At 59.1% G+C, this 230686-nt stretch carries 198 protein-coding genes, 1 tRNA gene, 1 other RNA gene and 4 pseudogenes (2 of these 204 running past the window's edge); 110 read left to right on the top strand and 94 right to left on the bottom strand.

What is annotated here, in order from left to right:
- The 4 genes and pseudogenes from ASC74_RS32480 to fabF form a co-directional block, all read left to right on the top strand.
- Positions 1–92, top strand: a pseudogene (locus tag ASC74_RS32480) (hypothetical protein) (its annotated part extends 90 nt beyond the left edge of the window); the annotation flags it as partial.
- A gap of 112 nt (positions 93–204) precedes the next feature.
- The gene (locus ASC74_RS22250; RefSeq protein ID WP_056744124.1) at positions 205–540 is read left to right on the top strand and encodes a ComEA family DNA-binding protein; all 336 of its coding nucleotides are present in this window, start codon (positions 205–207) and stop codon (positions 538–540) included.
- 205 nt (positions 541–745) lie between these two features.
- Positions 746–1540 (top strand): SDR family NAD(P)-dependent oxidoreductase, encoded by a 795-nt coding sequence (locus ASC74_RS22255; RefSeq protein ID WP_056744125.1) that lies wholly within the window; start codon positions 746–748, stop codon positions 1538–1540.
- Positions 1541–1572: 32 nt separating this feature from the next.
- The gene (gene fabF, locus ASC74_RS22260; RefSeq protein ID WP_056744127.1) at positions 1573–2847 is read left to right on the top strand and encodes a beta-ketoacyl-ACP synthase II; all 1275 of its coding nucleotides are present in this window, start codon (positions 1573–1575) and stop codon (positions 2845–2847) included.
- On the opposite strand, the gene ASC74_RS22265 is transcribed toward fabF, so the two are convergent.
- Positions 2844–3401 carry a TetR/AcrR family transcriptional regulator gene (locus ASC74_RS22265; protein ID WP_056744129.1) on the bottom strand — a complete coding sequence of 186 codons (558 nt, stop codon included), beginning with the start codon at positions 3399–3401 and terminating at the stop codon, positions 2844–2846. The two genes, fabF and ASC74_RS22265, sit on opposite strands and share 4 nt — an antisense overlap.
- A 176-nt stretch (positions 3402–3577) precedes the next feature.
- On the opposite strand from ASC74_RS22265, the gene ASC74_RS22270 reads away from it, so the two are divergent.
- Positions 3578–4231: a GntR family transcriptional regulator gene (locus ASC74_RS22270; protein ID WP_056744130.1), complete on the top strand. Its 654-nt coding sequence runs from the start codon at positions 3578–3580 to the stop codon at positions 4229–4231.
- A gap of 15 nt (positions 4232–4246) precedes the next feature.
- Positions 4247–5098 (top strand): urea carboxylase-associated family protein, encoded by an 852-nt coding sequence (locus tag ASC74_RS22275; RefSeq protein WP_046057108.1) that lies wholly within the window; start codon positions 4247–4249, stop codon positions 5096–5098.
- Positions 5099–5143: 45 nt separating this feature from the next.
- Here ASC74_RS22275 and ASC74_RS31315 read toward each other — a convergent pair whose 3' ends face one another.
- Positions 5144–5311 (bottom strand): DUF2897 family protein, encoded by a 168-nt coding sequence (locus ASC74_RS31315; RefSeq protein ID WP_082555873.1) that lies wholly within the window; start codon positions 5309–5311, stop codon positions 5144–5146.
- A 224-nt stretch (positions 5312–5535) separates the two neighbouring features.
- Positions 5536–6900 (bottom strand): ethanolamine permease, encoded by a 1365-nt coding sequence (eat, locus tag ASC74_RS22280; RefSeq protein WP_056744132.1) that lies wholly within the window; start codon positions 6898–6900, stop codon positions 5536–5538.
- A 406-nt stretch (positions 6901–7306) separates the two neighbouring features.
- Between eat and kdpF the strand changes: the two genes are divergently transcribed.
- The 6 genes from kdpF (at position 7307) to ASC74_RS22305 (ending at position 15402) form a co-directional block, all read left to right on the top strand.
- Complete coding sequence (gene kdpF, locus ASC74_RS31320) at positions 7307–7396, top strand: K(+)-transporting ATPase subunit F (RefSeq protein WP_007899818.1); 90 nt, start codon at positions 7307–7309, stop codon at positions 7394–7396.
- 8 nt (positions 7397–7404) lie between these two features.
- Positions 7405–9099 (top strand): potassium-transporting ATPase subunit KdpA, encoded by a 1695-nt coding sequence (gene kdpA / locus ASC74_RS22285; protein ID WP_056744134.1) that lies wholly within the window; start codon positions 7405–7407, stop codon positions 9097–9099.
- Positions 9100–9109: 10 nt separating this feature from the next.
- Positions 9110–11167 (top strand): potassium-transporting ATPase subunit KdpB, encoded by a 2058-nt coding sequence (gene kdpB / locus ASC74_RS22290; RefSeq protein ID WP_056744136.1) that lies wholly within the window; start codon positions 9110–9112, stop codon positions 11165–11167.
- 131 nt (positions 11168–11298) lie between these two features.
- The gene (gene kdpC, locus ASC74_RS22295) at positions 11299–11844 is read left to right on the top strand and encodes a potassium-transporting ATPase subunit KdpC (RefSeq protein WP_056744680.1); all 546 of its coding nucleotides are present in this window, start codon (positions 11299–11301) and stop codon (positions 11842–11844) included.
- A 145-nt stretch (positions 11845–11989) separates the two neighbouring features.
- Entirely contained in the window at positions 11990–14635 is a 2646-nt protein-coding gene (locus ASC74_RS22300; protein ID WP_056744139.1) for a sensor histidine kinase, read from the top strand.
- Between the two features lie 68 nt (positions 14636–14703).
- A complete protein-coding gene (locus ASC74_RS22305; RefSeq protein WP_056744141.1) occupies positions 14704–15402 on the top strand; it encodes a response regulator in 699 nt (232 codons plus the stop codon).
- Positions 15403–15531: 129 nt separating this feature from the next.
- On the opposite strand, the gene ASC74_RS22310 is transcribed toward ASC74_RS22305, so the two are convergent.
- A complete protein-coding gene (locus tag ASC74_RS22310; protein ID WP_046047943.1) occupies positions 15532–16572 on the bottom strand; it encodes a patatin-like phospholipase family protein in 1041 nt (346 codons plus the stop codon).
- 222 nt (positions 16573–16794) lie between these two features.
- Between ASC74_RS22310 and ASC74_RS22315 the strand changes: the two genes are divergently transcribed.
- The 3 genes from ASC74_RS22315 (at position 16795) to ASC74_RS22325 (ending at position 18962) form a co-directional block, all read left to right on the top strand.
- Complete coding sequence (locus tag ASC74_RS22315; protein WP_056744143.1) at positions 16795–17073, top strand: hypothetical protein; 279 nt, start codon at positions 16795–16797, stop codon at positions 17071–17073.
- An 87-nt stretch (positions 17074–17160) separates the two neighbouring features.
- Positions 17161–17919 carry a CHAD domain-containing protein gene (locus ASC74_RS22320; protein WP_056744144.1) on the top strand — a complete coding sequence of 253 codons (759 nt, stop codon included), beginning with the start codon at positions 17161–17163 and terminating at the stop codon, positions 17917–17919.
- A 245-nt stretch (positions 17920–18164) separates the two neighbouring features.
- On the top strand, positions 18165–18962 hold the full coding sequence (locus tag ASC74_RS22325) for an acyl-CoA thioesterase (protein ID WP_056744146.1): 798 nt from the start codon (positions 18165–18167) through the stop codon (positions 18960–18962).
- On the opposite strand, the gene ASC74_RS22330 is transcribed toward ASC74_RS22325, so the two are convergent.
- Both ASC74_RS22330 and ASC74_RS22335 read right to left on the bottom strand, forming a co-directional pair.
- A complete protein-coding gene (locus ASC74_RS22330; protein ID WP_056744147.1) occupies positions 18963–19328 on the bottom strand; it encodes an Mpo1-like protein in 366 nt (121 codons plus the stop codon).
- 200 nt (positions 19329–19528) lie between these two features.
- Complete coding sequence (locus ASC74_RS22335; RefSeq protein ID WP_056744149.1) at positions 19529–21010, bottom strand: methyl-accepting chemotaxis protein; 1482 nt, start codon at positions 21008–21010, stop codon at positions 19529–19531.
- 178 nt (positions 21011–21188) lie between these two features.
- On the opposite strand from ASC74_RS22335, the gene ASC74_RS22340 reads away from it, so the two are divergent.
- From ASC74_RS22340 to ASC74_RS22375, 8 genes are all read left to right on the top strand, one after another.
- A complete protein-coding gene (locus ASC74_RS22340) occupies positions 21189–21719 on the top strand; it encodes a hypothetical protein (RefSeq protein ID WP_046047937.1) in 531 nt (176 codons plus the stop codon).
- A gap of 64 nt (positions 21720–21783) precedes the next feature.
- Positions 21784–21975 carry a PLDc N-terminal domain-containing protein gene (locus tag ASC74_RS22345; RefSeq protein WP_008148797.1) on the top strand — a complete coding sequence of 64 codons (192 nt, stop codon included), beginning with the start codon at positions 21784–21786 and terminating at the stop codon, positions 21973–21975.
- A 268-nt stretch (positions 21976–22243) separates the two neighbouring features.
- Positions 22244–23119, top strand: coding sequence for a polyamine aminopropyltransferase (speE, locus tag ASC74_RS22350; protein WP_056744151.1), 876 nt, complete (start codon positions 22244–22246; stop codon positions 23117–23119).
- A 169-nt stretch (positions 23120–23288) separates the two neighbouring features.
- A complete protein-coding gene (locus ASC74_RS22355) occupies positions 23289–23522 on the top strand; it encodes a hypothetical protein (protein ID WP_008148802.1) in 234 nt (77 codons plus the stop codon).
- A gap of 213 nt (positions 23523–23735) precedes the next feature.
- On the top strand, positions 23736–24077 hold the full coding sequence (locus tag ASC74_RS22360) for a ribonuclease E inhibitor RraB (RefSeq protein WP_008148805.1): 342 nt from the start codon (positions 23736–23738) through the stop codon (positions 24075–24077).
- Between the two features lie 393 nt (positions 24078–24470).
- The gene (locus tag ASC74_RS22365; RefSeq protein WP_046047935.1) at positions 24471–25880 is read left to right on the top strand and encodes a circularly permuted type 2 ATP-grasp protein; all 1410 of its coding nucleotides are present in this window, start codon (positions 24471–24473) and stop codon (positions 25878–25880) included.
- Between the two features lie 12 nt (positions 25881–25892).
- Complete coding sequence (locus ASC74_RS22370) at positions 25893–26843, top strand: alpha-E domain-containing protein (RefSeq protein ID WP_033055742.1); 951 nt, start codon at positions 25893–25895, stop codon at positions 26841–26843.
- Positions 26840–27643 (top strand): transglutaminase family protein, encoded by an 804-nt coding sequence (locus ASC74_RS22375; protein WP_056744153.1) that lies wholly within the window; start codon positions 26840–26842, stop codon positions 27641–27643. Before ASC74_RS22370 ends, ASC74_RS22375 begins: the two co-directional genes overlap by 4 nt.
- Before the next feature lie 121 nt (positions 27644–27764).
- Here ASC74_RS22375 and ASC74_RS22380 read toward each other — a convergent pair whose 3' ends face one another.
- Positions 27765–28586, bottom strand: a complete 822-nt coding sequence (locus tag ASC74_RS22380) for a c-type cytochrome (RefSeq protein WP_056744155.1) — start codon at positions 28584–28586, stop codon at positions 27765–27767.
- 596 nt (positions 28587–29182) lie between these two features.
- Between ASC74_RS22380 and ASC74_RS22385 the strand changes: the two genes are divergently transcribed.
- The 3 genes from ASC74_RS22385 (at position 29183) to ASC74_RS22395 (ending at position 33392) form a co-directional block, all read left to right on the top strand.
- A complete protein-coding gene (locus tag ASC74_RS22385) occupies positions 29183–30388 on the top strand; it encodes an acetyl-CoA C-acetyltransferase (protein ID WP_056744157.1) in 1206 nt (401 codons plus the stop codon).
- 29 nt (positions 30389–30417) lie between these two features.
- Positions 30418–32562, top strand: coding sequence for a 3-hydroxyacyl-CoA dehydrogenase NAD-binding domain-containing protein (locus ASC74_RS22390; protein WP_056744159.1), 2145 nt, complete (start codon positions 30418–30420; stop codon positions 32560–32562).
- A gap of 95 nt (positions 32563–32657) precedes the next feature.
- Entirely contained in the window at positions 32658–33392 is a 735-nt protein-coding gene (locus ASC74_RS22395) for an amidotransferase (protein ID WP_056744161.1), read from the top strand.
- Between the two features lie 115 nt (positions 33393–33507).
- Here ASC74_RS22395 and ASC74_RS22400 read toward each other — a convergent pair whose 3' ends face one another.
- The 3 genes from ASC74_RS22400 to ASC74_RS22410 all read right to left on the bottom strand — a co-directional run bounded on the left by ASC74_RS22400 (position 33508) and on the right by ASC74_RS22410 (position 36268).
- Positions 33508–34479 carry a magnesium and cobalt transport protein CorA gene (locus tag ASC74_RS22400; RefSeq protein WP_056744163.1) on the bottom strand — a complete coding sequence of 324 codons (972 nt, stop codon included), beginning with the start codon at positions 34477–34479 and terminating at the stop codon, positions 33508–33510.
- A 162-nt stretch (positions 34480–34641) separates the two neighbouring features.
- Entirely contained in the window at positions 34642–35364 is a 723-nt protein-coding gene (locus ASC74_RS22405; RefSeq protein ID WP_056744165.1) for a 1-acylglycerol-3-phosphate O-acyltransferase, read from the bottom strand.
- A gap of 214 nt (positions 35365–35578) precedes the next feature.
- Positions 35579–36268 (bottom strand): crotonase/enoyl-CoA hydratase family protein, encoded by a 690-nt coding sequence (locus ASC74_RS22410; protein WP_056744167.1) that lies wholly within the window; start codon positions 36266–36268, stop codon positions 35579–35581.
- A 307-nt stretch (positions 36269–36575) separates the two neighbouring features.
- On the opposite strand from ASC74_RS22410, the gene ASC74_RS22415 reads away from it, so the two are divergent.
- The 8 genes from ASC74_RS22415 to ASC74_RS22455 all read left to right on the top strand — a co-directional run bounded on the left by ASC74_RS22415 (position 36576) and on the right by ASC74_RS22455 (position 41203).
- Positions 36576–36665 (top strand) — tRNA-Ser (locus tag ASC74_RS22415).
- A gap of 328 nt (positions 36666–36993) precedes the next feature.
- Positions 36994–37188, top strand: coding sequence for a hypothetical protein (locus ASC74_RS22420; RefSeq protein WP_082555884.1), 195 nt, complete (start codon positions 36994–36996; stop codon positions 37186–37188).
- Positions 37189–37229: 41 nt separating this feature from the next.
- Positions 37230–38567 carry a serine hydrolase domain-containing protein gene (locus ASC74_RS22425; protein ID WP_056744171.1) on the top strand — a complete coding sequence of 446 codons (1338 nt, stop codon included), beginning with the start codon at positions 37230–37232 and terminating at the stop codon, positions 38565–38567.
- 34 nt (positions 38568–38601) lie between these two features.
- Positions 38602–38922 (top strand): YbjQ family protein, encoded by a 321-nt coding sequence (locus tag ASC74_RS22430; protein ID WP_056744173.1) that lies wholly within the window; start codon positions 38602–38604, stop codon positions 38920–38922.
- A gap of 666 nt (positions 38923–39588) precedes the next feature.
- Entirely contained in the window at positions 39589–39960 is a 372-nt protein-coding gene (locus ASC74_RS22440) for a hypothetical protein (RefSeq protein WP_033055724.1), read from the top strand.
- Between the two features lie 183 nt (positions 39961–40143).
- Positions 40144–40572, top strand: coding sequence for a glycine zipper domain-containing protein (locus ASC74_RS22445; protein ID WP_056744176.1), 429 nt, complete (start codon positions 40144–40146; stop codon positions 40570–40572).
- A 128-nt stretch (positions 40573–40700) separates the two neighbouring features.
- Complete coding sequence (locus tag ASC74_RS22450) at positions 40701–40889, top strand: hypothetical protein (protein WP_046047922.1); 189 nt, start codon at positions 40701–40703, stop codon at positions 40887–40889.
- Between the two features lie 101 nt (positions 40890–40990).
- Positions 40991–41203 (top strand): hypothetical protein, encoded by a 213-nt coding sequence (locus tag ASC74_RS22455; protein ID WP_056744178.1) that lies wholly within the window; start codon positions 40991–40993, stop codon positions 41201–41203.
- Between the two features lie 272 nt (positions 41204–41475).
- On the opposite strand, the gene ASC74_RS22460 is transcribed toward ASC74_RS22455, so the two are convergent.
- The 3 genes and pseudogenes from ASC74_RS22460 to ASC74_RS22465 all read right to left on the bottom strand — a co-directional run.
- Positions 41476–41775, bottom strand: a complete 300-nt coding sequence (locus ASC74_RS22460; protein ID WP_046047920.1) for a hypothetical protein — start codon at positions 41773–41775, stop codon at positions 41476–41478.
- The coding region (locus tag ASC74_RS32260; RefSeq protein WP_236713328.1) for an RHS repeat domain-containing protein at positions 41775–42776 on the bottom strand (1002 nt) is incomplete at its 5' end. The genes ASC74_RS32260 and ASC74_RS22460, both read right to left, overlap by 1 nt.
- Before the next feature lies 1 nt (position 42777).
- Positions 42778–46730 (bottom strand): annotated as a pseudogene (locus tag ASC74_RS22465) (DUF6531 domain-containing protein); the annotation flags it as partial.
- A 263-nt stretch (positions 46731–46993) separates the two neighbouring features.
- On the opposite strand from ASC74_RS22465, the gene ASC74_RS22470 reads away from it, so the two are divergent.
- On the top strand, positions 46994–47689 hold the full coding sequence (locus ASC74_RS22470) for an HAD-IA family hydrolase (protein WP_056744180.1): 696 nt from the start codon (positions 46994–46996) through the stop codon (positions 47687–47689).
- A 70-nt stretch (positions 47690–47759) separates the two neighbouring features.
- Here ASC74_RS22470 and ASC74_RS22475 read toward each other — a convergent pair whose 3' ends face one another.
- Positions 47760–48506 carry a 3-oxoacyl-ACP reductase family protein gene (locus tag ASC74_RS22475; protein ID WP_056744182.1) on the bottom strand — a complete coding sequence of 249 codons (747 nt, stop codon included), beginning with the start codon at positions 48504–48506 and terminating at the stop codon, positions 47760–47762.
- A 125-nt stretch (positions 48507–48631) separates the two neighbouring features.
- Between ASC74_RS22475 and ASC74_RS22480 the strand changes: the two genes are divergently transcribed.
- Positions 48632–49555, top strand: coding sequence for a LysR family transcriptional regulator (locus ASC74_RS22480; protein WP_056744185.1), 924 nt, complete (start codon positions 48632–48634; stop codon positions 49553–49555).
- A gap of 116 nt (positions 49556–49671) precedes the next feature.
- Here ASC74_RS22480 and ASC74_RS22485 read toward each other — a convergent pair whose 3' ends face one another.
- The 3 genes from ASC74_RS22485 to ASC74_RS22495 all read right to left on the bottom strand — a co-directional run bounded on the left by ASC74_RS22485 (position 49672) and on the right by ASC74_RS22495 (position 53312).
- The gene (locus tag ASC74_RS22485; protein WP_056744187.1) at positions 49672–50400 is read right to left on the bottom strand and encodes an aspartate/glutamate racemase family protein; all 729 of its coding nucleotides are present in this window, start codon (positions 50398–50400) and stop codon (positions 49672–49674) included.
- 56 nt (positions 50401–50456) lie between these two features.
- A complete protein-coding gene (locus ASC74_RS22490) occupies positions 50457–51998 on the bottom strand; it encodes an NCS1 family nucleobase:cation symporter-1 (protein ID WP_056744189.1) in 1542 nt (513 codons plus the stop codon).
- 573 nt (positions 51999–52571) lie between these two features.
- The gene (locus ASC74_RS22495; protein WP_008042297.1) at positions 52572–53312 is read right to left on the bottom strand and encodes a phosphoadenylyl-sulfate reductase; all 741 of its coding nucleotides are present in this window, start codon (positions 53310–53312) and stop codon (positions 52572–52574) included.
- A 173-nt stretch (positions 53313–53485) separates the two neighbouring features.
- On the opposite strand from ASC74_RS22495, the gene thrH reads away from it, so the two are divergent.
- The gene (thrH, locus tag ASC74_RS22500; RefSeq protein WP_056744191.1) at positions 53486–54103 is read left to right on the top strand and encodes a bifunctional phosphoserine phosphatase/homoserine phosphotransferase ThrH; all 618 of its coding nucleotides are present in this window, start codon (positions 53486–53488) and stop codon (positions 54101–54103) included.
- Between the two features lie 84 nt (positions 54104–54187).
- On the opposite strand, the gene pabB is transcribed toward thrH, so the two are convergent.
- The 4 genes from pabB to rloA form a co-directional block, all read right to left on the bottom strand.
- Positions 54188–55525: an aminodeoxychorismate synthase component I gene (gene pabB, locus ASC74_RS22505; protein ID WP_056744193.1), complete on the bottom strand. Its 1338-nt coding sequence runs from the start codon at positions 55523–55525 to the stop codon at positions 54188–54190.
- Positions 55526–55730: 205 nt separating this feature from the next.
- On the bottom strand, positions 55731–56717 hold the full coding sequence (locus ASC74_RS22510; RefSeq protein WP_056744195.1) for an alpha-L-glutamate ligase-like protein: 987 nt from the start codon (positions 56715–56717) through the stop codon (positions 55731–55733).
- Positions 56717–58252: an osmotic stress tolerance membrane protein RloB gene (gene rloB, locus ASC74_RS22515; RefSeq protein ID WP_056744197.1), complete on the bottom strand. Its 1536-nt coding sequence runs from the start codon at positions 58250–58252 to the stop codon at positions 56717–56719. The genes ASC74_RS22510 and rloB overlap by 1 nt, the downstream gene beginning before the upstream one ends.
- A gap of 5 nt (positions 58253–58257) precedes the next feature.
- The gene (gene rloA, locus ASC74_RS22520; RefSeq protein ID WP_046047911.1) at positions 58258–58794 is read right to left on the bottom strand and encodes a retropepsin-like aspartic peptidase RloA; all 537 of its coding nucleotides are present in this window, start codon (positions 58792–58794) and stop codon (positions 58258–58260) included.
- A 302-nt stretch (positions 58795–59096) separates the two neighbouring features.
- On the opposite strand from rloA, the gene ASC74_RS22525 reads away from it, so the two are divergent.
- The 6 genes from ASC74_RS22525 to prpD all read left to right on the top strand — a co-directional run bounded on the left by ASC74_RS22525 (position 59097) and on the right by prpD (position 67771).
- On the top strand, positions 59097–59816 hold the full coding sequence (locus tag ASC74_RS22525; protein ID WP_176471555.1) for a GntR family transcriptional regulator: 720 nt from the start codon (positions 59097–59099) through the stop codon (positions 59814–59816).
- The gene (gene prpB / locus ASC74_RS22530; RefSeq protein WP_010456549.1) at positions 59813–60703 is read left to right on the top strand and encodes a methylisocitrate lyase; all 891 of its coding nucleotides are present in this window, start codon (positions 59813–59815) and stop codon (positions 60701–60703) included. Before ASC74_RS22525 ends, prpB begins: the two co-directional genes overlap by 4 nt.
- Positions 60704–60902: 199 nt before the next feature.
- On the top strand, positions 60903–62030 hold the full coding sequence (gene prpC / locus ASC74_RS22535; protein WP_056744199.1) for a bifunctional 2-methylcitrate synthase/citrate synthase: 1128 nt from the start codon (positions 60903–60905) through the stop codon (positions 62028–62030).
- A gap of 204 nt (positions 62031–62234) precedes the next feature.
- Complete coding sequence (gene acnD / locus ASC74_RS22540) at positions 62235–64826, top strand: Fe/S-dependent 2-methylisocitrate dehydratase AcnD (protein ID WP_056744201.1); 2592 nt, start codon at positions 62235–62237, stop codon at positions 64824–64826.
- Positions 64827–64881: 55 nt separating this feature from the next.
- Complete coding sequence (prpF, locus tag ASC74_RS22545; RefSeq protein WP_056744203.1) at positions 64882–66084, top strand: 2-methylaconitate cis-trans isomerase PrpF; 1203 nt, start codon at positions 64882–64884, stop codon at positions 66082–66084.
- A 202-nt stretch (positions 66085–66286) separates the two neighbouring features.
- On the top strand, positions 66287–67771 hold the full coding sequence (prpD, locus tag ASC74_RS22550; protein WP_056744205.1) for a 2-methylcitrate dehydratase: 1485 nt from the start codon (positions 66287–66289) through the stop codon (positions 67769–67771).
- A 7-nt stretch (positions 67772–67778) separates the two neighbouring features.
- Here the strand turns inward: prpD and ASC74_RS22555 are convergent, their stop codons facing one another.
- Complete coding sequence (locus ASC74_RS22555; protein ID WP_056744207.1) at positions 67779–68726, bottom strand: DMT family transporter; 948 nt, start codon at positions 68724–68726, stop codon at positions 67779–67781.
- A 92-nt stretch (positions 68727–68818) separates the two neighbouring features.
- Between ASC74_RS22555 and ASC74_RS22560 the strand changes: the two genes are divergently transcribed.
- Complete coding sequence (locus ASC74_RS22560; RefSeq protein ID WP_056744209.1) at positions 68819–70228, top strand: aminotransferase-like domain-containing protein; 1410 nt, start codon at positions 68819–68821, stop codon at positions 70226–70228.
- A 138-nt stretch (positions 70229–70366) separates the two neighbouring features.
- Here ASC74_RS22560 and ppsR read toward each other — a convergent pair whose 3' ends face one another.
- Complete coding sequence (gene ppsR / locus ASC74_RS22565) at positions 70367–71185, bottom strand: posphoenolpyruvate synthetase regulatory kinase/phosphorylase PpsR (RefSeq protein ID WP_033055694.1); 819 nt, start codon at positions 71183–71185, stop codon at positions 70367–70369.
- 175 nt (positions 71186–71360) lie between these two features.
- On the opposite strand from ppsR, the gene ppsA reads away from it, so the two are divergent.
- The 8 genes from ppsA (at position 71361) to ASC74_RS22605 (ending at position 79411) form a co-directional block, all read left to right on the top strand.
- Positions 71361–73736: a phosphoenolpyruvate synthase gene (gene ppsA / locus ASC74_RS22570; RefSeq protein WP_056744211.1), complete on the top strand. Its 2376-nt coding sequence runs from the start codon at positions 71361–71363 to the stop codon at positions 73734–73736.
- 91 nt (positions 73737–73827) lie between these two features.
- The gene (locus ASC74_RS22575) at positions 73828–74817 is read left to right on the top strand and encodes an alpha/beta fold hydrolase (protein ID WP_056744213.1); all 990 of its coding nucleotides are present in this window, start codon (positions 73828–73830) and stop codon (positions 74815–74817) included.
- A gap of 121 nt (positions 74818–74938) precedes the next feature.
- Positions 74939–75430, top strand: a complete 492-nt coding sequence (gene rraA / locus ASC74_RS22580) for a ribonuclease E activity regulator RraA (RefSeq protein WP_056744215.1) — start codon at positions 74939–74941, stop codon at positions 75428–75430.
- A 26-nt stretch (positions 75431–75456) separates the two neighbouring features.
- On the top strand, positions 75457–76452 hold the full coding sequence (locus ASC74_RS22585; protein WP_056744217.1) for a zinc transporter ZntB: 996 nt from the start codon (positions 75457–75459) through the stop codon (positions 76450–76452).
- A 63-nt stretch (positions 76453–76515) separates the two neighbouring features.
- Positions 76516–76764: a hypothetical protein gene (locus ASC74_RS22590; protein WP_008146303.1), complete on the top strand. Its 249-nt coding sequence runs from the start codon at positions 76516–76518 to the stop codon at positions 76762–76764.
- Between the two features lie 2 nt (positions 76765–76766).
- The gene (locus ASC74_RS22595) at positions 76767–77591 is read left to right on the top strand and encodes a mechanosensitive ion channel family protein (RefSeq protein ID WP_008027407.1); all 825 of its coding nucleotides are present in this window, start codon (positions 76767–76769) and stop codon (positions 77589–77591) included.
- A gap of 87 nt (positions 77592–77678) precedes the next feature.
- Entirely contained in the window at positions 77679–78269 is a 591-nt protein-coding gene (gene sigX, locus ASC74_RS22600; protein WP_008146300.1) for an RNA polymerase sigma factor SigX, read from the top strand.
- Positions 78270–78376: 107 nt separating this feature from the next.
- On the top strand, positions 78377–79411 hold the full coding sequence (locus tag ASC74_RS22605; protein WP_056744219.1) for an OmpA family protein: 1035 nt from the start codon (positions 78377–78379) through the stop codon (positions 79409–79411).
- A gap of 85 nt (positions 79412–79496) precedes the next feature.
- Here ASC74_RS22605 and cobA read toward each other — a convergent pair whose 3' ends face one another.
- From cobA to ASC74_RS22645, 8 genes are all read right to left on the bottom strand, one after another.
- Positions 79497–80261, bottom strand: coding sequence for a uroporphyrinogen-III C-methyltransferase (gene cobA, locus ASC74_RS22610; protein ID WP_056744221.1), 765 nt, complete (start codon positions 80259–80261; stop codon positions 79497–79499).
- Between the two features lie 10 nt (positions 80262–80271).
- Positions 80272–82986, bottom strand: a complete 2715-nt coding sequence (locus tag ASC74_RS22615; RefSeq protein ID WP_056744224.1) for a nitrate reductase — start codon at positions 82984–82986, stop codon at positions 80272–80274.
- Positions 82986–83303: a nitrite reductase small subunit NirD gene (gene nirD / locus ASC74_RS22620; RefSeq protein ID WP_008146292.1), complete on the bottom strand. Its 318-nt coding sequence runs from the start codon at positions 83301–83303 to the stop codon at positions 82986–82988. Before nirD ends, ASC74_RS22615 begins: the two co-directional genes overlap by 1 nt.
- On the bottom strand, positions 83300–85753 hold the full coding sequence (gene nirB / locus ASC74_RS22625) for a nitrite reductase large subunit NirB (protein ID WP_046047896.1): 2454 nt from the start codon (positions 85751–85753) through the stop codon (positions 83300–83302). The genes nirD and nirB overlap by 4 nt, the downstream gene beginning before the upstream one ends.
- Positions 85754–86155: 402 nt before the next feature.
- A complete protein-coding gene (locus ASC74_RS22630) occupies positions 86156–87826 on the bottom strand; it encodes a bifunctional protein-serine/threonine kinase/phosphatase (protein ID WP_046053159.1) in 1671 nt (556 codons plus the stop codon).
- 7 nt (positions 87827–87833) lie between these two features.
- On the bottom strand, positions 87834–89045 hold the full coding sequence (locus ASC74_RS22635) for a nitrate/nitrite transporter (RefSeq protein ID WP_046047894.1): 1212 nt from the start codon (positions 89043–89045) through the stop codon (positions 87834–87836).
- A 330-nt stretch (positions 89046–89375) separates the two neighbouring features.
- Positions 89376–89951: an ANTAR domain-containing response regulator gene (locus tag ASC74_RS22640; protein WP_008146285.1), complete on the bottom strand. Its 576-nt coding sequence runs from the start codon at positions 89949–89951 to the stop codon at positions 89376–89378.
- 15 nt (positions 89952–89966) lie between these two features.
- Positions 89967–91178 (bottom strand): CmpA/NrtA family ABC transporter substrate-binding protein, encoded by a 1212-nt coding sequence (locus ASC74_RS22645; protein ID WP_056744226.1) that lies wholly within the window; start codon positions 91176–91178, stop codon positions 89967–89969.
- 229 nt (positions 91179–91407) lie between these two features.
- Here ASC74_RS22645 and ASC74_RS22650 point away from each other — a divergent pair, with 229 nt between their 5' ends.
- A complete protein-coding gene (locus ASC74_RS22650; RefSeq protein ID WP_033055681.1) occupies positions 91408–92427 on the top strand; it encodes a quinone-dependent dihydroorotate dehydrogenase in 1020 nt (339 codons plus the stop codon).
- 284 nt (positions 92428–92711) lie between these two features.
- Here the strand turns inward: ASC74_RS22650 and rmf are convergent, their stop codons facing one another.
- Positions 92712–92927 carry a ribosome modulation factor gene (gene rmf, locus ASC74_RS31330; protein ID WP_003223300.1) on the bottom strand — a complete coding sequence of 72 codons (216 nt, stop codon included), beginning with the start codon at positions 92925–92927 and terminating at the stop codon, positions 92712–92714.
- Positions 92928–93458: 531 nt separating this feature from the next.
- Here rmf and rlmKL point away from each other — a divergent pair.
- The gene (rlmKL, locus tag ASC74_RS22655; protein WP_056744229.1) at positions 93459–95729 is read left to right on the top strand and encodes a bifunctional 23S rRNA (guanine(2069)-N(7))-methyltransferase RlmK/23S rRNA (guanine(2445)-N(2))-methyltransferase RlmL; all 2271 of its coding nucleotides are present in this window, start codon (positions 93459–93461) and stop codon (positions 95727–95729) included.
- Positions 95730–95871: 142 nt separating this feature from the next.
- A complete protein-coding gene (locus ASC74_RS22660; RefSeq protein ID WP_056744231.1) occupies positions 95872–98271 on the top strand; it encodes a sensor domain-containing diguanylate cyclase in 2400 nt (799 codons plus the stop codon).
- Between the two features lie 140 nt (positions 98272–98411).
- Here the strand turns inward: ASC74_RS22660 and dacB are convergent, their stop codons facing one another.
- Positions 98412–99872 carry a D-alanyl-D-alanine carboxypeptidase/D-alanyl-D-alanine endopeptidase gene (dacB, locus tag ASC74_RS22665; RefSeq protein WP_056744233.1) on the bottom strand — a complete coding sequence of 487 codons (1461 nt, stop codon included), beginning with the start codon at positions 99870–99872 and terminating at the stop codon, positions 98412–98414.
- Between the two features lie 234 nt (positions 99873–100106).
- Between dacB and ASC74_RS22670 the strand changes: the two genes are divergently transcribed.
- Complete coding sequence (locus tag ASC74_RS22670) at positions 100107–100451, top strand: YggL family protein (protein WP_046047888.1); 345 nt, start codon at positions 100107–100109, stop codon at positions 100449–100451.
- A 143-nt stretch (positions 100452–100594) separates the two neighbouring features.
- On the opposite strand, the gene ASC74_RS22675 is transcribed toward ASC74_RS22670, so the two are convergent.
- Entirely contained in the window at positions 100595–101785 is a 1191-nt protein-coding gene (locus tag ASC74_RS22675) for a benzoate/H(+) symporter BenE family transporter (protein WP_056744235.1), read from the bottom strand.
- Positions 101786–102012: 227 nt separating this feature from the next.
- On the opposite strand from ASC74_RS22675, the gene ASC74_RS22680 reads away from it, so the two are divergent.
- Positions 102013–102777, top strand: a complete 765-nt coding sequence (locus tag ASC74_RS22680; RefSeq protein ID WP_046047886.1) for a GntR family transcriptional regulator — start codon at positions 102013–102015, stop codon at positions 102775–102777.
- Positions 102778–102958: 181 nt separating this feature from the next.
- On the opposite strand, the gene guaD is transcribed toward ASC74_RS22680, so the two are convergent.
- From guaD to xdhA, 4 genes are all read right to left on the bottom strand, one after another.
- The gene (gene guaD / locus ASC74_RS22685) at positions 102959–104263 is read right to left on the bottom strand and encodes a guanine deaminase (protein ID WP_056744237.1); all 1305 of its coding nucleotides are present in this window, start codon (positions 104261–104263) and stop codon (positions 102959–102961) included.
- Positions 104264–104271: 8 nt separating this feature from the next.
- On the bottom strand, positions 104272–105117 hold the full coding sequence (gene xdhC / locus ASC74_RS22690; protein WP_056744239.1) for a xanthine dehydrogenase accessory protein XdhC: 846 nt from the start codon (positions 105115–105117) through the stop codon (positions 104272–104274).
- A gap of 146 nt (positions 105118–105263) precedes the next feature.
- Entirely contained in the window at positions 105264–107663 is a 2400-nt protein-coding gene (xdhB, locus tag ASC74_RS22695; RefSeq protein ID WP_056744240.1) for a xanthine dehydrogenase molybdopterin binding subunit, read from the bottom strand.
- Complete coding sequence (xdhA, locus tag ASC74_RS22700) at positions 107656–109110, bottom strand: xanthine dehydrogenase small subunit (RefSeq protein WP_056744241.1); 1455 nt, start codon at positions 109108–109110, stop codon at positions 107656–107658. The genes xdhB and xdhA overlap by 8 nt, the downstream gene beginning before the upstream one ends.
- Positions 109111–109376: 266 nt before the next feature.
- On the opposite strand from xdhA, the gene ASC74_RS22705 reads away from it, so the two are divergent.
- The 6 genes from ASC74_RS22705 (at position 109377) to ffs (ending at position 118737) form a co-directional block, all read left to right on the top strand.
- Positions 109377–110036 (top strand): GntR family transcriptional regulator, encoded by a 660-nt coding sequence (locus tag ASC74_RS22705; protein WP_046053172.1) that lies wholly within the window; start codon positions 109377–109379, stop codon positions 110034–110036.
- A 2-nt stretch (positions 110037–110038) separates the two neighbouring features.
- A complete protein-coding gene (smc, locus tag ASC74_RS22710; RefSeq protein WP_056744242.1) occupies positions 110039–113527 on the top strand; it encodes a chromosome segregation protein SMC in 3489 nt (1162 codons plus the stop codon).
- Between the two features lie 258 nt (positions 113528–113785).
- Positions 113786–114640 (top strand): cell division protein ZipA, encoded by an 855-nt coding sequence (zipA, locus tag ASC74_RS22715; RefSeq protein ID WP_056744244.1) that lies wholly within the window; start codon positions 113786–113788, stop codon positions 114638–114640.
- Between the two features lie 91 nt (positions 114641–114731).
- Positions 114732–117089, top strand: a complete 2358-nt coding sequence (gene ligA / locus ASC74_RS22720; RefSeq protein WP_056744246.1) for an NAD-dependent DNA ligase LigA — start codon at positions 114732–114734, stop codon at positions 117087–117089.
- An 81-nt stretch (positions 117090–117170) separates the two neighbouring features.
- Positions 117171–118337: a zinc-binding metallopeptidase family protein gene (locus ASC74_RS22725; protein WP_056744247.1), complete on the top strand. Its 1167-nt coding sequence runs from the start codon at positions 117171–117173 to the stop codon at positions 118335–118337.
- Positions 118338–118640: 303 nt separating this feature from the next.
- Positions 118641–118737: signal recognition particle sRNA small type (gene ffs, locus ASC74_RS31335), an RNA gene on the top strand.
- A 185-nt stretch (positions 118738–118922) separates the two neighbouring features.
- Here ffs and ASC74_RS22730 read toward each other — a convergent pair.
- Positions 118923–119828, bottom strand: coding sequence for a DUF2167 domain-containing protein (locus ASC74_RS22730; protein WP_046047876.1), 906 nt, complete (start codon positions 119826–119828; stop codon positions 118923–118925).
- 158 nt (positions 119829–119986) lie between these two features.
- Positions 119987–120301, bottom strand: a complete 315-nt coding sequence (locus ASC74_RS22735; protein ID WP_008146799.1) for a helix-turn-helix domain-containing protein — start codon at positions 120299–120301, stop codon at positions 119987–119989.
- Between the two features lie 283 nt (positions 120302–120584).
- On the opposite strand from ASC74_RS22735, the gene ASC74_RS22740 reads away from it, so the two are divergent.
- On the top strand, positions 120585–122285 hold the full coding sequence (locus ASC74_RS22740; RefSeq protein ID WP_056744249.1) for a putative bifunctional diguanylate cyclase/phosphodiesterase: 1701 nt from the start codon (positions 120585–120587) through the stop codon (positions 122283–122285).
- 143 nt (positions 122286–122428) lie between these two features.
- On the opposite strand, the gene ASC74_RS22745 is transcribed toward ASC74_RS22740, so the two are convergent.
- Complete coding sequence (locus tag ASC74_RS22745) at positions 122429–123178, bottom strand: substrate-binding periplasmic protein (RefSeq protein ID WP_056744251.1); 750 nt, start codon at positions 123176–123178, stop codon at positions 122429–122431.
- Positions 123179–123322: 144 nt separating this feature from the next.
- On the opposite strand from ASC74_RS22745, the gene dnaX reads away from it, so the two are divergent.
- The 5 genes from dnaX (at position 123323) to ASC74_RS22770 (ending at position 129021) form a co-directional block, all read left to right on the top strand.
- Positions 123323–125407, top strand: coding sequence for a DNA polymerase III subunit gamma/tau (gene dnaX / locus ASC74_RS22750; RefSeq protein WP_056744253.1), 2085 nt, complete (start codon positions 123323–123325; stop codon positions 125405–125407).
- 67 nt (positions 125408–125474) lie between these two features.
- A complete protein-coding gene (locus ASC74_RS22755) occupies positions 125475–125813 on the top strand; it encodes a YbaB/EbfC family nucleoid-associated protein (protein ID WP_008028561.1) in 339 nt (112 codons plus the stop codon).
- Between the two features lie 192 nt (positions 125814–126005).
- Positions 126006–127040: an NADP-dependent oxidoreductase gene (locus ASC74_RS22760; protein WP_056744254.1), complete on the top strand. Its 1035-nt coding sequence runs from the start codon at positions 126006–126008 to the stop codon at positions 127038–127040.
- Between the two features lie 65 nt (positions 127041–127105).
- A complete protein-coding gene (gene recR / locus ASC74_RS22765; protein ID WP_046047871.1) occupies positions 127106–127708 on the top strand; it encodes a recombination mediator RecR in 603 nt (200 codons plus the stop codon).
- Between the two features lie 164 nt (positions 127709–127872).
- Positions 127873–129021: an acyl-CoA dehydrogenase family protein gene (locus ASC74_RS22770; protein ID WP_056744256.1), complete on the top strand. Its 1149-nt coding sequence runs from the start codon at positions 127873–127875 to the stop codon at positions 129019–129021.
- Between the two features lie 141 nt (positions 129022–129162).
- Here the strand turns inward: ASC74_RS22770 and ASC74_RS22775 are convergent, their stop codons facing one another.
- The 17 genes from ASC74_RS22775 to ccoN (ASC74_RS22855) form a co-directional block, all read right to left on the bottom strand.
- On the bottom strand, positions 129163–129711 hold the full coding sequence (locus ASC74_RS22775; RefSeq protein WP_008146813.1) for an adenine phosphoribosyltransferase: 549 nt from the start codon (positions 129709–129711) through the stop codon (positions 129163–129165).
- 78 nt (positions 129712–129789) lie between these two features.
- A complete protein-coding gene (fnr, locus tag ASC74_RS22780; protein WP_008146816.1) occupies positions 129790–130524 on the bottom strand; it encodes a fumarate/nitrate reduction transcriptional regulator Fnr in 735 nt (244 codons plus the stop codon).
- Between the two features lie 119 nt (positions 130525–130643).
- Positions 130644–132026, bottom strand: a complete 1383-nt coding sequence (gene hemN / locus ASC74_RS22785; protein WP_056744682.1) for an oxygen-independent coproporphyrinogen III oxidase — start codon at positions 132024–132026, stop codon at positions 130644–130646.
- Positions 132027–132218: 192 nt separating this feature from the next.
- Positions 132219–132902: a sulfite exporter TauE/SafE family protein gene (locus tag ASC74_RS22790; RefSeq protein ID WP_033055657.1), complete on the bottom strand. Its 684-nt coding sequence runs from the start codon at positions 132900–132902 to the stop codon at positions 132219–132221.
- Positions 132895–133113, bottom strand: a complete 219-nt coding sequence (gene ccoS, locus ASC74_RS22795; RefSeq protein WP_007905420.1) for a cbb3-type cytochrome oxidase assembly protein CcoS — start codon at positions 133111–133113, stop codon at positions 132895–132897. The genes ASC74_RS22790 and ccoS overlap by 8 nt, the downstream gene beginning before the upstream one ends.
- A gap of 22 nt (positions 133114–133135) precedes the next feature.
- The gene (locus ASC74_RS22800) at positions 133136–135586 is read right to left on the bottom strand and encodes a heavy metal translocating P-type ATPase (protein ID WP_056744258.1); all 2451 of its coding nucleotides are present in this window, start codon (positions 135584–135586) and stop codon (positions 133136–133138) included.
- A gap of 138 nt (positions 135587–135724) precedes the next feature.
- Positions 135725–136264 carry a FixH family protein gene (locus ASC74_RS22805; RefSeq protein ID WP_056744260.1) on the bottom strand — a complete coding sequence of 180 codons (540 nt, stop codon included), beginning with the start codon at positions 136262–136264 and terminating at the stop codon, positions 135725–135727.
- 11 nt (positions 136265–136275) lie between these two features.
- Entirely contained in the window at positions 136276–137688 is a 1413-nt protein-coding gene (gene ccoG / locus ASC74_RS22810; RefSeq protein ID WP_056744262.1) for a cytochrome c oxidase accessory protein CcoG, read from the bottom strand.
- A gap of 297 nt (positions 137689–137985) precedes the next feature.
- Positions 137986–138183 carry a hypothetical protein gene (locus ASC74_RS22815; RefSeq protein ID WP_056744264.1) on the bottom strand — a complete coding sequence of 66 codons (198 nt, stop codon included), beginning with the start codon at positions 138181–138183 and terminating at the stop codon, positions 137986–137988.
- A 252-nt stretch (positions 138184–138435) separates the two neighbouring features.
- Entirely contained in the window at positions 138436–139413 is a 978-nt protein-coding gene (gene ccoP / locus ASC74_RS22820; protein WP_056744265.1) for a cytochrome-c oxidase, cbb3-type subunit III, read from the bottom strand.
- Positions 139410–139595 carry a CcoQ/FixQ family Cbb3-type cytochrome c oxidase assembly chaperone gene (locus ASC74_RS22825; protein WP_003175465.1) on the bottom strand — a complete coding sequence of 62 codons (186 nt, stop codon included), beginning with the start codon at positions 139593–139595 and terminating at the stop codon, positions 139410–139412. The genes ccoP (ASC74_RS22820) and ASC74_RS22825 overlap by 4 nt, the downstream gene beginning before the upstream one ends.
- A 5-nt stretch (positions 139596–139600) precedes the next feature.
- Positions 139601–140209 (bottom strand): cytochrome-c oxidase, cbb3-type subunit II, encoded by a 609-nt coding sequence (ccoO, locus tag ASC74_RS22830; protein WP_018925301.1) that lies wholly within the window; start codon positions 140207–140209, stop codon positions 139601–139603.
- Positions 140209–141651, bottom strand: a complete 1443-nt coding sequence (gene ccoN / locus ASC74_RS22835) for a cytochrome-c oxidase, cbb3-type subunit I (RefSeq protein ID WP_056744267.1) — start codon at positions 141649–141651, stop codon at positions 140209–140211. The genes ccoO (ASC74_RS22830) and ccoN (ASC74_RS22835) overlap by 1 nt, the downstream gene beginning before the upstream one ends.
- 483 nt (positions 141652–142134) lie before the next feature.
- Positions 142135–143088 carry a cytochrome-c oxidase, cbb3-type subunit III gene (ccoP, locus tag ASC74_RS22840; RefSeq protein ID WP_056744269.1) on the bottom strand — a complete coding sequence of 318 codons (954 nt, stop codon included), beginning with the start codon at positions 143086–143088 and terminating at the stop codon, positions 142135–142137.
- Complete coding sequence (locus ASC74_RS22845) at positions 143085–143285, bottom strand: cbb3-type cytochrome oxidase subunit 3 (RefSeq protein WP_177338877.1); 201 nt, start codon at positions 143283–143285, stop codon at positions 143085–143087. The genes ccoP (ASC74_RS22840) and ASC74_RS22845 overlap by 4 nt, the downstream gene beginning before the upstream one ends.
- 15 nt (positions 143286–143300) lie before the next feature.
- On the bottom strand, positions 143301–143909 hold the full coding sequence (gene ccoO, locus ASC74_RS22850) for a cytochrome-c oxidase, cbb3-type subunit II (protein ID WP_056744273.1): 609 nt from the start codon (positions 143907–143909) through the stop codon (positions 143301–143303).
- A 10-nt stretch (positions 143910–143919) separates the two neighbouring features.
- On the bottom strand, positions 143920–145344 hold the full coding sequence (gene ccoN, locus ASC74_RS22855) for a cytochrome-c oxidase, cbb3-type subunit I (RefSeq protein ID WP_056744275.1): 1425 nt from the start codon (positions 145342–145344) through the stop codon (positions 143920–143922).
- A 109-nt stretch (positions 145345–145453) separates the two neighbouring features.
- Here ccoN (ASC74_RS22855) and ASC74_RS22860 point away from each other — a divergent pair, with 109 nt between their 5' ends.
- Positions 145454–146128, top strand: coding sequence for an alpha/beta family hydrolase (locus ASC74_RS22860; protein ID WP_056744277.1), 675 nt, complete (start codon positions 145454–145456; stop codon positions 146126–146128).
- Between the two features lie 96 nt (positions 146129–146224).
- Here the strand turns inward: ASC74_RS22860 and ASC74_RS22865 are convergent, their stop codons facing one another.
- From ASC74_RS22865 to acnA, 3 genes are all read right to left on the bottom strand, one after another.
- On the bottom strand, positions 146225–147790 hold the full coding sequence (locus ASC74_RS22865) for a methyl-accepting chemotaxis protein (RefSeq protein ID WP_046047856.1): 1566 nt from the start codon (positions 147788–147790) through the stop codon (positions 146225–146227).
- A gap of 103 nt (positions 147791–147893) precedes the next feature.
- Positions 147894–148685, bottom strand: a complete 792-nt coding sequence (locus ASC74_RS22870) for a CPBP family intramembrane glutamic endopeptidase (RefSeq protein ID WP_056744279.1) — start codon at positions 148683–148685, stop codon at positions 147894–147896.
- A gap of 253 nt (positions 148686–148938) precedes the next feature.
- Positions 148939–151680 carry an aconitate hydratase AcnA gene (gene acnA, locus ASC74_RS22875; protein WP_056744281.1) on the bottom strand — a complete coding sequence of 914 codons (2742 nt, stop codon included), beginning with the start codon at positions 151678–151680 and terminating at the stop codon, positions 148939–148941.
- A 222-nt stretch (positions 151681–151902) separates the two neighbouring features.
- On the opposite strand from acnA, the gene rlmM reads away from it, so the two are divergent.
- Complete coding sequence (rlmM, locus tag ASC74_RS22880; RefSeq protein WP_008157308.1) at positions 151903–152976, top strand: 23S rRNA (cytidine(2498)-2'-O)-methyltransferase RlmM; 1074 nt, start codon at positions 151903–151905, stop codon at positions 152974–152976.
- Between the two features lie 191 nt (positions 152977–153167).
- Positions 153168–153419 carry a sulfurtransferase TusA gene (gene tusA, locus ASC74_RS22885; protein ID WP_007907805.1) on the top strand — a complete coding sequence of 84 codons (252 nt, stop codon included), beginning with the start codon at positions 153168–153170 and terminating at the stop codon, positions 153417–153419.
- Here the strand turns inward: tusA and ASC74_RS22890 are convergent.
- Positions 153416–154825, bottom strand: coding sequence for an MATE family efflux transporter (locus ASC74_RS22890; protein ID WP_056744283.1), 1410 nt, complete (start codon positions 154823–154825; stop codon positions 153416–153418). The two genes, tusA and ASC74_RS22890, sit on opposite strands and share 4 nt — an antisense overlap.
- Before the next feature lie 175 nt (positions 154826–155000).
- Here ASC74_RS22890 and pdxB point away from each other — a divergent pair, with 175 nt between their 5' ends.
- Positions 155001–156143 carry a 4-phosphoerythronate dehydrogenase PdxB gene (pdxB, locus tag ASC74_RS22895; protein WP_056744285.1) on the top strand — a complete coding sequence of 381 codons (1143 nt, stop codon included), beginning with the start codon at positions 155001–155003 and terminating at the stop codon, positions 156141–156143.
- A gap of 186 nt (positions 156144–156329) precedes the next feature.
- Here the strand turns inward: pdxB and ASC74_RS22900 are convergent, their stop codons facing one another.
- Positions 156330–156509, bottom strand: a complete 180-nt coding sequence (locus tag ASC74_RS22900) for a PA1571 family protein (protein WP_056744287.1) — start codon at positions 156507–156509, stop codon at positions 156330–156332.
- A gap of 260 nt (positions 156510–156769) precedes the next feature.
- On the opposite strand from ASC74_RS22900, the gene ASC74_RS22905 reads away from it, so the two are divergent.
- On the top strand, positions 156770–158563 hold the full coding sequence (locus ASC74_RS22905) for an ABC transporter transmembrane domain-containing protein (protein ID WP_162247452.1): 1794 nt from the start codon (positions 156770–156772) through the stop codon (positions 158561–158563).
- Positions 158564–158644: 81 nt separating this feature from the next.
- Here the strand turns inward: ASC74_RS22905 and ASC74_RS22910 are convergent, their stop codons facing one another.
- Entirely contained in the window at positions 158645–160573 is a 1929-nt protein-coding gene (locus ASC74_RS22910; RefSeq protein ID WP_056744290.1) for a transglycosylase SLT domain-containing protein, read from the bottom strand.
- Between the two features lie 213 nt (positions 160574–160786).
- Here ASC74_RS22910 and ASC74_RS22915 point away from each other — a divergent pair, with 213 nt between their 5' ends.
- Complete coding sequence (locus tag ASC74_RS22915; RefSeq protein WP_056744292.1) at positions 160787–162706, top strand: ATP-binding cassette domain-containing protein; 1920 nt, start codon at positions 160787–160789, stop codon at positions 162704–162706.
- 67 nt (positions 162707–162773) lie between these two features.
- On the opposite strand, the gene ASC74_RS22920 is transcribed toward ASC74_RS22915, so the two are convergent.
- A complete protein-coding gene (locus tag ASC74_RS22920; RefSeq protein WP_008151425.1) occupies positions 162774–163211 on the bottom strand; it encodes a universal stress protein in 438 nt (145 codons plus the stop codon).
- Between the two features lie 104 nt (positions 163212–163315).
- On the opposite strand from ASC74_RS22920, the gene ASC74_RS22925 reads away from it, so the two are divergent.
- The 7 genes from ASC74_RS22925 to ASC74_RS22955 all read left to right on the top strand — a co-directional run bounded on the left by ASC74_RS22925 (position 163316) and on the right by ASC74_RS22955 (position 171769).
- Positions 163316–163753, top strand: coding sequence for a hypothetical protein (locus tag ASC74_RS22925; protein WP_056744294.1), 438 nt, complete (start codon positions 163316–163318; stop codon positions 163751–163753).
- Positions 163754–164293: 540 nt separating this feature from the next.
- Positions 164294–166441 carry a fatty acid oxidation complex subunit alpha FadB gene (gene fadB / locus ASC74_RS22930; protein ID WP_056744296.1) on the top strand — a complete coding sequence of 716 codons (2148 nt, stop codon included), beginning with the start codon at positions 164294–164296 and terminating at the stop codon, positions 166439–166441.
- 29 nt (positions 166442–166470) lie between these two features.
- On the top strand, positions 166471–167646 hold the full coding sequence (gene fadA, locus ASC74_RS22935; protein WP_008007076.1) for an acetyl-CoA C-acyltransferase FadA: 1176 nt from the start codon (positions 166471–166473) through the stop codon (positions 167644–167646).
- Between the two features lie 99 nt (positions 167647–167745).
- Positions 167746–167982, top strand: coding sequence for a DUF1653 domain-containing protein (locus tag ASC74_RS22940; protein WP_007953059.1), 237 nt, complete (start codon positions 167746–167748; stop codon positions 167980–167982).
- 114 nt (positions 167983–168096) lie between these two features.
- Complete coding sequence (topA, locus tag ASC74_RS22945; protein ID WP_056744298.1) at positions 168097–170730, top strand: type I DNA topoisomerase; 2634 nt, start codon at positions 168097–168099, stop codon at positions 170728–170730.
- Between the two features lie 141 nt (positions 170731–170871).
- Entirely contained in the window at positions 170872–171396 is a 525-nt protein-coding gene (locus ASC74_RS22950) for a DUF6586 family protein (protein WP_046047843.1), read from the top strand.
- 139 nt (positions 171397–171535) lie between these two features.
- Positions 171536–171769 (top strand): hypothetical protein, encoded by a 234-nt coding sequence (locus ASC74_RS22955; RefSeq protein ID WP_008151412.1) that lies wholly within the window; start codon positions 171536–171538, stop codon positions 171767–171769.
- Between the two features lie 94 nt (positions 171770–171863).
- On the opposite strand, the gene sulA is transcribed toward ASC74_RS22955, so the two are convergent.
- Both sulA and lexA read right to left on the bottom strand, forming a co-directional pair.
- Positions 171864–172337 carry an SOS-induced cell division inhibitor SulA gene (sulA, locus tag ASC74_RS22960; RefSeq protein WP_008151409.1) on the bottom strand — a complete coding sequence of 158 codons (474 nt, stop codon included), beginning with the start codon at positions 172335–172337 and terminating at the stop codon, positions 171864–171866.
- A 10-nt stretch (positions 172338–172347) separates the two neighbouring features.
- Complete coding sequence (gene lexA / locus ASC74_RS22965) at positions 172348–172956, bottom strand: transcriptional repressor LexA (RefSeq protein WP_007933171.1); 609 nt, start codon at positions 172954–172956, stop codon at positions 172348–172350.
- A gap of 229 nt (positions 172957–173185) precedes the next feature.
- Between lexA and ASC74_RS22970 the strand changes: the two genes are divergently transcribed.
- From ASC74_RS22970 to ASC74_RS22980, 3 genes are all read left to right on the top strand, one after another.
- Positions 173186–173893, top strand: a complete 708-nt coding sequence (locus ASC74_RS22970; RefSeq protein WP_007933170.1) for a TetR/AcrR family transcriptional regulator — start codon at positions 173186–173188, stop codon at positions 173891–173893.
- Positions 173894–174063: 170 nt separating this feature from the next.
- On the top strand, positions 174064–175062 hold the full coding sequence (gene nagZ / locus ASC74_RS22975; RefSeq protein ID WP_173860483.1) for a beta-N-acetylhexosaminidase: 999 nt from the start codon (positions 174064–174066) through the stop codon (positions 175060–175062).
- A gap of 12 nt (positions 175063–175074) precedes the next feature.
- Positions 175075–175812 carry an S-methyl-5'-thioinosine phosphorylase gene (locus tag ASC74_RS22980; protein ID WP_056744301.1) on the top strand — a complete coding sequence of 246 codons (738 nt, stop codon included), beginning with the start codon at positions 175075–175077 and terminating at the stop codon, positions 175810–175812.
- Positions 175813–175934: 122 nt separating this feature from the next.
- Here ASC74_RS22980 and ASC74_RS22985 read toward each other — a convergent pair whose 3' ends face one another.
- The 3 genes from ASC74_RS22985 to mfd are packed head-to-tail and all read right to left on the bottom strand — an operon-like array spanning position 175935 to position 182663.
- Positions 175935–178625 carry a DEAD/DEAH box helicase gene (locus ASC74_RS22985; protein WP_056744303.1) on the bottom strand — a complete coding sequence of 897 codons (2691 nt, stop codon included), beginning with the start codon at positions 178623–178625 and terminating at the stop codon, positions 175935–175937.
- Positions 178626–178636: 11 nt separating this feature from the next.
- Positions 178637–179203, bottom strand: a complete 567-nt coding sequence (locus ASC74_RS22990) for a CsiV family protein (RefSeq protein WP_056744305.1) — start codon at positions 179201–179203, stop codon at positions 178637–178639.
- Between the two features lie 10 nt (positions 179204–179213).
- A complete protein-coding gene (mfd, locus tag ASC74_RS22995) occupies positions 179214–182663 on the bottom strand; it encodes a transcription-repair coupling factor (protein ID WP_056744307.1) in 3450 nt (1149 codons plus the stop codon).
- 362 nt (positions 182664–183025) lie between these two features.
- On the opposite strand from mfd, the gene ASC74_RS23000 reads away from it, so the two are divergent.
- Complete coding sequence (locus ASC74_RS23000) at positions 183026–184489, top strand: glyceraldehyde-3-phosphate dehydrogenase (protein WP_056744309.1); 1464 nt, start codon at positions 183026–183028, stop codon at positions 184487–184489.
- 178 nt (positions 184490–184667) lie between these two features.
- On the opposite strand, the gene ASC74_RS23005 is transcribed toward ASC74_RS23000, so the two are convergent.
- Complete coding sequence (locus tag ASC74_RS23005) at positions 184668–185966, bottom strand: MFS transporter (RefSeq protein ID WP_056744310.1); 1299 nt, start codon at positions 185964–185966, stop codon at positions 184668–184670.
- A 205-nt stretch (positions 185967–186171) separates the two neighbouring features.
- On the opposite strand from ASC74_RS23005, the gene ASC74_RS23010 reads away from it, so the two are divergent.
- Positions 186172–187158 (top strand): FAD:protein FMN transferase, encoded by a 987-nt coding sequence (locus ASC74_RS23010; protein WP_056744685.1) that lies wholly within the window; start codon positions 186172–186174, stop codon positions 187156–187158.
- A 207-nt stretch (positions 187159–187365) separates the two neighbouring features.
- Positions 187366–188760: a Si-specific NAD(P)(+) transhydrogenase gene (gene sthA, locus ASC74_RS23015; protein WP_046047831.1), complete on the top strand. Its 1395-nt coding sequence runs from the start codon at positions 187366–187368 to the stop codon at positions 188758–188760.
- A 42-nt stretch (positions 188761–188802) separates the two neighbouring features.
- Here sthA and ASC74_RS23020 read toward each other — a convergent pair whose 3' ends face one another.
- Together ASC74_RS23020 and ASC74_RS23025 are read right to left on the bottom strand one after the other, a co-directional pair.
- The gene (locus tag ASC74_RS23020; RefSeq protein WP_056744312.1) at positions 188803–189525 is read right to left on the bottom strand and encodes a glycerophosphodiester phosphodiesterase; all 723 of its coding nucleotides are present in this window, start codon (positions 189523–189525) and stop codon (positions 188803–188805) included.
- Between the two features lie 14 nt (positions 189526–189539).
- The gene (locus ASC74_RS23025; protein ID WP_046047829.1) at positions 189540–190121 is read right to left on the bottom strand and encodes a PilZ domain-containing protein; all 582 of its coding nucleotides are present in this window, start codon (positions 190119–190121) and stop codon (positions 189540–189542) included.
- A 94-nt stretch (positions 190122–190215) separates the two neighbouring features.
- Here ASC74_RS23025 and ASC74_RS23030 point away from each other — a divergent pair, with 94 nt between their 5' ends.
- The 3 genes from ASC74_RS23030 (at position 190216) to ASC74_RS23040 (ending at position 193466) form a co-directional block, all read left to right on the top strand.
- Positions 190216–191466, top strand: a complete 1251-nt coding sequence (locus ASC74_RS23030) for a lipoprotein-releasing ABC transporter permease subunit (RefSeq protein ID WP_056744314.1) — start codon at positions 190216–190218, stop codon at positions 191464–191466.
- A 7-nt stretch (positions 191467–191473) separates the two neighbouring features.
- Positions 191474–192157 carry a lipoprotein-releasing ABC transporter ATP-binding protein LolD gene (lolD, locus tag ASC74_RS23035; protein WP_177338873.1) on the top strand — a complete coding sequence of 228 codons (684 nt, stop codon included), beginning with the start codon at positions 191474–191476 and terminating at the stop codon, positions 192155–192157.
- A 64-nt stretch (positions 192158–192221) separates the two neighbouring features.
- The gene (locus ASC74_RS23040; RefSeq protein WP_056744318.1) at positions 192222–193466 is read left to right on the top strand and encodes a lipoprotein-releasing ABC transporter permease subunit; all 1245 of its coding nucleotides are present in this window, start codon (positions 192222–192224) and stop codon (positions 193464–193466) included.
- Between the two features lie 106 nt (positions 193467–193572).
- Here the strand turns inward: ASC74_RS23040 and ASC74_RS23045 are convergent, their stop codons facing one another.
- Entirely contained in the window at positions 193573–194922 is a 1350-nt protein-coding gene (locus ASC74_RS23045) for a heavy metal sensor histidine kinase (protein ID WP_056744320.1), read from the bottom strand.
- Positions 194922–195602 (bottom strand): heavy metal response regulator transcription factor, encoded by a 681-nt coding sequence (locus ASC74_RS23050; protein WP_056744322.1) that lies wholly within the window; start codon positions 195600–195602, stop codon positions 194922–194924. Before ASC74_RS23050 ends, ASC74_RS23045 begins: the two co-directional genes overlap by 1 nt.
- 155 nt (positions 195603–195757) lie before the next feature.
- Between ASC74_RS23050 and copI the strand changes: the two genes are divergently transcribed.
- A complete protein-coding gene (gene copI / locus ASC74_RS23055; RefSeq protein WP_056744324.1) occupies positions 195758–196279 on the top strand; it encodes a copper-resistant cuproprotein CopI in 522 nt (173 codons plus the stop codon).
- A 61-nt stretch (positions 196280–196340) separates the two neighbouring features.
- Positions 196341–197171, top strand: coding sequence for an NADPH-dependent 7-cyano-7-deazaguanine reductase QueF (queF, locus tag ASC74_RS23060; RefSeq protein ID WP_027921667.1), 831 nt, complete (start codon positions 196341–196343; stop codon positions 197169–197171).
- Positions 197172–197357: 186 nt separating this feature from the next.
- On the opposite strand, the gene ASC74_RS23065 is transcribed toward queF, so the two are convergent.
- Entirely contained in the window at positions 197358–197621 is a 264-nt protein-coding gene (locus ASC74_RS23065) for a DUF4404 family protein (protein WP_056744326.1), read from the bottom strand.
- A 110-nt stretch (positions 197622–197731) separates the two neighbouring features.
- Positions 197732–198352 (bottom strand): hypothetical protein, encoded by a 621-nt coding sequence (locus ASC74_RS23070; RefSeq protein ID WP_056744328.1) that lies wholly within the window; start codon positions 198350–198352, stop codon positions 197732–197734.
- A 181-nt stretch (positions 198353–198533) separates the two neighbouring features.
- On the opposite strand from ASC74_RS23070, the gene ASC74_RS23075 reads away from it, so the two are divergent.
- From ASC74_RS23075 to rssC, 3 genes are all read left to right on the top strand, one after another.
- The gene (locus ASC74_RS23075) at positions 198534–199223 is read left to right on the top strand and encodes an MlaA family lipoprotein (protein ID WP_056744329.1); all 690 of its coding nucleotides are present in this window, start codon (positions 198534–198536) and stop codon (positions 199221–199223) included.
- A 353-nt stretch (positions 199224–199576) separates the two neighbouring features.
- Positions 199577–200758 carry a two-component system response regulator RssB gene (gene rssB, locus ASC74_RS23080; protein ID WP_010456296.1) on the top strand — a complete coding sequence of 394 codons (1182 nt, stop codon included), beginning with the start codon at positions 199577–199579 and terminating at the stop codon, positions 200756–200758.
- On the top strand, positions 200758–201240 hold the full coding sequence (gene rssC, locus ASC74_RS23085) for an anti-sigma factor antagonist RssC (protein WP_007935262.1): 483 nt from the start codon (positions 200758–200760) through the stop codon (positions 201238–201240). The genes rssB and rssC overlap by 1 nt, the downstream gene beginning before the upstream one ends.
- A gap of 235 nt (positions 201241–201475) precedes the next feature.
- On the opposite strand, the gene tal is transcribed toward rssC, so the two are convergent.
- From tal to dusA, 4 genes are all read right to left on the bottom strand, one after another.
- Entirely contained in the window at positions 201476–202402 is a 927-nt protein-coding gene (gene tal, locus ASC74_RS23090) for a transaldolase (protein ID WP_056744331.1), read from the bottom strand.
- Between the two features lie 208 nt (positions 202403–202610).
- On the bottom strand, positions 202611–202922 hold the full coding sequence (locus ASC74_RS23095; protein ID WP_033061895.1) for a helix-turn-helix domain-containing protein: 312 nt from the start codon (positions 202920–202922) through the stop codon (positions 202611–202613).
- 3 nt (positions 202923–202925) lie between these two features.
- Complete coding sequence (locus ASC74_RS23100; protein ID WP_056744333.1) at positions 202926–203114, bottom strand: AbrB/MazE/SpoVT family DNA-binding domain-containing protein; 189 nt, start codon at positions 203112–203114, stop codon at positions 202926–202928.
- A 37-nt stretch (positions 203115–203151) separates the two neighbouring features.
- Positions 203152–204147: a tRNA dihydrouridine(20/20a) synthase DusA gene (dusA, locus tag ASC74_RS23105; RefSeq protein WP_056744335.1), complete on the bottom strand. Its 996-nt coding sequence runs from the start codon at positions 204145–204147 to the stop codon at positions 203152–203154.
- A gap of 159 nt (positions 204148–204306) precedes the next feature.
- On the opposite strand from dusA, the pseudogene ASC74_RS23110 reads away from it, so the two are divergent.
- Both ASC74_RS23110 and ASC74_RS23115 read left to right on the top strand, forming a co-directional pair.
- A pseudogene (locus tag ASC74_RS23110) lies at positions 204307–204633 on the top strand (hypothetical protein); the annotation flags it as partial.
- A 98-nt stretch (positions 204634–204731) separates the two neighbouring features.
- Positions 204732–205202: a hypothetical protein gene (locus ASC74_RS23115; protein WP_056744340.1), complete on the top strand. Its 471-nt coding sequence runs from the start codon at positions 204732–204734 to the stop codon at positions 205200–205202.
- Positions 205203–205270: 68 nt separating this feature from the next.
- Here ASC74_RS23115 and ASC74_RS23120 read toward each other — a convergent pair whose 3' ends face one another.
- Positions 205271–206836 (bottom strand): SIR2 family protein, encoded by a 1566-nt coding sequence (locus ASC74_RS23120; RefSeq protein ID WP_056744342.1) that lies wholly within the window; start codon positions 206834–206836, stop codon positions 205271–205273.
- A gap of 578 nt (positions 206837–207414) precedes the next feature.
- Between ASC74_RS23120 and ASC74_RS23125 the strand changes: the two genes are divergently transcribed.
- The gene (locus tag ASC74_RS23125; RefSeq protein WP_056744344.1) at positions 207415–207678 is read left to right on the top strand and encodes a hypothetical protein; all 264 of its coding nucleotides are present in this window, start codon (positions 207415–207417) and stop codon (positions 207676–207678) included.
- Positions 207679–207758: 80 nt separating this feature from the next.
- Here ASC74_RS23125 and ASC74_RS23130 read toward each other — a convergent pair whose 3' ends face one another.
- The 4 genes from ASC74_RS23130 to ASC74_RS23145 form a co-directional block, all read right to left on the bottom strand.
- On the bottom strand, positions 207759–208139 hold the full coding sequence (locus tag ASC74_RS23130) for an ASCH domain-containing protein (protein ID WP_056744346.1): 381 nt from the start codon (positions 208137–208139) through the stop codon (positions 207759–207761).
- The gene (locus ASC74_RS23135) at positions 208117–209166 is read right to left on the bottom strand and encodes a hypothetical protein (RefSeq protein ID WP_056744348.1); all 1050 of its coding nucleotides are present in this window, start codon (positions 209164–209166) and stop codon (positions 208117–208119) included. Before ASC74_RS23135 ends, ASC74_RS23130 begins: the two co-directional genes overlap by 23 nt.
- A gap of 16 nt (positions 209167–209182) precedes the next feature.
- A complete protein-coding gene (locus tag ASC74_RS23140; protein WP_056744350.1) occupies positions 209183–209710 on the bottom strand; it encodes an ATP-binding protein in 528 nt (175 codons plus the stop codon).
- 405 nt (positions 209711–210115) lie between these two features.
- Positions 210116–210385: a hypothetical protein gene (locus ASC74_RS23145; RefSeq protein ID WP_056744352.1), complete on the bottom strand. Its 270-nt coding sequence runs from the start codon at positions 210383–210385 to the stop codon at positions 210116–210118.
- A gap of 475 nt (positions 210386–210860) precedes the next feature.
- Here ASC74_RS23145 and ASC74_RS23150 point away from each other — a divergent pair, with 475 nt between their 5' ends.
- Complete coding sequence (locus ASC74_RS23150) at positions 210861–211079, top strand: hypothetical protein (RefSeq protein ID WP_033061890.1); 219 nt, start codon at positions 210861–210863, stop codon at positions 211077–211079.
- Between the two features lie 119 nt (positions 211080–211198).
- Here the strand turns inward: ASC74_RS23150 and ASC74_RS23155 are convergent, their stop codons facing one another.
- From ASC74_RS23155 to ASC74_RS23180, 6 genes are all read right to left on the bottom strand, one after another.
- A complete protein-coding gene (locus tag ASC74_RS23155; protein WP_056744354.1) occupies positions 211199–211984 on the bottom strand; it encodes a transporter substrate-binding domain-containing protein in 786 nt (261 codons plus the stop codon).
- A 103-nt stretch (positions 211985–212087) separates the two neighbouring features.
- A complete protein-coding gene (gene copD / locus ASC74_RS23160; protein ID WP_056744356.1) occupies positions 212088–213023 on the bottom strand; it encodes a copper homeostasis membrane protein CopD in 936 nt (311 codons plus the stop codon).
- Positions 213024–213026: 3 nt separating this feature from the next.
- A complete protein-coding gene (gene copC / locus ASC74_RS23165) occupies positions 213027–213398 on the bottom strand; it encodes a copper homeostasis periplasmic binding protein CopC (RefSeq protein WP_046047766.1) in 372 nt (123 codons plus the stop codon).
- Positions 213399–213453: 55 nt separating this feature from the next.
- Positions 213454–214341, bottom strand: coding sequence for a copper resistance protein B (locus ASC74_RS23170; RefSeq protein ID WP_056744358.1), 888 nt, complete (start codon positions 214339–214341; stop codon positions 213454–213456).
- Positions 214342–214352: 11 nt separating this feature from the next.
- Entirely contained in the window at positions 214353–216050 is a 1698-nt protein-coding gene (locus tag ASC74_RS23175) for a copper resistance system multicopper oxidase (RefSeq protein WP_056744360.1), read from the bottom strand.
- 110 nt (positions 216051–216160) lie between these two features.
- Entirely contained in the window at positions 216161–216865 is a 705-nt protein-coding gene (locus ASC74_RS23180; RefSeq protein ID WP_056744362.1) for a murein L,D-transpeptidase catalytic domain family protein, read from the bottom strand.
- A gap of 81 nt (positions 216866–216946) precedes the next feature.
- Here ASC74_RS23180 and ASC74_RS23185 point away from each other — a divergent pair, with 81 nt between their 5' ends.
- From ASC74_RS23185 to ASC74_RS23205, 6 genes and pseudogenes are all read left to right on the top strand, one after another.
- Complete coding sequence (locus ASC74_RS23185) at positions 216947–218698, top strand: L,D-transpeptidase family protein (RefSeq protein ID WP_056744364.1); 1752 nt, start codon at positions 216947–216949, stop codon at positions 218696–218698.
- 200 nt (positions 218699–218898) lie between these two features.
- Positions 218899–219690, top strand: coding sequence for a hypothetical protein (locus ASC74_RS23190; RefSeq protein ID WP_056744686.1), 792 nt, complete (start codon positions 218899–218901; stop codon positions 219688–219690).
- A gap of 166 nt (positions 219691–219856) precedes the next feature.
- Entirely contained in the window at positions 219857–220252 is a 396-nt protein-coding gene (locus tag ASC74_RS23195; protein ID WP_056744366.1) for a hypothetical protein, read from the top strand.
- Between the two features lie 21 nt (positions 220253–220273).
- Positions 220274–220432: pseudogene (locus ASC74_RS32745) on the top strand (aldolase); the annotation flags it as partial.
- Positions 220433–220497: 65 nt separating this feature from the next.
- Complete coding sequence (locus ASC74_RS23200) at positions 220498–222069, top strand: sensor domain-containing diguanylate cyclase (protein WP_056744368.1); 1572 nt, start codon at positions 220498–220500, stop codon at positions 222067–222069.
- 143 nt (positions 222070–222212) lie between these two features.
- The gene (locus ASC74_RS23205; protein WP_056744369.1) at positions 222213–223619 is read left to right on the top strand and encodes a DUF1254 domain-containing protein; all 1407 of its coding nucleotides are present in this window, start codon (positions 222213–222215) and stop codon (positions 223617–223619) included.
- A gap of 32 nt (positions 223620–223651) precedes the next feature.
- Here the strand turns inward: ASC74_RS23205 and ASC74_RS31340 are convergent, their stop codons facing one another.
- Positions 223652–223990 (bottom strand): hypothetical protein, encoded by a 339-nt coding sequence (locus ASC74_RS31340; RefSeq protein ID WP_082555876.1) that lies wholly within the window; start codon positions 223988–223990, stop codon positions 223652–223654.
- A gap of 250 nt (positions 223991–224240) precedes the next feature.
- Here ASC74_RS31340 and ASC74_RS23210 point away from each other — a divergent pair, with 250 nt between their 5' ends.
- The 3 genes from ASC74_RS23210 to ASC74_RS23220 all read left to right on the top strand — a co-directional run bounded on the left by ASC74_RS23210 (position 224241) and on the right by ASC74_RS23220 (position 228643).
- On the top strand, positions 224241–226811 hold the full coding sequence (locus ASC74_RS23210; RefSeq protein WP_056744371.1) for a bifunctional diguanylate cyclase/phosphodiesterase: 2571 nt from the start codon (positions 224241–224243) through the stop codon (positions 226809–226811).
- Positions 226812–226910: 99 nt separating this feature from the next.
- Positions 226911–227705 carry an exodeoxyribonuclease III gene (locus tag ASC74_RS23215; protein ID WP_056744373.1) on the top strand — a complete coding sequence of 265 codons (795 nt, stop codon included), beginning with the start codon at positions 226911–226913 and terminating at the stop codon, positions 227703–227705.
- A 110-nt stretch (positions 227706–227815) separates the two neighbouring features.
- Complete coding sequence (locus ASC74_RS23220; RefSeq protein WP_056744375.1) at positions 227816–228643, top strand: arylamine N-acetyltransferase family protein; 828 nt, start codon at positions 227816–227818, stop codon at positions 228641–228643.
- Between the two features lie 3 nt (positions 228644–228646).
- Here ASC74_RS23220 and ASC74_RS23225 read toward each other — a convergent pair whose 3' ends face one another.
- Positions 228647–229132: a hypothetical protein gene (locus tag ASC74_RS23225; protein WP_056744377.1), complete on the bottom strand. Its 486-nt coding sequence runs from the start codon at positions 229130–229132 to the stop codon at positions 228647–228649.
- Positions 229133–229373: 241 nt separating this feature from the next.
- Here ASC74_RS23225 and ASC74_RS23230 point away from each other — a divergent pair, with 241 nt between their 5' ends.
- Positions 229374–230686, top strand: the 5' portion of a protein-coding gene (locus ASC74_RS23230) for a nucleobase:cation symporter-2 family protein (protein WP_046047754.1). Its footprint extends 205 nt past the window's final position; 1313 of the gene's 1518 nt are visible here — the first part of the coding sequence; it begins with the start codon at positions 229374–229376; its stop codon lies off the right edge, out of view.

The raw sequence follows: 230686 nt of genomic DNA on the forward strand, positions 1-230686 counted from the left end.
TCCGTCAGCTCCTGCGTGAAACCGTCAGCGGTTACACCCCCGACGGCGATATCGTCGACTGGATCTACCAGCAACGCCGCCTCGAACCTTGATTGTTTCACATCCTGTAACGGACACACTTTTGACAGTCTCCAGACATCGCCTAAGTTTGGGAGGCAGCTTCGGAAAAGCTGCTTTCTCAATCGATGTCATGGAGCTTCATTTATGCGTACTGGCTATTTCTACTCTCTGGTTTTTGCCCTGCTCACCAGCGCCTCTATTGTTGCCATTGCTGCGCCGACGGTCAAGCCCGAGGCTGGCAATGCACCCTTGGTGCTGGAAGTTTCTCCCAAGTCGCAGTCTGGCAAGGTCGATCTGAATCAGGCCGATGCGCCAACCCTTCAGCGCGAGTTGGCCGGTGTGGGCGAGGCCAAGGCCAAGGCGATTGTTGCTTATCGTGAGAGTAATGGGCCGTTTGCGTCCGTGGACGAATTGCTCGAAGTGAAGGGAATCGGTAAAGCGATTCTGGATAAGAATCGCGAGAAGCTTGAGGTGAACTAAGCTTATACATCAGCGCCAGGGGCCGGTCATTGATCGGCCTTTTTGCTTTCTGGCGAACGCTGTGAGGGTGGGCCTTTCGTCGATATGAGAAAAATTATGCCTATCATATACAGCTGAGATTATGCCTATAATAAATTGGTTTCCGCCAAGCGTTCTGAGCCACAGGCGCTTGTCTTTCCCTTAGGCATCTCCCAGGAGCACAGTCATGAACTCTGTACAGTCCCAAGGTAGGGCCCTCGTCACCGGTGCTTCTTCCGGTATCGGTGCGATTTACGCCGAGCGGTTGGCGGCGCGTGGTTTTGATTTGTTATTGGTCGCCCGTGATCAAGAGCGGCTGGAAGTGGCAGCTACCAAGTTGCGCGCCGAGCATGGCGTTCAGGTCGAGGTGCTCAAGGCGGATCTGACGCAAAAGGATGAGGTGCTGAAGCTTGAACAGCGTCTTCGCAGCGATTCGAGTATCAGCCTGTTGCTGAACAACGCCGGTGTTGCAGCGGATGGTTTGTTGGCCAATGCCGACATGGATCAGCTGGAGCGTTTGATTCAACTGAACGTGACAACGGTCACGCGGTTGGCATCGGCAGCGGCCGCCAGTTTTGCCAAGGCGGGTCGGGGGACGATCATCAATATCGGGTCAGTGGTGGCGTTGTTTCCCGAGCGCTTCAACGCAACTTACACCGCCAGCAAGGCTTATGTGTTAAGTCTGACGCAGTCGTTGAACGCTGAACTGGAGGGCACCGGGGTCAAGGTGCAGGCCGTGTTGCCAGGCGTAACACGCACCGAGATCTGGGAGCGCTCCGGTATCGACGCAACGCAAATTCCGGCGGAGATGGTCATGGAAGCTGATGATATGGTCGATGCCGCGTTGTCGGGTCTGGATCAGGGTGAGTTGATCACCATTCCTTCGTTGCCGGATGCGGCCGACTGGGATGCCTTCATTGCGGCGCGTCATGTATTGGCGCCGAATCTTTCCAAAAGTAAGGCCGCCGCGCGTTACACGTGAGGCGTCATGAATCGGCTTGAGGTATTTGCGGTATGAGTGATCGTCGAATAGTTGTAACGGGCATGGGCCTGGTGTCGCCATTGGGTTCTGGCGTCGAAGCCGTCTGGTCGCGTCTGTTGGCCGGGCGTTCGGGGTTGCGCAATTTGCCGGACGAGGTGGTTGCCGATTTGCCGGCCAAGGTCGGTGGCGCAGTGCCGACGCTGGCTGACGATCCCGAGGCGGGGTTTGACCCGGACCGGGCGACAGCGCCCAAAGAGCAGAAGAAGATGGACCGCTTCATTATGTTCGCCATGGAAGCGGCGCGTCAGGCGCTGGAGCAGGCCGGTTGGCAAGCGGCGGACACCAATGCCCAGGAGCGTACGGCAACCATTATCGGTTCCGGCGTGGGTGGTTTCGGTGCGATTGCCGATGCGGTGCGCACCACGGACAGCCGTGGGCCGCGACGTCTGTCGCCGTTCACCATTCCTTCATTCTTGGTCAATCTCGCCGCGGGGCATGTGTCGATCCAGCACGGTTTCAAGGGCCCATTGGGTGCGCCGGTGACAGCTTGCGCGGCCGGGGTGCAGGCGATTGGTGATGCGGCGCGGTTGATTCGTTGTGGCGAGGCAGACATTGCGGTCTGTGGCGGCGCGGAAGCGGCGATCGATCGCGTCAGTCTCGCCGGGTTTGCCGCTGCTCGCGCTTTGTCCAGTGGTTACAACGACACCCCGGAACGTGCCTCTCGGCCGTTCGACAGTGACCGCGATGGCTTCGTCATGGGGGAGGGCGCTGGACTTCTGGTGATCGAATCCCTGGAACATGCCTTGGCCCGTGGTGCTCAACCGCTGGCGGAACTGGTCGGTTACGGCACCAGTGCCGATGCCTATCACCTGACGGCAGGTCCCGAGGATGGCAGCGGTGCGCAACGGGCGATGTCGCTGGCATTGGCCCAGGCAGGCATTTCGCCGGCGCAGGTGCAGCATCTCAATGCTCACGCAACCTCGACCCCGGTCGGGGACTTGGGTGAGTTGGCGGCCATCAAGGCGTTGTTCGGCACGGATAACAAAATCGCCGTGACATCGACCAAATCGGCCACCGGGCATTTGCTCGGTGCAGCGGGCGGTATCGAGGCGATCTTCACGTTGTTGGCGATTCGCGATCAGGTCGTGCCGGCCACCCTCAACTTCGACAACCCGGACCCCGCCGCCCAAGGCGTGGACATCGTCCACGGTCAGGCGCGACCGATGGCAATCGAATACGCGCTGTCCAACGGCTTCGGGTTTGGTGGGGTGAATGCCAGCGTGCTGTTCAAGCGTTGGGAGGGTTAGTCCCGGGGCTGTTTGAGATAGGCGCGAGTCACGTCGAGAATCTGCTGCGCCAGCTCGGGATTCTCGACACTGCGTGACAGCAGTAAAGCCCCGACCAGTGTCGACATGATCACGATGCTTTGGTCGGCGGCGTTCTCGTCTTCAAGAGTGCCTTGCACTTGTTCGAGCCGTGCGTTGAGCACCACGTCAGTGGTCGGGCTTTGCTGCCCGCGCAGGCCGAGTTCCGATGACATGGTCGGCAGCGGGCAACCTTCATCGGGTGAGGTCTGGTGCCATTCGGACAAATAGGTGTCGATGAACGCTTCCAGCGGACGATCCTGGGCGAAGAGCTCGGCGCAAATCACATCGACCTGCTCGCCTGCGGCTTGCAAAGCCTTTTCCACCAGTTCGTCCTTGGACTTGAAATGCGAGTAGAAACCACCGTGAGTCAGGCCCAGTGCTTTCATCAGCGGTTGCAGACCTGTCGCGCCAATGCCATCGCGGCGAAAGCGCGCTGACGCTTCCTTGATGATGCGTTGGTGGGTCTGGGCTTTATGGTCCTGCGAGTAACGCATCGGGTATCTCCGCAACAATGCGCCATATTAACCAATGAAAATGGGATGGTGATTGTACTTCTACTTCTAAAAAGCATGCAGATGCGTCCAACTCCGTCCTGCTGTCTAGAATAAATTGGCACGAATAGTGATTACTCATTAACTGACGATTGTTGAACAATCACGAGGCAATGAGTATGAACAGCGGACTGTCCCTGGCCGACCACATCACCCTTGAGTTACGCGCCGACATCATTGGCGGCCGTTTGCTGCCCGGCATGGCGTTGGTGGAAAACGATCTGGTGTCTGCCTACAACGCCTCCCGCAATACCATTCGCGAGGCGCTGCATCGCCTGGGGCAGGAAGGTCTGACCCGTTATGTGCGCAACAAGGGCGTGATGGTGCGCAGGCTGGGCGTCGAGGACGTACGGGATCTGTTCAAGGTCAGGCGCACCCTGGAACTGCAGGCCATCAGCGCGAGTCAGCCGCTGCGCGACTATCAATCCGACCGGATGCTCGAAGCCCTGGAAGCCACCGAACTTGCCCGGGAGCGCGAAGACTGGCGTGCCGCCGGCACCCACAGTCTGGCCTTTCATCAACACATCGTCGGATTGCTGCGCAGTCCGTTGTTCGATGAGTTCTTCACCAACGTCGTCGCGCAATTGCGCCTGGTGTTCTGCACCGCTCCCGATGAATCTCGTTTTCAGGCGCCCTGGCTGGCGCGTGACCGGCAGATCCATGAGTTGTTGGCCGAGGGCGACAAACGCGCGGCCGAGGACGCCATGAGCCTGTATCTCGACGATTCCGAACACCTCCTGTTGCAAATGCTTGCCCCAATTTCCCATCACTGATCGAGGATTCGTGCCATGTACAAAGACTATCCGGCGGCCTATCAAGTCAGCAAAGGCTCAGCCTTGCAGGTGGACAAAGCCTTCTACGAGCGGATCCGCGATGCGAAGGAGGGGCGCACGCTAATTGAGGAATTCGAGGTGCCGATCCGCACCGGTCGCGCGTGGAAGGTGCCGGCCGGGCATGTGTTTCGTGTGACCACACCTGTCGGGCCGCAAGTCGGGGATTTCAACGTCTGGAATGCCAACGATCCACGGGAGCGTTTGTGGGCGGCACGGACCCGGCAGTTACAGGGCGCACACGTCAGCACCCATGACCGCCTCTGGTCGAACCTGCCTTTTTTGCGGCCGCTGGTGACCATCACCGATGACAGCCTGGCCGGTTACGGCATCGACGAACATGGCGGTCGCTTGCACGATTTACTCGGCACCCGCTGCGACCCTTATGTGAACAAAATGCTCACCGGCGAAGACTTCCACCATCACTGCCACTCGAACCTGACCCGCGCGGTGCTGCCTCATGGGCTGACCGAGTTCGACGTGCATGACGTGCTGAACATTTTCCAGTGCACGGGACTGAACCACGACGACATGTACTTCATGAAAGCCTGTCCGGCACAGAAGGGCGATTACCTGGAGTTTTTTGCCGAAATCGATCTGCTCTGCGCGCTCTCGACCTGCCCGGGCGGCGATCTGTCGCTGGCCATGTGGGGGCCGGATGCGCAGGACCCGCTAAGCGTGTGTCGCCCGCTCGGGGTGGAGATTTATCGGTTGGAGGATTCGTTGCTTGAAGGCTGGAGCCAGCCGGAACGTGCTGCGTACAAAGGGCTGCATGGCTTGCACATTGCCAAGGCCGATTGGGAAAAGTAGAAACGCAAAACCCCGTCATTTGATGAGAATGACGGGGTTTTTGTTTTAGCGGTCCTGCGCATCCTTGGCGTCCGCTTCCGCGTTGCGTTCAGCGACGCGTTTGCGTTGCTCCTCGGTCAGATCGACCTTGGTGGCGGTGTCACGCAACATCATCAAACCACCAACGATCGAGCCGATGGCAACGATCAGAATCAACCAGGCATACCAGGGCATAGGGCTCTCCTTGAGGGCAGGCCGATGGGCGGGTTTCGCCAATCGATCGTGCATACCACTTTGAGCGATTAATTTTCGCAGTGGTTCCATTCTATGCCTGATCTGCCATAGACACCGTACATCCTTGTAGGAGCTGCCGCAGGCTGCGATCTTTTGATCTTTAGCGTCTGCTGCATCGCCAAAATCAAAAGATCGCAGCCTGCGGCAGCTCCTACGGGGGGAGGTTAGAGCCCGGTCAGCATCGCGTCCGCCGGCGCATCGGCACGCAATTGCGCCGTGAGCATGAAGTACACGAACCCCACTGCCATGAAGCCCAGGAAGATCAACCCGATCAACGTGTTGAACCAGGCCATTGCCACCAGGCAGACCACCGCCAGCACCAGCGCAATGAACGGCACCAACGGATAGCACGGCGCGCGAAAGGTACGCTCCAGATTCGGTTCGGTTTTGCGCAGTTTGAACAGGCTGAGCATGCTCATGATGTACATCACGATCGCCCCGAAGACCGCCATCGTGATCATCGCCGCCGTCAGCGTCATGCCGCCCAGGTTGATCAATCCGTCACTGTAGATCGCGGCAATGCCGATCACGCCACCGGCGATGATTGCCCGGTGCGGGGTCTGAAAACGTGACAATTTGGCCAGGGACGTCGGCAGGTAACCGGCCCGGGCGAGGGCGAAGAATTGCCGCGAGTAGCCGAGGATGATCCCGTGGAAACTCGCCACCAGGCCGAACAGGCCGATCCACACCAGCATGTGCAGCCAGCCCGAACTCTCGCCCACCACGGTTTTCATCGCTTGCGGCAGCGGGTCGTTGATGTTCGACAGGGTACGCCAGTCACCGACGCCGCCGGCAAAGAACATCACGCCCATCGCCAGCAAAACCAACGTCAGAATGCCGCTGATGTAGGCCTTCGGAATCGTGCGTTTCGGATCCTTGGCTTCTTCGGCGGCCATGGCGGCGCCTTCGATAGCCAGGAAAAACCAGATCGCGAACGGAATCGCCGCGAACATGCCGGCAATCGCCGGCGCGCCGAACACATCGGAGCCGGCCCAGCCATTCAACGCAAAGTTACTGAAGCTGAACGCCGGGGCGACCACGCCCATGAACACCAACAGTTCGGCCACTGCGAGAACGCAGACCACCAGTTCGAAGGTCGCCGCCAGTTTCACCCCGAGGATGTTCAGGCCCATGAACACGATGTAGGCACCGACCGCTGCGTGTTTCGGGTCGAGTGCGGGAAATTGCACGTTGAGGTAGGCACCGATTGCCAAGGCAATGGCCGGCGGGGCGAAGACAAATTCAATCAGTGTCGCCAGCCCCGCGATCAATCCGCCTTTCTCGCCAAAGGCGCGGCGGCTGTAGGCAAAGGGACCACCAGCATGAGGAATCGCGGTGGTCAGCTCGGTGAAACTGAAGATGAAGCACGTGTACATCGTGGCGACCATGAAGGACGTCACCAGAAAACCGAGTGTGCCCGCCACGCCCCAGCCGTAACTCCAGCCGAAGTATTCACCGGAAATCACCAGCCCGACCGCAATACCCCACAAGTGCAACGTGCCCAGCGTGGGTTTGAGTTGTGTGTTCATGCGTTGCTCCCTGAACGGTTTGGAAAGCTCGGGGGAGTGCGTTTGCAGTGGGCGTGCCAGTGTTGTGATGGCGGTCGTAAAGTGCAGAAAGGCGTCGTATCGGGGATGTTCGGTGCTGGATGTGCGCATTTTTGTGCGCCAGTTCAGAGCGTTGTTGCCTGTAATGCCGCCTTCGCGAGCAAGCCCGCTCCCACATTTGGAATGCGTTCGCCCAAACAACACTGATCCCCTGTGGGAGCGAGCTTGCTCGCGATGGCGCCCGCCCAGACACCCCTGTAACGCCGGCATAAACCCACTCTTTACGCTTTCTTTATGCCCAGCCAACCCCCTCGATCTCGTTCCTTTACAGCCTTCCTTCCGACAATGGCTCCACACGCGGCAATACGCCGTAACACGGAGAACTTCCATGAGCGTTCTGGACGGGGTGTCACTGCTACTGGCAGTGGGGCTGTTCATTTATCTGTTGGTTGCGCTGTTGCGCGCGGACCGGAACTAGGAGCGGCTATGCACAGTTATGACTATTGGCTGATCCTTGCCTTCTTCGCCCTGGTGCTGATTCCGGCACCGTTTCTGGGGCGCTTCTACTACAAGGTGATGGAAGGTCAGCGCACTTGGCTTTCGCCGATTCTCGGGCCGGTGGAACGCGGGTGTTATCGGGTGGCCGGCGTCGATCCGCAGGCCGAACAGAGCTGGCAGAAATACACCCTGGCCTTGCTCGCTTTCAACCTCGCGGGCTTTTTGCTGTTGTTCGCGATCCTGTTGTTCCAGGACCACTTGCCGCTCAACCCGCAGAACCTGCCAGGTCAGGAGTGGACACTGGCGTTCAACACCGCCGTCAGCTTCATGACCAATACCAACTGGCAGGCCTACAGCGGTGAAGCCTCGCTCAGCTACCTGAGTCAGATGGTCGGCCTCACTGTGCAGAACTTCGTCAGCGCCGCCACCGGCCTCGCCGTGTTGGTAGCCCTGTGTCGCGGTATTGGTCGCAAGTCGACCAAGACCCTCGGCAACTTCTGGGTCGACATGACCCGCGCCACCCTCTACGGCTTGCTGCCGCTGTGCCTGCTGCTGGCGCTGTACCTGGTCTGGCAGGGCGTGCCGCAAACATTCGCTCAGTACGTGAATGCCGTGACCATGCAAGGCGTCGATCAGGTGATCCCGCTCGGCCCGGCCGCCAGCCAGATTGCGATCAAGCAACTGGGCACCAACGGCGGTGGCTTCTTCGGCGTCAACTCGGCGCACCCGTTCGAGAACCCGACGGCGTGGAGCAATCTGTTCGAAGTCGGCTCGATCATTCTGATCCCGGTGGCGCTGGTGTTCACCTTCGGCCACTACGTGAAAGACCTGCGTCAGAGCCGCGCGATCATCGCCTGCATGCTGGCGCTGTTCCTGATCGGCGGCGCGACGTCGCTGTGGGCTGAATACCAGCCGAACCCGACCCTGAACAATGTCGCCGTCGAACAGACCGCGCCACTGGAAGGCAAGGAAGCACGCTTCGGCACGACCGCCACGGTGCTGTGGTCGGTGACCACTACCGCGGCGTCCAACGGTTCGGTCAACGGCATGCACGACAGCCTCAACCCGCTGAGCGGCATGGTCGCGATGGTCAACATGATGGTCGGCGAAGTGATCTTCGGCGGCGTCGGTGCCGGGCTCTACGGCATGTTGCTGAACGTGTTGATTGCGGTGTTCCTCGCCGGCCTGATGATCGGCCGTACCCCGGAATACCTCGGCAAGAAACTGCAGGCCAAGGAAGTCCAGTTGCTGGTGGTGACCTTGCTGGTGATGCCGGTCGGCGTGCTGGTGCTCGGCGCGATTGCCGCGAGTCTGCCCGGCCCGGTCGCGGCGGTGAGCAACCCCGGTGCCCACGGTTTCAGCCAGTTGCTGTACGCCTACACCTCGGCCAGTGCCAACAACGGTTCGGCGTTCGGCGGCTTCGGTGCCAACACCGCGTTCCACAACCTGATGCTCGGCCTTGGCATGTTGATCGGTCGCTTCGGTTACATCCTCCCGGTACTGGCCCTGGCCGGCAGCCTGGCGATGAAGAAAACCGCACCGATCGGCCAGAACAGCTTCCCGACCCATGGCCCGCTGTTCGTGACCTTGCTGACCGTGACCATTTTGCTGGTGGGTGGTTTGACCTTCCTGCCGACATTGGCGCTGGGTCCAATCGCTGAACATCTGAGCCTGGGCTTCTAAGGAGTTAATGATGAATATGCCCGCAACTAAAGCCGCCACCGTCAAGGCGTCGGAACAACCGAAAACCGCGATCTCGGCCCTCTGGCGTCCGGCGCTGGTGCAAGCCTTCGTCAAGCTCGATCCTCGGCAATTGCAACGCGCGCCGGTGATGCTGGTGGTCGAACTGACCGCGATCCTGACCACCGTGCTGTGCTTCATTCCCGACAGCGCCGTGCCGACCTTTGTCGCCGCGCAAATCGCTTTGTGGTTGTGGTTCACCGTGCTGTTTGCCAACTTCGCCGAAGCGTTGGCCGAAGGTCGCGGCAAGGCTCGCGCCGACAGCCTCAAGGCCGGTAGCGAAGGCCTGAGTGCTCGGCGCAAAACCAGCACCGGCGCCTTTCAGGTCGTGCCGGCCACCAGCCTGCGCAAGGGCGATGTGGTCCGCGTTGAAGCGGGGGAAATGATCCCCGGTGACGGCGAGGTGATTGAAGGTATCGCCGCGGTCAACGAAGCGGCGATTACCGGTGAATCCGCGCCGGTGATTCGCGAGTCCGGCGGCGACCGTTCGGCCGTCACCGGCAATACTCGCTTGGTGTCCGATTGGCTGTTGGTGCGCATCACTGCCAACCCGGGTGAGTCGACACTCGATCGCATGATCGCCTTGGTCGAAGGCGCCAAACGCCAGAAAACCCCGAACGAAGTGGCGCTCGACATCCTGCTGATCGGCCTGACCCTGATCTTCCTGCTGGTGGTCGTCACCCTGCAACCGTTCGCCCACTTCGCCAACGGCAGCCTGCCGTTGGTGTTCCTGGTGGCGTTATTGGTCACGCTGATTCCGACCACCATTGGCGGTCTGTTGTCGGCCATCGGTATCGCCGGGATGGACCGTCTGGTGCGCCTGAATGTGATCGCCAAATCCGGTCGTGCGGTGGAAGCGGCGGGGGACGTACACGTCCTGCTGTTGGACAAGACTGGCACCATCACTTTCGGTAACCGTCGTTGCACCGCGGTTTACGCGGCCCCCGGCGTCACCGCCAAGGAACTCGCTGAAGGTGCCTTGTTCGCCTCGTTGGCCGATGACACGGCTGAAGGTAAATCCATCGTCGAGTACCTGCGCGGTACTCAGCCACAACCTGAGCCGGCCACCGAGTTGCTCACCGCCGTACCGTTCAGCGCCGAGACGCGTCTGTCCGGTGTCGACTATCGGGGCCGTGTTTATCGCAAAGGCGCGGTGGATTCGTTGCTGGCCTTCGTCGGCCTGAAACGTACCGATCTGGCCGCGCCGCTGTCCCGGGAAATCGACAAGATCGCCCAGAGCGGCGGCACCCCGTTGCTGGTCTGCGCCGACGGTAAATTGCTCGGCGCGATTCACCTCAAAGACGTGGTCAAACCCGGCATCCGCGAGCGTTTCGCCGAGCTGCGCAAACTGGGCATCCGCACCGTCATGGTGACCGGCGACAACCCGCTGACCGCTGCGGCGATTGCGGCCGAGGCGGGCGTCGATGACGTGCTGGCCGAAGCTACACCGGAGAAAAAACTGGCGCGCATTCGTCACGAACAGAACGACGGTCGCCTGGTCGCCATGTGCGGCGACGGCGCCAACGACGCCCCGGCCCTGGCCCAGGCGGACGTGGGCATGGCGATGAACGACGGCACGCAAGCGGCACGCGAGGCGGCGAACATGGTCGACCTCGACAGCGATCCGACCAAGCTGCTGGATGTCGTGCAGATCGGTAAGGAACTGCTGGTGACCCGCGGTGCGCTGACGACGTTTTCCATCGCCAACGACGTGGCCAAATACTTCGCGATTTTGCCGGCGCTGTTCGCCTCAATTTATCCGCAACTGGGCGTGCTGAACGTCATGCACCTGAGCAGTCCGCAGAGCGCGATTCTCTCGGCGATCGTGTTCAACGCCTTGATCATCGTGGTCCTGATTCCACTGGCATTGCGCGGCGTGCGCGTGCAAGCGGCGAGTGCGGCGGCGTTGCTGCAACGCAATCTGCTGATCTATGGATTGGGCGGGATTGTGGTGCCGTTTGTGGGGATCAAGGCGATCGACATGCTGTTGACCGCGTTGCATCTGGTTTGACGCCTTCGCGAGCAAGCCCGCTCCCACAGGGGAACGCGTTTCAAATGTGGGAGCGGGCTTGCTCGCGAAGAACCTGACACGGTCCACCTGAATGAACACAGTATTTGTTCTCTGAATTCGAGGATTTTGAAATGTCCACAATGATACGTCCGGCCCTGAGCCTGCTTGTCCTGATGACCCTAATCACCGGCGTTGCCTATCCACTGGTGGTCACCGGTGTCGCCCAGGTCGCGTTCCCTGATCAAGCCAACGGCAGCCTCATACACGACGCCGATGGCAAGGTCCGCGGTTCCTCACTGATCGCCCAGGAATTTGTCGGCGACGCCTGGTTCCATCCACGGCCATCGGCCGGTGCCTTTGCCACCGTGTCGAGCAGTGCCAGCAACCTCTCGCCGAGCAACCCGGCCCTGGCTACTCGGGTGATCGACGATGCCAACAAGCTGCAGGTGCCGGGACAGGGTCCGGTGCCATTGGCGATGGTCACCACCTCCGGCAGCGGCCTCGATCCACACTTGCCACCGGCCGCGATTGCCTATCAACTGGCGCGTGTTGCGGCGGCGCGCAATTTGCCGGTGTCTACGCTTCAGCAGTTGATGGATGCGCATATCGAGCAGCCACTCGTTGGCCCGCCGGTGGTGAATGTATTGGCGTTGAACATCGCGCTGGAAAACCTGTAGATCGGTGGTGCTGCCATTCGCGAGCAAGTCGGATCGCCGCACCGCCGCTCCCACATTGGAATGCGATCAAATGTGGGAGCGGGCTTGCTCGCGAAGACGGCCTCACAGACACCACATCAACATCTGAAAAAAGAGACCCCTAAGCATGAGTGACTCCGGCCGCGCCGACGCGCTGTTAGCAGACCTGCCCCGCGACGGCCGTGGCCGGCTCAAGGTTTTTCTCGGCGCCGCACCCGGTGTCGGCAAGACCTACGCCATGCTGCAAGCGGCCCACACCCAACTGCGCCAGGGCGTGAAAGTCATTGCCGGCGTGGTCGAAACCCACGGTCGCGCCGAGACCGAAGCGCTGCTCGGCGGCTTGCCGCAGCAGCCGTTGGTGCGCTCGGAATACCGTGGTGTGATGCTCGAAGAAATGGACCTCGACGGCCTGCTCAGCGCCAAACCGAAACTGGTGCTGGTGGACGAACTGGCTCACAGCAACGCCCCCGGCAGTCGCCACACCAAACGCTGGCAAGACATTCAGGAACTGCTCGCTGCAGGCATCGACGTGTTCACCACGGTCAACGTCCAGCACCTGGAAAGTCTTAACGATAAAGTGCGTGGCATCACGGGTGTGCAGGTCCGCGAAACCCTGCCGGACTGGGTGCTGCAAGAAGCCTACGAACTGTTGCTGATCGACCTGCCGCCGCGTGAGCTGCTCGAGCGTCTGCGCGATGGCAAGGTCTACGTGCCGGAGCAGGCGAGGGCGGCCATCGACGCCTTCTTCACCCAGACCAACCTCACGGCCCTGCGGGAACTGGCGATGCAAACCGCCGCCGCTCAGGTCGATGATGATTTGGCCCAGGGCTATCGCCAACTCGGCCAAGCGGCGCCGGCAGTGCGCGGTCGCCTGTTGGTCGGCGTCGATGGCGATGCACAGGCCGAGCGTCTGGTGCGTCACGCCAGTCGCGTCGCTCAGCGTCGGCATTTGCCGTGGAGCCTGGTGCATGTGGACAACGGCAGTGTGCGTGACGAGCAGTCGCGCCTGCGCCTGCAAAGCGCCCAGCAATTGGCCGAACGCCTCGGCGGCGAAGTGGTGCTGCTGCGCGCCGGCGAGGTGGCGAAAACCCTGATTCAGCACGCCGCCGAACGCCGCGCGAGTCTGGTGTTGGTCGGTCAGTCCCGGCAGCGTTTGCGTCGACGGTTGTTCGGCGGTGGACTGGCGTCGCGTTTGCTGCGCGATGCGCGCGGGCTGGAAATCAACGTCCTCGACAGCGATCACGAACAGCATCAGCCGCGTCAGCGTTCGGCGCAGGCACTGGTGTGGTTCGACTACGCGCTGGCGCTGGTGGCGACGGTGCTCGCCAGTGCCTTGGCCTGGGCGGTGGCGAGTGTCTTGCCACTGCCCAATATCTCGCTGGTGTTTCTTGCCGCGGTGTTGCTGGTGGCGGTGCGCAGCAGCCTCGGCCCAGCGCTGGCCTGTGCGGCGTTGTCGTTTCTGACCTATGACTTTTTGTTCATTCCGCCGAATTTCTCCTTCAGCATCCAGCGCGAAGAAGACGTGCTGACCTTGCTGTTCTTCCTGCTGATGGCGGCGCTTACCGGTAACCTCGCGGCCCGGCAACGACGGCAATTGCAGGCGCTGCGCGACACTCAGGAAGAGACCACCGAACTGCTCGACCTGTCACGCAAACTCACCGCCGCCACCGACCGCCAGGCGGTGGTCAGCGCAGCGGCCCAGCACCTGAACGGCTGGAGTGATCTGCAACTCTGCCTGCTCAATCGAGACGGGCAGGGCGGCTGGAAAGTCGAAACCGGTGGCCCGCTGGAGTTTTCCGAAGCCGAGCGCGCTGCCGCTGATTGGGCCTGGCAACACGATCAACCGGCCGGAGCAGGCACCGGTACGCTGCCGCTCGGACGTTGGTGGTGGTGGCCGTTGTCGGTGGAAGACGGGCCGCTGGCATTGCTCGGTGTGTGTGCCAAAGAGGGCCAGACCTTGAGCGGTCAGCGTCGGCGTTTGTTGACCGCGCTGAGCCAACCGCTGGCTCAGGCGCTGGCGCGTGCGCAATTGGCCGAAGACCTGGAAGCCGCGAGGCTGCACGGCGAAACCGAGCAACTGCGCAGTGCTTTGCTGGCCTCGGTGTCCCACGATTTGCGCACGCCGCTGACCTCCATGCGCGGCAGCATCGACAGCCTGTTGGCCCTCGGTGAGGCGATCCCGCTGGAGGATCGCCGCGAGCTGCTCGAAGGCACTCGCGATGAAGCCGAGCGCCTCGATCGCTACATCCAGAACCTGCTGGACATGACCCGCCTCGGGCACGGTGCCCTGAAGCTGGCGCGGGACTGGGTGTCGCCGGCCGACATCGTCGGCAGTTCGCTCAATCGTCTGCGCGCCGTGCTGGCGCCGTTGCAGGTGACCACCGAAGTGCCGCCGCAATTGCCGCTGCTGTACGTCCACGCCGCGCTGATCGAACAGGCGCTGGTCAACGTGCTGGAAAACGCCGCGCGGTTTTCACCGGCTCATGGCCGTCTGCAACTGCGCGCAGGGGCCGATGACAGCGAGCTGTTTTTTTCGGTGAGCGATGAAGGACCGGGGATTCCGCAGGAAGAGCGGGCGAAGATTTTCGACATGTTCTACACCGCCGCGCGCGGTGATCGTGGCGGGCAAGGCACCGGGCTGGGCCTGGCGATCTGTCAGGGCATGGTCGGTGCCCATGGCGGGCGGATCAGTGTCGCCGATGGCATCGAAGGGCGCGGCACCTGCATCACCTTGCACCTGCCGTTGCAGGCTCAGCCGGCCTTTGAAAATTAAGAGCCGAAAGTGAAGCCTGATCGCGCTTGCGCTACTCTCTTGCCACTTCTTTGTGTTGATGTGAATTCATGAGCCAGACCGCGACCATTTTGGTCATCGACGACGAACCACAGATCCGCAAATTCCTGCGCATCAGCCTCGCCTCCCAGGGCTACAAAGTGCTGGAGGCCGGCACCGGCACCGAAGGCCTGGCCCAGGCTGCACTGAATAAACCGGACTTGTTGGTACTCGACCTCGGCCTGCCGGACATGGACGGCCAGCAAGTGCTGCGCGAGTTTCGCGAGTGGTCGACGGTGCCGGTGCTGGTGCTCTCGGTGCGCGCCAGTGAAGGGCAGAAAGTCGAAGCGCTCGACAACGGCGCCAACGACTACGTGACCAAACCGTTTGGTATTCAGGAATTTCTGGCCCGGGTTCGTGCGTTGTTGCGTCAGGCGCCGGCGGGAGAAGCTCAACAAGCGGCGCTGACGTTCGGCCCGTTGACCGTCGATCTGGCGTATCGCCGGGTGTTGCTCGACGGCACCGAAGTCGCGCTGACCCGCAAGGAATACGCGGTACTGGCGCAACTGGCGCGACATCCGGGGCGGGTCATCACCCAGCAGCAATTACTCAAGGATATTTGGGGGCCGACCCATACCGAGGACACTCACTATTTGCGGATTGTGGTCGGGCACCTGCGCCAGAAACTGGCGGATGATCCGACTCAGCCGCGGTTTATCGTCACCGAGGCGGGAGTCGGGTATCGGTTGTTGAGTGAGGACAGTCTTTAGTTTTGTGTTGAGTGATCTGACGCCTTCGCGAGCAAGTCGGATCGCCGCACCGCCGCTCCCACATTGGAATGCGGTCAAATGTGGGAGCGGGCTTGCTCGCGAAGGGGGTCTACCATTCACCCTGGAAGTTCAGGAATCCCGCTCATTTTCATACCGGTCCAACGTATCCCGCGCAATCTCCCGTCCCAGCGCGATCAATTCCGGTGCCTTGTAGAACTCGAAAAACCGGCACACCCGTTTCGGCACGTTGATCAAAATATCCGGCGGATAACCGGCGATCTTGTACTGCGCCAATGACGTCTGCATCACCTCGAAACTCTGGTTGATCAGGTCCAGCAAAGACGCCGGGCCGACGTTATCGATAATGAACGAACCGGTAGCGGACTTCGGTGCGCCGGCGCGTTCAGGGGCGGCAGCCGGTTGCTGGGCTTCGGGTTCGGCGGATTCGATCCAGGGGTTGATCTCGGCCGCTTCTGCCATCAACGCTTCCTTTTCCAGCAGCAGCAATTGTTCCGCCTGTTTGCGGCGGAAGGGCAATTTTGAACCGAGCGAGTTGATCAGGCTGTCGAAACGGGTCTTGAACGCCGCCGGGCGCTGGATCACGGGCAGTTGATAATGGCGCTGGTTGGTGGAGTTGAGGTTGACCGCGATGATCAGGTCGCAATGACTCGACACCACCGGCACGATCGGTAAAGGGTTGAGAATGCCGCCGTCCACCAGCATGCGGTTGCCCTGCATCACCGGGGTGAACAGGCTGGGAATCGCCGCCGAGGCGCGCATGGCCTGATGCAGGCAGCCTTCCTGAAACCAGATTTCCTGCTGGTTGGTCAGGTCGGTAGCCACCGCCGTGTAGGGGATGCGCAAGTCTTCGATATTGATCTCACCGACGATCTTGCGGATCTGCCCGAAAACCTTCTCTCCGCGAATCGCGCCCAGGCGAAAACTGACGTCCACCAGGCGCAAGACATCGAGGTAATCGAGACTTTCGATCCAGTTGCGATATTCGTCGAGTTTGCCGGCGGCATAGATCCCGCCGACCACTGCGCCCATGGAACATCCGGCGATGCAGGCGATGTCGTAGCCACGCCGTTCGATTTCTTCAATGACCCCGATATGGGCGTAGCCCCGGGCCCCACCTGAGCCCAGCACCAGCGCGACACGCTTTTTCATGAATCGCCCTCGTCTGACAAGGTTCAACAATGCACCCATCGAGGGGCGCGCTTCAATCGCTAAGGTCGTTCCGCGAGGCGAGGGCGTCGTTTTTTCGACACTCTTTGGCAGCAGATGGGTATTCTCGCGAGCACTTTAGTTTCCGAGGCGGGGCCAAGGCACTTTTCACGCGCCAGACCGTCTTAACTGCACGACTGTTTACCTATCTTTGAGGTGTGAATAATGAAAGCCTGGATCTGTGTGCCTTTGATTGCCCTGGCACTCGCCGGTTGCGCCGGCAAAACCGCTTACCGTGACAGCTGCGGTAGCGGGATCGATGCCGCGTGGCATGAACTGGATCTGGCCAAGGCCGAAGGTTTTGCCGGAACTGTCAGCTATTCCAAGGCCCTGTCGCTGCTGACCGGTGCCAAGACTCAGCAGCAATTCGAAGCGTTCGAAGGTTGCGCCAAGAAAGCCGAGAAGGCGCGTTTTTATATTCGTGAATCTCGCGCGGGGCGCTGAAAGCCGCTCTAAGCTCTAAGCTGCAAGCAATAAGTCGGTCGCCCCGGATTTCGGCTGGCGGCTTGCAGCTGTTTACGGAGTAACTCCATGATTAACCGGTTGGTGGCTCATGTCCTGGGCCTGGAAGTCCGTTTGCTGGCCTGTCAGGCACGCTTGAGTGCCCGCACCGACCCTGAAGCGCTGCACGATCTACGCACCACGGTTCGCCGTTTGCGCAGTTTGCTGCGGCCATTGCGCGGCTTGCCCGGGGTCGAACAGCTGGAAGCAGCGGCGTCCCGGGTCGGCGACCTGACCACGCCGTTGCGCGATCGCGAAGTGCTCGCGGCGTACCTGCTCGAGCATGATCAATCCGAGGCTGCCCATCGGCGCATGGCACAGATGGCCGAGGCTTACCCGGCGGTCGCGACGAGTCCTGAAGTGGCGCAGTTGCTGATGATCCTCGACGCCTTTCCGCGTTTTCTGCGGGCCTCCCAACGTCAGGGCTTGCTCAAGGGCTTGCGCCCGCGCATCGAAAAACGTTTAGCCAAACAATGGAAGAAACTCGATCAGGCCCTGCACGATCCGGCGCATGATCGTCATCGTTTGCGCTTGTTGATCAAGCGTGTGCGCTATGGCATCGAAGCCTATCCCGAACTGGATCGATTGCCGAAAGCCGCGATGCCGCGCTTGAAGTCCGCGCAAGTTGCCTTGGGCGATTGGCACGATTGCTGGCAATGGCTGGCCAGGGCCGAACAGGAGGCCGATTTGCAGCCCTGCGTCTCGGCGTGGAAAACCGCCATGGCCAAGGCCGAAGGCCGCGCCGACCGGGTCCTCGACAAACTCAGCGCCGCCTGTTTCAAATCCTGAAACCACCACCGATCAAATGTGGGAGCGGGCTTGCTCGCGAAGGGGGCCTAACATTCAACGTAAATGTTGACTGTCAGACCGCTTTCGCGAGCAAGCCCGCTCCCACATTAGTTAGGTGTTGAACATTGAATGAGTGTTCGTATCGAGTGCGGCTCTTCTGTCAGTTAATTTGGCCGGAATAAGCGCTGTGCCATCCTCGCGGGCTGGTTAAGATCCCTTCATCCTTTTCCTGCACCGAGGTTTCCATGCGCTTTTCCGATCTGCTCGACGCTGTCCGCAGCCAGCCGCTGGAGCTGTCTATCCCGGCCGAATGGGCCCAGGGGCGTGCCAGTTTCGGTGGCCTGGTGGCCGCCTTGCAGTACGAAGCCATGCGCGCAAAAGTCCCGGCGGATCGTCCGGTGCGCTCGCTGGCGATCACCTTTGTCGGTCCGGTCGAGCCTGAAGTGCCGGTCAGCTTTGAAGTCGATGTGTTGCGTGAAGGGAAGGCTGTCAGCCAGGTGCTGGGTCGGGCGATGCAGAAGGGTCAGGTGGTGACGTTGGTCCAGGGCAGCTTCGGCGCCTCGCGACCGTCGGAAGTGGCGGTGATCGCCGATCCGGCACCCGAGATGAAGTACTGGGACGACTGCCAGGAACTGCCTTACGTCAAAGGCGTGACTCCAGAGTTCATGCGGCATCTGGCGATGCGCTGGAGTGTCGGCGGTCTGCCGTTCACCGGCAACAAATCCCGCGAGATGGGCGGCTGGGTGCGCTTGCGCGGGGACGTGAAGGAAGAGGCTGTCAGCGAGTCGCATATCCTGGCGCTGGTCGACGCCTGGCCACCGGCGCTGTTGCCGCACCTGAAAAAACCGGCGATGGGCAGTACGCTGACCTGGACCATCGAATTCGTTCAGCCGTTGCTTGAACTGAGCACGCTGGACTGGTGCAAATACCTCGTCGAGATCGAGCATGCCGCTGACGGCTACGGTCATGCCGCCGCGAAATTGTGGAACGCCGACGGTCAGTTGATTGCCATGAGCCGGCAGACGGTGACGATTTTCGCCTGATCAGTGACGGCGGTGGCGCTCACGCCAGGCGCGCCACCAGCCGCCGCTCAGGAAGAACCGTGGGAAGGTCAGAAACTGCTCGACCAGCAAGCGCGACACGGCATCTTTGCGATCGCTGAACGGTTCGGAGGCTTGCGCCTCCAGGCTGTGACCGTGGCGTTGCAGGCCGAGGGCGGCGAGCAGGCCGATGACGCCAATCGCGACATTCGCGAAACTCAGACTGAACACTCCCGAGACAATCAGCAGAAACGCCACGATGAACAGCGGCACGGCAATCAGGTGCAGCACCAGGTTGGTCGGGTGCTGGTGATTGTTCGGGTACGCTCGCCATTGCCAGGCGGGAAGGTTGGGGTGACGTTTGCCCATGATGGTAATCCTTGGTTCGTTGAGGCTCTTGAACAAAGGATAGGCCGGGGTAAACCAGTCGGCGAATCAAGGCTGGCTATCGGAGTGATAGGTGTCATGTTTGGAATTGATGTTGATTGAGCTGACGCCTTCGCGAGCAAGCCCGCTCCCCCATTTGATCGCATTCCAATGTGGGAGCGGGCTTGCTCGCGAAGGGGCCATTACAGCTTCAGCTGACCGATAGCCTTGCTCAATTCCCCCGCCAACGCCGCCAGCTCATTGCTGGTAGTCGCCGAAACCACGGTCTGCTGCACGGTGTTCTCGGTCACATCCCGAATACTCACCACCGCCCGATTCATCTCTTCCGCCACGTGGCTCTGCTGCTCGGCCGCCACCGCGATCTGCGTATTGCTTTCACGCATCTGTGCCACGGCGCTGGTGATTTCCGCCAACGCAGCGCCGGCCTCCTGAGCCTGCTGCACGCAATCGTCGGCCTTGAACGAACTTTCCTGCATGAAATCCACCGCGTCCCGAGTCCCGGCCTGCAACGCAGAAACCATGATCGTGATCTCGTCAGTAGAGGTCTGGACACGCTTGGCCAGGTTACGCACTTCATCGGCAACCACCGCAAAGCCGCGACCCATTTCACCGGCACGGGCCGCTTCAATCGCTGCGTTCAGCGCCAGCAGATTGGTCTGCTCGGCGATGCTGTGAATCACACTGACCACGCCGTTGATTTTCTGACTGTCCTCAGCCAGACGCTGAATCATCTCGGCAGTCTGCTGCACCCCGCTGGACAGGCCGGCAATCGACTTCTGCACCCGACTGACCACTTCCTGCCCGCTGCCGGCCAGGGTGTCGGCGGTTTGCGAGAGATCGCGGGTGGCGCCGGCGTGCTGGGCAATGTGATAGACAGTGGCGGTCATTTCGTTGATCGCCGTGGCGGCCTGATCGGTTTCGCTTTGCTGGCCAAGCATGCCGTGACGCACCTCGTTCATGCTCGACGCCAGCCGCGCCGCGCCGACATCCAGTTGCCGGGCGGTGCTGGCGACGGTGTTGACCACTCGCTGGTAACCGGCCTGCATGGCATTGAAGGCATTGGCCATCTGCCCGACTTCGTCAGTGCAAGCCAGCGGCACGCGGGCGGACAGGTCACCGGTTTTCTCGACGTGGAGCATCACGTCCTTCAGCGTATTGAGCTGGCTGAGCAGGAAGCGGATCAACAATTGCGAAGCGCCGAGCATCGCCAGCATCAGGATCGCCACCGCCACGGCATAGTTGGGAAAACGCTCGCCAAATACCTGGGTCAGGCTCGGGCCATGGGCAATCACTGCGACCTGGTTGCCATCCGTGCGCGTAAACACTTCAGCGCCCATCAACGGATTGTTGCCGAACAGCGGCATGGCATTGATTTCGACCCAACCGTTGGTATCGGCCAGTTCCAGTACCGGCTGCCCGTTCAGCAACGGTGCCTGCCCGCGACTGAACGTCAGCACGTTATCGGCTTTGGGGAGCGGCTGCCCGGCGGGCCAAGCGTTGAGCAGTCGCGCCTGGGCTTGTGCCGAAGCCTGATAAGCATGGCTGCGGGCCTGTTGTTCGAGCTGTACGGCGTACAACACCAGCAGCAAAGTGGTGACGAAGGCGACGGCGTTGACCGCCCAGAATTTGTATTTCAGCGAGATATTGCTAAGCCAGGCACCCATGGAGGTCTTCTCTGATAGCGGAAACAGTTTCGGCAAGGTGCCAGTATTGTGCCGCTACTCAGGGGGCTGGATCTTGATGTGGGTCAACAATCCCGGCCATGCTCGCGCACAGGAATTGCGGGGCGTAATGCGCTATCCTGCGCGCCTTCAAATTTCCCTCGCTACAGGATTCCGCCCCATGAAAGCCGCACTCGTCGAACTCATCAGCAAAATAAGCTCCGGGTGCATGAGCGATGACGAAATCCTGAAAGTCGCTGACGAAGCGGCCCAGGCCTACGCCGATCCCGAGGCTTTTCTGACGGCCAATCCGGATATCAACTACGACGAAACGTTCCCGATTCCGCTGGGCGAGTGGGTCGTCGTCGGCAGTTTGCCGGAAACCGTGCTATTTCAGGCCGACACCTATGTGGACCTGTTCGCCCAGATCGTTTCCTCGTTCGGCCCCGGCGTTGATTTCAATATCAAACCCAAGCAACTGGCCAAGACTGAAGCCCTGACCGCGCTCAATCGCATTCAGGTGCAGATGGGCAGCATGAACAAGGAAAACGGCGGTTACACGCTGATGAACTTCAGTCAGTTGCTCGACGACGAACTGCAAGTGGTGCTGGTCTACGGCAACGACGTGCCGCGCGTACTCGAGTTGTGCGCCAAAGTCGGCATCGCTGCCGCACCCTCGCTGGAAGCCCTCAAAATCGCCGTCCACGTTTAAAAAGCGGAACCCTCGCAAGGCCCGGCTATCCTAAGAGTGCAAACCACTCTTAGGGAGCGACACCATGGGTTCCACGTTCAACGGTCTGATTGGCCTGATTATTCTTGCCCTGGATATCTGGGCAATCATCAACGTGCTCAAAAGTGGTGCCGACACAGGGATGAAAATCATCTGGGTGCTGCTGATCCTGCTGCTGCCGGTGCTGGGCCTGATCATCTGGGCCATTGCCGGGCCACGAGGCAACGTCCGAATCTGATACGCACTCAAGACCGACACATTTCCCCTGTGGGAGCGGGCTTGCTCGCGAAAGCGGTGTGTCAGTCAAAGTTAATGTCAACTGACACGACGCTTTCGCGAGCAAGCCCGCTCCCACAAGGGGATTGTGTCGAGTCATCAAGTGACGTTCGACCTGTCATGTTCCGCAACATAGAATTTGCGCCTTTCCCGGGGCAATCGAGCTGATCGATTGGCCATCATGGGCGGGTAACCGTCCGTAGCCACCCGCATTCATCGGAGCACTTCCCATGAGCAACACCCCGACCAGCGAGTACCTGGAAACCCTCTACGAAGGCTACGGCCAGCGTTTTCGCATGGAAAAACTGTTGCACGAAGTGCGCACCGAACACCAACACCTGGTGATTTTCGAAAACCCGCGCATGGGCCGCGTCATGGCGCTGGACGGCGTGATCCAGACCACCGAAGCCGATGAATTCATCTACCACGAGATGTTGACCCACGTGCCGATCCTGGCGCATGGCACCGCCAAGCGCGTGCTGATCATCGGTGGCGGCGACGGCGGCATGCTGCGTGAAGTGGCCAAGCACCGCAGCATCGAGCACATCACCATGGTCGAGATCGACGGCACCGTGGTCGACATGTGCAAGGAATTCCTGCCGAACCACTCCAAGGGGGCGTTCGCTGATCCACGCCTGAACCTGGTGATCGACGACGGTATGCGTTTCGTCGCCACCACCACCGAAAAATTCGACGTGATCATTTCCGATTCCACCGACCCGATCGGCCCGGGCGAAGTGCTGTTCTCGGAAAACTTCTACCAGGCCTGCCGTCGCTGCCTGAACGAAGGCGGCATCCTGGTGACCCAGAACGGCACGCCGTTCATGCAAATCGAAGAAGTCAAAACCACCGCCGGGCGTCTGCGCAGCCTGTTCCCGGACTGGCACTTCTACCAGGCGGCCGTGCCGACCTACATCGGCGGCGCCATGACCTTCGCCTGGGGCGCGACCAATACCGCCTATCGCAAATTGTCCCGCGAAACCCTGCAGCAGCGCTTCGCCGGCAGCGGCATCATCACCCGCTACTACAATCCGGAAATCCACATCGGCGCGTTCGCCTTGCCGCAATACGTCCTGCAGGCTGTGAACAAGCCTAGCAACGACTGATTTCGAGCAAGCCAGAAAGGGCCGTCTCAAGTTGTGTGAAAACACACCGGAGACGGCCCTTTTTTCATGCTTCACTTATAGATGTAGAAGGTCCGGTTGAACGATTGGCCGGGGAAGAATGTCGAGATACATGTAAGCCCATCCATGGGTTTTATCGAGGAGGCACCTGATGCAAAAGTGGAAAGTCACTTTCGTTGATGATCACGGTGAACAAGTTGACGAGGTGTTCGAGAGCGATGAATGCCCGAACAACGAACAAGCCGCGAAGCTCATTCGCGCCCGGTGTCTGCCTGTGGCTGCCGAACTGGACCTCAACGATCTGGAAGGGCGCGCCGATGATCCGACTGTCAAAAGTCTGAAAACCCAGAACAGCATTGAAATCCTCAGCATCACGCCAATCTGAACATCTCCTGTCACATTCCTAACCAGGCCTTGGCAGCGTCTCTATCTTGAGGCTACTCTGCAATCGAGATCAGCGAACGGATCGCTAAGGTCTGGTCTTGTCAGCTACATGCTTGCTTCCCACCGGCAACGTTGTTGCCGCATCGCTCGCCCCATTCGGTTGCGAGTGCCGGGAATACGGAAAGTCTATCCATCAGTCTGAGGGGGACGTTTCATGAGCACAGCCTATCAAGAAGACATCAGCACCAGCGTCTTGCGCCGCATGAAAGAAGGCGGTTTCGACTTTTCACGATTCCATCCCATCGAGTTCTACGCCATTTTTCCGGACGAGGAGCGGGCGCGCAGGGCGGCAGGGCATTACTGTGGTGAATCCTTGAATGCGCAAATCAGCGTGCGCGACGACGGCGCGTGGTACCTGGAACTGAGCAAAGTGATGTACGCCACTTATGACGGCATCGGCGATTTTGAGCAGGATTTCGAGGCGGTGGTCGAGCCTTTGGGCGGCATCATCGAAGGATGGGGCGTCAAGCAGGAGGTACGAGGGCGACTCGCATAACTTATGAACAGTGACAACACCCAGCAACGGCTGACCTCAGGGTTGGCCGTTTTCGTTTGTGGGGTTTGGAAATCGTGTTTTTGATTCATAACGTTTCAAAAACGCAAAAAAAAGCCGCCTAAACAGGCGGCTAAAGGGAAGTTCGTCAAGATTTTCAGCGAATGCGCGGATTATCCGCATCGACTCCCGGGCAGTGAAATCAACTCTGGCTATGCTGGTGATAGGCGACAACATTGCTTCGCAATGAAGCGGGGGCGATCAGGTGGGGGCATTTACCGCACAGGATTGGTGCGGTGCGTGCAGTGCGATTATCCAACTGATTGATATCAAAGCGTTTATGCCGATGGCACGGGCTTTGCGAAGCCCAGATGTCCGGGTGACAAGGAGTACGGCATGATCCGCACCTATTTTGATGAGATGTACGATGCCGGCGGCCAGGTCCGCCCGCATTATCGGGAGTTTGCCCGTTGGCTGGCCGAAACGCCTGACGAGCTTTTGGCACAACGGCGACGCGAGGCCGATCTGTTATTTCATCGCGCCGGGATTACATTCACGCTCTATGGTGATGAGCAAGGGACAGAGCGCCTGATTCCCTTCGACACCATTCCCCGCAGCATCCCCGCCAGTGAATGGCGAGTTGTCGAGCGCGGCTGCATTCAGCGGGTCAAGGCGTTGAACATGTTCCTCGCCGACCTCTATCACGAGCAGCGCATTATCAAGGCCGGCATCATTCCAGCCGAGCAAGTGCTGGCCAACGAGCAATACCAGTTGGCGATGCAAGGGCTGGATTTGCACCGCGATATCTATTCCCACATCTCCGGGGTCGATCTGGTGCGTGATGGCGACGGCACGTACTACGTGCTTGAAGACAATCTTCGTACACCGAGCGGCGTCAGCTACATGCTCGAAGACCGCAAGATGATGATGCGGTTGTTCCCCGAGTTGTTCGCGGCCCAGCGCATTGCCCCTATCGACCACTATCCGAACCTGTTGCTCGACACCCTGAAAAGCTCCAGCCCGATTGATAACCCGAGCGTGGTGGTACTGACGCCGGGTCGATTCAACAGCGCGTTCTTTGAACATGCGTTTCTGGCGCGGGAAATGGGCGTTGAGCTGGTGGAAGGCGCGGACCTGTTCGTGCGGGATGACAAGGTGTTCATGCGCACCACGGACGGGCCGAAAGCCGTCGACGTGATCTACCGTCGCCTCGACGATGCGTTCCTTGATCCGCTGGCGTTCAACCCGGACTCGATGCTCGGCGTTCCAGGGCTGCTGTCGTCCTATCGCTCCGGCAACGTGGTGCTGGCAAATGCCATCGGCACCGGGGTCGCGGACGACAAGTCGGTGTATCCATTCGTCACGGACATGATCCGTTTCTACCTGGATGAAGAGCCGATTCTGAAGAACGTGCCGACGTTCCAATGCCGCAATCCCTCTGAACTGTCCCACGTACTGGCCAATCTTCCGGAACTGGTGGTCAAGGAAACCCAGGGCTCCGGCGGTTACGGAATGCTGGTCGGGCCGGCGGCGACGGCGGCGGAAATCGAGTCTTTCCGCGCGCGGATCAAAGCCAAGCCCCATGCGTACATCGCGCAACCGACGTTGTCCCTGTCGACCTGTCCGACCTTTGTCGAAAACGGCATCGCCCCACGCCACATCGACCTGCGTCCGTTTGTATTGTCTGGCCGCGAAACCCGGGTTGTGCCCGGCGGTTTGACCCGTGTTGCCCTGCGCGAAGGCTCTCTGGTGGTGAATTCATCCCAGGGCGGTGGAACCAAGGACACCTGGGTGGTCGAGGATTGAAGGAAGCCTGCCATGTTAAGTAGAACTGCCTCGGATTTGTATTGGATGTCGCGTTACCTGGAGCGGGCGGAAAACCTCGCACGGATGCTCGACATCAGTTATTCGCTGTCGCTGATGCCACAGGATGGCCGTGGTGACGGCCTGCATGAACTCGCCATGCCGTTGCTGATCACCGGCACCCTGGACGATTACCTGGAGCGCCACGGTGATCTGCATGCTGAACGGCTGCTGCATTTCTTCGCCCTGGACGCGGCCAACCCGGCGAGCATCTACAGCTGCCTCGGCGCCGCGCGGGCCAGTGCCCATGCGGTACGTGGGCGAATCACCGCCGACATGTGGGAAAACATCAATGCCACCTGGCTGGAAATCCGCGGGATTGCCGATCAGGGCTTGAGTCGCTACGGCATGAGCCGTTTCTGCGAGTGGATCAAGGAACGTTCCCACCTGTTCCGCGGCGCGTCCTACGGCACGATCATGCGTAACGATGCGTTCCGCTTTATTCGTCTGGGGACGTTTATCGAAAGGGCCGACAACACGTTGCGCCTGCTCGACGCCCGCTACGAAATGGCTGGCGATCAGGCAGAGGCGGTCAGCGACGGCACCGCTCACGCGTATTACCAGTGGAGTGCTTTGCTGCGGGCGTTGTCCTCGTTCGAGGCCTACACCGAGATCTATCGCGACGCACCCGGCGCCCGGCATGTGGCTGAGTTACTACTGCTGCGTGCTGACGTGCCGCGTTCATTGCGTGCCTGCACTGAGGAAATCGACCAGATCCTCGCCCAGCTGCCGGGGGCCAACGGCCGTCCCGCGCAACGCCTGGCCGCGGAAATGGACGCACGCCTGCGCTACACCGGCATCACCGAAATTCTCGACGAAGGCCTGCACGCCTGGCTGACCGAGTTCATCCCGCTGGTGCGCCAGTTGGGTAACGCCATACACAGTTCCTACCTGGAGGCGGCATGAGACTTTCCATTAGCCACGAGACCACCTATCACTACGAAGATCAGGTGCGGGCGAGCATCCAGTACCTGCGACTGACACCCCACGACAGCGAGCGCCAACACGTGCTCAGCTGGCAGCTTGACTTGCCGCGCCCGGTGCGCGCGCAACTCGATCCGTTCGGTAACATCCTGCATGTGCTGACCATGGACGAGCCCCACGAGGCGATCATCATCGGCGCCCGGGGCCAGGTGGACATCGACGAATTGCGCGAGGCGGAGCATGAAAGCCAGTCGGCGCTGCCGTTCCTGCGCTTCACGCGCCTGACCGAAGCCGACGAAGCCCTGCGTGCGTTCGCCGAGAAGGAGTGCAAGCAACGCCGGGATCGCACGGCGCTGATCGACTTGATGCATGGCCTGAACCAGCACATGACCTACACGCCGGGCTCCACCGAAGTGGACACCAGCGCCGCCCAGGCCTTCGCTGGGCGTTCGGGCGTCTGCCAGGATCACACCCACGCGTTTCTCGCCTGCGCTCGCAGCCTGGGCATTCCGTCGCGTTATGTATCGGGCTATTTGTACAGCGAGAACAGCGAACACCTGGCCAGTCACGCCTGGGCGGAAGCCTGGCTCGATGACGCCTGGTACAGCTTCGACGTGACCAATGAATTGGCGCGGCCCGAGCGTCATCTGAAACTGGCGGTGGGCCTGGATTACCTGGATGCCTGCCCGGTGCGAGGCATGCGACGTGGCGGTGGTTGCGAGCAGATGCATGCGAAGGTGTTTGTGTCACCGACCCCGGTGATCTCCGTCCAGCAGCAGTAAACCGGAACACCACAAATCCCCTGTGGGAGCGAGCCTGCTCGCGAAAGCGGTGTGTCAGCCACAAATTTGCTGACTGAAAGGCCGCATTCGCGAGCAGGCTCGCTCCCGCAGGGGGGCGGTGTCAGGGCTTAACTTTTCGCCCAGCCATATGCTTCAAATACCCCACCAACCTCTCCAGATCCCCATCCGGCAACACCGTTGCCGAAAACCCGGGCATCTTCGCCTGTGGCCACTGGCGCAGGCTCTGCGGATCACGAATGTAGCGCTTGAGGAAATCCGCGCCGAAGTACTCGGTCGGGTTAAACGGAATATTCAGGTCCGGCCCAAACTGCGCATCCCCGGCGCCGTTCAATCGGTGGCACGCCAGGCAATTCTTCTGAAACAGCGCAAAGCCCTTGTTCACCGGATCGTCAGCTTTCAACGCCGGATCGGGCAGCAGGGCAGGGAAGCGCTCGGCCACCGGTGCCATGCGCTTGATGCTCGCCACTTGAAAGGGCCATTGCTCGGGGCTGATGTCGCCCGCCTGCGGATCGGTCCAGACCAGATAGAACGGCCCGGCGCCGGGTTTGCCTTCCGACAGCGGTGGCCACGGCTTGGCGGGTTCTTCAATCGCCAACCATGCGCGCGCACCCTGGGTATTAAGCAATGGCGCAGCCGACAGTTCTGCGGCAAAACCGTCCAGGGCTACCGCCTGTAAATGGTCTTCAGGCTTGATGCCAGTCAACAACGCAGCCACCGGAACAGCGCGATAGCTCATGTCCCGTTTGTAGGAAACGTCGTTGCTGATGGTGATGGTCTGAGCCTGAGGATGCTTGAGCAATTCCTCGGTTTGCCAGGTGCGACTGCTCGCGCCGAGCTCAAGGTTCAGCTGTGCGGCAGACAGAGGCGTGCTGAGCAGCAAGGCCCCGAACAAAATGAGCGTTTTCAAATGATCGCCGTCCATGTCGTGGAAGTGCCCCAAAGGTTGGCACACCCACGCTGGCCCGGGTAGCGAACCCGTCACATTTTTAGAGGGCGATATAAAACCTGGCGCCGTATTTTTTATTGACCGACTAGCCGATCACCTTGGTCAGGTTCGGCAAAATCAACAACAGCGTAGTGGCGAAAAGAATGAGCCCGGCTTGACGTACTTTCGATTGTTTGAACATGGCTTGACCGCCTTTATTGTTATTTCCTGATGCCTGCCTGCATTTCTCCATGACGGCAGAGCGTTGCACTTCCTGTTTGACGAGCGCCTCGGCAAAACCCGACGACAACTTCGTACAAGTTCACCTTAGAGCCCGCGTCACGCTTGGTTTAGATCCATTTCGTATGGACTTCACGTAAATTGCTCTTAAAAAGGCATGAGGCCTATTGCCAGCTTCTTGGGCGCCCGTTTGCTAGACAGCTTGGTGTCCTGAATCGGTTAATTCGGTGGTTGCCTACCGTCCGTCTGAGCGTGACCGTCAACATCAGTGAGCACTGCGGTCATTGAATCCGGGGCCGCTCGGCCTAAGGTGGGGACTCTGCATTTACTCCCCGCTCAGGTTCGAGAACGTCATGACCCAAGCTTTTATTTTCGACGCATTACGCACGCCCCGCGGCAAAGGCAAGGCCAATGGCGCCTTGCACAGCGTCAAACCGGTGAACCTGGTGGCCGGGCTGCTCACGGCGCTGCAACAGCGCACGTCTCTCGATACCAGTCAGGTCGACGATGTGGTGCTTGGCTGCGTGACGCCCATCGGCGACCAGGGTTCCGACATCGCCAAAACCGCGACCCAGGTGGCGGATTGGGACGTCAGCGTGGCGGGTTTGCAGATCAACCGCTTCTGCGCCTCGGGGTTGGAGGCGGTGAACCTCGGCGCGATGAAGGTGCGTTCCGGCTTCGAAGACCTGGTGGTGGTCGGCGGCGTCGAGTCCATGTCCCGCGTGCCGATGGGCAGCGATGGCGGCGCTTGGGCGCAGGACCCGGAAACCAGTTTTCACAGCCATTTCGCCCCTCAAGGCGTGGGCGCTGACCTGATTGCCACGATTGAAGGCTTCAGCCGTCAAGACGTCGATGCCTATGCGCTGCACTCCCAGCAAAAGGCTGCGCGGGCAAGGGCCGACGGTTCGTTCAACAAATCGCTGGTGCCGGTGCAGGACCAGAACGGCATTATCCTGCTCGATCACGATGAATTTATCCGCGCCGGATCGACCATGGAAGGCTTGGGCCAGCTCAAGCCGAGCTTCGAGATGATCGGGCAAATGGGCTTTGATGCCACCGCACTTCGAGTCTTCAGCCATGTTGAGCGGATCAACCACGTGCACACGGCGGGTAACAGTTCCGGGATCGTCGATGGCGCGGCGCTGATGCTGATCGGTTCAGAGGCCAAGGGCCGGACACTGGGTTTGCAACCGCGGGCGCGAATCGTCGCCACCGCCGTTACCAGCACCGACCCGACCATCATGCTCACCGGCCCCGCGCCGGCCACCCGTAAGGCACTGGCCAAGGCCGGGCTACGGGTTGAAGACATCGACCTGTTCGAGGTCAACGAAGCCTTCGCCTCGGTGGTGCTGAAATTCATCAAGGACATGGCGATCGACCCGGACAAGATCAACGTCAACGGCGGCTCCATCGCCATGGGCCACCCGCTGGGCGCCACCGGCTGCGCGATCCTCGGCACGCTGCTCGACGAACTGGAAACCCGGCGCCTGCGCTATGGCCTCGCGACGCTGTGTGTCGGCGGCGGCATGGGCATTGCTACCATCATCGAACGCCTCTGAGCCCCGACCGACTTCAAGGAAGCCCTTTCATGACCGAAGCCATCCGTTACGAAAAAGGTCAGGACCAGATCGTCGTCCTGACCATCGACATGCCGGGCCAGAGCGCCAACACCATGAACGCGGTCTACCGCGAAGCCATGGCCGCGTGTGTTGCCAGACTCGTTGCCGAAAAAGACACCCTCGCCGGCGTGATCATCACTTCGGCCAAGAAAACCTTCTTCGCCGGCGGCGACCTCAATGAACTGATCAAGGTCGGCAAGCCCGAAGCCAAAGCCTTTTACGACATGGTGCTGACGCTCAAAGGGCAGCTGCGAACCCTGGAGACCCTCGGAAAACCGGTGGTCGCCGCGATCAACGGCGCCGCGTTGGGCGGCGGTTGGGAAATTTGCCTGGCGTGCCATCACCGGGTGGCGCTGGACGATTCTTCGGTGCAACTCGGCTTGCCGGAAGTGACCCTCGGCCTATTGCCGGGCGGCGGCGGGGTGGTGCGCATGGTGCGGATGCTCGGTATTGAAAAAGCCTTGCCCTATCTGCTCGAAGGCAAAAAAGTCCGGCCGCAGCAGGCGTTGCGGGCTGGTCTGATTGATGAGTTGGCGGCGGATCGTGATGAACTGCTGGCCAAGGCGCGCGCCTGGATTATCGCCCATCCTTCAGCTGTGCAGCGCTGGGACGTGAAGGGTTACCAGATTCCCGGTGATACGCCGTCGAACCCGAAAGTCGCGCAAATGCTGGCCATCGCGCCGTCGATCCTGCGCAGCAAAACCCAGGGCTGCCTGCCCGCGCCAGAGAAAATCCTCTGCGCTGCGGTAGAAGGTGCTCAGGTGGATTTCGACACCGCGCACCTGATCGAAACCCGTTACTTCACCGAATTGACCACCGGCCAGGTGTCGAAAAACCTGATTGGCACGTTCTGGTTTCAGCTCAACGAAATCAATGCCGGCAGCTCGCGGCCTCAGGGCTTTGCGCCCTACGTGACGCGTCGGGTGGGTGTACTGGGCGCAGGCATGATGGGCGCCGGAATTGCCTTTGTCAGCGCGTTGGCCGGCATCGACGTGGTGCTCAAGGACATCAATCTTGCGGCTGCACAGAAGGGCAAGGCTCATTCGGCGGCGCTGCTGGACAAGAAGGTTGCGCGTGGCCAATTGAGTGCCGATCAGCGCGATGCAACGCTGGCGCGAATTCACCCCACTGAAAGCGATGCCGATCTGGCCGGTTGTGATCTGATCATTGAAGCGGTGTTTGAAGATCGCGATCTGAAAGCCAAGGTCTCTTCGGCGGCGCAAAAAGTCGTTGGCCCGGACGCGGTGATTGCTTCCAACACGTCGACCTTGCCAATCAGCGGCCTCGCTGCTGCCGTGCCGGATCAGAGCAAATTCATCGGTCTGCATTTCTTCAGTCCCGTGGAGAAAATGCCCCTGGTGGAAATCATCAAAGGCGCCCACACCAGCGACGAAACCCTGGCTCGCGGGTTCGATTTCGTCCTGCAAATCAAGAAAACCCCGATTGTGGTCAACGACAGTCGCGGTTTCTTCACCTCGCGGGTGTTTGGCACGTTCACCAACGAAGGCATCGCCATGCTGGGCGAAGGCGTGAGCGCGCCAATGATCGAGACCGAAGCGCGCAAGGCCGGCATGCCGATCGGACCTCTGGCGATCTCCGACGAAGTTTCCCTCAGCCTGATGAGCCATATCCGCCAGCAAACCGCCAAAGACCTGCAAGCAGAAGGGAAACCGCTGATTGAGCACCCGGCGTTCGCCGTGATTGACTTGCTGCTCTACGAATACAAGCGTCCGGGCAAGGCTGCGGGTGGTGGTTTCTACGATTATCCGGCCCGTGGGCAGAAGCATCTGTGGCCAGAGCTGAAAAGCTGTTTCGAGAAGGCTGACGGGCAGATTTCGCCGAAGGACGTGCGTGATCGACTGCTGTTCGTGCAAGCCATCGAAACCGTGCGCTGTGTGGAGGAGGGTGTGTTGACCTCGACGGCGGACGCCAACGTCGGCTCGATCTTCGGCATCGGCTTCGCCGCCTGGACCGGCGGCGCGCTGCAGTTCATCAACCAGTACGGCGTGAAAGATTTCGTCGCCCGCGCCCAGTACCTGGCAGGGCAGTATGGCGAGCGATTCGCACCTCCTGCGCTATTGCTGGAGAAAGCGGCTAAAGGGGAGGCGTTCTAGGGGACGGATGACGCATTCCGGGGCTTGCCTTGCCACGGTGTTTCAAGGCAGGCTCAGGGGTGTGCATTATTCCCATCAAGTGTCAGGTATTTTTTATGTCGTTACGCATCTGCATTCTGGAAACCGACATCCTGCGTCCGGAACTGGTCGATCAATATCAGGGTTACGGGCAGATGTTCCAGCGTCTGTTTTCGCAGCAACCCATCGCTGCCGATTTCACCGTGTACAACGTGATGCAGGGCGAGTATCCCAGCGATGAGCTGACGTTCGATGCCTACCTGGTCACCGGCAGCAAGGCCGACTCCTTCGGCACCGACCCTTGGATTGAAACCCTCAGGGAATACCTGCTGACCCGCTACAAGCGTGGCGACAAACTGCTGGGCGTGTGCTTCGGCCATCAACTGTTGGCGCTGCTGCTGGGTGGCAAGAGCGAACGTGCAACCCAAGGCTGGGGCGTCGGCACCCACAAGTACAAACTCGCCGCCAAGGCACCGTGGATGAGCCCGGTGAGGGAAGAGCTGACCTTGTTGATCAGCCATCAGGACCAGGTCACCGCGCTCCCGGAAAACGCCACGGTCATTGCTTCCAGCGATTTCTGCCCGTTTGCCGCGTACCACATCAACGATCAGGTGCTGTGCTTCCAGGGGCATCCGGAATTCATTCACGATTACTCGCGCGCGTTGCTGGATATTCGTCAGGAAGCGCTGGGTGAGCAGATTTATTCGAAAGGTATGGCGAGCCTTGAGCACGAGCATCATGGCGCTACCGTTGCGGAGTGGATGATGCGGTTTGTGGCGCACAAACCTGAGGGTGAAGCGGTTAAAAGCTAAAAGCTTCGCGAGCAAGCCCGCTCCCACATTGGATCTTCGTCGTGACACAGATCCAATGTGGGAGCGGGCTTGCTCGCGAATGGGGACAACCGGTTTTCACTGAAAGCGCGGGATCCTACAACCAACCCGATTTCTTGAAGCTCGCCCACAAACTCACACACCCCACCGCAATAACCCCCAACACCCCGAAATAACCGTAATGCCAACTCAACTCCGGCATGTCCTGAAAGTTCATCCCGTATATCCCGGCCACCGCCGTCGGGAACGCCAGAATCGCCGCCCACGCCGCGAACTTGCGCTGCACCACGCTTTGGCGTGACGCCTCCAGCAACACCCCAACCTCAATGGTCTGGCTGGCAATGTCCGCCAGGGTCGTCAGGTCTTCCATCTGCCGTGTCACATGGATCTGCACGTCGCGAAAATACGGGCGCATGTTCTTGTCGATAAACGGGAAACTCAGCTTCTGCAATTCCTCACCGATCTCCACCATCGGCGCCGCAAACCGGCGCAAGCGCAGTACATCGCGGCGCAGGCTGTGGAGTTTTTGAATGTCGCGCTCGTTCAGGGAGCTACACATGACGCTGCTTTCCAACTCATCGATCTCGGCATGGATCGCTTCACCCATGGGCTGGTAGTTTTCAATCACGAAATCGAGGATGGCATAGAGTACGAAATCTTCCCCGTGCTCCAGCAACAGCGGACGCGCCTCACAACGCTGTCGGACATGGGCGTAGGACGCCGAGTGACCGTTGCGTGCGGTAATGATATAGCCCTTGCCGGCAAAGATATGAGTCTCGATGAACTCCAGTTTTCCTTCATTCCGGATCGGCGAATACGTGACGATGAACAGTGCATCGCCGAAGGTTTCCAGTTTCGGCCGACTGTGTTTTTCCAGGGCGTCTTCAATGGCCAGTTCGTGCAGGTTGAACTGGCGTTGCAGATTGAACAACTCCTGGGCGTTCGGCTCTTCGAGGCCGATCCAGACAAAGTGGCCGGGCTTTGCCGCCCAGGCAGCGCCTTCATCGAGGGTGATATTGGTGACTTTCTTACCAGCGCTATAAACCGCAGCAGCAACAACTCTACCCATGATAGTGATTCACTTCTTATTGGCAGCTTTCTATTAGCAAAGATGGCAGTGGCAGGCAGTCACCAGCTTAGCCCTGTCTACTGCTTGAGAGTCAGTGAAATCTGCGGAGTTCGTCGGCAAAAACTCGCAGGCAAAAGAAAACCCGCACAAGGCGGGTTTCTTTTACGCGGCTTGCAGTTGCCGATCCATCGAAGCGATGCACTCGCGCATCTGCTCGCGGCACTGGGCAATCAGCAGCGGCATGTCATCCAGGCTCAATCCAGCCGTAGGAATCGCCGGTAACGAGCGGATCAGAATCTTCCCACTGCGCCAGCGGTTCAATCGCATGTGTTTAACGTAACTGCTGACACACACCGGAACAATTGGCACGCCGGCGGCAATGGCCATTTGAAAGGCACCTTTCTTGAACGGCAGCAACTCTTCGCCCAGGTTGCGCGTGCCTTCCGGGAAGACCCAGATCGACGTGTCTTCATTCTGCAGCGTGTGGGTAGTGGTCAGCATCGACTGGCGCGCTTTCTGCGCATTGCCGCGATCGATCAGCACATTGCCCGCCAGCCAGAACAACTGACCAAACAGCGGCACCCACTTCAGACTCTTCTTGCCGATACACACGGTGCGGCGGGGCACCACGTTGCCGAACACAAACAGGTCGTAGTTGGACTGGTGGTTGGCGATGATCACGCAACTGTCGGGTTTATCCATCAGCGGTCCGACGTCGGCCTTCACCCGCAGACGCAAAATGCACATCGCCGGCCATGCATAAAGACGCGCGCACAATCGGCTGTTGTCCGGATTGAACGGTCGGCACAGGCCGAGAATCACCCCAAGCACACCGGCCAGAATAAAGTGTAGGCCCATCAATAACATACGAAACACAAACAGCATTTACAGGCCCCACCGGGACAAAAGGTGGCGCAGTGTACGGATGTGCACTGTTTTCGGCAATTGCCGCTATAGAGGTGGGAGATAGGCGATGTTTGAGCGCATGTTTCCGACTTGTGGGTCAGATGCGATCTAGAGCGGTTGTAGGCTTTTCAACGGAGCACGTAAGAAAAAGCCCGACACGACGGTCGGGCTTTTCGGTGTGGCACGTTTGGGTTTAAACCAAAAAATCCTGATCCTCGATGATCGCGTTGTCCAGCCTCTCCAGCAGCGCCTTGCGCACTTTGAGCTTGGTGTTCTTGTGAGCGATCATGTTGATCTTCTTCAACTGACGAGCCGCCGCCAGCGCCGCGCCTTGCAGCTCTTCGGCCGACACCACCAGGTCGAAGAACCCGGCATCCACGGCACTTTGTGGATTAAACATCTCAGCGTTGATCACCGAACGGTGGAACGCCGACTTGCGCAGACGATCACGGGCCAGCTCGATACCGGCGTGGTGCATGGTCATGCCGATCTGCACTTCGTTCAAACCGATGGTGAACGGGCCGTCGACACCAATGCGGTAATCCACCGACAACAGCAGGAACGCGCCCTTGGCCACCGCATGCCCAGGGCATGCCACGATCACCGGGAACGGGTGCGCCAACAGACGACGGGCCAGGGTCGAACCGGCAGTCACCAGCGCCACGGCCTCTTTAGGACCGGAGGTCATCACCTTCAAGTCATAACCGCCCGACAGCATCCCGGGCGTACCGGTAATGATCACCACCGCACGATCAGTCACCGCCTGATCCAGCGCGGCGTTAAACGCAGCAATCACGTCCGGAGAGATGGCATTGACCTTGCCATTGCTCAAGGTCAGGGTCGCGATACCGTCTTCGAGATGGTAGGAAATCAACTCACTCATGACGCTATTCCTTTCAATAAAGTAGGGCAGACGTTACCCACCGCCGCAGGCCAGGTAAAGCGCCGTGACTGACCGCCCAGTCACCCTTTCCCCGCCCGGCAAGCGCCGCCCGCCACAACCGCCGCGCATTCCCCTCTATATAGAAGCGGGCGCGAAGCCGGAGATTGGCAGGTTTGCCATGGCCCGGAACCTGCTCGAACGACTAAAACGCTAAGCGCATGAAAATTCTGCAAAAAAAGTTTGCCATCGGAAAAGCTTTCGACTACATTAGCGCGCCTCGACAGACAGAACTTGTTTGAAGAGATACGGTGAAGTGTCCGAGTGGCTTAAGGAGCACGCCTGGAAAGTGTGTATACAAGAAATTGTATCGAGAGTTCGAATCTCTCCTTCACCGCCAAATTCGATGTAACCAAAACCCCTGATTTCGAAAGAAGTCAGGGGTTTTGTGGTTTCTGGCGTCTGGATTTTGTGGATGGCAATGTTATTGATCCACGCTCATCGGCGAAGGCGCTTCCGAAACTCGTGTAGGACGGGTGATAGGCATGTGGGAAGTAATGCTGGAAAGCCAGGTAGCTGGGTGCTTTCATAGGTTTCGGCACCTGACTCGAGCCGTTTCGTGAGGGGTATTCGCTATGCGCCTTTAGGGGGCAAAATGAATCAACGGCAAGGCACATGACGCGGCCTATTATCTGGAAGGACGAACGCACGTTATGCAGGAATTCACCATGAAACAGGCCGAACTGGAAAAGGTTCACGTGGAGATCGTCAAGCTGATGGCTGAGCAGCGCAAGCTGAACGCCGAGGCCGGGAAGATGACCCGTGAGACTTTTTGGTATCCGGTGGCTGTAGCGACTGGGTTGATTGGCACGGTGGCCACTGTCACCGCAACTGTCACCGCAGTGTTGGTCAAGCTGCTCTAACCTGTTGGACTGCCCAAAACCCCTCGAATGGAATCGACACTATGTCTCACCCTCGCGCCGCTTCCCGCCGCATCGCTATTTCCCTCTCCGCCGTGTTGATAAGTACCGTCCCCTTATTCGCCACCGCATCTACAACCAAGACTTTCCCCGATGCCATAGCCAGCGACCCCGCAAAACTAGGCTGGATGGTCGGCTCGCCACCCCCTGCAGATCGCACCGTGCGTTTCGAAGATGGCAGCTATTTCCAGTTCCCGGCGATGCGCTGGAGTGTTTCGAACTTCCGTCAACTGATGCCAACGATCAACGTTTCACGGGGGCTCGGTGCGCCGGTTCCATTGGTACCTGCGCTGCGCAAAGACATCGATGCGATCAGCTTCGTCCCGCTTGGCGCGAAGGCTCCGATGACCTGGGAGCAATCCCTCGCGGCCACCTACACCGACGGGATTGTGGTGATGCATCGCGGAAAAGTTGTCTACGAGCGTTATTTTGGCGTGCTGAAGCCTGAAGGCCAGCACGCGGCAATGTCGGTGACCAAGTCCGTGGTCGGCACATTGGGGGCTATGTTGGTGGCAGAAGGGCGAATCGATGCGAACAAGCACGTCGCCGAATACGCCCCCGAACTGGCGGCTTCGGCGTTTGGCAGCGCCACGGTGCGTCAGGTCCTCGATATGACGACCGGCCTCAAGTACAGCGAGGACTACGCCGACCCGAACGCCGAGGTCTGGGCTCATGCAAAAGCTGGCAGCCCTCTGCCCAAGCCAAAGGACTACAGCGGTCCGCGAAGTTACTACGAGTTTTTGCAGACGGTTCAACCGCAAGGCGAACACGGCAGCGCGTTTGGCTACAAGACCGTCAATACCGATGTACTGGGCTGGATCATCGCTCGAGCGACCGGTCGCAACGTCGCACAGTTGTTGTCGGAGCGGATCTGGAGCCGTTTGGGGGCTGAGCAGGACGCCTATTTCACGGTGGATTCCATTGGCACCCCGTTTGCCGGCGGCGGCTTGAACACCGGTTTGCGTGACCTGGCACGATTTGGCGAGATGTTGCGTAATGACGGTCAGTTCAACGGTCAGCAAATCGTGCCCCAATCGGTGGTCGACGACATACGTCGCGGCGGTGACAAGCAGGCATTCGCCCAGGCGGGGTACGATTTGTTGAAGGGGTGGAGTTACCGTTCGATGTGGTGGGTGACCAACAAAGAGGGCGGAGCCTTCATGGCGCGCGGGGTCCATGGGCAACGCATTTATGTCGACCCGAAGGCCGAGATGGTGATTGTTCGCTACGCCTCCCATCCGGTCGCCAGTAACTCGGCTAATGATCCGGTCACCTTGCCGGCGTTTGATGCGTTGGCTCAGCATCTGTCCAGGTTGCCTTGAGTCATTACCCCCGGACCATGAAGAAGGAAATTTAATGATCACCACTACTACCCACACCATCGAAGGCCGACAAATCACCGCCTATCTGGACATCGTCAGTGCCGAGTCGGTGCAGGGTGTCAACGTGATCCGCGATATGTTCGCCGGGATGCGGGATTTTTTCGGTGGGCGCTCTCAGACATTGGAGCGGGCGTTGAAGGAGGCACGGATTCAGGCAACCGACGAGTTGAAGGAGCGGGCGCAGGCACTTCAGGCTGATGCGGTGGTGGGGCTTGATTATGAGATCAGCATGCCAGCCGGGAAGGGCGGGATGGTGGTGGTGTTCGTGACCGGGACGGCGGTCAAGTTGAGGTGATTGAGTCACGAGGCCGTTCGTCGGGGATGCAATAATCCGAACTACAAGTCCGGTAATGACTGACTAGTCTCAAAAGCGTTGAAGGTCGACATTTTTCAGGCAAATAGGGCTTGCCGGTGTCGACCCTATTTTGAGAGGGGAAAGGTATGGCTGATTCGTATATCGAAGACGACGGATCTGAGTTTCCGATCAACAATTGCGTGCAGTGTGGTCAAGCAGAGTATATGCCGGGCTTTGGTGAAAACCGGGTTCAGGTCGCCAAATTGAAATCCAAGGTGCCCCGATCCGAAAAGGCGAATTTCTTGCCCAAGAGGATGCCGTCTTCCAGGAAGTAACCGTCAACTGGACAGCCCCCCCGCCATTGAGCGGGGTTTTCATTTTCACAAGGTCGGTTGTTGGGATTTGGACTACAGATACACAGCCCGTTGTTAGCGAATTCTTTCACAAACTTTTCACACCTGCCTACGTAGGCTCAAGTCATCCGTTAGAAAGCAGTACCTGGCCCGTTCCCCAGCGGGCTTTTTTTTGCCTGTCATAAAACCTTTTCTAAAAACGCTGTCCAACCGTCGCCTATTGCGAGGTTGTACCCGTGCGTGTCTGGACTTTTTCTCCTCTAAAGCATTCAATCTCGCCCCTTTCGGTTACCCCTTTTTTGAGGTTCTTGTCATGCGTTTAACACTGCCTGCTTTGGTTCTGGGGCTTTTGGTTGCTCAAGGTGCGATGGCTGCGGGTGATGGCACTGCCGCCATCGGTGGTGGTTTGGGTGGCGCGCTGGGTAATGTGGTCGGCCAGAGCATGGGCGGCAGCACCGGTGCAGCGATTGGTGCTGGTGTTGCGGGCGCGGCCGGCAGTGCTGTTGCCGCACGCAAAGGCAGCCGCACTAAAGCCGCCATTGGTGGTGGTGTCGGCGCTGCCGGCGGTTCGATCATCGGCAACAGCCTGGGCGGCAGGACCGGTTCCACCATCGGCGCAGGCTTGGGCGGCGCATTGGGCGGCGGCGTGGGCAGCAACCTGGCCAAAGGTCACAAGCGTCACTGATCCTGATCGATCAACTCAAAAAGCCCGGCTTGATGCCGGGCTTTTTGTATCTGGATATTTCTTCTTCGCGCTCTTCGAACTTACAGCTGTCCAACGATCAGCGCTGGCGTGATGAAAAAGCTAGACTGACGCCATCCGTAACGCCTTCTCTTACCCCCGATACGGAATTTAGAGGTACATATCATGCGTTTGACATTGTCCACGTTGGTTCTGGGACTTTTGGTCGCTCAAGGTGCAATGGCCGCCGGTGACGGCACCGCTGCAGTTGGCGGTGGTATTGGCGGTGCGCTAGGTAACGTGGTCGGCCGGCAAATGGGCGGCAGCACGGGTGCCGCGATTGGCGCCGGTGTAGGCGGCGCGGCAGGTAGCGCGGTCGGCGCGAACAAAGGCAGTCGCACAGAAGCGGCTATTGGTGGTGGTCTGGGGTCGGCCGGTGGCTCGGTGATCGGCAATAGCCTCGGTGGTTCTACCGGTTCGACCATTGGCGCAGGCCTGGGCGGCGCGGCGGGTGGGGCGGTAGGCAACAACTTGGGTAACGATAGCGGCAGTTCGCACTCCGGTAGCGGCCACAATCACAAGCATAAAAACAAGCACAGGAACAAACATCACTGATTCGTCATTGAGTCACAGCAGAAACCCGGCCCAGCGCCGGGTTTTTCGTTTCTGGTAGTAGGACTCTGGAACGTTTGGTCGTGCGACGCCTCGAACTTCATACACCCCAGAACGTTGTGAGGCATGCCATGACTCCTGAAACCGAAGGCAAAGAAGAAAAAGGCCCGAGCGGGCTTCCGTTCATTAACGATCCTGGTAACGAAGACCCAGGCTCTTTGATGGATGACGCAACGGTGCCGCTCAATGATTCCGATGATGCGGGCGATGTCGGAAATATCGAGTTCGAAGACGAGGAAGAGGATGAGGACGAAGATTGACCCTGGCGGACTTGACCGATCGTCTCTCTGATCGAACGCAATGCAGGGCGCAATCCTCGAAACTTCAGGGCCTGCTTTTCAGGCCTCACGAGAGGTGCCTTATGAACGCTGATCCGAAAGACTCCGACATCGACGATACCCCCGAATATCCGCTGCCTTCACCGACCGATTCCCTGAGTCGTGATCAACGTCCGCCTGACGACGACACCGCTGTAGAGCAGTTGCCGTCTGATGAAGTGAAGCGCGGGGATGTTGAAGCTCACCCTGACGACCCGGACATTGCCGGTGAAGACGGCTCAAACGAACCGAGCTGAATATTCGCGGTGGCGCAGCGCCGCTCGTCGATTGTGCGGAACCTTTAAAAAGCGATGAGTGGGAGCGGTTCTGGGAGAGGGTCTGGAGGATCCGGTAGTTCTGGGGTGAATTTGAATGGTGGTAGCTCGGGAGGAGGGACGGGAAGTGCTAGTGGCGGAACACGTGGTTCGGGGGGGTAGGCTAATTGTTATTTAAAGATAAAAGCCCAGCAACATGCTGGGCTTTGGTGGAATACGTGAGCGGCCGGCACACAAAAAGTTTGACAGTCCGGTTATCGATCTTTGTTTATCAGATTTTGAGCAGCGATTATTTCTTCGATAAGTAATCGAATCGAACCGGCCTTTGAAAGCGCAAGTGGTGTGTCCCAGTCATAGTTCTTGATAACTCTAATCTGAAAAGAACCGCTGATATCGAACGACGGATACCAGCCTACATCTAGCAAATGTGTATCGTGATACTCCACTTGCAGCATGTCCTCTTTCAGAAAGTCGATCTGATTTGAGAGATCGGTATTTCTCAATGCGGAAAGCTCATCGTAAGTGATTTTCCCCGTTATGAATGTTAGGTCCATCACTTCATTAGCCTCCTAAATTCAGTCTCTGAGATCGGATGTCCATGGATCGTTCTGGCGCTTAGCTCAATGCGTATCCATCGACTGGGCTTTCCTTCGCTGGCACCAATGTCAGTCTCGTATTCTTTGACTTTCCAAGATTTTCCGTTGGTAGTAGGAGAGCCGGTTTTGTAAGCGTCTCGCTCCATGATTTCAACATCGATGCCTTGCTTGTATTTGGCGGGCCCCGACTTGGTGGATTTTATCGTTTCCTTCCAAGTCATATTTTTTGATGGGTTGTGTTTGTAACCGTGTGGTGTCCAGTCGACGATTTCCGGAAATGGAAGATTTGGATTCCCCTCATCAACCTTCGCCGTCCCCGCCGGATCCTCATCCCCAAACGCCGGCCGCTTACACCCATCCCCACCCGGACACTCACTCAACCCCAGCGGATCAACCCACCCTGTCGGGTTCCGCGTGTACTGATACCCGTTTAACCCACCTGCCAACTTGCTCGGATCCGGCGTCAAATACCGTCCAACATCCGGATTGTAGTAGCGATGCCGGTTGTAATGCAGGCCCGTTTCCGCATCGAAATACTGCCCCTGAAACCTCAACGGCTGATCAAGCACCTGATGGGTGTCGCGGTTGAGGCGAGTCAGGCGGCCATAGGCTGTGTATCGGGCGGCCCAGATGATGTCGCCGCTGTAGTCGGTGAGTTCTTGCGGTGTGCCGAGGTGATCGAGTTGGTAGTAGAACGGGCAGGCCTGGTGTGGGCCTTTGCCGTCGAGCATGGCCAGCGGGCGGAAGCTGCCCGGTTCGTAGAGGTAGCTGCGGTAGTGCTCGCAGCTGCTTTCGGCGACGAGGTGGTCGCCCTGCCAGAAGAACTCGGTGGTTTTGCTGTCGACGGTTTTGCTGATGCGGCGGCCGAAGGCGTCGTAGCGGTAGGTCGCCTGGCTGCCGTTGGGCAGGGTGGCGCCGATCAGCCGATGTTGGCAGTCGTAGCGGTACTCGGTGATCAGNGTGACGCTCAAAGTCGGGTTCCGGATTGCCAGTAGCTGAGTTTGAGCTACGACGGTTTTGCTGATGCGGCGGCCGAAGGCGTCGTAGCGGTAGGTCGCCTGGCTGCCGTTGGGCAGGGTGGCGCCGATCAGCCGATGTTGGCAGTCGTAGCGGTACTCGGTGATCAGTTTTTGCCCGGTGCCACGGCGCTCGCGGATCAGGTTGCCAAAGGCGTCGTAGTCGTAATGGCGATCGCCTTGCATCAGCAGGCGATTGCCTTTGACGGTGGTCGGGCCGGGACGATCCTGCATCAGCAGGTTGCCCGCCGGGTCGTGGGCGAAGCTTTCCGGTTGTTGATCGCGGGAGTGGCGAACGCGGATCAGGCGGTCGAGTGGATCGTATTGGTAGCTGCGTTGGCCGTGTCGCGTGTCGGCAATGTAGTCGAGGTTGCCGTTGGTGCTGTAGGCATAGTCGCGGCGATACAGCGGTTGGAGGTGTTGGCTGACAGCGTGGGCTTTCAGACGGCCCTGGTCGTCATACTGATAATCGCTGAGCAACAGGCCTTGTTGGCGGTTTAGTTCGCGACCGGCGAAGAAGGTATGCGACGTCAATCGGCTGCCGTTGAGGTCGATGGCCGTCAGCGCACCGCCCTTGGCGTGGTGGTAGTCGAGTTTGCTGTTGTCCGGCAGGCGCAGGCGATTAAGTTGACCGCAGGCGTCATAGCCATAGCGCAGCGTGCCCCAGCCCTGATGCTCGGTGATCAGCCGGTCCTGCTGGTCGTATTCGAACTCCAGCGGATGGTCGTGGCCGTCGTCGACGCTGACCAACCGGCCGAGGCTGTCGTAGCGGTATTCAACCTTGATACCGTCGGGCAGGGTTTTGACCAGCAGGCGTCCGGCCGAATCCCGCTGGTACGCCGTCACCCGCTGCGAACCGTCCTCGCCAAACTCGGTTTTCTCCAGCAGCTGTCCGTTGAGGTCGTAGGCGTACGCCGTGCGTTGGCCGTCGAATCCGGTTTCCTGTCGGATCAAGCCATTGGGCGTGTAGTCCAGGAGATATTTTTCGCCGGATTCGTTTTCGATTTCCGTGAGCAGCAGCTGGGCGTTGTCGTAGCGGTACTTCAGCTGGGTGCCGTCGGCATTGATGCGGCGGCTGACCAGGTGCAGGTCGTCGAGGTATTCGTAGCGGGTGACGCGGCCCAGTTCATCGCGTTCGGCGGTGATCTTGCCGTAGGCGTTGTAGCTGAACGCGCGGCTGACGCCTGTGGGAAGCGTCGTCTGGATCAGTCGGCCAACGGCATCCCATTGGTACTGGGTAACGGCATCGTATTCGTCCTGGCGGGTAATCTGCCGCCCCAGTGCGTCGTAGGAAAACCGCCGCACACCACCGTCCGGCAGCGTTTCTTCAATCAACTGCCCCAAGCCATTCCAAACGAACACATGCCGGCTGTTGTCCGGGTAGCGGATCGACAGCAGCTGGCCTTTTTCGTCGTAGTGATAGTGGCTGACATGACCGTCAGGGTCGGTCGCTTCGGTGACGTCACCCTGGGCATTACGCTGATATTTCCACACCGCTTTACCGCGGTACCGTGCGTGCAGGAAACCGTTGCGATACTCGTAGGCCGTCGGTTCGTCTTCCGGCGGAATCAGCGCGATAAGCCGTCCGACTTCGTCGTAACGGTATTCGGTGACGGCGCCGAGCGGATCCTGCTCGGCAAGCAACCGACCGTTGTTGTCGTAAGCCTTGAGGTGTTCGCCACCATCCAGCTCGACCTTGCGCACCAGTCGCGCCCTGTCGTCATGGACGTAAACCTCTTCGCTACCGTCGGCGTTTTTAACCAGCACACTGCCGTTGTCGTCCCAGACATAACGCGTGTCCATCTGCGAAAAAGTCGCCCAATGCCGCACGCACCGGGCCGCCTTGCCGGCACGTTCCCACTCCCAGAAGAAACTCGCCCCACCGGCCAACTGCCGCTGCAGAATCACGTGCTGATCGTCGTAGTCGTAGCGTTCGCTTTCACCGGCGGCATTGGTCGCTTCGATCAAGCGATGACAAGCGTCGTACCGATAGGCAACCAGCGTCTGCTCGGTACGCCAGGTGTCTTCCAGAGTGTCGGCCGGATGAAAACGCTGATACTCGACGGCGACCATGTGCCGGCGCTCATAGCGCAACAGAAGGGAACGCCCTACGCCGTTATCGAGGCGTTTGATCCTGTCAGAAGTGTCCCGCTGCACTGTCAGCCGATTGCCATAGGCATCGCTGATAGCCGTCAGATGTCCTGCACGAAAGTGGAAGAACCGCGCTTTTTCGCCAGCCAGGGCGAGGATCAGTTCTTCGGGTTCATCGCCGAGATAAATCGCTGCCCGCGACAGGCTGTTGTGAATCGTCGGGCGCTCAATATTCGGTTGCGGAAAGGTCGTACGACGGTTTTCGTGGTCGATCCAGATGACGGTGTCGCCATCGATTTCCAGGTGATGGGCGAGGGAGTGACTCCAGCCGAATCCGAGCCCGCAATCGATCTCCACCGCACTGGTGCGATAGAGCCGGATGAAGTCGAACGGCAAAATCCCGTCCAGCGAACCATCGGTCAGGGTGAGCAGTTCTTCGCCCGTGACCATCGATACCGGACAGCCATTGGTACAGGTCAACGGTCCGCAATCGGCGCTGTCACCGTTGGGGTTTTTCGCTTGATCCGGGGCATCGTCGCGATGTTCCTGCCTGCCAATCCTGGTCATGGCTTCAGACTTGTCGCGAGCAATGGCCACCGGATTCTTCACCAACAAAACCGGCGCAATACCCGCGGTGATTTGCAACGACACGGCGGGCGCAGGATTGATCGGTGCATTCCGGGCATTGACCATCAGCGGTTTGAGCGCGCCAGCGTGGGCTGTCAGGTCGGACTTGGCGGTGAGCTCAGCCAATCGCAAACTGGCGGCCGCCAGCCATTGCCGGGTCTGCGGGGACTTGATCCTGGACAGCACCTTCTCACTCAGACGCAATTCCAGTCCTGCAGGACTGGTGAGGCACATGAGCAGGAAACTGATCAATATCTCCGTACGAATTTCCGCCACGACTTCGGCGATGTACTGCGGCGGCAGCATCCTCAGCCAACTGGTGAACGCCGCGAGATGAATGAACATCAACGGCTCGTCGCTCAGCATCAGCAACACCTTGGCGATGGACTCCGCCGAGGCGTTCAGCAGCGTTTCAATCTCGGTATGGGTCAGGTATTCGAGGAGTTTTTCGCTGTTGGCCTGCAGGTCCGCGATCATGGCGTAAATCTGTTTTACGTCATCCCACAAACCGTTCAGCGAGTTCTCGAAGCCGCGCCAGTCGGCCCGTTGCAGCATGCCGTAGCGCTTGATGAAATCGGCCTGGGAGAACCCGGCCCACGCTGGCTCAAACTCGGTCGTCCATTCGTTGCGCAACCAACCTTCCAGCTCGCCGATGACGTCCTGATAGGAAGCGAAAAGTGCTTTGACGTGATCAGCGGATACATCGGGAAAGAAGGTGATGCGATAACGCTGGCCGCGCTGGCAATCGGGGATTTCCAGGATGCCGCTGGGGCCGATCTCGTTGTAGATCGGCTCGCCAAACGTCTGTTCACCCGTCACCTCGGAAATTAACGGTTCAAGCATCACCGGCGTATTGCCGATTGGCACGAAACGCGCCGCCTCAAACATATGCACCAGGGTCAACGGACCGCTGGCCTGGCACGCGGCGACAGTCGCACTGACAGGCGTGGTCGAATGCTTCGGCGCGCTTAGACGGACTTCGTTGCCGACCTTGAATACTTGCTCGACATCCAGTGCCCTACCGGTCCAGAAGCTTTCCGCCCAGGCGTCGTAGTCGTTCAGGCACAGTCGAAAATCACCCAGCAGCGCTTCGACATCCGGCTGTTCAGGGTCCATGGCGGCGACCACCAGCAGCCCGATGGTGTTGTTCAAGGCCAGGAGGTTGTCAGGTATGAACATTCGCAGTCCCTCGCGCGGATCAATTCAGAGCGCGAGACTTTGCGGGGGATCGGCGGGGAAAGAAGTCGGGAAAGTAAGTGTTTGGTGTAGGGAAAATCGCTAAATGACGAACAGCACTTCGGCGCAGGTTTTAGTACCGATCAGGCATTGCCCGTTGCCCTATGCCCGCCGCGCTCGCTATGCTGCTGAATCCTTTAATCGATCGCGGACCCGGCCGTACCTGAGCCGCCTCTGGGATGTCATTAGAAAACGGATCAGATGCGATGAATGCACCGCTGAATGAATTCGGCCCGATCAAGGCCGTGATTTTCGATATGGACGGCTTGTTGCTGGACACCGAGGGCATTTACACCGAGGTCACGTCCATGATTGCCGCGCGTTACGGTCGGGTCTTCGACTGGAGCGTCAAGCAGAACATCATCGGTCGTGGCGCGGGTGATCTGGCGCGTTATGTGGTCGAGGCGCTGGACCTGCCGATCACCGCCGAAGAGTTTCTGGTGATCCGCGAACCGCTGATGCGCGAGCGTTTTCCTACAGCGCTGGCGATGCCTGGCGCACAGGAGCTGGTTCGGCATCTGAAGGCCAACAACATTCCGATCGCGGTGGGCACCAGTTCTTCGCGTCAGTCGTTCGGCCAGAAAACCACCTTGCACCGCGACTGGTTCGCGCTGTTCGATTTCATCGTGACGGCCGATGACCCGGAAGTCGGCGCGGCCAAACCGGCGCCGGACATCTTCCTCACGGCGGCGCGGCGCCTGGGTGTCGCGCCTGAGGATTGCCTGGTGTTCGAGGATTCGCCGTTCGGTGTCACGGCAGCGAAAGCGGCGGGGATGACGGCGATTGCGATCCCGGATGCGGCGATGGCTGACGAAAAATACGCACACGCAGATGGCATTCTTCGTACGCTGAAAGCGTTCAAGCCGAGCGCTTGCGGTTTGCCAGCGCTCGAATGGGCTTAAAGCTGCATAAATGAAAACGCCGGCAACCTGGTCAGGGTTGCCGGCGTTTTTTTATGCGTGATTCAGGACATCAGGCGCCGAAACCACCGTCGATGGTCAGGCTGGCACCGGTGATGTAGCCGGCTTCCGGACCGACGAGGTAGGCGACGAAGCTGGCGATTTCTTCCGCTTTGCCGTAACGACCCACCGCCATCAACGGGATCAGGCTTTCGGCGAAATCGCCACTGGCCGGGTTCATGTCAGTGTCGACCGGGCCCGGTTGCACGTTGTTGATGGTGATGCCGCGCGGACCGAGGTCGCGCGCCAGGCCTTTGGTCAGGCCGACCAGCGCCGATTTGCTCATGGCGTACGGGCCACCACCGGCGAAGGGCATGCGGTCGGCGTTGGTGCTGCCGATGTTGACGATGCGACCGCCTTCGGTCATGTGTTTGGCTGCGGCCTGGGTGGCGATGAATACGCTGCGCACGTTGATTGCGAGGGTCTGGTCGAAGTCTTCGAGTTTGAAATCTTCCAGCGGTGCAACGGCCAGCACACCAGCGTTGTTGACCAGAATGTCCAAGCGACCAAAGGCTTTTACAGTGGCGCTTACGGCGTTGCGGATGGCCTCGGCGTCGGCGCTGTCAGCCTTGATGGCGAGGGCTTTGCCGCCGTTACCGGTGATGCTGTTTTGCAATTCTTCGGCTTTGGCCGTGGAGCTGACGTAGGTGAAGGCGACTGTCGCGCCTTCAGCAGCCAGGCGTTTGACAATGGCAGCGCCGATACCGCGGGATCCGCCTTGAATCAAAGCCACTTTGCCGCTGAGGTTCTGAGTAGTCATATCGATCTCCAAAGTCCCGAGGCGACATGTCTCGGTTGATGGAGCCTAGTATCGATTCAGGATTACCGGCTGTGTAGACGGTAATTGCGATAGTCTGTGTAAACCAGAAGTTTATAGTGACGCTTATGGAAACCTTCAGCAGTATCGAATGCTTCGTGCGCAGTGCCGAGGTCGGCAGCTTCGCCGAAGCCGCGCGCCGCCTGAGTCTGACCCCGGCGGCGGTGGGCAAGAGCGTCGCCAAACTTGAGGCGCGGCTGGGTGTGCGGCTGTTTCAGCGCAGCACTCGCAGCCTGACGCTCACTGAAGCGGGTCATCGGTTTCTTGGCGAAGTGAGTTCCAGTCTTCACACGATCCAGAATGCCGTGGCCAATCTGGCCAGCGCCGAGGGGCTGCCCGCGGGGACGTTGAAGGTCAGCATGGGCACGGTGTTCGGGCGGTTGTATGTCGTGCCGTTGCTCGGGGAGTTTCTACGGCGTTTTCCGGCGATCAACCCGGACTGGCATTTCGATAACCGTCAGGTCGATCTGATCGCTCAGGGTTTCGATGCGGCGATTGGTGGGGGATTCGAGCTGCCGCAGGGGGTGGTGGCGCGCAAGCTGACACCGGCCCATCGGGTGCTTGTCGCGTCAGCCGACTATCTTGAAGGGCGTGAGGTGATTGCCGAGCCCGATGACCTGAAGCATCACGATGGCATCCTGATTCGATCGCCGCAGACGGGGCGTGTACGTTCCTGGCAATTGACCAGTCGCACCCAGCAACACAGCCCGCTGACGCTCAAGGCGCGGATGACCATGAGTGATTCGGAGGCGGCCTGCGCCACGGCCGCCCAAGGGTTGGGTATTGCGCTGGTGAGCATGCCGTTTGCCGTGGGCTATCTGGAGGCCGGGACCTTGCAGCGGGTGCTGCCGGACTGGTATGTCGACGATGGCAACATTTCAATCTATTACGCGGAGCACAAACTGCTGCCCGGCAAGACCCGGGCGTTTGTGGATTTCGTCATTGAGCAGTTTGCGGAGCAGGGGTTGGGGCAGCGGTTTAGTGCGCTCTGAGCCAGCCTCAAAACCGAGGCGCGGCCTTCGCGAGCAGGCTCGCTCCCACATTGGATTTGTGAACGACACAGACCCATTGTGGGAGCGAGCCTGCTCGCGATGAACGATAACGCGGTCTACTGCCCGAAACGCCCCGGCCAGCCGATAATTTTCTTCGGCCGCGGCGTCGCATAAGTCCGCACTTTGGACGTCGACAAGCCCAACCGCACCAACGACTCGGCAATCGTCACCGCCGCCGTCACACCATCCACCACCGGAACCCCGGTGCGCTGACGAATCTGTTCATCCAGCCCGGCCATGCCGCCGCAGCCCAGGCAAATCACCTCGGCCTTGTCTTCAAGCACGGCCAATTCCGCCTGACGAATAATTGCCTCCAGTGCACGTTCAGGATCGGATTCCAGTTCCAGTACCGCCAAACCACTGGCGCGCACCGACGCGCAGCGGTCCCAGAGTCCGGACAGTTTTAGGCGATCCTCGATCAGCGGCACGGTGCGGTCCAGCGTAGTGACCACCGAGTAGGCATGGCCGAGGAACATGGCGGTGCTGGCCGCCGCATCGGTGATGTCCACAACCGGCACGTTGAGCAACTCCTGCAAACCTTCGCGGCCGTGTTCGCCGTAACCGGCCTGGATCACGGCGTCGAAGGGTTGGTCGTAGGACATCACCCGGTCCATCACCGCGATGGCGGCCAGGTAACTTTCGAAATTGCCTTCGATGGAGTCAGCGCCGAAGTAGGGCGTCAGGCCAATGATTTCCGTGCCCGGCGCGGCCACGGACTGAGCCGAACGTGCGATGGCCTGGGTGATGGACTCGGTGGTGTTGACGTTGACCACGAGAATTCGCATGGGAAGTCCTTATAGCGGGTGGTTCTGCGGCCCGACGGTGCCGGGCCGCCAAGGGATTAATGGCTGACGTTATCGACAGCGATGGCTTCACCGCTGACGTCTGCGTAATAAGGCTGCCGTTTGGCGATGATCAGATAGAGCATCCCGGCAATCCCGGCCCCAATCAGCCAGGAGAAGGGCGACACGCTGTCGAAGCCCGGTACCAGCGCCAGGACAATGGCGATCAGCGCGGCAGGAATGAACGCCGCGACGGCGCGTAAATTGACTCCGCGGCTGTAGTAATAGGCGCCATTGGGGTCTTCGCTGTACAACTGCGGCACGTTGACCTGACCTTTTCGTACGAGCCAGTAGTCGACCATGATCACGCCGTACAACGGGCCGAGCAGGGCGCCGAGGCCGGACAGGAAATACACGATCACCAGCGGGCTGTTGTAGAGGTTCCACGGCAGGATCAGCACCGCGATGGTCGCGCTGATCAGCCCGGCGCGGCGGAACGTCAGGTATTTGGGCGCCAGGTTGCTCAGCACGAAGGCCGGGGCGACGAAGTTGGCCATGATGTTCACCGCCACGGTGACGATCAGGAAGGCCAGGCAGCCGAGCACCAGAAAGAAGGTGTTGGGAATCGAGGCAATGATCTCGGTCGGGCTTTCGATGATCCGTCCATTGATCTGAAATTGCGCGCCGCAGAGCAGGACGGTGATGCTGGCGAACACCAGAATATTCACCGGCAGGCCCCAGAAATTGCCGACCTTGATGGTCTTGCGGCACGGCGAAGAGCGGGCGAAGTCGCAGAAGTTGAGGATCAGCGTGCCGTAGATCGACAGCCACAACGCACCACCGGCAAAGATGTTGCGCCACATCTCACCGCCAGTCAGCGGTTCGCGGATCGACCAGGCGATGGTCGCATTGGCCTGAAAGTACATCCACCCGGCGAGGGCGGCGACGGTCAGCAGAATCACTGGCCCGGCGAACGCCTCGTAACGTCTAACCATCTCCATGCCGTAGGCGAGGATCGCCAGTTGCACGAACCAGATAGCCACAAAACACACCCAGCCCAGGCTCGATAGGCCGAGGATCGAGTTGTGGTCATAGTCGGCGAAGCCGGGATGAACCGCTGTCAGCAGTACGCGAAAGACCACCGAGGCGAGGTATGTCTGAATCCCGAACCAGGCGATGGCGATAACGGCGCGGATCAATGCAGGAATCTGCGCCCCGTGAATGCCGAAACTGATCCGGCTGATGACAGGAAACGGCACGCCGGTCTTTTGTCCCATGTAACCGGAGAGGTTCATGAAGCAATAGACCAACGCCGCACCGATCCCCAGGGACAGCAGGATTTGCCAGCCACCCAGTCCGAGGGCATACAGCCCGATGGCGAAGGAGTAATTGGCGATGTTGTGAACGTCGTTGGTCCACAGGGCGAAGATGCTATAGCGGCCCCAGCGTCGACCTTCGGCCTTGGTCGGCGCCAGGTCCTTGTTGTGCAGGCGGGGGCTGAGTACGACAGGTTCTTGAAACGTTTGGTCGTGAGGGGTTGAAGTGGGTGGGAAGGAGGGCAGATCCAGCGCGATGTTGTTATTGGAGAGGCTAGTACGCATTCCGGCAGGCTCCGAGCTTGGCGTCGCGATGACTGTGCATGAGCGTTGGCTCGACAAATCTTCGTCGCGGGCAGTCAGCATCATTGGTTACGGGGCATCTGCAGCCTGTACGGGATAGGGCGCTTCAGGCTTGCGGATCTAAAGTGTGTGTATGTTTTGATGGGATTGTATACAAAACATGTATGCACTTAAGCCAGATCCATGCCAGTCAGCGATCTATGAATTTCACTGTTAATTTCGTTTTGTTATCTGTTTTCGATAAGTATCTGAAATAAAGGCGATATAAATTGACTGTTTGAACAGGTATTTATTTTTAAGCGGGATGTGTACGAAAGGTCGACTGAGGAAGTCAGGGCAGGGGCGTGTAACTTTTTGGGGCGCTGAAATAAAAAGTGCACACACAAATGGCACTTATGGTGACATTCGTGTGTACACATTTATTTGGGTGAACATCGAACCTGTGGGAGCGGGCTTGCTCGCGAAGAGGCCTTCACATTCGACATCTATGTTGAATGTCAGTCCGCTTTCGCGAGCAAGCCCGCTCCCACATTTGGATCTCACAAGGCCGGGGGGTTATGCCTTGGATTTGCTGATGATGTTGCCCGCATGCAGCCCGCATTCTTTCTGCGTCGCTTCTTCCCACCACCAACGACCTTCGCGCTCGTGCTGGTTCGGCAACACCGGACGGGTGCACGGTTCGCAGCCGATGCTGATGAACCCGCGCTCATGCAGGCTGTTGTACGGCAGCTCCAGCATGCGGATGTAACCCCAGATCTCTTCACTGGTCATTTGCGCGAGCGGGTTGAATTTGTACAGGGTGCGTTCCGGGGTGGAGAACGCGGTGTCGATTTCCAGCACCGCGACGGCGCTGCGTGTTCCAGGGCTCTGATCCCGACGCTGGCCGGTGGCCCAGGCCGTCACTCCCGAGAGCTTGCGACGCAGCGGCTCGATCTTGCGGATGCCGCAGCATTCGCCATGGCCGTCCTTGTAGAAACTGAACAGGCCCTTTTCCTTCACGAAAGGTTCGAGCTTGGTGTAGTCCGGCGACACCAGTTCGATGTCGATCTTGTAGTGCTCGCGCACCTGATCGATGAAGCGGTAGGTCTCGGGGTGCAAGCGGCCGGTGTCGAGGCTGAACACTTTGACGTTCTTGTTCAGCTTCCAGGCCATGTCCACCAGCACCACGTCTTCGGCGCCGCTGAAAGATATCCACAGGTCATCGCCAAACTCGGCGAACGCGAGTTTCAGGATGTCCTGGGCGGATTTGTTGGCATAGGTCGTGGCGAGTTCCACGACATCGAACGATGGGCTCATCAGGGCGGCTTCCTACAGGTCAGTGGCGCTGGGCGCTCTATATAGGTCAGATGGTAACAAAATCCTGCAGCGACTGGCGCGCCCTATGCGTTGCACCGGTCAGCCTGAGTCGCTAGAGTTCGGCAGTCTTTTGGCTCGCTCGACTCAATAATCAATACAAATGGGAGTGTCTTGTGGAAATTGCCTGTCTGGATCTTGAAGGTGTACTGGTCCCGGAAATCTGGATCGCCTTCGCCGAAAAAACCGGGATCGAATCCCTCAGGGCTACCACCCGGGACATCCCCGACTACGACGTGCTGATGAAGCAGCGTCTGCGGATCCTCGACGAGCACGGCTTGAAACTCACTGACATCCAGGAAGTGATCGCCACGCTCAAGCCTCTCGACGGCGCCATCGAGTTCGTCAACTGGCTGCGTGAGCGCTTTCAGGTGGTGATTCTGTCGGACACGTTCTACGAGTTCTCCCAGCCGTTGATGCGTCAACTGGGCTTCCCGACCTTGCTTTGCCATCGTCTGATTACTGACGATTCCGGTCGGGTGACGAGCTATCAATTGCGTCAGAAAGATCCCAAGCGCCAGTCGGTTTTGGCCTTCAAGAGCCTTTACTACCGGGTGATCGCGGCGGGGGATTCCTACAATGACACCACGATGCTGGGTGAGGCGGATGCGGGGATTCTGTTCCATGCACCGGACAATGTGATTCGCGAGTTTCCGCAGTTCCCGGCGGTGCACAGCTTTGAAGAGCTGAAGCAGGAATTCATCAAGGCTTCGAATCGGGCCCTAAGTCTGTAAACCCGATCCCTGTAGGAGCTGCCGCAGGCTGCGATCTTTTGATCTTGCTTCTTAACATCAAAAGATCGCAGCCTGCGGCAGCTCCTACAGGTTTTGAAGGGTATCGAGCAGTACTTTTACCTTGGTAATCGATTCCTGATACTCGGCCTGCCACTCTGAATCCGCGACGATCCCGCCACCGCCCCAGCAACACACCTGCCCATCCTTGACCAGCAAACTGCGAATGGCAATCGAACTGTCCATCTCGCCGCGCACGTCCAGATACAACAAAGACCCGCAGTACAACCCGCGACGCGTCGGCTCCAGCTCGTCGATGATCTGCATCGCGCGAATCTTCGGTGCGCCGGTAATCGAGCCGCCAGGGAAGCTGCCAGCGATCAGGTCCAGTGCATCCCGGTCATCCGCCAGTTCTCCGGTGACGCTGCTCACCAGGTGATGCACGTTCGGGTAGCTTTCCAGGCTGAACAACTCCGGGACCCGCACCGAACCGATACGGCAAGTCCGGCCGAGGTCATTGCGCAGCAAGTCGACGATCATCAGGTTTTCTGCGCGGTCCTTGGGGCTGGCCAGCAGTTCGGCGGCGTTTGCCGCATCTTCGGCAGCGGTCAGTCCGCGAGGGCGGGTGCCTTTGATCGGGCGGGTTTCCACATGGCGTTCGCTGACTTTGACGAAACGTTCTGGCGACAGGCTCAACACCGCGCCGCCGTCGGGCAGACTCTGAAAGCCGGAAAACGGCGTCGGGCACGCCGCCCGTAGCGCACAATACGCGGCCCATGGATCGCCCTGGCACTGAGCTCGGAAGCGTTGGGCGAAGTTGACCTGGTAACAGTCGCCGGCCTGGATGTACTGCTGAATGCGTTCGAGTGCGTGGCGATATTCGTCAGCGCTCAGGTCGGCCTTCATCGGGGCTTTCAACGTGAAAGACTCGACTGCTTCAGCCGTAGGCTCACTGAACAGTGCGATCAGGCGCTGACGTTCGCTGTCGATTAGCGATGGATGGAAGACCAACTGACTTGTACTCAGTTGGTGATCGCTGATCAGCGCCCAGTCGTACAGTCCGAAACGTGCATCGGGTAGTTGCAGATCGTCCTGCGCCTGACTGGGCAGGTTTTCCAGATGCCGACCGAAGTCGTAGCTCAGGTAACCGATGAGGCCGCCAGCGAAGGGCAAATCGTAAGGAACAGCCGCTTCACCGAGTCGTGTCAGATTGTCGCGAAGGCGTTGCAGGAAATCGCTGCCACTTTCGTCAGGCAATACCGCTATTTGCTCCAGTGGCCAGGCACTGAGCAGGTCATAACGTCCACGCTCGGCACTCGGCCGGCCACTGTCGAGCAGCACGGCACCGGGGGCATGACGAATCGCCGCGAAGTACTCGGCGGGGTTGGCGCGATAGGGGAGCGGGTGTACGGAACAGGTCAACATGGGCGGGGCAGATCAGCCATCGAGGCGGGGGTGGCGATTGTAGTCTCCTCGGGGAATTGCTCCTAGAGGGGATTGGCAGGTTGAGAGCTTCGGTGACTGTCAGTCAGTCTTCGCGAGCAGGCTCGCTCCCACACTGGATCTATGTCGCACAGAAGATCAAATGTGGGAGCGAGCCTGCTCGCGAAGGGCGCACCTCAGTACGGGATCAGCCCTCAACCGCAGGAATATGCCCAAACATTTCCTGAACAAACTCAACCCGTTCCTGCACCGTCTCAACAACCCCGCGAGCCTTCAACTCTTCCAGCCGCGCTTCAACCGCATGGGTGCGCAACGTCAGCCCGCAATCATTGGCAATCTGAATGTTCAGCCCAGGCCGGGCGTTGAGCTCAAGAATCAGCGGCCCTTTCTCCTGATCCAGCACCATGTCGACACCGATATAACCCAGCCCGCACAGCTCATAGCAGCCCGCGGCAAGTTTCATGAAACCGTCCCAGTAGGGCAGTTGCACGCCATCCACTGCGTTGGTGGTGTCCGGGTGTTTGGCGATGATGTTGTTCAGCCAGGTGCCGCGCAGGGTCAGGCCGGTGGCCAAGTCCACGCCGACGCCGATGGCGCCCTGGTGCAGGTTGGCCTTGCCGCCGGACTGGCGCGTCGGCAAGCGCAGCATAGCCATGACCGGGTAACCCATCAGCACGATGATGCGAATGTCCGGCACGCCTTCATAGCTGATGCTTTTGAAAATCTGGTCCGGGATCACCCGGTATTCGATCAGCGCGCGGTCACGGTGCCCGCCCAGGGAATACAGGCCGGTGAGGATGCTGGAGATATGGTGCTCGAGTTCCTCATGGTCGATGATCTTGCCGGACACTGTGCGATAGCGCCCCTCGAACCGGTCGGCAACCACAATGATGCCGTCACCGCCGGCGCCCTGGGCCGGTTTGATCACGAAGTCGTTGCGCCCGCCGATGATCTCGTCGAGGTTGTCGATTTCTTTTTCGGTGGAGATCACGCCATACATTTGCGGCACATGAATGCCGGCGGCGATGGCGCGTTCCTTGGTGATGATCTTGTCATCGACAATCGGGTACAGACTGCGCTTGTTGTACTTGAGCACGTAGTCTGCGTTACGCCGATTGATCCCCATGATGCCCCGGGCTTCCAGGGCCTTCCAGGTCTTCCAGAAGCCGAACATCAGGCGTCAGCCTTCTTCAGGAACGCCTTGAAGCGCACCAGTTCGGTCAGGCGGTAGCCGCGATAACGCCCCATCGCCAGCATGAAGCCCACCAGGATCAGCAGGATCGCCGGGAAGGTAAACACGAAGTAAATCAGCTCCGGCACGGTCATGATCAGGTGCGCCAGGGACGCCGCGAACAGCGTACCGATCGCCACTTTCATGGCATGGCCGGAACCGCGTTCTTCCCAGGTAATCGACAGGCGTTCGATGGTCATGGTCAGAATCACCATCGGGAACAGCGCTACCGACAACCCGCGTTCCAGGCCGAGTTTATGGCTGAGCAGGCTGATGGTCGCGATCAGCACCACCACGAAGGTCAGCACCACGGACAGCCTCGGCAGCATTTGCAGCTTCAAGTGCTCAAGGTAGGAGCGCAGCGACAGGCCCAGCGCCGTGATGATGGTAAACAGCACAATACCGAAGCCGAGCTGGGTTTCCCGGAACGCCAGCGCGATCAGCACCGGAGTAAAGGTGCCGAGAGTCTGAATGCCGATCAGGTTGCGCAGGATCAAAATCACCAGTACGCCGATCGGGATCATCACCATGATCATGAACGTCTGCTGGGTTTGTAGCGGCAGGCCGTACAGCGAGTATTCGAGGAAGTTGGCGTCGGTGTTTTCGTCGGTCAGCTTGGCCAGGCGAATGGCGTTCATTTCGCTGTTGTTCAGGCTGAAGGTCACGTTGGCTTTCTTGCCGCCATCGACAGTGATCAGGTTTTCGTCGCCGGTCCACCACAGCAGGCGGTCGGTCGGCAGGCCCTGTTCGCCGGTTTCCGGGTTGAAGTACAGCCAGTCGGTGCCGTTGAAGCTGCGCAGCCAGAGTTCAGGTATTTGCGGTTGGTCGGCCACCAGGCGAATGGTGTGGACCTTTTCTACCGGCACGTGGGCTATGGACAGTACCAGCTCGACGATTTTGGCTTTGTTCGCGCTGGATGGATCGCCACCCAGCAGCAGTTTCACATTGTCGTCACTAAGGTTGTTGACACGCTTGATGGCTTCGCCGATGAAGGTTTCGACGTCGGCCGAGTGCTGGCGGATCGGTGCGAGCAGGGCTTCGGCGGCGACTTTTTCCGCGCCTTCGACGGCGATGCTGTCGCGGAAGGTCGGGCCTTTGATCTTGGATTTTTCACCGGTGTAGCGCTTGGTCAGCACCAGGCGGTAATAAAGGGTCTGATTGCCCTTGGCCCGACGTGCCGACCAGGTGACTTTGCGGTTGCCGTCGGCACGGTTCACGGCCACGCCGTAGTTATTGGAAATGAAACTCTCGTTGAGGCTGACGTAATCGCGGCTCAGCGGCGGCACGAACATCTGGATCTTGACCGGGTCCTTGGTACTGGCGACGAACTCGACTTTGGCGTCGATGTTCCACAAGTCGTCGGTGGCGTCTTCGGTCACGGGGATGCCGAGCACGAAGATCTGATAGGCCGTGACTGAAATACCCAGCACCACCAGGATGGCGATCAGGAATTTCAGGTGGAGGGTAAGAGAGCGCATTGGAATTACTCTGCGGTATGAGCGTCGGTGGCGCAGGCGGGTTTGCCAGCAGCGTATTTAAGACTGGGGTCAACCAGCGCATCGAAGCGTTTCAGCGCTTCGGAGCCGATCAGCAGCGGGTATTGGAAGGCGCTGCGGTCGGTCAAGTTCACTTCGATACTGCGTAAAGCCGACCCCATGCAGATATCCAGCTCGATCACCGGACGGGCGGTGTACTTCTTGCCCTCTTCCGGGTCGTAGTCGCCGGCCCGGCGCTTGATCTTGCTGACGCGGGCCAGTGGCCGTTCGATCGGGTGCGAGTGCGCAGCGTCGATCGCCAGATAGAAGCGCACCCAGGATTCGCCATTGCGTTTGAAGCGTTTGATGTCACGGGCACTCAGGGACGCGGTTTTCGCCCCGGTGTCGAGTTTGGCGGCGACTTCCAGGTCGATGCCGTCCAGGGAGGCGTACTCGTTGAGGCCGTAAACAGTCTTTTCCCCCGCCGCGGCGAAACCCGGCAGGCAAAGAAGATAAAGGAAGGTGGGGAAGGGCTTGAGTCTCATAAATCCTGGTGCGCAGCGGTCCGTACTTCTATTCAAGGCCCTGGCATCGCTGCGCAAGCTCCCTCGTATGCCTATCAACTGTTTATGACAAGCAGTGCAGATGTCACAAACAAATGCGGCCGGCATTCTAGCACGGTGGTTTTATGGCGCCACCGCCGGGAGGCGGCTATAAACAGAAGGACTGCGTCGTTCTGGTGCAGTCGGTTATTAGACGATTGTCGACAATACCTATTTATCCTTTGACTAAAAGGTCTGTATTCGCTAGTTTTTGCGGCATCAGCTTTCAAGGTGTCGACAATATGCTGGATCAACTCGATCCCCCGGTAATAGCCCAAGACGATTCGGAGACACTGTCCGAGAACGTCTTCCGGCGCATTCAGGCGGCCATCGTCAAGGGCGAGATCGCCCCGGGCAGCAAGATCTCCGAGCCGGAACTGGCGCGCACCTATGGCATCAGCCGCGGGCCGCTGCGCGAGGCGATCCACCGTCTGGAAGGCCAGCGCCTGCTGGTTCGCGTGCCGCACGTCGGGGCACGGGTGGTGTCGCTAAGCCACGCCGAGCTGCTGGAACTCTACGAAATCCGCGAATCCCTCGAAGGCATGGCCTGCCGTCTGGCGGCCGAACGCATGACCCTCGAAGAAATCGACGAACTGCGCCGGGTCCTCGAAACCCATGAGCGCGATGCGGCGTTTCAGGCCGGTGTCGGCTACTACCAGCAGGAAGGCGATTTCGACTTCCATTACCGAATCATCCAGGGCAGCGGCAACCGCACCCTGACGCAGATGCTCTGCGGCGAGCTCTATCAACTGGTGCGCATGTACCGCATCCAGTTTTCCACCACACCCAATCGCCCGCGTCAGGCTTTTGCCGAGCACCACCGAATTCTCGACGCCATCGCCGACCGTGACGGTGAGCTAGCCGAGTTGTTGATGCGTCGCCATATCGGCGCCTCCAAACGCAATATCGCCCGTCACTACCAGGACGGCACACACCAGACAGCCACTGAACGAGGTGAGTCATGAGTTCCAACAAGAGCACTCCAGGCCAGCGTTTCCGCGATGCGGTCGCCAGCGAACATCCGCTGCAAGTGGTCGGCGCGATCAACGCCAATCACGCGCTGCTGGCAAAGCGCGCCGGTTTCAAGGCTATTTATCTGTCGGGTGGCGGGGTGGCTGCCGGCTCCCTCGGCGTGCCGGACCTGGGCATCACCGGCCTGGATGACGTGCTGACCGACGTGCGCCGCATCACTGACGTCTGCGACCTGCCGCTGCTGGTGGACGTGGACACCGGTTTCGGTTCCTCGGCGTTCAACGTGGCGCGTACCGTCAAGTCGATGATCAAGTTCGGCGCGGCGGCGATTCACATCGAAGACCAGGTCGGCGCCAAGCGCTGCGGTCACCGTCCTAATAAAGAGATCGTGTCCCTGCAGGAAATGGTCGATCGGATCAAGGCAGCCGTCGATGCGCGCACCGATGACAGCTTCGTGATCATGGCCCGCACCGACGCCCTCGCGGTGGAAGGTCTGGAATCTGCGCTGGATCGTGCCGCGGCGTGCATCGAGGCTGGCGCCGACATGATCTTCCCGGAAGCCATCACCGAACTGGACATGTACAAGCTGTTCGCCAACCGCGTGAAAGCGCCGATCCTGGCCAACATCACCGAATTCGGCGCGACGCCGCTGTACACCACCGAGCAACTCGCCGCTGCCGATGTATCGCTGGTGCTGTACCCGCTGTCGGCGTTCCGCGCGATGAACAAAGCCGCGGAAAACGTCTACACCGCGATCCGCCGCGACGGCACGCAACAGAACGTCATCGACACCATGCAGACCCGCATGGAGCTTTACGATCGCATCGACTACCACACCTTCGAGCAGAAGCTCGATGCGTTGTTTGCCGCGAAGAAGTAGAGGTTTATGTAGCAGCTGCCGAGCAGCGCGAGGCTGCGTTCGAGGCCGAAGGACTCGCCAAGCCAGGCGATCGCGTAAGCAGGTTTTACGACTGCTTCGCAGCCGAACGCAGCCTCGCAAGCTCGACAGCTGCTACGAAAGTGGGATAACCGTTTTAGAACTTGCCGATTCCCTAACAAATTCAAGATTGGAGACAGCAATGGCCGAAGCAAAAGTACTCAGTGGCGCCGGGCTCCGTGGCCAGGTTGCCGGGCAAACCGCACTGTCCACCGTGGGCCAGTCGGGCGCGGGCCTGACCTATCGTGGCTACGACGTTCGCGAACTGGCGGCTGACGCACAGTTCGAAGAAGTAGCCTACCTGCTGCTTTACGGTGAACTGCCGACCAAAACCCAACTCGCCGCTTACATCAGCAAACTGGGCAAGCTGCGCGACCTGCCGCAAGCGCTGAAAGAAGTGCTGGAACGCATCCCCGCCGACGCCCACCCGATGGACGTGATGCGCACCGGTTGCTCGTTTCTGGGCAACATCGAACCGGAGAAAGATTTCTCCGAGCAACACGACGTGACTGACCGTTTGCTGGCCGCGTTCCCGGCGATCATGTGCTACTGGTATCGCTTCAGCCACGACGGCAAACGCATCAGTTGCGTGAGCGACGAACAATCCATCGGCGGCCACTTCCTGCACCTGCTGCACGACAAGAAGCCGAGCGAGTTGCACGTCAAAGTGATGAACGTTTCGCTGATCCTCTACGCGGAACACGAGTTCAACGCCTCGACCTTCACCGCACGGGTTTGCGCCTCGACCCTGTCGGACATGTATTCCTGCGTCACGGCCGCCATTGGCTCGCTGCGCGGTCCGCTGCACGGCGGCGCCAACGAAGCGGCGATGGAAATGATCGAGCGCTTCAGCTCGCCGGAAGAGGCGATCAAAGGCACCCTCGGCATGCTCGAGCGCAAGGACAAGATCATGGGCTTCGGTCACGCGATTTATAAGGACAACGATCCGCGCAACGAGGTGATCAAGGGCTGGTCGAAAAAACTCGCTGACGAAGTAGGTGACACCGTGTTGTTCCCGGTTTCCGAAGCCATCGACAAGACCATGTGGGAACAGAAAAAACTGTTTCCGAACGCCGACTTCTACCACGCGTCGACGTACCACTTCATGGGCATTCCGACCAAGTTGTTCACACCGATCTTCGTTTGCTCGCGCCTGACCGGCTGGGCGGCGCACGTGTTCGAACAACGTGCCAACAACCGCATCATCCGCCCGAGCGCCGAATACGTCGGCGTCGAACAGCGCAAGTTCGTGCCAATCGAACAACGCTGAATGGTGTGGGCTCCCGCGCTGGTTGCTGAATGAACCGGGACCATTGTGGGAGCGGGCTTGCTCGCGAAGACGGACTGACATTCAACATTGATGTCGACTGATACACCGCTTTCGCGAGCAAGCCCGCTCCCACATTTGACCGAGTTAACTTCAGGAGCTGTGCCAGGCCCCACCTTTTGAAATTACCGTGACCGAGTCCTGACGATGAACACTGAATTCCGTAAACCGCTGCCCGGCAGCCATCTGGATTACTTCGACGTCCGCGCGGCTGTTGACGCCATCCAGCCCGGCGCCTACGACACTCTGCCGTACACCTCCCGCGTGCTGGCGGAAAACCTGGTGCGTCGCTGTGACCCGGCCACGCTCACCGAATCCCTGAAGCAATTCATCGAGCGCAAACGCGACCTCGACTTTCCATGGTTCCCGGCCCGTGTGGTGTGCCACGACATTCTCGGCCAGACCGCGCTGGTCGACCTCGCCGGCCTGCGTGACGCCATCGCCCTGCAAGGTGGCGACCCGGCGCAAGTGAACCCGGTGGTGCCGACGCAATTGATCGTCGACCACTCCCTGGCCGTCGAGCGCGGTGGCTTCGATCCAGAGGCGTTCGAGAAGAACCGCGCCATCGAAGACCGTCGTAACGAAGACCGTTTCCACTTCATCAACTGGACCAAAAAGGCCTTCAAGAACGTTGATGTGATTCCGCCGGGCAACGGGATCATGCACCAGATCAACCTGGAGAAAATGTCTCCGGTGATCCAGGTGCGCGACGGCGTGGCGTTCCCCGACACCTGCGTCGGTACCGACAGCCACACCCCGCACGTCGATGCACTGGGCGTGATCGCCATCGGTGTCGGCGGTCTGGAAGCGGAAAGCGTAATGCTCGGCCGCGCGTCGTGGATGCGTCTGCCGGAAAGCGTCGGCGTTGAACTGACCGGCAAGCTGCAACCGGGCATCACCGCCACCGACATGGTGCTGGCGCTGACTGAGTTCCTGCGTCAGCAAAAAGTGGTCGGCGCGTGGCTGGAGTTCTTCGGCGAAGGCGCCTCGGCGCTGACCCTCGGCGACCGCGCGACCATTTCCAACATGGCCCCGGAATACGGCGCCACTGCTGCGATGTTCTACATCGATCAGCAGACCATCGACTACCTGAAACTCACCGGCCGCGAAGACGAGCAGGTGCAGCTTGTAGAGCAATATGCCAAGACCACGGGCCTGTGGGCTGACAGCCTGAAAGGCGCGCAATACGAGCGCGGGTTGACCTTCAACCTGTCTTCGGTGGTGCGCAACATGGCCGGCCCGAGCAACCCGCACGCCCGCGTCGCCACCTCGGATCTCGCGGCTCAAGGCATCTCCGGCCAGTGGACCGAAGTGCCCGGCCAGATGCCGGACGGCGCAGTGATCATCGCCGCCATCACCAGCTGCACCAACACCAGCAACCCGCGCAACGTCATCGCCGCCGGCCTGCTGGCGCGCAATGCCAACAAGCTCGGATTGACCCGCAAGCCGTGGGTCAAGTCGTCCCTGGCGCCGGGTTCGAAAACCGTGGCGCTGTACCTGGACGAAGCCGGCCTGACCACTGAGCTGGAGCAACTCGGTTTCGGCATCGTCGCCTTCGCCTGCACCACCTGCAACGGTATGTCTGGCGCGCTGGACCCGGTGATCCAGCAAGAGATCATCGACCGCGACCTGTACGCCACTGCCGTGTTGTCCGGCAACCGCAACTTCGACGGCCGGATCCACCCGTACGCCAAGAACGCGTTCCTTGCTTCGCCGCCATTGGTGGTGGCTTACGCCATCGCCGGGACCATCCGTTTCGACATCGAAAAAGATGTGCTGGGTGTGGTCGACGGTAAGGAAATTCGCCTGAAAGACATCTGGCCGAGCGACGAAGAAATCGACGCGGTGGTCAAGGCGTCGGTCAAGCCGGAGCAGTTCCGTCAGGTTTACATTCCGATGTTCGCCATCCACGAAGACACCGGTCCGAAAGTGACGCCGCTGTACGACTGGCGCGAGATGAGCACCTACATCCGCCGTCCGCCGTACTGGGAAGGCGCGCTGGCCGGTGCACGTCCGCTCAAGGGCATGCGCCCGCTGGCAGTGCTGCCGGACAACATCACCACCGATCACCTGTCGCCGTCGAACGCGATCATGCTCGACAGCGCTGCAGGTGAGTACCTGGCGAAAATGGGCTTGCCGGAAGAGGACTTCAACTCTTACGCGACCCACCGCGGTGATCACTTGACCGCGCAACGCGCCACCTTCGCCAACCCGAAACTGTTCAATGAAATGGTTCAGGAAAACGGCAAGGTAAAACAGGGTTCGCTGACTCGCGTCGAGCCGGAAGGCCAAGTGATGCGCATGTGGGAAGCCATCGAAACCTACATGGAACGCAAGCAGCCGCTGATCATCATCGCCGGCGCCGACTACGGTCAGGGTTCGTCCCGCGACTGGGCGGCGAAGGGCGTGCGTCTGGCCGGTGTGGAAGCGATTGCGGCCGAAGGTTTCGAGCGCATTCACCGCACTAACCTGGTGGGCATGGGCGTGTTGCCGCTGGAGTTCAAACCGGGCACCGATCGCAAGACATTGGGCATCGATGGCAGCGAAACCTACGACGTGATCGGCGAGCGCACCCCGCGTGCCGAGCTGACGCTGATGATCAATCGCAAGAACGGCGAACGCGTCGAAGTGCCGGTGACCTGCCGCCTCGACACCGCCGAAGAAGTGTCGATCTATGAGGCGGGCGGCGTGCTGCAACGCTTCGCTCAGGACTTCCTTGAATCGGCAGTAGCCGTCTAAATCACGACGTGCGGACACGGGATGTTGAGTCCCGTGTCTGCTTTGAAGGAGCACCATGGCTCACGCACCTCAAATCGCCCCTCAAATTAAAATCCCCGCCACCTACATGCGTGGCGGCACCAGCAAAGGCGTGTTCTTCAGCCTGAAAGACCTGCCCGAAGCGGCACAGGTTCCAGGGCCTGCGCGCGATGCCTTGTTGCTGCGCGTGATCGGCAGCCCCGACCCGTACGACAAGCAAATCGACGGCATGGGCGGCGCGACCTCCAGCACCAGCAAAACCGTGATCCTGTCGAAAAGCATCAAGGCCGATCACGATGTCGATTACCTGTTCGGTCAGGTGTCCATCGACAAGCCTTTCGTCGACTGGAGCGGCAACTGCGGCAACCTGTCGGCGGCGGTCGGTTCGTTCGCCATCAGCAACGGTCTGGTGGACGCCAGTCGCATCCCGCACAACGGCGTTGCCGTGGTTCGTGTGTGGCAGGCCAACATCGGCAAGACCATCATCGCTCACGTGCCGATCACCAATGGTGAAGTGCAGGAAACCGGTGATTTCGAACTCGACGGCGTGACCTTTCCAGCCGCTGAAGTGCAGGTCGAATTCATGGATCCGGCAGCGGAAGAAGAGGGTGGCGGTGGTTCGATGTTTCCTACCGGCAACTTGGTCGATGACCTCGAAGTACCTGGCGTCGGGACCTTCAAGGCGACCATGATCAATGCCGGTATTCCGACGATTTTCGTCAATGCCGAAGACATCGGTTACACCGGCACCGAGCTGCAAGGTGCGATCAACGGTGATCCGAAAGCGCTGCTGATGTTTGAAACCATTCGGGCTTACGGCGCACTGCGCATGGGCCTGATCAAGGATCTGGACGAAGCGGCCAAGCGTCAGCACACGCCTAAGGTTGCTTTTGTGGCCAAGCCTGCGGACTACGTTGCTTCGAGTGGCAAAGCGATTGCGGCGGGCGATGTCGATCTGCTGGTGCGGGCGCTGTCCATGGGCAAATTGCACCACGCGATGATGGGCACGGCGGCGGTGGCGATTGGTACGGCGGCGGCGATTTCCGGCACGTTGGTGAACCTCGCAGCGGGTGGTATTGAGCGCAATGCTGTGCGTTTCGGGCATCCGTCCGGCACGTTGCGCGTGGGGGCTGAGGCGAGCCAGGTGAACGGTGAATGGACCGTGAAAAAAGCCATCATGAGCCGCAGTGCGCGGGTGTTGATGGAAGGGTTTGTCCGTATTCCCGGCGATTCTTTCTGATCCCGACACCGAACCCATGTGGGAGCGGGCTTGCTCGCGAAAGCAGTGTGTCAGCTTGCATTGATGTCGGATGTGCCGCCGTCTTCGCGAGCAAGCCCGCTCCCACAGTTTGATTGCATTTCAAAATAAGAATTTTGTTACTGACTGAGATTTAACCTGAACCGAGGTCCCATCAACGAACCACTTCAAGAGTGAATCGAACATGAGCACCAACGTCGACCAGAACAACCGCCCCGACTACGACACGGTCCTGCAGGACATTGCCGACTACGTCCTCAACTTCAAGACCCAATCCGCCGAAGCCCTCGACACCGCCCGCAACTGCCTGATGGACACGTTGGGCTGTGGCCTGCTGGCCCTGCGCTTCCCCGAGTGCACCAAACACCTCGGCCCCATGGTGGAAGGCACCGTCGTCCCGTTCGGCGCGCGCGTCCCCGGCACCAGCTATCGCCTCGACCCGGTCAAAGCGGCGTGGGACATCGGTTGCATCGTCCGCTGGCTCGACTACAACGACACTTGGCTCGCGGCCGAATGGGGCCATCCGTCCGATAACCTCGGCGGCATTCTCGCGGTGGCGGACCACTTGTCGCAAAAACGCCTCGCCAATGGCGATGCGCCGCTGACCGTTCGCGCTGTGCTCGAAGCCATGATCATGGCTCACGAAATCCAGGGCGTGATCGCGCTGGAGAACTCCTTCAATCGCGTAGGCCTGGATCACGTCATTCTGGTGAAAGTCGCCTCGACCGCTGTCACCGCCAAGCTGATGGGCGCCAATCGTGAGCAGTTGTTGTCCGCGTTGTCCCACGCCTTCGCCGACGGTCAGGCGCTGCGCACCTACCGACATGCGCCGAATGCCGGATCGCGTAAATCCTGGGCGGCCGGCGATGCGTCCAGCCGTGGCGTGCGTCTGGCGGACATCGCGATGCGTGGCGAAATGGGCATCCCCGGCGTACTGACCGCCAAACAATGGGGCTTCTACGACGTGCTGTTCAGCCACACCAACATCGACCTGGCGCTCAAACCCGAAGACAAACGCGCGTTCAGCTTCTCCCGGTCGTACGGCAGCTACGTGATGGAAAACGTGCTGTTCAAAATCAGCTTCCCCGCCGAATTCCACGCGCAAACGGCCTGCGAAGCGGCGGTGACTCTGCATCCACAAGTCAGAAATCGCCTGCACGAAATCGACAAAATCGTCATCACCACCCATGAATCGGCGATCCGCATCATCTCCAAGGTCGGCCCGCTGGCCAACGCTGCGGACCGCGACCATTGCATTCAGTACATGACTGCCGTGCCGCTGGCGTTCGGCAATCTGGTGGCCGAGCAGTACGAGGACGACTTCCACGCGGCGCACCCGATCATCGACGTGCTGCGCGAAAAAATGGTCATCGTCGAAGACCCGCGCTACACCCGCGAATACCTGGAGGCCGACAAACGCTCCATCGCCAACGCGATACAGGTGTTCTTCAAGGATGGCTCCAGCACCGAGAACGTGTTGGTGGAATACCCTATCGGCCATCGCCGTCGTCGCACCGACGGCATTCCGCTGCTTGAAGACAAGTTCAAGGCCAACCTGGCGACCCGCTTCACCGCCCAGCGCAGCGCCGAGATCTTTGCGTTGTGCAAGGATCAGGCAGCGCTTGAGGCGACACCGGTGAATCGGTTCGTGGATTTGTTTGTGATCTGACCGTCGCCTAGGGGTTTGCTTTTTTGCCGATGAGCCACTTTTCCACAGGCAATTTGGTGATCGCAAACCCCGTCAGCAAAATCGCCGAGTACATCATCAGTTCCCGGGACAAGGTTTGCCCCTCGTACCAGGCACCGATGATCACCGCGAACACCGGAAAAATGATGAACACAAACGACAGAATGATCGGGCTCAGCCGCTTGAGCAGCAGGAAGTAAACGATAAACCCGCCCACCGACGCCACCAGCCCCAGATAGAGCAGGGCGCTCCACGACCGCGCGGTGATGGCTTCGAACACCGGTGCTTCGACATTCAATCCGGCGACAAACAGCATCAGCCCGGCGATGCCGATTGGCAGCGTGTTGTAGGTGATGACGCTGATCGCCGTGCCGTGTTTTTTCGTCACCACGTAACACAGCGCATGCATCACCGCGGCGCAGAGAATCGCCAACACCCCGAACAATTCGGCATGGTCCAGATGCAGCCCTTGGCTGCGGATGATCATGAACAGGCTGCCGAAACCGATGGCGATGCCGAGTACTTGCGAGGGGTAGATTTTCTCCCGCAGAAACAGCGCGGAAAACAGCAGGATGAACACCGGCATGCAGCTGAACAGCAGTGCCGTCAGGCCGGACGAAACGTGCATCTCGCCGTAGTTGAGCAAGTAGTACGGCAGGCTGAAATACGACAGCGTAACGAAGACAAAGAACCAGCGGCTTTCCTTGGGAAACAGCAGCGGTTCACGACGGATCAGGGCGAAGCCGAGAAATAACGGAAAAGCGATCAGGAACCGCAGGCCGCCAGCAGTCAGCGGCGGCACGCTTTCAACGGCAATCTTGATCCCGAGCCATGTGGTGCCCCAACTCAGACACACGATCAGAAACAACACGCTGGTGATCAGGGCGGCGAGCCAGGGTTTGGCAGTACGTGAAGGTGCGCTGATGGCAATCGACATGATCGGACTCCTTTTATCGTCGGAATTGACCTTCATCTGCAAAAGGTCTATCCCTGATTGAACCTGTTTTAAGCACGCTATTCGGGGCTGCAATGACTGTCAAAACAAGTATTGCCATGGTGTCAATCCTGCGCGACGGTCTGGCGAACGGTCTGGGGGTGAAATACAAACGCCTCGCCGACGGGATCGAAAAAGGCATCGCTGAAGGGCTGATCGAGCCCGGCTGCAAATTGCCGCCTCATCGGTTGTTGGCGGATAGCCTCGGCGTGACCATCGGTACCATCAGCCGCGCTTACGGTGAACTCGAACGTGTGGGATTGGTGGTCGCGCGCGTAGGAGACGGCACGTATGTGCGTCAGCGCGGGATGGAGCGATCGCGGGATGGTGGCTTTCGCAATGTCAGCGATGAGCCGCGGGCGTTTTTTGACATGAGCCGCAATCAACCGATTCCGGGGCAGGAAGCGCTTTTTTTGAGTCAGAGCCTGCAAGCGTTGTCCCTTGATCCTGAGGCGTTGCAACACCTCGGGGGCTACAGCGCCGAGGCTGGATTGCTACGCTACCGTGCGGCGGGCGCGCACTGGCTCAGGCATAAAGAGTTTGTCCCGACCGTCGAGCAGATCGTTTGCGTGAACGGCGGCCAGCACGGTCTGTTGTGTGCCTTGATGGGGTTGCTCAAGGCGGGCGATACGTTGGTGACGGAGCACCTGACCTACCCGGGGCTGATCAGCGTCGCACGCCAGCTAGGGATAAAACTCATCGGTGTCGGGATGGATGATGAAGGACTGATGCCCGATGCCCTGGAGGATGTTTGCCGCAACCATCGTGTGTCGGCGCTGTATTGCACGCCGACGATCCAGAATCCTACGGCTGCCGTGATGTCCGTCGCACGGAGGGAGGCGATCGCAGAGGTCTGTCGGCAGCACAATCTGTTGATCTTTGAAGACGAAGCCCACGCGGTGTTGGCTCAACAGCGACCGTTACCCTTGAGCCATTTCGCCCCGGAGCGTTCAGTGCTGATCGGCAGCCTGAGCAAGGCGGTTTCGGCGGGTTTGCGAGTCGGTTACCTGCATGCGCCGCAACCGTTGATCGGACGCTTGAGCGCAGCAGTGCGCGGGACGTGCTGGATGGCCAGCCCGTTGTCGCTGGAGGTGGCGAGCCTGTGGATAGAAAACGGCATTGCCGAGCAGTTGCTGGGCCAGCAGATTGCCGAGATCGGTCGGCGCAAGGCGTTGGTGAGTGGTGTGCTGGGGGGCTTGGCGTACAAAACCCATTCCCATAGCCCGCACTTCTGGATCGAAGTTCCCGAACCGTGGCGGGCCTCGCAGATTGCTGAGGAGCTTAAGGCGAATAATTATCTGATCGCCACCGCTGAAGCGTTTGCGGTCGGGCATGGGGCGGTGCCGCAGTTCGTCAGGGCGAGTGTTTGTAATTCGGTGGGGGATGATCGGTTGTTGCTTCAAGGGTTTGAAGCGTTGGCGGGGGCACTCAGGGAGACCGTGTAATCGTTCTTCGCGAGCAAGCCCGCTCCCACAGGTGATCTTCAGTGAACACAAAATTTGTGTACGACAGAGTTCCAATGTGGGAGCGGCGGTGCGACGATTCGACTTGCTCGCGAAGGCGGCCGGGCAGGCGCTAAAGAACTACTTGAACCGCCGCTCCACGCCTTTCTCCACCAAAATCTTCGCGGAAATTTCTTCCACCGAAAAATGCGTGGAATTGATGTGCGGGATGTTCTCGCGGCGGAACAAATTCTCCACCTCACGCACTTCGAATTCGCACTGGGCGTAGCTCGAATAGCGGCTGTTGGGCTTGCGTTCGTTGCGGATCGCGGTGAGGCGGTCCGGGTCGATGGTCAGGCCGAACAGTTTGTGCTGGTGGGCACGCAGGGTGGCTGGCAGTTGCAGGCGTTCCATGTCGTCTTCGGTCAGCGGATAGTTGGCCGCGCGGATGCCGAATTGCATGGCCATGTACAGACACGTCGGCGTCTTACCACAACGCGACACGCCCACTAGGATCAGGTCCGCCTTGTCGTAATAATGCGTGCGCGCACCGTCGTCGTTGTCGAGGGCGAAGTTCACCGCCTCGATCCGCTCCATGTAATTGGAGTTGCTGCCAATCGAGTGGGACTTGCCGACGGTGTAGGAAGAATGCTCGGTCAATTCCTGTTCAAGAGGCGCCAGAAAGGTCGAGAAAATGTCGATCATGAAACCATTGGACGTTGCGAGGATCTCACGGATGTCCTGATTGACAATGGTGTCGAAGATGATCGGCCGAAAGCCGTCGGTTTCGGCGGCTTTGTTGATTTGTTGTACCATGGCCCGCGCTTTATCCACGTTGTCGATGTATGGCCGCGTGAATTTGCTGAAGGTAATGTTTTCGAACTGCGCCAGGAGGCTTTGGCCGAGGGTCTCGGCTGTGATGCCGGTGCCATCGGAGATAAAGAAAGCAGATCGTTTCATTTGCACCTTGGGCCTTAAGCTAGTGACGAATCTTGGATATGATAGGCGCGATTTGCCGGCCGCCAGTGGCCTGCATTCTCACTTATTTTCCAGGTCCAGGCCATACAGCCGGCAAACGCTCCTTACGAGCAGCCGGCTTCTGAGCTTTTCCAACACAGTTAGTGGAGAGATCACCTTGGTAGAGTACGTAGTTTCCCTCGATAAGCTCGGCGTCCATGATGTAGAGCACGTAGGGGGCAAGAACGCATCCCTGGGCGAGATGATCAGTAACCTTGCAGGTGCCGGTGTATCGGTGCCCGGTGGCTTCGCCACGACAGCTCAGGCTTATCGTGATTTTCTCGAGCTGAGCGGCCTGAACGATCAGATCCACGCCGCCCTCGACGCCCTGGACGTCGACGATGTCAATGCCCTGGCCAAGACCGGCGCCCAGATCCGTCAATGGATCATGGAAGCCGAATTCCCCGAGAAGCTCAACGCCGAGATCCGTACCGCGTTCGCCACGCTGTCGGCCGGCAACCCTGACATGGCCGTGGCCGTGCGCTCTTCCGCTACCGCCGAAGACCTGCCGGACGCTTCCTTCGCCGGTCAGCAGGAAACCTTCCTGAACATCCGTGGTGTCGAAAACGTTATTCGCGCCGCCAAAGAGGTGTTCGCTTCACTGTTTAACGACCGCGCGATTTCCTACCGCGTCCACCAGGGCTTCGACCACAAGCTGGTTGCCCTGTCGGCCGGCGTGCAGCGCATGGTCCGCTCCGAAACCGGCACCGCCGGCGTGATGTTCACCCTCGATACCGAATCGGGCTTCCGTGACGTGGTGTTCATCACCGGCGCCTACGGCCTGGGTGAAACCGTCGTACAAGGCGCGGTGAACCCGGATGAGTTCTACGTCCACAAAGGCACGCTGGCAGCCGGTCGTCCGGCCATCCTGCGTCGCAACCTGGGCAGCAAAGCCATCAAGATGATCTACGGCGAAGTCGCCACGGCCGGTAAATCGGTCAAGACCATCGACGTCGACAAGGCTGATCGCGCACGCTTCTGCCTGAGCGACGCCGAAGTCAGCGAACTGGCCAAGCAAGCGATGATCATCGAAAAGCACTACAAGTGCCCGATGGACATCGAGTGGGCCAAAGACGGCGACGACGGCAAGCTCTACATCGTTCAGGCCCGTCCTGAAACCGTGAAGAGCCGTACCTCGGCCAACGTCATGGAACGCTACCTGTTGAAAGAAACCGGCACCGTGCTGGTTGAAGGTCGCGCCATCGGCCAGCGCATCGGCGCCGGCAAGGTCCGCATCATCAAGGACGTGTCCGAGATGGACAAGGTCCAGCCAGGCGACGTTCTGGTCTCCGACATGACCGACCCGGACTGGGAACCGGTCATGAAGCGCGCCAGCGCCATCGTCACCAACCGTGGCGGCCGTACTTGCCACGCGGCGATCATCGCTCGCGAGCTGGGCATCCCGGCCGTGGTCGGTTGCGGCAATGCCACCCAGCTGTTGAAAGACGGTCAGGGTGTGACTGTGTCCTGCGCTGAAGGCGACACCGGTTACATCTTCGAAGGCGAACTGGGCTTCGACATCAAGAAAAACTCCGTCGATGCCATGCCTGATCTGCCGTTCAAGATCATGATGAACGTCGGCAACCCGGACCGCGCCTTCGACTTCGCACAGTTGCCGAACGCCGGTGTGGGCCTGGCCCGTCTGGAGTTCATCATCAACCGCATGATCGGTGTTCACCCGAAAGCGCTGCTGAATTACGCCGGGCTGCCGCAGGACATCAAGGACAGCGTCGACAAACGCATTGCCGGCTACGACGATCCGGTCGGTTTCTATGTCGAGAAGCTGGTTGAAGGCATCAGCACCTTGGCCGCTGCGTTCACCCCGAAAAAGGTCATCGTGCGTCTGTCGGACTTCAAGTCCAACGAATACGCCAACCTGATCGGCGGCAAGCTCTACGAGCCGGAAGAAGAAAACCCGATGCTGGGCTTCCGTGGCGCTTCGCGTTACATCAGCGAATCGTTCCGTGACTGCTTCGAACTCGAGTGCCGCGCCCTCAAGCGCGTGCGCAACGAGATGGGCCTGACCAACGTCGAAATCATGGTGCCGTTCGTCCGTACACTGGGCGAAGCCAGCCAGGTCATCGACCTGTTGGCGGAGAACGGTCTGAAGCGCGGCGAAAACGGTCTGCGCATCATCATGATGTGCGAACTGCCGTCCAACGCGATCCTCGCCGAAGAATTCCTCGAGTTCTTCGACGGCTTCTCGATCGGTTCCAACGACCTGACCCAGCTGACCCTGGGCCTGGACCGCGACTCCGGGATCATCGCGCACCTGTTCGACGAGCGTAATCCGGCGGTCAAGAAGCTGCTGGCCAACGCGATTCAGGCCTGCAACAAGGCTGGCAAGTACATCGGCATCTGCGGTCAGGGTCCTTCGGACCACCCTGATCTGGCCAAATGGCTGATGGAGCAGGGCATCGAAAGCGTTTCGTTGAACCCCGATTCCGTACTGGAAACCTGGTTCTTCCTGGCTGAAGGTCAAGCTTCGGCTTGATGTGAATGAAGCCTCGGTCAAGTGGCCGAGGCTTTAAGAATCAAGTAGGGCGGGCTCCTCTGGAAGCCGCCCTTTTTTGTGCAAGAGCATTATGCAAAGCAGCAGCAACCTATTTCCTGTCGCTCTGATCAGCGCCGAGCGGCGCGGCGATCTGAGCGAAGACGTCTATCGTCTGAAACCCGGCAACAGCCCTGACGGCACCGTCGAACTGGCTGTGACGCGCCTGGGCATGGCGGATGGCTCAGACGCGCGTGGCGTTCCGGTTATTTTGCTTCACGGCAGCTTTTCCAATCGCCGGTTCTGGTTCTCCCCAAAGGGGCTTGGACTGGGCGCCTATCTGACGCGTCTGGGATTCGATGTATGGATTCCCGAAATGCGTGGACATGGCCTGTCCCAGCGTAACCAGAACTACCGCAAGAACCGCGTTGCCGACTACGCCCGTTACGATTTGCCGGCCATTGGCGCGTTCGTGCGCGAGCAGAGCGGCCAGATCCCGCACTGGATCGGCCACTCGCTGGGCGGGATTACCCTGGCGGCGGCGCTGGGTGGTGAGTACATCGGCGAACCGGTGGTGGCTTCCGCGGCGTTTTTCGGTACGCAAATCAGTCGCACCTACTGGCCGTTGAAGATTCCGCCGGTGGAGTGGAGCGGGCGCTTCATTCTCAAACGCTTTGCCCAGTTGTCCGGTTCACGGCTCAAGCGCGGCCCGGAGGACGAGCCCATTGGCCTGGCCCTGGAAAGCATGCGCTGGCATGGCCTGTTCGGGCGCTTCGGCGATGCCGACAAGGATTGGTGGGCCGGATTGGCCGACGTTCAGTTACCGGTATTGGCCGTGAGTGCCGCAGGTGACCATCAGGACCCGACCTGGGCTTGTCGCAAGCTGTTCGATCAAGTGGGTTCCGAGCATAAGCAATTCATCAGCCTGGGTCGCGATCAGGGCTTTGGCGATAATTTCGGTCATGTGGAGATGCTCGTCAGCAAAGCCGCCCAGACTGAAGTCTGGCCGCTGGTGGCGCGCTGGTTGGCAGATCAGCAAACGCCATTGCTGGGTGAAAAACCGGATCTGGCCGCGGCGGTCTGAGCCTGATGCTCTAACAAGGGCATTTCGCTCTGTTCGGCTAGCGGCTAAGATATGACGCATTGAGCTGTTCTGGTCACGTTTCGACACCCTCGATTGTCTTCCTCTTTACAGGAGTTTCTCGATGAATCATTACCTCACGCCTGACCTGTGCGACGCCTATCCGGAGCTGGTGCAGGTGCTGGAACCGATGTTCAACAATTTCGGTGGCCGTGATTCTTTCGGCGGCGAAATCGTGACCATCAAATGCTTCGAAGACAACTCGCGGGTCAAGGAACAAGCCGAACTCAAGGGTAATGGCAAGGTGCTGGTGGTCGACGGTGGCGGTTCCCTGCGTCGTGCGCTGCTGGGCGACATGATCGCCGAGAAGGCCGCGAAAAACGGTTGGGAAGGGCTGGTAATCTACGGTTGCATTCGTGACGTCGACGTCATCGCGCAAACCGACCTGGGGGTTCAGGCCCTGGCCAGCCACCCGATGAAAACCGACAGACGCGGTGTTGGCGATCTCAACGTAGCCGTGACCTTTGCTGGCGTGACGTTCCATCCAGGCCATTACATCTACGCGGACAATAACGGCGTGATCATCTCGCCAAGCCCGCTGAAAATGCCTGAATAAAGCGCTACACCAACAAAGGGGTGAGGATGTTCGAGGAAGAAAACGCGCAGTGGGGGCTGGTGCATGCCCTGGTGCTGGACGGTAAAGGCGGTGCGCGTTCGATAGCCCGGACTGAACTCGATGCCTTGCAGCTGCAGGCCCATGAAAGCCTGTGGCTGCACTGGGATCGCAGTCACCCGCAAACCCAGACCTGGTTGCGAAAATCCAGCGGTCTGAGCGAATTCAGCTGTGATCTTTTACTTGAAGAAAATACCCGACCGCGTCTTTTACAGCTTTCGGACAGCGAACTGCTGCTATTTTTGCGTGGGGTCAACCTGAACCCGGGCGCCGAGCCGGAAGACATGGTCTCGGTGCGGATTTTTGCGTCGGCCCAGCGGGTTATTTCTCTGCGTTTGCGTCCGTTGCGCGCCACCGATGATTTGCTGGTGCAACTCGCCGAAGGCAAAGGACCGAAAACGGCGTCAGAACTCATCCTTTATATGGCGCAATACCTCACCAACAAGGTGCAGGATCTGGTCAGTTGCCTCTCGGAAGTGGTCGATGAGGAAGAAGAAAAGCTGGATGCCGACGAACGGTATACACCCGAGCATGGAGCCATTTTGCAGATCCGTCGCAGGGCCGCTGCGCTGAAACGTTTTCTTGCGCCGCAGCGGGAAATATTCGGGCAGCTGACACGGATAAAACTGCCTTGGTTCGTCGAAGACGACGGTGATTACTGGAACGAATTGAACAACAGCCTGACTCGTTATCTCGAGGAGCTGGAATTGACCCGGGAGCGGGTGGGGTTGGTCCTCGAGGCCGAAGATAGACGTTTGAGCGTGCGCATGAACCGCACGATGTACCGTTTCGGAATCATCACCGGGATCTTTTTGCCGATGAGTTTTCTGACGGGTCTTTTAGGTATCAATGTCGGCGGGATTCCGTTCTCTGCAAGCCCCTATGGCTTCCTGATCGCGTGTCTGATTATGGTCTCGGTCGCGCTGGGGCAGTGGTGGTTATTCCGACGTTTGCGCTGGGTCTGAGGGTGAGCCATGTGACCCGAGCAAATTTGATCGCGTCTTTCACAGACATCACGAGAGGTGCGTATGCACGATCCGTTTGAACAGTCTTTGCGTGACATGCTCAAGGCATCACCGTCCACCCGGGACGACGATGCGTGCCTTGGGCGTGTACTGAAAACCGCCAACCGCCAGGTCGGCGCCGGTGATCTGTTCAGCCTGCTGGGCCGCTGGTTGCCCGCGCTGATGATTGCCTTGAATAACGGATCGGCCCATGTCGCTCCGGTTTCCCGTCACCGTAAACCTACCGTTCGCACTGCTGATAAGGCTGATTGAATATGGAACTTGATCTCTGGACTCAGAGCCTTGTCACTGCAATGACTGCGTTATGGACCAAGGTTGCAAATTTCATCCCGAACCTGTTCGGCGCACTGGTTGTGTTGCTGTTAGGTTTCGTCGTTGCGAAACTTTTGGACACTTTGTTGTCCAAGTTGCTCGCCAAGCTGGGGCTCGATCGCCTGATGGGCGGTACCGGTCTGACAAAATTGCTGTCCCGGGCCGGCCTTCAAGTGCCGATATCTACCTTGATTGGCAAGATTGTCTATTGGTTCGTTCTGCTGATTTTTCTGGTTTCTGCCGCAGAATCCCTTGGACTTGAGCGAGTTTCGGCTACGCTCGATATGCTTGCGCTGTATTTGCCGAAAGTATTCGGCGCCGCGCTGGTGTTGCTGGTGGGTGTATTGCTCGCACAATTGGCCAATGGGCTGGTGCGGGGTGCGGCAGAGGGCGTAGGACTGGATTACGCTGCGGGCCTGGGGAGAATTGCCCAGGGCCTGGTGATTATCATCAGTATTTCGGTCGCAATCAGCCAGTTGGAGGTCAAGACTGACCTGCTCAACCACGTGATTGTGATTGTATTGATTACCGTTGGTCTGGCGGTTGCGCTGGCCATGGGGTTGGGAAGCCGGGAAATTGCCGGTCAGATTCTTGCGGGGATCTATGTGCGTGAGTTGTATCAGGTTGGGCAACAAGTACGTGTTGGCGAGGTCGAAGGCCAGATCGAAGAGATCGGCACGGTTAAGACCACATTGCTGACCGATGAGGGTGAGCTAGTCTCTCTCTCCAATCGGATCCTCCTGGAGCAGCATGTGAGTAGCCGCTAACCCGGCAAACCCTGCTAATGTATGCCGCCGCAAAATGCCCTGTAAGGGCTGCGGCGGACATTGACCTGACTGTCGGCCCGACTTGTTTTGAATAAAGCTCAATCGCTGTCCACGCGCTACGACCCCCGCGAGCTCTCTGATGAGGAGTTGGTCGCGCGCTCGCATACCGAGCTGTTTCACGTAACGCGCGCCTATGAAGAACTGATGCGGCGTTACCAGCGAACATTGTTTAACGTCTGCGCACGGTATCTTGGGAACGATCGTGACGCAGACGATGTCTGTCAGGAAGTGATGTTGAAGGTGCTGTATGGCCTGAAGAACTTCGAGGGCAAATCGAAGTTCAAGACATGGCTATATAGCATCACGTACAACGAGTGCATCACGCAGTATCGGAAAGAACGGCGAAAGCGTCGCTTGATGGATGCTTTGAGTCTGGACCCCCTCGAGGAAGCGTCTGAAGAAAAGGCGCCGAAACCTGAGGACAAGGGTGGACTTGATCGCTGGTTAGTGTATGTGAACCCGATTGACCGTGAAATTCTGGTGCTACGATTTGTCGCAGAGCTGGAATTTCAAGAGATCGCGGATATCATGCACATGGGTTTGAGTGCGACAAAAATGCGTTACAAACGTGCTCTAGATAAATTGCGTGAGAAATTTGCAGGCATTGCTGAAACTTAGTTCGGCGCAAATATCTCTTACGTGTAGGCAAGTTCTGATAGACTTGCCGCCGAGTTGTCCCCCGGTTTGCGGGACTGCTTCACAATCACCAGATGGGGATTTAACGGATGAAACTGAAAAACACCTTGGGCTTTGCCATTGGTTCTCTTATTGCCGCTACTTCGTTCGGCGCGCTGGCACAAGGCCAAGGCGCAGTTGAAATCGAAGGCTTCGCCAAGAAAGAACAGTACGACAGCGATCGTGACTTCAAAAACAACGGCAACCTGTTTGGCGCTTCCGTAGGCTACTTCATCACCGACGACGTTGAACTGCGTCTGGCTTACGACGAAGTGCACAACGTGCGTTCCGATGACGGTCGTAACGTTAAGGGCGCTGATACCGCTCTGGACGCTCTGTACCACTTCAACAACCCAGGCGACATGGTTCGTCCATACGTTTCTGCCGGTTTCTCGGACCAGAGCATTGGCCAGAACGGCGGTGGCGGTCGTAACCGTTCCACTTTCGCCAACGTTGGCGGCGGTGCCAAGCTGTACTTCACCGAGAACTTCTACGCCCGTGCTGGCGTTGAAGCTCAATACAACATCGACCAGGGCGACACCGAGTGGGCTCCAAGCGTCGGTATCGGTGTGAACTTCGGTGGCGGCTCCAAGCCTGCTGCTGCTCCAGTTCAAGCACCGGCTGAAGTCTGCTCCGACAGCGACAACGATGGCGTGTGCGACAACGTTGACAAGTGCCCGGACACCCCAGCCAACGTAACTGTTGACGCTGACGGCTGCCCAGCAGTTGCTGAAGTTGTTCGTGTTGAGCTGGACGTGAAATTCGACTTCAACAAGTCGGTAGTCAAGCCTAACAGCTACGGCGACATCAAAAACCTCGCTGACTTCATGAAGCAGTACCCATCGACCACTACTGTTGTTGAAGGTCACACTGACTCCGTCGGTCCTGACGCTTACAACCAGAAACTGTCCGAGCGTCGTGCAAACGCCGTTAAGCAAGTTCTGACCAACCAGTACGGTGTTCAGTCGTCCCGCGTTCAGTCTGTTGGCTACGGCGAGTCCCGTCCAGTTGCTGACAACGCCACTGACGCTGGCCGCGCTGTAAACCGTCGCGTAGAAGCGAAGGTTGAAGCTAACGCTAAGTAATTAGCGCGCAGCTCTGAAAAGCCCGGCTTAGGCCGGGCTTTTCTTTGTCTGCGATTTGATGAAGGCAGGGTTGAAGCGGGGAGAGTCAGGCTGACCGATTGACCGCATTCGCGGGAAAATCAGATACCGACAGAGATACTTCTGCACGGGCCGCGACAGCTCCGATGACCAGGATGGCCGGGCTTTTTAACTCAAAGGCGTAGGCATCTTCTTCCATCGCCGTCAGGTCGCTCCGACATTCCCGTTGGTGTGGCAGGGAAGCGTTTTCGATCATTGCCACCGGTGTATCCGCCGCCATTCCTCCGGCGAGCAACTGCTCACGTATCTCGCTCAGTTTTGCGACACCCATATACACCACCAGCGTCGTGCCACCTTGGGCCAGGGCTTGCCAGTTCAGACTGCTGCCATCCTGAGTGTGGGCGGTGACTAGTGTCACGCCGCGAGCAACGCCCCGCAGGGTCAACGGAATATCGCATTGCGTTGCGCCGGCAAGCCCGGCGGTGATGCCGTTGACCAGTTCCACTTCGACCCCATGTTCACGCAGCCACTGCGCCTCTTCACCGCCCCGGCCAAAAATGCACGGATCACCGCCCTTGAGGCGCACCACGCATTTTCCGTGGCGGGCATAACGCAGCATCAGGCGATGAATGAATGCCTGAGGTGTGGAGCGACAGCCGCCGCGCTTGCCCACGGGAATGATCCGCGCCCGCGGGCAATGCTCCAGCACCGCGTCGTTGACCAAGTCATCGATCAGCACCACATCCGCTTCGCTCAACGCCCGCACGGCCTTGAGGGTCAACAATTCCGGATCGCCAGGACCCGCACCCACCAGCCAGACTTTTGCGCTCATAGTGTTTTCCTCACGAGGTGACGGCGACCGGCTGCGCAGTGGCGGCCAGCAAACGCTTGATTTCCGGGACGCAGGAACCGCATTGCGTGCCGCAGCCCAATTCTTGTTTCAAGCCCTGCAGGTCCAGGCCGCGGCTAATGCCGGCGCAGACCGCGCTTTGGCTGACGTTTTTGCAGTTGCACAGGGTTTTGTTCCCGACGTTCGGCGTATTGGCGTTGCCCGGTGGGGCGCTCAGCGGTGCCAGCAGCCAGCGCCGCAGTTGTTCGTCGGCGCGACCTTCCAGCCACAGGCTTTGCAGCCAGTGTTGGGCAAGGGTTTCACCGGCCAGGCGAATGGCAGTGATCCGGCCGTTCTCGATCCGTACCCGTTTGCCGATGGAGCGCCGTGGGTCGTCGTAGGCCAAAACCGGGCCATCGTTGAGTCCCAGGCATTGATCGATATCACGCAGCAATTGCGGATCTGGCGCGACGGTGCTGGCAGCGCGTATCAGCAGCGCGGGGCGTTCGCGACCAGCCAGGCTGAGGCTAACGTAGGAAAACGCCTCGCAGAGCGGTCGTAGCGTCTCAAAATGCTGTTGAACATCGCCTTCGATCAGGGCGAATAGCTGCCATGGGAGACTTACAGGTTCGAGGCGCACGCCGCTGTGTTTGAGTTCTGGCTGTTTCGACAACGGGTCGAAGGCGGGAAGAGTGAGGGTATTTACGCCACCCTTGAGAAAGCGGTCACCCCAATGCATCGGCAGAAAGGCCTGACCGGGTCGTACGCTGTCGTCGCCTCCAACGGAGACAATCACCGCGCCACGGCGACTTTTCAGACTGACCAGGTCGCCCGATTGCAGCCGATGCCGGCGCAGTTCATCCGGGTGCAAACTCAACACGGCTTCGCTGACGTGGCCGAATAGCTGCGCGGCGGTGCCGGTGCGGCTCATGCCATGCCATTGATCCCGCAGGCGGCCGGTGATCAGGGTCAGCGGGAAACGCGCGTCGCGTTGTTCCTTGGCGGCGCGGTACGGGTCGGCGACGAATTGCGCACGTCCACTGGCCGTCGGGAAAATTCCGTCCAGGTACAGCCGGGCCGTGCCTTCGCTGGCGCCAGTGGGGAAGGGCCATTGCTGCGGGCCGAGGCGGTCGATCAGTGCATGACTGATGCCGGACAAGTCCAAATCACGCCCGCGGGTCAATTGCTTGTATTCGTCGAAGACCTGCGCCGGGTTTTCAAAAGCAAACAGGCTGGTTTGCCCGGGACGCAGATATTTTTCCAGACGCTGTGCGAAATCCACCGTGATCGCCCAGTCCGAGCGGGTTTCACCGGGTGCGACGATCGCTCGGCGAACGTGGGAAATGCGCCGTTCGGAGTTGGTCACCGTGCCGTCCTTTTCGCCCCAACTGGCTGCGGGCAGCAACAGGTCAGCGAAGGCTGCGGTTTCGGTGGTGCGAAAGGCCTCCTGCAGCACCACGAACGGGCAGGCTTGCAGTGCCGCGCGCACGGCGGTTTGATCCGGCATTGATTGCGCAGGGTTGGTGCAGGCGATCCACAGCGCCTTGATTTTTCCGCTGCGCACCTGCTCAAACAACTCGATAGCGGTGAGCCCGGTGTTTGCAGGCAGTTGATCCACGCCCCAATACGCCGCCACTTCCGCGCGATGTTCGGCATTGGCGGCCTCGCGATGGCCTGGCAGCAGGTTCGACAAGCTGCCGGTTTCGCGGCCGCCCATGGCATTCGGCTGACCGGTCAGGGAGAAAGGTCCTGCACCGGGGCGGCCGATTTGCCCGGTGGCCAGGTGCAGGTTGATCAACGCGCTGTTCTTCGCGCTGCCGGCGGTGGACTGGTTCAAGCCCATGCACCACAGCGACAGGAAGCTCGGTGAAGTGCCAACCCATTCGGCGCATTGCTGCAGTTGCTCGACGCTGATCCCGCAGAGCTGCGAAACCATCTGCGGCGTGTAATCGCGCACCAGGTTTTTCAGTTCGGCCAAGCCTTCGGTGTGGGCCTTGATGAAGTCGCGGTCGACCCAGTCTTCCCACAGCAGCAGGTGCAAAATCCCATGGAACAAGGCGACATCGGTGCCCGGCAGAATGGCCAAATGCAGGTCAGCCAGATCGCAGGTGTCGGTACGACGCGGGTCGATGACGATGACTTTCATCTGCGGTCGGCGGGATTTCGCTTCCTCCAGGCGACGGAAAAGTATCGGGTGGGCGTAGGCCATGTTGCTGCCGACGATCATCACGCAGTCGCTCAATTCCAGGTCTTCGTAGCTGCACGGCGGTGCGTCGGCGCCCAGGCTGCGCTTGTAGCCGACCACTGCCGAAGACATGCACAGGCGCGAATTGCTGTCGATGTTGTTGGTGCCCACCAGCGCTCGCGCCAGTTTGTTGAAGGCGTAGTAATCCTCGGTCAGTAATTGCCCGGAAATGTAGAACGCCACGCTGTCCGGGCCGTGTTCGGCGATAGTCTCGGCAAAAACGCTGGCGGCGTGATCGAGAGCGGTGTCCCAGTCGGTGCGGCTGCGGGCCAGGCCTTTGCCCAGGCGCAGTTCGGGATACAACGCTCGGGCCGCGAGGTCGCCGGTCAGGTGCAAGGTAGAGCCTTTACTGCACAGTTTGCCGAAGTTGGCCGGGTGGGCCGGATCGCCGCTGACGCCGAGAATGCGCTCGCCGTCATGCTCGATCAGCACGCCGCAGCCGACCCCGCAATAGCAGCAGGTGGAAGCGGTGATCTGGTTCATCAGCTTGCTTCCCGCAGGGCCAGCAACACCCGGCCATTCTCGACCCGTGCTGAATGGTGGTGAGCGCAACCGATGTCCGGGGCCTGGGCTTCGCCGGTTTCCAGGTCGATCTGCCAGTTATGCAGCGGGCAGGCGACCCGTTTGCCGTAGATCAAACCTTGGGACAGTGGCCCGCCCTTGTGCGGGCAGCGGTCATCGAGTGCGAAAACCTCATCGTCGCTGGTACGAAAAATCGCGATGTCGCCCTTCGGGCCGGCGATGATCCGCGAGCCCAGGGCATTGATTTCTTCCAGTGCGCAGATATCCAGCCAGTTCATGCCGACACCTCCAGGTTCTTCACTGCGATGACGTCGAATTCTTTCTTCAGCTGCGGTTGTTCCAGGCGTTCCTTCCACGGGTCCTGCTCGAACGACAAGGAGAATTGCAGGCGATCGTTGAGCGCCTTGCGCCGCTCCGGGTCTTCCAGCACGGCTTTCTTGATGTGTTCCATGCCGACCCGTTGCAGGTAATGCACGGTACGTTCGAGGTAGAAAGCTTCTTCGCGATAGAGCTGCAGGAACGCGCCGTTGTATTCGCGCACTTCCTCGGCGGTCTTGAGCTTGACGAAGAATTCCGCGACTTCGGTTTTGATCCCACCGTTGCCGCCGATGTACATTTCCCAGCCCGAATCCACACCGATAATTCCGACGTCCTTGATGCCCGCTTCCGAACAGTTGCGTGGGCAACCGGAGACGGCCAGTTTCACTTTGTGCGGCGACCACATGTTGAACAGGTCGTGCTCAAGCTCGATGCCCAGTTGCGTGGAGTTCTGGGTACCGAAGCGGCAGAACTCACTGCCGACGCAAGTCTTCACGGTACGGATGGATTTGCCGTAGGCGTGGCCGGACGGCATGTCGAGATCCTTCCAGACGCCTGGCAAGTCCTGCTTCTTGATCCCCAGCAAATCGATACGCTGGCCTCCGGTCACCTTGACCATTGGCACGTTGTATTTGTCGGCCACGTCGGCAATGCGCCGCAGTTCCGAAGGATTGGTCACACCGCCCCACATCCGAGGGACTACAGAGTAAGTGCCGTCCTTCTGAATGTTGGCGTGGGCCCGTTCGTTGATCAGGCGCGATTGCGGATCGTCCTTGGCTTCGCCCGGCCAAGTGGAAATCAGGTAGTAGTTGAGCGCCGGGCGGCACGTGGCGCAGCCGTTCGGCGTGCGCCAGTTCAAATAGCTCAGGGTGCCGGCGATGGTCAGCAGATGCTGCTCGCGGATGGCCTGGCGGATTTGCCCGTGATTCAAGTCGCTGCAGCCGCAAATGGCTTTTTCGCTTTTCGGTTTAACGTCCGCCGCGCCGCCCACGGTGTTGATCAGGATCTGTTCCACCAACCCGGCGCAGGAGCCGCAGGAGCTGGCAGCCTTGGTGTGTTTCTTGACGTCGTCGACGCTGAACAACCCGTGCTCCTGAATCGCCTTGACGATGGTGCCTTTGCACACGCCATTGCAGCCGCAGACTTCGGCAGTGTCAGCCATGCTCATGGCTTTGTCCTGGCCTTGATGTCCTACATCGCCTAGAGCGTTTTCGCCGAACATCAGGTGATCGCGGATCTCGTCGATGGCGTGGTTCTCACGAATCTGCCGGAAATACCAGCCACCGTCTGCCGTATCGCCGTACAGACAGGCCCCGACCAGCACGTCATCCTTGATCACCAGTTTTTTGTAGACCCCGCCGATAGGGTCGGAGAGGGTGATGGTTTCGGTGCCTTCGCCGCCCATGAAGTCGCCGGCGGAGAACAGGTCGATGCCGGTGACTTTCAATTTGGTCGACGTCACCGAGCCTTTGTAGGTGGCGAAGCCCAATTGAGCGAGGTGGTTGGCGCAGACCTTGGCCTGTTCGAACAGTGGCGCCACCAGGCCGTAAGCGATGCCGCGGTGACTGGCGCATTCGCCGATGGCGTAGATGCGTGGGTCGTAGGTTTGCAGGGTGTCGTTGACCAGAATCCCGCGGTTGCAGGGGATGCCGGATTTTTCCGCGAGTTCGGTGTTGGGGCGAATGCCGGCGGCCATCACCACCAGGTCGGCGGGGATGATGTCGCCGTTCTTGAACTCAACCGAGCCGACCCGGCCATTGCCGGCGTCATGCAGCGCCTGGGTTTGCTCGCAAAGACGAAAGTGCAGGCCGCGGGCTTCCAGGGCGGTTTGCAGCAATTGGCCGCTGGTTTTGTCCAGTTGCCGTTCCAGCAGCCATTCACCGATGTGCACCACGGTGACGTGCATGCCGCGCAGCATCAGGCCGTTGGCGGCTTCCAGGCCGAGCAGGCCGCCACCGATCACCACGGCGTGTTTGTGGGTTTTCGCGGTGTCGATCATTGCCTGGGTGTCGGCGATGTCACGGTAGCCGATCACGCCGTCCAAGGTGTTGCCGGGGATCGGCAGGATGAACGGCGTCGAGCCGGTGGCGATCAGCAGACGATCGTATTCGGCCTCGCTGCCGTCTTCGGCGATAACCCGGCGTTTGACCCGGTCGATCTCCACCACTTTGCGGTTGAGCAGCAGCTTGATGTTGTTGTCCAGGTACCAGTCCAGATCGTTCAGCACGATCTCTTCGAAGGTTTGTTCGCCGGCCAGCACCGGTGACAGCAGGATGCGGTTGTAGTTGGTATGGGGTTCGGCGCCGAAGACCGTGATGTCGTACAGCTCATTGCTCAGCTTGAGCAGTTCTTCCAGGGTACGAACCCCGGCCATGCCGTTGCCGATCATCACCAGTTTTAGTTTTTTCATCAGGTTCTCCGGGGAGCTCGGACCCGCCTCATCAGGGCTTTCAGGTCTTGCTCGACAAAATTTGCGCAAACAAAAAAAGGCGTCCCGCTAGTTGCCTAGCGAGGACGCCTTTGTCCTGGTCCCGTTCTCTCGGGAAGCGCATCCTTCGTCGTTGAAGGCTGGGCTTTATGTAAGTTGAAAGATGTAATGCAGTGGTTGTGCCAAGTCGCAAAAATGCGGGATTTATGGGCTCTTGGCAGGGGAGGAGGGTATTTCCGTGCACCGGTTCAATGCGCGATGCCCGGTTTTGAAGCAGAAAAGTCAAAAGATCGCAGCCTGCGTCAGCTCCTACAGGAGATCGTGGGCACCCGTAGGAGTTGCCGCAGGCTGCGATCTTTTGATCTTTTGGGGGCAGTGAAAAACTCAGCCATGAAACAGTAAAAACAGCAGCACCAGGTTCACCAGCAACGACACCAGCGCCAAGGTCCGCCAGACCTTCAACGGTTCGCGCTCCAGCAGCGGTCTGGGCCGCACGCTCAAACTGCGTCGCTCTCCCTGTTCCAACAGCAGCAACCATTCTTCCGCCGTTTCAAAGCGCTGACCCGGATCCGCCGCCACGGCGCGCTCCAGACTTTGCGCAATCCATTCCGGCAGGTCGGGTCGATAGCGACTGGCGCTGACAGAAACCCCGAACCGTGGGCGCTGGAAGGCTTCGATTTCGCCGTAGGGATAATGCCCGGTGAGCAGGAAATACAAGGTCACGCCGACGGCATACAAATCCTGTTGCGGTGTCGGTGCTTCCCCGCGAAAGGCTTCCGGCGCGATATAGCTGGGCGTTCCGGGCAGGGCAGAAGGCTGGTCTTCGGACAGTCCGGGGCAGTAGGCGAGACCGAAGTCCAGCAGGCGTAATTCGCCGTCGTCCCCCAGCAGCAGGTTCTCCGGTTTGATGTCGCGATGGAGAATCTGTCGTCGATGCAATATGCCAACGGCGCGCAGCAGGCGTTCGGCCAGATCCAGCCATTGGGGCAGAGGCAGCGGTCCGACATCTGCGTGCAGTTCCGCCAAGGTAGATCCGGAATATTCCCGCATCACGTAGTACAAATGCTGACGCTGACTGGCGGCATGGACTTCAGGGAAGTGTCGCCCGGCCACGCGCTTGAGAAACCATTCTTCCGACAGCAACGCCTGCCCTGCGAGGTGATCGTCGCGCAGCGCACCGGGCAAGGTTTTCAGCAGCCAGGGTTGTTGTTGCCCATCGCGTACCCGATAGAGCAACGACTGCTGGCTCTGACCGAGTATCCCTTCGACCTGCCAACCTTCGAAAGTCTGGCCTGGTTTCAAGGCTGGCGGCAGTGGCCATTGCTGCAAATGAATCAACGCATCGCCGATGCTCGTTTCACCGAGGGCATCGACTCGCACCAGCAAGGCGCTGGCGTTGTCCTGGCTGCCGGCCAGATGCGCCGCGTTGACCAAGGTCTGCGCAGCGCTGTTGAGATCCGGTTGATCGCGCAGAATTGCCGCAATCGCGGTGTCGCCCAGCACGGCCCAAATGCCATCGCTGAGCAATACGAAACTTTCGTTCAGTCGCAGTTCGCCATCGAGAAAATCCAGCACCAAATGCTGATCGAGCCCCAGTGCTCGCTTGAGCACATGCTGCATGCCCGGCTGGTCCCAGACGTGATCCTCGCTGACCCGCTGCAAAGTGTCGGCGTGCCAGCGATAAACCCGGCAATCGCCGACATGGGCCAAGGTAAAACGCCTACCGCGCATGACCAAAGCACTGACAGTGGTGAGCAATGGTTGCCCACCGCCATTGGCCTGCAACCAGCGATTTTGTGCCAGCAGCAGGCGATCCAATGCCTGCGCGACGCCCCAGGTTTCCGGCGTGGCGTAGTAATCCAGCGCCAGAGCCTGCAACGTCGAGCGGGCGGCGAGACCACCGTCGGCGCACTGGCTGACGCCATCGGCGATGGCGAACAGGTAACCCTTGCTCGCCGCCAGCGCCGGGGCCGGAGTCACCAGGCGCAGGGCGTCCTGATTCTCCTCGCGAGGGCCGATGGCGCTCGCTTCGGCAAAACTCAGTTGCAGGCTCATTGAGGCTTCAGACCCGAGCAGCGGTCACGGCTGCCGAACCCCAAGTGGTTCTCCAGCGACGTTTCACGCCGTGCAGACCGAACCAGGCCAGAACGCCAAGGCTGGCGAACAACCACAAGGCCAATTGATAGCTGCCGGTGCTTTGCTTGATCGCGCCCATGCCCGCTGCCAGTGCAAAACCACCAATACCGCCGGCCATGCCGATCAAACCGGTCATCACACCGATCTCGCGACGAAAACGCTGCGGCACCAATTGGAAAACAGCGCCGTTACCGGCACCCAAGCCGAGCATGGTGCAGACGAATAGTGCCAGTGCCGCGTAGGAACTCGGCAGATTGAAACCCACCGCTGCGATGCAGACCGCCGCCACCGTGTACATCCCCAAAAGGGTGCGAATGCCACCGAAGCGGTCGGCCAGCGCGCCGCCCAACGGACGCATCAAGCTGCCACCGAACACGCAGGCTGCGGTGTAGTAACCAGCGGTCACCGGGCTGAGGCCATATTGGTCGTTGAAATAGCCGGGCAGGGCGCTGGCCAGGCCGATGAAGCCGCCGAAGGTCACGCTGTAGAAAAACATGAACCACCAGCTGTCGCGGTCGCCCAAGGCCTTGAAGTAGTCGGACACGGACTTGGCTTTTGGCCGCTCAGGCGCGTTTTTGGCCAGCCAGGCGAAGACGATAATGGTCAGAATCAGCGGGATCAGGGCGAAGCCGAACACGTTGCTCCAGCCAAATGCGGCCGCCAGCACCGGGGCGATCAGTGCGGCGAGCACGGTGCCCGAGTTACCGGCACCGGCGATGCCCATGGCTTTGCCTTGGTGCTGTGGTGGATACCATTGCGAGGCCAGCGGCAGGGCGACGGCGAAGGACGCGCCGGCCATGCCGAGGAACAGGCCCAGCACCAGCGCTTGTTCGTAACTGTGAATGCCGAGTTTCCAGGCGCCAAACAGGGCGCAGATGACGATTACCTGGCCAATTAGCCCGGCGGTTTTCGGTGACAGGCGATCAGCCAGCAAGCCCATTACAAAGCGCAATACCGCCCCGGCCAGAATCGGCGTGGCCACCACCAGCCCGCGCTGCTGGGTGGTCAGGTGCAGGTCGGCGGCGATTTGCACTGCCAGTGGGCCGAGCAGGTACCAGACCATGAAACTCAGGTCGAAATAGAGGAAGGCCGCGAACAATGTCGGGGTATGGCCAGATTTCCAGAAGCTTGAATTCATCGCGCACCTCAGCTGTTAGGAGTCTCGAGAAGGAGTCATGAGCTTGCAGGTGGGGCGCCGCATCGGCCGCACCACCGGCCCCGGTCTGTGGGGCCAAAACAAAAAAACGCCGCCACCGGATTCGCCAAAGGGCAAATGAGGTGAGCGACGTCTTTGTCGTAGGTGGGGCAACCGCCGTTGGTTACCTGTAGTGATTACTTTGCGAGATCTGTGCCAACAGGGGAAACCGAGTTGCGGTCATTCGCGAGCAAGCCCGCTCCCACAGTTGATCGCGGTCTAATGTGGGAGCGGGCTTGCTCGCGAAGGCGATAGGGTATTCACCGCAGGGCTTTAGCCGAGCAGCTCACTCATGGCAATGATCTGCTCGGCCACCTGAATCAGCTTCTGCTGGCGGCTCATGGCCTGGCGGCGCATCAGGGTGTAGGCCTCTTCCTCGTTGCAGTCCTTCATTTTCATCAGCAGCCCTTTGGCCAGCTCGATGCGCTTGCGCTCGGCCAGTTGCTGGTCACGCGCGTTGAGTTGGGCGCGCAAGGCCTGGTCGCTTTCAAAACGCGCCATGGCCACATCGAGAATTGGCTGCAAGCGTTGTGCGTGGATGCCTTCGACGATGTAGGCACTGACGCCGGACTTGATCGCCTGACGCATCACATCGGGGTCATGTTCGTCAGTAAACATCACGATCGGCCGCGGTTGATCGCGGCTCACCAGCACCACTTGTTCCATCACATCGCGGCTCGGTGACTCGGTATCGATCAAAATCACGTCCGGACGCACCGTTTCGACGCGCGCGGGCAGGTCGATGGTCAGGCCCGACTCGTCGATCACCTCGAATCCGGCTTCGGTCAAGGCCGCTTTCAGGCGACCGACTTTCTTCGCGGTGTCGTTGATCAGCAGGATACGCAACATATTCGCAGTCTCCTGTCAGCGGCTGGCGAGAAGGGGCGAGCTGTCGCTCATGGCGTGCAGTTTGAAACTGCGGGCATAGCCGGCGGGGTCCTGGCCATCCCAGACCTTGCCGTCGATCAACTGGCTGCTGCGCATTGGCTGATCACTCGCGGCCACACCGACAGCGGTGGCGGCCTCTCGATACAAGTCTAGTTGCTGGACCTGACGGGCCACGCCGAGGTAGTCCGGGTCGTCGCGCAACAAACCCCAACGGCGGAATTGGGTCATGAACCACATGCCATCGGACAGATACGGCAAGTTGACCTCGCCACCACCATGGAAACGCAGCGCGTGCGGGTCTTGCCAGCGATTACCCAGGCCATCGGCGTAGTCACCGAGCAATCGCGGTTCGATGCAGTCGAGTGGCGCGTCGAGGTATTCGGGTGCGCTCAACAGCTTCGCGGTGCTACGGCGATTTTCGGTACTTTCCTCGATGAAGCGGCTGGCCTCCAGAATCGCCATCACCAGCGCCCGTGCGGTGTTGGGGTATTGCTCGACAAAGGCGCGGGTGCAGCCGAGGACTTTTTCCGGGTGATCGGGCCAGATGGTCTGCGTGGTGGCCATCGTGAACCCCAAGTTTTGCTGCACCGCACTGGCGGACCATGGCTCGCCGACGCAGAAGCCATCGATGCGCCCGGCTTGCAGGTGCGCAACCATTTGTGGCGGCGGCACGACCACGCTGTCGACGTCCTGCAACGGGTGGATGCCCTGACTCGCGAGCCAGTAATACAGCCACATGGCGTGGGTGCCCGTAGGAAATGTCTGGGCGAAGGTGAGTTTTGGGCGACTTTGGTGCACGTGTCGGTCCAGTGCTTCAGGACTGGTCACACCTAAAGTCTGTAAGCCATGGGAAAGGTTGATGCTCTGGCCATTCTGATTCAGGCCCATGAGCACCGCCATGTCGGTCGACGCGACACCGCCGATGCCCAAATGCACGGCGTAGATCAAACCGTACAGGCTGTGCGCGGCGTCGAGTTCGCCACTGACCAGTTTGTCCCGCAGGTTGGCCCAGGACGACTGGCGCTTGAGGTTCAGGGTCAGGCCATAAGGTTGGGCAAAGCCCTGCGTGGCCGCGACCACCACGGAGGCGCAGTCACTCAGGGCCATGAAGCCGAGGTTGATTTCGGTCTTTTCCGGGGCATCGCTGCCGTTGACCCAGGCCAGTGGGTTGGCTGGAACTTCAATCATCAGTAAACACCTTCCATAAAAAAGCGCCGTACCGGGCTGCTTGCCAGGGCAAGGCCAAGTGACGACGCCTTTGTCTTTCGACTCATCCCGCCGTTGGCATGAGTGCTGATGTCAGTGACGGTGCAAGGCATATGCCATCGCTCGCTGATTTTGTCGCGCGCCTCGCCTGCAACCCCGATGCCCGGCTATAATCGCCGCCACTTTTCGTAGCCCAGAGTCAAACCCGCCCATGTACACCCTGGCCCGTCAGCTGTTGTTCAAACTTTCCCCGGAAACCTCCCACGATCTGTCCCTGGACCTGATCGGCGCGGGCGGGCGTTTGGGTCTCAACGGCTTGCTGTGCAAGGCACCGGCGAAAATGCCGGTGACCGTTATGGGCCTCGACTTCCCGAACCCGGTGGGTCTGGCGGCCGGTCTGGACAAGAACGGCGCGGCCATCGACGGTTTTGCGCAATTGGGTTTTGGTTTTGTCGAAATCGGCACCATCACTCCGCGTCCGCAGCCGGGCAACCCGAAGCCACGTATTTTCCGTCTGCCGGATGCCGAGGCGATCATCAACCGCATGGGGTTCAACAACCTTGGCGTCGATCACCTGCTGGCCCGAGTGGCGGCGGCCAAGTTCAAGGGCGTGCTGGGCATCAATATCGGCAAAAACTTCGATACCCCGGTTGAGCGGGCGGTCGACGACTACCTGATCTGCCTGGACAAGGTCTATGCCCACGCCAGCTACGTGACGGTCAACGTCAGCTCGCCGAATACCCCGGGCCTGCGCAGCCTGCAATTCGGCGATTCGCTGAAGCAATTGTTGGCCGACCTGGCCACGCGCCGCGCAGAACTGGCGCTGCGCCACGGCAAACATGTACCCCTGGCGATCAAGATTGCGCCGGACATGACCGACGAAGAAACCGCTCAGGTCGCGCAAGCGCTGATCGAAACCGGGATGGACGCGGTGATCGCCACCAACACCACCCTGAGCCGCGTCGGTGTAGAAGGCATGGAACATGGTGACGAGGCGGGCGGTTTGTCCGGTGCACCGGTTCGCGACAAAAGCACCCACACCGTGAAGGTGCTGGCGGCCGAGTTGGCCGGTCGCTTGCCGATCATCGCCGTGGGCGGTATCACCGAAGGCAAGCACGCGGCTGAGAAAATCGCCGCGGGTGCCAGCCTGGTGCAGCTCTATTCCGGCTTCATCTATAAAGGCCCGGCGCTGATTCGTGAATCTGTAGATGCCATCGCCGCCTTACGCTGACTTGTAGCAGCTGCCGAGCACCGCGAGGCTGCGTTCGGCTGCGAAGCAGTCGTAGAATCAGACACCGCGGTCTTACAGGTACACCGTGCTTTCAGGTTTCACGACGGCTCTGCCGCCGAACGCAGCCTCGCGGGCTCGGCAGCTGCTACAGGGGAATGTGTGGGGAGCAGGTATAAAAAAGGGCTCCTCGAAGGAGCCCCTGGGCCGAAGCCCGCCGCCCGGATGGGGCGTGCGTGGTAAGTCGTTACGTAATCAGATTGTCGTGTCGGAGTGTGTGCCCTGTGTTAGCCGACGGCGTGAAGTTCGTTGAGTCTATGGATTCCCGCAGTGCCGGTCATACCGTCCCAGTTGTCGCCGCGTCCTTCTCGCCAGCCGTTAATCCAGGCTTGGCGTACCGACGGTAGAGTAAATGGGCAAAGCTCACGGGATTTGCCACCAACGCCATATTGATATCCGCGCAAAAATGCTCTTTCCAACGGATCACGCTTAAGTCTTCTCATAGGGTGTTGCCCTCACTTGTTGACTGTATTTATCGCGTCGACCTCAATCGAGGTCTGGCAGAAAAACTCCTGCCGTTGGGGGCTCGCTGCCGGCGTCGCGAGCCAAGGTGTTGACGTCATTGCGGCGTCAACCTGTATTGAGTTCTAACCAATGCGTCACATCGAGGGAATGATCGTTTTGTCATAAGGACGTAACGATAAAGATGGTATGGCGATAAGTAACACGATGTTGTCCCGTGTTTATTGGCAAAACCCCGGTATGATCAGCCCCGCGCTGCATGATGGGGTTAATCCTTTAGTGAGAATGCCTCCTGTTGAGCAGGGGGACTATTCGACGAAGGGTCGACTTATGACATTTTGTTGCATCAACTTTTTTATCTGTCTTTGCATCTAAGCTCTTTTAACCCGAGCTTGCAGGGGTGGGACGGCACACCTTCGTGCCACGCGGGCGCTCTTTTAGAAACGCGCCTGATTGAAAACCGAGCCGGCAATGCGTTGCCGGTTCACTTAGCTAAAGGCTCTGGAATTACCATGTCCGATCGTTTCGAACTCTTCCTCACTTGCCCCAAAGGCCTTGAAGGCCTGCTCATCGAGGAAGCCATCGGGCTTGGCCTTGAGGAAGCGCGTGAGCACACCTCTGCCGTGCGCGGCATGGCCACCATGGAAACCGCTTATCGCCTGTGCCTGTGGTCGCGTCTGGCGAACCGGGTGCTGTTGGTGCTCAAGCGTTTTCCGATGAAGGATGCCGAAGACCTTTATCACGGCGTGCTGGATATCGAGTGGCAAGACCACATGCTCAACGATGGCACCCTGGCCGTTGAGTTCAGCGGTCACGGCTCGGGCATCGACAACACCCACTTCGGCGCCTTGAAGGTCAAGGACGCCATCGTCGACAAACTGCGCACGCCGCAGGGCGATCGTCCGTCCATCGACAAACTCAACCCGGACCTGCGCATTCACCTGCGCCTGGACCGTGGCGAAGCGATTCTGTCCCTCGACCTCTCCGGCCACAGCCTGCACCAGCGCGGCTATCGCTTGCAGCAGGGCGCGGCGCCGCTGAAGGAAAACCTCGCGGCAGCGATCCTGATCCGTTCCGGCTGGCCACGCATTGCGGCCGACGGCGGCGCGCTGGCTGACCCGATGTGCGGTGTCGGTACGTTCCTCGTCGAAGCCGCGATGATCGCCGCCGATATGGCGCCGAACCTGCGTCGCGAGCAGTGGGGTTTCACGGCCTGGCTCGGTCACGTCCCGGCGCTGTGGAAAAAGCTTCACGAAGAAGCCACTGAGCGTTGCGCGGCCGGTCTGGCCAAGCCACCGCTGTGGATTCGCGGTTACGAAGCCGATCCGCGCCTGATTCAACCGGGCCGCAACAACGTTGAACGTGCCGGCCTGAGCGAGTGGATCAAGATCTACCAGGGCGAAGTCGGGACGTTCGAGCCACGTCCGGACCAGAACCAGAAAGGCCTGGTGATCTGCAACCCACCGTACGGCGAACGTCTGGGTGACGAGGCGAGCTTGCTCTATCTCTACCAGAACCTCGGCGAACGTCTGCGTCAGGCTTGCTTGAACTGGGAAGCCGCGGTATTCACTGGCGCCCCGGACCTGGGCAAGCGCATGGGCATCCGCAGCCACAAACAGTATTCGTTCTGGAACGGCGCGTTGCCGTGCAAATTGCTGCTGATCAAAGTCACGCCGGACCAGTTCGTCACCGGCGAACGTCGCACCCCGGAACAGCGTCAGGTCGAGCGTGAACAAGCCGAAGTCGAAGTCGCAGACAACGACGTAGCACCCGGCAAGTACGAGAAGTACAACAAGAATGGCAACCCGATCAAACCGGCACCGGTGGTGATCGAGCAGCCGCGCTTGAGCGAAGGCGGGCAGATGTTTGCCAACCGTCTGCAAAAGAACCTCAAGGCCCTCGGCAAGTGGGTCAAGCGTGAAGGTATCGACTGCTACCGCGTCTACGATGCCGACATGCCGGAATATTCCATGGCCATCGACCTGTATCAGGATTGGGTCCACGTCCAGGAATACGCCGCGCCGAAATCCATCGATCCGGAAAAAGCCTCGGCGCGCATGTTCGATGCCCTGGCCGCCATTCCGCAGGCCCTGAACATCGACAAGAGCCGCGTGGTGGTCAAGCGTCGCGAGCGTCAGAGCGGCACCAAGCAGTACGAACGCCAAGCGGCACAGGGCAAGTTCGTCGAGGTCAACGAAGGTGGCGTGAAGCTGCTGGTCAACCTCACGGATTACCTCGACACCGGGCTGTTCCTCGATCACCGGCCGATGCGCATGCGGATCCAGAAAGAGGCGGCCGGCAAGCGCTTCCTCAACCTGTATAGCTACACCGCAACCGCCAGTGTTCACGCAGCCAAGGGCGGCGCGCGCAGCACCACCAGCGTCGACCTGTCGAAAACCTATCTGGACTGGGCGCGTCGCAACCTGTCGCTGAACGGTTTCTCCGAGAAGAACCGTTTGGAGCAGGGCGACGTGATGGCCTGGCTCGACGTCTGCCGCGACGAATACGACCTGATCTTCATCGATCCGCCGACGTTCTCCAACTCCAAGCGCATGGAAGGGATCTTCGACGTGCAGCGTGACCAGGTGCAATTGATTGACCTGGCCATGGCGCGTCTGGCCCCGGGCGGCGTGTTGTACTTCTCCAACAACTTCCGCAAGTTCCAGCTCGAGGAAAACCTTGCCGAGCGTTATGCGGTCGAGGAAATCACTGCCCAGACCATCGATCCGGATTTCGCCCGTAATGGCAAAATCCACCGTGCCTGGAAAATCACGGCTCGCTGACACTTGAACGGATTGGATCCACAGAGCCTTGATTTTTAAAGGCTCTTGGCTTCTTTCTGTGCTGGTCAAATTGATGGCTAATAGCTATAACTCAACGCATGGCCAATGGGCTTTCCCGCACCTGGCGTTTTGAGTTGCGTCTATGTCGTTGCACGCCGTGCGCCCGAAGATCCTGGGTTTTATCAGTGAAGATGTCTCGGCCTGGCTGGTCGCATTGCTGGTATTGGTTGTCGGCGGGATTCTCACGGGATTGCTGGCGTGGTCGACGCTGAATCTGTTCCAGCATCAATTGCGGCAACGTTTCCAACTGCTGGCCAGTGAACGTTACAGCCGTATCGAAGAACGCTTTGAAGATCAGGAGCAGCGCCTCGATGGCCTGCGCCGGTTCTTTGCCAATTCCGATTCGGTCTCCCGCGTGGAGTTCGACGGTTACACCCAACCGCTGCTGCACCGGACTCAGGCCTATTCCTTCGCCAAGCGGGTAACCGGTGCCGAACGGGCGGTATTTGAACGCCAGGTGCGTGCAGAAGGTTTACCCGACTTCACCCTGCGCGAACTCAATGCCGACGGCCAACTGCAACTGGCGGCCGAACGGGATGAGTACGTGGCGGTGCTGTATAGCCAGACCCAAAGCAAACTGGGTTCGCCGCTGGGCTACGACCTGTGGGCTCAACCCTTGCGCCGTTCCACCCTTGAACGGGCCGATCAGCTCGGCGGCATGGCGGTATCGCAACCGATGCATCTGGTCAGTATCGAACCGGCCTATGCCCGCGGCGTGCTGCTGGTCGCACCGGTGTTGCTGCGCAATAGTCCGGCTACGGCGGGGGTGAAATCGTACGGTTATGTCATGGCTGTGATCAGCATGCATCAGTTGCTCGCGGACGGGCTGCCGGAGGCTGGCCGTGACTATCTTTCGGTGCGCATTCTCGACTTATCCACAGACGATCAGCACGAAGTGCTTTATGAGTCCCCTAACACGCCGGCGCCCAGTGAGTTGTCCGCGACCCGGCTGTTGCGGCTTGCCGACCATGACTATCAAGTCGACATTCAGCCCAGCGATGCCTTCCTGCAAGCCAATCATTCTTCGGTGACCACCCTGGTGGTGCTGGGCGGCTTGCTCAGTCTGTTGCTCAGTGCCTTGCTGTATGTGCTGGTCAGTCAGCGTCAACGGGCGCTGAAAATGGTCGAGCAACGGACCCAGGAACTGCGCGCCCGTGAGCAGGAGTTGCGCGGCACCCATGGCCAGTTGCGCGGCGTGCTGAATGCCGCGACCCAGGTGGCAATCATCGCCACTGACCTGCGCGGGGTTATCCAAACCTTCAATGCCGGTGCCGAGCAAATGCTTGGCTACACCAGCGCCGAAGTGGTGGGCCACATGACCCTGGAAAACCTGCACTTGCCCCGAGAGCTCCTGGCACGTTCGGCGGAGTTGAGCGCGCGTTATGGCAAACCGATTCCGACCTGTCAGGCGATGTTGGTCGAGGGCGGCGAGGAGGGCGGTCACGAAGCGCGGGAATGGACGCTGCTGCGCAGCGACGGCAGCCATTTGACGGTGAACATGCTGGCGACCCCGGTCCTCGACGAGCAAGGCTTGTGGGTCGGGCACCTGGCGATCTGTATCGACATCACTGAACGCAAGCGGGTCCACGAGGCCCTGGCGGCACGGGACCTGTTGTTGAAGAAACTCAGCGCCCATGTGCCCGGCGGGATCTACCAATTCAAGATGGAGTTCGATGGGCGCTTCAGCGTGATCTACGCCAGCGACGGTATTCGCGAGATCTACGAACTTGAACCGGATGTGCTGTTGTTCAACGCCGAAGCGATTTTCACGCGGATTCATCCGCAGGACACCACTCGGGTCCGCGCTTCGATCCGGGCGTCGGCGGACACCCTCAGCCCTTGGCGCGAGGAATACCGCGTGCAGCTGCCCCTGCGCGGCCTGCGTTGGGTTCGTGGCGAAGCGACGCCGGAGGAATTGCCCGGTGGCGGCGTGCTCTGGCACGGCTATGTCTCGGACATCTCCGACTTGAAACGGGTGGAAGAAGAACTGCGGGCGCTATCGATCACCGACTCTCTGACCGGGATCCACAACCGCCGCTATTTCCAGGAACGCCTGACCACCGAAATGGTCCGGGTCGAACGCGGTGGCGGCGAACTGTCGGTGATCATGCTCGATATCGACCACTTCAAACGCATCAATGACCAGCATGGCCACGCGGTCGGCGATCGGGTGTTGCAGATCGTGTGCGAACGCATCGGCCATCGGCTGCGGCGCACCGACGTGTTCTGTCGCCTGGGTGGCGAGGAGTTCATGGTGCTCTGCCCGGATATCAACGGCGAGCATGCCCATGTCCTGGCCTTGCAGCTGTGGCAAGGGTTGCGCAGTTCGCCGATCGAAGGCGTCGGGACCGTGACCGCCAGTTTCGGGATTGCCAGTTGGCGAGTCGGGGAGGGTGCGGATGCGCTGCTGCTGCGGGCGGATTCGGGGGTGTATGCGGCGAAACTGGCCGGGCGGGATCGGGTAGAAGGAGAGATGAGTTAGGTGCGGCTGTACGGCAAAACCCTGTGGGAGCGGGCTTGCTCGCGAATGCGGAGTATCAGTCGACATTAATGCTGAATGACACACCGCACTCGCGAGCAAGCCCGCTCCCACATTTGATCTCCAGTGTTTGGAGGGGCGGGTTAGAGCACCGAAGCCGTTTCCGGCAGTTTTGGCTGGCGATACAGGTCCAGCAGTACCTGATCCAGCACCGACGATGCGCCAAACGGTGCCTTGTCATTGAGGATCGCCACTACCGCCCAGGTATTGCCGTTGATGTCGCGGCTGAAACCGGCAATCGCCCGCACCGTATTCAAGGTGCCGGTTTTGATGTGCGCTTCACCGCGCATCGCAGTGGTCTTCAGGCGTTTGCGCATGGTGCCGTCGGTACCGGCAATCGGCATCGAACTGATGAACTCGGCCGAATACGGGCTTTTCCAGGCCGCTTGCAGCATGCCGGCCATTTCACGCGCACTCACCCGTTCGGCACGGGACAGGCCGGAACCGTTTTCCATCACCAAGTGCGGCGCGGTGATGCCTTTCTTCGCCAGCCACTGACGCACGACACGCTGTGCAGCCTTGGCATCGTCACCGTCGGCCTCGGTGCGGAACTGCGCACCCAGGCTCAGGAACAGCTGCTGGGCCATGGTGTTGTTACTGTATTTGTTGATGTCGCGGATGATTTCCGCCAGGTCTGGCGAAAAGGCCCGAGCCAGGACTTTGGCATCTTTAGGCGTTGGCGCCAGACGGTCCACGCCCTGAATGCTGCCGCCCAGTTCTTTCCAGATTGCCCGCACGGCGCCCGCGGTGTAGGTCGCGTGGTCGAGCAACGACAGGTAAGTCTGGGAGCTGCAACCCTCGCCCAACTGGCCGCCGACCGTCACGGTCACGCTGCCATCGGCCTGGGTCACCGGGTTGTAACGCACGCCACCGGTGCATTGCTTGGAGTTGACGGCTTTGACCTGGTTTTCGATGCGAATGGTGGCAATCGGCGGTTCCACCGACACCAGCACCCGGCCGTTGTCGTTGCGCGCCACAAAGCGCAGGGCCTTGAGGTTGACCATCAGCGAATCGGGTTTGACCAGGAACGGTTTGTTGTCGTCATTGCCGTCGTCGTTGAACTGCGGCAATTGCGGTTGTACGAAGAAGCTGCGATCCAGCACCAGATCGCCAGTGATTTGCGTCACACCGTTGGCGCGCAGGTCACGCATCAGTAACCAGAGTTTTTCCATGTTCAGCTTCGGATCACCGCCACCCTTGAGGTAGAGGTTACCGTTGAGGATGCCGCCGCTGAGCGTGCCGTCGGTGTAGAACTCGGTTTTCCACTGGTGGTTCGGGCCGAGCATTTCCAGCGCCGCATAGGTGGTGACCAGTTTCATGGTCGAGGCCGGATTGACGGAGACGTCAGCGTTGAAAATCGTCGGGGTGCCAGGGCCGTTGAGCGGGATCATCACCAGCGACAGGGCGTTGTCCTGCATCTTGCTGGCCTTGAGGGCTTTTTCAACATTGGGCGACAGCGAGGTGTTGATCGGAGCGGCGGAAACAGAGAAGGCCAGCGGGAGCAGAAAACCGGCCAGTAGCAATGGACGCAAAGATTTGATCATGTGAAATAAAACCCTACAGCCGAGGGGAAAAAAGACGAGGGCATGAAGATAAATTCCCTCAGCGGTCATGAAAGTGTCGGCATTATGCCCCAAGGTGTAGCGGCTTGTGCCTTACCCTGGTCGTCTAATCCGCTATTTTTTTACCGACGGTAGGGCCTGCAACCCAGAGAGACGGGCAATCGGCGCCTTAAACTGCTAAAGTGCCGCCCGTTATTACTTATGAGGATTGTTCCAATGGCGACTAACCGTTCCCAGCGTCTGCGCAAAAAACTGTGCGTCGATGAATTTCAAGAGCTGGGTTTCGAACTGAACCTGGATTTCAAAGAAGATTTGGCTGATGAAGCCATTGATGCTTTCCTCGACGCGTTCCTGAAAGAAGCCATGGAAGCCAACGGTCTGGGTTATGTTGGCGGCGACGACTTCGGTCTGGTTTGCCTGCAGAAGCGTGGCTCGGTGTCCGAAGAGCAGCGTGTCGCTGTTGAAGCCTGGCTCAAAGGCCGCAGCGAACTGACTGAAGCGACTGTCAGCCCGCTGATCGACGTCTGGTACCCGGAAAAGCCGATCAATCCGGTAGCTTGATGTTGTAAAAAAACGGCGACCCAAGGGTCGCCGTTTTTTTATGTCCGGAAGATCAAGCGCTCGCAGCCTCGTTGCACTCGACAGCTGCTACAGGGCAATGCGATCCATGTAGCAGCTGTCGAGTGCAACGAGGCTGCGAGCTTTTAGCTTTTACGCCAATTCAGAATCACCAGCGTCAACACCCCCGCCACAATCCCCCAGAACGCCGAACCGATGGAAAACAGCGTCAGCCCCGACGCGGTCACCATAAAGGTAATCAGCGCCGCTTCACGTTCCTTCACTTCGTTCATGGCGATGCTCAAGCCATTGATGATTGAGCCGAACAACGCCAGCGCCGCAATCGACAACACCAACTCTTTCGGCAGCGCGGCAAACAGCGCCGCCAGCGTCGCGCCGAACACCCCGGCAATCCCGTAGAAAATCCCGCACCAGACGGCCGCCGTGTAGCGCTTGTTGCGATCTTCATGGGCATGCGGCCCGGTGCAAATCGCCGCGCTGATGGCTGCCAGGTTGATCCCGTGGGAACCGAACGGCGCCAGCAGCAACGAAGCGATGCCAGTGGTGGTGATCAGCGGCGAGGCCGGTACGGTGTAACCGTCGGCGCGCAGCACGGCGATGCCGGGCATGTTCTGCGAGGTCATTGCCACGACAAACAGCGGAATGCCGATGCTGATGGTCGCGGCCAGGGAGAAGTGCGGTGTGGTCCAGACCGGTGTCGCCACTTCCAGGTGGAAACCGCTGAAATCCAACAGGCCCATGAATCCCGACAGTGCCGTGCCGATCAACAGCGCGGCGAGTACCGCATAACGCGGCGACAGGCGTTTGACCACCAGATAAGTGAGGAACATCCCCAATACCAGCGCGGTGCGATGCTGCGCGGCGACGAAGATTTCGCTGCCGATCTTGAACAGAATCCCCGCCAACAGTGCAGCGGCCAATGAAGCCGGAATCTTTTTCACCAGCCGTTCGAAGCTGCCGGTCAAACCACAAACCGTCACCAGCACCGCACAGGTAATGTAGGCGCCGATGGCTTCGCCGTAGGTCACGCCGCCCAGGCTGGTAATCAGCAACGCCGCGCCGGGGGTCGACCAGGCAATGGTGATCGGTGTGCGATAACGCAAAGACAGGCCAATCGAGCACACCGCCATGCCAATCGAGATCGCCCAGATCCACGAGGAAATCTGCCCGCTGGTCAGGCCCGCCGCTTGCCCGGCCTGGAACATCAGGACCAGCGAGCTGGTGTAACCGGTCATCATCGCGATGAAGCCGGCAACGATCGCAGAAGGCGACGTATCAGCCAGAGGGCGGAGTTGCGTGTGCGTGGCGTCGTTCATGACTGCGGTGTTCCTTATACTTTTGAAAGGTAAAACCCGGGTTCAAGCCTAAACTCAAAAGTAACCAGTCGTTGCAATACAGCGGAAGTGACAAACAGCCGTACAGTCGTGTTGCCACCCTCCATTGTGTACAATCGCGGTGTTTTTTACGCGATACTTGCCAGCGACCCACTGTGCCGTATTACAGTCACGGTCAATTCGCCGCAGTTCTTCCGACTCGAGTGCCCATGAACGAACAGTTGCAACCCCTAAAGAAACAACCGCGAGCAGGCAAAGCCGGCCGCAGCGGTACCCAGGACGATATTGTCTACGCGCATATCTTCGAGGCCATCCTCGAACAGCGTCTGGCGCCCGGCACCAAGTTGAGCGAAGAAGCGCTGGGGGAAATTTTCGGGGTCAGTCGCACCATCATTCGCCGCGCGCTCTCGCGCCTGGCCCATGAAGGCGTCGTGCTGCTGCGTCCGAACCGTGGCGCTGTCGTCGCCAGCCCAAGTGTCGAAGAGGCGCGCCAGGTGTTCATGGCCCGGCGTCTGGTGGAGCGAGCGATCACTGAATTGGCGGTGCAGCACGCCACGGCCGAGCAGATTGCCGAGTTGCGCCAGATGGTCAACGACGAGCGTGACAGCTTCTCCCGTGGCGATCGCGGCGCCGGTATTCGTCTGTCGGGCGAGTTCCACTTGAAGTTGGCCGAGGCGGCGAAAAACGCTCCGCTGATCAGCTTCCAGCGCAGCCTGGTGTCCCAGACGTCGTTGATCATTGCCCAGTACGAAAGCGGCAATCGCTCCCACTGTTCCTACGACGAGCACACTCAGCTGATCGACGCCATCGAAGCGCGTAACGCTGAGCTGGCAGTGGACCTGATGATGCATCACATGGATCACATCGACAGCAAACTCAACCTCGACGAAGAAAGCGCGTCGGATGATTTGCATGCGGTGTTCTCACATTTGTTGCAGACCAAGAAGCCAGGGCGGCCGGTCGCGAAGCTCTGATACACCGAGGCGCGCCCTTCGCGAGCAAGCCCGCTCCCACACTGGATCTGTGGCATACCCAAAAATCGTGTTCGCTGAAGATCTAATGTGGGAGCGGGCTTGCTCGCGAAGGCTATCTGACAGGCAATAAAAATCCCCCAGGCTGTAAAGCTGCGGGGGATTTTTTTGTGCCCGGAAAAACCTAGCGCTGATGCACCTGATTCCCCGCCGCATACGTCTGCAACACCGTCCGGTCATCCCCAAGCGTCATCAACACAAACAGCGTCTCGGCAATGTTATTGGCCTGCTTCAAGCGATAGCTGAGCAGCGGCGTGGCGTTGTAGTCCAGCACCAGGAAGTCCGCATCAGTGCCCGGTTGCAGAGTGCCGATCTTGTCTTCCAGACGCAGCGCGCGAGCACCACCGAGGGTGGCCAGGTACAGCGACTTGAACGGGCTCAACCGGGCGCCTTGCATCTGCATGACCTTGTACGCTTCGTTCAACGTTTGCAGCAGCGAGAAACTGGTGCCGCCACCGACGTCCGTACCGATGCCGACATTCAATTTGTGCTTCTCGGCCATCGGCAGGTTGAACAGGCCGCTGCCGAGAAAGAAGTTCGACGTCGGGCAGAAGGCGATCGCCGAGCCGGTTTCCGCCAGCCGCGCGCACTCGTCATCGCACAGGTGCACGCCGTGGGCGAATACCGAACGTTCGCCGAGCAGTTTGTAGTGGTCGTAGACGTCCAGGTAGCCCTTGCGCTCCGGGAACAGCGCCTTGACCCACTCGACTTCCTTGAGGTTTTCGCTGATGTGGGTCTGCATGTACAGGTCAGGGAATTCGCTGAGCAACTGACCTGCAAGGGTCAGCTGTTCCGGGGTGCTGGTCGGGGCGAACCGCGGGGTGACCGCGTAGTGCAAACGACCCTTGCCGTGCCAGCGCTCGATCAGCGCCTTGCTTTCGACGTAGCTGGATTCGGCGGTGTCGGTCAGGTAGTCCGGCGCGTTGCGGTCCATCATCACCTTGCCGGCGATCATCCGCAGGTCCAGCTGTTCGGCGGCTTCGAAAAACGAGTTCACCGATTGCGGGTGCACGCTGCCGAACACCAGCGCGGTGGTGGTGCCGTTGCGCAGCAGTTCCTTGATGAAAATGCCTGCGACTTCATCCGAGTGAGCCTTGTCGGCGAACTGGCTTTCGCACGGGAAGGTGTAGGTGTTGAGCCAGTCCAGCAGTTGCTCGCCGTAGGCGCCGACCATGCCGGTTTGCGGCAAGTGAATGTGGGTGTCGATGAAGCCTGGGGTGATCAGCGCATCCTGATAATGGGTGATCTCGATGTCAGCCGGCAGGGTCGGCAGCAAGTCGCTGGCGTGACCAAGGGCGCTGATCTGGCCGTTATCAACCACCAGCAGGCCATCTTCGAAATACTCATACGAGGCTTCAATACCGACTTCGGCGGGGTCGGCGATGCTGTGCAGAATGGCGGCGCGGTAGGCTTTGCGAGTCAGTGGCATAAAATTTCTCAATTCGTGGCTTGGCTGCGGCGTGAAGCAGGCAGCAGTTTGGCGATCGATGATCCGGCGCTGGCGGTGTGCTGGCCGAAATTGGCGTTATAGGTGGCGATGATTTCGCCGGCGATGGAGATGGCGATTTCCACAGGCAACTTGCCTTTGACTTCGCCGATGCCCATCGGGCAGCGCATGCGTTGCAGCACGGCGCTGTCGAAACCACGGTCCCGCAGGCGGTGTTCGAACTTCACTCGTTTGGTCTTCGAACCGATCAGGCCGAAGTAGGCGAAGTCGTTGCGCTTGAGGATCGCGGCGGTGAGTTCGAGGTCGAGCTGGTGGTTGTGCGTCATGACGATGCAGTAGCTGCCGGCGGGCAGGTCATCGATTTCGTCCACCGGTTCTTCGGCGACGATTTTACGGACGCCGTGGGGGATCTGTTCAGGGAACTCCGCATCCCGCGAGTCGATCCAGCGCACCCGGCAGGGCAGGCTGGCGAGCAGCGGCACCAGCGCCCGGCCGACGTGGCCGGCACCGAACACGGCGATCTGCGCCTGGACCTGGCCCATCGGTTCGAACAGCAACACGGTCACGCCGCCGCAGCACTGACCCAGGCTGGCGCCGAGGCTGAAGCGCTCAAGGTGCGTGTCCTGCTTGCCACTGGCCAGCATTTCGCGGCCGATCTGCATGGCCTTGTATTCCAGATGCCCGCCACCGATGGTGTCGAAGGTCTGGTTGGCGCTGATGACCATCTTCGAACCGGCGTTACGCGGCGTCGAGCCGAGCTCTTCGATGATGGTGACCAACACGCAGGGTTCACCCTGGGATTGCAGGTCGGCGAGGGCGTCGATCCAGTTGTACATGTTTCACCTCAACATCTCTGTTGTCTGTCCCGGCCTCTTCGCGAGCAAGCCCGCTCCCACATTTTGATCTCTGTCATTCACAAAATTTGTGCCCACTGGAGATCCATTGTGGGAGCGGGCTTGCTCGCGAAGGCCGCACCTCGGTCTTAGAGCGAAGCCAACTCGGTCTCAGCCTCGACAGCCTTCGCCACCTTCAACTGGCGCATCTGCTCACAGCCCCACAACACCCGCTCCGGGGTCGCCGGTGCGTCGATTTTCGGCTGGTGCTTGTAGTCGCCCAGGCTCGCCACCGCGTCCTTGATCGCACACCACGACGCGATACCCAGCATGAACGGCGGTTCACCCACGGCCTTGGAATGGAACACCGTGTCTTCCGGGTTCTTGCGGTTTTCCACCAGTTTCACCCGCAGGTCCAGCGGCATGTCTGCCACCGCCGGGATCTTGTAGCTGGCCGGGCCATTGGTCATCAGTTTGCCCTTGTTGTTCCACACCAGTTCTTCCATGGTCAGCCAGCCCATGCCCTGGATGAAACCACCCTCGACCTGACCGATGTCGATCGCCGGGTTCAGTGAGTCGCCGACGTCGTGGAGGATGTCGGTGCGCAGCATTTTGTACTCGCCGGTGAGGGTGTCGATGATCACCTCGCAGCACGCTGCGCCGAAGGCGTAGTAGTAGAACGGCCGACCACGCGCCTGGCTACGGTCGTAGAAGATTTTCGGGGTTTTGTAGAACCCGGTACTCGACAGCGACACCTGAGCGAAATACGCCTGCTGGATCAGCGCTTCAAAGGTCAGGATGTGATCGCGAACGCGTACATGACCGTTGTGGAACTCCACGTCTTCTTCGCTGACCTTGTACTGCCGTGCGGCGAATTCAACCAAACGTTTCTTGATGATTTCCGCCGCGTTCTGTGCGGCTTTACCGTTCAGGTCGGCACCGCTGGAGGCGGCAGTCGGCGAGGTGTTCGGCACTTTGTCGGTGTTGGTTGCGGTGATCTGCACGCGGTCCATTTCCACCTGGAACACTTCGGCCACGACCTGCGCGACTTTGGTGTTCAGGCCCTGGCCCATTTCGGTGCCGCCATGGTTCAGGTGGATGCTGCCGTCGGTGTAGATATGGATCAGCGCACCAGCCTGGTTAAGGAAGCTGGCGGTGAAGGAAATACCGAATTTCACCGGGGTCAGCGCCAGGCCTTTTTTCAGGATCGGGCTGTTGGCGTTGTAGCGACGGATCGCTTCGCGGCGCTCGGCGTACTGACTGCTTTCTTCGAGTTCGGCGGTCATTTCCTCGAGCATGTTGTGCTCGACGGTCTGGTAGTAATGGGTGACGTTGCGCTCGGTCTTGCCGTAGTAGTTGGCCTTGCGCACCGCCAGCGGATCGAGGGCCAGATGGCGGGCGATGGCGTCCATCACTTCTTCGATAGCGACCATCCCTTGTGGGCCGCCGAAACCACGGTAAGCGGTGTTCGACGCGGTATTGGTCTTGCAGCGATGACCGTTGATGGTCGCGTCACCCAGGTAGTACGAGTTGTCGGCGTGGAACATCGCACGGTCGACAATCGACGCCGACAAGTCCGGCGAGCAACCGCAGTTACCGGCCAGTTCCAGGGCAATGCCGTGTAGCCGGCCGGTGCTGTCGAAGCCGACGTCGTACTCGACGTAGAACGGGTGACGCTTGCCGGTCATCAGCATGTCTTCGACCCGCGGCAGGCGCATCTTGGTCGGCTGGCCGGTGAGGTGCGCGATCACTGCACACAGGCACGCCGGGCTGGCGGCCTGGGTTTCCTTGCCACCGAAACCACCGCCCATGCGGCGCATGTCGACGACGATCTTGTTCATCGATACGTCCAGTACTTCGGCTACAAGCTTCTGTACTTCGGTGGGGTTCTGCGTCGAGCAGTAGACGATCATGCCGCCGTCTTCGGTTGGCATTACCGAAGAGATCTGGGTTTCCAGATAGAAGTGTTCCTGACCGCCAATGTGCAATGTGCCTTGAATGCGGTGTTCGGCGGTGGCCAAAGCGCCGGCCGAATCACCGCGCTGATGCGTGTGGCTATCAAGCACAAAGTGGCGTTTGCGCAACGCTTCAACCACATCCAGCACCGGCTCCAGATCTTCGTATTCGATGATCGCGGCCATGGCGGCTTTGCGTGCGGTTTCCAGGTCCTTCGCCGCAACGGCGAGCACCACTTGACCGACGAATTGGACGTCATCGATGGCCAGTAACGGATCGCCCGGCATCAGTGGGCCGATGTCTTTCAGGCCCGGCACGTCTTTGTGGGTGATAGCGATGCGCACGCCGTCGAAGGCGTAGCAAGGCTGGGTGTCGATGCTGATGATTTTCGCGTGGGCGCGGTCCGACAGGCGTGCGTAAACGTGCAGCTGGTTCGGGAATTCCAGTCGGTCGTCGATGTACTGCGCTTCACCGGACACGTGCTTGGCGGCGCTGTCGTGCTTGACGCTGCGGCCGACACCGGTGGTCAGGTCCTTGGCGAACAGTTCAGCCAATTCGACTTGGGTCTTCTCTACGGCGTGATGATTAGACATAAGCGGTCACCCGAGTCTCGATGTGCGGTGTTTGCAGTTCGATGAAGTATTTACGCAACAGGTTCTGGGCGCTGAGCAGGCGGTATTCCTTGCTGGCACGGAAGTCCGAGAGCGGTGTGAAATCTTCGGCCAGCGCAGCACAGGCGCGTTCGACGGTGTCGTTGTTCCAGGTGGCGCCGAGCAGAACGGCTTCACAATTTTTTGCGCGTTTCGGGATTGCAGCCATGCCGCCGAAGGCGACGCGGGCATCGGCGATCACGCCGTTGTCGATGCGCAGGTTGAACGCGGCGCAGACGGCGGAAATGTCATCGTCCAGACGTTTCGACACTTTGTAGGCGCGGAACAGTTGTTCGGCGCTGGCGCGAGGCACGATGATCTTTTCGATGAACTCGCTTTCCTGACGCGCGGTGACCCGGTAATCGATGAAGTAGTCTTCCAGCGCCATCGTGCGGCGGATGTCGCCTTTGTACAAAACGATCTGCGCGCCGAGTGCAATCAGCAGGGGCGGGGAGTCACCGATCGGAGAGGCGTTGCCGATGTTGCCACCAAGGGTGCCCTGGTTGCGGATCTGCAACGAAGCGAAGCGCTGCAGCAATTCGCCGAAGTCCGGGTACTCGGCTTTCAAGGCCTCGTAGCAATCGGAGAGGGCGGTGGCGGCGCCGATTTCCAGGCGATCATCAAAGCGTTCGATGCGCTTCATCTCGGCGACGTTGCCGACGTAGATCATCACCGGCAGGGTGCGGTGGAACTGCGTGACTTCCAGCGCCAGATCCGTGCCGCCAGCCAGCAGGCGAGCCTGTGGATAAGCGTCATAGAGGTCAGCCAGATCGGCGACGGTCAGCGGCACCAGGCAGCGCTTGTCGCCGCTGTTGAGTTCGCCAATATCGGTAGGTGCAATGGCTTTCAGGCGAGCGATGGTGTCGGCTTCACGCGCATCGAACTGGTCCGTTTGCTTGCCGCAGCAGGATTGTTCGGCGGCAGCCAGAATCGGTCGATAGCCGGTGCAGCGGCAGAGGTTGCCGGCCAGCGCTTCGTGAGCTTTATGAGCATCCGGTTGATCGCTGTTCTTTTGCAGCGCGAACAGCGACATCACGAAGCCCGGGGTGCAGAAGCCGCATTGCGAGCCGTGGCACTCGACCATGGCTTTCTGCACGCTGTGCAGCTCGCCTTGGTGCTTGAGGTCTTCAACGCTGATCAATTGTTTGCCGTGCAGTGACGAAACGAACGTCAGGCACGAGTTGAGGCTGCGATAGCGAATGTGTTCGCGGCCATCGTCATCCGTTTGCAGCTCGCCGACTACCACGGTGCACGCGCCGCAGTCACCGCTGGCGCAGCCTTCTTTGGTGCCGGGTTTGCCCACATGGTCGCGCAGATAATTGAGCACGGTCAGGTTTGGGTCCAGGGCGTGCTCGCTACGGAGTTCCTGGTTAAGTAAAAACTGGATCACGGAAGGCCTCGCAGACTCATTATTGTTGTTAACCGACTTGAACCGAATTTATCAGGTCTGACTTTGCGGTCAATGATTTTCTGACTTAAAGGTCAGGAAATAGCATTTTGTCGATCAACGACGCATTCCTTTATTATTGACCCTCACGGGATAGCCTGCTTTTTGCTTGAATCGTGCCAAAAACCGCTGAGTGGGCACTCCGCCATGACCCTTCATGTGCGCTACACTGCGCCGCTTGTGCAGATCGAAGAGTTTGAAGGACAACCATGACGTTCAAGGCGCCGGACAGCCTCGCCGAGCAAATTGCTCACCACCTCGCCGAACGCATCATTCGTGGCGAAATGAAGCCCGGGGAGCGCATCCAGGAACAGAAGGTCACGCTGGCCCTCAATGTCAGCCGCGGTTCGGTCCGTGAAGCCTTGCTGATCCTCGAGCGCCGCCACCTGATCGCGATCCTGCCGCGACGTGGCGCCCACGTGACCGAGCTCACGGTTCACAAGGTCCAGAGCCTGTGCACGCTGATGAGCGAGCTTTACATCCTGCTGGGCAATGCAGTGGCCAGCGGTTGGAAAGTCCAGGCCGACATGGCGCCGTTCGTGCAAATCCAGCAGCGCCTGACCGCCAGCTACGAGCGCCAGGACATTCGCACCTTTGTCGACGACAGCTTCAGTGTGATGCGCGCCGCGTATCCGTTCGCCAACAATCCGTACTTGCAGGAAACCGTCGAGAATCTGCAGCCGGCCATGAGCCGCGCGTATTTCCTCGCCCTGGAACAGCGCAAGGCGTCGATGAGCGAGTTCCTGGAGTTGTTCGAACGCTTGCTCGCCGCCGTGCTGGCCCGTGATTTTCCGCAGATCCGCATTGTGCTGACGGCGTATGCCCAGCGCAGCAGTGATCTGGTGGTCTCCGCCCTGACGGACGCTTAAGCGTGCGGCTAAAGTGCATCAAACTGGCGGGGTTCAAATCCTTCGTCGACCCGACCACGGTGAACTTCCCCAGTAACATGGCGGCGGTGGTCGGGCCCAATGGTTGCGGCAAGTCGAACATCATCGACGCCGTGCGTTGGGTGATGGGCGAGAGTTCGGCCAAGAACCTGCGCGGCGAGTCGATGACCGACGTCATCTTCAACGGCTCGACCAGCCGTAAACCGGTGAGCCAGGCCAGCATTGAGCTGGTGTTCGATAACTCCGACGGCACCCTGCTCGGCGAATACGCGGCCTACGCGGAAATTTCCATTCGCCGCAAAGTGACCCGCGACAGCCAGACCACCTACTACCTCAACGGCACCAAGTGCCGCCGTCGCGATATCACGGATATCTTCCTCGGCACCGGCCTGGGCCCGCGCAGCTACTCGATTATCGAGCAGGGGATGATCTCCAAGCTGATCGAGTCCAAGCCTGAAGACCTGCGCAACTTTATTGAAGAAGCGGCGGGCATCTCCAAGTACAAGGAGCGTCGGCGCGAGACCGAAAACCGCATTCGCCGCACCCACGAGAACCTGGCCCGCCTGACCGACCTGCGCGAAGAACTCGAGCGTCAGCTTGAACGCTTGTACCGCCAGGCCGAGGCCGCCAAGAAGTATCAGGAATACAAAGGCGAGGAGCGTCAGCTCAAGGCCCAACTGTCGGCCCTGCGCTGGCAGGCGTTGAATGAACAGGTCGGTCAGCGCGAAGCAATCATCGGCAATCAGGAAGTCACCTTCGAAGCGCTGGTCGCCGAGCAGCGCAATGCCGATGCAGCTATCGAACGCTTGCGTGACGGGCACCACGACCTGTCCGAACGCTTCAATCTGGTGCAGGGGCGCTTCTATTCGGTCGGCGGCGACATCGCCCGGGTCGAGCAGAGCATCCAGCACGGTCAGCAGCGTTTGCGCCAATTGCAGGACGACCTGAAAGAAGCCGAACGCGCGCGTCTGGAAACCGAGTCTCACCTGGGCCACGACCGCACCTTGCTGCTGACACTGGGCGAAGAGCTGGACATGCTCACCCCTGAACAGGAAGTCACCAGCGCCGCCGCCGAAGAGGCTGCCGCCGCGCTGGAAGAATCCGAAACCACCATGCACGCCTGGCAGGAACAGTGGGACACCTTCAACCTGACGGCCGCCGAGCCGCGTCGCCAATCCGAAGTTCAGCAGTCGCGGATCCAGCAGCTGGAAACCAGCATGGAGCGACTGGCCGATCGTCAGAAGCGTCTCGGCGAAGAGCGCGCGTTGCTCTCGGCAGACCCGGAAGACGCGGCGATCATGGAACTCAGCGAGCAATTGGCCGCGAGTGAAGCGACGCTGGAAGATTTGCAGGCCAGTGAAGAAGCCCAGGTCGAACGCCTCGAGCAACTGCGTCAGGAATTGCAATTAGCACTGCAAAATCAGCAGCAGGCTCAGGGCGATTTGCAGCGTCTGAACGGTCGCCTCGCCTCCCTTGAAGCCCTGCAGCAAGCCGCACTCGATCCGGGCACCGGCACCGCTGAATGGCTGCGCGAACAACATTTGGCGGACCGTCCGCGTCTGGCCGAAGGCCTGAATGTCGAAGCCGGTTGGGAGCTGGCGGTGGAAACCGTGCTCGGCGCCGACCTGCAAGCGGTGCTGGTGGATGACTTCGGCGAGTTCGATCTGGCCGGTTTTGCCCAAGGCGATTTGCGCTTGATCAGCCCGGCCAGTGATGGCGTGCGCGTGCCCGGCAGCTTGCTCGATAAAGTCGAAGCGCAGATCGATCTGGCGCCATGGTTGGGGCAGGTTAAACCGGTCGACAGTCTCGAACAGGCTTTGGCCCTGCGCAATCAATTGACCGCCGGCCAGAGCCTGATCAGCCGCGATGGTTACTGGGTCGGTCGACACTTTTTGCGCGTGCGCCGGGCCAGCGAAGCGGAAAGCGGTGTGCTGGCTCGTGGTCAGGAAATCCAGCGTCTGGGCCTTGAGCGCGAAGAGCGCGAAGCCACGGTCGAAACCCTGGAAACCCAACTTCAGAATCTCAGGGCGCAACAGCGTCAGCAGGAAAACGGTCGTGAACATCTGCGCCGTCTGCTGCAAGACGAAGCCCGTCAGCAAGGTGAGTTGAAAGCCCAGTTGTCCGCCGGCAAAGCCAAGGCCGAACAACTGACCTTGCGCCGTACACGACTGGACGAAGAGCTCACCGAGCTGGCTGAGCAACGCGCTCTGGAACACGAAAATATCGGCGAGGCGCGTCTGCAATTGCAGGAAGCCCTCGACAGCATGGCGCTGGACACCGAGCAGCGCGAGTTGCTGCTGGCTCAGCGCGACAGCTTGCGCGAGCGACTCGATCGGGTGCGGCAGGAAGCCCGGCAGCACAAGGACCACGCGCATCAACTGGCGGTACGTCTGGGGTCGCTCAAGGCGCAACATGACTCGACGCGTCAGGCGCTGGAACGTCTGGAAATGCAGTCCGAGCGTCTGACCGAGAAGCGCGAACAGCTCAGCCTCAATCTGGAGGAGGGCGAAGCGCCGCTGGAGGAGTTGCGCCTCAAACTTGAAGAGTTGCTCGACAAGCGCATGACCGTCGACGAAGAACTCAAGACTGCGCAGATCGCTATGGAAGACGCCGACCGTGAACTGCGTGACGCGGAAAAACGTCGCAGTCAGGCGGAGCAGCAATCCCAGTTGATTCGCGGCCAGATGGAAACCCAACGCATGGAATGGCAAGCCCTGACCGTGCGCCGCAAAGCGCTCGAAGATCAGTTGCTCGAAGACGGCTACGATCTGCATGGCGTGCTCGCCACGCTGACGGCTGAAGCCAATGAAAAGGACGCCGAAGAAGAGCTGGAGCGCATTGCTGCGCGGATTCAGCGTCTCGGTGCGATCAACCTGGCGGCCATCGACGAATACCAGCAACAATCCGAGCGTAAACGTTATCTGGATGCGCAGAACGACGATCTGGTCGAGGCGCTGGATACGCTCGAGAACGTGATTCGCAAGATCGATAAGGAAACCCGAAACCGCTTCAAAGATACCTTTGATCAGATCAATGGCGGTTTACAGGCCCTTTTCCCAAAAGTTTTCGGTGGAGGCCGCGCGTATTTGGAACTGACGGGCGAAGATCTACTCGATACAGGGGTAACGATCATGGCGCAGCCGCCAGGAAAGAAGAACAGCACCATCCATTTGCTCTCCGGTGGCGAAAAAGCCCTGACCGCATTGGCTCTGGTTTTTGCCATCTTCAAGTTGAATCCGGCGCCGTTCTGCATGCTCGATGAAGTTGACGCGCCATTGGATGACGCTAACGTTGGACGCTACGCACGGCTGGTCAAAGAGATGTCGCAGACGGTGCAGTTCATCTATATCACCCACAACAAGATCGCCATGGAAATGGCCGAGCAACTGATGGGGGTGACGATGCACGAGCCGGGTTGTTCGCGTCTGGTGGCCGTGGATGTCGAGGAGGCGATGGCGATGGTGGATGCCTGAGTCGGCGCTTGTAGGAGAGGTATTTTTGAGTTGTAGGACTTATTTACCTGCCCTGACTTGCTGGCCAATCGACATATTCGCGCAAGCCGTTGTGACAGACGGTGTAAAGTTGCCTTTGGTCGTGCTAGTTTAATGTCAATTTTTCGTATACGTGGGCAAAACGCCTGTCAGAACATAGAGTTGGCGCCACGTTTTAAAGCGGTTTGCGAGTTGTAAACCCCTTATTTTTCAGCATTTTTTATAGAGGCACGGGATTACATGGAAATCGGTCTGCGCGAGTGGCTGATCGTCATCGGCATTATTGTCATTGCCGGTATTCTTTTCGATGGCTGGCGTCGCATGCGCGGCGGCAAGGGGAAACTGAAATTCCGTCTCGACCGAAGTTTGTCCAACTTGCCGGACGAGGACACCAGCGCCGAGCTGTTGGGCCCGCCCCGCGTGCTGGATACGCATAAAGAACCGCAACTGGACGAGCACGATCTGCCGTCGGTGAGCATGCCTGCTCGTGAGCCGCGTGAGTCGGGCTCCAAGCGCGGCAAGCGTGGCCATGGTGAGCCTTCGCAGGGCGACATGAACCTCAGTCTGGATCTGGACGGCGGCCCGAGCTTCAGCAGCCGTGACGACGATTTCCCGGATGACACCAAGGCTTCGAGTTCTACCAGCGACAAGGAACAACCGCAAGCCGAAGAAGTGCTGGTGATCAGCGTGATCTGCCGCGACGCTGCCGGCTTCAAAGGCCCGGCGCTGTTGCAGAACATTCTGGAAAGCGGTCTGCGTTTCGGCGAGATGGACATCTTCCATCGCCACGAAAGCATGGCCGGCAACGGCGAAGTCCTGTTCTCGATGGCCAATGCGGTCAAGCCGGGCGTTTTCGATCTGGACGACATCGACCACTTCAGCACGCCGGCAGTGAGCTTCTTCCTTGGTCTGCCAGGCCCGCGTCATCCGAAGCAAGCCTTCGACGTGATGGTGGCCGCGGCGCGCAAACTGTCTCAGGAGCTGAACGGCGAACTGAAAGACGACCAGCGCAGCGTGCTGACAGCCCAGACGATTGAGCATTACCGTCAGCGCATCGTTGAATTCGAACGTCGCGCCTTGACCCAGAAGCGTTGATTCAAAAGGTTGTTCCCGCGCCGCGCGCGGGACGATCAGCAAAATAGATTGAGCAGCCTCGGCTGCTCTTTTGCTTTATGAGAGAACACCCATGACCGCCGCCAAAAACCGCATTCTAGAGCTGCGCGCTGAGCTGGATCAGCATAACTATCGTTACCACGTGCTGGACGAACCGAGCATTCCGGACGCCGAATACGATCGGTTGTTCAACGAGCTCAAGGCCCTCGAAGCGGCCCATCCCGAACTGATCACCAGCGACTCGCCAACCCAGCGCGTCGGCAGCGCGGCGCTGTCGGCGTTCACACAGGTGCGTCACGAAGTGCCGATGCTCAGCCTCGGCAACGCCTTCGAAGAAACCGACATGCGCGAGTTCGATCGTCGGGTGACTGAAGGTCTCGACCTGCCGGTTGGCGACTTGTTCGGCGGCGGCGCGGCGGTGGAATACAGCTGTGAACCCAAACTCGATGGCCTGGCGGTCAGCTTGCTGTATCAGGACGGCGTGCTGGTGCGCGGCGCGACTCGCGGCGACGGCACCACCGGCGAAGACATCAGCGTCAACGTGCGTACCGTGCGCAACATTCCGCTCAAGTTGCACGGCACTGGCTGGCCAGCGACCCTGGAAGTGCGCGGCGAAGTGTTCATGTCCAAGGCCGGTTTCGAGCGCCTCAACGCCACGCAGCTTGAAGTCGGCGGCAAGACCTTCGCTAATCCGCGCAATGCGGCGGCCGGCAGCTTGCGTCAGCTGGATTCGAAGATCACGGCCAACCGTCCGCTGGAGTTCTGCTGCTATGGCATCGGTCAGATTTCGGCCGATATTGCTGATACGCACATTGGCAATCTGCAGCAACTCAAGGCTTGGGGCATGCCGATCAGTCATGAGTTGAAACTGGCTCATGGCATCGTTGAATGCCTGGATTATTACCGCGACATCGGTGAGCGCCGAAATTCGCTGCCCTACGAAATCGACGGCGTGGTGTTCAAGGTCAACAGCATTGCCTCTCAGCGTGAGCTGGGCTTCCGTGCTCGCGAACCGCGCTGGGCGATCGCGCACAAATTCCCGGCGATGGAAGAACTCACTGAATTGCTCGACGTGGAATTCCAGGTCGGTCGTACCGGTGCGGTGACGCCGGTGGCGCGCTTGAAGCCGGTCAAGGTCGCCGGTGTCACCGTGGCCAATGCAACGCTGCACAACATGGACGAAGTGGCGCGTCTGGGCCTGATGATCGGCGACACGGTGATCATCCGCCGCGCAGGCGATGTGATTCCGCAGGTGGTGCAAGTGGTCATCGAGCGCCGTCCGGACAACGCCCGACCCGTACAGATTCCCGAGAAATGCCCGGTCTGCGGCTCGCATGTCGAGCGCACGCAACTGGTCAAACGCAGCAAAGGTCGCGAGACCGTCAGCGAAGGCGCGGTGTACCGCTGCGTCGGTCGTCTGGCCTGCGGTGCGCAACTCAAGCAGGCAATCATTCACTTCGTCTCCCGTCGCGCCATGGACATCGAAGGCCTGGGCGAGAAGAGCGTCGAGCAGTTAGTGGATGAAGGCCTGGTGAATTCGCCGGCCGATCTATACGCCCTGACGTTCGAGCAGATCGTTGACCTCGAAGGCTTTGCCGAGCTGTCGAGCAAGAACTTGCTCAGCGCCATCGAAGACAGCAAGCAGCCGAGCCTGGCACGCTTCATCTACGCCCTCGGGATTCCCGACGTCGGTGAAGAGACGGCGAAGGTGCTGGCGCGTTCTCTCGGCTCGCTGGAGCGGGTTCAGCAGGCATTGCCGCAAGTGCTCACGTATTTGCCGGACGTTGGCCTGGAAGTGGCTCACGAGATTCACAGTTTCTTTGAAGATGCGCATAACCAGCAGGTGATCAAGGATCTGCTCAAGCACGGCCTGCAGATTCAGGATCAGGGCGAACTGGGCGCCGAGTTTGCTGCCAGCACTACGTTGGGCGGTTTCCTCGACAAGCTGCACATTCCTTCGGTCGGGCCGGGTGGGGCGCAGAAATTGGCGGACAAGTTTGGTTCGCTTGAAGGGGTTTTCAGCGCCGACTGGCTGGATATGCGTCAGGCGCTGCCGGAGAAACAGGCCACTTCGGTTCGCGAGTTCTTTGCGGTTGCGCAACATCGTCAAGTTGCTGAAGCCGCCGAGAAACAGCTGCGTGATTTCGGCATGCATTGGCAGAGCGAGAAGAAAGTCGTTGAAGGCTTGCCGCTGGCTGGGCAGACCTGGGTGCTGACCGGTTCGCTGGAGTTGATGAGCCGCGACATCGCCAAGGACAAACTTGAAAGCCTCGGTGCCAAGGTAGCGGGCTCGGTATCGGCGAAGACCCATTGTGTGGTCGCTGGGCCGGGTGCAGGTTCCAAGTTGGCGAAGGCCAATGAGCTGGGGTTGAAGGTTCTGGATGAAGAGGCGTTTGTCGAATTCCTGAGTAAGCACGGTATTTCTGTTTAGTCGATCGTTCCCACGCAGAGCGTGGGAACGATCTTCGCGCGGGAATGATCTAGTCTTGGCAAGCCCCAGGGAGAGATCGCCATGTACCGCTTCTTCGAACAGCTCAGTACGCGCATCGCCGCGCCCTTCATCGGCGAAAGCTCGCGTAACAGCAAGGTCTGGCAGTGCCGTTGCGGGCAGTCGCTGTTTTTTCGCAACAGCCAGTGCCTGGCGTGTTCGGCGGCGTTGGGTTATCAACCGGAGGAGAGTCGCCTATCGTCGCTGCAGCCCGGCTTGCAGGCTGATACCTGGTTGCTCGACGTCGATCTCGAAGCCGGTGTCTTTCGCCGCTGCGCCAACCTCGATTCCCCGGCCGCGTGCAATTGGCTGTTGCCCGCCAATGACCACGATGCGTTATGCATCGCCTGTAGCCTGAACCACACCATCCCCGACCTGTCGATTGCCGAAAACCACGAACGCTGGCGCAAGGTCGAAACGGCCAAGCGGCGTCTGGTCGCGCAGTTGGTCAGTCTGGGTTTACAGGTGATTCCCAAAACCGTGGACGAAGAGACGGGGCTGGCTTTCGATTTCATCGGTGTCGACCTCGAAGGCAAGCCGCCGACCACTGGTCACGCCAACGGGCTGATCACCCTGGATATCAAAGAAGCCGACGACGCTCATCGCGAGCAGATTCGGGTGCAGATGCACGAACCTTATCGCACGCTGCTCGGGCATTTTCGTCATGAAGTCGGGCATTACTACTGGGATCGGCTGATCGCCAACAGTCATTGGCTGGAACCGTTCCGCGGCCTGTTCGGTGACGAGCGCGCCAGCTATGCCGACGCCCTCGAACGGCATTACCAGCAAGGTGCGCCGCTCGACTGGCAGCAACATTACGTCAGCGCCTACGCGACCATGCACCCGTGGGAGGATTGGGCCGAAACCTGGGCTCACTACCTGCACATGATGGACGCGGTGGATACGGCGTTGGGGTTCGGGATGAGTGCCAGGGAGATGGACTTCGACTATCAGCCGTTCCCCCCAAGCACCCTCTACGATCCACAGCATCCCGGCGGTGCGGCGTTCCTGTCGTTCGTCAATGCGTGGATCGAACTGGCCGGGATGCTGAATGAACTGTCACGCAGCATGGGGCAGCCGGATTTCTATCCGTTCGTCCTGCCGCCGGCAGTGATCGCCAAGCTGCACTTCATCCACCTGGTGATCCAGCAAGAGGGCGGCCGGGCGGATGAGGTGTTGCAAGATTTTTAACCCCCCCCCGCCACGGCGCTCACTTAATGTAGCAGCGGTCGAGCCTGCGAGGCCGCGTCCGGCTGCGCAGCAGCCGTAAAATCAGACAATGCGGTTTTTCAGGCAAAACACGATCACCGTACTGACGACTGCTGCGCAGCCGAACGCAGGCTACGCCAGCTGCTACAGGTCGCGATCTTTTCAAGAGATATGCATGTCCTTGAAGCAGCACATATTTTTTAATCCGCCCGAACGGTTGTAACTTCGTCTCAGATAGGTACAATGGCGCCGTTCGCCGTCAGGTGAACGTCGTTATGGTGATCCCATCGGTCCCCCCGCAACGATTACCCGTGAACCTGGTCAGATCCGGAAGGAAGCAGCCACAGCGGGAACATTGTGTGCCGGGGTGTGGCTGGTGGGGTTGCCTCCATAACGCCATGTCCTCAGAGTCGAGGGCTTGAGCGCGCAACACCCTTCGATACATCTCGTTTTAAAAATCTCAATTTTTGTTCGTCTGCGGCGCCATTGTGTTGCGGATTTGTCATGCCTGCCGTCTGCGGATCCTGTGCTGCCAGCGTCACCCGGCAGCACGGAAGGACCAGAACCTTAAGCCTTGCGGCTGAACAGCTTGCGGACAAAGCCTGCGATCACCACCAGCCCCACTATCAAGAACTTCTTCGCTGCCAGCAGGAAAATGCCGATCTTGGCAAATAACCCGGCCTTGGCAGCCAGACCGCCACCCACCAGTGCCGCCAAGCCATAAGACGCCAGTTTGTCGGTGCCGGAGTTGTAGTCGGTGTACAGGTTGCCCTCAGTGAAGTTGGTGAAGGCGATGACTTTGGGTAATTCTTGCTTGATGATCGGCATGTCTGCCATTGAGGCGACAGCGTTCAATTCCAGGACACCTTTGCGGCCCAGCACCCGAATGCTGTAGTTCAGCGTGCTGCCCTCGGCGTCGTCGGCTTTCAGTTCCCGGGCCCAGTACATTTTGTGGCTGGTTTCGTCGTAGTGCGGTTGCTCGGCCCAGCCCAGCAGGTGCAGGCCGGCATAGCCCTGCTTCTGCCGCTCCTTATTGTCTTCCTCATCCTCTTCCTGCATTTGTTTGAGCAGGTCGGCATAGTCGATTTTTGCCGCGTCTTCGTCGGAGATATGCCCGTCATCCTTGTAGCTGACAATCACGCCCCAGCCGCTGGCGGTTAGTGGGTTCACGGCTTTTGGGATGATCATGCCCAGGGTCTTGTGGCCGGGCGGGTTGCCCCAACCCTCGGTCAGCAAGCGTTCAGTGTCATTCGGGTCCAGGTAATAAAACTCTTCGTTGAGCTTCAGCGTTGCAATGCCGGAGGGCAGGGTGATGGTGCCGTGCTGCTGCTTCAGTGTGGCGAGAAATTGTTCGGGCGTTTGCTGCGCCTGGGCAACTTCGGCGGACTTCGGTGGAGGGTTGCTGGCCGCTTGCGCAGGCGCGTGAAGTGCGCACAGCAGCGCTGCCATGAGGATCGGGCGGAGGTGTTTCATCGTATTCCCTTACATTTTGAATTAATTTCATGCGAAGAATATCGAATGGCCACTATCTATGCACGATCTTCAATACCAGGTGGGACGTTTTTCAGGCGCCTGAATGAGCAAAAGGCAGATGTGTCGATTCGACAACTCTGCCTTTTTCATTTCCGGCACTAAGGCTTGGACAAGGCCTGGTCAACCGCTGCAATCAGCTTTCCCAGATCCTTCGGGGTGGCTTTATGTATGACACCGAACAGATACGCCCGCTGTTCATCTTCATCGCCTAAATCTGCGAAAAAGGCTTTCAGCTTCACACCCAGCACATCGGCAAACAGGAACAAGGCTTCCACGCTGGGGGTGTAGGTGCCGGTTTCGAAGCGGCTGATGGTTTTGGGGTCAAAACCGGTTTTTTCACCGAGTTCAGCCTGAGTAAGCCCAGCGACCTTGCGGTAGCGCCGAATGGCCGCACCCAAACTTGAAATTTGCATCGCTTAATTCCCATTTAGAATCAAGAACTTAACGATAGATTTTTGCATTAGACAACTGCATGATCCATCACCTTGCTTTGCAAAATGTGATGCGTTTCGTAGAATTGCCGCACAAAATGGGTATTTTGGGCCTTTAAGGTTAGTTGATCTCTGCTGTCAGGAGGCCATCAAACACTGTTCATGGAGTGATATCGTGTTGCCGCGCATTACCTGTAAAAACATCTCTACCGGGCATCCCGCACTGGTCGAGCGGTACCACCGCTAGCCACAGCGAGCCTGACTCATGGATGAGAAATACCGCAGGGCCGTGGATGCCGCCGCGATTTTTTCCGAGACCGATCTGCGCGGCCGGATCACCCACGTCAACGATCAGTTCTGTGCCGTGTCCGGCTACAGCCGCGAAGAACTGCTCGGACAGAATCATCGTCTCCTCAACTCGGGTCTGCACTCCGCCGATTTCTTCGCGGCCATGTGGCGCACCATCGCCTTGGGCAAGGTCTGGAAAGGCGAGATTTGTAATCGCGCCAAGGACGGCAGCCTGTATTGGGTCGACAGCACCATGGTGCCGGTGCTCGATGACGCTACCGGGCGGGTTAACCGTTATCTTTCGATTCGTTTCGACATCAGCGAAAAACACCAATTGCTGCATTCACTGCAATGGCGGGTGGGGCATGACGTGCTGACCGGGCTGCCGAATCGCGCGTTCCTCTCGGATTTGCTGGATCAGGCGCTGGAGTTCTCCCGTCACGAAAACATCCCGCTGGCGGTATGCATGCTCGACCTCGACGGCTTCAAGGCGGTCAACGATGGCTACGGGCATGCCAGTGGCGATCTGCTGTTGGTCGAGGTGGCCAAGCGTTTGCGCACCATTGTGCGCGGCGAAGATGTGGTGGCGCGGCTGGCCGGTGACGAATTTGTGCTGGTGTTGCGATACGTGCGAGATCTGCCGGAACTGCGTGCGGCGTTGAACCGGGTGCTCGGCGCCATTTCGGCGCCGTACTCGCTGCATGGCAAGGGCGTCAATGTGTTTGCCAGTATCGGCGTCACCCTGTTCCCCCACGACAATCAAGATGCCGAAACCTTGTTGCGTCATGCCGATCAGGCCATGTACGTGGCGAAACAACGCGGTCGCAATCGCTTTCATTTGTTCGACGTGTCCCGGGATCAGGAGGTCAAGGCCACTCACCAGACGGTCGAGCGAGTGCGCCAGGCGCTGGCTGCCGGTGAGTTGCGCGTGCATTTCCAGCCCAAGGTGAACATGCGTCGTGGCGAGGTTGTCGGCTTCGAGGCGTTGTTACGTTGGGAGCATCCGCAACACGGCATGGTGCCGGCCCGGGAGTTTTTGCCGCTGGTGGAAGAAACGGACCTGATCATCGACATTGGTGAGTGGGTGATGGATCAGGTCCTGTCGCAGTTGTACGATTGGCAGCAAGCGGGGCAGGGCTGGCCAGTCAGCATTAATATTGCGGCACGACATTTCCAGCGCGCGGATTTTGTCGACCGGCTCAAACACGTGCTCACCCGGCATGCCCAGGTAGCCCCGCAGATGCTCGATCTGGAAATCGTCGAGTCGGTGGCGATCGAGAACATTCAGCATGTCAGCGCCTGTTTACAGGCCTGTCAGGCGCTGGGAGTGCAGTTTTCACTGGGGGACTTCGGCACCGGTTATTCGTCCCTGAGCTACCTCAAGCGTTTGCAAACCCAAACCATCAAGATCGACAAGTCGTTTGTGCGCGACATCCTTAATGATCGGGATGATCTGGCGCTGACCAAGGCGGTCATTGGCCTGGCTCGGGCGTTTGGTCGGCAGGTGATCGCCGAAGGGCTGGAAAGTATTGAGCACGGTGAATTGCTGCTGCGCCTGGGCTGCGAAGTTGCTCAAGGCCATTTCATTGCCCGGCCGATGCCGCCCGCAGAGGTGGCGGGCTGGGTCGAGGGTTTTGTCGCGCCGCCGCAATGGCAGGTGCTGGATCAAGCAGGCTGAAGTTTTGTGATCAACACCGAACCCATGTGGGAGCGAGCCTGCTCGCGATAGCGGTCTGACATTCAACATTGATGGGGACTGACATACCGCTATCGCGAGCAGGCTCGCTCCCGCAATGATCTCGTGTCGATCAGAGGAATCGCTTAGGGTGTGCTTTGCTCGGAACCTATATAGAGCCGAATGATGTCGTCGATTTCCCCAGACATTTTCATACGTACCAAGGTGCGCAAAATGCGCTGCACAGGCACCTTGGGATCGTTGCGGATATAGCAGCCGACACTCTGTTCCTGCAAAACCGCCACGCCTTGCAGTTGCTGGCCAGGCAGCAGGCGCTGATTGAACCAGTCCAGCGTCCATTGATTGCTCACGGCGTAGTGATAGCGCCCGGCCAGGAGTTTTTCCAGCACCTGTTCCTGGTTGCGCGCGTCTTCGCGGTGCAGGCGGTCGGCATCGAACAGGGGTTGCAACGTGGGGTAGGTGTAGCCGAGTACCGTGCCGATGGATTGTCGCGACAAGTCCGCAGGCGTCACTGAGGTCAGCGGATCTGACCGGCTGATCAGCAGGTCGCGCTGAAACCAGAGTGGAATGCTCCAGATGTAATCCCCGGACTGATTCGGCTGCCAGGACTGCGCCGCATAGCAGCGGATATCGACTTCGCCGTGCTCCATGGCGTTTTGCACTCGCGTGCGAGGCAGCACGTGAAATTCGGCCGGCACGCCGACCTGAGTCGCGAGGCTGACCATCACGTCGTGCAGGATGCCTTGGGTGGGGTGGCCGCGGTCCAGTTGCACCATCGGCATCGCCCAACTGTCGGGCACCACGAAGCGCAATGGCGGCTCGGCGCCAGCGACATTCAGGCTGATCAACAGCAGTGCCCCCAAGGCCAGCCGCATAAACGCTCCGGTGCTGATAAAACCCGAGCCGATAAAAGCCCCCCAAAGATCATCTTAGCCAGATTAGACGAGCGCACCGGATGCAATTTTGGCCTTGCTCCGATAGCATTAGCCGCTTCTGTTCCTTCGTTGCGACGGTTTTCGATGAGTTATCAGGTTCTTGCACGTAAATGGCGTCCGCGCTCGTTCCGCGAAATGGTCGGCCAGACCCATGTGCTCAAGGCTCTGATCAATGCCTTGGACAGCCAGCGGCTGCACCACGCCTATCTGTTTACCGGTACCCGCGGGGTCGGCAAGACCACCATCGCGCGGATCATCGCCAAATGCCTGAACTGTGAAACAGGTATCACTTCAACGCCTTGCGGCGAGTGCTCGGTGTGCCGCGAGATCGATGAAGGCCGCTTCGTCGACCTGATCGAGATTGACGCCGCGAGCCGGACCAAGGTCGAGGACACCCGCGAACTGCTCGACAACGTGCAGTACGCACCGAGCCGCGGGCGCTTCAAGGTCTACCTGATCGACGAAGTGCACATGCTCTCCAGCCATTCCTTCAATGCGCTGTTGAAAACCCTTGAAGAGCCGCCGCCCTACGTCAAGTTCATCCTGGCGACGACCGATCCGCAGAAACTTCCTGCAACCATTCTTTCGCGGTGCCTGCAGTTCTCTCTGAAGAACATGACGCCGGAGCGTGTGGTCGAGCATTTGACCCACGTGCTGGGTGTCGAGAACGTGCCGTTCGAAGACGACGCGCTGTGGCTGCTGGGCCGCGCTGCCGACGGTTCGATGCGCGACGCCATGAGCCTGACCGACCAGGCGATTGCCTTCGGTGAAGGCAAAGTCATGGCTGCCGACGTACGGGCGATGCTCGGCACGCTCGATCACGGTCAGGTCTACGACGTTCTGCATGCGCTGATCGAAGGCGACGCCAAGGCCTTGCTCGAAGCCGTCCGTCACCTGGCCGAACAAGGCCCGGACTGGAACGGCGTGCTCTCGGAAATTCTCAACGTGCTGCACCGTGTCGCCATCGCCCAGGCCTTGCCTGAAGGCGTCGACAACGGTCATGGCGACCGTGACCGGGTGCTGGCACTGGCCCAGGCCTTGCCGGCCGAAGACGTGCAGTTCTATTACCAGATGGGCCTGATCGGTCGCCGCGACTTGCCGCTGGCGCCAGACCCGCGCGGTGGCTTCGAAATGGTCTTGCTGCGAATGCTCGCGTTCCGGCCGGCAGACACCGCGGACGCTCCGAGGCAACCGCTAAAGCCAGTGGGGATCAGCCAGGCCACAGTTGATTCCGCAAATTCAGTGGCTGCCGCGCCCGTTGTTGCGCCGGTAGTCGCTGCGGCAGTTGCCCCCGTCGCGCCTGCGCCGGTGGCGGCGGTGGTTGCTCCAGTGCAAGCGCCCGAGCCTGAGCCGGTTGCGCCCGCCGTTGCGCCAGAGCCTGTCGTTGAGGCAGTAGCGGTCGAAGCCGTCGTCGATCTGCCCTGGAATGACCCGGTAGAACCCGAAGTCGTTCAGCAACCCGCCGTCGAGCCGGTGCTGGAAATCGCCAGCGAACAACCCGAATTGGCGCCGATGCCATTGCCAACGCCCGACAGCGTGGTGCCGGACGCGCCGGAGTGGGCCGCTGCGCCAATTCCGGAGCCGTCGGTAGCTGACGTCGATGCCGCGACGCCGGGCATGGACCTGGACGATGAGCCGCCGCTGGACGAGGACTACATCGAGCCGGACATGGAATCGGCTTACAGCTACCTCGATGAACTGGCCAGCGAACACACCGCCGAGCCAGCGCCGGAAGCCGAACCTGAACCGGCCGCCATGCCGGCCACCGGTCTGGCGGCGCAATGGCTGGAGTTGTTCCCGAAACTGCCGATCTCCGGCATGACCGGCAGCATCGCCGCCAACTGCACGCTGATCGCCGTCGAAGGTGACAATTGGCTGATGCACCTGGACCCGGCCCACAGCGCGTTGTTCAACGCGACTCAACAGCGTCGCTTGAACGATGCGTTGAACCAGTTTCACGGGCGTACGCTGACCCTGCGCATGGAGTTGATCAAGCCCGAGCAGGAAACCCCGGCCCAAGCCGCGTCCCGGCGCCGTGCGAACCGTCAGCGCGAGGCCGAAGAGTCGATCCACGGTGATCCGTTCATCCAGCAAATGATGCAGCAGTTCGGTGCGGTGGTCCGTAACGATACTATTGAACCTGTCGAGACCCTGGTCACTCAGGGCTAATAACTGAAGGTGTTCGGCCGAAAGGGCCGGGCGCTGTATTTATCCAAGTACTTTTGAGGTGATTCCCATGATGAAAGGTGGCATGGCCGGCCTGATGAAGCAGGCACAGCAGATGCAGGAAAAAATGGCCAAGATGCAGGAAGAACTGGCCAACGCCGAAGTCACCGGTAAAGCCGGTGGCGATATGGTCACCGTGGTGATGACCGGTCGTCACGACGTCAAGCGCGTGACCATCGATCCAAGCCTGGTCGAAGGCTTGAGCGAAGACGACAAAGAGATGCTGGAGGCCGTGTTCGCCGCCGCCGTCAACGATGCCGTGCGCAAGATCGAAGCCAACAGCCAGGACAAAATGTCCGGCATGACCGCTGGCATGCAACTGCCACCGGGGATGAAACTGCCATTCTGATTCGCTAAAGCGCGTCGGATGGGCTACAAAAAAATGCCAGGCATCGCGCCTGGCATTTTTGTTTCTACCTTGCCTGATCGTTCCCACGCGGAGCGTGGGAACGATCAGGCAAGGTAGAAACATCGAACGCGACACCCGCATAAAGGTCTGCTCCCTATACCGCCGAATTCATCGATCAAAGGAGAAGCTCACATGCCACAAGCATTGACCCTCAACCAACGTATCGTCCTGGCGTCCCGCCCGGTAGGCGCGCCGACGCCGGAGAATTTCCGTCTGGAGCGCGTTGCGCTACCGGACCTGGCCGACGGTCAGGTGCTGCTCAAGACCCTTTACCTGTCACTCGACCCCTACATGCGCGGACGCATGAGCGACGCGCCGTCCTACGCCGCACCGGTGGAAATCGGCGAAGTGATGACCGGTGGCGCTGTCAGCCGGGTCGAGCGCTCGCTGAATCCAAAATTCCACGAAGGTGATCTGGTGGTCGGTTCTACCGGTTGGCAGAGCCACAGCATCAGCGACGGTCGCGACATCATTCCGGTGCCGTCCGGGCTGCCGAGTCCGTCAATGGCGTTGGGCGTGTTGGGCATGCCCGGCATGACTGCGTATATGGGGCTGATGGATATCGGCCAGCCCAAGGCCGGCGAAACCCTGGTGGTTGCGGCTGCATCCGGCGCCGTGGGTTCAGTGGTCGGCCAGGTGGCGAAGATCAAGGGGCTGCGCGTGGTCGGCGTGGCCGGTGGCGCGGACAAGTGCCGTTATGTGGTCGAGGAGTTGGGTTTTGATGCCTGCATCGACCACAAGAGCCCGAACTTCGCCGATGAATTGGCCAAGGCGTGCTCCGAGGGCATCGACATCTATTACGAAAACGTCGGCGGCAAGGTGTTCGATGCGGTGCTGCCGTTGCTCAAGCCCAAGGCGCGAATTCCACTCTGCGGTCTGATCGCGTCCTACAACGCTCACGAAGCACCGACCGGCCCGGATCGTCTGCCGCAATTGCAGCGCACGCTACTGACCAAACGTGTACGAATCCAGGGCTTCATCGTGTTCGACGACTACGGTGATCGTCAGCCGGAATTCGTCAGCGCCATGGTGCCGTGGGTGCGCGACGGCAAGGTGAAGTTCCGCGAAGACGTGGTCGACGGCCTGGAGCAGGCACCTGAAGCGTTCATCGGTCTGCTGGAAGGACGCAACTTCGGCAAACTGGTTGTGCGGGTCGCCCAGGACTGAGTAATTGACGCTAAACAGAGGCGCGGGTATAAACCGCGTCTCGTTGTTTTGTCGGACTTTTCCCCATGAGCTTCAGCCCTTTGATTCGCCAACTGATCGACGCCCTGCGAATTTTGCCAGGTGTGGGTCAGAAAACTGCCCAACGCATGGCGTTGCAGCTGCTCGAGCGTGATCGCAGCGGCGGCTCTCGCCTGGCGTTGGCGCTGAGCCAGGCCATGGAAGGGGTGGGCCATTGCCGGTTGTGCCGCACGCTGACCGAAGACGATCTCTGCCCGCAATGCGCCGATACCCGTCGCGACGACACCTTGCTCTGCGTGGTGGAAGGTCCGATGGACGTCTACGCGGTGGAGCAGACCGGCTTCCGTGGTCGCTACTTTGTGCTCAAGGGCCATCTGTCGCCACTCGACGGGCTCGGGCCTGAGGCCATCGGTATTCCGCAACTGCTGGCGCGGATCGAAGAGGCGGGCACGTTCACTGAAGTCATTCTCGCGACCAACCCGACCGTGGAAGGTGAGGCGACAGCGCATTACATTGCCCAATTGCTCAGCAACAAAGGCCTGATCGCCTCGCGCATCGCCCACGGCGTGCCATTGGGCGGCGAGCTGGAATTGGTGGATGGCGGGACGTTGGCGCATTCGTTTGCCGGGCGTAAGCCTATTGTTTTGTAATTGTTAAAAACAAAAGATCGCAGCCTTCGGCAGCTCCTACATTGGCATGTGTACACCTGTAGGAGCTGCCGAAGGCTGCGATCTTTTGATCTTCCAACACTCCTCTACTTGAAAACCAAGCAAGCGCTCGGTTAACTTCGCTGAACCTTCAGTGGAGCTCGCCGATGCCTGCCTTTCAGGAATACTTCGACCCCAGCCACCAATTGGTCCGCGACAGCGTCAGACGTTTCGTCGAGCGCGAGATCTTGCCGGACATCGACCAGTGGGAAGAAGCCGAAAGCTTTCCCCGCGAGCTCTACCTCAAGGCCGGCGCGGCGGGGATTCTGGGGATCGGTTATCCCGAAGCCTTGGGCGGCAGCCACGAAGGTGACCTGTTCGCCAAGGTCGCCGCCAGCGAAGAACTGATGCGCTGTGGTTCCGGCGGTCTGGTGGCGGGGCTCGGCTCGTTGGACATCGGCCTGCCGCCGATCCTCAAGTGGGCCAGGCCTGAAGTTCGCGATCGCGTTGTGCCGCAAGTGCTCGCCGGCGAGAAGATCAGCGCCCTGGCCGTGACCGAGCCCAGTGGTGGCTCCGACGTCGCCAACCTGCAAACCCGCGCCGTGCGCGACGGTGAGTGCTACCGGGTCAGCGGCAGCAAAACCTTTATCACCAGTGGCGTCCGTGCAGATTTCTACACCGTCGCGGTGCGTACCGGTGCACCGGGATTCGCTGGCATCAGCCTGCTGTTGATCGAGAAGGGCACGCCCGGTTTTACCGTCGGCCGTCAGTTGAAGAAAATGGGTTGGTGGGCGTCGGACACTGCCGAACTGTTCTTCGACGATTGCCGGGTGCCGGTAGGCAATCTGATTGGCGCTGAAAACATGGGCTTCGCCTGCATCATGGGCAACTTCCAGAGCGAACGCCTGGCGCTGGCGCTAATGGCCAACATGACCGCGCAGCTGGCGCTGGAAGAGAGCCTGAAATGGGCTCGCCAACGCGAAGCATTCGGTAAACCCATCGGCAAGTTTCAGGTACTCAAGCATCGCCTTGCCGAAATGGCGACGGCGCTGGAGGTGTCACGGGAATTCACCTACCGCCAGGCGGCGAAAATGGCGGCGGGGCAGAGTGTGATCAAGGAGATTTCCATGGCCAAAAATTTTGCTACCGATACGGCTGATCGGATTACGAGCGATGCAGTGCAGATCCTCGGCGGCCTTGGTTATATGCGCGAGAGCCTGGTGGAGCGGCTGTATCGGGATAACCGCATTCTTTCGATCGGTGGGGGGACGCGGGAAGTGATGAACGAGATCATCAGCAAGCAGATGGGGCTTTGAGTTTTTGCGGTGTTGCGGCTGACGCTTTCGCGAGCAAGCCCGCTCCCACATTGGATCTCCTGCGTACACAAATCTTGAGTCTGACGGGAGAGCCAATGTGGGAGCGGGCTTGCTCGCGAAGGCGTCGGTGCAGACGCCGCGTTACTTATCAGACAACGCAAACTGCGTCAGGCAAAAGGTCGGAATCCCCATATCTTCCAGCCGCTGCGACCCGCCCAGCTCTGGCAGATCAATGATCGCCGCCGCTTCATGAACCCGCGCGCCCATGCGTCGAACCAGATTTGCCGCCGCAATCAGCGTCCCGCCCGTGGCGATCAGGTCATCGAACATCACCACCGAATCGCCCTCGCACAAGCTGTCGGCGTGGACTTCGAGGAAGGCTTCGCCGTATTCGGTCGCATAACCCTCGGCCAGCACGTCGGCCGGCAGTTTGCCTTGCTTGCGGAACAGCACCAGCGGCTTGTTCAGCTGATAGGCCAGGACCGAACCGATCAGAAAGCCGCGAGCGTCCATCGCACCGATGTGGGTGAAGTCAGCCTCGACATAACGGTGGGCGAAGCTGTCCATCACCAGGCGCAGGGCCGTGGGCGACTGGAACAGCGGGGTGATGTCGCGAAAGATCACGCCCGGCTTGGGGAAGTCGATCACAGGGCGGATGAGGGATTTGATGTCGAAGGAGTCGAAGACCATCGTCGGGTGTCCTGGCAGGCTGCAAACGACGCAGTATAACGGCGGCTGAACCGTTTCGCTCAGCCGCCATCGCCGAAATCAGCCGTCTAGCGAGCCGCCGGCCAAGGCGCAGAGCTGGATCGGGTCGAGGATGTGGATTTCCTTGCCTTCAGCCGCAATCAGTTCGTTTTGCTGGAAGCGCGTGAACACCCGGGACACGGTTTCCACCGCCAGGCCCAGGTAATTGCCGATTTCGTTGCGCGACATGCTCAGGCGGAACTGGTTGGCCGAGAAGCCCCGGGCACGGAAACGGGCCGACAGGTTGACCAGGAACGTGGCGATGCGCTCGTCGGCGGTTTTCTTCGACAGCAGCAACATCATTTGCTGATCGTCGCGAATCTCGCGGCTCATCACGCGCATCAACTGACGGCGCAGTTGCGGCAGTTGCAGCGCCAGTTCGTCGAGACGTTCGAAAGGGATTTCACACACCGATGTGGTTTCCATGGCTTGCGCCGAGACCGGGTGTTTTTCGGTGTCCATGCCCGACAGGCCGACCAGTTCGCTCGGCAGGTGGAAACCGGTGAGTTGTTCTTCGCCGCCATCGCTCAGGCTGAAGGTCTTCAGGGCGCCAGAGCGTACTGCATAAACGGAATCGAAGGTGTCGCCCTGGCGGAACAGGAATTCGCCTTTTTTCAGCGGGCGGCCACGTTTAACGATTTCGTCCAGCGCTTCCATGTCTTCCAGATTCAAAGAAAGTGGCAAGCAGAGGGGGGCCAGGCTGCAATCCTTGCAATGGGCCTGGCTATGAGCGCGCAGCTTTACTGGCTCGGACATTTCTTCAATCCTTGTGGGAAAAAACACACATAAGCCGTAAGGGTAACCCACGGGAGGACATTCAGGCACGCGGCGATTTTGTCGCAGGGTCGTAAAGTCAGTGTTTCGTAGACCGGCAGCTAGATCACCCGCGAAAACCGCTGGCGATTGTGCTGTTCCAGGTACGCGTCGAACACCATGCACACCGAACGCACCAGCAATCGTCCGGCGGGCAGTACGGTGATCCGTTCGTTATCCAGTTCGATCAGTCCGTCGTCGGCCATCCCCTGTAACTGTGGCCAGAGTTCGCCGAAGTAACCCTGAAAGTCGATGTTGAAGGCTTGTTCGATCTCGGTGAATTCCAGGCTGAAATTGCAGATCAATTGTTGGATGACCGCACGTCGCAGGCGATCATCGGCGTTGCACAGCAGACCACGGCTGGTGGCCAGCTGCGCGCTGGCCAGCGTGTTCTGGTACTGATTCAGGTCGCTGTTATTCTGGCAATACAAGTCGCCGATCTGGCTGATGGCCGACACACCCAGGCCAATCAGGTCGCAATGACCGTGGGTGGTGTAGCCCTGGAAGTTGCGTTGCAGGGTCGATTCTTCCTGAGCAATCGCCAGTTCATCGTCGGGCAACGCGAAGTGGTCCATGCCGATGTAGCGGTAACCGGCCTGGGTCAGTTGTTCGATGGTGCCCTGGAGTATTTCCAGTTTTTGCGCCGGTGTCGGCAGTTCGTCGCTGTTGATTCGCCGTTGCGGCATGAAGCGTTCCGGCAGGTGCGCGTAGTTGAACACCGAGAGGCGGTCCGGTTGCAGGTTGATCACTTCATCAACCGTGCGGGCGAAATTCTCGGGTGTCTGCCTTGGCAAGCCGTAGATCAGGTCAATGTTGATCGAGCGAAACTGCAGCGTGCGCGCAGCGTCGATCACCGCGCGGGTTTCTTCCAGGCTTTGCAGGCGATTGACTGCCCGTTGCACCGCCGGATCGAGGTCTTGCAGGCCGATACTGACCCGATTGAAACCCAGTTCACGGAGCAGGCCCATGGTCGACCAGTCGGCTTCGCGAGGGTCGATTTCGATGCCGTAGTCGCCGGAATCGTCGTCCAGCAAGTTGAAGTTTTTACGCAACTGGGCCATCAACTGGCGCAGTTCATCGTGGCTGAGAAAGGTCGGGGTGCCGCCGCCAAAATGCAGTTGCTCGACTTTCTGCGCGGGGTCGAGGTGGCAGGCGATCAGCTGGATTTCCTGCTCAAGGCGTTGCAAATAGGCCTGGGCCCGGCCGCGATCCTTGGTGATGACTTTATTGCAGGCGCAGTAGTAACAAATGTTCGCGCAGAACGGCACGTGCACATACAGCGATAACGGGCGCAGGGCTTTACGGCTGTCGCGCAGGGCGTGGAACAGGTCGAACGTGCCGACCTGACCGTCGAATTGCGCCGCGGTCGGGTAGGAGGTGTAGCGCGGTCCCGCCAGGTCGTAACGGCGGATCAGATCGGTATCCCAACGAATGGCGTCGAGCATCATGCGGGCATTCCCCCGGATAGGCTGGCAGTGTCAGCGAGTCTAGGGGGTGCGGCGTCGGGGCATCTTGATTTGCATCAACGGTCAGGATTTGTGTCGTTGGTGAGGACCTCTTCGCGAGCAGGCTCGCTCCCACAGGGGAATGCATTTCAATGTGGGAGCGAGCCTGCTCGCGAAGAGTGCGCCGCCGATCTAATGCCCCATGAGCCAGTGCTGATGCGGCCCCGGCAAGGTCCAGATGCCGAACAGGATCACCAGTAATCCACCCGTCATTCGCACGCTGCGTTTGCGCAATAGCGCCGTGACCCGCTCAGCCGCCAACCCCGTGGCGAGCAACACCGGCCAGGTGCCGAGCCCGAACGCGAGCATCAGCAACGCACTGTCCAGCGCATTGCCCTGACTCGCCGACCACAACAACGTGCTGTAAACCAACCCGCACGGCAGCCAGCCCCAGAGCGCCCCCAGCAGTAACGCGCGGGGGACGCTCGACACCGGCAGCAGTTTGTTGGCAACCGGCTGGATGTGCCGCCACAGGCCGCGACCGAGGCTTTCGATGCGGGTCAGGCCGCTCCACCAACCGGCGAGGTACAGGCCCATGGCGACCAACAGCAGTCCAGCGATGACGCGCATGAACATCGCCGCCGGGCTGTTGGCCACCGCCCAGCCCGCCAGGCCGATCAGCAGGCCGGCCGTTGCATAGCTGAGAATTCGCCCCAGGTTGTAGGCCAGCAGCAGTCGAAAGCGTCGGCTGCGTTGTTCCTTGGGAATTGCCAGGGTCAACGCGCCCATCAATCCGCCGCACATGCCCAGGCAATGCCCGCCACCGAGCAGACCGAGAATCACCGCAGACACCAGCAGCGGCGCCAACTCAAGCATGGGGTGGCGCCTTGTCGTCCGGTTTGGCCGGATGGCCGCTGGCTTCGTCGACCGCAGCCTTGTGGTTTGGGTCCTGATCGTCGAACAGGATGCTGTGGGCCGGGCCGTCGAGGTCGTCGTACTGACCGCTGTCGACTGCCCAGAAGAAGATGTAAATAGCGATGGCCACGATCAGCAGCGCGGCCGGGATCATCACGTAGAGAGCTGGCATCTTGACTCCATGCCCGCGCGGCTCAGGCCGGCAGCGGACGGGTTTCTGGCGTGGCGCTGATCGCAGGCGTGTTTGGCATGCGAGTCAGGCGCAGGGCGTTCAGCACCACGGTCAACGAACTGATAGACATGCCGACCGCGGCCCATACCGGAGTGATCCAGCCGAGGGCGGCGAACGGCAACATGAGGCCATTGTACAGCCCGGCCCACAGCAGGTTCTCGATGATTACCCGGCGGGTGCGTCGAGCCAGGCTGAAGGCTTGTACCAGTGCATCGAGGCGGTTCGACAGCAATACCGCGTCGGCACTGGTTTTCGCCAGATCGGTGGCGGAACCCATGGCCACGCTGATGTCGGCGGCGGCCAGTACGGGCACATCGTTGACCCCGTCACCGAGCATCAACACCTTGCGGCCTTCCTTGTGCAACTGTTGCAGGACCTGCAATTTGTCGTCTGGACGCAAGCCGCCTCGGGCTTCATCGATGCCCAGTTCCGCAGCGACACTGGCGACCATCGGCGAGCTGTCGCCGGACAGCAGCAGCGTGCGCCAGCCGCGAGCCTTGCAGGCCTCGAGCAGGGCGGGGGCGTCGGTACGCAGGCGGTCGTCGAGAACAAACCATGCCAGCGGTCCCTGGCTGTCGCCGAGCAACAGCCATTGGCCGGCTTCATCCGGCATCGATGGCACGGTAGCGCCACTGAGTTCACAGACAAAACCCGGTTGGCCGATGCGCAGGCGTTGCTCGCCGACCAAGCCTTCGAGGCCTAGCCCCGGCGTGCTGTGGACTTCTTCGGCGGCCAGCGGCGCCCGGCCAAACGCGCGGGCGATCGGGTGTTCGGAACGGTTTTCCAGGGCGGCGGCCAGGCTCAGGCATTGATCGCTATTGAGCGCGCCGAGCGGGCGGATCGAACGCAACGCCAGGCGCCCTTCGGTGAGCGTGCCGGTCTTGTCGAAAATCACCGTGTCGATCTGATTCAGACCTTCCAGCACATGGCCGCGAGTCAGCAGCAAACCCAGCTTGTGCAGCGTGCCGGTGGCGGCGGTGAGGGCAGTTGGCGTGGCCAGGGACAGGGCGCACGGGCACGTCGCAACGAGCATCGCCAACACAATCCAGAAGGCTCGCGACGAATCGAGTTCCCACCAGATCAGACCGATGACGGCAGCGGCAATCAGCGACAGCAGCAGGAACCATTGCGCGGCGCGGTCGGCGATTTCCGCCAGTCGCGGCTTCTCGGTCTGAGCACGGTCCAGCAGGCGGACGATGGCGGACAGTCGGGTGTCCTGGCCGAGGGCCAGGACTTCCACGGTCAGCGCACCTTCGACGTTCAGGGTGCCAGCGGTGACCGCATCGCCCGGCGTGCGCGGTTGCGGCAGGTATTCGCCGGTGAGCAGGGATTCGTCGATGCTCGACTGACCGTCGAGGATCTTGCCGTCAGCCGGGAGGATCGCGCCGGGGTGCACCAGCACCTGATCGCCGACGCGCAGTTCGCTGAGCAAGATCCGCTCGCTCTGGCCATCGGCACTCAGGCGCAGACACGAGGCGGGCAATAGATTGACCAGTTGTGCGGTGGCGGCGGCGGTGCGTTCGCGGGCGCGACGTTCGAGATAACGCCCGGCCAGCAGGAACAGCGCGAACATGCCGACCGCATCGAAATACAGTTCACCGACGCCAGTGATCGAGGTCCAGATCCCGGCGATGTAGGCGCTGCCAATCGCCAGCGACACCGAGACGTCCATGGTCAGGTGGCGGGTGCGCAAGTCACGCATGGCGCCTTTGAAGAAGGGCGCGCAGCTGTAGAACACGATCGGGGTGGTAAGAAATAGCGCGACCCAACGCAGGATCGTATGCAGCTCGGGGCTGAGGTCGATGTTGAATTCCGGCCAGGTGGCCATGGTCGCCATCATCGCCTGGAACCACAGCAGCCCGGCCACGCCGAGTTGGCGCAGGGCCAGGCGGTTTTCGCTGGCCAGTTGTTCACTGGCCCGGTCGGCTTGATACGGGTGCGCGGCGTAACCGATGTGGCGCAACTCGCTGAGTACCTGGCTCAGCGGCAGTTGCGCATCGGCCCATCGTACGTGCAGGCGATGGTTGGACAGGTTCAGGCGCGCTTCGGCCACTGCCGGCAAGCCACGCAGGTGTTTCTCGATCAGCCAGCCGCAGGCGGCGCAACTGATGCCTTCCATCAACAGGGTGGTTTCGGCAAGTTCGCCTTCGTGGCGGACGAAGGGGGCTTGCACGTCGGCGCGGTCGTACAGCGCCAGTTCGTCCACCAACTGCACCGGCAGTGCTTCGGGGTTGGCCGATGACTCGCTGCGATGTTGGTAATAGGTTTCCAGTCCACCGGCCACAATGGCTTCGGCCACGGCCTGGCAACCCGGGCAGCAGAACTCACGGGTTTCACCGAGGACGGCAGCGGTGAAGCGGCTGCCGGCCGGGACGGGCAGGGCGCAGTGGTAGCAGGGGAGTGGAGTGGTCATGAGGTGAAGTCTATATCGTCTGGAAGGGCCTCATCGCGAGCAGGTCGAATCGTCGCACCGTCGCTCCCACATTGGATTTGTGGCGTTCACAAAACCCTGTGGGAGCGAGCTTGCTCGCGATGCGCGAAGCGCAGGCTTTTACTTCTTCAGGTCTTCGGCGCCTTGCAGCGGTTCGTCACCCAGCAGCAGATCCTTGTCATGGCTGACCTGTTCTTCTTCGAACATGCGCCAGATCTTGTCGTCCTGAACGCCCAGCAGTTCTACAAAACGGCGACCGTCGACCTTGTCGTTCAACTGGCCAATGTAGCGCCCCTGTTCGGTTTCGCTGCGTGCCAGGGTGATCTTGCGATCCTTCTCCGGCTGGGTCGGCGAGATCAGGTTCAGTTCGAGGGTTTTGGGTTGGCTGTTGCCGCTCAGGCGCAGGTCGACTTCACCGGTCACATCGTCCAGATGAACGCTGGCGCGCAGCAGCAGGGTCTGCGCCAGCAATTCACGGTCGAGGGAGCGGTTGATGCCTTTGCCGGCCTCGTAATAGTTGTCGTTGACCAGGTTGTCCGGGTTGTTCACCGCGATCGTCACCATGGACAAGGTCAGGGTCACGGAACACGCCAGGATGGCGATGATGATCCACGGCCAAAGGTGCTTGTACCAGGGACTTGTGGCGTTTGCTGCAGGCATGATCACTTCTCTCAACGAACTTGTGGGCCGATGAACCGGCTCTTGGCTTCAATGTGGACGCTGTCGTCATCGGCATCCTTGAGGATGAATTTCACCTCGTTGGTGCTCGATGGCAGTTTCTCCGGTGCGCTGGACAGTTCGACCGGCTGGCTGAAGATCTCCCCGGCGGCGACCTTGATCTCGCGCTTGCCTTGCAGCTTGAGGTCCGGCAGGCCAGCGGCTTCGAGCACGTAGGTGTGGTCGCGCTGATCCTTGTTCATGATCTTCAGGCTGTAGACGTTTTCGATCCGGCCTTCGGCGTTCTCGCGGTACAGCACGCGGTCCTTGCTGACGTCGAAACCGACCAGCGAACGCATGAAGAATGCGGTCATCAGCAAAGCGATCATCGCCAGCAGCACCGTGGCATAGCCGATCAGGCGCGGGCGCAGTTTATTGGTTTTTTGCCCGGACAGGTTGTGCTCGGTGGTGTAGCTGATCAGGCCGCGCGGGTAATCCATCTTGTCCATGATGCTGTCGCAGGCATCGATGCAGGCCGCACAGCCGATGCATTCGACTTGCAGGCCGTCGCGGATGTCGATACCGGTCGGGCAAACCTGGACGCACATGGTGCAGTCGATGCAGTCGCCCAGGCCCATGGCCTTGTAGTCGGCGCCTTTCTTGCGCGGGCCGCGGCCTTCACCACGACGCGGGTCGTAGGAAACGATCAGGGTGTCTTTGTCGAACATCACGCTCTGGAAGCGCGCGTACGGGCACATGTAAATGCACACCTGCTCGCGCAACCAGCCGGCATTGCCGTAGGTGGCGAGGGTGAAGAAACCGACCCAGAAATACGACCAGCCGTCGGCTTCGCCGGTGAAGAAGTCGATGGTCAGTTCGCGGATCGGCGAGAAGTAACCGACGAAGGTCATGCCGGTCACAAAACCGATCAACAGCCACATCGTGTGTTTGCTGAATTTGCGCAGGAATTTGTTGGCGCTCATGGGCGCTTTGTCGAGCTTGATGCGCTGGTTGCGATCGCCTTCGGTGACCTTCTCGCACCACATGAAAATCCAGGTCCAGACACTCTGCGGGCAGGTATAGCCGCACCAGACCCGCCCGGCGTACACGGTAATGAAGAACAGGCCGAAGGCGCTGACGATCAGGATCCCCGAGAGCAGGATGAAGTCCTGAGGCCAGAAAGTTGCGCCAAAGATGAAGAATTTGCGTTCCGGCAGGTTCCACCAGACGGCCTGATGGCCGCCCCAGCTCAGCCAGACTGTACCGAAATACAGCAGAAACAGCCCGGCACCGCCCATCATCCGCAGGTTGCGGAACAGGCCGGTGAAGGCGCGGGTGTAGATTTTTTCTCGAGAGGCGTAGAGGTCGACGCTGTTGTTCGCGTTCTTGGCAGGGGTAACGTCGTGTACCGGAATCTGATTGCTCATCATTGCATCCCACGGCAGTGGAAAAATGCCTCGGTCAGTACATGCCGACCGCGGTCAAAAAGAGGTGTTGCAGTGGCGCAATGATACGCCTGTCGCTCTAGGTCAAGGGTGCGACCTTTGGTCGCGTTGGGGAAAATTCGTGGATGGTGTAGCAGATGTAACAAAACATGATGCAGGTCAATTGACTATAGACGATTCACCTTTATCCCAGGCTGACCGCGCACTATTTCGCTTTGGATTGCAGCGCGCTAGCGCTGCAATCCTGTTACGGGTGGCTCAATCGCCAATGCAGTGATGTCAAGGGAGGCGACCGCCTCCCAAAGAGTCCAGCCCTCCGGTGCCGCGTTTTCGGTCGGCGCTGTTTTCACTGTCGATGGACCTGGTTTTGCGCGTCAGGGTGTTTGTCTCGTCAGCATTCTTCAGGGGGACGCCTTCGGCGTCAGTCTGGTGCTCAATGTTGTCGGGCGGGGTGCCTGTAATGTTTTGTTCAGACATGAAACAACTTCCTTGTTTGTTGGGTTGTTTTAACCGGGGGAGAAAAGCAGTGTTGTTGTGATTGGATTTTCACCAGGCTGCGCAAAGGTTAGATTCTGTTGGTGTTTGCGGCGAGTGAGGAAGGGTTTCAGGTTGTGAGTGGTGTTGATGGGTTGCCTTGTGAAATGCGGTGCGACAAGAAAATTTCCCGTCTGAAACGAAAACGGCCCCGTCGTCTGACGGGGCCGTTTTTTGTTGCATCAAGCGTTTGCCTTACTCGGCGTCGGTAGCTTTCTCACCGTGAGAGAGGCTGTAGACGTAAGCGGCCAGCAGGTGAACCTTGTCGTTGCCTTGCAGCTGTTCTTGCGCAGGCATCTGGCCCTGACGGCCGTAACGGATGGTCTGCTGCAGTTGAGCGAAGCTCGAACCGTAGATGAACGCTGCCGGGTGGGTCAGGTTAGGCGCGCCCATCGCTGGCGTACCTTTGCCTTCCGGACCGTGGCACACCGCGCAGTTGGCAGCGAACAGCTTCTGGCCAGCTACCGGGTCAGCCTTGGTGCCTTCCGGCAACTTGCGGCCATCGAGGTTGGTCAGTACGAACGCGGCAACGTTCGCAACGCCTTGCTCGCCGATCACTTCAGCCCACGCCGGCATCACCGCGTGACGACCACCCATGATGGTGGTCTTGATGGTTTGCGCTTCGCCGCCCCAGCGCCAGTCGGCGTCGGTCAGGTTAGGAAAGCCATAAGCGCCTTTGGCGTCGGAACCGTGGCAGACCGAGCAGTTGGAGGCGAACAGGCGGCCACCCATCTTCAGGGCTTGCGGGTCCTTGGCGACTTCTTCGATCGGCATGGAAGCGAACTTGGCGAAGATCGGGCCGAACTTGGCGTCCGACTTGGCCATTTCCTTTTCCCACTCGTGAACGCCGGTCCAGCCGCTCTGGCCGTTGGCGAACGCGGTCTGCTTGTCGTTATCGAGGTAGTTGTAACCCGGCAGCAGGCCTTTCCAATTGCCCAGGCCCGGGTACAGCACCAGGTAGCCCAGGGCGAAGATGATGGTGCCCACGAACAGCATGAACCACCATTTCGGCAGTGGGTTGTCGTACTCCTCGATCCCGTCGAAGGAGTGGCCAACCGTTTCTTCGGTGGCTTCGCTGCGCTGGCCCTTGCGGGTGGACAGCAGCAGCCAGGTCAGGGCGAAGATCGTGCCGAGACTGAGGACTGTGACGTACAGACTCCAGAACGTAGTCATTCTTTGTTACTCCTAGAAGCTTGCTCGACGTGCTTGATGGCTTCGGGATCATCCGCGAAAGGCAGCAAGGTCGCGTCTTCAAACTCCGACTTGCGCTTGGGACTGAATACCCACAACGCCAGACCGATGAAGGCCACCATCACAACAACGGTGCCCAGGCCACGAATCATCCCGATATCCATCTAAATCACCGTTTGCTTTTGATGATGGTGCCCAGGCCTTGCAGATAGGCCACCAGCGCGTCCATTTCGGTTTTGCCCTTCACAGCATCCTTGGCGCCGGCGATGTCTTCGTCGGTGTAAGGGACGCCGAGCGTGCGCAAGACTTCCATTTTCTTGGCGGTGTCTTTGCCGTCGAGCTTGTTTTCCACGAGGAACGGGTAGGCCGGCATTTTCGACTCAGGCACTACGTTGCGCGGGTTGTACAAGTGCGCACGCTGCCAGTCATCGGAGTAACGACCGCCAACACGGGCCAGGTCCGGACCGGTACGCTTGGAACCCCACAGGAACGGGTGATCCCAGACGCTTTCACCGGCGACCGAGTAGTGGCCGTAACGTTCGGTTTCAGCGCGGAACGGGCGGATCATCTGCGAGTGGCAGCCGACACAACCGTTGGCGATGTAGATGTCGCGGCCTTCCAGTTCAAGGGCGGTGCGAGGCTTCATGCCTTCGACCGGCTTGTTGGTGACGTCCTGGAAAAACAGCGGAACGATCTGGGTCAGGCCGCCGATGCTGACGGCGATAACCATGAAGAAGGCCAGCAGGCCAATGTTCTTCTCGACTGCTTCATGCTTCATCAGTGAGCTCCAACTACAGCAATCTGTTCAGCAGCTTTGGCTTCAGCCGGGTTCGAGGCACGTACGGTACGCCATACGTTGTAGGCCATGAACAGCATGCCGCTGGCGAAGAACGCACCGCCCAGGGCGCGAACGATGAAACCAGGATGGCTGGCTTGCAGCGCTTCAACGAACGAGTAGGTGAGGGTGCCGTCGTCGTTGATTGCACGCCACATCAGACCCTGGGTGATGCCGTTGACCCACATCGAAGCGATGTACAGAACGGTACCGATGGTCGCGAGCCAGAAGTGCGTGTTGATCAGGCCGATGCTGTGCATCTGCACACGACCGAACAGTTTCGGGATCATGTGGTAGATGGCGCCGATCGAGATCATCGCTACCCAGCCCAAGGCGCCGGCGTGTACGTGGCCGATGGTCCAGTCAGTGTAGTGAGACAGCGAGTTGACGGTCTTGATGGCCATCATCGGGCCTTCGAAGGTCGACATGCCGTAGAAGGCCAGCGACACAACGAGGAACCGCAGGATCGGGTCGGTGCGCAGCTTATGCCAGGCGCCCGACAGGGTCATCATGCCGTTGATCATGCCGCCCCAGCTTGGTGCCAGCAGGATGATCGACATCGCCATGCCCAGCGACTGAGCCCAGTCCGGCAGTGCGGTGTAGTGCAGGTGGTGCGGACCGGCCCAGATGTACAGGGTGATCAGCGCCCAGAAGTGCACGATCGACAGACGATAGGAGTAGATCGGACGCTCGGCCTGCTTCGGAACGAAGTAGTACATCATCCCCAGGAAGCCGGTGGTCAGGAAGAAACCCACCGCGTTGTGGCCGTACCACCACTGGATCATCGCGTCAGTCGCACCGGCGTAGGCCGAGTAGGACTTGAAGAAACTGACCGGCAGGGAAGCGTGGTTGACGATGTGCAGCATCGCCGTCACAACGATGAAGGCACCGTAGAACCAGTTACCCACATAGATGTGCTTGGTTTTGCGCTTGGTGATGGTGCCGAAGAACACCAGACCGTAAGTAACCCAGACGATGGCCAGCAGAATAGCCAGGGGCCATTCCAGTTCCGCGTATTCCTTGGTGGTGGTGTAACCCAACGGCAAGGTAATGATCGCGCCGACGATCACCGCTTGCCAACCCCAGAAGGTGAAGGCGGCGAGGCTGTCGGAAATCAGTCGCGTTTGGCAGGTTCGCTGCACGACGTAATAAGAAGTGGCAAACAGAGCACAACCACCGAAGGCGAAAATCACCAGGTTGGTGTGCAACGGGCGTAAGCGTCCAAAAGTCGTCCACGGCAGACCGAAGTTCAATTCCGGCCATACAAGCTGTGAGGCGATGAAGACACCAAGCCCCATGCCAAGGATCCCCCAGACCACCGTCATGATGGCGAACTGGCGGACTACCTTATAGTTATAAGCAGTCGGACTGATTGCTGTGCTCATTCTAAGGTTCCACGGTTTGGGTGTTTTATTAGGAGTAAAAATCGGCCGCAAGTATGGAGAAAGCGGGGGGTCATTGCAACGCGCCATGACCTGGGTCAATGCTTTCAAAAGCTGATTCTGCGGCCTTTCCATGCGCCGCGTAGGGACAAAATTGCCCAAGGGCAAAATGTCGCAGCGGACGAAAATGGTGAGGGGGTCAGGTCGGATGTAACGGGGTGTGTTCAAACGCAACGATCGGGTGACAGATGGCAATTGGCACGACAGCCGGTATCTACCAGCCTTTGCGGCCTGTCATCGAGCAGATTCGTCGAACACATCGGGTTGGGTCGACCTGGAACCGGCTCATGCCAGTCCGCATCGGGGGAAGCTTAGACCCGAATCTGGTGAACCGAAAGGAGGACCAACGGAGGGGTGCGACAATGGGTCGCAAAGGGGCAGGGAACTGCCGCATCCGGGAGAATGCGGCAGCAGAGCGGTCGAGATTTATTCGTGTTTGCCTTCAGCCTGCAAACGCTCGGTGTTCAGCCCGTGAGACAAGCTGTAAACGTAAGCGGCCAGCAGTTGCACCTTGTCGTTGCCGAGCATTTCGTTCTGCGCCGGCATATGGCCCTGGCGACCATGACGAATCGTCTGTTGCAGTTGTGCCAGGCTTGTACCGTAGATAAAACCGGCCGGTTGCGTCAGATTCGGCGCGCCCATGGCTTCAGTGCCCTGGCCGTTTGCCCCATGACAGGCTACGCACATAGTGCTGAACGTTTGTTGTCCGGCGTGCAGGTCGGCACCGCTGTCGGCAGCCAACGGCAGGCCGGCCAGGTCATGGCGCACATAAGCCGCGACGTTCTTCACGCCAGCATCACCAAGGATTTCACCCCAGGCCGGCATCGCCGCCATGCGACCACCCATGATCGTGGTTTTGATGGTGTCGGCGTTGCCGCCCCAGCGCCAGCTGGTGTCCGTCAGGTTCGGAAAGCCAAAGGCGCCCTTGGCATCCGAGCCGTGGCAGACCGCGCAATTGGAGGCAAACAGGCGACCGCCCATTTTCAACGCTTGCGGGTCCTGGGCCACCTCTTCCACGGGCATCGCCGCGAATTTGGCGAAGATCGGCCCGAACTTCGCATCGGCCTTGTTCATCTCCTTTTCCCACTCGTGGACGCCGGTCCAACCGTCCTCGTAACCCGGCAGAATGCCTTTCCAGTTGCCCAGGCCGGGGTACAGCACCAGATAGCCCACGGCAAATACCAGCGTGCCGGCGAACAGCATGAACCACCACTGCGGCAGCGGGTTGTCGTACTCCTCGATGCCGTCGAAGCTGTGGCCCATGGTCTGGTCGACGCTGCCCTTGGTTTCGCCCTTGCGGGTGCCGATCAGCAGCCAGGTCAGGCCGATCAGGCTGCCGATGGTCAGTACGCAGATCCACGTACTCCAGAAGGTGGTCATGGCCGGGTACTCCTTGTTTCAGGTTCTTGGGTGGCGTCATCGGGTAGCGGTTCATCGGCGAACGGCAGCAAACGCGCTTCGGCGAATTCCGGGTTGCGCTTACTGTTGAACACCCACAGCGTCAGGCCGACGAAGGCTACGAACACCACGACCGTGCCCAGGCCGCGGATCATTCCACTGCTCATCTCACTCATTATTTCAAAGGGCATGGCTCACCTCTTGCTCTTGATGGATGTGCCGAGCACTTGCAGGTAAGCGACCAGTGCGTCCATTTCGGTCTTGCCCTTGAGCGAGGCGACAGCGCCTGTGATGTCGTCGTCGGTGTATGGCACGCCCAACGTGCGCATGGCGCGGATCTTGGTTTCGGTGTGGCTGCTGTCGAGTTGATTGGCCACCAGCCACGGATAGCCGGGCATTTTCGATTCCGGCACCACGTTGCGCGGGTTGTACAAGTGCGCGCGGTGCCAGTCTTCGGAGTAGCGACCGCCGACCCGGGCGAGGTCCGGACCGGTACGTTTCGAGCCCCACAGGAACGGGTGATCCCAGACGCTTTCACCGGCCACCGAGTAGTGGCCGTAGCGTTCGGTCTCGGCGCGGAACGGCCGGATCATCTGCGAATGGCAACCGACGCAGCCTTCGCGGATGTAGATGTCGCGACCTTCCAGTTGCAGCGCGGTGTAGGGCTTCATGCCTTCCACCGGTTTATTGGTCACGTCCTGGAAGAACAGCGGGACGATCTGGGTCAGACCGCCAATGCTCACGGCCAGCACCATCAGCAACATCAGCAGGCCGACGTTTTTCTCGATTGTTTCGTGTTTCATGGCGGCCTCCTCAGGCGATCTGCGCGGCAGCGGCGACTTCGGCAGGCTGCGAGGCCCGCACGGTGCGCCAGGTGTTGTAGGCCATCAGCAACATGCCACTGAAGAAGATCGCACCGCCTACCAGCCGCACGACGAAGCCTGGGTGGCTGGCCACCAGGGTTTCGACGAAGGAGTAGGTCAGCGTGCCGTCTTCATTGATAGCGCGCCACATGAGGCCCTGGGCGATGCCGTTGACCCACATCGACGCGATGTACAGCACGGTGCCGATGGTCGCGAGCCAGAAGTGCGCGTTGATCAGGCCGATGCTGTGCATCTGCGTGCGGCCGAAGATTTTCGGGATCATGTGGTACAGCGCGCCGATCGAGATCATCGCTACCCAACCAAGGGCGCCGGCGTGAACGTGGCCGATGGTCCAGTCGGTGTAGTGGGAGAGGGCGTTGACCGTTTTGATGGCCATCATCGGCCCTTCGAAGGTCGACATGCCGTAGAACGCCAGCGAGACCACGAGGAAGCGCAGGATCGGGTCGCTGCGCAACTTATGCCAGGCGCCCGAGAGCGTCATCATGCCGTTGATCATCCCGCCCCAGCTCGGTGCCAGCAGGATCAGCGACATCACCATGCCCAGCGACTGTGCCCAGTCCGGCAGCGCGGTGTAGTGCAAGTGGTGCGGACCGGCCCAGATGTACAGGGTGATCAGCGCCCAGAAGTGCACGATCGACAAGCGATAGGAATACACCGGACGCTCGGCCTGTTTCGGCACGAAGTAGTACATCATCCCGAGGAAACCGGCGGTCAGGAAAAAGCCCACGGCGTTGTGGCCGTACCACCACTGAACCATGGCATCGGTCGCACCGGCGTACACCGAGTAGGACTTGGTGAAACTCACCGGCAGTTCAAGATTGTTGACGATGTGCAGAATCGCCACGGTGATGATGAACGCACCGAAGAACCAGTTGCCGACGTAGATGTGCTTGGTCTTGCGCTTGGCCAGCGTGCCGAAGAACACCACGGCGTAGGCGACCCAGACGATGGTGATCAGGATGTCGATCGGCCATTCCAGCTCGGCATATTCCTTGGAACTGGTGTAACCCAGCGGCAGGCTGATAGCGGCCAGCAAAATCACGACTTGCCAGCCCCAGAAGCAGAACGCGGCGATTTTCGGCGCGAACAATTGAGTCTGGCAGGTGCGTTGCACCGAATAGAACGAACTGGCGAACAGGGCGCAACCGCCGAAGGCGAAGATCACTGCGTTGGTGTGCAACGGGCGCAGGCGCCCGAAGCTGGTCCACGGCAGATTGAAGTTGAGTTCAGGCCAGACCAATTGAGCCGCGAGAAAAACCCCGAGCCCCATGCCGACGATGCCCCACACCACCGTCATAATGGCGAATTGGCGGACCACCTTGTAGTTGTAGGCGGTACTGATAGAAGTGTTCATGGTTCCCCATCCACGGTTCAGCCGAAGTGAAGGCCTGTCTTTGCGAGTAAGCCGCACGGCAGACGCTCCCTTCGCCTGGAGTTATAGGCAGACTAAAAGCGAGGCAAGCATGGACAAAGAGCACAAGGCCAGTATTGACGGGGATCAATGGGCGCGGTGTGTGCAGGATCACGGATGGTTGTGGAATGCCGCGTCAGTGCCGGCATCAGCGACGTTGATCCTCGCCCATGGCGCCGGTGCGCCGATGGACAGCAGCTGGATGAACGACATGGCTGCGCGCCTTGCTGCTCAAGGCGTCAATGTGCTGCGCTTCGAGTTTCCGTACATGGCGCAACGGCGTGTTGATGGGGGTAAACGTCCACCGAACCCGGCCCCGAAACTGCTCGAGTGCTGGCGTGAGGTGTATGCGGTGGTGCGACGCCATGTCGCTGGACGTCTGGCCATTGGCGGCAAGTCCATGGGCGGGCGGATGGCGAGTCTTTTGGCGGATGAGCTAGAGGCCGATGCGTTGGTGTGCCTCGGGTATCCGTTTTATGCGGTGGGGAAACCGGAGAAGCCTCGGGTTGAGCATTTGGCGGCGCTGAAGACGCGGACGTTAATTGTTCAGGGCGAACGGGATGCGTTGGGCAATCGTGAAGCGGTCGAGGCTTACACGTTGGCGCCGGGCATCGAGGTGTTCTGGCTGGTGGCGGGGGATCATGATTTGAAGCCGTTGAAGGCTTCGGGGTTTACCCATGAGCAGCATTTGGTGGCTGCGGCGCAGAAGGTTGCCGAATTTCTGTGAGACGCAAGATCAAAAGATCGCAGCCTTCGGCAGCTCCTACAGGGTTACGCGATCCATGTAGGAGCTGGCGCAGCCTGCGATCTTTTGACGTTGATCTTAGCGGTTAAACCGCTCCACCAACGAATACTGGGTATTCGCGGTTTTGGTCAGTTCTTCACTCAACAGTGCAGAGTGTTGCGCCTGTTCCGAGGTCTGATCCGCCAGGTGCGAGATGTTGCTGATGTTGCGGCTGATTTCTTCAGCGACAGCGCTTTGCTCTTCGGTAGCCGCAGCGATCTGGGTGGTCATGTCGGTGATGTTGGCCACTGCTTCGCTGATCCCCACCAGTGCCTGATCCGCTTCCAGAACCCGCGCCACACCTTCTTCGGCCTGGCGATGCCCGGCTTCCATGGTTTGCACCGCCGTGCTGGCGGTTTGCTGGAGCTTGGCGATCAGGGCGTGGATCTGCCCGGTGGATTCGCTGGTGCGTTGCGCCAGTTGACGGACTTCGTCGGCGACCACCGCAAAGCCACGACCCATCTCACCGGCACGGGCCGCTTCGATGGCGGCGTTCAAGGCCAGCAGGTTGGTCTGGTCGGCGATGCCTTTGATCACATCGACCACGCCACCAATTTCGTCGCTGTCCTTGGCCAGTTGGGTCACGGTCAGACCGGTTTCACCGACCACCACCGACAGGCGCTGGATGGCTTCGCGGGTTTCCCCGGCGATGTCGCGGCCGCGACCGGTCAGGCGATTGGCTTCCTGAGTCGCATCAGCCGTGCGCTGCACGTGGCTGGCGACTTCCTGCGTGGTGGCGGCCATCTGATTGACGGCGGTGGCCACTTGCTCGGTTTCGACGCGTTGGCGTTCCAGACCGTTGGAGCTGTTATGCGCCAGGGTGTCGGACTGTTTCGCTTGGTCGCTCAGGTGCTCGGCGGTGTCCTGCAGACGGGTCAGGCAGGTTTTCAGGCGGGCTTCCTGGCTGAGGATCGACATCTCCAGACGTGCTTGAGCACCGCGGCTGTCGGTGTACATCTGCGCGATCAGCGGGTCGGAGGTGGTCTGCCCGGCCAGGTGCAGCAGACGCTTGAGGCCGCGTTGTTGCCAGCTCAACCCCAACAGACCCAATGGCACCGACAGGCCGGCGGCCAACGCAAAACCCCATTGGGAATTGAGCGACGCACCGATCATGAAGCTCAGCTGGCTGACGAGGATGAACGGCAGCCAGTCCTGCAGCACCGGCAGCCATTTGTCTGTTGAAGGAATCGCCGACTTGCCCTGGTTGATGCGTTGGTAGAGCGCTTCGGCACGGCGGATCTGCTCGGCGGTGGGTTTGACCCGCACCGATTCGTAACCGACCACCTGATTGCCTTCGAAAACCGGCGTGACATAGGCGTTAACCCAGTAATGATCACCGGTCTTGCAGCGATTCTTGACAATGCCCATCCATGGCAAGCCTTGTTTCAGTGTGCCCCACATGTGTGCGAACACCGCGGCCGGGACGTCAGGGTGACGGACCAGGTTATGCGGCGCACGGATCAGCTCTTCACGAGAATACCCACTGATCTCGACGAAAGCGTCGTTGCAGTAGGTGATCACGCCCTTGGCATCGGTGGTGGAAATCAACCGTTGCTGAGCCGGGAAGGTCCGTTCGCGTTGTGTAATGGGCTGGTTGTTACGCATGGCTTTTTCAATCCGCAAGGCTTTGACAGGGTGTCGGCATGATCGGGAATTTATTGAAATAATTTTTCAATAATCAGTGGTTCGTCGCAAAACGACCATTGCGTCACCCGGCGAGCATCGGATAGGTGAACAGCCCGAAATGCAGCAGGTTCAAGCCGAAATGGGTGGCGATGGCCGCACCCAAGCCACCAAAACGGTAGGCCAGACCATAGCCGACACCCGCCAGGCTCGCCAGCAACACCCATTGCCAGCCGGCACCCACATGCACCAGGCCGAACAGTAGCGATGCGAGGAGCAGGGCGAGGTTCTCACCGTAGGGCAGGTTTTTGAAGTGCCGGGTCAGACCGCCCTGGATGTAGCCGCGAAATAGCGCTTCCTCGACCAGGGTCACCAGCAGCAGATTGTTAACCAGCCACAGCCAGGCTTGATCCGGCCACTTCGGTGCCCAACTGATCATGCCCAACAACAGCGCGCCACCCAAGGCCAGCACGGCGCTCAACGTCAGCCCCAGCGCGGTGGCATAGATGGAAAGGCGAAGGGAACGTCGGCCGACAATCCACGGGCAGACCAGCAAAAGCCAGAACCCGATCAGGGGTTTGTCCTGATTCAGGTACATGAAAAACGGCACGGCATCGTCGGTGAATTGCTGAGGGGCGAAACCACGGCCGTTGTAGAAACCGGGAAGCCAGTGCATCGCCAGTGCCAGGACCAGGACGAAGAACACCCCATGACCGAGGTAGCGGCCGGCTTGAACCTTTTGCTGGCGCACGGCGAAACCTGTGAACAGCAACAATGCGACGGAGATTACGGCCAGCCAGCCGAGTTGGCCGTAAATCAGTGCCAGACCATAGCCGAGGGAGAGAAGGGCCAGGTAGTTCCATGGCAGAGCAATCATGTGAGGTCCTTGAGTCCATAAATTTGCAGGGCGACTCTATCCCTGTGGGAGCGAGCTTGCTCGCGATGAGGCCATATCATTCAACATTGATGTCGACTGTTAGTAAGCTATCGCGAGCAAGCTCGCTCCCACAGGGATTTTGTGGCGGGCACGGCATGTTGAGCGACGCCCATTAAGTGGCGAGCAATTATAGAGAAGTGCACCCCCACAAACAAAAACACCGCCCGAAGGCGGTGTCTGTGTCAGCAGACATTTACGAGGCAATCAACTGTCGCAACACGTAATGCAAAATCCCCCCCGATTTGAAGTACTCCACTTCATTAAGGGTATCGATCCGGCACAACACCTCGACTTTCTCGCGGCTGCCGTCTTCACGGGTGATCACCAGTGTCAGGTTCATCCGCGGCGTCAGCTCGACGCCGGTCAAACCCAGAATATCCAGCGTCTCCTTGCCGGTCAGGTTCAGGCTCTTGCGGTTTTGATCCAGCTTGAACTGCAACGGCAACACGCCCATGCCCACCAGATTGGAGCGGTGAATCCGTTCGAAACTTTCGGCAATGACCGCTTTGACCCCCAGCAGATTGGTGCCCTTGGCCGCCCAGTCACGACTCGAGCCGGTGCCATATTCTTGCCCGGCAATCACCACCAGCGGCGTGCCCGAGGCTTGATAACGCATGGCCGCATCGTAGATCGGCATCCTCTCCCCGGTGGGAATGTAAATCGTATTGCCGCCTTCTTCGCCGCCGAGCATCTCGTTACGAATGCGGATGTTGGCAAAGGTGCCGCGCATCATCACTTCGTGGTTGCCGCGACGCGAGCCATAGGAGTTGAAGTCCCGTGGTTCCACGCCTTTCTCGCGCAGGTAGTGACCAGCGGGGCTGTCGGCCTTGATGTTGCCGGCCGGGGAAATGTGGTCGGTGGTCACCGAATCGCCGAGCAATGCGAGGACTCTGGCACCTGCAACGTCTTTGACCACTGGCGGCGGCCCGCCGATGTCATCGAAGAACGGTGGATGCTGGATGTACGTCGAATCGTCCTGCCAGACATAGGTCGCCGCTTGCGGCACTTCAATCGCCTGCCATTGCTCGTCACCGGCAAACACTTCGGCGTATTCCTTGTGGAACATCGCGGTGTTGACCTGGTTCACCGCGTCGGCAATCTCTTTGGTGCTTGGCCAGATGTCCCGCAGATAAACCAGATTGCCCTCTTTGTCGGTACCCAACGGCTCGCTGCTGATGTCGATGCGCACCGTACCGGCCAGCGCATAGGCGACGACCAGCGGCGGGGAGGCCAGCCAGTTGGTTTTCACCAGCGGATGCACGCGACCTTCGAAGTTGCGGTTACCCGACAGCACCGAGGCGACGGTCAGGTCGGCAGCCTGAATGGCTTTTTCGATCGGCTCCGCCAATGGCCCGGAGTTGCCGATGCAGGTGGTGCAGCCGTAGCCGACCAGGGCAAAACCCAGTTCATCAAGGTACTGGGTCAGGCCGGCAGCCTTGTAGTAGTCGGTGACCACTTTCGAGCCTGGGGCCAGCGAACTCTTGACCCACGGTTTGCGCTTGAGGCCTTTTTCCACGGCTTTCTTCGCCACCAGGCCGGCGGCCATCATCACGCTCGGGTTGGAGGTGTTGGTGCAGGAGGTGATCGCGGCGATAACTACCGCGCCGTTTTTCAATCGATAGGTCTGACCGTCGTATTCGTAGTCGGCTTCACCGGCCAGATCGGCATTGCCCACCGCAACGCCACCGCCGCCTTCACTTTCAAGACGACCGACTTCCTTGCTGGTGGGTTTGAATTGCAGGTCGACGAAATCACTGAACGCTTGCGCGACATTCGGCAGCGATACCCGGTCCTGTGGGCGTTTCGGCCCGGCAAGGCTGGCTTCGACGCTGCCCATGTCCAGCGCCAGGCTGTCGGTGAACGCCGGTTCCTGGCCCGGCAGACGCCACAGGCCCTGGACTTTGCTGTAGGCCTCGACCAGTTTCACGGTTGCGCTGGGGCGACCGGATAAACGCAGGTATTCCAGAGTGATGTCGTCCACCGGGAAGAAGCCGCAGGTGGCGCCGTATTCCGGGGCCATGTTGGCGATGGTGGCGCGATCGGCCAGCGGCAGGTCGTCGAGGCCGTCACCGTAGAACTCGACGAATTTGCCGACCACGCCTTTCTTGCGCAGCATCTGGGTGACGGTCAGCACCAGGTCGGTGGCGGTGATGCCTTCCTTGAGCTTGCCGGTGAGCTTGAAGCCGATCACTTCCGGGATCAGCATCGACACCGGTTGGCCCAGCATCGCCGCTTCCGCTTCAATCCCGCCGACGCCCCAGCCGAGCACGCCGAGGCCGTTGATCATGGTGGTGTGGGAGTCGGTGCCGACCAGGGTGTCGGGGAAGGCGTACGTGCGGCCGTCCTCGTCCTTGGTCCAGACCGTGCGCCCCAGGTATTCCAGATTCACCTGGTGGCAGATCCCGGTGCCCGGCGGCACCACGCTGAAGTTATCGAAGGCGCTTTGGCCCCAGCGCAGGAACGCATAACGTTCACCGTTGCGCTGCATTTCGATGTCGACGTTCTGTTCGAAGGCGCTGGCGCTGGCGAATTTGTCGACCATCACCGAGTGGTCGATCACCAAATCCACGGGGGAGAGCGGATTGATCCGCTGCGGGTCGCCACCGGCCTTCGCCATCGCGGCACGCATGGCGGCCAGGTCGACCACGGCGGGAACGCCGGTAAAGTCCTGCATTAATACCCGCGCGGGACGGTATTGAATTTCACGGTCGGAGCGACGCTCCTTGAGCCAGGCGGCAATCGCCCTGAGGTCGGCGCCGGTGACGGTTTTTTCATCTTCCCAGCGCAGCAGGTTTTCCAGCAGCACTTTCAACGACATTGGCAGCTTGTCCAGGTCGCCCAGGCTTTTGGCGGCATCCGGCAAGCTGTAATAGTGATAGGTCTTGTCGTCAACTTGTAAGGTTTTAAGGGTTTTCAGGCTATCGAGGGACGGCATTGAAATGACTCCTTTGAGTCCGCACGGCTACGGACTGACGGGACAGACAGAGCCTTTAACCTAGCCCTGTTCATTCGTTAAAGCTAATAACTGGACTCTATGGCCAAGTCCAAGGTTCCGAACTCGGCTATCATGCGCCCGTTTTCGTGACAGGCTTTGCTTCAACGCAAGTCTGGGCATCGCGCAGTGGTTGAATTTCTCGCCATCTGCCCAGGAGTAAGAATGAACACCCTCTTTATGCATTGCCGGCCGGGCTTCGAAGGCGAAGTCTGTTCCGAGATTTCCGAACACGCCGCGCGGCTGAACGTGGCCGGTTATGCCAAGGCCAAGACCGCCAGCGCCTGCGCCGAATTCATCTGCACCGAAGAAGACGGCGCCGAGCGCCTGATGCGTGGTCAGCGTTTTGCCGATCTGATCTTCCCGCGCCAGTGGGCTCGCGGGATCTTCATCGATCTGCCGGAAACCGACCGCATCAGCGTGATCCTCGCGCACATGGCGGACTTCCCGCTGTGCGGCAGCCTGTGGCTGGAAATGGTCGACACCAACGATGGCAAGGAATTGTCGAACTTCTGCAAGAAGTTCGAAGGTCACCTGCGCAAGGCACTGATGGCCGCTGGCAAACTGGTGGAAGACGCCCACAAGCCGCGTTTGCTGCTGACCTTCAAAAGTGGCCGCGAAGTGTTCATGGGGCTGGCCGAGTCGAACAACTCGGCGATGTGGCCGATGGGCATTCCGCGCCTGAAGTTTCCGCGTGAAGCGCCGAGCCGTTCGACGCTGAAACTGGAAGAGGCGTGGCACCATTTCATCCCGCGTGATCAGTGGGATGAGCGTCTGCACAGCGACATGACGGGTGTCGACCTCGGCGCCGCACCCGGTGGCTGGACCTGGCAACTGGTCAACCGCGGCATGCTGGTGACCGCGATCGACAACGGTCCGATGGCCGAAAGCCTGATGGACACCGGTCTGGTGCAACACTTGATGGCTGACGGTTTCACCTTCAAGCCCAAGCAACCGGTGGACTGGATGGTCTGCGACATCGTTGAGAAACCGGCGCGCAACGCCGCAATGCTGGAAGAGTGGATTGGCGAGGGGCATTGCCGCGAAGCGGTGGTCAACCTCAAACTGCCGATGAAACAGCGTTACGCCGAAGTGAAGCGCTTGCTGGAGCGCATCGCCGACGGGTTCAAGGAACGCGGCATTCGGGTCGAGATTGGCTGCAAGCAGCTGTATCACGACCGTGAAGAAGTGACCTGCCACCTGCGCCGGCTCGACGTAAAGAAACCCAAGTCCCGCTGATACACGCGGACCCTGTGGGAGCGGGCTTGCTCGCGAATGCGGAGGGTCAGTCGACATCAATGTTGAATGTCAGTCCGCCTTCGCGAGCAAGTCGAATCGTCGCACCGCCGCTCCCACAGGTCCGGTGTAAGACACAGATGACCGAACACCCGGCAATGCGCGACAATGCCGGCAAGTTTCAGGAGTGAATCATGAGTGAAATGATTGATACGCCGGTAGACGGCACCCTCGACGCCACCGGCCTCAACTGCCCGGAACCGGTGATGATGCTGCACCAGCACATCCGTGACCTGGTGCCCGGCGGCCTGCTCAAGGTGATCGCCACCGACCCGTCGACCCGTCGCGACATTCCCAAATTCTGCGTGTTTCTCGACCACGAACTGGTGGCGCAGCACGAAGAGGCAGGCACCTACCTCTACTGGATCCGCAAGAAACTCGCTTAACCCGCCGACTGACTGATGCGGATCCGCTTGCGTGCACTGCGCGTCAGGCGGATCGACAGCATCAGCGCCGCGCAACTCAAGCCGACGATCAAACCCTGCCATAGCCCGCTCGGGCCGCTCGGCGCGCCGAACCAATCGGTCAGGCCCAACGCGTAACCCACCGGCAAACCAATCCCCCAGTAAGCGAACAGCGTCAGGATCATCGTCACCCGCGTGTCCTGATAGCCGCGCAACGCGCCGGCAGCCGTCACCTGGATTGCATCGGAAAACTGGAACAGCGCCGAATACACAATCAGCATTGCCGCGACATGAATCACCGTCGGATCAGACGTGTAGATCGTTGCGATGTGTTCACGCAGCAACAGCATCATGCTCGCGGAGATGCACGCATAGGCCAGCGCCGTGCCCATGCCGACACCGGCGGCGAAGCGTGCTTCACGCGGCTCCTGACGGCCGAGCGCCTGGCCAACGCGCACGGTCACGGCCATGCCGAGGGAGTAGGGGATCATGAACACCAGCGAGCTGAAGTTCAGCGCGATCTGGTGCCCGGCCACCACCGTCGCGCCGAGGCTGCCGATCAGCAGCGCAATGACAGCGAAGATGCTCGACTCGGCGAACACTGCGATGCCGATCGGCAGGCCGATGCCCAGCAGGCGTTTGATCACCGACCATTGCGGCCAGTCGAAACGGCTGAACAACTCACTCGACTGATACGCCGGCGCCCAGCGCTCCCACCCGGCCATGCCCAGGGCCATCACCCACATCACGATCGCCGTGGCCCAGCCGCAACCGACACCGCCCATGGCCGGCACACCGAAGTGGCCATAGATGAAGACGTAGTTCAGCGGAATGTTCAGCGCCAGCCCGCACAGACCCAACACCATGGCCGGACGCGTGCGCCCCAGGCCGTCACTGAAGCAGCGCAGCACATGGTAGAACGCGACGGCGGGCAAACCGCTGGCGATGCCATGCAGGTATTGCATGCACGGGCCGATCAATTCGGGATCGACCTTCATGATGTGCAGAATCGGTTCGGCGCTGAACAGCATGCCGGTCGCCATCAACCCCACCACCAATGCCAGCCACAGTGCCTGGCGCACGATCGGGCCGATTTCGCTGTGGGTGCCAGCGCCGAAACGCTGGGCGACTTTCGGGGTAGTGGCCAGCAGCGTGCCGGTCATCAACAGAAACACCGGCACCCAGATCGAGTTGCCCAGCGCCACCGCCGCCAGATCCCGTGGCCCGACCCGGCCCGCCATCACCGCATCGACGAAGCCCATGGCGGTGGTCGCCAGTTGCGCGATCATGATCGGCAAGGCCAGGCCGAGCAGGTTTTTCAGCTCCAGGCGAACCCGGGCCGGGCGGGTGAGGGAAATAGCGGCGGGGCGGTCAGTCACGGAATTCAAGGGCGAAACGTCCAAAGATGTTGATGCGCAAGGCGGCGCATTCTACGCCCTGACGCAGTGGTCAGGAAAAGTCCTGTGTTGCGGATTTGTAATCGGATTTTGAATGTTTCTGCATCCCCGGTGGCCCATCACCTGCATCTCCGCCTACACTGCCGATCCGCCAAAGGAGCCTGCCATGCTGATTGTTGCCGACGAAAATATCCCGCTGCTCGATGCCTTCTTCGAAGGTTTCGGTGAAATCCGCCGGGTGCCGGGACGTTCCATTGACCGCGCCACCGTCGAACAGGCTGATGTGCTGCTGGTGCGCTCGGTGACCAACGTTAACCGCGCGTTGCTCGAAGGCAGCAAGGTACGCTTTGTCGGCACTTGCACGATCGGCACCGATCACCTGGATCTGGATTACTTTCAGCGGGCCGGCATCACCTGGTCCAGCGCACCCGGCTGCAATGCCCGGGGCGTGGTCGACTATGTGCTCGGCAGTCTGTTGACCCTGGCCGAAATCGAAGGCGCCGACCTGACTCAGCGCACCTACGGCGTCGTCGGTGCCGGTGAAGTGGGCGGCCGCCTGGTCAAGGTTCTGCAAGGTCTGGGCTGGAACGTGCTGGTCTGCGATCCGCCAAGGCAAGCCGCAGAAGGTGGCGATTACGTCAGCCTTGAACAGATCATCGAGCAGTGCGATGTCATCAGCCTGCACACGCCGTTGAAGAAACACGGCGCCCAGTCGACCTGGCATCTGTTCGATAAAAACCGTTTGAGCCAGCTCAAACCCGGCACCTGGCTGATCAACGCCAGTCGTGGTCCGGTGGTGGACAACGCCGCGCTGCGCCAGGTGCTGCTGCAACGTGAAGACCTGCAAGCAGTGCTGGACGTCTGGGAAGGCGAGCCTGAGGTCGATGTGGCCCTGGCCGAACTCTGCGTGCTGGCGACGCCGCACATTGCCGGTTACAGCCTCGACGGCAGACAGCGTGGCACCGCGCAGATCTACCAGGCGTATTGCGATTTTCTCGGGCAAGCGGCCCAGATCAGCTTGAGCGATTTGCTGCCCGCACCCTGGTTGTCGCAAGTGACCTTGAACGCTAACAGCGATCCGGCCTGGTCGCTGGCCATGTTGTGCCGCGGCGTGTACGACCCGCGCCGCGACGATGCGGATTTCCGTCGCAGCCTTGTAGGCAATGTGAACGAACAGCGTGCAGCGTTCGATTCACTGCGTAAGCATTATCCGCTGCGGCGTGAGATTGATGGGTTGGCGGTGCGGATCGATGGGGATTCGCCGGCATTGCAGAAGATCGTGGCGGCGTTGGGTGCTTCGGCTGTCTAGAGACCTCGTCGGCCCTTTCGCGAGCAAGCCCGCTCCCACATGGATCTCCAGTGAACACAGATCTTGTGTACGACAGAGATCAAATGTGGGAGCGGGCTTGCTCGCGAATGGCCGCACCTCCATTCTGGATCTGCACCCATAAAAAACCCGGCCATCAGGGGCCGGGTCAAGAAGACGGTGGCTATATCACTCTTGTTCGGCAGGCTTGACCAATCGCTTTTCCAGTTCGCGGCAAGCGTCCTGGATCATGCCTTCAGTGATCGGTACTTCGCGCCCTTGTTCGTCAATGATTGAGCAACCCAGAGACTGGTCTGGTTGTGTGCGGATCACTTGAATCTTGTCTTCGCTGCTGTTTTGCAAGGACATTGCCTGTCTCCTCTTCAGATTGTGTGCTTACTGTAGAACCGCCACGTGACCGGGCTGTGACAACTCCCTGCGATCTTTCCAGGGCGGCCACATCAGTCCATCAGAAATACCGCGGTGTTGCCACCCGGACTTTAGACCAATACCGTCTAGGACCTAGGCTTTGCGGTCATATTTAACCTGACTCATTATGATTTACAGCGTTCAAGCCCATCGACCGGTGTAGGCTTGATCGCGTCAAACCCTACTGGTTGCGCCATCGAATGATCTCCATCCTCTCTTCCCGTCAACGGCGCGCCATGCGTCTGGCCCTGCGTTTCATCGTGCCTTATCGCTGGCCGGCCGTCGGTGCCTTGCTCGCATTGATCGTCACGGCGGGCATCACCTTGTCCATGGGGCAGGGGATTCGCCTGCTGGTGGATCAGGGTTTCATGACCCAGTCACCGCATTTGCTCAACCAGTCCATCGGCCTGTTTATGTTGCTGGTGGTCGGGCTGGCGATTGGCACCTTCGCGCGTTTCTACCTGGTCTCATGGATCGGTGAGCGCGTCGTCGCGGACATCCGCCGTCAGGTGTTCAACCATCTGATTTACCTGCACCCAGGATTCTACGAAGCCAACCGCAGCTCCGAAATCCAGTCGCGGTTGACTGCCGACACCACGCTGCTGCAATCGGTGATCGGCTCCTCGCTGTCGCTGTTTTTGCGCAATCTGTTGATGGTGATCGGCGGGATCGTCTTGCTGTTCATCACCAACCCCAAGCTCACCAGCATCGTGGTGGTCGCGTTGCCGTTGGTGATCGCGCCGATCCTGATCTTCGGCCGTCGGGTGCGTAGCCTGTCGCGCCTGAGCCAGGACCGGATTGCCGATATCGGCAGCTATGTGTCCGAAACCCTGGGCCAGATCAAAACCGTGCAGGCCTACAACCATCAGGTCCAGGACGAGCAGCGCTTTGCCGCAACGGTGGAGGAGGCCTTCAACACGGCTCGCAAACGGATCTTCCAGCGGGCCTGGCTGATTACCCTGGTGATCGTACTGGTGCTTGGCGCGGTCGGGGTGATGCTCTGGGTCGGCGGAATGGATGTCATCGCCGGGCGGATTTCCGCGGGCGAGCTGGCGGCGTTTGTGTTTTACAGTCTGATCGTCGGCAGCGCATTTGGCACGTTGAGCGAAGTGATCGGCGAACTGCAGCGTGCCGCCGGCGCCGCCGAGCGGATAGCCGAGTTGCTGCGCTCGGAAAACATTATCCAGTCACCGACTACTGGGCTGGTGACCTTGCCTGAACGGGTGAGGGGTGACCTGGTGCTGCAAGACGTGCGCTTTTCCTACCCTTCGCGTCCCGAAAGCTATGCGGTCGATGGTTTGAACCTGACGATCAATGCCGGTGAAACCCTCGCGTTGGTCGGGCCGTCCGGTGCCGGCAAGTCGACGGTTTATGACCTGCTGCTGCGCTTTTACGACCCGGCCGAAGGACGCATCCTGCTCGATGGCGTGCCGCTGACTCAGCTCGATCCGCTGGACCTGCGCCGTTGCTTCGCCCTGGTCTCGCAATCCCCGGCGCTGTTCTTTGGCAGCATCGAAGAGAACATCCGCTACGGCAACCCGACGGCAACCCTGGCCCAGGTTCAGGAAGCGGCGAAAATCGCTTACGCCCACGACTTCATCGAACAAATGCCCAACGGCTACCAGACCCACCTTGGCGACGGTGGCCTCGGTTTGTCCGGCGGTCAACGCCAACGCCTGGCCATCGCCCGGGCGCTACTGGTGGACGCGCCGATCCTGCTGCTGGACGAAGCCACCAGCGCCCTCGACGCCCAGAGCGAACACCTGATCCAGCAAGCCCTGCCGAGCCTGATGAAAAACCGCACCACGCTGGTCATCGCCCACCGACTGGCCACGGTGAAAAACGCTGACCGAATCGCGGTGATGGATCAGGGGAAACTGGTGGCGGTGGGGACGCATCAGGAATTGATTGCGAGCAACGCGCTGTATGCGCGGTTGGCGGCGTTGCAGTTCAGTGATGGGCACAGCGCTCTCACCGACCCAGTAACCGACTAAGTAATCGACCCAGTAGAGCCGCCCAAAAAAAATGCCCGCATCAATCGATGCGGGCATTTTTGTCAGTGCTTCAAAGCAGGTTCATTGATCGTCAAAGTAGCGCTCATGCCAATCCACCAGCGGTTGCGGTGAGTTGAGCTTCTGGCCGTAGATCACCGAGTACGACAACACGTTTTGCACGTACTGACGGGTTTCGTCGAACGGAATGCTTTCCACCCAGACGTCGAAGCTCAGGTGGTCCGCACCGCGCAGCCACTGACGCACGCGACCCGGGCCGGCGTTGTAGGCGGCGGAGGCGAGGACGCGGTTGCCGTTGAACTGGCTGTGGACCTGGCTCAGGTAAGCGGCGCCGAGCTGGATGTTCTTGTCCGGGTCCAGCACTTGCTGCGGTGATGCCAGTGGAATGCTGAACTTGCGCGCGGTTTCCTTGGCGGTGCCGGGCATCAGTTGCATCAGGCCACTGGCGCCGACGCCGGAACGGGCGTCGTCCATGAAGGCACTTTCCTGGCGGGTGATGGCGAACACCCAGCTCGAATGCAGGCCACGAACCTTGGCTTCGCGCACCAGGGTTTCGCGGTGGGCCATCGGGAAGCGGATGTCCAGGTCGTCCCAGTACTGCGCCTGACTGATGGTGCGGATCGCCGGGAAATACCATTTCAGGTCGTAGGCCAGTTTCGCCTGGGCGACCATTTCGTCGCGGCTGAAGTGGCGGCTGACGTGGTACCACTCGCGGCGACCATCGACGATCTGCCCGCGAGCGTGAAACTCAAGTGCCCGACGCACGCCTGGGGTATTGCGAACCTTGTTGATCAGCGCCTGGCTCAATACCAAGGGTTTGTTGACCAGCGAATAAGGTGATTGCGAACGATCAGCGGCGAGGAAGCCATAGAAATCTCGCTCACGAGCCAGGTTCTTGTAGAGCGCTTGCGCTTCCGGATTCTGCGGCTGCGCCAATTCCAGGCTGCGGGCCTGCCAGTAGCGCCAGCGGTTGGTGGTCGCCAGATCCTGCGGCAAGCGGCGAGTCAGCTGATAGGCGTCGTCCCAGCGGGCCAGGCGCAGCAGCAGACGCAGGCGCCATTCGGACACGGTGTTGTCGCGCAGCTCCGGATCGTACTTGGTCATCACGTCCAGCGCGCGAGGGTCGAAGCGGCGGGCGAGGGTCAAGCCGATTTCGCGGGCGATGGCCACTTTCTCATCACGGGAGAAGTGCATGCTGCTGGCGTAACCGTCGAGCAGCTCCATGGCCTTGTCCGGGTCTTGCTTGGCCAAGCGGCGCAGGCCGAGGCTGACGATGTCAGACATCGGCTCATCGGCCGGGGTGAAGCGCGACGGCTGGTTGAGCAGTTCGGGTTTCTGCGCCACATCAATCAGCAAACGACCACGAGGGGCGAGGGTGGTCAGGCCGTTGACCAGGCTGTTGGCCAGCGGATAGTTGCGCGCCTGGGCGGCAAGTTTGGTGCGCTCCCAGCGTTTCTGCTCGGTCAACTGGCCTTCGGCAGCCCATTGCCCGAACAGCGCATCGCACGCGGCGGGTTGGGATTTGCCGGTCAGCCAGAGTTTATTGGCGTTGGCGTAGCCTTCGGCTTTCTGGTTATGCCCGATCTGATACTGCGCGTTCAGGCAGTCCAGTTCGGTGAAGTTGAGTTTGGGGTCGTAGTACCTGACGAAGGTCGCCCAGTCGCCGCGTTCGGCCAGCCAACGCAGCCAGCGCAACTTCATCCAGTTGGCCTGAGGCAGGTCACCGTGCTCGGCGAGGAATTTCTCGATTTCGGCATTGCTCGCGGTTTTAAGGCGAGCGGTCAGTTCGTCATACGCCAGGTACGGCTCCAGCGGGTAATCGCTGAGGGCCTGGCTGTAACGGAAATAAGGCCCGGTATCCCCCTTGGCGAGGGCACGCTTGGCTTCATCGTAATACTGGCGTTGGGTGGACAGGTCCACCGCCTGGGCGGTTTGAACGGCAGTGGCAGAAAGAAGAAAACAGGATAAAAGACTGAAAAGGCGACTGCGCATGAGACGTCCGGGCAGAGAAATCATGACAAGCGCGGGCAATGCCCGCGCTGAATTGTCTGTAGCTTAGCCTTTTGCCAGCAGCGGGCGAAAGCTTTGCCGGCCTGTCAGCATCAGTTCGCAACATTTGTCATGCAGAGTGTCGCGAAGGTGAAATTGCCGGCCTTCTGAAGCCTCAAGTCAGGTAGAATGCGCGCCCGGTTTTTGGAGAAGCTCATGACCCTGCTCAAATTCAGCGATGTGTCCCTTGCTTTCGGCGCTATGCCGTTGTTGGACAAGGTGTCCTGGCAGATCGCCCGTGGTGAGCGGGTGTGCATCATCGGCCGCAATGGCACTGGCAAGTCCAGCATGATGAAGCTCGTCAAGGGCGACCAGAAGCCTGATGAGGGCTCCGTTTGGCGCGCACCTGGCCTCAAGATTGGCGAATTGCCGCAAGAATTGCCGGTAGCCGACGAGCGGACCGTGTTCGACGTGGTGGCCGAAGGCCTGGACGGTGTCGGCGAGCTGCTCGCGCAGTATCACCACCTCAGCCAGAACATCGTCACCGACGCCGACCTGGACAAACTGATGCACGTCCAGCACGACCTCGAAGCCCGTGACGGCTGGCGTTTGCAGCAATTGGTCGACAGCACGTTGAGCCGTCTGCAGTTGCCTGCCGACAAGACCCTCGCCGAGTTGTCCGGCGGCTGGCGTCGTCGCGTCCTGCTGGCTCAGGCTCTGGTTTCCGAACCCGATCTGCTGCTGCTCGACGAACCGACCAACCACCTGGACATCGGTGCAATTGCCTGGCTTGAAGAAGCGCTGAAGGATTTCCAGGGCGCCGTGCTGTTCATCACGCACGACCGTTCATTCCTGCAGAACCTCGCGACCCGAATTCTCGAGCTGGATCGCGGTGGCCTGATCGACTGGAACGGCGACTACGCCAGCTTCCTCGTGCACAAAGAGGCCTCGCTGGCCGCTGAAGACACCGCCAACGCGCTGTTCGACAAGAAACTGGCCCAGGAAGAAGTCTGGATCCGCCAGGGCATCAAGGCTCGCCGCACCCGTAACGAAGGCCGCGTCCGCGCCCTCAAAGCCCTGCGCAACGAGCGTAGCGAGCGTCGTGAGCGCACCGGCAAAGCCAACATTCAGCTGGATACGGCTGACAAGTCCGGCAAGCAGGTGATGGTCCTCGATAACGTGAGCTTCGCTCACCCGGGCGGCCCGTTCCTGATCAAGGATTTCTCGATGGTCCTGACGCGCGGCGACCGTATCGGTCTGCTGGGCGCCAACGGTACCGGCAAAACCACACTGCTGAAGCTGATGCTCAGCGGTCTGCAGCCAACCAGCGGCACAGTGGAAGAGGGGACGCGTATCGACGTGGCCTACTTCGACCAGTTGCGCCATCAGCTGGACCTGGAAAAGACCGTAATCGACAACGTTGCAGAAGGTCGCGACTTCATCGATATCGATGGTCAGAGCCGTCACGTGTTGAGCTACCTCGGCGATTTCCTGTTCAGCCCGCAGCGTGCCCGCACGCCGGTGAAGGCGCTGTCAGGTGGTGAGCGTGCGCGTCTGTTGCTGGCGAAACTATTCAGCAAGCCGGCGAACCTGCTGGTCCTCGACGAACCGACCAACGACCTCGACGTCGAAACCCTTGAGTTGCTTGAAGAGGTCTTGCTGACCTTCAACGGCACCGTGCTGATGGTCAGCCACGACCGGGCATTCCTCGACAACGTGGTCACCAGCACCCTGGTCTTCGAAGGTGAAGGCAAGGTTCGCGAATACGTCGGTGGTTATCAGGACTGGCTGCGTCAGGGCGGCTCGCCGCGCCTGCTGGGCGTGACCGAGAGCAAGTCCGGCAAAGCCGACCTGACCTCCGCTGTCGTGACGGCCGAAGCTGCACCAGTCGCTGCTGTCGTCGAAGCGCCGGTGGCGAAGAAGAAGCTCAGCTACAAGTTGCAGCGTGAGCTGGAAATGTTGCCGGGCCAGATCGAAGCCATGGAGCAGCAGATCGCTACCGTTGAGGCGCAAATGGCCGATGCCGGTTTCTATCAGCGTCCTGCTGCCGAGACCGCTGCAGTGATCGCTCAGTTGGAGCAGTTGCAGGCTGAGCACGACGTAATGGTCGAGCGCTGGGCCGAGCTGGATGCCTGATTGATCCTGCTATAAAAAAAGCCCGGCGTTCAGTAATGAGCGCCGGGCTTTTCGCAGGAGCTGTGGTTTAACTTTTGATCAGGCGCACCGCGAGCACATCACAGGGCGCACCATGCAGCACGTCATTGGCAGTCGAACCCAGCAGCAATGCCAGGCCGTGTCGGCCATGACTGCCCACCACGATCAGGTCGCAGGTTTGTTCCTTGGCCAGGTGGTGGATCTCCTGGCGTGGCTGGCCATAGGTCAGGTGGCTGTATTCCTTGGAGAGTTCCGGATACTTCACGATCAGTCGGTCCAGGCGTTCCTTGGCCTGATCGAACTGCTGTTGTTGCAGTTGTGACAGGTCCATGGGCACGTCGCCGCCAAAGGCCATGGCCATCGGCTCGACAATGTGCACCAGGGACAGTTTCGCCCCGTTGCTCACCGACAGTTCGCGAGCGCGGTGGATTACAGGATCGCACTCTTCGGTTAGATCTACAGCGACCAGAATGTGGTTGTAGGGCATGAGGTGCTCCTCCTGAGGGTTGCAATATTGGTAAGTATGGCTGGTTTCAAGCGCATTGTTTTCAAAGTGACTCAATGCGCTCATCAAGAATCGGGAGTACAGATATGACGGTCTGGATAGTGGTGTCAATCATGTTGGCGGTACTGAGCCCGCTGGCATGGTTGCGGCCGTCGCGCCACCAGAGCGGCCGCATGGCCCTGCGCATGGAGGCGCGACGCATCGGATTGGCGATGCAACTGGCGCCTCAGGACTGGCCGCACTGGCTGAGCCAGGAGCCACCGAGCCCTTGCGCCCAGTACCATCGACCGCGGCGTGGCAATCGGCCGGCGTGCTGGAGTTACTGGCAAAAAGCGCCGGGTGTGTGGGTCAATCAGTGGCAGGAGGTCTGCGAGGAGCCTGCGTTGCTGATTCATTTCGAAAAGTTGCCAGACAACGTTTACAAGGTCGAAGCAGACAAGCAGATGATCACGTTGTATTGGGGCGAGAAGGGCGAAGCGACGGTTTTGCAGGATATTGATGCGGTGCTGAAAGCGCTGGCATAAATCGCGGAAATTTCGCGCCGCAATGGCGCGAAACGTCCGGCAGACAGGCAATAAAAAGCCCGACATCATCATCGGGCTGGAGTTGGCCAGGCAGGCCGGTAATTCTGTGTGGCGCTGATATTACGCTGGGCATTCGCCAAAAGCGTTCATGTTTTTTCCTCAAGGTCCCGCCAGCGTAGCTTGTTAAACAAAGGCTGCAGCGAATTAGGGCGACTTTTCTAACTATTGATTCTATGAATGACCTCACATGCAGCCGCGTGTTGCAGGTCTTCGTGTTACGGAAATGACCGGAAAGTCGCGTTTCAACCCGTATTTTGGGCGATTGACAATTGTCGGAAATTCCGTGAAGGTGACGTACCCAAATCAAACGGGCGTATGAATTGAGCGTTTGTATTACAAACCGCTCCTACAGAATCCCGACTATCGCGTTGGCGGGTGTGCCGGGTGGATAGGCGTAGCATTGACGTTAAACGTCCTTGCCAAGCCATTCGCCTGCGTCCGACGTGTACTGTTCAGCTTCCATATCGTGGAGATCAGTTGATGATTTACGAAGGTAAAGCCATCACGGTTAAGGCTCTTGAAAGTGGCATCGTCGAATTGAAATTCGACCTCAAGGGTGAGTCCGTCAACAAGTTCAACCGTCTAACCCTGAACGAACTGCGTCAGGCCGTAGACACCATCAAGGCAGATGCTTCGATCAAGGGTGTGATCGTCAGCAGTGGCAAGGACGTGTTCATCGTCGGCGCCGACATCACCGAATTTGTCGAAAACTTCAAGCTGCCTGATGCAGAGCTTGTTGCTGGCAACCTGGAAGCCAACAAGATTTTCAGCGATTTCGAAGACCTCAACGTCCCGACTGTCGCCGCGATCAACGGCATCGCCCTGGGTGGCGGTCTGGAAATGTGCCTGGCGGCGGACTACCGCGTCATGTCCACCAAGGCCAGGATCGGTCTGCCGGAAGTCAAGCTGGGTATCTACCCGGGCTTCGGCGGTACCGTGCGCCTGCCGCGCATCATCGGTGCCGACAACGCCATCGAATGGATTGCCGCCGGCAAGGAAAACCGTCCTGAAGACGCGTTGAAAGTCGGCGCAGTCGACGCAGTGGTTGCTCCCGAGAAACTGCAGGAAGCGGCCCTGGAGCTGATCAAGCGCGCCATCTCCGGCGAGTTCGACTACAAGGCCAAGCGTCAGCCGAAGCTTGAAAAGCTCAAGCTCAACGCCATCGAACAAATGATGTCGTTCGAAACCGCCAAGGGTTTCGTGGCCGGTCAAGCGGGCCCGAACTACCCTGCACCGGTCGAAGCGATCAAAACTATCCAGAAAGCCGCGAACTTCGGTCGCGACAAGGCGCTGGAAGTCGAAGCCAACGGTTTCGTCAAACTGGCCAAGACCTCTGCCGCGCAGAGCTTGATCGGTCTGTTTCTGAACGATCAGGAACTGAAGAAAAAGGCCAAGGCCTACGATGAAATCGCCAAAGAAGTGAAGCAGGCTGCCGTATTGGGTGCCGGCATCATGGGTGGCGGTATCGCTTATCAGTCGGCCTCCAAAGGTACGCCGATCCTGATGAAAGACATCAACGAGCACGGCATCGAGCAAGGTCTGGCTGAAGCTGCCAAATTGCTGGTGGGCCGCGTTGATAAAGGTCGCATGACCCCAGCAAAAATGGCTGAAGTGCTCAACGGCATTCGTCCGACCCTGTCCTACGGTGATTTCGGTCACGTTGATCTGGTGGTTGAAGCGGTCGTCGAGAATCCTAAGGTCAAGCAAGCCGTTCTGGCTGAAGTGGAAGGCAAGGTCAAAGAGGACACCATCCTCGCGTCCAACACCTCGACCATTTCCATCACCTTGCTGGCCAAAGCCCTCAAGCGTCCGGAAAACTTCGTCGGCATGCACTTCTTCAACCCGGTGCACATGATGCCGCTGGTTGAAGTGATCCGTGGCGAGAAGTCCAGCGAAGTGGCTGTTGCCACCACCGTTGCCTACGCCAAGAAAATGGGCAAGAACCCGATTGTCGTCAACGACTGCCCGGGCTTCCTGGTCAACCGCGTGCTGTTCCCGTACTTCGGCGGTTTCGCCAAGCTGGTCAGCGCCGGTGTGGACTTCGTTCGTATCGACAAGGTCATGGAAAAATTCGGCTGGCCAATGGGCCCGGCGTACCTGATGGACGTGGTTGGCATCGACACCGGCCACCACGGTCGCGACGTAATGGCTGAAGGCTTCCCGGACCGCATGAAAGACGACCGTCGTTCGGCCGTCGACGTGCTCTATGAAGCCGAGCGCCTGGGCCAGAAGAATGGCAAGGGCTTCTACGCCTACGAGACCGATAAGCGCGGCAAGCAGAAGAAAGTTGCCGATCCGTCGGTACTGGAAGTGCTCAAGCCGATCGTCTTCGAACAGCTTGAAGTCACCGACGAAGACATCATCAACTGGATGATGATCCCGCTGTGCCTGGAAACCGTGCGTTGCCTGGAAGACGGCATTGTCGAAACCGCTGCCGAAGCCGACATGGGTCTGGTCTACGGTATTGGTTTCCCTCCATTCCGTGGCGGTGCGCTGCGCTACATCGATTCGCTCGGTGTTGCAGAGTTCGTTGCCCTGGCTGACCAGTACGCTGATTTGGGCGCGCTGTACCACCCGACCGCAAAACTGCGTGAAATGGCCAAAACCGGCCAGCGGTTCTTCGGTTAAGCGCCCCCAACTAGAGTGAGAGTGAATATATGAGCTTGAATCCTAGAGACGTCGTGATTGTCGACTTCGGTCGTACTCCGATGGGCCGCTCCAAGGGCGGCATGCACCGCAACACCCGCGCCGAAGACATGTCGGCGCACCTGATCAGTAAACTGCTGGAACGCAACGTCAAGGTTGATCCGAGCGAAGTTGAAGACGTGATCTGGGGCTGTGTGAACCAGACCCTGGAGCAGGGCTGGAACATCGCCCGCATGGCGTCCCTGATGACTCAGATCCCGCACACCGCTGCCGGCCAGACCGTCAGCCGTCTGTGTGGTTCGTCGATGAGCGCTCTGCACACTGCTGCGCAAGCGATCATGACCGGCAACGGTGACGTGTTCGTGGTTGGCGGCGTCGAGCATATGGGTCACGTGAGCATGATGCACGGTGTCGATCCGAACCCGCACATGTCCCTGTACGCGGCGAAAGCCTCGGGCATGATGGGTTTGACCGCTGAAATGCTGGGTAAAATGCACGGCATCACTCGCGAACAACAGGACGCTTTCGGCGTGCGCTCCCACCAGCTCGCTCACAAGGCGACACTGGAAGGCAAGTTCAAAGACGAAATCATCCCGATGCAAGGCTACGACGAGAACGGTTTCCTGAAACTGTTCGACTACGACGAAACCATTCGTCCGGAAACTACCCTGGAAAGCCTGGCGGCTCTGAAGCCAGCGTTCAACCCTAAGGGCGGCACCGTGACAGCCGGTACTTCGTCGCAAATCACCGATGGTGCTTCGTGCATGATCGTGATGTCGGCGCAACGTGCACAGGACCTGGGCATTCAGCCTATGGCGGTGATTCGTTCGATGGCAGTGGCAGGTGTGGACCCGGCAATCATGGGCTATGGTCCAGTACCGGCGACACAAAAAGCACTGAAGCGCGCGGGTCTTGGCATTAACGATATCGACTTCTTCGAGCTCAACGAAGCTTTCGCCGCACAGGCCCTGCCAGTGCTGAAAGATTTGAAAGTGCTCGACAAGATGAACGAGAAGGTTAACCTGCACGGCGGCGCGATCGCCCTGGGTCACCCATTTGGTTGCTCCGGTGCGCGTATCTCCGGCACTCTGCTGAACGTGATGAAGCAAAATGGCGGCACCTTCGGGGTAGCTACCATGTGCATTGGTCTCGGCCAAGGCATCTCCACCGTCTTCGAACGCGTTTAAGCGTTTCGTTGAAGGAAGCCGGGGCCAAGTGCCCCGGTTTTTGTTTTTCTGAATTTATTTTTGTTTTTATTTTGAAAAGATTTGAGCGAGGGCCAAACCATGCCGATACAACCTGGGCTCTACCAACATTACAAAGGTCCGCAGTACCGCGTATTCAGTGTTGCGCGGCATTCGGAAACCGAAGAAGAAGTGGTCTTCTACCAAGCCCTGTATGGCGATTACGGCTTTTGGGTGCGTCCCTTGAGCATGTTCCTGGAGTCGGTCGAGGTTGACGGCGAACAGGTGCCACGCTTTGCTTTGGTGCAAGCCGAACCGAGCCTTTTTTCCAAGCCATAAGCTGAGTGCGCGCAATACCCTGCGCTTGACCTCACCTTGTAGCCACTATATATAGCGGTGCCGCGTCAGGCGCCAACCGCCTTTCACTTCTAGAATTCAGGAATTTTCTGATCCATGGGCAAATCGCTGGTCATTGTGGAATCCCCGGCTAAGGCCAAGACCATCAACAAGTATCTGGGTAACCAATACGTGGTGAAGTCGAGTATCGGCCATATCCGAGACCTGCCCACCAGCGGTTCGGCTAGCGCCAGCAAAGAGCCAGCCGCCAAGCGCGGCAAGGCCGCTGCGGGTGAAGGTCCGGTGCTCACGCCAAAAGAGAAAGCGCGCAAGCAGCTGGTCTCGCGCATGGGTGTCGATCCCGATCATGGCTGGAAAGCCAAGTACGAGATCCTCCCGGGCAAGGAAAAGGTCATCGAAGAGCTGCGCCGGCTCGCCAAAGATGCTGACACCATCTATCTCGCAACCGACTTGGATCGCGAGGGGGAAGCCATTGCCTGGCACCTGCGCGAAGCCATCGGTGGTGATGACAGTCGCTACAAGCGCGTGGTGTTCAACGAAATCACCAAAAAAGCGATCCAGGAAGCTTTCTCCAAACCGGGCGAACTGGACATCGATCGTGTAAACGCACAACAAGCGCGTCGTTTCCTCGACCGTGTTGTGGGTTACATGGTTTCGCCACTGCTATGGGCCAAGGTCGCTCGTGGCCTGTCCGCCGGTCGCGTGCAATCGGTTGCCGTGAAGCTGGTTGTCGAGCGTGAGCGTGAAATCCGCGCGTTCAACCCGGAAGAGTACTGGGAAGTTCACGCCGACCTCGGCACCGCGAAGGGCGCAACCGTGCGCTTTGACGTGGCTCGCGAGAAAGGCGAAGCGTTCAAGCCGCTCAACGAAGCTCAGGCCATGGCCGCGCTGGAGAAGCTCAAGGCTTCCAGCTACAGCATCGTCAAGCGCGAAGACAAGCCGACCAGCAGCAAGCCGTCGGCACCGTTCATCACCTCCACCCTGCAACAGGCCGCAAGTAACCGCCTGGGCTTCGGCGTGAAGAAAACCATGATGATGGCCCAGCGTCTGTACGAAGCCGGCTACATCACTTACATGCGTACCGACTCTACCAACCTCTCGGTCGATGCCGTGACGATGGCGCGTACTTATATTGAAGGCGAATTCGGCAAGAAATACCTGCCGGAAAACCCGAACGTCTACAGCAGCAAGGAAGGCGCACAAGAGGCTCACGAAGCGATTCGTCCCTCCGATGCCAACACCGAGCCAAGCAAGCTGTCTGGCATGGAGCGCGATGCAGAGCGGCTCTACGAGCTGATCTGGCGCCAGTTCCTCGCTTGCCAGATGCTGCCGGCCCAATACCTGTCGACCACTGTCACCGTCGGTGCCGGTGAATTCGAGTTGCGCGCCAAGGGCCGCATCCTGAAGTTCGACGGTTACACCCGCGTCATGCCGCAAATCGCCAAGCCTGGCGATGACGACGTGTTGCCGGACATGGCTCAGGGCGACGCGATGAAGCTGATCAAGCTTGATCCGACCCAGCACTTCACCAAGCCGCCGGCGCGTTACTCGGAAGCGAGCCTGGTTAAAGAAATGGAAAAACGTGGCATCGGTCGTCCTTCGACCTACGCAGCGATCATTTCGACCATCCAGGATCGTGGCTACGTAGCGCTGCACAACCGTCGTTTCTACTCGGAAAAGATGGGCGACATCGTTACCGAGCGTCTGGCTGAGAGCTTCTCCAATCTCATGGACTACGGCTTCACCGCCGGCATGGAAGAGAACCTCGATGACGTTGCTCAGGGTGAGCGCGACTGGAAGAACGTGCTCGACGAGTTCTACGGTGACTTCAAGAAGAAACTCGAAGTAGCCGAAAGCGCCGAAGGCGGCATGCGCGCCAACCAACCGGTGATGACTGACATTCCGTGCGTGTTGTGCGGTCGTCCGATGCAGATTCGTACTGCATCGACCGGCGTGTTTCTCGGCTGCTCGGGCTACAGCCTGCCGCCGAAAGAACGCTGCAAGGCCACCGTCAACCTGGTGCCGGGCGACGAAATCGCGGCGGACGACGAGGGTGAATCGGAATCGCTGGTGCTGCGTGGCAAGCATCGCTGCCCGATCTGCAGCACGGCGATGGACGCATACCTGCTGGATGAGAAGCGCAAGCTGCACATCTGCGGTAACAACCCGGATTGCTCTGGCTACGAAATCGAAGAGGGCACTTATCGTATCAAAGGCTACGAAGGTCCGAGCCTGGAGTGCGACAAGTGCGGCAGCGAAATGCAGCTCAAGACCGGCCGTTTCGGCAAGTTCTTCGGTTGCACCAATGCGACCTGCAAGAACACCCGCAAACTGCTGAAAAGCGGTGATGCAGCACCGCCGAAGATGGATCCGGTGAAGATGCCTGAGCTGAAATGCGAAAAGGTCAACGACACCTACATCCTGCGCGATGGTGCTTCCGGCCTGTTCCTGGCGGCCAGTCAATTCCCGAAAAACCGCGAGACGCGTGCTCCGCTGGTCATGGAAATTGTGCCGCACAAGGATGAGATCGATCCGAAATACCACTTCCTCTGCGAAGCGCCGAAGAAAGATCCGGACGGCCTGCCTGCTGTGATCCGTTACAGCCGTAAAACCAAAGAGCAGTACGTACAGACTGAAGTCGACGGTAAGCCGACTGGCTGGAAGGCGTACTACGACGGCGGCAAGTGGACGGTTGAAGACAAGCGCCCGGCGAAGACCGCCAAGGCTTAACAGGCGCTGTACTGAAAAGGCCGCATGACAACCCTCGGGTTTTCATGCGGCCTTTTTGTTTTGTGCTTGCGGGAAGCGGAGCTGATCCACGACACTGTCTGACCTGCGTGAAGCAATTATTTCGTTGTGGAGGCTGCCGTCATGGCCCACGAACTCTATACCCGTACCAACCAGAAGATTTACTTCGCCGGCTTGTCGCTGGAAGCGCTCGCCAGAGCCGAAGAGGGGCGGGCGATGAACTCCCTGGCGCTGATCCAGGCCGGACGCGAGTCGGCTCTGTTTCATTTGTACGGTGCGCTGCTGGGGCTGTGCCATGAAATCGCCGGTTTCTATCGCTTGCCTCAGGCCAATGCGCCTCGGGCCGAGTTGTTGCTGACGCGCGAAGTGCTTGAAGCTATCGCGATTCCGGAAATGGCCGAGATGGTCGAGTTGGCCAATAATTCGGAAACCTGGCTGGCCAAACTGCTTGCGGCCCACGCTGCGCTGTTTCAGCCGCCACGGGCGCCGCACAAGCCTAAGGGTGACGTGACGCAGCCGCTGATCCTGGCCGTTAACCTGGATGAAGAAGAGGCTCCTCAAGAGCTGAGCCGGGAAGAGCTGGAGAGCTGGCGTCAGAACCTCAAGGGGCTGGCGATTCGGTTTCGCGAAGGCCTGAACGAGTGTTGAGGGAAGGATGACCCGATGGGTTGTCCGCTCAGGGATGAGTGCTAGCAGATATTACTTCGCAATGACATCCGGTCAAGTTGCCGAGCGAAGCCTGGCCGATGCCTATATAATCCCCGCCTTTCGTGGAGAACAGACCTTTATGCCAACGTCCTTTCTAGAAATCGTCGAGTTACCAGACGGCCGTATTGAGCTGCGCAGGGCTGAGGACGAGGGTTCTCTGGTTACTTTGGATTTCTCCGAGGATGCCAAAGCGTTCCTGCAGGGCCAGCACGTGGAAGTCGCCAAGGCGATGTTGAGCGTCGGCGTTCAGATGGCCGGACGCTTGGTTGAAGGCGATTTCAATACGGACGAGGCGTCTCGGGTTCTTCATTGATCCCGCCCGTCGGTTTTTTGCTGATATCGCTACAGGTTGGCTTCTCTTTCCTTGGAGAAGCCCCGCGCTGTTCAGCGCGCGCATTGTTTGTCAGTTAACCCAATCGAATATTCAGGCTTTGTGCGTCCCCGATCCGGGCGGCGCTGATCAACTGTTGCCGTGAGGTTGTGCTCAATGGGTTGAGCCAACTGACTACCGTGTGACTACGGCCCAGGCGCAAGGCCTCGCAGGTCAACTGCTGAGCGCTCTGAGTGCCGCGCGGTTGCAGCAGCAGGATGCGTTCGCGGTTAAGGCCGGCGTCCCGCAACCAGGCCTGGGTCAGGCTGGCGGGCGGCGCGATCAGCGTCAGCCAGCGCGCGTCCTGGTCCTGACTCAATTCCCTGAGAATCGGCGCAAGAAGGTTCAGGCAGTTCCCGGCTGCACCACGCAGCGACAGCTCACTGAAGACTTCGGGCTCGGCGCTCCAGGGGGACTCGACCACGTCTTTCAGGATCGGCGCCAATGGCTGCACCATGAAAGCCTCGAACAACGGCAGTTGGGCTTGCTGTGATGTGTGTGGAAACTGCATAAAGCCTCCTTTAGCGGCGAATGACGCCGACACTCAAGCCTTCGATCACCAGTTCCTGATCTTTCAGGTTCACTTCGATAGGGGCGAATTCAGGGTTTTCGGCAATCAACCAGACTTTGCTACCATCGCGCTTGAAACGCTTGACGGTCACTTCGTCGCCGATCCGCGCTACTACGATCTGGCCGTTGCGGGCTTCGCGGGTGGTGTGCACTGCCAGCAGGTCGCCGTCGAAAATGCCCACGTCCTTCATGCTCATGCCATGAACCCGCAGTAGATAGTCGGCGCGAGGATGGAAGAACGACGGGTTGATGTTGCAGGACTCTTCGATGTGCTGCTGGGCGAGGATCGGAGCACCGGCAGCCACTCGGCCAATGATCGGCAGGGTGGATTCGTCGGCCTTGGCTTCGAAGCCGGGAATGCGAATGCCACGGGAAGCACCGGGCGTCATCTCGATCGCACCCTTGCGGGCCAGCGCCTTGAGGTGTTCTTCCGCAGCGTTGGGCGACTTGAACCCCAGTTCCTGAGCGATTTCCGCGCGGGTGGGCGGGTAGCCGTTGTCTTCGAGGCAGCGTTTGATGAAGGCCAGAATCTCTGCTTGGCGTGGCGTCAGCTTTAGCATATTGATCGCTCTGTCTTTTTATACAGTGACTGGGATTATATACAGTGGAACGGTCTTGGCAATGCCCCTTTTTTTGCCGGCCGCCAGACGGTCGATGAGCCTGCTGATTCACGCTTGAGAGTTGTATGGTTAAATAGATGACTGACCATTCCCAAAACGAACCGTCAGGCTTGACAAGGCTTGGGCTGAAACGTATGTTTCAAACAAGTGTTTGTCAGGCGGAGTAGCCATGGCCCAGTCGGAAACCGTTGAACGCATTCTTGATGCTGCCGAGCAATTGTTCGCGGAAAAAGGTTTTGCTGAAACCTCATTGCGTCTGATCACCAGCAAGGCTGGTGTCAATCTGGCGGCGGTGAACTATCACTTCGGTTCGAAGAAGGCGCTGATCCAGGCAGTTTTCTCGCGCTTTCTCGGGCCGTTCTGCTTAAGCCTTGATAAAGAGCTGGAGCGGCGTCAGGCCAAGCCAGAGAACAAGCCGACGCTTGAAGAGCTGCTGGAAATCCTCGTCGAGCAAGCCCTGGTGGTGCAACCACGCAGCGGCAACGATCTGTCGATTTTCATGCGCTTGCTGGGTCTGGCTTTCAGTCAGAGCCAGGGACACTTGCGGCGTTATCTGGAAGACATGTACGGCAAGGTGTTCCGCCGTTACATGATGTTGGTCAACGAAGCTGCGCCGCGTATTCCGCCGATTGAGCTGTTCTGGCGCGTGCACTTCATGCTCGGCGCCGCTGCGTTCAGCATGTCCGGTATCAAAGCCCTGCGCGCAATTGCCGAGACCGACTTCGGTGTGAACACCTCGATCGAGCAAGTCATGCGTCTGATGGTGCCGTTCCTGGCAGCGGGCATGCGCGCCGAAACCGGCGTGACCGATACGGCCATGGCCACCGCGCAGTTGCGTCCACGCAGCAAATCAACCCCGGTTGCCGCCAAGGTTTAACCGCGCACGGGTGGGCGCGGCAGCTGACATCCGCTAAGCTAGCCGCCCATGCCGACTCTCGTTCTGAACCCGCCCCCCATTTGTATCGCCGACCTGCCGGGCATAGCCCATGGCGGCGATTGCGTGCGGGCCGGGTTTATCGTTATCAAGGAATCTCTATGACTGCTGGCCTGCAAGGCTCGTTGATGGTGGACGTCGCCGGTACCTGGCTGACGGCTGAAGATCGCCAATTGTTGCGCCAACCCGAAGTGGGCGGCCTGATCATTTTCGCCCGCAATATCGAACACCCGCGCCAGGTGCGCGAGTTGAGCGCCTCAATCCGCGCCATTCGCCCCGATCTGCTGCTGGCAGTCGACCAGGAAGGCGGCCGGGTTCAGCGTTTGCGTCAGGGCTTCGTACGACTGCCAGCCATGCGCGCCATCGCTGACAACCCGAATGCCGAGTACCTCGCCGAACAGTGCGGCTGGATCATGGCGACTGAAGTGCTGGCCGTCGGCCTCGATCTGAGCTTCGCTCCGGTGCTGGACCTCGACTTCCAGCGCAGCGCCGTGGTCGGCACCCGTTCATTTGAAGGTGATCCCGAGCGTGCAGCGTTGCTGGCGGGTGCCTTCATTCGCGGCATGAACAGCGCCGGCATGGCTGCCACCGGCAAGCACTTTCCCGGTCACGGCTGGGCCGAGGCCGATTCCCACGTTGCGATCCCTGTTGATGAGCGCAGCCTCGACGAAATCCGCGCCAATGACTTGGTGCCGTTCGCCCGACTGAGCAAGCAATTGGCCGCGGTCATGCCGGCCCACGTGATCTATCCACAAGTCGATTCCCAGCCTGCCGGCTTCTCCCGCCGTTGGTTGCAGGACATCCTGCGTGGCGAGCTGCAATTTGACGGCGTGATCTTCAGCGATGACCTGTCCATGGCCGGCGCCCACGTGGTCGGCGATGCTGCCAGCCGTATCGAAGCGGCGCTGACTGCCGGTTGCGACATGGGCCTGGTGTGCAACGATCGCGCGGCCGCTGAATTGGCCCTGAGCGCCGCCCAGCGTCTGAAGGTCAAGCCGTCCGAGCGCATTGCACGGATGCGTGGCCAGTCGTACGCCAGCACTGAATACCGTCAAGACCCGCGCTGGCTGACAGCCGTGGGCGCCCTCAAAGATGCTCAACTGATTGATTGAGGACTTTTCGTTATGACGGTTTACGCGATTATCGGCGGCACCGGCCTGACTCAACTCGAAGGCCTGAGCATTCGTCAGTCACTGGCGGTGGACACGCCGTACGGCGCGCCTTCGGCTGAGGTGCAGATTGGCGAGTACGCCGGCAAGGAAGTGCTGTTCCTCGCGCGCCACGGTCATCCTCACCGTTTTCCGCCGCATCAGGTGAACTACCGCGCCAACCTCTGGGCGCTGAAACAGGCTGGCGCCGAAGCGATTCTCGCGGTCAACGCAGTGGGTGGAATTCATTCCGCGATGGGGACCGGACATTTCTGCGTGCCGCATCAGCTGATCGACTACACCAGCGGTCGCGAACACACCTATTTCGCCGATGATCTGCAGCAGGTCACGCACATCGATTTCAGCTATCCCTACAGCGAAGCCCTGCGTCAGCAGCTAATCGCGGCATTGGCGGCTGAAGGTGTTGGTTTTGCCAGTCAAGGCGTGTACGCCTGCACTCAAGGGCCACGACTGGAAACCGTCGCTGAAATCGCCAGGCTGGAGCGCGACGGATGCGACATCGTCGGTATGACTGGAATGCCGGAGGCGGCATTGGCTCGTGAGCTGGAACTGGATTACGCCTGTCTGGCGCTGGTAGTAAACCCGGCGGCGGGCAAGTCGACGGCAGTGATTACCATGGCCGAGATCGAGCAAGCGCTGCATGACGGGATGGGCAAGGTGAAGTCGACGTTGGCTCGGGTGCTTAAAGGCTGATCAATCGTTAAACCGAGTTGACCCTTTCGCGAGCAGGCTCGCTCCCACAGGTACAGTGATAACCCTGTGGGAGCGAGCTTGTTCCGGGCGGCGTTCCGACGATGGCAATCTAACAATCGCCGCTATTTTTCCAACTTGTCCGGCAGCGGCGCAAACAACGCTTCAATATCATCACTCTGCAACTTCCAGTCCCCGGTCTTGCGTCCATCCAGCACACCAGCCGCCAAGTCGGATTTTTCCTTCTGCAGATGCTGAATCTTCTCTTCCACCGTGCCCCTGGCAATCATCTTGTAGACGAACACCGGCTTCTCCTGACCAATGCGGTACGCCCGGTCAGTCGCCTGATTTTCCGTCGCCGGGTTCCACCACGGATCGTAGTGAATCACCGTGTCGGCTTCGGTCAGGTTCAGGCCGACGCCACCCGCCTTCAGGCTGATCAGAAAGATCTGACGCTTGCCGCTCTGGAAGTCTTTTACCGGTGCGCGCCGGTCGCGGGTCTGCCCGGTCAGCAGCGCATAATCGACTCCGCGTTTTTTCAGCTCGTCTTCAATCAACGACAGCATCGAAGTGAACTGCGAGAACAACAGAATCCGCCGGCCTTCATCGAACAATTCCTCAAGCATTTCCATCAGGCTGTCGAGCTTGCCTGAGGTGCTGCCGCGAGTGGGCAGGGTGGCATCGTTGACCAGGCGCAAATCGCAGCAGACCTGACGAAGCTTCAGCAGCGCCTCAAGAATGATGATCTGGCTGCGCGCCACGCCCTTGCGGGTGATCTCGTCGCGGACTTTCTTGTCCATCGCCAGGCGCATGGTTTCGTACACGTCGCGCTGGGCTTCGTTGAGCTCGACCCAATGGATGATCTCGGTTTTCGGCGGCAACTCGGTCGCCACCTGTTCCTTGGTTCGACGCAGCAGGAACGGTTTTATCCGGCCGTTGAGGTGCTGAAGTCGTACTTCGCTGGCGCGCTTTTCGATTGGCACGCGGTAATCGCGGTTGAAGCTTTTCACGTCACCCAGCCAGCCGGGCAGCAGGAAGTGGAACAGCGACCACAGCTCACCGAGGTGGTTTTCTAGCGGTGTGCCGCTCAGGCACAGACGCTGACGAGCATTCAACTCACGGGCAGCGTGGGCGGCCTTGCTGTTGGGGTTCTTGATGTACTGCGCCTCGTCCAGAACCAATACGTGCAAAGGCTGCGCGGCGAGACGTTCGACGTCCTTGGGCAGCAGCGCATAGGTGGTCAGGATCAGGTCGTAATCGGCCAGCGTGTCGAAATGCTTTTTGCGGCTGGCGCCGTACAGCGCCAGCACGTTGAGTTGCGGTGTGAAGTGCGCCGCTTCATCCAGCCAGTTGGGGATCAGGCTGGTGGGCATCACCACCATGCACGGCCGATCGAGGCGTCCGGCGTTCTTCTCGCTGAGAATGTGCGCCAGGGTCTGTAGGGTTTTGCCCAGACCCATGTCGTCCGCGAGAATTCCGCCGACTTCCAGTTGTCGCAACGACTGCATCCAGCTCAAGCCTTCCAGCTGATAGGGGCGCAAGGTTGCGTTCAAACCTTCCGGAGCGGTCGTGGTGAAGTCCTTGATGTCCCGCAGTCGCTGGGCAAAGGTGCGAATTTGCTCGCCGCCCTCCCAAAGCAACGGCAGGTCTTCCAGCGGATTCAGGCGCGTGGCATCGGCCTTGCTCAGGCGCAGCGTCGTTTCGCCGGGCCCTTGCAGGTAGAACTCGCCGAGGGTCGCCAGCACCGGTTTCAATCGGCCAAAGGGCAGGGCGACTTGCAGCGGGCCGTACTCGGAGTTCGGGCGGTTGGGAATGTTCACCAGGATCAACTCGTCGTCGCGACGTCGTGCGAGGCGTTCCGGATTGAGGATCTCGGTGTGAGAGCGCATCAGGTTGAGCAGGATCGGCAGCAGACTCAGCCGCTCGCCGTTGACGATGATTCCCAGCTCCAGATCGAACCAGTCGCGCTCCGGTGCCTGTTCGACGGTGGCGTACCAATCGTCAACGGCAGTCAGGTCGAAACCGAAGTCTTCGTCGATCTGCAACTCCCAGCCCTGGGTGCGCAGCTTCGGCAGCTCATTGAGGGTGAAGGTCAGCCAGGCGCTGTCGTTGACCATTTCGAAAAGTTCGCCGGCGCTTTCCGGCAAGGCCTTGCTTTGCCGGGTGGCGACCTTGAAGCCGAGGATTCGCAGCTGCTCCCTGTAGGTCTGTTCGACTTCCGGGTGACGTTTTATCCGAAGCGTCTGGGTTTCCTGACGGATCAGGATGTCAGCGTTCTTCTGCCCGGAAACGTATTCATCCAGATAGCTGAAAGACAGCGCCGCGCGATGCTGAATATAACGCTGCATCTTGCCGTTGCGTGGTTCGAAGGCGCTGAACTCGATGCTTGCCAGCCACAGGCGTGGTACCGGTTGCACGTTTTCCACCAGCACTTGCGGTGGCGCCTTCGGGCTGCGGTTTTCCAGTACGGCTTGAAGTTTCTCGAGTAGCTCGGCGTCTTGCGCGGCAGCGGGATAAGCCAGGGTTTCCTGAACTTTCAGCAGCACTGCCGCGCAGTGCTTGCAGTTGCTGTGGACCGGGCAGGTGCAAGTGGCATCGATCATCAGCAACGTGGCTTTGGCTGACTCGCGCAGGCGAATGGTCTGACGGTAAACGTTACCGCCAGAGCCCTCGCAGGCGGCAGTGATCGTGGCGTCGCCAGCCTCGACGATCCTGACGCGGTTCTCCAAAGCGTAGCGACGGCCACGCTCCAGGCTCTGTTCCTTGAATCGGCTGACCCAGGAAGGTGCCAGGGGTTTGCTCAGGGTCGGGGGCATAAGGACTTCAATCAGTCCGGAATTTCATCGGGGACTGGCCGAGGCGCAGGGGCAGTCAGCGAGGTGATCTTGATCAACATGCCCAAGTGGCCGTTGTCGAGGAAGTTCAGCTGGCCGTTCTTGGTGTGGCTTTCCTGTTTCATGCGTTCGCTGGCGGTGACCATGCCGTTGGCGTCGATCTGGTTGACCCAGAAGTCTGCATCCACATCGGTGAAACGTCCCAGTTTCATGCTCAGCGTGCCCTCGATCGGGAACTGGCCGAACTGTTCTTTGCCCTCGCTGATCGCAACTTTGCTGGCTTCTTCGCCAAGGTTCTGTTGCCAGGCCTTGTGCAGCAACACCGTGTATTCATTGCTGGCGGTGAGTTTTTCCACTTCAGCATTGAGGCTCGGTGTGCGCAGGCTGTCGGGGTTGATGGATTGAGCTCCGGCAGCCCAGTCTTCCGGCGCGGCGCGGCTGACGATAGCGGGCACGGCGTTTTGGCGGACCAGAATCATTTCTATCTGATACAGGTCATCGGCAAACGTCGTTGGTGCAACCAGGGTCATCAACAGGATCAGTGAGCGAAACAGGCGCATGCGGCGTCCTTCAAGCAGTTTTCGGAATGAGGTGCTCAAACAGCGCCTCTACAGTATTAAAGCGCTCTTCCGGGCGCTCCATCGGCACCTGGAATTTAAACATCGTGGCGCCTTCGAATTTGTAGCGTTTGGGCTGGCTCTGGATCAGTTTGATCAGCGTCAGCGGGTCAACCGGGGTTTGCGTCGCGAACTCGATTCGGCCACCTTGCGGGCCGCCGTCGACTTTCTTGATGCCCAGTAGCTCGGCCTGCAATTTCAGCGCGGTAATGCGCATCAGGTTCTTGGTCGGTTCCGGCAACAGGCCGAAACGATCGATCATCTCTACCTGCAAGTCCTTGAGACCTTCCTCGTCGGAGGCCGAGGCGATGCGTTTGTAGAGAATCAGTCGGGCATGCACGTCCGGCAGATAGTCCTCGGGAATCAACGCTGGTACCCGCAGATTGACCTCCGGACCACCGCCGAGCGGCTGGTCGAGGTTCGGTTGTTCGCCCTTGCGGATCGACTTCACCGCGCGCTCGAGCATCTCCATGTACAGCGTGAAACCGACGGCCTGGATCTGTCCGCTCTGCCCGTCGCCGAGCAATTCGCCGGCGCCACGGATTTCCAGGTCGTTGGTGGCGAGCACGAAGCCCGCACCGAGGTCCTGGGTATTGGCGATCGCTTCCAGACGTTTTTCGGCGTCGGGAGTGATCTGTTGGCGCGGCGGTGTCAGCAGGTAAGCATACGCCTGGTGGTGGCTGCGTCCGACTCGGCCACGCAACTGGTGCAACTGCGCCAGGCCGAACTTGTCGGCACGCTCGATGATGATGGTGTTGGCGCTCGGCACGTCAATGCCGGTCTCGATGATGGTCGAGGCGATCAGCACGTTGAAGCGCTTGTGGTAGAAGTCGCTCATCACTTGTTCGAGATCGCGTTCGCGCATCTGCCCGTGGCCGATGCCGATCCGTGCTTCCGGCACTAGTTCGGCGAGGTCGGCGGCGCATTTCTCGATGGTCTTCACGTCGTTGTGCAGGTAATAGACCTGACCGCCACGCAACAGCTCACGGAGCAAGGCCTCTTTGACCGTGCTCTTGTTCTGCTCCATGACGAACGTCCGTACCGACAGGCGACGGGCCGGCGGCGTGGCGATGATCGACAGGTCACGCATGCCCGACACCGCCATGTTCAGCGTGCGCGGAATCGGCGTGGCGGTTAGCGTCAGGATGTCGACTTCACTGCGCAGGGCCTTGAGCTGTTCCTTCTGACGGACACCGAAACGGTGCTCTTCGTCGATGATCACCAGCCCCAGGTTTTTGATTTTCACGTCGTCCTGCAGCAGCTTGTGCGTGCCGATGACGATGTCGATCTTGCCTTCGGCGAGGTCCGCGACCGCGGCGTTGACTTCCTTGGTCGACTTGAATCGACTCATCACTTCCACGCTCACTGGCCAGTCGGCGAAGCGGTCGCGGAAGCTGTTGTAATGCTGCTGGGCGAGCAGGGTGGTCGGCACCAGAATTGCTACCTGACGACCGCCGTGTACCGCGATGAACGCGGCGCGCATCGCCACTTCGGTCTTGCCGAAACCGACGTCGCCGCAGACCAGACGGTCCATCGGTTTCGGCGCGAGCATGTCAGCGCGTACTGCTTCGATGGTGGTTTGCTGGTCCGGGGTTTCTTCGAACGGGAAGCCGGCGCTGAAGGTCGCGTAATCGGCTTTCGGGTCGGCGAACGCATAACCTTCGCGGGCGGCGCGGCGGGCATAGATGTCGAGCAATTCAGCCGCCACGTCGCGCACCTGCTCGGCGGCTTTGCGTTTGGCTTTCTGCCAGGTCTCGGAGCCCAGGCGGTGCAGCGGGGCCAGGGCATCGTCGCTGCCGGTGTATCGGGCGATCAGGTGCAGGTTGGCCACCGGCACGTAAAGCTTGGCGTTTTCCGCGTACTCGAGGGTCAGGAATTCGGCGGCCTGACTATCGATTTCCAGAATCGTCAGCCCGAGATAGCGACCGACGCCGTGATCGATGTGCACCACCGGCGCGCCTTCGCGCAGCTCGGTGAGGTTCTTGATGACGGCATCGTTGTTGGCATCGGCGCGTTTCTCGCGGCGACGGCGCTGCATTACACGCTGACCGAACAACGGGCTTTCGGCGACCAGGGCCAGGGCCGGGTCGTCAAGCACCAAGCCTTCGTCGAGCGGCGCGATAGTGATCGCCAGACGATCCTTGCTCGCGACGAAGTCCGGCCAGCTGTCGACGGTTTTCGGTCGTAGCTTCAAGCGTTCCAGCAATTCCAGCAACACTTCGCGACGGCCCGCGGACTCGGCGGTAAACAGCACGCGACCGGGAAACTCGTCGAGGAAACCCGCCAGCGCCGCTAACGGCTGGGTGGCCTTGGCTTCAATGGCCAGGTTCGGCAGCTCCCGAGCGGGGAAGCGCTCGCGGCCAACGCCGGTTTCCACGTCCTGTTGACTGGCGACCACGCGCGGCCAGTTCTTCAACCGAGCGAAGCAATCTTCCACTGGCAGGAACAGCTCAGCCGGCGGCAATAAAGGACGGGCCGGATCGACGCGACGCTCTTCATAGCGATTGCGCACATCGTTCCAGAAGTTTTCCGCTGCCTGCTCGATGCCGGGCAGGGAAAACACTTGCGTGTCCTGCGGCAGGTAATCGAACAGCGTGGAGGTTTCATCGAAGAACAGCGGCAAGTAGTACTCGATGCCGGCCGGGGTAATCCCGCTGCTCAAGTCCTGGAAGATCGGGCAGCGACGGAAGTCGACATCGAAACGCTCGCGGAAGCGCGCCTTGAAGCGGGTGACCGCATCCTTTTGCAGCGGAAACTCTCTCGCTGGCAGGAGGCGAACCGTTTCAACCTTGTCGATGGAACGCTGGTTTTCCGGGTCGAAGGTACGAAGGGTCTCGATTTCGTCGTCGAACAGGTCAATGCGGAAAGGCAGTTTGCTGCCCATCGGGAACAGATCGATCAACGAGCCGCGCACGGTAAATTCGCCATGCTCATAGACGGTGTCGACGTAGCGATAGCCGCTGGCCTCAAGCCGCGTACGCATTTGCTCGACGTCGAGCTTCTGGCCGATGTCCAGCACCAGGCTGCTGCCGAGCAGGAATTTGGTCGGCGCCAGACGATGCAGGGCTGTGGTGATCGGCACGACCAGAACGCCATGACTCAGCTCCGGCAATCGATACAGCGCGGAGATTCGCTGGGAAATAATGTCCTGGTGCGGTGAAAACAGATCGTAGGGCAGGGTTTCCCAGTCCGGGAAATGCAGCACCGGCAAATCCGGGGCGAAGAAACTCAGCTCCTGTTCCAGCCGTTCGGCACTTTGGCTGTCGGCAGTCAGTAGCAGGGTGAAGCGCTTGGCAGCGCTGGCGGCCTCGGCAATGGCCAGGCTCAGGGCGGCACCGGGCAGGTTGCCCCAGTGCTGTTTACCTGCCGCAGCAGGGAGAAGCGGTAGACGCAGAACGGGCACGGAAGGTTGAGCTCCAAGCGTTGCGACAAAGTCGGTAATTGTAGCGGTCCCGGGTGCCGCCTGTCAGTTGCAGATGTGTCTAATACGCAGGTTGGGCGAAATGTAGTGGTAAAGACAAAATCGGCCCGTTTTTTAGTAAAAAAGACTGAATATGTAGTGGCAAAACGGTCGAGTGTTACGGAGGGTTACAGACAAGACAGCGTTGTCTCCCAAAAAATGACTGCGCTGCAGGCCACGGTTTTATTGGGCTTGAGCCGTGCGTCATTTTTTTGAAGCGGATTTTGTTACTGGTCGCGCGACAGGCGCGCATTGCTACGGGAGTCACTCGGCGGCATAATGTAGCCCCTTTTTTCTGCCCCTACATGTGGAAGGTTCCCGTGACTCAGAAGCCCGACCAGTGTCTTGGTGAATGGATCGACCGTGAAGCACTCGCAGAAGCGATGATTCCGCTTATCGGTCAGCTCTACCGCAATAACAACGTGGTGAGCTCGATCTATGGCCGCAGTCTGATCAACCAGTCTGTCATCGCGATTCTCAAAGCTCACCGCTTTGCTCGCCATCGCCAGTCCGATGACAGCGAATTGTCCGTCCACGAAACATTCCCGCTGCTCAAGGCAATGAGCGAGCTCAAGCTCGGCGCTGCTTCGGTAGACCTGGGCAAGCTAGCAGTCAAATTCAAGGCTGAAGGCAATGGCCGCACTGCCGAGCAGTTCGTCCGTGAAGAAATGGCTGACGTCGTTGGTCAGCAAAATGTTTCCGCCCGCAAAGGCACCGACGTTGTTCTGTACGGCTTCGGTCGTATCGGCCGTCTGCTGGCGCGCATCCTGATCGAGAAAACCGGTGGTGGCGACGGCCTGCGTCTGCGCGCCATCGTTGTCCGCAAGGGCGCCGAAAACGATCTGATCAAACGCGCCAGCCTGCTGCGCCGCGATTCGGTACACGGTTCGTTCAATGGCACCATCACCATTGATGAAGCCAACAACACCATCACCGCCAACGGCAACCTGATCCAGGTTATCTACGCGAAAAACCCGACTGAAGTGGACTACACCCAGTACGGCATCAAAAACGCGCTGCTGGTGGACAACACCGGTGTATGGCGTGACGCCGACGGTCTGGGCCAGCACTTGGCTTGCCCGGGTATCGATCGCGTTGTTCTGACCGCGCCTGGCAAAGGCAAGCTGAAGAACATCGTTCACGGCATCAACCACGGTGAAATCACCGCTGATGACAAGATCGTTTCCGCGGCTTCCTGCACCACCAACGCCATCGTGCCGGTGCTCAAAGCCGTCAACGACAAGTTCGGCATCATCAACGGTCACGTTGAAACGGTTCACTCGTACACCAACGACCAGAACCTGATCGACAACTTCCACAAAGGCGATCGCCGTGGCCGTAGCGCCGCGTTGAACATGGTAATCACCGAGACCGGTGCTGCCACCGCTGCTGCCAAGGCACTGCCTGAGCTGGCCGGCAAGCTGACCGGTAACGCGATCCGCGTTCCGACGCCAAACGTGTCGATGGCCATTCTCAACCTGAACCTTGAGAAAGCCGCCACCCGTGAAGAGATGAACGAGTACCTGCGCTACATGGCGCTGCACTCCGATCTGCATAAGCAAATCGACTACGTCAACTCGCAGGAAGTGGTGTCCACCGACTTCGTTGGCTCGCGCCACGCAGGCGTGGTGGACGCTGAAGCAACCATCAGCCAAGACAACCGCGTTGTTCTGTACGTTTGGTACGACAACGAATTCGGTTACAGCTGCCAGGTGGTTCGCGTGATGGAAGACATGGCCGGTGTAAACCCGCCAGCATTCCCGCGCTAAGCGTTAGCTGCACATGAAAACGCCCCGACTTTGGTCGGGGCGTTTTTGTTTGTGCGGTTTGGTCCGTTGCAGGTGTGTTGTCGGTGTTGGCCTCTTCGCGAGCAAGCCCGCTCCCACATTGGATTTGCGTGCGCCGCAGATCAAATGTGGGAGCGGGCTTGCTCGCGAAGGCGATGGATCAGGCACCGCCGACCTCGGCTGCCTGCGCCGTCCGCAATTCATGACGGTTGCCACGGAACAACACCAAGGTTGCGATTAACCCCAGCACCGCCGCACCACTGAGCCAGATCCCTGGCGCAGCCTTGTTATCCAGCACGTGGATCAGGTACGTGCAAGCCGCGGGGGTAAACCCACCGAACGTTGCAGTCGCCAGGCTGTAAGCCAAAGAGAACCCGGTCGTACGAACCTCAACCGGCATGATCTCGGTCAGCGCCACGACCATGGCGCCGTTATACGAGCCATACAGGAACGACAGCCATAACTCGACGATCAGCAAGTGGCTGAAGCTCGGGTTCGCTACCAGCCACGACAGGGCGGGGTAGGCGGTGAGGATCGCCAGAATCGTCGCCGCCAGCAGCAAGGGTTTGCGTCCGATCCTGTCGGACACAGCACCCATGACCGGCAGCCAGAAGAAGTTCGACAGACCAATGCACACCGTCACCAACAACGCGTCCAGGTCCGACAAATGCAGTTCGGCTTTGCCGAAGGTCGGGGTGTAAGCGGTGATCAGGTAGAACGACACGGTGGTCATCACCACCAACGCCATGCCGGCGATGACGATGCCAAAGTTCTGCCCAATTGAGCGAACGATATCCCGCAGGGTAGGGCGATGTTTGCGCGCCTGGAATTCCGGGGTTTCTTCCAGCGAGCGTCGAATCACGAAGATCACCGGCACGATCATGCACCCGATCAGGAACGGCACACGCCAGCCCCAGTCGCCCATTTGTTCCGGGCTGAGCCAGTGGTTCAAACCCACGCCGAGCAGGCCGGCGAATACCACCGCCGCTTGCTGACTGGCGGACTGCCAGCTGACAAAGAAACCTTTGCGGCCCGGGGTGGAAATCTCGGCGAGGTAGACCGACACACCACCCAGTTCCACGCCGGCCGAGAAGCCTTGCAGCAGGCGACCGAACAGCACGATCAGCGGCGCCGCAACACCCAGCGTGGCGTAACCCGGCACGCAGGCAATCAGGACCGTGCCGGCCGCCATCATCGCGAGGGTGATGATCAGGCCTTTGCGTCGACCATGGCGGTCGATATAGGCGCCGAGGAAAATCGCCCCCAATGGGCGCATCAGGAAGCCGGCCCCGAAGGTGGCCAGCGATAACATCAGGGAAGCGAAAGCGCTGTCGGCAGGGAAGAAGGTTTTGGCAATGGCCGTGGCGTAAAAGCCGTAGACCATAAAGTCGAACATCTCGAGAAAGTTACCGCTGACAACGCGAAAAATCGCCTTGCCTTTGCCCGTGTTGGTAGACATTTGTAGGTACTCACGCTGGTAAATCTTGTTTGAAACGCTGCACCTGTGGGAGCGAGACCGGCTTGCCGGTCTCGCTCCCACAGGTTTTGCGTCTGGCTGGCGGGCGCTGGCAGACCTCGCTCTCATGCGCTCTGAAGCTCATAATGGCGGGCGCTGTTTTGAGGGGGATGAAGAATTGTTAACTGGACGGTGGAGTGGACTTGTGGTGCTGGCCAGCATTTTGTCCGGTTGTGGCAACGGCGACAGCCTGGAACGCTTCGACGGCCCGACCATGGGCAGTCGTTATTCCATTCAATACGTAAGACATTCCTCCACTCCCGGGCCGAAAGCGGTGCAGGTCGAAGTAGAAAAGATCCTCGCCGAAGTCGATCAGCAAATGTCGACCTATCGCAGCGACTCGGACATCGAACGCTTCAACGATCTGCCCGCCAATCATTGTCAGAAAATGCCCGAGCCGATCCTCGAATTGGTTCGCGTCGGCGAGCAACTGTCTTCGCAAAGCGAAGGCTCCTACGACCTGACCGTGGAACCGCTGCTCAATCTCTGGGGATTTGGCCCGCAGGGCCGTGAGGAAAAAGTCCCGACTGTCGAAGCGCTCGCCGAAGTAAGGCAGCGCGTCGGTCACGCGCACCTGCGCATCGACGGCGATCAGCTGTGCAAGGACGCCGCGGTCGAGGTCGACTTCAACAGCATCGCCGCCGGCTACGCAGTCGACACGATTGCGGCAAGACTCGAAGCTATGGGCATCCACAACTACCTCGCCGAAGCCACCGGCGAACTCAAGGCTGCCGGCAAGAAACTCGACGGTTCACCGTGGCGCGTCGCCCTGGAAGAACCCCGCGACGACCAGCAAGTGGCCGAGCGCATCATCGCCGTCGACGGCTACGGCGTTTCCACTTCCGGCGATTACCGCAACTATTTCGAGCAGGACGGTCGGCGTTATTCCCACACCTTCGATGCCCGCACCGGTGCGCCGGTCCTACACACCCTGGCGTCAGTCACAGTAATTCATCCTTCCGCGTTGATGGCCGATGGACTATCGACGCTGTTGCTGATTCTGGGGCCCGAAAGGGGTTGGGACTATGCCCAAACGCATGACATCGGTGCATTCTTTGTGATTCGTGCCGATACAGGATTCGTCACACGAACCAATCAGGCTTTTGAACGCCTGAGTGGCGGAAAAACCGAGTGACGACGGCGATTCAAGCAGCAAAGACTGGTGTTGTAGTGCAGGCAAAACTAGCCTACGACGCGACCAAGGGTTAATGTGCGCGGCGTTGACGCTTATATAGACTGTGTCCGGGTTCTGCACTGGCCCCAAATTGTTCCTTCACGCCGCAGATCGGCGTGATTTAGCCGCAGGTGCCGAGGGCGCCGCGGCCTGTTCTGAGGAGTATGCATGGCTGTCTACAACTACGACGTGGTGGTGCTGGGTTCCGGCCCGGCGGGAGAAGGCGCGGCAATGAACGCCGCCAAAGCAGGGCGCAAGGTGGCGATGGTCGATAGCCGTCGCCAGGTCGGCGGCAACTGCACCCACCTGGGCACCATCCCGTCCAAGGCACTGCGTCACTCGGTCCGGCAGATCATGCAGTTCAACACCAACCCGATGTTCCGGGCCATTGGTGAGCCACGCTGGTTCTCGTTCCCGGACGTATTGAAAAGCGCTGAAAAAGTCATCTCCAAACAAGTCGCATCGCGCACCGGCTACTACGCCCGTAACCGCGTCGACGTGTTCTTCGGCACCGGCAGCTTCGCTGACGAGCAAACCATTGAAGTGGTCTGCGCCAACGGCGTGGTCGAAAAGCTGGTGGCCAAGCACATCATCATCGCCACCGGCTCGCGCCCTTATCGTCCGGCGGACATCGATTTCCACCACCCGCGTATCTACGATAGCGACACCATCCTCAGCCTCGGCCACACCCCGCGCAAACTCATCGTTTACGGCGCTGGCGTGATCGGTTGTGAGTACGCTTCGATCTTCAGCGGTCTGGGTGTATTGGTTGAACTGGTGGATAACCGCGGTCAGTTGCTGAGCTTCCTCGACTCGGAAATTTCCCAGGCCCTGAGCTATCACTTCAGCAACAACAACATCACGGTTCGCCACAACGAAGACTACGACCGCGTCGAAGGCGTGGACAACGGCGTGATCCTGCACCTCAAGTCCGGCAAGAAGATCAAGGCCGACGCCTTGCTCTGGTGCAACGGTCGTACCGGTAACACCGATCAGTTGGGTCTGGAAAACGTCGGCGTGAAGGTCAACAGCCGTGGCCAGATCGAAGTCGACGAGGCCTACCGTACCTGCAAGCCGAACATCTACGGCGCCGGTGACGTGATTGGTTGGCCGAGCCTGGCCAGTGCTGCTCACGACCAGGGTCGTTCGGCCGCTGGCAGCATCGTTGACAACAATAGCTGGCGCTTCGTCAACGACGTGCCGACCGGCATCTACACCATTCCGGAGATCAGCTCGATCGGCAAGAACGAGCAGGAGCTGACTCAGGCCAAGGTGCCGTACGAAGTGGGCAAGGCGTTCTTCAAGGGCATGGCGCGTGCACAGATCGCCGGCGAGCCTCAGGGCATGCTGAAGATTCTGTTCCATCGCGAAACCCTGGAAGTGCTCGGCGTTCACTGCTTCGGTTATCAGGCGTCGGAGATCGTTCACATCGGTCAGGCGATCATGAACCAGCCGGGTGAAATGAACACGCTGAAGTACTTCGTCAACACGACGTTCAACTACCCGACCATGGCCGAAGCCTATCGGGTAGCGGCGTACGATGGCCTCAACCGGCTTTTTTGAGCGGCTCCGGCCGGTGGCCTGAGCCGGCCGGGGAGACCGATTTCAGCAATTCTCGAGCGTGGCGCTGGCCAAACCGGGAAAGTCTGTAATCAGGCTGTCAACGCCGAAGTCGGCGAGTCTGCGCATTAGCGCGGGCTCGTTGACTGTCCATACCGACACATGCAGCCCCTGACGCTGCGCCTTCTGCAGGCGTTCCGGCGTACACAGGGTCCAGTTCAGCGCCAGAATCTCACAGCCATAGCTTTGCGCGACCTTCAACGGGTCGAGCCAGGCGTACTCGGCCACCAGTCCGCGGGACACGTCCGGCACGAAGTCCAGGGCAGCTTTCAATACTTCCCGCGAACTCGAGGTGATCGTGACCTTGTCGAGCAGGCCGAAACGCTGAGCCATTTCGCGAATCGCCAGCACGGTAGTCGCAGCGCGGGTGCGTGAAGCGCTTTTGACTTCCAGCTGCCAGTGCTCGAAATCGCATTTCTCGAACAGTTCTTCCAGTGTTGGGATTGGGCACGGTTTGATCCAGCCCGGGCCGCCAGTGCGCGCATCGTAGGTCACCAGCTCAGCCGCCGTGTGCTCGACGACTTTGCCGCGACGGTCGGTGGTGCGCTTGAGCGTCGGGTCGTGGATGACCATCAACTCGCCGTCCATGGACAGGTGCAAGTCCAGTTCGCAGCGGCGCACGCCGTGTTTGAGGCATTGCTGAAAACTGGTCAGCGTATTTTCCGGTGCTTCGCCCTTGGCGCCGCGATGGCCGTAGATGAGAGTCACGGTTCTTCCTTAAATTAGATGCCTGATTCGTTTTGTTCGCGGGCCAGACGTCGTTCCTGGGCCTGCTTCTGCAAAATGTAGCGGGCCAGCAATTGGCGCTGAGCATCGGTCGGGTATTCGAACTCGGTGCCGACGTCGTAGCCATCGCCTTTGCGATCGCAATGGGTGACGCGAGCCCGCAGCAACAGGCCGAGGGCTTGCGGCATCAGCACCAGTTTGACCGACAGGTGCGCGCCCTCGGCAATGGGCGTCGGATGCTGAAATTCGATCCCGCCTTCGGAAATGATCACCGGCTGCGGCTCGCCGATCTGCCCGAGCACGGTGATTGCGATCACCTGGCTGAGCAAATCGATGCGTTTATTCTGGGATTTCAGGAATGCAGCGAGGTTCCGGTCGCGCTCACTGATCTGGCGCAGCAGGTGCTGTGACTCGAATTCGCTCAGGTGCAGTTCGCTGAGTAAGTTGAACAGAGGGGAAGCATCCTGCAACACTTCCTGGCCTGCGGCTTCGGGAGCGGACAGGGGCCGAATTTCCAGTGCGATCGTGTCCTCGATACGGTAGTATTCGCGGCGATCTTCTTCATCTAATGTCGACATGGCGAACCCATGGTAGCGGCGGTGGTCTGAGTGTAAAGCTGGTTATCGACCCCCGCCACAAGGACGTTCCTTTTCCCTCCGAACAAGCCCCGACATGTTCAGACCTCTCTTCGTATTTATTGGCACGCGTTATACCCGTGCAAAGCGTCGCAATCATTTTGTGTCATTCATTTCCCTGACCTCGATGATCGGACTCGCCCTTGGCGTGGTCGTGATGATCGTGGTGCTGTCGGTCATGAACGGCTTCGATCATGAGATGCGCACCCGCGTGCTGGGCATGGTGCCCCACGCGACCATCGAGTCCGGTGAACCGATCAGCGACTGGAAAAGCCTGGCCGCCAAGGTCAAGCAGAACCCGCAGGTGACGGCCGTGGCGCCGTTTACCCAGATGCAGGGTTTGCTGACCAACAACGGCAAGGTCTCCAAAGTCCTGCTCAATGCCATCGACCCTGCGCTGGAACGGCAGGTCTCGATCATTGATAACTTCATGCAGCAGGGCAAACTCGATGACCTGGTGCCTGGCAGTTTCGGCATCGTCATCGGTGACAAGGCCGCGGCCAAGTTGGGTGCTGCGATCGGCGACAAGCTGACGTTTGTGGCGCCGGAAGTCACCGTGACCCCGGCCGGGATGTTCCCGCGCATGAAACGCTTTACCGTGGTCGGCATCTTCCATGTCGGCGCCGGTGAGCTGGACGGCTATCTGGGCATCACCAATCTGCAGGATCTGGCCAAGCTGCATCGCTGGAAACCGGATCAGGTCCAGGGCATCCGCCTGAAGTTCGACGACCTGTTCCAGGCGCCACGCGTGGCGTGGAGCATCGCCCAGCAACTCGGCGAAGACCATTTCTATGCCCGCGACTGGACGCGCACCCACGGCAATCTGTATCAGGCGATCCGCATGGAAAAAGCCATGATCGGTTTGCTGTTGCTGCTGATCGTCGCTGTTGCCGCGTTCAATATCATTTCCACGCTGGTGATGGTGGTGAACGACAAGAAGGGCGACATCGCGATTCTGCGCACCCTTGGCGCCACGCCGGGTTCGATCATGGCGATCTTCATGGTGCAGGGCACCGTCATTGGTGTGGTCGGGACGCTGATCGGCGCCGTGGTCGGGATCTTCGCCGCGTTGAACGTCAGCGCCGCGATCTCGGTCCTCGAAGGGCTGATCGGGCACAAATTCCTCAACGCCGACGTGTACTTCATCGATTACCTGCCGTCGCAAGTGCAGAGCCAGGATGTGTTGATGGTCTGCGCCGCCGCGTTGGTCCTGAGTTTCCTCGCCACCCTGTATCCAGCCTGGCGTGCCGCGCGCACCCAGCCTGCGGAGGCGCTACGTTATGAGTGAGTTGGGCATGAGTGATAAAGCAATCTTGAGCTGCCGCGACCTGGGCAAATCCTACGAGGAAGGCCCGGAATCGGTAGAGGTTCTGGCCGGTCTGCAGCTGGAGCTGCATCCGGGTGAGCGCGTGGCGATTGTCGGTACCTCGGGCTCGGGCAAAAGTACGTTGCTCAACCTGCTGGGCGGCCTCGATACACCGACCAAGGGCAGCGTCTGGCTGGCCGGCGAAGAGCTGTCGGCGCTGAACGAAAAAGCTCGCGGTTTGCTGCGCAATCGGTCGCTGGGTTTCGTTTACCAGTTCCATCACTTGCTGCCGGAATTCACCGCGCTGGAAAACGTCTGCATGCCGCTGCTGATCGGCAAGACGGCTATTCCGGAAGCGCGTCAGCGTGCGACGGCATTGCTGGAGCGGGTAGGGCTGGGCCATCGTCTGGAACACAAACCGTCGGAACTGTCCGGTGGTGAGCGTCAGCGTGTGGCCATCGCCCGCGCCCTGGTGAACAATCCAGGCCTGGTGATGCTCGACGAGCCGACCGGCAACCTCGACTCCCACACCGCCCAGGGCATTCAGGATTTGATGCTGGAACTCAGCACCTCGATGCGCACGGCGTTCCTGGTGGTGACTCACGACATGAACCTGGCTCGCCAGATGGATCGCGTCCTGCATTTGCAGGAAGGTTACCTGACGCCCATCTGATTGACCGAAACCCGACGTACTGAACAGTACGTCGGGTCTTTTATTTTTATACGGTGCCCAGCGAATGTTCAGACCGTTATCGATCTTTATCGGCGCGCGCTATACCCGCGCCAAGCGCCGCAATCGCTTTGTTTCCTTCATCTCGATGACCTCGATGATCGGCCTCGCCCTGGGCGTGCTGGCGATGATCGTGGTGCTGTCGGTGATGAACGGCTTTCAGCGCGAAATGAGCTCGCGCATCCTCGGTATGGTGCCTCACGCGACTATCGTCGGCGTCAATCCGATCGACGATTGGCAGCCCGTCGCTGCGGCGGCCATGAAGAATCCTGAAGTGACGGCCGCCGTGCCGTTCACCGAGATGGAAGGCATGCTGTCCTACAAGGGGACGATGCAGCCGATCCAGGTCAGTGGCGTCGACCCGGCGCAGGAAGGCAAGGTGTCGATCGTTGCCCAGCACATCGTTCAGGGCCGTCTCGATGCCTTGAAACCGGGTGAGTTCGGCGTGGTGATCGGCGAGATCACGGCACGCCGCTTCCGCTTGAACGTTGGCGACAAGATCACCCTGATCGTGCCGGAAGTCAGCACTGCACCGGGCGGCATCACCCCGCGCATGCAGCGGTTGAACGTGGTCGGCGTGTTCAAGGTCGGCGCCGAACTGGACGGTTCCATGGCGCTGATCCACGTGGCCGATGCCGCGCAGATGCAGCACTGGGCGCCGAATCAAGTGCAAAGCGTGCGCCTGGCGGTGAAGGATTTGTACGCTGCGCCGAAGGTTTCCAGCGATATTGCTGGCGGGCTGGGCACCGCTTACAAGGCTGATGACTGGACTCACACACAGGGCAGTCTGTTCAGTGCGATGAAGATGGAAAAAACCATGATCGGTCTGCTGCTGTTGATGATCGTCGCCGTGGCGGCGTTCAACATCATCGCAACCCTGATCATGGTGGTGAACGACAAGGGCGCGGACATCGCGATCCTGCGGACCATTGGTGCTACGCCGCGGCAGATCATGGCGATCTTCATGGTGCAGGGCACCGTGATCGGGGTTGTCGGTACGTTGATTGGTGGTGTGCTCGGCGTGATTGCGGCGCTGAACGTCAGTGAACTGGTGGGCTGGATGGAGCGGGTCAGCGGGCAGCACATCTTCAGTTCCGACGTGTACTTCGTCAGTAACCTACCGTCCGAACTGCAGGGTGCGGATGTGCTGTTGATTTGCTCCGCCGGGTTCATTCTGAGCTTCCTCGCCACCGTTTACCCGGCATGGCGTGCGGCGAAAGTCGAGCCGGCTACCGCGTTGCGTTACTCGTAAGACCTAAGATCGCCTTCGCGAGCAAGCCCGCTCCCACATTTGACCGAGTCAACTCAGATCCAATGTGGGAGCGAGCTTGCTCGCGATGAGGCCAGTCCTGCTGGCCTCAATCCCCCTTCGGCAACTCAATCACAAACCGCGTCCACCCGTTATCCGATTCGCAACGAATCTGCCCGCCATGGGCGCGGATGATTGACTGAGTGATCGCCAACCCCAATCCCGCATGTTCACTACTACCTTCCTGACGCGCCGGATCAGCCCGGTAGAAGCGATCAAATAAACGCGGCAGCAACGCCCCATCAATTCCTTCGCCGCTGTTTTCCACCGTCAAGCTCATCCCCTTAGGTTGATCAACAATCCGCACCCGAACCTCGCCTTCGACCGGCGTAAACCGCAGCGCATTGTCCAGCAAATTGGAAAGCGCCCGACGCAACATGCTGCGATCGCCCTCCATGCGCGCACTGCCTTCACGACTCAACCTGACCTGAGCGTCCTCCGCCAACGGCGCAAAAAACTCCAGCAACAGATCCGCTTCTTCCGCCAGTTCCAGCGGTTCGCGCTTGGGCATCAACAACCCGTGGTCGGCCTTGGCCAGGTACAACATGTCGTTGACCAGTTGCGCCATCCATTGCAGCTCTTCGAGGTTGCTGTGCAGTGCTTCGCGATAATCCTCGATCGGACGTGGGCGGGTGAGGGTGACCTGGGTGTGAGTCAGCAGGTTCGACAATGGCGTGCGCAATTCATGGGCGATGTCGGCGGAGAAGGCCGAGAGCCGCTGAAAAGAGTCGTCGAGGCGTCCGAGCATGGCGTTGAAGTTGTGGGCCATTTCCGCGAGTTCTGGCGGCATGTTTTCTTCGGGCAAGCGAGCATTGAGCGATTGCGCTGAAACGCCGCTGGCAACCGCACTCATGCGCCGTAACGGCCGCAACCCACTGCGCGCGGCCCAGGCACCGAGCAGGGCGGTGGCCAGTGCCGACAAGCCAACTGTCAGCCAGATCAGGTGCTGCATGCGTTGCAGAAAGTGCTGGTGATGGGTGATGTCCAGCAGCAAGGTCAACTGCGGCGAGTCAAGTTTGTCGAGGTACAACGGAGCGTTGAGGACGCGGTAGTCGGTACCTTCGCTGCTCACCGTGGACAAACCCGGTTGGGTCGGCAATGCCTGGGGCAGGTGCGTCGAGCTGTCATACCAGCGCTTGCCGTCGCTGCCAGTGATCCGCAGCGACAGATCAGCCTGTCGGCTCAATTCATCGGCCAGTTTGACTTCGCTTTCACTCGACTGAATGTCATGAAGTGCCCGACGCAAACCAATCAACTTACCGTCCAGCAACTGCTGATCGAGTTCAACGAAATGCGCTTCACTGGCCCGGCTGAACAACACCCCGGCGAACAGCGACACCACGGCGGTGCACGCCGCAAACAGCAGCGCCAGGCGACTGCTTAACGAAAGTCGACGCATCAGGCGGGGCGCTCTTCAAGGACGTAACCCATGCCGCGCACGGTGTGAATCAACTTGTTGGGGAATTCATCGTCGATCTTCAGGCGCAAACGACGGATCGCCACTTCGATGACGTTGGTGTCACTGTCGAAATTCATGTCCCAGACCTGGGAAGCGATCAACGACTTGGGCAGGACTTCGCCTTGCCTGCGCAGGAGCATTTCCAGCAGGGCGAATTCCTTGGCCGTCAGGTCGATGCGCTGACCGCTGCGTTCGACCCGGCGGCGGATCAGGTCCAGACGCAAGTCCGCCAGTTGCAGGCTGGTTTCCTGAGGTGTGGCGTTGCCACGGCGCAACAGGCTCCGGACCCGGGCCAGCAGTTCGGAGAAGGCGAACGGTTTGACCAGGTAATCGTCGGCGCCCAGTTCGAGGCCGTGGACCCTGTCCTCCACCGCGTCGCGCGCTGTCAGAAAAAGTACCGGCGTATCGAGGCCGGCGCCGCGCACCGCTTGCAGAATCTGCCAGCCATCGCGACCGGGCAGCATCACATCGAGGATCAACAGCGAGTAATCGCCGGTCAACGCCAATTGTTGGCCGGTGCTGCCGTCCGCCACCAGTTCAGTATTGAAACCGGCTTCGGTCAGGCCTTGGCGCAAGTAGTGGCCGGTTTTCGGTTGGTCTTCGACGATCAGCAGCTTCATGGGCGACTCGAGGCAAATGGAACGAACGCTTTATACCGTGGGCGGCGTTAATACAGGTCAACCTGACAAAGTTGTAATCTGGCTGTCAGGTTGCGGGCAGTCGCAGCAGTTTAGAGTTTTCCACAGGCTGAACCTTATCTTGTTGGAGTACGACTATGTTTTTGCGCAAATCACTGGTGCGCGTCGCGTGTTTGCTGGCGTTGAGCTCGCCGGCGTGGGCTTCCCCGGCGCATACCTACGACTTCGGCCAGCCGGCCCCGGCGGCCAAGGCGACTCGCAGCATTGAAATCGTCATGGGCGACATGTCGTTCACGCCCAAGGCGATTGATATCAAGGCCGGTGAGACCGTTCGTTTTGTGTTGGTGAATAAAGGTCAGTTGTTGCACGAATTCAACCTCGGTGACGCGGCAATGCATGCCAAACATCAGCAAGAAATGATGAAGATGCAGCAAAGCGGCATGCTGATGCCTACAGGCATGAAGGAAATGGACCACGGCGCCATGGCCGGTATGGAGCATGAAATGAAGCACGACGACCCCAATAGCGTACTCGTCGAGCCGGGCAAAACCGCCGAGCTGACCTGGACCTTCACCAAGGCCACCAACCTGGAATTTGCCTGCAACATCCCCGGTCATTACCAGGCCGGCATGGTCGGCAAGATGACTGTCAGTCAGTAAGCACTCAAAGGCGGGAGCAAAGGCTGGTAGAATCCGCTGATTCTTCAGTCAGGTTTCCGCCATGCATCCCGCAGCCGAACACTCGCCGCTGGGCAAATCCAGCGAATACATCGCCACCTACACGCCGTCCTTGCTGTTCCCGATCCCGCGCACCGCGAAATGGGCCGAGCTGGGCCTTACGGCTGAAACTCTGCCGTACAAGGGCGTGGATTTCTGGAACTGCTTCGAACTGTCGTGGCTGTTGCCGTCCGGCAAGCCAGTGGTGGCGATTGGCGAGTTCAGTATCCCGGCGGATTCGCCGAACATCATCGAATCGAAGTCGTTCAAGCTGTACCTGAACTCCTTGAACCAGACACCGTTTGCCGACACCGCGAGCCTTGAAGCGACGTTGGCCAAAGACCTGTCGGCCGCTGCCGGTAAACCGGTCGGCGTGCGGATTCGCAGCCTGAAGGACGTCGAGGCTGAAGGCGTTGTGGCGTTGCCGGGCGTGTGCATTGATGATCTGGATATCAGCGTCAGCAACTATGAACACCCGCGTCCGGAACTGCTGCGTTGCGATGAGTCGCGCATCGTGGAGGAGAGCGTGCACAGCCATTTGCTCAAATCCAACTGCCCGGTCACCAGTCAGCCGGACTGGGGCAGCGTGGCGGTGGAATACCGTGGTGCGGCGCTGGATCACGCGAGTTTGCTGGAATACATCGTGAGCTTCCGTCAGCACTCCGACTTTCACGAACAGTGCGTGGAGCGGATCTTCCTCGACCTGCAACGGTTGTTGAAACCGGAGAAATTGACGGTGTATGCGCGGTATGTGCGGCGCGGTGGGTTGGACATCAACCCGTATCGCAGCACTGAAACCGTTCAACTGCCAAATCACCGCCTGGTTCGCCAATAAAGAACCATTGTGGGAGCGGCGGTGCGGCGATCCGACTTGCTCGCGAAAGCGGTCCAACAGGTACGTTGATATTGAGTGTGCCGACGCCTTCGCGAGCAAGCCCGCTCCCACAAGGGATTGCATTTCAGGTCGCAGACATTAAAAAGCCCCGCTATCACTAGCGGGGCTTTTTTGTATTCGGCGGGTTCAGATCCCCATATTCGCCAGGGCTTGCACGATGTTGCGCAAGGTGCCGGCCAGGGTCGGGTGTTCGATTTCGAAGCGCTCGACGGCCAGGTTCACATTGTCGGCGAGGCTGGAGTCCTGGGTTTTAGTTTCGAGCTCAATTTCGAGTTCGATCTGTTGCATCAGCGCGTGCAGGTCTTCGCGCTCGGCTTCGGTCAGCGGTGGATTCTGTTCCAATTGCTCGCGCAGAGTATTGAGCTGTTGTTGCAGTTCGCGGGCAGGCATGGCGTTCTTCCTTTTATCGATAGGCACTGGCATAGACCGCAGCAGCACGCCAAAGGTCTATGGCTTGACCTTTAGATTAATCCACTCGCGCGCAACCTGCATGATCTCGATCAGGGCTTTTCGCCCTTGAGCCGGCGCAGGCTGATGTCGGCCAGACAGGTGTCGAGTTCACCGAGGTGATCGATCACCGAATGCACACCCAGGCCGAACAGTTGCATCGTTGCCTTGCCGCGTTTGAATTCCCGTTCCTGCTGAGTCAGCGCCTGCCATTCGTTGGGCGCCAGGCCGCAGAGTGAGCCACAGGACGCCAGCCCAATCGTCCACAATCCGGCATTGAGCCCCGCTTGCAACAATCGTGGTTCGCCGCTGACCAGCACGCAACCCTCCAGTCGATCGACATTCAACGTCATCAAGGCTTGCCAGCAGGCATGCGGTGCCGGCCATGGATTGATTGTTTCGGGGTGTTGCGAGGGTTTGATCCATGAAGGCAAGGCAGCGGCCAGGGAATGGCTGAGGGCAGGGGGGAGTTCATCGAGCCAGGCACAGGGAATCTGCTGATGTTGCAAGCTGCGCAGGCTATCCAGCGCGCCGGGCGTGGCCTCGGCGTGTATGGCAGAGGGGATGCCGTGGGCGCGTGTGCGGGCACCGAAATCCACCAGGCAACCACTGAGGCCGAACAGGACGGCGGTCAGGCTGGGCGCAACGTGGGGCAAGGTTTCGGCGTGCGGCATATCAACATCCCTGAAATAGCCTCAAGGCTAGGGGGCGACGGTGACAGTTGAGTGACACTGATATGAATCGCTCACAATCATGCCTCGCGCGGTGCTGCCTAAAGCGGCTATTCCGTCTTATACTAGCCCGCTTAACGCTTGGGCCAAGGGCCCGCGCCAGTACAATCCAAGGAGTTTTTCTATGCGCTGGAGCAATCATCTAGCTCAGTTTTGTGTGTTTACCAGCGTATTGCTGGTTCCGTTCGTTGCCCAGGCAGCCTCGGAAGACGACCCTTGGGAAAGCATCAACCGCCCGATCTACAAGTTCAACGATGTGCTCGACACCTATGCGCTGAAGCCTTTGGCCCAGGGTTATCAGTTCGTGACGCCGCAGTTCCTTGAAGACGGCATCCACAACATGTTTCGCAACGTCGGTGAAGTCACCAACCTTGCCAACGATATCTTGCAGGCCAAACCGGCCGCCGCTGGCGTCGACACCGCACGCTTGATCTTCAACACCACTTTCGGCCTGCTGGGCTTCTTCGATGTGGGCACCAAGATGGGCCTGCAACGCAATGACGAAGACTTCGGCCAGACCCTCGGCTACTGGGGCGTAGGCAGCGGCCCGTACGTGATGCTGCCGCTTCTGGGCCCAAGCACTCTGCGTGACGCGCCGTCCAAGTATGTCGACGGCTACACCGGCCCGTACCCGTACATCAACGACATTCCGGTGCGCAACTCGCTCTTCGGCCTGAACATCATCGACACCCGCGCCAATCTGCTGTCGAGTGAGAAGCTGATCACCGGCGACAAGTACACCTTCATCCGCAATGCGTACCTGCAGAACCGCGAATTCAAAGTCAAAGACGGCCAGGTCGAAGACGATTTCTGATCTCGACCGGTAAAACGAAGAAGGCGGCCAGTGGGCCGCCTTCTTTCGTTTGGCTTCCGGGACCGGTTTTGACTCATGGGTTTGAACCTTCCATTACGTTACGGTTTTGCCTGTTCTTATAACTCCCGGTGATTTGAAATCGAAAGACGTCAAGCGACCATCGGCGTGAGCTTGAAACGCCCCGCGGATGGGAGTACCGTCTGCGCCTTAGAAGGGCACCTCTGGTGTACCTGTGTGTAGGGCAAATGCTCGAAAACAGTGCAGTAGAGAGGCTAGAAAGCGAATCCAGTAGTGAGAGCCGGGACAAAGCCCCTGCCTGCTACGCCAACCTAATTCTGGCGCCGTTTGCCCACATGCCAAAAACCAGTGCCACGCTGCTGATAATCGATGATGACGAAGTAGTGCGCGCGAGCCTCGCGGCCTACTTGGAAGACAGTGGTTTCAGTGTCCTGCAGGCCAGCAATGGCCAGCAGGGTCTTCAGGTATTCGAGCAAGACAAGCCCGACTTGGTCATCTGCGATCTGCGCATGCCACAGATGGGCGGACTCGAACTCATTCGCCAGGTCACCGAGCTGTCGCCACAAACCCCGGTGATCGTGGTTTCGGGCGCCGGCGTGATGAACGACGCGGTCGAGGCCCTGCGCCTGGGCGCGGCGGATTACCTGATCAAGCCTCTCGAAGATCTGGCTGTGCTCGAGCACTCTGTGCGCCGGGCCCTGGATCGTGCGCGCCTGCTGCTGGAAAACCAGCGCTACCGCGAGAAGCTGGAAAAGGCCAACCGCGAGCTCGCCGCCAGCCTGAACCTGCTCCAGGAAGACCAGAACGCCGGTCGCCAGGTGCAGATGAACATGCTGCCGGTCAGCCCCTGGACCATCGATGAGTTCCAGTTTGCTCACCAGATCATCCCGTCGCTGTACCTGTCGGGTGATTTCGTCGACTACTTTCGGGTCGACGAGCGTCGGGTAGCCTTCTACCTGGCGGACGTTTCCGGTCATGGCGCCTCTTCAGCCTTCGTTACCGTGTTGCTGAAGTTCATGACCACGCGCTTGCTGTTCGAATCCAAGCGCAGCGGTACATTGCCGGAATTCAAGCCTTCAGAGGTCCTTGGTCATATCAACCGAGGCCTGATCAGTTGTAAGCTGGGTAAACACGTCACAATGGTCGGTGGAGTCATCGACGAGGAGACAGGTTTGTTGACCTATAGCATCGGCGGTCATTTGCCGTTGCCAGTGTTGTACACGCCAGACAGTGTTCGTTATCTGGAAGGGCGTGGTCTGCCTGTGGGCCTCTTCAATGAAGCCACCTACGAAGATCACGTACTGGAGCTGCCGCCGACGTTCAGCCTGACGCTGATGTCCGATGGCATTCTGGACCTTTTGCCAGAACCTACACTCAAAGAAAAAGAAGCGGCTTTGCCCCAACGGGTCAAGGCAGCGGGCGGCAGCCTGGATGGTCTGCGGCAGGTTTTTGGATTGGCCACGCTAGGGGAGATGCCGGATGATATCGCCCTGTTGGTGTTGAGCAGGAATCTTTAATGAGTACCGGTAGAATCCAGTTCGCCGAGCAGGATGGCACCTTCGTCCTGAAGTTCGTCGGTGAAGTTCGCCTGACCCTGTGTTCGGCGTTGGATGCGACTATTGAGCGGATCTTCACGGCGTTGAACTTCAACGCGATCGTGATCGACCTGACCGAAACCCGCAGCATCGACAGCACCACCCTTGGCCTTTTGGCCAAGCTGTCGATCCTGTCGCGGCAAAAGGTCGGCTTGCTGCCGACCGTCGTCACCACCCACGAAGACATCACCCGTCTGCTGCAGTCCATGGGCTTCGAGCAAGTGTTCAACATCGTTGACCGCCCGATCCCGTGCCCTGAGTGCCTGACCGACCTGCCAGACCAGGATCAGTCCGAAGAAGTGGTGCGGATCAAAGTGCTCGAAGCACACAAGATCCTCATGGGCCTGAACGACTCCAATCGTGAAGCGTTCCATGATCTGGTGAACGCCCTCGAGCGTCATTGATTGCTTGAAGTGATGTGGGTCTGAAGGCCCCATCGCGAGCAGGCTCGCTCCCACATTAGTCTTGCGTCGAACACACCATCCCGGCTGCCCCAAAAATCCCCTGTGGGAGCGAGCCTGCTCGCGAAGGCGCCATAACAATCACCACATCTTTCAGCGCGAAGCCACTACCCAAATTCAACGCAAAAAAAGGGCGAACCTACCAAGGTTCGCCCTTTTTGCATCAAGCTAAATCAAATCAGAGCTTGGCTTGCAGCAATGCTTCGAGTTTTTCCTGGTCCCGAGCGAACTGACGAATACCTTCAGCCAGTTTCTCGGTCGCCATCGCGTCCTCGTTGGACAACCAACGGAACTGCGCTTCATTCAAGCTCAAACGAGCTTCACCGGCCTGACCCGGTGCCAATTTGCGCTCCAGCTTGCCAGTATCCGCCGCCAGCTTATCGATCAAATCCGGGCTGATGGTCAGACGGTCGCAACCGGCCAACTGCTCGATCTGATTCAGGTTACGGAAGCTCGCGCCCATGACCACGGTCTTGTAGTCATTGGCCTTGTAGTAGTTGTAGATACGCGTCACCGACTGCACGCCCGGATCATCCGCGCCGGTGTAGTCGTTGCCGTTGGCTTTCTTGTACCAGTCGTAGATGCGACCCACGAACGGCGAAATCAGGAATACGCCTGCATCAGCACACGCCGCAGCTTGAGCGAACGAGAACAGCAACGTCAGGTTGCACTGAATGCCTTCTTTTTCCAGAATTTCGGCAGCGCGGATGCCTTCCCAGGTGGAAGCGATCTTGATCAGCACGCGGTCACGGCCAATGCCGGCCTTGTCGTACAGCTCGATCAGACGGTGCGCACGCTTCAATACGGCGTCAGTGTCGAACGACAGGCGCGCATCCACTTCGGTGGAAATACGGCCAGGGATCACTTTCAGAATTTCTTGCCCTACCGCAACGCCAAAACGGTCGCTGGCCAGGCCCACATCGCCCTTGCAGTCGCTGACGCAAGCGTTCAGCAACTCGGCATAACCGGGAATGGCCGCCGCTTTGAGCAGCAGAGAAGGGTTGGTGGTAGCGTCCACGGGTTTAACGCGAGCGATAGCTTCGAAGTCGCCGGTGTCGGCAACTACGGTGGTCATTTGTTTGAGTTGTTCCAGCTTGGAAGTCATGGGCGTGCTCTGTCCTATGGGTCTAATGACATTACCCGAGCGCTGACAGCCACTCAAGGGTGCGTGTACGTATCGAGGGCCCCAGCGGCAACATCCGGAAAACGGCTGTTTGAATGGCAGGGCGCGGTATCGGTAAATACGATGCCAAATCAGACCACAGGTTCAACTTGGGTGACCGTTAGCGCCCAGAAGGTCCACAGTCATGACTTCAGTTCGCCAATACGTCTCGGAAAACGTCAGGGCGAATAGCGGCGATATGAAGGAGCGATCGTGCGGCCCCAGAAGGGGACCGTCGTCCTTGTTCCCACTCCTGCAGAGTGCGTACGGAAACGCCCAGCAGCTCCGCAAACTTCGGTTGCGATAGACCGGTTTTGCTTCGGGCCTCTGCAGCCTCGGTTACTTCAACTTTGTGAACGTCGCCGTGTAGGCCGGCTTTGACTTCAAGAATCGACGCCAACAGTTCTTCGCCAATATTGCGTTTGGCATCCCGTTCCATCAGTTCTTTTTCAGTTAGGGGCATGATTCAGCTCCTTTGCCGCTTGCAGATAAGACCTTTGAGCGCATGAACCGAGCCCGTCTTTGCAAAAAATTCAACGCTGCCGTCTCGCAACGTTACAAATTCGACGTGATCACCTGCGGCCAACCCGAGCGAGGTGCGAACCTGCGCCGGAATGGTAATTCGTCCTTGCGTCGTTAGCCTCGCAGTTGCCATCAATGACACTCCATTAACGTAGCTAGGGATTTTTCGGTTACCGCCCCTCCAACAACTCCGCCGCCTGATCCAGCAACACCAAAGGCTCTTTAGCCTTGTGAATATCCACCGACAACAACTGCCGAAACTTGCGCGCCCCCGGAAACCCGGTGCCCAGCCCCAGCACATGCCGAGTGATGTGGTGCATCGAGCCGCCCGCATCAATATGCGCCGCTATATAAGGCCGCAACTGCGCCAGCGCCTCGGCCCGGCTGATCACCGGCGCCATGCTGCCGAACAGTTGCTGATCCACCTCAGCCATCACATAAGGGTTGTGATAGGCCTCACGACCCAACATCACACCGTCGAACGTCTGCAAATGCTCGTGACAGGCTTCCAGCGTCTTGATCCCGCCGTTGAGAATAATCTCCAGCTCCGGAAAATCCGTCTTCAACCGCGCCGCCACGTCATAACGCAGGGGCGGAATGTCGCGGTTCTCCTTCGGCGACAACCCCTCCAGAATCGCAATCCGCGCATGCACCGTAAAACTCGTGCACCCGGCATCCCGAACCGTGCCGACGAAATCACACAACTCCTCGTAACTGTCCCGCCCATTAATCCCGATCCGATGCTTCACCGTCACCGGAATCGACACCGCATCGCGCATCGCCTTCACACAATCAGCCACCAACTGCGGATGCCCCATCAGGCACGCACCGATCATATTGTTCTGCACCCGATCACTCGGGCAGCCGACATTCAGATTCACCTCGTCGTAACCGTGCTCCTGCGCCATGCGCGCGCACATCGCCAGGTCCAGCGGGACACTGCCGCCAAGTTGCAGGGCGAGCGGGTGTTCAGCTTCGTTGTGACGCAGAAAGCGGTCGTGATCGCCATTGAGGAGCGCGCCGGTGGTGACCATTTCTGTGTAGAGGAGCGCGTGCTTGGAGAGTAGGCGCAGGAAAAAACGGCAATGGCGATCGGTCCAATCCATCATCGGGGCGACGGAGAAGCGGCGGGAGAGCGGGGCGGGTGTGGCGGTGATTGGGGGCATTGGCGGTTCTGAGATGGGTGAGGCTGGGAGGTGGGGAGTTTATCAGGATTGGGGGTGGGGGGCTTAGGCGAGTCTTGCTGTGATGGTTCAGGACATCAGAGCAAAGGCATTGGAGGAAATCGACTGGATCGCTACGAGTAAATAAGTCTGCCTCCATTTTCAGTGGACGATCTGCACCAGGCCACCGGCCGCGATCTGAACCTGGTGGTGGCGCAGAAGCACAACGCCACGGTGGGTGGCGACATGCAGGAGATGATCCAGGGCTTGCGCCAAAGCGTGGCCGGGATTAGCCCGCAGCTGCAGGCGCCGAAAAACTGGATCGGTTCCAGTGCCGTCAATCTGTTTCAGGTGGTGTGCGACATGCTCGATCTGCTGCGGCAGATGAACACACTGCTGGCCGCTCACACTCATGTACCAGGACCAATGCCGAGCCCGACTGATGTGGCGGCATTCACGCCGAAGGCTGCGCAAGCTTTGGCTCTCGCCCTGCTCGTCACTCAACAACCTTTTTGCTTGTCATGCAAAAGCCACCCATTATCGAGTGACTTGATAGCCTTCAGCCAATTAACCAGGGAGTTTTTGTAGTGGATACAATTTTGACGGTGATTCTTGGGTCGTCGGTAATTTCGGCTTTCGTAGCGATATTTTTCGCATCACGAGACAGCGAGCGAAAAATATCTATCGAGAACATCACGATGGAGCGCACAAAGTGGAGGGATAAGGTCAGAGCTTTGTCGCTCTCAACTGTTGAGGCAATCTCATCGGGCGATAAAGTTCAGATCCTGGCTCTCCGTGCAGAGCTATCGCTCCGCCTCAATCCAAATGACGAATTTGATAACTACATCGTTGGACTCGTCTGTGTTGTTCCTGAGAATCAACGCAGCGCTGCAACAGAGAAATTTACTGCGTCAGTGGCTCAGGTTCTAAAGCATGATTGGGACCGCAGTAAGCTTGAAGCAAGCTCGATATTTGGGCGACTGAAGCTGACTCGCAGCGTACTGAAGAAAGCGTTTTATGAAGTTCCCAGTCTGGAGGTTCCAAAAGACCCCACCTAAACGCTAGGCATCAGAATTCCACTAGCCCGCCATTTCGCGGGCTTTTTTGTTCGATAACGTTGAGGTGTTCAATACCGGTTGCTGTTTTTCACCAAGTCATAAAAGCAGACAAGTTTAAAAAAACCACTGTGTTTAGAAGATGTGTCGACGTGTTTTTTTAAGATTTCGCATAAATCCCCCAAACCATCCTTTATCAGGGATGGCTCCATATAAGGAACCATTCTCACGAAAAGCTCAAAGCCTTGTCGTTGGTACAGCTCATTAATTCCCACAATGACTTCCGGGACGGTTTTTGATCTCTTTAGTTCGCCGTTATTCGTCTCTTCAAAAAGGTTTCCTTCAAATCTAGTTTCTGCACCAGGGCAAAGTGGAGGCGAGTCTGGGTTCAGGCTCCCATCTGGAAGAAGGTAGCCAGCCTTTTTCAAGTAGTGGAAAATCGGTAATTTTTGATTTCCTTTTGCAAGCTTGGGGAAAACCGTCGCAACAGTATCTGTTGCGTCATATTTCTCGGTTTCAAAGATAATGTCTCGAACGAGATCCGAGCGCTCAAGGCCAATTAAACCTTGCTTTGAAACTGCCTCGCCTTTCTTGAGCGTAGAAATAGCTCCGTAACCAACAACGAACTCAGTTAGGGAGTCACTTTTTTCAAGGTCGCTCTCATTTCTTACGTAAAGTTGACCTTTAGGGTCATCGGTTATGACAAGTTCATATAGTTGATCTTTTATTTTTCTGAAAATGTGAGCTGGAATCCGCTTCTTTGTTTCGGCTAATACTTCGTATAATTCGACAAAGCTTTTAACTCTCACAAGTTTTACGGGAATTCGTTTGTGGATAACTGAGTCAGTTATTGAAGGCGCTTCTAGGTCGCTGTTCCACTCTACAAATATCAGCTTGTCTCTTAGAAAATCTAGGCTTTTTTCGGGGAAGCAACCAATAATGTCTTCCAGTATTTCGGCTATATGTGGGTCGGCAAGCGAGTAGCCCAAGAAGATCACCGGTCGCTCAATGAAGATGGTGAGTAGCTTTGAGGAAAGATATGGGTTTTTTCTTCTGTACTCCGCATAATCCCCTTCAGTAAGGATTAAAGAGTTTGGTAGTGTTGAGCATCCATGAATTTTATATATTTCAGCGATGCCGTGGCTCCTTCCTGCAATAAGACCGTCCTGACCTATAAATGTAGTGAAGTTAGGGAAAGTGCTCTCGAGAAGGCAGTCCCAGTTTGTTGTGATGATCCCGTCGATGTTTGCTTTTTCCAGCAGAGCTATTTCTTCTGATGTTTCAGGGTTAATGTTTTCATGAGCTTTTTGCAGATATCGAGAGATTTCTATTTTTAGAATTGAGCTGTCATTAAGAAAATGCTCGCCAAATTGTTCTGATATCTCTTTTGACTCTGGGCGTTCCCACCACCGTTCTTCGTAACTTTTTGCCAGTAAATGCGCATACTTTGTGAGGTCGCCCCCGGAGCTTGTTCTGAGTTTGAGTGGGTTTTCACCTATTTCGTTACAGAACTTAAGCAATAGCTGCTCCCAGTTTTCCGTGCCGAGATAACGTCTAGACATTCCTGAACCAATAAACAGCATAGGAGAGGCTTCAAATTTTTTGAAATGCTCCTTAAGGGATGCTTTGAATTCCATGCACTTCTAACCTTGGCTGATGTTTGAATATTGCAGTAAGTATAGAACGTTCCGCCACATCAGAAGAGGTCAACGGAATGAAAAATGTGGCGACAACAAAAAAACATCTGAAAAAGCACTTATCCCCCTCCCGTCGACGGGCTTTGTGTCTTTTTTTTGTGCAAATCCTGATGTAGTGCAAACGAACCTGTAGCCCAGGCAGGCCATGGGGCTCCGTAGGCTTTCATTGGGCGAGAACTTTTAAGCGTGGGTTTCGGTGCGTTTCAAAAACGCGCACGATCTTTTTTGGCCGAAGATTGGCTGCGCGCGGGGAGAGGCTGAATTCCCGTAAGCCAAGACGGGCGGGGGCTTTGTCGTGTTTGATGAATTTCATAGGACTGACGGCGACCGACAATCGTATTCGCCGTCATTCAGCCAATTCGGGTTCGCTGAAAAACGTCGTTTTATTGTGAGTGATTCTTAGGGGTAGGGGGGCATTTTCAAAAAGAGCGATATCAGCGATACGGCATCGCAGTGGGTCTGGAGCCCCCGGTTTTACTGGGTTTTCGGTATTACAAAGGAAGGTAATATGAAGCGATATGAAACAGCTGGAGGGGACGGATTTATTTTCTATCAGGAAAATAGACCCGTCCCCTTTGTTGGTCCCCTTTTCCATCTTTTCGTCCCCCTTTTTTTCCGTGTTGTGCGACCTGCTTGATCTGGGGGAACAGATGAACATGCAAATTGCTGCGCATGTGGATGGTTCGGGGCTGGCGCTGACTACGTTTGCTGCGTTAAATATTGTAGCAATAGGGGCCAAGAGCTTGGGCGCAAAACCAAAGGTCATCACGCTTGTTACTTGAAATTAGAGCTTCTTCCATAAAAAACCCGCATAAATGCGGGTCTTTTTGATGGTTGCGAAATTAACCAAGTCTAGAGGATGTTAAATATCTCTTATGTAGCAGAATGACTGCGGTGCCGCACCGCTGGGGATAAACGATTTTAAACTCAGCGGCGTGTCGTATCTGCGCACCGTGCCAACCTTGATAGCGTGTGCCAGCTTTCTTCCGTCAAAATATTCATTGAAGAACTTTTTTGTGATACCAGAAAACTTTGAAGTCAGTGACCAAATTTCTTTAGGATCATCCGAAAGCACCTCATCGAAATCAAATTCCCCGATGACTTTTCCGATAGGCATGGTCGCATAAATAACTACGGTTTTCACGTCGGGATTCTTGAAAACAGACTTCCTGAATTCGAATTTTTTTTCGCCTTGCAAAATCTTTTCCGCATATTCAGGCTTAATTGATAATAATACTTTCATCTAACTGGCCCGCCTGTGCGATAGAATTAAACTGGTCTCGCGTCAATCGCATGAATCCCCAATAAGCGTTTGGATCCAAGTCGAACTGCTCAATCATCTCGCCACGTGTCACGCGACGCTTTAGAGCGGCATTATACGTAAAGCGGAAAACATGCGGGTATTTTTTATGAGCCCAAAACTGGTCAAGCTCAGCGTCGCTAAAAACGCTGTAGGGCTGGCAATACCTCATAAATTCATCCCGGGAGGTGAAGGAGTGAATTGATCTGTACTCCTCGACAACCCCTACAGATGTGGCCACTGAACGATAATGAGCAGGACCTGCTCCATCAGAAGTTCGATAGATGACAAGGATATCACCAGGGCGGAGAATTTCCAGACCGTTCATCGCTGCGAGATAGACTTTATGAATACTATTGGTGTGCGAAATGTCTTCAATGATGTCCGTGTCCTCATTCTTTAGAATGGAGTCGGGAAGCAATCGGGTATGCCATTTCGGATTAATCGAGAGCAGGTAGAAGTTTTTATTTGCTAAATCTGCTAAAGGATATGATTTCACAAGAGAGTCCTGAAGTTGACTTAGGTTTTTTACAAGAACGTATTCAGTTCCGTTTTGGGTGTGCTTTTCTGCTGCTTTTGAAAAGCCATACTTGGCGAATAATGATATGAGGGCTTCGTGGGCGGGGAATACGGTTACGTAAATTTCACTTACTTTATTATGTAGCGCATGGTCGAATATTTTTTTTATAAAGCGTTCGCCAAGCTTTGTGCCGTGTGCATTGATTTTCATAGTTCCGACTTTGAGCCGGTTCTTACTTGGCAGCGCCGGAACCACATCGTCAAGAGGGCCAGTTTCTGGCTTGAGATAGAGAAAGCCATTTACGTTGCCAAGCTCATCCTCAAAGATATAGGCTTTATCTTCTGCTTTCTTGGTGAACCATTGGGAAAATTCCTTGTAGTCCTCTATGAGCGAGGCGAAAAAAGGATCACCCAAGTTTACAAATTTGAATTTTTTTTGTGTTAGTTCCACGGCTGCGCTTCCTGCTCTAATTGGTTTTGAAAAAATTACTAATATTTTCTTGAAAAGCTTGGTCGGATGGCTGATTCAAAATTGATAGTGGAATATTTAAAAGCTTGCCGATGTAAATGGCTCTTTCTTTTTCTGCTTTTAGGAAAGTGGATATATCACCAGCTGATGAATTTTTATCTCTTGTTAATAGACGATTTTTCACTGTTTCAGCAGGGGCTTCTATTAGTGTTATTGCTGATAGTGATAGCTCTTTGAATGTGTTTTCGTCTACTTCTATAAGAAATCCGTCCGAGCCTTTAAGTACAAAGTGACCGTCTAGTAATAGATTGGCGTTGTTTTCGGTTAAGCGGTTGACCGCTTTTGTGAGTGCGACTTGATTCAAGTCTATATCTGAGACTAGCTTGTTAGATTCCCAGTTTGCTGACTTCAACTCGCTCTTGATAAGAGAGCTGGCACTCGAATGCATTATTCCGGTCTGTGCTGCAAAGCGCTCACAAAGATATGTCTTACCTACTCCATGCACTCCAGCAACAAAAACGACCATAGCTGATCTCCCTATCCATGTGGTTTTCGTCAGTACGCCAGTCAATCATCCTGATGTCAATTGGACATCAGGATGATTCTCAGATTTATTTTCCGTAACCGTTATTCAGACCTACTTTGTACTAGGAAGCTTGCCAGTGATCACAAACGTATCAAACACTTTCTGCCCATCACGTATTGCTTCCCGAATATCCAGGAACGTCAATTCTTTACGAATGACTTTTCTGTAGCGTTTATCGGTTTTTTTGGTAGTGGTCATCGGAGATTCCGAAGGGTGCATATGCATGCTGACTAGTTAATGTGATTGATATTACTCGGGCAAACCGCAAGAGCGGTAAAGGACGGCTTATGCTGCCAGCCCCCTGTGAGGGCGGAGGGGCGTCCGGGTGGGCGCCCCGTTGTGACGTCAGGACGGTTCAGCATCCATACGTCGCGCAATGACATCCAGCACATCGCAGCCATCACGCAACGGTATGCAGCAAAGCATTGCGAAGTCGCTGAGTATCACCGAATCCGTGGTGATGTCGCCGCGCATCGCGAGGTTTTCCAGGATCTGTGTTACCGCGCCAATTCGGTAGCGTGCGGTGCTAAGCAGTGAGTGCAGCGGTTGGGTGGTGTTTACATACAGCGAGGGAAGGTCGTCGGCGTTGCTGGTTAAAGCCATGTATTCATTCATAAGAGAAGCTCCATTAATTTGAGAAAACTACTACTCAATCGTCGCCAAACGAATGGGTGGTAGCCGTACGCGGGTTGGCGAACCGGGCAATGGAGAAACCGGCAGACCCTAAGGTCTCCCGCGCACAGCCACCATAAAGCAGGCAGCTAAGTGCGTTCCGAAACGCTCCGAAAATGCTCGAAGGTTTCAGTTCAATTGCCATCGAGTCGCCAAACCCGACACGCCATTTTGACGTTGGGTGGACTATAGGCCTCGTGACAAAAGCACAGCAATGGACAAGTGTACGGACAATTCCCAGAGTCGTGTAGGACGTTGCTCTTTTAACAGTTTGTCTGGGAAACACCCATTTGTGCATCAAGAAATCAGTACCTGAACAAACCCTGTCGCCCAGCAAAGTTTCATAATTCCTGTTGGTCTTGCGGCATAGGATAACGACCTAAGGTCACCACGCTTCCAACCCACAGGAATCTGAAAAATGATCTCGAACCTCTTCAAAGTCGCTCTGATCGCCGGCGCATTGCTATTGAGCGCCTGTTCGGGTGCAAGCACCCATAGCGAATATTCGGAAGCCACCCTGCCGTCTGCCGGTTTTGGTCCGGGGCCTACCAACAACCCCAATAAGATGAATTTCCATGGCAGTGCGCTCGGCAACAGCTTCGGCGAGTACAGTTCGGGGTTGTTGCACGACGATTAACGGCGGAAGTGTTTCCGCCGTTTTGCGTTTTACCTGAGGCAAGGTGAGTGCTGGGTTGGCGACTGCTGCGCAGTCGGACGCAGGCTTCGCCAGCTGCTACATGGATGGTGTACGTGCGGTTATTTGGGCTCGGGTGTTGCTATCCACTGGCCCAAAACTTTTTGGTAGTTGCCTGTGACTTTGGCCAGGTGCAGCCACTGATCGACGTACAACTTCCAGGTCATGTCATCACGCGGCAGCAAGTAAGCCTTCTCGCCGTACTGCATGAATTGCTTCGGGTTCACCGCGCACAAACCGGGTTTGAGTTTCTGCTGATAGAGCGCTTCCGAAGCATCTGTAATCATCACGTCAGCCTTCTTGTCCAGCAGCTCCTGAAAGATGGTCACGTTGTCGTGAAGGCGTAATTGCGCCTTGGGTAGAAAGGCGTGAACAAAGGCTTCGTTGGTGCCGCCGGCTGGTTCGACCAAACGAACCGAAGGCTGGTTGATTTGCTCGACGGTCTGGTACAGCGCCTGATCTTCGCAGCGCACCAGTGGGATTTTGCCGTCGACGTCGAGCGTGGTGCTGAAGAAGGCTTTTTTCTGGCGCTCCAGCGTGACCGAGATGCCGCCGACGCCGATGTCGCATTTGCCCGCGAGCATGTCGGGCATCAGGGTTTTCCAGGTGGTCTGCACCCACTCGACTTTGACGCCGAGGCTGTCGGCCAACGAGCGGGCCATGGCGATGTCGATACCCGAGTATTCGCCGTCCTCGGCTTTGACGGTGTAGGGTTTGTAGTCGCCTGTTGTGCACACGCGCAGTTGGCCCTGTTGGATGACGCTGTCCAAGTGCGATTGCTCGGCTTGAGCGGCAAACGATAGGGCGAGCAGGCCACCGAGCATCATTGTGGTTTTCAGGTTGTTCATTGTTATCCGGCTTCCATGATGGAGTGGGGGCTGAGAGTACTTACTTTCTGCTGCACCGCTCAACATCATCCTGGGTTTTCAAATCGGTCTCGATTCGCTAGAGCTATTGCCCCGTCATCTCCATCTCCGGACTCAACGTCCCTAACCAAGCCACCAACCCCACAATCAACACCGCCGCCGCCAATTCAACCACCACGCTGCGCCGCAACGTATTCGCCGCCACCCGATACTGACCCTCACGCAACGACCGCTCCAGAAACGGCCCCAGGTGAAAACGGTTCAACGCGGCGAGCACCAGCATCCCGGCAAACAGCGCGATTTTGATGGACAGCAAAATCCCGTAGATACTGAGCAAGACATCGTCGAGCGTTGGGCCGACGATGAACAGGTAGTTCACGACGCCCGTGACCGTGATGACGGCCACGATCACTGCACCCACCCATTCAAATCGGCTGACTACCCGAGCCAGCAATCTGATGCGTTCCTCGGTTTGCAGATCGTTGATCTTTGCCATCAAGGCAAGCGCGACCAGCGCACCGAGCCAGGCTCCCGAAGCCAGCAGATGCGCGATGTCAGTGATGAAATGCCAATAGCGACGGCTGCCTTCATCCATCGCCCCATGACCGCTCCAGGCCAGGCTGGCCAGGGCGATAGCGCCGGCAAAAGACGCGATCAGCAGGCTGAATCCGGGCGCACGGTGATTGAGCATCACCGCCAGACTGGCGATAACCAGCGCGACGATGCGCACGACCCAGGCCAACCCGACATCCGTCTCAAACACCATCATCTCGATATGCGGACGCAGCTCGGCAAAGTTCGTCTCACCGCTCATGGCGCTCGCCATCATCACCATGCTGGCGACAGAAAGCAGCACGCCCAGCAACGCCGCCCCCGTCAACATCGACCGAAGCGGCAGCGCCACCCCTGACACCCGCTCCTGTTCTTTCAGGCTATACAGCCCAAACAGCGCCAGCCCAAACAGCAGCATCAAATCCACATACAACCCAAAGCGCAGTGCAATGCTGACCGAGTCGCTCATCAATCACTTCACTTTGAACGTGACGTTGCCGGTGATCGGGTGGGTGTCCGAAGACACCGCGCGCCATTCGACTTTGTAGGTCCCGGCAGGCAGTGGCGAAAGCGGTGTGATGACCATGGTTTTCGGATCGCTACCACCCGAGACTTTGGCTTTCATGGGCATGGGGGAGTGCGCCATGCCGGGCATTTCCGTCATGACCAGTTTTGCACCGGAGAACTGGGTCATGAGGCTTTCGGAAAAGTGCAGTTCGATTTTGCCGGGTGTCGCGCCATCCGCACCTTCCGCCGGAGTGGAGGAGAGCAGTTTCGGGTGCGCTTGAGCGAGCGCGCTCATGAGCAGCCCGATGGCGACAGCGGTAGTTTTAATCATGCGCATGCAAGGCCTCTTACCGCTTTAAGCGGTTGTTTTTTTGGTTGTTGAGTTAATGCGTTTAGAACCACAGGCGAACGCCGAGGACCAAGCGTGCTTCGCTGCGATCCTCGCCTTCATCGTTGGCGTAGTCGGCGGTTTTGCCGTAGGTGCGGTTCCAGGTCACGCCGATATAGGGCGCGATTTCCCGGCGGATTTCATAGCGCAGCCGCAGGCCGGCTTCGGTGTTGGATAACCCGGAACCGATACCCCGTTGCGGGTCGTTTTTGCCGTAGAAGTTGAGTTCGGCGGTCGGTTGCAGGATCAGGCGGTTGGTCAGCAGGATGTCGTAGTCGCCTTCCAGTCGCGCGGCGGTTTGGCCGCCTTCGCCGATGAAGGCGGTGGCTTCGGTTTCGAAGTTGTACAGCGCCATCCCTTGCACGCCAAACGCGGCCCAGGTTTGCGGATCGCCAGGTTTGAAATCCTGGCGAACGCCGGTCACCACGTCCCACCACGGGGAGATTGCGTGGCCCCACAGGGCCTGGATTTCGGCGTCTTCGGTTTTGCCGTTGGTGCGTTCGCCTTCGGAGCGCAGCCACAGGCGATCGATGTCGCCGCCAATCCAGCCGGAGAGATCCCAGGCCAGGGTGCTGCCGTCATCAGCGTCCTGCCATTCGAGTTTATCGGCGAGGAAGTAATGGTTGAGCGCGGTGTCATGCACGCCGTGGCCGGTTGGGCTGGCGTACACCGCGGCGCGGTCGGCATCGGTCAGCGCCGGGATCGGCGTGCGACTTTCGGTCGGTGCGGCGGGCTGCATCTGGCCGTCGTCCATGCTTTGCATTTGGCTAGGGTCCATGCCCTGCATCTGGCTGTGATCCATGTTTTGCATGTCGCCGGTGGCGGCCATCGCCGAAGAGAGGGTCAGGCTCGCGGTCACGAGTGCCAATGAAATGGGAGTGAGTCTGGTCATGGTCAGGCGCCTCATTCTTCCACGCGAACTTCACGGAACATGCCCATTTCCATGTGGTACAGGAGATGGCAGTGATAGGCCCAACGGCCGAGCGCATCGGCGGTCACCCGATAGCTGCGTCGGGAGCCGGGCGGCATGTCGATGGTGTGTTTGCGCACCATGAACTCGCCGTTTTCGTCTTCGAGGTCGCTCCACATGCCATGCAGGTGAATGGGGTGGGTCATCATCGTGTCGTTGACCAGCACCACCCGAACCCGCTCGCCGTATTTGAGGCGCACGGGTTCGGCGTCGGAGAACTTCACGCCGTTGAACGACCAGGCGAATTTCTCCATGTGGCCGGTGAGGTGCAGTTCAATGGTACGGCTCGGGTCGCGGCCGTCCGGGTCTTCGAAGGTGCTGCGCAGGTCGGAATAGGTCAGGACGCGGCGGCCGTTGTTGCGCAGGCCGAGGCCGGGATCGTCGAGTTTGGGGGCGGTGGTCATGGCTTGCATGTCCACCAGCGGGTTGTTGTTTTCCGTCGCAGGGTGGGACTGCATGCCGGGCATGGCCATGGCGCTGTGATCCATGCCCGCCATGCTGCCGTGATCCATTCCGCCCATGCCCATGTCATCCATGGTCACCAGCGGTCGAGGGTCCAGCGGCGGTATCGGCGCGGATAAACCAGCCTTCGCTGCAAGCGTGCCGCGTGCAAATCCAGTCCGATCCATCGACTGGGCGAACAAGGTGTAAGCCGCTTCGGTCGGCTCGACAATCACATCGAAGGTCTCTGCCACCGCAATGCGAAACTCGTCGACGATCACCGGTTTGACGTGCAGCCCATCCGCAGCGACCACCGTCATTTTCAGCCCGGGAATGCGCACGTCGAAGTACGTCATGGCGGAGCCATTGATGAAGCGCAGGCGCAACTTCTCGCCCGGTCGGAACACGCCCGTCCAGTTCGAGTTCGGCGCCTGGCCGTTCATCAAGTAGGTGTAAGTTGCGCCGCTGACGTCGGCGAGGTCGGTGGGGTTCATCTTCATTTCGGCCCACATCTTTCGATCAGCGACCGTGGACCCCCAACCTTTCTCACTGACGTCGTGGATGAAGTCACCCACGGTGGGCTTGTTGTAGTTGTAGTAATCGGACTGTTTTTTCAGCGTCTTCATCAGGTCGACGGCGTCTTCGTCGGTCCAGTCGGTCAGCATCACCACGTAATCGCGGTCGTACTGGAACGGCTCCGGCTCCTTCGCATCAATCACCAACGGCCCGTAAACACCGGACTGTTCCTGTAAGCCTGAATGGCTGTGGTACCAGTACGTGCCGTTCTGTCGAACCTTGAATTGATAGACGTACATCCCACCCGGCTCGATGCCGTGAAAGCTCAAACCCGGCACGCCGTCCATGTTGGCCGGCAGCAAGATGCCGTGCCAGTGAATGGAGGTGTCGGCGTTGAGTTTGTTTTTCACTCGCAGCGTCACCGTGTCGCCTTCGCGCCAACGCAGCAGGGGGCCGGGAATGCCGCCGTTGATGGTCATCGCGGTGCGCGGGTTGCCGGTGATGTTGACCGGGGTTTCGCCGATGAGCAGATCGAAATCGGTGCCCGCCAGCACCTGAGGTTCGCCGGGACTGGTGACCGCCCAGACAGGCGTGCGCCATAACCCGAGGCCGCCGAGGAGCCCGCCCGCGGCCAGGCCCTTCACGAAGGTGCGTCTTGATGTGTTGGAGTGCATGCCGTGTTCCCGGTCCGTCAGCGTGGAGAGAGCTTGACGACGAGGCTAACGGGCGATGCCTTTCAGCAGGCTGAGGCGGGGATTACAGTTTTGTCAGGTTCATGCCGTAATTATTGGCGTGTATCGGGCGTTGACGCTGCGGCCACAGTGCCGCTACCGCAATTGATATACGAAGACGACTTCAACCAACGCTGATCCGGATAGTAAGAAAACAACAACTGCCCATCTTTCATCGAATCAATCAACTTATGCGCAATTGCCGGCCGTACAGCCGGACACCCCAGGCTTCTACCGATCCGGCCATTCGCTCGGGCAAGAACCGGACTGACATAGGGCGCCCCATGGATAACGATCGCCCGCTCAAATGCGTTGTCGTTGAAACCCGGCTCCAATCCTTCCATGCGCAAGGAGTAACCGTTCTGGCCGACATAGCTCGACTGGGTGCGGTACAAACCGAGGCTGGTGGCAAAGCTTTCATTCTGGTTGGAGAACTTGACCGCCATGTTCTCGCCGCTGTTGCGACCGTGGGCGACCAGTTCGTGGAACAGTAATTTACGTTTCTTCAGATCGAACACCCACAACCGTTGTTCGGTCGAAGGCAATGAGTAGTCGATGACAGCAAGTCTTTGGACAGGTGCTTTACCTTGGGCCAAGCTGCATTGGGTAGCGCGTACGGCCAGCCCGATGACTTTGGCGTTGGCGCCAGGTGCTGCTTTGAGCAGCGCGGCTTCAAGCGAATCGGCGTAGGCTGCCGGTACCGAAACTAACGTCAGCAGCAAGGCCGTGAATAAGAAACCAAAGCGGTCTAGTGCCATATGTAAGTCTCACATTAATGTTTCGAGTCTAGCAGTGTGCAGGATGCTAGCCGTTGAATACGGGGCGATTAAGGATTATCCATGGGGCAGTTAACAAGGTTATTCGTCATAAGCCGCATCTTTTTTATGGGCTTTCTGATCAGCGGCGCAGCGATTGCAGAAACTTCGCCGATTGAGGCGGTATCTCCCGTCATCAGCAGAACTGGCGCAGCACCTGACGATTACGTCGCTCAAACGATTCAGGCGGCACTTGAGCCATTGAGTTCATCGTTTCCCCCCTTGCTCACTTCCCGTGGCCATCGACGGGTGGATCCGAGTCGCGTGGTCATGGATTTTTACATGCATCGGGGTTATCGCTCGGCCTGGGCGAACGACAGCGATGTCATCCAGTTATTGAAAAGCCTGAGCGAGACCCGGGCCGACGGGCTGGACCCTGCGGACTTTCATATTGATGAGTTGGCGAACGCCAGAGCGTCGATGCAGGCAGCAGAGCCGACGGTGGCGCAACGGGCGGCGTTCGATATCGCGGCGACCCGGACCTTTATCACGGCGCTGCTGCAATTGCGGCGCGGCAAGGTTGACCCTTCGCGTCTGGACATCCATTGGAATTTCGACCCTGTCGGCGCCGATCCTCGTGGAGACATGAATAACTTGTTCGCCGCGCTCGATGCTCATGACGTGGCGCGCGCTTTCGCCGAAGCGCCACCACAAGAGGCGGTTTACCGCAGCCTGCGCGTGGGGCTGGCGCAACTGCGCAAGGTTCGGGACGCGGGTGGCTGGCCGAAGATTGCCGAAGGCCAATCGCTCAAGCCAGGCATGGATGACGCCTCTGTCGCGCAGTTGCGAGCACGTTTGGTGGTGGGTGGTTATCTGGCCCCATCAAAGAAGCCACGCACTGATTACGACGACAGCGTCACCGCGGCGGTGAAAAAGTATCAGACCGAGCAATACCTGGGGGCGGATGGCGTGGCGGGGGGCGCGACACTGGCTGCGTTGAATGTGCCCGTAGAGGCGCGGATAGACCAGGTTCGGGTGAACATGGAGCGCGCGCGTTGGTTGTTGTACAAACTTCAGGGCACTTTTGTCATCGTTGATATTGCGGGTTACAAGGTGGCGCTTTATCGCGACGGTAAGGCGATATGGCGTTCCCGGGTTCAGGTCGGTAAGCCGTTCCGCAGTACGCCGGTGTTTCAAGCCGAGATTACTTACGTAACGTTCAACCCCACCTGGACTGTGCCACCGACGATCCTCATCAAAGACATGCTGCCCAAGATTCAACGAGATCCTGGCTACCTTGCCGCCAGCCGTATAAGAGCCCTTGATCGAGAGGGGAATGTGCTCGATCCGTCGACCGTCGACTGGGATAACGCGCGCGGTATCACGCTGCGACAGGATGCCGGGCCGGATAATTCGCTGGGGCAAGTGGTCATTCGGTTTCCCAATGAGTATTCGATTTATCTCCACGACACCCCGCATCGCGAGTTGTTTGCGCAATCGCGCCGTGCCACCAGTTCAGGCTGCATACGGGTGGAGAACCCGCTGCAGTTGGTAGAGCTGTTGTTCAACGACCCGGTTCGTTGGAACAGCGCCGGGATACAGGCTCAACTGGCGAACGGCAAGACCGAAAATATCAGGCTTCCTGTCAAGGTGCCGGTGCTGTTGGCTTACTGGACGGTGGACCTGAGCAACGATGGTCGAGTGATGTTTAAACCCGATGTCTACGGGTACGATTCCGCGGTACTGCGGGGGTTGAATCTGCCTTCGGAACTGCCCGTTCTGGATGTGCGACGAGCAGGAACTTCCTCTGTGGCAACGGAGCAAAACCAGCAGTAGCCATGAAGGAGTTGGGACTTGTCACCCGTATGGAAAGGGCCGGTCATCGATGCACCAACGATGCAAGCGCTCTGCGTCAACCTTTGCGCTCCGTCGCAGATTCCAGAGTTGGTGAAGCCAAAAGGTTGGCTGACCCGTTGAAAACTATCACAATACAAAATAGTCACCGATCATCGATGTGAAGGAATAGGGAATTGAAGATGGATGTTGCGCAAAAAAAACCGTCACTCAACACAGGTATGCTCGATGTGCATGACCTCGATGAGTGCCGCAACATTCAAAAAGGTGCTGTGTTTATCATTGCCTCGGGGGCGTCCGCTAAAGATTTTCCGCTGGAAAAGTTTGCCGACATTCCGATGATTACGATGAATGGCGCCATCTCCATGTTCTCCGGGACAGGTACCAAGCCGTTCTTTTATGCCTGTACGGATCAAGGCTTTTCCCGAGAGCAACCCGAACTGTTTTCAGAGGCGATGCGCATCAGTCAGCGGGTTGCACTGTGGCAAGAGCACATCTGGAACACGACGGTAGCGCCTGAGGGCGAACTGTATTTACTCGGCCGAGCCCCCAAACTCTCCTGGACGGACCTGGTTTTCAGGGCCGATAAAGAACTCGTCAGAAGTCGCAAACTCGGAACTGGCCGCAATAGAACCCTTGGTTTCAGCAAGAACCTTAAACGCGGTTTTTTTGATGCCCGTACCGTGGCTTATCTGGCGTTGCAGATTGCCTATCACGTGGGCTTTACCAAGGTGTTTTTGGTTGGCGTCGACTTGAATCAGTCTGTGAGCCGTTTTTACGAAGAGGCCGACACGTTAGCGTCGCCATGCCTGCTCGATCAGCATTTTCATACGAGAATTCTGCCGTCGTTCGAGATCTTGTCGAAGTACGTCGTGGATGAAGATTTTAAGGTCTACAACCTGTCCAGTAATTCAAGGATTCCGGGCGAGCTCATTCCTCGAGTGACGCTGGATGAGATCGGCAAGTTGATCTAAAGGTTGTTCGTGTTTTATTGAAATGGGCGCCCTCGGAGCGCCCATTTTTTTGTTTGTAGTTTATCGACCGTCAACCGTTCGGCACTTGCGTCGGATCTGCCAATAAGCGTCGCCTAAGCTTTGATTTATCCGGACATTCTTCCGGTACTTACAAGGAAGGTGTGGCATGACTTTGTTAAAATTCGGCGCGTCGATCCTGATGGTCTGTTTGGCAGGCTGCGCAACCAGCAGTCGTTATGAACCTCCACCGGTTCCGGCATCAGCGATGACGCTAGACGATGGGCAAATTCATAGCTCGTTAGTGGGTAAGCAGTTTTATGGAACCACCCGGCAGGGCAGTCACCCCTACTCGATCAGGTTTTTAGCCGATGGTATCGATGTGTTCGAGATGGCGCCTGACGCGCCGGAGAAAGAACGGTGGACTCTCAAAGACGGTGTTGTTTGCGTCATACCTAACAAGTACCCAACCGAGTGCAGTCAAGTGAAGGTCGCCAATAATGAGTATTGGTTTGTCGACCCGAAGAGTGGGAGAGTCAACGCGCATCTGAAGCTCGCGCCTTGATGGTGATGCTCGTGAAGGAATGCAATGGCGACCCAGCGTGAACTCAAGCCGGTGCCCCATGAGATTGCCCAGCGGGCCTATGAGCAAATGCGCCTGGGGGATGCAGAAAGTGCTCGGGCGCATTTGCATAGCGCGATGCGACGACTAGCCAAAGGACATTTGCCCCATACCCCCCCGTAGACTAAGCTCACAAAAAATAAGGGTTTTGGGGTGTTACCTATGCCTTACCCTTACAGGACGAGCTTTTGCCTATCCCTCTTCACGATCCGCACAACGCCACCGGCGTCACGTTGAAACGGTTACCTCTGCGCAAAGCAGCGGTACTGTTTATTGCGGTCGTGTGCCTGAGCCTGTGCGGTTTGCTTTACTTGCAACTGGAGCAGTCGCGCCGGCATGACCTGGCGTTGGCGCAAGTGGCGTCATCAAACCTGACGCGGGCCATGGCGCAGCAGGCCGAAGACACCTTCATGCAAGCCGATCTGGTGCTGACCAGTCTGGCCGACTGGATTCAGGCTGACGGTTTCGGCACGCCCCAAATGCCACGCTTGCAGAAAACGTTCGCCCGGCGGGTGCAGGCGCTGAGTCAATTGCACGGGATATTTCTGTTCGACCAGAAGGGGCAGTGGATCGTTAGCTCCTTCGAAAATCTGCCACGCGGCCCGGGTGTGTCGGATCGCGAATACTTCAAATTCCACCAGCAGAACGTCTCCTCCCTGGCGCACATCGGGCCGGCGATTCGCAGTCGGGAAAATGGCGAGTGGATCATCCCGATATCCAAACGGGTGAACGACAAGAATGGCAATTTCCAGGGCGTCTTGTTGGCCGGCATCAAGATGGCGTACTTCGATCAGTTCTTCAAAAGCTTCAGCATTGATGACAACGGTTCGATGTTTTTGGGCTTGACCGACGGAACGCTGCTGGCGCGACGGCCGTTTGTGGAATCGCTGATTGGCACATCACTGGCCAAGAGCGAGATCTTCGAGAAACTGCTGCCCAACGCGCCCTCCGGCAACGCGATTTTCCGCTCGCTGGTCGATGGTGTTGTGCGGTTGTATGGCTACCGTCAGCTCGACGCTTATCCGCTGGTCGTGTCTGCCGCCTCGTCCAGGGATTCGATTCTCAAGGATTGGAACGACACGGCGTTTCGCTCCACAGTCATCGTTGCCCTGGTGGTGCTGGGCGTGGGGCTGTTCGGTTGGATGTTCCTTTATCAGGTGCGTGTCGGCGAACGGGTCGAGGCGGATTTGCGCACGGCGAAGGAAGCGCTGAAGCTGATCGCAACTCACGACAGCCTGACCGGCCTGGGCAATCGCCGGCTGTTCGAGGGCGCGCTGGACATCGAGTTCGGCCGAGGCGCCCGGCAGTCGAGTTCGCTGAGCCTGATCATGCTCGATATCGATTACTTCAAACGCTACAACGACGCTTATGGCCACGTGGCGGGGGACCATTGCCTGGCTGAAGTGGCGCGGGCGGTAAAGGGGTGCTGCCATCGAAAAGCCGATTTGGCCGTGCGCTACGGCGGTGAGGAATTTGCGGTATTGCTGCCCGACACCGACATTCACGGCGCGATGGTGATTGCCGAGCAGATCCGCCGCAGCGTCATGGACAAGAACATCATCCACAGCGGTTCACCCTCGGGCTTCGTGACGGTCAGTCTGGGTTGTTATTCGTTTGTGCCGACGGGGCGGGACAGCATGGAAGTGTTCATCGAACGAGCGGATGCGGCGCTGTATCAAGCCAAGCATTCGGGGCGAAACCGCTCGGCGGTGCTGTCGATGGAGGGCGGTGTCGAGGCACTGCTGCGTTCGGATCGTTGAGGTGTCTCTCAACGGTGTTTCACCCACGCAACACCCCGGCCAGCCGGCTGTCTGCCTGTCAGATCCCCTTCAATTGATCGTCTAGAGTTGCGGTAACGCTGCCGATCCCGGCAGGTCCCCCCACCGCACGGATGATCGTCAAAATGTTGATTACTCAAGCATTGGCAGCCGTTGCTCTAACCGTTGCAGCCTGCGCCATCTTTCCGCTCGCGAGCCAGGCTCAATCGAAAGTCACAGCCGAAGAAGCACACGCTATCGGCGTGGATGCCTACCTTTATTTTTACCCGCTGTTGACCATGGACATCACCCGCAAGCAATTCACCAACATCGAACCGGGCAAGGAATTCGGTAAAGGTCCGATGAATATGTTTATCAGCGTGCCGCAGTATCCACCTGCCAATTTCAAAGGGGTGGTGCGCTCGAACTTCGACACCTTGTATTCCATTGCCTGGCTGGATTTGACCCAAGAACCGCTGGTGATCGCAGCGCCCGATACGGCCGGGCGTTTTTACCTGTTGCCGATGCTCGACATGTGGACCGATGTGTTCGCCTCACCGGGCTGGCGCACCACGGGCACCCAAGCGGGGCAGTTTCTGGTGACGCCGCCGGGCTGGACCGGGACGGTGCCTGCCGGACTGAACCATCTGCCGGCGCCTACGCCCTTTGTCTGGGTCATTGGCCGCACCAAGACCGACGGCGCTGCGGACTACGCGGCCGTGCACAAAATTCAGGCTGGCTATACCGTGACACCGTTGTCCCGGTTGGGTAAAAGCCCCGAGCCGGTCAGCGTGAACATTGACCCGGCCGTGGACATGAAGACCCCGCCCAAGATTCAGGTCGACTCAATGTCGGCGGCCGACTACTTCGCCTACGCCGCCGAATTGCTCAAAATGCACCCTGCGCACATCACCGATCAACCGATCCTGGCGCAGATGAAGCGTATCGGTATCGAGCCCGGAAAATCCTTCAACATGGATGCACTGGACCCTGAAATCAAAGCAGCGCTGCAGACCGTGCCCGAAGACGCGCAGACGCTGATGACGTGGAAGGTTCCAACCCTCGCTCGCGTGGTCAACGGCTGGTCGATGAACACCGACACCATGGGCGTCTACGGAAACTACTACCTCAAACGCGCGATCGTTGCGCAGATGGGGCTCGGCGCCAACTTGCCCGAGGATGCGATTTATCCGCTGAACATCGGCGATGTCGAAGGCAAGCCACTCGATGGAACGAACAAGTACGTGCTGCATTTCGACAAGGGTGAAATGCCGCCGGTAAACGCTTTCTGGTCGATCACCTTGTACGACCCTGAAGGATTCCAGGTCGGCAATGCGCTCAACCGGTTTGCGTTCAGTAGCTGGATGCCGTTCAAGACGAACGCCGACGGTTCGCTGGACATCTACTTCCAGCACGAAAACCCCGGCAAGGACCTTGAAGCCAATTGGCTGCCGGCGCCGAAGGGCGGGTTCAACCTGACCATGCGTTTGTATGGGCCCAAGCCCGAGGTTTTGAACGGCAAATGGAGCCCGCCGCCGGTCAAACCAGCCTAGTCCCACGTTTCAGGCCAAAAAGCAGCCGACGATCATCGGCTGCTTTTACGCGTCCAGCTGCCCGTCCCGCCACCGGCACCGCCCGTTCCACCGCCCGCCGCGCCCGTGCCACCCCCCGCGCCAGAGCCGCTGTTCCCGGCATTGCCACTATTTCCGCCACCCGACGAGCCCGATCCGCTATCGCCGCCGTTAGCGTTATGGTCGCTCGAGGGTTGGCCAGGGTTATTGTTGGGCGCCATTGTCGAGCCGCCGATTGAACCCGAATGGGGACCGGTCGCATCAGCGCCATCGCCTGAGGCTGCAAAAGTGCCGACGGACATGGCGGACAGCACTCCCGCCAGTAACAGCGAGGTCATTTTGATCATCATCATGGTGCGTCTCCCAAGATGAGGCATTCTCGGCATCAAAAGGTACGCGAGCGATGCGTTCAATTACAGGGCAGCGGCCGTCGATTGGCAATGGTTGTATTAACGGTTCTTCAATTGCGGCAATGGCTTGCGTTATCCAGGGGCCAGGGCCCAGCATGGCTGCTATGTTCAATGAACGTTCGGCGAGTGCCCAGGTAGGAAAGCATTGCGAGCGTCGCATCCCGATCAGGCAATCGATTGACAGGATAAGTGCATGGATATGACCGCCGTTACCACCGTCGCCGCGCCCCGTCATACGCCGATAACCCGCAACCTGGTGTTGGTCGTCGGCCTGCTGTTTGTTCTGGGTGTGCTGATTGCCCTGTTGGCCTTGTTCAACATTGCCGGGCGTCTGGACGCCCAGGACCTGGCCAAGACCACGTTCTACACCCAGCGTGCGCTGGAAAACCGCATCACCGCCTCGAAAAGCTACGTCGCCAGTTATGCAAACTGGACGACCGCCTATGACCATTTGAACGACAAGGTCGATGCGCAATGGGCTTACGTCGAGCAGAACGTGGGCAAAACCTTGTTCAGCATCGATCACTACGATGGCGTCTTCGTGGTCGATCATCAGCAAACCAAATACGCCGTGGTGCGCGGGCTTCAGGTGCAAGAGGCGGCGACCACCTATCTTTCGGCATCAATGGCGACGCTGATACAGGCAGTCCAGAGTCAGGAAAGCCTCATTGATCCGATCAGCCAGTTCACGCTGTTCGAGGGCAAACCGGCATTGTTGACGGCTGCCGCGATCGTCCCCAATGACGAAAGGCCGGCGGTCGATCCCCAAAGCACCTCGGTGCTGGTGTTCGTCGACCAATTAAGCCCTGACAAACTCAGCGCCCTGAGCGCCGATTATGGTCTGCATGATTTAAACCTGGCGCCTGATAACGCCATCTCGCCCGGCAGGCCAGCCGTGGCACTGGCAGGCACTGGCTACAGCCTGGTTTCCCGACTTGAGCAACCGGGTCACCAGCTACTCTGGTCGCTGCTGCCGCCATTGGGTGGCGCGTTGTTGGTGCTGGCGTTGTTAACGGCTTATTTCTTCCGGTATGTCTTGAGAACGTCCGGGCACGTGGATGCCAGCTACACCAGCCTCGATTTATCGAACCAGGCGCTGGAGGCCAGTGAAGAGCGTTTTCGTGCCGTGGCTGAGGCCGCTTCCGACTGGATCTGGGAAATCGACGACAAGCATTGCATCTCTTATCTGTCAGGACGTTTCGCCACCGTCACCGGTTTTTCCGATCAGCAATGGATAGGGCAGGACATCGGGCAATTGCTCAATTGCGATACGCTGCCCTTGTCGCTGTGGCTGCATAAGCTCAATGAAGAACAGCCCGTCAGCCATTTGCGCTGCTCCTATCGCGATCAATCGGGGCAACAGCGTATTTGCCGGGTTTCGGCCCGACCGATCCATCGCAAGGGCGAGGTGCTGGGCTATCGCGGAACGGCCAGCGACATCACCGATGAAGTCGCCGCTCATGCCCAGATCCAGCATCTGTCGTTGCACGATGCCCTGACGGGGCTGCCGAATCGCAACAAACTGGCGCGTTTTCTCGACGAGGCCCTGGCGCAGAAAGAGCATTCGGCGGCGCTGGTGCTGTTGATGATCGATCTGGATAACTTCAAGCCGATCAACGATTCCCTCGGTCACCCGGCCGGCGACGCTGTGCTGCTGGAAGTGGCCACCCGATTGCGCGAGTGTACGCGGGACATCGATCTGGTCGCCCGGCTTGGTGGTGATGAGTTCGTGCTGGTGCTCAATGGCATGGACAGCCACGCCGAAATCGACCGGTTCTGTGAACGTTTGCTCGAGAGCCTGCAGCAGCCGATTCATTACGAGCACCACACGCTGCACATCGGCGCGAGCATTGGTGTCGCCTTGAGTCGGCGTCAGGGGCACATTCCCAATGAACTGATCCGGTGTGCCGACATTGCGCTGTACCAGGCTAAATCCAACGGCAAGAAGACCTGGTGCTACTTTGCGCCGCACATGAACGATCAGATCCAGCACCGCCGGCAACTGGAAAATGACCTGCGCCGGGCGATCAAGAACAACGAGTTCGTGATGCATTACCAGCCGCGCTACAACATGGGCGGCAAGCAGGTGGTCTCGGTGGAAGCGTTGCTGCGCTGGCAGCATCCGGAACAGGGGCTGCTGAGCCCCGACGAGTTTATCCCTTTGGCTGAGCAGACTGACCTGATCGTGCCTTTGGGGCGCTGGGTGTTGCGCGAAGCCTGTGAAACGGCCCTGACCTGGCCCGGTGCGTTGATGGTGTCGGTCAATTTGTCGCCTGTTCAATTTGCCCGCAGCGATGTGGTGGAGGACGTCAGGGAGGCCTTGATCCAGACCCGTTTGCCAGCCAGTCGTCTGGAGCTGGAAATCACCGAAAACGTGATGCTCATCGATGTGGAGGGCGCGTTGGCGACCATGAATGCGCTCAAGGAACTGGGCGTGCGGTTGAACATGGACGACTTCGGTACCGGCTATTCGTCCCTGGGTTACTTGCGCACGTACCCGTTCGACGGGATCAAGATCGACAAGCGTTTCATCTCGTCCATGAGCGGCGGCGGCAATGACCGCGCGGTGGTGCAGGCGATCATCAACCTGGGCAAAGCCATGGGCCTGACCGTGACGGCAGAGGGCGTCGAGACCCTGGAGCAACTGGACTTCCTGGTCTCGGACCAGTGCCATGAGGTGCAGGGCTTCTACTTGAGTCGGCCTATGGAAAAGCAGGCGTTGCTGCCGTTGCTCAAGGCATCGCATGACGAGTTTCCAGTGTAGGGGCGTGCCTTTAGTCGCCTGACTCGCTCGTAGAGGCAACTGCCGGGACGCACCCCCGGTCACAACTGGATATCGACCCTGCGTTGCGAGCGTTGGCCCATGAAGAACCTGAAAATCGCGACATTCAACGTTAACGGCATGCGCGCCCGACTGCCGAACTTGTTGGCCTGGCTTGAGCGAGAGCAACCGGACATCGCGTGTTTGCAAGAGCTCAAATCAGTCGACAGTGCTTTCCCCGCCGCCGAGCTTGAGGCCGCTGGCTACGGCGCGATCTGGCAAGGTCAGTCTTCGTGGAACGGCGTGGCGATTCTGGCGCGGGATGCTCAGCCGCTGGAGAGTCGTCGAGGCCTGCCGGGCGATGACAGCGACACCCATAGCCGGTATCTGGAGGCCGCCGTGCACGGGATTCTGGTGGGCTGCCTGTACCTGCCCAACGGCAACCCGCAGCCGGGGCCGAAGTTCGATTACAAGCTGGCGTGGTTTGAACGGCTGATCCATTACGCGCAGACGCTTCAGGTCAGTGAGCATCCCGTGGTGTTGGCCGGTGACTACAACGTGGTGCCCACCGACCTCGACATCTACAACCCGCGATCCTGGCTGAAGGATGCGTTGCTGCAACCTGAAAGCCGCGAGTGTTATCAGCGCCTGCTGACCCAGGGCTGGACCGATTCCTTGCGCCATCTGTATCCGGAGGATCGGCTCTACACTTTCTGGGATTATTTTCGCCAGCACTGGCAAAAGAACTCAGGGTTGCGCATCGATCATCTGTTGCTTAACCCGGCGCTGAGCCCTTATCTGCAGGAGGCCGGAGTCGATGCCTGGGTTCGCAACGAGCCCCACGCGAGTGATCATGCGCCGACGTGGATTCGATTGAGTTCACGCAAACTGCGTTGATATTGGCGTGGGCGGCGATTGGTTAAATCAATTGTCAGTCGAACCGCTTTTTCCCTTATACATGGCGCCCATCGGCGGAGAAATCCGGCGCCATGCATAAGGACCGAGCAATGAGCGAGCCACACCTGAGCAATCTTGCGTTGTACCTGCAGCGCCTGGGCTTCGACGCGCCGCCGGCGCCGACTCTGGAAACCCTGCGCCAACTTCAACTGCGCCACACCGGCGCCTTCGTGTTCGAAAACCTCACCACGCTGTCGGGGCAGCCGGTGCTCATCGACCTGCCCTCCATCGAGCAAAAGGTGCTGCACGACGGTCGCGGCGGTTACTGCTACGAACTCAACAACCTGTTCCTGACCTTGCTCCAGGCGCTGGGCTTCGACGCTCGCGGTATCTCCGGCCGAGTGGTCATGGGCCAGCCCGAAGGCGCATGGACCGCCCGTACACACCGCTTGAGCCTGGTAACCCTGGACGGCGTGCGCTACATCACCGACGTCGGCTTCGGCGGCATGGTGCCCACCGCACCGCTGATGCTCGATACCCCGGCTGAACAGCTCACCCCTCACGAACCCTATCGCATCGAGCTGCACGAGGATGGCTACACCCTGCGCGCCAACGTCGCCGGCGAATGGCGGGCGATGTACATTTTCGATTTGCAGCGCCAGGAAGACATCGATTACGCCGTCGGCAACTGGTACGTCTCGACCCACCCCGAATCGTCGTTCGCCAGGCAGCTGATGGTGGCGCGCACCGGCGAAGGGTGGCGCCGCACGCTGAACAACGGCAGTTATGCGATTCATCGGATCGGCAGTGAGACTGAACGGCGGCAAGTGACGGATGTGGATGAATTGCTGGGTTTGTTGCGCAGCGAATTCGACATTCGGGTGCCACGGGAGGCGGCGTTGCGCCGGGTTATTGAAGGGCTGATTCAACAGCCCTGAGCCTCACAGCTGCAGTCCCTCCTGCACCACCGACAGCAGATTGTCTTCGGTCATGGCGATCGCATCCGGTTGTTGCCCGGATTGATCGATCGCCTGCAGCCACCACTGCGTCTCGCCGTGTTCGCTCATGGTTCGCAGCATCGAGAGTGCTTTTCCTTGGGTGCGGATCTCGACCCGCCCGGCACCATCCTCAGTGAAACGAGCAACGGGGTCGAAGGTGATGCTGTGGTGGTTGCCTTCAATCAGTAACTGGTCGATGGCGTAGTCGTAGGTCGCCCCGTCGGCATGACGTTCGAAGACGTGCGTCGGCACTCGCCGAATGTTCAGCCCGGCTTCGCTGAGCGGCGCCAGCCAGGTTTCGATGAGGTGGTACAGCTCGTAAACCTGCGCAGGCCAGCTGTCTATTTGGTGATCTGCACAGAGTGTCTCGTCGGTGCTGGACTGCTGGGTTTGCTTCAGTTTCGCGGCGAGTTGGTCAGCCTTACTCATGTCGATGTCCTATCGTGGTCTCAGTGAGAGCGTACCTCTATCAAGGTAGTGCACGTCTTGCCTTGCGTCATGTTGCCGGGAGGTTTTGGCTTCATATCAGGGAAGGTGCGGCGCAAGTCTCAGGTGTGGAATGGCCATGTGTCCATAATCTGACTGATTAGTTGTATACAACTCTATAGACATTTGTCCTGAGTATTGAATACAGTGTGCGCACAACAAAAACCAGGGAACCCCCCAAACCATGAAAACGCCCCATGTTTCACACCAACGGCCTGAGGATGAAAATCTCGGGGTCGGCGCGAATATGGCTTACGGCCTGCAACACGTTCTGACCATGTACGGCGGCATCGTTGCGGTGCCTTTGATCATCGGCCAGGCGGCCGGGCTCTCGCCAGCGGACATCGGTTTGTTGATTGCTGCTTCATTGTTTGCAGGGGGGCTGGCGACATTGCTGCAAACCCTGGGCTTACCGTTTTTCGGTTGCCAATTGCCGCTGGTACAGGGCGTGTCGTTCTCTGGTGTCGCGACCATGGTGGCGATTGTCAGCAGCGGCGGGGAGGGCGGGTTTCAATCGATTCTCGGGGCGGTGATTGCTGCGTCGTTGATCGGCCTGCTGATCACGCCGGTGTTCTCGCGAATCACCAGGTTTTTCCCGCCGCTGGTCACGGGCATTGTGATCACCACCATCGGCCTGACGCTGATGCCAGTGGCCGCACGCTGGGCCATGGGTGGCAACAGCCATGCCCCGGACTTCGGCAGCATGGCGAACATCGGTCTGGCGGCGGTGACGCTGGTGCTGGTGCTGCTGTTGAGCAAAATCGGCAGCGCGACCATCTCGCGCTTGTCGATCCTGCTGGCGATGGTTATCGGCACGGTGATCGCGGTGTTCCTTGGCATGGCAGACTTCTCGTCCGTCACTCAAGGCCCGATGTTCGGCTTCCCGACGCCATTCCACTTTGGCATGCCGACCTTCCACTTCGCCGCGATCCTGTCGATGTGCATCGTGGTCATGGTGACCCTGGTGGAAACCTCGGCCGACATCCTGGCGGTGGGTGAAATCATCGGCACCAAGGTCGACTCCAAACGCCTGGGCAACGGCCTGCGCGCCGATATGTTGTCGAGCATGATCGCGCCAATCTTTGGCTCCTTCACCCAAAGCGCGTTCGCCCAGAACGTCGGGCTGGTGGCGGTGACCGGGATCAAGAGCCGCTTCGTGGTGGCTACCGGCGGTTTGTTTCTGGTGATCCTCGGTTTGCTGCCGTTTATGGGCCGCGTTATCGCCGCTGTACCGACTTCGGTTCTCGGCGGCGCCGGTATCGTGCTGTTCGGCACCGTGGCGGCCAGCGGTATTCGTACGCTGTCCAAGGTCGACTACCGCAACAACGTCAACCTGATCATCGTCGCCACCTCCATCGGCTTCGGCATGATCCCCATCGCTGCGCCGAACTTCTATGACCACTTCCCAAGCTGGTTCGCCACGATCTTCCACTCGGGCATCAGCTCGTCGGCGATCATGGCGATCGTGCTGAACCTGACCTTCAACCACCTCACTGC

Origin of the sequence: Pseudomonas sp. Root329 (assembly GCF_001424925.1) — a bacterium.
Taxonomy (GTDB): Bacteria; Pseudomonadota; Gammaproteobacteria; order Pseudomonadales; family Pseudomonadaceae; genus Aquipseudomonas; species Aquipseudomonas arabinosi.

Excerpts from the sequence above, each read along its gene's own strand:
- ASC74_RS22250 (WP_056744124.1), top strand. The coding sequence starts at position 205 with ATGCGTACTGGCTATTTCTACTCTCTGGTTTTTGCCCTGCTCACCAGC.
- ASC74_RS22255 (WP_056744125.1), top strand. The coding sequence starts at position 746 with ATGAACTCTGTACAGTCCCAAGGTAGGGCCCTCGTCACCGGTGCTTCT.
- fabF (WP_056744127.1), top strand. The coding sequence starts at position 1,573 with ATGAGTGATCGTCGAATAGTTGTAACGGGCATGGGCCTGGTGTCGCCA.
- ASC74_RS22265 (WP_056744129.1), bottom strand. The coding sequence starts at position 3,401 with ATGCGTTACTCGCAGGACCATAAAGCCCAGACCCACCAACGCATCATC.
- ASC74_RS22270 (WP_056744130.1), top strand. The coding sequence starts at position 3,578 with ATGAACAGCGGACTGTCCCTGGCCGACCACATCACCCTTGAGTTACGC.
- ASC74_RS22275 (WP_046057108.1), top strand. The coding sequence starts at position 4,247 with ATGTACAAAGACTATCCGGCGGCCTATCAAGTCAGCAAAGGCTCAGCC.
- ASC74_RS31315 (WP_082555873.1), bottom strand. The coding sequence starts at position 5,311 with ATGCCCTGGTATGCCTGGTTGATTCTGATCGTTGCCATCGGCTCGATC.
- eat (WP_056744132.1), bottom strand. The coding sequence starts at position 6,900 with ATGAACACACAACTCAAACCCACGCTGGGCACGTTGCACTTGTGGGGT.
- kdpF (WP_007899818.1), top strand. The coding sequence starts at position 7,307 with ATGAGCGTTCTGGACGGGGTGTCACTGCTACTGGCAGTGGGGCTGTTC.
- kdpA (WP_056744134.1), top strand. The coding sequence starts at position 7,405 with ATGCACAGTTATGACTATTGGCTGATCCTTGCCTTCTTCGCCCTGGTG.
- kdpB (WP_056744136.1), top strand. The coding sequence starts at position 9,110 with ATGAATATGCCCGCAACTAAAGCCGCCACCGTCAAGGCGTCGGAACAA.
- kdpC (WP_056744680.1), top strand. The coding sequence starts at position 11,299 with ATGTCCACAATGATACGTCCGGCCCTGAGCCTGCTTGTCCTGATGACC.
- ASC74_RS22300 (WP_056744139.1), top strand. The coding sequence starts at position 11,990 with ATGAGTGACTCCGGCCGCGCCGACGCGCTGTTAGCAGACCTGCCCCGC.
- ASC74_RS22305 (WP_056744141.1), top strand. The coding sequence starts at position 14,704 with ATGAGCCAGACCGCGACCATTTTGGTCATCGACGACGAACCACAGATC.
- ASC74_RS22310 (WP_046047943.1), bottom strand. The coding sequence starts at position 16,572 with ATGAAAAAGCGTGTCGCGCTGGTGCTGGGCTCAGGTGGGGCCCGGGGC.
- ASC74_RS22315 (WP_056744143.1), top strand. The coding sequence starts at position 16,795 with ATGAAAGCCTGGATCTGTGTGCCTTTGATTGCCCTGGCACTCGCCGGT.
- ASC74_RS22320 (WP_056744144.1), top strand. The coding sequence starts at position 17,161 with ATGATTAACCGGTTGGTGGCTCATGTCCTGGGCCTGGAAGTCCGTTTG.
- ASC74_RS22325 (WP_056744146.1), top strand. The coding sequence starts at position 18,165 with ATGCGCTTTTCCGATCTGCTCGACGCTGTCCGCAGCCAGCCGCTGGAG.
- ASC74_RS22330 (WP_056744147.1), bottom strand. The coding sequence starts at position 19,328 with ATGGGCAAACGTCACCCCAACCTTCCCGCCTGGCAATGGCGAGCGTAC.
- ASC74_RS22335 (WP_056744149.1), bottom strand. The coding sequence starts at position 21,010 with ATGGGTGCCTGGCTTAGCAATATCTCGCTGAAATACAAATTCTGGGCG.
- ASC74_RS22340 (WP_046047937.1), top strand. The coding sequence starts at position 21,189 with ATGAAAGCCGCACTCGTCGAACTCATCAGCAAAATAAGCTCCGGGTGC.
- ASC74_RS22345 (WP_008148797.1), top strand. The coding sequence starts at position 21,784 with ATGGGTTCCACGTTCAACGGTCTGATTGGCCTGATTATTCTTGCCCTG.
- speE (WP_056744151.1), top strand. The coding sequence starts at position 22,244 with ATGAGCAACACCCCGACCAGCGAGTACCTGGAAACCCTCTACGAAGGC.
- ASC74_RS22355 (WP_008148802.1), top strand. The coding sequence starts at position 23,289 with ATGCAAAAGTGGAAAGTCACTTTCGTTGATGATCACGGTGAACAAGTT.
- ASC74_RS22360 (WP_008148805.1), top strand. The coding sequence starts at position 23,736 with ATGAGCACAGCCTATCAAGAAGACATCAGCACCAGCGTCTTGCGCCGC.
- ASC74_RS22365 (WP_046047935.1), top strand. The coding sequence starts at position 24,471 with ATGATCCGCACCTATTTTGATGAGATGTACGATGCCGGCGGCCAGGTC.
- ASC74_RS22370 (WP_033055742.1), top strand. The coding sequence starts at position 25,893 with ATGTTAAGTAGAACTGCCTCGGATTTGTATTGGATGTCGCGTTACCTG.
- ASC74_RS22375 (WP_056744153.1), top strand. The coding sequence starts at position 26,840 with ATGAGACTTTCCATTAGCCACGAGACCACCTATCACTACGAAGATCAG.
- ASC74_RS22380 (WP_056744155.1), bottom strand. The coding sequence starts at position 28,586 with ATGGACGGCGATCATTTGAAAACGCTCATTTTGTTCGGGGCCTTGCTG.
- ASC74_RS22385 (WP_056744157.1), top strand. The coding sequence starts at position 29,183 with ATGACCCAAGCTTTTATTTTCGACGCATTACGCACGCCCCGCGGCAAA.
- ASC74_RS22390 (WP_056744159.1), top strand. The coding sequence starts at position 30,418 with ATGACCGAAGCCATCCGTTACGAAAAAGGTCAGGACCAGATCGTCGTC.
- ASC74_RS22395 (WP_056744161.1), top strand. The coding sequence starts at position 32,658 with ATGTCGTTACGCATCTGCATTCTGGAAACCGACATCCTGCGTCCGGAA.
- ASC74_RS22400 (WP_056744163.1), bottom strand. The coding sequence starts at position 34,479 with ATGGGTAGAGTTGTTGCTGCTGCGGTTTATAGCGCTGGTAAGAAAGTC.
- ASC74_RS22405 (WP_056744165.1), bottom strand. The coding sequence starts at position 35,364 with ATGCTGTTTGTGTTTCGTATGTTATTGATGGGCCTACACTTTATTCTG.
- ASC74_RS22410 (WP_056744167.1), bottom strand. The coding sequence starts at position 36,268 with ATGAGTGAGTTGATTTCCTACCATCTCGAAGACGGTATCGCGACCCTG.
- ASC74_RS22420 (WP_082555884.1), top strand. The coding sequence starts at position 36,994 with ATGAAACAGGCCGAACTGGAAAAGGTTCACGTGGAGATCGTCAAGCTG.
- ASC74_RS22425 (WP_056744171.1), top strand. The coding sequence starts at position 37,230 with ATGTCTCACCCTCGCGCCGCTTCCCGCCGCATCGCTATTTCCCTCTCC.
- ASC74_RS22430 (WP_056744173.1), top strand. The coding sequence starts at position 38,602 with ATGATCACCACTACTACCCACACCATCGAAGGCCGACAAATCACCGCC.
- ASC74_RS22440 (WP_033055724.1), top strand. The coding sequence starts at position 39,589 with ATGCGTTTAACACTGCCTGCTTTGGTTCTGGGGCTTTTGGTTGCTCAA.
- ASC74_RS22445 (WP_056744176.1), top strand. The coding sequence starts at position 40,144 with ATGCGTTTGACATTGTCCACGTTGGTTCTGGGACTTTTGGTCGCTCAA.
- ASC74_RS22450 (WP_046047922.1), top strand. The coding sequence starts at position 40,701 with ATGACTCCTGAAACCGAAGGCAAAGAAGAAAAAGGCCCGAGCGGGCTT.
- ASC74_RS22455 (WP_056744178.1), top strand. The coding sequence starts at position 40,991 with ATGAACGCTGATCCGAAAGACTCCGACATCGACGATACCCCCGAATAT.
- ASC74_RS22460 (WP_046047920.1), bottom strand. The coding sequence starts at position 41,775 with ATGGACCTAACATTCATAACGGGGAAAATCACTTACGATGAGCTTTCC.
- ASC74_RS22470 (WP_056744180.1), top strand. The coding sequence starts at position 46,994 with ATGAATGCACCGCTGAATGAATTCGGCCCGATCAAGGCCGTGATTTTC.
- ASC74_RS22475 (WP_056744182.1), bottom strand. The coding sequence starts at position 48,506 with ATGACTACTCAGAACCTCAGCGGCAAAGTGGCTTTGATTCAAGGCGGA.
- ASC74_RS22480 (WP_056744185.1), top strand. The coding sequence starts at position 48,632 with ATGGAAACCTTCAGCAGTATCGAATGCTTCGTGCGCAGTGCCGAGGTC.
- ASC74_RS22485 (WP_056744187.1), bottom strand. The coding sequence starts at position 50,400 with ATGCGAATTCTCGTGGTCAACGTCAACACCACCGAGTCCATCACCCAG.
- ASC74_RS22490 (WP_056744189.1), bottom strand. The coding sequence starts at position 51,998 with ATGCGTACTAGCCTCTCCAATAACAACATCGCGCTGGATCTGCCCTCC.
- ASC74_RS22495 (WP_008042297.1), bottom strand. The coding sequence starts at position 53,312 with ATGAGCCCATCGTTCGATGTCGTGGAACTCGCCACGACCTATGCCAAC.
- pabB (WP_056744193.1), bottom strand. The coding sequence starts at position 55,525 with ATGTTGACCTGTTCCGTACACCCGCTCCCCTATCGCGCCAACCCCGCC.
- ASC74_RS22510 (WP_056744195.1), bottom strand. The coding sequence starts at position 56,717 with ATGTTCGGCTTCTGGAAGACCTGGAAGGCCCTGGAAGCCCGGGGCATC.
- rloB (WP_056744197.1), bottom strand. The coding sequence starts at position 58,252 with ATGCGCTCTCTTACCCTCCACCTGAAATTCCTGATCGCCATCCTGGTG.
- rloA (WP_046047911.1), bottom strand. The coding sequence starts at position 58,794 with ATGAGACTCAAGCCCTTCCCCACCTTCCTTTATCTTCTTTGCCTGCCG.
- prpB (WP_010456549.1), top strand. The coding sequence starts at position 59,813 with ATGAGTTCCAACAAGAGCACTCCAGGCCAGCGTTTCCGCGATGCGGTC.
- prpC (WP_056744199.1), top strand. The coding sequence starts at position 60,903 with ATGGCCGAAGCAAAAGTACTCAGTGGCGCCGGGCTCCGTGGCCAGGTT.
- acnD (WP_056744201.1), top strand. The coding sequence starts at position 62,235 with ATGAACACTGAATTCCGTAAACCGCTGCCCGGCAGCCATCTGGATTAC.
- prpF (WP_056744203.1), top strand. The coding sequence starts at position 64,882 with ATGGCTCACGCACCTCAAATCGCCCCTCAAATTAAAATCCCCGCCACC.
- prpD (WP_056744205.1), top strand. The coding sequence starts at position 66,287 with ATGAGCACCAACGTCGACCAGAACAACCGCCCCGACTACGACACGGTC.
- ASC74_RS22555 (WP_056744207.1), bottom strand. The coding sequence starts at position 68,726 with ATGTCGATTGCCATCAGCGCACCTTCACGTACTGCCAAACCCTGGCTC.
- ASC74_RS22560 (WP_056744209.1), top strand. The coding sequence starts at position 68,819 with ATGACTGTCAAAACAAGTATTGCCATGGTGTCAATCCTGCGCGACGGT.
- ppsR (WP_033055694.1), bottom strand. The coding sequence starts at position 71,185 with ATGAAACGATCTGCTTTCTTTATCTCCGATGGCACCGGCATCACAGCC.
- ASC74_RS22575 (WP_056744213.1), top strand. The coding sequence starts at position 73,828 with ATGCAAAGCAGCAGCAACCTATTTCCTGTCGCTCTGATCAGCGCCGAG.
- rraA (WP_056744215.1), top strand. The coding sequence starts at position 74,939 with ATGAATCATTACCTCACGCCTGACCTGTGCGACGCCTATCCGGAGCTG.
- ASC74_RS22585 (WP_056744217.1), top strand. The coding sequence starts at position 75,457 with ATGTTCGAGGAAGAAAACGCGCAGTGGGGGCTGGTGCATGCCCTGGTG.
- ASC74_RS22590 (WP_008146303.1), top strand. The coding sequence starts at position 76,516 with ATGCACGATCCGTTTGAACAGTCTTTGCGTGACATGCTCAAGGCATCA.
- ASC74_RS22595 (WP_008027407.1), top strand. The coding sequence starts at position 76,767 with ATGGAACTTGATCTCTGGACTCAGAGCCTTGTCACTGCAATGACTGCG.
- ASC74_RS22605 (WP_056744219.1), top strand. The coding sequence starts at position 78,377 with ATGAAACTGAAAAACACCTTGGGCTTTGCCATTGGTTCTCTTATTGCC.
- cobA (WP_056744221.1), bottom strand. The coding sequence starts at position 80,261 with ATGAGCGCAAAAGTCTGGCTGGTGGGTGCGGGTCCTGGCGATCCGGAA.
- ASC74_RS22615 (WP_056744224.1), bottom strand. The coding sequence starts at position 82,986 with ATGAACCAGATCACCGCTTCCACCTGCTGCTATTGCGGGGTCGGCTGC.
- nirD (WP_008146292.1), bottom strand. The coding sequence starts at position 83,303 with ATGAACTGGCTGGATATCTGCGCACTGGAAGAAATCAATGCCCTGGGC.
- nirB (WP_046047896.1), bottom strand. The coding sequence starts at position 85,753 with ATGAAAAAACTAAAACTGGTGATGATCGGCAACGGCATGGCCGGGGTT.
- ASC74_RS22630 (WP_046053159.1), bottom strand. The coding sequence starts at position 87,826 with ATGAGCCTGCAACTGAGTTTTGCCGAAGCGAGCGCCATCGGCCCTCGC.
- ASC74_RS22635 (WP_046047894.1), bottom strand. The coding sequence starts at position 89,045 with ATGAATTCAAGCTTCTGGAAATCTGGCCATACCCCGACATTGTTCGCG.
- ASC74_RS22640 (WP_008146285.1), bottom strand. The coding sequence starts at position 89,951 with ATGTTGCGTATCCTGCTGATCAACGACACCGCGAAGAAAGTCGGTCGC.
- ASC74_RS22645 (WP_056744226.1), bottom strand. The coding sequence starts at position 91,178 with ATGATTGAAGTTCCAGCCAACCCACTGGCCTGGGTCAACGGCAGCGAT.
- ASC74_RS22650 (WP_033055681.1), top strand. The coding sequence starts at position 91,408 with ATGTACACCCTGGCCCGTCAGCTGTTGTTCAAACTTTCCCCGGAAACC.
- rmf (WP_003223300.1), bottom strand. The coding sequence starts at position 92,927 with ATGAGAAGACTTAAGCGTGATCCGTTGGAAAGAGCATTTTTGCGCGGA.
- rlmKL (WP_056744229.1), top strand. The coding sequence starts at position 93,459 with ATGTCCGATCGTTTCGAACTCTTCCTCACTTGCCCCAAAGGCCTTGAA.
- ASC74_RS22660 (WP_056744231.1), top strand. The coding sequence starts at position 95,872 with ATGTCGTTGCACGCCGTGCGCCCGAAGATCCTGGGTTTTATCAGTGAA.
- dacB (WP_056744233.1), bottom strand. The coding sequence starts at position 99,872 with ATGATCAAATCTTTGCGTCCATTGCTACTGGCCGGTTTTCTGCTCCCG.
- ASC74_RS22670 (WP_046047888.1), top strand. The coding sequence starts at position 100,107 with ATGGCGACTAACCGTTCCCAGCGTCTGCGCAAAAAACTGTGCGTCGAT.
- ASC74_RS22675 (WP_056744235.1), bottom strand. The coding sequence starts at position 101,785 with ATGAACGACGCCACGCACACGCAACTCCGCCCTCTGGCTGATACGTCG.
- ASC74_RS22680 (WP_046047886.1), top strand. The coding sequence starts at position 102,013 with ATGAACGAACAGTTGCAACCCCTAAAGAAACAACCGCGAGCAGGCAAA.
- guaD (WP_056744237.1), bottom strand. The coding sequence starts at position 104,263 with ATGCCACTGACTCGCAAAGCCTACCGCGCCGCCATTCTGCACAGCATC.
- xdhC (WP_056744239.1), bottom strand. The coding sequence starts at position 105,117 with ATGTACAACTGGATCGACGCCCTCGCCGACCTGCAATCCCAGGGTGAA.
- xdhB (WP_056744240.1), bottom strand. The coding sequence starts at position 107,663 with ATGTCTAATCATCACGCCGTAGAGAAGACCCAAGTCGAATTGGCTGAA.
- ASC74_RS22705 (WP_046053172.1), top strand. The coding sequence starts at position 109,377 with ATGACGTTCAAGGCGCCGGACAGCCTCGCCGAGCAAATTGCTCACCAC.
- zipA (WP_056744244.1), top strand. The coding sequence starts at position 113,786 with ATGGAAATCGGTCTGCGCGAGTGGCTGATCGTCATCGGCATTATTGTC.
- ligA (WP_056744246.1), top strand. The coding sequence starts at position 114,732 with ATGACCGCCGCCAAAAACCGCATTCTAGAGCTGCGCGCTGAGCTGGAT.
- ASC74_RS22725 (WP_056744247.1), top strand. The coding sequence starts at position 117,171 with ATGTACCGCTTCTTCGAACAGCTCAGTACGCGCATCGCCGCGCCCTTC.
- ASC74_RS22730 (WP_046047876.1), bottom strand. The coding sequence starts at position 119,828 with ATGAAACACCTCCGCCCGATCCTCATGGCAGCGCTGCTGTGCGCACTT.
- ASC74_RS22735 (WP_008146799.1), bottom strand. The coding sequence starts at position 120,301 with ATGCAAATTTCAAGTTTGGGTGCGGCCATTCGGCGCTACCGCAAGGTC.
- ASC74_RS22740 (WP_056744249.1), top strand. The coding sequence starts at position 120,585 with ATGGATGAGAAATACCGCAGGGCCGTGGATGCCGCCGCGATTTTTTCC.
- ASC74_RS22745 (WP_056744251.1), bottom strand. The coding sequence starts at position 123,178 with ATGCGGCTGGCCTTGGGGGCACTGCTGTTGATCAGCCTGAATGTCGCT.
- dnaX (WP_056744253.1), top strand. The coding sequence starts at position 123,323 with ATGAGTTATCAGGTTCTTGCACGTAAATGGCGTCCGCGCTCGTTCCGC.
- ASC74_RS22755 (WP_008028561.1), top strand. The coding sequence starts at position 125,475 with ATGATGAAAGGTGGCATGGCCGGCCTGATGAAGCAGGCACAGCAGATG.
- ASC74_RS22760 (WP_056744254.1), top strand. The coding sequence starts at position 126,006 with ATGCCACAAGCATTGACCCTCAACCAACGTATCGTCCTGGCGTCCCGC.
- recR (WP_046047871.1), top strand. The coding sequence starts at position 127,106 with ATGAGCTTCAGCCCTTTGATTCGCCAACTGATCGACGCCCTGCGAATT.
- ASC74_RS22770 (WP_056744256.1), top strand. The coding sequence starts at position 127,873 with ATGCCTGCCTTTCAGGAATACTTCGACCCCAGCCACCAATTGGTCCGC.
- ASC74_RS22775 (WP_008146813.1), bottom strand. The coding sequence starts at position 129,711 with ATGGTCTTCGACTCCTTCGACATCAAATCCCTCATCCGCCCTGTGATC.
- fnr (WP_008146816.1), bottom strand. The coding sequence starts at position 130,524 with ATGTCCGAGCCAGTAAAGCTGCGCGCTCATAGCCAGGCCCATTGCAAG.
- hemN (WP_056744682.1), bottom strand. The coding sequence starts at position 132,026 with ATGCTCGACGCCATTCGTTGGGATACCGATCTGATCCGCCGTTACGAC.
- ASC74_RS22790 (WP_033055657.1), bottom strand. The coding sequence starts at position 132,902 with ATGCTTGAGTTGGCGCCGCTGCTGGTGTCTGCGGTGATTCTCGGTCTG.
- ccoS (WP_007905420.1), bottom strand. The coding sequence starts at position 133,113 with ATGCCAGCTCTCTACGTGATGATCCCGGCCGCGCTGCTGATCGTGGCC.
- ASC74_RS22800 (WP_056744258.1), bottom strand. The coding sequence starts at position 135,586 with ATGACCACTCCACTCCCCTGCTACCACTGCGCCCTGCCCGTCCCGGCC.
- ASC74_RS22805 (WP_056744260.1), bottom strand. The coding sequence starts at position 136,264 with ATGCCTGCAGCAAACGCCACAAGTCCCTGGTACAAGCACCTTTGGCCG.
- ccoG (WP_056744262.1), bottom strand. The coding sequence starts at position 137,688 with ATGAGCAATCAGATTCCGGTACACGACGTTACCCCTGCCAAGAACGCG.
- ASC74_RS22815 (WP_056744264.1), bottom strand. The coding sequence starts at position 138,183 with ATGTCTGAACAAAACATTACAGGCACCCCGCCCGACAACATTGAGCAC.
- ccoP (WP_056744265.1), bottom strand. The coding sequence starts at position 139,413 with ATGACTACGTTCTGGAGTCTGTACGTCACAGTCCTCAGTCTCGGCACG.
- ASC74_RS22825 (WP_003175465.1), bottom strand. The coding sequence starts at position 139,595 with ATGGATATCGGGATGATTCGTGGCCTGGGCACCGTTGTTGTGATGGTG.
- ccoO (WP_018925301.1), bottom strand. The coding sequence starts at position 140,209 with ATGAAGCATGAAGCAGTCGAGAAGAACATTGGCCTGCTGGCCTTCTTC.
- ccoN (WP_056744267.1), bottom strand. The coding sequence starts at position 141,651 with ATGAGCACAGCAATCAGTCCGACTGCTTATAACTATAAGGTAGTCCGC.
- ccoP (WP_056744269.1), bottom strand. The coding sequence starts at position 143,088 with ATGACCACCTTCTGGAGTACGTGGATCTGCGTACTGACCATCGGCAGC.
- ccoO (WP_056744273.1), bottom strand. The coding sequence starts at position 143,909 with ATGAAACACGAAACAATCGAGAAAAACGTCGGCCTGCTGATGTTGCTG.
- ccoN (WP_056744275.1), bottom strand. The coding sequence starts at position 145,344 with ATGAACACTTCTATCAGTACCGCCTACAACTACAAGGTGGTCCGCCAA.
- ASC74_RS22860 (WP_056744277.1), top strand. The coding sequence starts at position 145,454 with ATGGACAAAGAGCACAAGGCCAGTATTGACGGGGATCAATGGGCGCGG.
- ASC74_RS22865 (WP_046047856.1), bottom strand. The coding sequence starts at position 147,790 with ATGCGTAACAACCAGCCCATTACACAACGCGAACGGACCTTCCCGGCT.
- ASC74_RS22870 (WP_056744279.1), bottom strand. The coding sequence starts at position 148,685 with ATGATTGCTCTGCCATGGAACTACCTGGCCCTTCTCTCCCTCGGCTAT.
- acnA (WP_056744281.1), bottom strand. The coding sequence starts at position 151,680 with ATGCCGTCCCTCGATAGCCTGAAAACCCTTAAAACCTTACAAGTTGAC.
- rlmM (WP_008157308.1), top strand. The coding sequence starts at position 151,903 with ATGAACACCCTCTTTATGCATTGCCGGCCGGGCTTCGAAGGCGAAGTC.
- tusA (WP_007907805.1), top strand. The coding sequence starts at position 153,168 with ATGAGTGAAATGATTGATACGCCGGTAGACGGCACCCTCGACGCCACC.
- pdxB (WP_056744285.1), top strand. The coding sequence starts at position 155,001 with ATGCTGATTGTTGCCGACGAAAATATCCCGCTGCTCGATGCCTTCTTC.
- ASC74_RS22900 (WP_056744287.1), bottom strand. The coding sequence starts at position 156,509 with ATGTCCTTGCAAAACAGCAGCGAAGACAAGATTCAAGTGATCCGCACA.
- ASC74_RS22905 (WP_162247452.1), top strand. The coding sequence starts at position 156,770 with ATGATCTCCATCCTCTCTTCCCGTCAACGGCGCGCCATGCGTCTGGCC.
- ASC74_RS22910 (WP_056744290.1), bottom strand. The coding sequence starts at position 160,573 with ATGCGCAGTCGCCTTTTCAGTCTTTTATCCTGTTTTCTTCTTTCTGCC.
- ASC74_RS22915 (WP_056744292.1), top strand. The coding sequence starts at position 160,787 with ATGACCCTGCTCAAATTCAGCGATGTGTCCCTTGCTTTCGGCGCTATG.
- ASC74_RS22920 (WP_008151425.1), bottom strand. The coding sequence starts at position 163,211 with ATGCCCTACAACCACATTCTGGTCGCTGTAGATCTAACCGAAGAGTGC.
- ASC74_RS22925 (WP_056744294.1), top strand. The coding sequence starts at position 163,316 with ATGACGGTCTGGATAGTGGTGTCAATCATGTTGGCGGTACTGAGCCCG.
- fadB (WP_056744296.1), top strand. The coding sequence starts at position 164,294 with ATGATTTACGAAGGTAAAGCCATCACGGTTAAGGCTCTTGAAAGTGGC.
- fadA (WP_008007076.1), top strand. The coding sequence starts at position 166,471 with ATGAGCTTGAATCCTAGAGACGTCGTGATTGTCGACTTCGGTCGTACT.
- ASC74_RS22940 (WP_007953059.1), top strand. The coding sequence starts at position 167,746 with ATGCCGATACAACCTGGGCTCTACCAACATTACAAAGGTCCGCAGTAC.
- topA (WP_056744298.1), top strand. The coding sequence starts at position 168,097 with ATGGGCAAATCGCTGGTCATTGTGGAATCCCCGGCTAAGGCCAAGACC.
- ASC74_RS22950 (WP_046047843.1), top strand. The coding sequence starts at position 170,872 with ATGGCCCACGAACTCTATACCCGTACCAACCAGAAGATTTACTTCGCC.
- ASC74_RS22955 (WP_008151412.1), top strand. The coding sequence starts at position 171,536 with ATGCCAACGTCCTTTCTAGAAATCGTCGAGTTACCAGACGGCCGTATT.
- sulA (WP_008151409.1), bottom strand. The coding sequence starts at position 172,337 with ATGCAGTTTCCACACACATCACAGCAAGCCCAACTGCCGTTGTTCGAG.
- lexA (WP_007933171.1), bottom strand. The coding sequence starts at position 172,956 with ATGCTAAAGCTGACGCCACGCCAAGCAGAGATTCTGGCCTTCATCAAA.
- ASC74_RS22970 (WP_007933170.1), top strand. The coding sequence starts at position 173,186 with ATGGCCCAGTCGGAAACCGTTGAACGCATTCTTGATGCTGCCGAGCAA.
- ASC74_RS22980 (WP_056744301.1), top strand. The coding sequence starts at position 175,075 with ATGACGGTTTACGCGATTATCGGCGGCACCGGCCTGACTCAACTCGAA.
- ASC74_RS22985 (WP_056744303.1), bottom strand. The coding sequence starts at position 178,625 with ATGCCCCCGACCCTGAGCAAACCCCTGGCACCTTCCTGGGTCAGCCGA.
- ASC74_RS22990 (WP_056744305.1), bottom strand. The coding sequence starts at position 179,203 with ATGCGCCTGTTTCGCTCACTGATCCTGTTGATGACCCTGGTTGCACCA.
- ASC74_RS23000 (WP_056744309.1), top strand. The coding sequence starts at position 183,026 with ATGTGGAAGGTTCCCGTGACTCAGAAGCCCGACCAGTGTCTTGGTGAA.
- ASC74_RS23005 (WP_056744310.1), bottom strand. The coding sequence starts at position 185,966 with ATGTCTACCAACACGGGCAAAGGCAAGGCGATTTTTCGCGTTGTCAGC.
- sthA (WP_046047831.1), top strand. The coding sequence starts at position 187,366 with ATGGCTGTCTACAACTACGACGTGGTGGTGCTGGGTTCCGGCCCGGCG.
- ASC74_RS23025 (WP_046047829.1), bottom strand. The coding sequence starts at position 190,121 with ATGTCGACATTAGATGAAGAAGATCGCCGCGAATACTACCGTATCGAG.
- ASC74_RS23030 (WP_056744314.1), top strand. The coding sequence starts at position 190,216 with ATGTTCAGACCTCTCTTCGTATTTATTGGCACGCGTTATACCCGTGCA.
- lolD (WP_177338873.1), top strand. The coding sequence starts at position 191,474 with ATGAGTGATAAAGCAATCTTGAGCTGCCGCGACCTGGGCAAATCCTAC.
- ASC74_RS23040 (WP_056744318.1), top strand. The coding sequence starts at position 192,222 with ATGTTCAGACCGTTATCGATCTTTATCGGCGCGCGCTATACCCGCGCC.
- ASC74_RS23045 (WP_056744320.1), bottom strand. The coding sequence starts at position 194,922 with ATGCGTCGACTTTCGTTAAGCAGTCGCCTGGCGCTGCTGTTTGCGGCG.
- ASC74_RS23050 (WP_056744322.1), bottom strand. The coding sequence starts at position 195,602 with ATGAAGCTGCTGATCGTCGAAGACCAACCGAAAACCGGCCACTACTTG.
- copI (WP_056744324.1), top strand. The coding sequence starts at position 195,758 with ATGTTTTTGCGCAAATCACTGGTGCGCGTCGCGTGTTTGCTGGCGTTG.
- queF (WP_027921667.1), top strand. The coding sequence starts at position 196,341 with ATGCATCCCGCAGCCGAACACTCGCCGCTGGGCAAATCCAGCGAATAC.
- ASC74_RS23065 (WP_056744326.1), bottom strand. The coding sequence starts at position 197,621 with ATGCCTGCCCGCGAACTGCAACAACAGCTCAATACTCTGCGCGAGCAA.
- ASC74_RS23070 (WP_056744328.1), bottom strand. The coding sequence starts at position 198,352 with ATGCCGCACGCCGAAACCTTGCCCCACGTTGCGCCCAGCCTGACCGCC.
- ASC74_RS23075 (WP_056744329.1), top strand. The coding sequence starts at position 198,534 with ATGCGCTGGAGCAATCATCTAGCTCAGTTTTGTGTGTTTACCAGCGTA.
- rssB (WP_010456296.1), top strand. The coding sequence starts at position 199,577 with ATGCCAAAAACCAGTGCCACGCTGCTGATAATCGATGATGACGAAGTA.
- rssC (WP_007935262.1), top strand. The coding sequence starts at position 200,758 with ATGAGTACCGGTAGAATCCAGTTCGCCGAGCAGGATGGCACCTTCGTC.
- tal (WP_056744331.1), bottom strand. The coding sequence starts at position 202,402 with ATGACTTCCAAGCTGGAACAACTCAAACAAATGACCACCGTAGTTGCC.
- ASC74_RS23095 (WP_033061895.1), bottom strand. The coding sequence starts at position 202,922 with ATGCCCCTAACTGAAAAAGAACTGATGGAACGGGATGCCAAACGCAAT.
- ASC74_RS23100 (WP_056744333.1), bottom strand. The coding sequence starts at position 203,114 with ATGGCAACTGCGAGGCTAACGACGCAAGGACGAATTACCATTCCGGCG.
- dusA (WP_056744335.1), bottom strand. The coding sequence starts at position 204,147 with ATGCCCCCAATCACCGCCACACCCGCCCCGCTCTCCCGCCGCTTCTCC.
- ASC74_RS23120 (WP_056744342.1), bottom strand. The coding sequence starts at position 206,836 with ATGGAATTCAAAGCATCCCTTAAGGAGCATTTCAAAAAATTTGAAGCC.
- ASC74_RS23125 (WP_056744344.1), top strand. The coding sequence starts at position 207,415 with ATGAAACAGCTGGAGGGGACGGATTTATTTTCTATCAGGAAAATAGAC.
- ASC74_RS23130 (WP_056744346.1), bottom strand. The coding sequence starts at position 208,139 with ATGAAAGTATTATTATCAATTAAGCCTGAATATGCGGAAAAGATTTTG.
- ASC74_RS23140 (WP_056744350.1), bottom strand. The coding sequence starts at position 209,710 with ATGGTCGTTTTTGTTGCTGGAGTGCATGGAGTAGGTAAGACATATCTT.
- ASC74_RS23145 (WP_056744352.1), bottom strand. The coding sequence starts at position 210,385 with ATGAATGAATACATGGCTTTAACCAGCAACGCCGACGACCTTCCCTCG.
- ASC74_RS23150 (WP_033061890.1), top strand. The coding sequence starts at position 210,861 with ATGATCTCGAACCTCTTCAAAGTCGCTCTGATCGCCGGCGCATTGCTA.
- ASC74_RS23155 (WP_056744354.1), bottom strand. The coding sequence starts at position 211,984 with ATGAACAACCTGAAAACCACAATGATGCTCGGTGGCCTGCTCGCCCTA.
- copD (WP_056744356.1), bottom strand. The coding sequence starts at position 213,023 with ATGAGCGACTCGGTCAGCATTGCACTGCGCTTTGGGTTGTATGTGGAT.
- copC (WP_046047766.1), bottom strand. The coding sequence starts at position 213,398 with ATGCGCATGATTAAAACTACCGCTGTCGCCATCGGGCTGCTCATGAGC.
- ASC74_RS23170 (WP_056744358.1), bottom strand. The coding sequence starts at position 214,341 with ATGACCAGACTCACTCCCATTTCATTGGCACTCGTGACCGCGAGCCTG.
- ASC74_RS23175 (WP_056744360.1), bottom strand. The coding sequence starts at position 216,050 with ATGCACTCCAACACATCAAGACGCACCTTCGTGAAGGGCCTGGCCGCG.
- ASC74_RS23180 (WP_056744362.1), bottom strand. The coding sequence starts at position 216,865 with ATGGCACTAGACCGCTTTGGTTTCTTATTCACGGCCTTGCTGCTGACG.
- ASC74_RS23185 (WP_056744364.1), top strand. The coding sequence starts at position 216,947 with ATGGGGCAGTTAACAAGGTTATTCGTCATAAGCCGCATCTTTTTTATG.
- ASC74_RS23190 (WP_056744686.1), top strand. The coding sequence starts at position 218,899 with ATGGATGTTGCGCAAAAAAAACCGTCACTCAACACAGGTATGCTCGAT.
- ASC74_RS23195 (WP_056744366.1), top strand. The coding sequence starts at position 219,857 with ATGACTTTGTTAAAATTCGGCGCGTCGATCCTGATGGTCTGTTTGGCA.
- ASC74_RS23205 (WP_056744369.1), top strand. The coding sequence starts at position 222,213 with ATGTTGATTACTCAAGCATTGGCAGCCGTTGCTCTAACCGTTGCAGCC.
- ASC74_RS31340 (WP_082555876.1), bottom strand. The coding sequence starts at position 223,990 with ATGATGATGATCAAAATGACCTCGCTGTTACTGGCGGGAGTGCTGTCC.
- ASC74_RS23210 (WP_056744371.1), top strand. The coding sequence starts at position 224,241 with ATGGATATGACCGCCGTTACCACCGTCGCCGCGCCCCGTCATACGCCG.
- ASC74_RS23215 (WP_056744373.1), top strand. The coding sequence starts at position 226,911 with ATGAAGAACCTGAAAATCGCGACATTCAACGTTAACGGCATGCGCGCC.
- ASC74_RS23220 (WP_056744375.1), top strand. The coding sequence starts at position 227,816 with ATGAGCGAGCCACACCTGAGCAATCTTGCGTTGTACCTGCAGCGCCTG.
- ASC74_RS23225 (WP_056744377.1), bottom strand. The coding sequence starts at position 229,132 with ATGAGTAAGGCTGACCAACTCGCCGCGAAACTGAAGCAAACCCAGCAG.